Source organism: Tenacibaculum sp. IMCC1, assembly GCF_054906355.1.
Map to the genome: position 1 here is coordinate 3,113,186 of NZ_CM142818.1, position 230,686 is coordinate 3,343,871.

General features: G+C 31.6%; 199 protein-coding genes and 8 tRNA genes (2 of these 207 cut by a window edge). 96 read left to right on the forward strand and 111 right to left on the reverse strand.

Translation table 11 applies throughout. From position 1 onward, the window contains the following. The 3 genes from ACXIHB_RS14550 to ACXIHB_RS14560 form a co-directional block, all read right to left on the reverse strand. Positions 1-1,709, reverse strand: partial view of a heavy metal translocating P-type ATPase gene (locus ACXIHB_RS14550; protein ID WP_462098523.1) — the 5' portion only. 709 nt of this gene lie to the left of the window's left edge; the window shows 1,709 of its 2,418 coding nt (coding positions 1-1,709); it begins with the start codon at positions 1,707-1,709; its stop codon lies off the left edge, out of view. 86 nt (positions 1,710-1,795) lie between these two features. Next, positions 1,796-2,356, reverse strand: a complete 561-nt coding sequence (locus tag ACXIHB_RS14555) for a helix-turn-helix domain-containing protein (protein WP_437822883.1) — start codon at positions 2,354-2,356, stop codon at positions 1,796-1,798. A gap of 160 nt (positions 2,357-2,516) precedes the next feature. Further along, positions 2,517-5,075 carry an ATP-dependent Clp protease ATP-binding subunit gene (locus ACXIHB_RS14560; RefSeq protein ID WP_047789771.1) on the reverse strand — a complete coding sequence of 853 codons (2,559 nt, stop codon included), beginning with the start codon at positions 5,073-5,075 and terminating at the stop codon, positions 2,517-2,519. 308 nt (positions 5,076-5,383) lie between these two features. Between ACXIHB_RS14560 and gyrA the strand changes: the two genes are divergently transcribed. Both gyrA and ACXIHB_RS14570 read left to right on the forward strand, forming a co-directional pair. After that, positions 5,384-7,885 (forward strand): DNA gyrase subunit A, encoded by a 2,502-nt coding sequence (gene gyrA / locus ACXIHB_RS14565; protein WP_047789770.1) that lies wholly within the window; start codon positions 5,384-5,386, stop codon positions 7,883-7,885. Positions 7,886-7,901: 16 nt separating this feature from the next. After that, the gene (locus ACXIHB_RS14570; protein WP_047789769.1) at positions 7,902-9,140 is read left to right on the forward strand and encodes a tetratricopeptide repeat protein; all 1,239 of its coding nucleotides are present in this window, start codon (positions 7,902-7,904) and stop codon (positions 9,138-9,140) included. Between the two features lie 88 nt (positions 9,141-9,228). Here ACXIHB_RS14570 and ACXIHB_RS14575 read toward each other — a convergent pair whose 3' ends face one another. After that, complete coding sequence (locus ACXIHB_RS14575) at positions 9,229-10,002, reverse strand: C40 family peptidase (protein WP_073181379.1); 774 nt, start codon at positions 10,000-10,002, stop codon at positions 9,229-9,231. A gap of 25 nt (positions 10,003-10,027) precedes the next feature. Continuing rightward, complete coding sequence (locus tag ACXIHB_RS14580; RefSeq protein WP_462098524.1) at positions 10,028-11,203, reverse strand: acetyl-CoA C-acyltransferase; 1,176 nt, start codon at positions 11,201-11,203, stop codon at positions 10,028-10,030. A 207-nt stretch (positions 11,204-11,410) separates the two neighbouring features. On the opposite strand from ACXIHB_RS14580, the gene ACXIHB_RS14585 reads away from it, so the two are divergent. From ACXIHB_RS14585 to ACXIHB_RS14625, 9 genes are all read left to right on the forward strand, one after another. After that, positions 11,411-13,453: an HD family phosphohydrolase gene (locus tag ACXIHB_RS14585; RefSeq protein ID WP_462098525.1), complete on the forward strand. Its 2,043-nt coding sequence runs from the start codon at positions 11,411-11,413 to the stop codon at positions 13,451-13,453. Between the two features lie 91 nt (positions 13,454-13,544). After that, positions 13,545-13,626: transfer RNA gene (locus ACXIHB_RS14590), tRNA-Ser, on the forward strand. Positions 13,627-13,650: 24 nt separating this feature from the next. After that, a tRNA-Pro gene (locus ACXIHB_RS14595) sits at positions 13,651-13,725 on the forward strand. A gap of 8 nt (positions 13,726-13,733) precedes the next feature. Continuing rightward, a tRNA-Arg gene (locus ACXIHB_RS14600) sits at positions 13,734-13,807 on the forward strand. A 341-nt stretch (positions 13,808-14,148) separates the two neighbouring features. After that, the gene (locus ACXIHB_RS14605) at positions 14,149-17,160 is read left to right on the forward strand and encodes a beta strand repeat-containing protein (RefSeq protein ID WP_462098526.1); all 3,012 of its coding nucleotides are present in this window, start codon (positions 14,149-14,151) and stop codon (positions 17,158-17,160) included. 26 nt (positions 17,161-17,186) lie between these two features. Then, positions 17,187-17,642 carry a hypothetical protein gene (locus ACXIHB_RS14610; protein WP_462098527.1) on the forward strand — a complete coding sequence of 152 codons (456 nt, stop codon included), beginning with the start codon at positions 17,187-17,189 and terminating at the stop codon, positions 17,640-17,642. A gap of 236 nt (positions 17,643-17,878) precedes the next feature. Next, positions 17,879-19,555, forward strand: a complete 1,677-nt coding sequence (locus tag ACXIHB_RS14615) for a beta strand repeat-containing protein (protein WP_462098528.1) — start codon at positions 17,879-17,881, stop codon at positions 19,553-19,555. A 13-nt stretch (positions 19,556-19,568) separates the two neighbouring features. Beyond that, positions 19,569-20,798: a T9SS type B sorting domain-containing protein gene (locus ACXIHB_RS14620; protein WP_462098529.1), complete on the forward strand. Its 1,230-nt coding sequence runs from the start codon at positions 19,569-19,571 to the stop codon at positions 20,796-20,798. A gap of 4 nt (positions 20,799-20,802) precedes the next feature. Further along, on the forward strand, positions 20,803-21,726 hold the full coding sequence (locus tag ACXIHB_RS14625; protein ID WP_462098530.1) for a PorP/SprF family type IX secretion system membrane protein: 924 nt from the start codon (positions 20,803-20,805) through the stop codon (positions 21,724-21,726). A gap of 81 nt (positions 21,727-21,807) precedes the next feature. On the opposite strand, the gene ACXIHB_RS14630 is transcribed toward ACXIHB_RS14625, so the two are convergent. Further along, entirely contained in the window at positions 21,808-21,975 is a 168-nt protein-coding gene (locus tag ACXIHB_RS14630) for a hypothetical protein (RefSeq protein ID WP_159432127.1), read from the reverse strand. 304 nt (positions 21,976-22,279) lie between these two features. Between ACXIHB_RS14630 and ACXIHB_RS14635 the strand changes: the two genes are divergently transcribed. The 5 genes from ACXIHB_RS14635 to ACXIHB_RS14655 all read left to right on the forward strand — a co-directional run bounded on the left by ACXIHB_RS14635 (position 22,280) and on the right by ACXIHB_RS14655 (position 38,955). After that, complete coding sequence (locus ACXIHB_RS14635; RefSeq protein WP_047790760.1) at positions 22,280-22,639, forward strand: hypothetical protein; 360 nt, start codon at positions 22,280-22,282, stop codon at positions 22,637-22,639. A 13-nt stretch (positions 22,640-22,652) separates the two neighbouring features. Continuing rightward, the gene (locus ACXIHB_RS14640; RefSeq protein WP_156167152.1) at positions 22,653-23,033 is read left to right on the forward strand and encodes a hypothetical protein; all 381 of its coding nucleotides are present in this window, start codon (positions 22,653-22,655) and stop codon (positions 23,031-23,033) included. Positions 23,034-23,143: 110 nt separating this feature from the next. Next, complete coding sequence (locus ACXIHB_RS14645) at positions 23,144-26,827, forward strand: hypothetical protein (RefSeq protein WP_462098531.1); 3,684 nt, start codon at positions 23,144-23,146, stop codon at positions 26,825-26,827. A gap of 3 nt (positions 26,828-26,830) precedes the next feature. Continuing rightward, a complete protein-coding gene (locus ACXIHB_RS14650) occupies positions 26,831-28,189 on the forward strand; it encodes an endonuclease/exonuclease/phosphatase family protein (protein ID WP_159615954.1) in 1,359 nt (452 codons plus the stop codon). Between the two features lie 20 nt (positions 28,190-28,209). Next, positions 28,210-38,955, forward strand: a complete 10,746-nt coding sequence (locus tag ACXIHB_RS14655; RefSeq protein WP_462098532.1) for a LysM peptidoglycan-binding domain-containing protein — start codon at positions 28,210-28,212, stop codon at positions 38,953-38,955. 47 nt (positions 38,956-39,002) lie between these two features. On the opposite strand, the gene ACXIHB_RS14660 is transcribed toward ACXIHB_RS14655, so the two are convergent. Continuing rightward, a complete protein-coding gene (locus ACXIHB_RS14660; protein WP_462098533.1) occupies positions 39,003-39,179 on the reverse strand; it encodes a hypothetical protein in 177 nt (58 codons plus the stop codon). Between the two features lie 271 nt (positions 39,180-39,450). Here ACXIHB_RS14660 and ACXIHB_RS14665 point away from each other — a divergent pair, with 271 nt between their 5' ends. The 5 genes from ACXIHB_RS14665 (at position 39,451) to ACXIHB_RS14685 (ending at position 51,387) form a co-directional block, all read left to right on the forward strand. Continuing rightward, positions 39,451-43,161, forward strand: a complete 3,711-nt coding sequence (locus tag ACXIHB_RS14665) for a two-component regulator propeller domain-containing protein (protein WP_462098534.1) — start codon at positions 39,451-39,453, stop codon at positions 43,159-43,161. Between the two features lie 176 nt (positions 43,162-43,337). Further along, on the forward strand, positions 43,338-46,406 hold the full coding sequence (locus ACXIHB_RS14670; protein ID WP_462098535.1) for a SusC/RagA family TonB-linked outer membrane protein: 3,069 nt from the start codon (positions 43,338-43,340) through the stop codon (positions 46,404-46,406). A gap of 17 nt (positions 46,407-46,423) precedes the next feature. Next, positions 46,424-48,007: a RagB/SusD family nutrient uptake outer membrane protein gene (locus ACXIHB_RS14675; protein ID WP_462098536.1), complete on the forward strand. Its 1,584-nt coding sequence runs from the start codon at positions 46,424-46,426 to the stop codon at positions 48,005-48,007. Between the two features lie 79 nt (positions 48,008-48,086). Beyond that, positions 48,087-49,889 (forward strand): alkaline phosphatase, encoded by a 1,803-nt coding sequence (locus ACXIHB_RS14680; RefSeq protein ID WP_462098537.1) that lies wholly within the window; start codon positions 48,087-48,089, stop codon positions 49,887-49,889. After that, the gene (locus ACXIHB_RS14685) at positions 49,882-51,387 is read left to right on the forward strand and encodes a calcineurin-like phosphoesterase C-terminal domain-containing protein (RefSeq protein WP_462098538.1); all 1,506 of its coding nucleotides are present in this window, start codon (positions 49,882-49,884) and stop codon (positions 51,385-51,387) included. Before ACXIHB_RS14680 ends, ACXIHB_RS14685 begins: the two co-directional genes overlap by 8 nt. 890 nt (positions 51,388-52,277) lie before the next feature. Here the strand turns inward: ACXIHB_RS14685 and ACXIHB_RS14690 are convergent. Next, the gene (locus ACXIHB_RS14690) at positions 52,278-52,553 is read right to left on the reverse strand and encodes a hypothetical protein (RefSeq protein ID WP_159495380.1); all 276 of its coding nucleotides are present in this window, start codon (positions 52,551-52,553) and stop codon (positions 52,278-52,280) included. 318 nt (positions 52,554-52,871) lie between these two features. Next, positions 52,872-53,228 (reverse strand): winged helix-turn-helix transcriptional regulator, encoded by a 357-nt coding sequence (locus tag ACXIHB_RS14695; RefSeq protein WP_125344477.1) that lies wholly within the window; start codon positions 53,226-53,228, stop codon positions 52,872-52,874. 111 nt (positions 53,229-53,339) lie between these two features. On the opposite strand from ACXIHB_RS14695, the gene ACXIHB_RS14700 reads away from it, so the two are divergent. The 3 genes from ACXIHB_RS14700 to ygiD all read left to right on the forward strand — a co-directional run bounded on the left by ACXIHB_RS14700 (position 53,340) and on the right by ygiD (position 55,407). After that, on the forward strand, positions 53,340-53,849 hold the full coding sequence (locus ACXIHB_RS14700; protein WP_159615940.1) for an NAD(P)H-dependent oxidoreductase: 510 nt from the start codon (positions 53,340-53,342) through the stop codon (positions 53,847-53,849). Positions 53,850-53,867: 18 nt separating this feature from the next. Then, a complete protein-coding gene (locus ACXIHB_RS14705) occupies positions 53,868-54,443 on the forward strand; it encodes a YceI family protein (RefSeq protein WP_159615938.1) in 576 nt (191 codons plus the stop codon). Positions 54,444-54,576: 133 nt separating this feature from the next. Beyond that, positions 54,577-55,407, forward strand: coding sequence for a 4,5-DOPA-extradiol-dioxygenase (gene ygiD / locus ACXIHB_RS14710; RefSeq protein WP_239180771.1), 831 nt, complete (start codon positions 54,577-54,579; stop codon positions 55,405-55,407). A 57-nt stretch (positions 55,408-55,464) separates the two neighbouring features. Here the strand turns inward: ygiD and ACXIHB_RS14715 are convergent, their stop codons facing one another. From ACXIHB_RS14715 to ACXIHB_RS14740, 6 genes are all read right to left on the reverse strand, one after another. Continuing rightward, positions 55,465-57,684, reverse strand: a complete 2,220-nt coding sequence (locus ACXIHB_RS14715) for a nitric-oxide reductase large subunit (protein ID WP_462098539.1) — start codon at positions 57,682-57,684, stop codon at positions 55,465-55,467. A 10-nt stretch (positions 57,685-57,694) separates the two neighbouring features. Beyond that, positions 57,695-58,414, reverse strand: coding sequence for an iron-sulfur cluster repair di-iron protein (ric, locus tag ACXIHB_RS14720; protein ID WP_462098540.1), 720 nt, complete (start codon positions 58,412-58,414; stop codon positions 57,695-57,697). Between the two features lie 66 nt (positions 58,415-58,480). Continuing rightward, positions 58,481-58,921 carry an RrF2 family transcriptional regulator gene (locus ACXIHB_RS14725; RefSeq protein WP_047789250.1) on the reverse strand — a complete coding sequence of 147 codons (441 nt, stop codon included), beginning with the start codon at positions 58,919-58,921 and terminating at the stop codon, positions 58,481-58,483. 114 nt (positions 58,922-59,035) lie between these two features. Further along, the gene (locus tag ACXIHB_RS14730; protein ID WP_047789249.1) at positions 59,036-59,461 is read right to left on the reverse strand and encodes a DUF2147 domain-containing protein; all 426 of its coding nucleotides are present in this window, start codon (positions 59,459-59,461) and stop codon (positions 59,036-59,038) included. A gap of 50 nt (positions 59,462-59,511) precedes the next feature. After that, complete coding sequence (locus ACXIHB_RS14735; protein ID WP_047789248.1) at positions 59,512-60,039, reverse strand: KdsC family phosphatase; 528 nt, start codon at positions 60,037-60,039, stop codon at positions 59,512-59,514. Then, entirely contained in the window at positions 60,023-60,781 is a 759-nt protein-coding gene (locus ACXIHB_RS14740; RefSeq protein WP_159492448.1) for a Rossmann-like and DUF2520 domain-containing protein, read from the reverse strand. The genes ACXIHB_RS14735 and ACXIHB_RS14740 overlap by 17 nt, the downstream gene beginning before the upstream one ends. Before the next feature lie 152 nt (positions 60,782-60,933). Between ACXIHB_RS14740 and ACXIHB_RS14745 the strand changes: the two genes are divergently transcribed. From ACXIHB_RS14745 to ACXIHB_RS14755, 3 genes are all read left to right on the forward strand, one after another. Next, positions 60,934-62,343, forward strand: a complete 1,410-nt coding sequence (locus ACXIHB_RS14745) for an MATE family efflux transporter (protein ID WP_462098541.1) — start codon at positions 60,934-60,936, stop codon at positions 62,341-62,343. A 63-nt stretch (positions 62,344-62,406) separates the two neighbouring features. Then, positions 62,407-63,123, forward strand: a complete 717-nt coding sequence (bshB1, locus tag ACXIHB_RS14750; protein WP_047789245.1) for a bacillithiol biosynthesis deacetylase BshB1 — start codon at positions 62,407-62,409, stop codon at positions 63,121-63,123. Positions 63,124-63,178: 55 nt separating this feature from the next. Beyond that, a tRNA-His gene (locus ACXIHB_RS14755) sits at positions 63,179-63,254 on the forward strand. A gap of 81 nt (positions 63,255-63,335) precedes the next feature. Here the strand turns inward: ACXIHB_RS14755 and ACXIHB_RS14760 are convergent. Then, positions 63,336-64,244 (reverse strand): lysophospholipid acyltransferase family protein, encoded by a 909-nt coding sequence (locus ACXIHB_RS14760; protein ID WP_462098542.1) that lies wholly within the window; start codon positions 64,242-64,244, stop codon positions 63,336-63,338. Between the two features lie 87 nt (positions 64,245-64,331). On the opposite strand from ACXIHB_RS14760, the gene ACXIHB_RS14765 reads away from it, so the two are divergent. After that, positions 64,332-64,973, forward strand: coding sequence for a rhomboid family intramembrane serine protease (locus ACXIHB_RS14765; protein WP_462098543.1), 642 nt, complete (start codon positions 64,332-64,334; stop codon positions 64,971-64,973). Positions 64,974-65,006: 33 nt separating this feature from the next. Here ACXIHB_RS14765 and ACXIHB_RS14770 read toward each other — a convergent pair. The 4 genes from ACXIHB_RS14770 to ACXIHB_RS14785 form a co-directional block, all read right to left on the reverse strand. Beyond that, positions 65,007-65,079, reverse strand: a tRNA-Gly gene (locus tag ACXIHB_RS14770). A gap of 42 nt (positions 65,080-65,121) precedes the next feature. Next, positions 65,122-65,194, reverse strand: a tRNA-Gly gene (locus tag ACXIHB_RS14775). 43 nt (positions 65,195-65,237) lie between these two features. Continuing rightward, positions 65,238-65,310: transfer RNA gene (locus ACXIHB_RS14780), tRNA-Gly, on the reverse strand. Positions 65,311-65,414: 104 nt separating this feature from the next. Further along, positions 65,415-65,726, reverse strand: a complete 312-nt coding sequence (locus ACXIHB_RS14785) for a hypothetical protein (protein WP_047789242.1) — start codon at positions 65,724-65,726, stop codon at positions 65,415-65,417. Between the two features lie 143 nt (positions 65,727-65,869). Here ACXIHB_RS14785 and ACXIHB_RS14790 point away from each other — a divergent pair, with 143 nt between their 5' ends. Together ACXIHB_RS14790 and ACXIHB_RS14795 are read left to right on the forward strand one after the other, a co-directional pair. After that, positions 65,870-66,244 (forward strand): arsenate reductase family protein, encoded by a 375-nt coding sequence (locus ACXIHB_RS14790; protein WP_462098544.1) that lies wholly within the window; start codon positions 65,870-65,872, stop codon positions 66,242-66,244. A 67-nt stretch (positions 66,245-66,311) separates the two neighbouring features. Further along, the gene (locus tag ACXIHB_RS14795; RefSeq protein WP_462098545.1) at positions 66,312-66,791 is read left to right on the forward strand and encodes a sll1863 family stress response protein; all 480 of its coding nucleotides are present in this window, start codon (positions 66,312-66,314) and stop codon (positions 66,789-66,791) included. An 82-nt stretch (positions 66,792-66,873) separates the two neighbouring features. On the opposite strand, the gene ACXIHB_RS14800 is transcribed toward ACXIHB_RS14795, so the two are convergent. After that, positions 66,874-67,296 (reverse strand): pyridoxamine 5'-phosphate oxidase family protein, encoded by a 423-nt coding sequence (locus ACXIHB_RS14800; protein ID WP_462098546.1) that lies wholly within the window; start codon positions 67,294-67,296, stop codon positions 66,874-66,876. A 269-nt stretch (positions 67,297-67,565) separates the two neighbouring features. Between ACXIHB_RS14800 and ACXIHB_RS14805 the strand changes: the two genes are divergently transcribed. The 6 genes from ACXIHB_RS14805 (at position 67,566) to ACXIHB_RS14830 (ending at position 72,575) form a co-directional block, all read left to right on the forward strand. After that, a complete protein-coding gene (locus tag ACXIHB_RS14805) occupies positions 67,566-68,108 on the forward strand; it encodes a helix-turn-helix domain-containing protein (protein WP_047789239.1) in 543 nt (180 codons plus the stop codon). A 17-nt stretch (positions 68,109-68,125) separates the two neighbouring features. Further along, positions 68,126-68,572, forward strand: coding sequence for a response regulator (locus ACXIHB_RS14810; protein WP_047789238.1), 447 nt, complete (start codon positions 68,126-68,128; stop codon positions 68,570-68,572). Positions 68,573-68,574: 2 nt separating this feature from the next. Continuing rightward, a complete protein-coding gene (locus ACXIHB_RS14815; RefSeq protein WP_167713530.1) occupies positions 68,575-70,725 on the forward strand; it encodes a sensor histidine kinase in 2,151 nt (716 codons plus the stop codon). A 111-nt stretch (positions 70,726-70,836) separates the two neighbouring features. Beyond that, complete coding sequence (locus ACXIHB_RS14820; RefSeq protein WP_047789237.1) at positions 70,837-71,208, forward strand: hypothetical protein; 372 nt, start codon at positions 70,837-70,839, stop codon at positions 71,206-71,208. A gap of 187 nt (positions 71,209-71,395) precedes the next feature. Further along, on the forward strand, positions 71,396-71,518 hold the full coding sequence (locus ACXIHB_RS14825; RefSeq protein ID WP_255724871.1) for a hypothetical protein: 123 nt from the start codon (positions 71,396-71,398) through the stop codon (positions 71,516-71,518). A 40-nt stretch (positions 71,519-71,558) separates the two neighbouring features. Continuing rightward, a complete protein-coding gene (locus ACXIHB_RS14830; protein ID WP_047789236.1) occupies positions 71,559-72,575 on the forward strand; it encodes a helix-turn-helix domain-containing protein in 1,017 nt (338 codons plus the stop codon). Positions 72,576-73,174: 599 nt separating this feature from the next. On the opposite strand, the gene ACXIHB_RS14835 is transcribed toward ACXIHB_RS14830, so the two are convergent. Beyond that, positions 73,175-73,621, reverse strand: a complete 447-nt coding sequence (locus ACXIHB_RS14835) for a GNAT family N-acetyltransferase (protein ID WP_047789235.1) — start codon at positions 73,619-73,621, stop codon at positions 73,175-73,177. A 29-nt stretch (positions 73,622-73,650) separates the two neighbouring features. Here ACXIHB_RS14835 and ACXIHB_RS14840 point away from each other — a divergent pair, with 29 nt between their 5' ends. After that, positions 73,651-74,082, forward strand: a complete 432-nt coding sequence (locus tag ACXIHB_RS14840) for a GNAT family N-acetyltransferase (protein WP_047789234.1) — start codon at positions 73,651-73,653, stop codon at positions 74,080-74,082. A 36-nt stretch (positions 74,083-74,118) separates the two neighbouring features. Here the strand turns inward: ACXIHB_RS14840 and ACXIHB_RS14845 are convergent. Then, positions 74,119-74,192: transfer RNA gene (locus ACXIHB_RS14845), tRNA-Met, on the reverse strand. Positions 74,193-74,296: 104 nt separating this feature from the next. Between ACXIHB_RS14845 and ACXIHB_RS14850 the strand changes: the two genes are divergently transcribed. Both ACXIHB_RS14850 and ACXIHB_RS14855 read left to right on the forward strand, forming a co-directional pair. Continuing rightward, positions 74,297-74,680 carry an START-like domain-containing protein gene (locus tag ACXIHB_RS14850; protein ID WP_047789233.1) on the forward strand — a complete coding sequence of 128 codons (384 nt, stop codon included), beginning with the start codon at positions 74,297-74,299 and terminating at the stop codon, positions 74,678-74,680. Positions 74,681-74,783: 103 nt separating this feature from the next. Then, positions 74,784-75,614 (forward strand): aminotransferase class IV, encoded by an 831-nt coding sequence (locus ACXIHB_RS14855; protein WP_047789232.1) that lies wholly within the window; start codon positions 74,784-74,786, stop codon positions 75,612-75,614. A gap of 2 nt (positions 75,615-75,616) precedes the next feature. On the opposite strand, the gene ACXIHB_RS14860 is transcribed toward ACXIHB_RS14855, so the two are convergent. The 10 genes from ACXIHB_RS14860 to ACXIHB_RS14905 all read right to left on the reverse strand — a co-directional run bounded on the left by ACXIHB_RS14860 (position 75,617) and on the right by ACXIHB_RS14905 (position 88,398). Further along, positions 75,617-76,174: a YqgE/AlgH family protein gene (locus ACXIHB_RS14860; protein WP_047789231.1), complete on the reverse strand. Its 558-nt coding sequence runs from the start codon at positions 76,172-76,174 to the stop codon at positions 75,617-75,619. 85 nt (positions 76,175-76,259) lie between these two features. Next, the gene (locus ACXIHB_RS14865) at positions 76,260-77,009 is read right to left on the reverse strand and encodes a LytR/AlgR family response regulator transcription factor (RefSeq protein ID WP_159492430.1); all 750 of its coding nucleotides are present in this window, start codon (positions 77,007-77,009) and stop codon (positions 76,260-76,262) included. Between the two features lie 3 nt (positions 77,010-77,012). Then, positions 77,013-79,043 (reverse strand): sensor histidine kinase, encoded by a 2,031-nt coding sequence (locus ACXIHB_RS14870; protein ID WP_462098547.1) that lies wholly within the window; start codon positions 79,041-79,043, stop codon positions 77,013-77,015. A gap of 146 nt (positions 79,044-79,189) precedes the next feature. After that, positions 79,190-80,284: a hypothetical protein gene (locus ACXIHB_RS14875; protein WP_462098548.1), complete on the reverse strand. Its 1,095-nt coding sequence runs from the start codon at positions 80,282-80,284 to the stop codon at positions 79,190-79,192. 32 nt (positions 80,285-80,316) lie between these two features. Next, positions 80,317-80,532, reverse strand: a complete 216-nt coding sequence (locus tag ACXIHB_RS14880; protein WP_047789227.1) for a hypothetical protein — start codon at positions 80,530-80,532, stop codon at positions 80,317-80,319. A 213-nt stretch (positions 80,533-80,745) separates the two neighbouring features. After that, positions 80,746-82,923, reverse strand: coding sequence for a PepSY domain-containing protein (locus ACXIHB_RS14885; protein WP_462098549.1), 2,178 nt, complete (start codon positions 82,921-82,923; stop codon positions 80,746-80,748). A gap of 27 nt (positions 82,924-82,950) precedes the next feature. Then, entirely contained in the window at positions 82,951-83,382 is a 432-nt protein-coding gene (locus ACXIHB_RS14890) for a DUF2271 domain-containing protein (RefSeq protein ID WP_394364652.1), read from the reverse strand. A gap of 109 nt (positions 83,383-83,491) precedes the next feature. Beyond that, complete coding sequence (locus ACXIHB_RS14895) at positions 83,492-84,985, reverse strand: ankyrin repeat domain-containing protein (RefSeq protein WP_159616152.1); 1,494 nt, start codon at positions 84,983-84,985, stop codon at positions 83,492-83,494. Positions 84,986-84,991: 6 nt separating this feature from the next. Further along, positions 84,992-87,415, reverse strand: a complete 2,424-nt coding sequence (locus tag ACXIHB_RS14900; protein ID WP_462098550.1) for a TonB-dependent siderophore receptor — start codon at positions 87,413-87,415, stop codon at positions 84,992-84,994. An 80-nt stretch (positions 87,416-87,495) separates the two neighbouring features. Then, positions 87,496-88,398 carry a DUF6607 family protein gene (locus tag ACXIHB_RS14905; RefSeq protein WP_073181191.1) on the reverse strand — a complete coding sequence of 301 codons (903 nt, stop codon included), beginning with the start codon at positions 88,396-88,398 and terminating at the stop codon, positions 87,496-87,498. Between the two features lie 94 nt (positions 88,399-88,492). On the opposite strand from ACXIHB_RS14905, the gene ACXIHB_RS14910 reads away from it, so the two are divergent. Further along, a complete protein-coding gene (locus ACXIHB_RS14910; RefSeq protein WP_462098551.1) occupies positions 88,493-90,634 on the forward strand; it encodes a TonB-dependent receptor plug domain-containing protein in 2,142 nt (713 codons plus the stop codon). Between the two features lie 11 nt (positions 90,635-90,645). Further along, positions 90,646-91,731, forward strand: a complete 1,086-nt coding sequence (locus ACXIHB_RS14915; RefSeq protein ID WP_462098552.1) for an HmuY family protein — start codon at positions 90,646-90,648, stop codon at positions 91,729-91,731. Between the two features lie 84 nt (positions 91,732-91,815). Here the strand turns inward: ACXIHB_RS14915 and uvrA are convergent, their stop codons facing one another. From uvrA to ACXIHB_RS14930, 3 genes are all read right to left on the reverse strand, one after another. Continuing rightward, the gene (gene uvrA, locus ACXIHB_RS14920; protein ID WP_462098553.1) at positions 91,816-94,608 is read right to left on the reverse strand and encodes an excinuclease ABC subunit UvrA; all 2,793 of its coding nucleotides are present in this window, start codon (positions 94,606-94,608) and stop codon (positions 91,816-91,818) included. Positions 94,609-94,802: 194 nt separating this feature from the next. Continuing rightward, on the reverse strand, positions 94,803-96,533 hold the full coding sequence (locus ACXIHB_RS14925; RefSeq protein WP_462098554.1) for an FAD-dependent oxidoreductase: 1,731 nt from the start codon (positions 96,531-96,533) through the stop codon (positions 94,803-94,805). Between the two features lie 237 nt (positions 96,534-96,770). Beyond that, positions 96,771-97,850 (reverse strand): linear amide C-N hydrolase, encoded by a 1,080-nt coding sequence (locus ACXIHB_RS14930; protein WP_462098555.1) that lies wholly within the window; start codon positions 97,848-97,850, stop codon positions 96,771-96,773. 524 nt (positions 97,851-98,374) lie between these two features. Between ACXIHB_RS14930 and ACXIHB_RS14935 the strand changes: the two genes are divergently transcribed. After that, complete coding sequence (locus ACXIHB_RS14935) at positions 98,375-98,956, forward strand: RNA polymerase sigma factor (protein ID WP_173360714.1); 582 nt, start codon at positions 98,375-98,377, stop codon at positions 98,954-98,956. A gap of 238 nt (positions 98,957-99,194) precedes the next feature. Here the strand turns inward: ACXIHB_RS14935 and ACXIHB_RS14940 are convergent, their stop codons facing one another. Further along, the gene (locus ACXIHB_RS14940) at positions 99,195-99,851 is read right to left on the reverse strand and encodes an endonuclease III domain-containing protein (RefSeq protein ID WP_047789217.1); all 657 of its coding nucleotides are present in this window, start codon (positions 99,849-99,851) and stop codon (positions 99,195-99,197) included. A 109-nt stretch (positions 99,852-99,960) separates the two neighbouring features. Between ACXIHB_RS14940 and bcp the strand changes: the two genes are divergently transcribed. Then, positions 99,961-100,413, forward strand: coding sequence for a thioredoxin-dependent thiol peroxidase (gene bcp, locus ACXIHB_RS14945; protein ID WP_047789216.1), 453 nt, complete (start codon positions 99,961-99,963; stop codon positions 100,411-100,413). A 37-nt stretch (positions 100,414-100,450) separates the two neighbouring features. Here bcp and ACXIHB_RS14950 read toward each other — a convergent pair whose 3' ends face one another. Genes ACXIHB_RS14950 through ACXIHB_RS14970 form a run of 5 tightly spaced genes read right to left on the reverse strand, consistent with a single transcriptional unit; the run spans position 100,451 to position 105,641 of the window. Continuing rightward, positions 100,451-101,422 (reverse strand): sterol desaturase family protein, encoded by a 972-nt coding sequence (locus tag ACXIHB_RS14950; RefSeq protein WP_462098556.1) that lies wholly within the window; start codon positions 101,420-101,422, stop codon positions 100,451-100,453. Between the two features lie 55 nt (positions 101,423-101,477). Next, the gene (locus ACXIHB_RS14955; RefSeq protein ID WP_159616168.1) at positions 101,478-102,116 is read right to left on the reverse strand and encodes an alpha/beta hydrolase; all 639 of its coding nucleotides are present in this window, start codon (positions 102,114-102,116) and stop codon (positions 101,478-101,480) included. Positions 102,117-102,119: 3 nt separating this feature from the next. Beyond that, positions 102,120-102,446, reverse strand: a complete 327-nt coding sequence (locus tag ACXIHB_RS14960) for a hypothetical protein (RefSeq protein WP_073181181.1) — start codon at positions 102,444-102,446, stop codon at positions 102,120-102,122. Between the two features lie 4 nt (positions 102,447-102,450). After that, positions 102,451-103,710 carry a dihydroorotase gene (locus ACXIHB_RS14965; RefSeq protein WP_462098557.1) on the reverse strand — a complete coding sequence of 420 codons (1,260 nt, stop codon included), beginning with the start codon at positions 103,708-103,710 and terminating at the stop codon, positions 102,451-102,453. After that, positions 103,707-105,641, reverse strand: a complete 1,935-nt coding sequence (locus ACXIHB_RS14970) for a BatA domain-containing protein (RefSeq protein ID WP_462098558.1) — start codon at positions 105,639-105,641, stop codon at positions 103,707-103,709. Before ACXIHB_RS14970 ends, ACXIHB_RS14965 begins: the two co-directional genes overlap by 4 nt. A gap of 121 nt (positions 105,642-105,762) precedes the next feature. Here ACXIHB_RS14970 and ACXIHB_RS14975 point away from each other — a divergent pair, with 121 nt between their 5' ends. Genes ACXIHB_RS14975 through rlmF form a run of 3 tightly spaced genes read left to right on the forward strand, consistent with a single transcriptional unit; the run spans position 105,763 to position 108,880 of the window. After that, positions 105,763-106,428: a class I SAM-dependent methyltransferase gene (locus ACXIHB_RS14975; RefSeq protein WP_462098559.1), complete on the forward strand. Its 666-nt coding sequence runs from the start codon at positions 105,763-105,765 to the stop codon at positions 106,426-106,428. Continuing rightward, on the forward strand, positions 106,428-108,023 hold the full coding sequence (gene bshC / locus ACXIHB_RS14980; RefSeq protein WP_462098560.1) for a bacillithiol biosynthesis cysteine-adding enzyme BshC: 1,596 nt from the start codon (positions 106,428-106,430) through the stop codon (positions 108,021-108,023). The genes ACXIHB_RS14975 and bshC overlap by 1 nt, the downstream gene beginning before the upstream one ends. After that, positions 108,023-108,880, forward strand: coding sequence for a 23S rRNA (adenine(1618)-N(6))-methyltransferase RlmF (rlmF, locus tag ACXIHB_RS14985; protein WP_462098561.1), 858 nt, complete (start codon positions 108,023-108,025; stop codon positions 108,878-108,880). The genes bshC and rlmF overlap by 1 nt, the downstream gene beginning before the upstream one ends. 166 nt (positions 108,881-109,046) lie before the next feature. Here rlmF and ACXIHB_RS14990 read toward each other — a convergent pair whose 3' ends face one another. After that, a complete protein-coding gene (locus tag ACXIHB_RS14990; protein WP_462098562.1) occupies positions 109,047-109,595 on the reverse strand; it encodes a nucleotidyltransferase family protein in 549 nt (182 codons plus the stop codon). 4 nt (positions 109,596-109,599) lie between these two features. Continuing rightward, the gene (locus ACXIHB_RS14995) at positions 109,600-110,043 is read right to left on the reverse strand and encodes a type I restriction enzyme HsdR N-terminal domain-containing protein (protein ID WP_047789206.1); all 444 of its coding nucleotides are present in this window, start codon (positions 110,041-110,043) and stop codon (positions 109,600-109,602) included. 365 nt (positions 110,044-110,408) lie between these two features. On the opposite strand from ACXIHB_RS14995, the gene holA reads away from it, so the two are divergent. The 6 genes from holA (at position 110,409) to ACXIHB_RS15025 (ending at position 116,068) form a co-directional block, all read left to right on the forward strand. Continuing rightward, the gene (gene holA / locus ACXIHB_RS15000) at positions 110,409-111,410 is read left to right on the forward strand and encodes a DNA polymerase III subunit delta (RefSeq protein WP_239180672.1); all 1,002 of its coding nucleotides are present in this window, start codon (positions 110,409-110,411) and stop codon (positions 111,408-111,410) included. Between the two features lie 371 nt (positions 111,411-111,781). Continuing rightward, entirely contained in the window at positions 111,782-113,362 is a 1,581-nt protein-coding gene (tssD, locus tag ACXIHB_RS15005; protein WP_462098563.1) for a type VI secretion system tube protein TssD, read from the forward strand. A 120-nt stretch (positions 113,363-113,482) separates the two neighbouring features. Beyond that, a complete protein-coding gene (locus ACXIHB_RS15010) occupies positions 113,483-114,115 on the forward strand; it encodes a hypothetical protein (RefSeq protein WP_159616990.1) in 633 nt (210 codons plus the stop codon). Between the two features lie 66 nt (positions 114,116-114,181). Then, on the forward strand, positions 114,182-114,685 hold the full coding sequence (locus ACXIHB_RS15015) for a hypothetical protein (RefSeq protein ID WP_047790647.1): 504 nt from the start codon (positions 114,182-114,184) through the stop codon (positions 114,683-114,685). After that, a complete protein-coding gene (locus ACXIHB_RS15020; RefSeq protein ID WP_462098564.1) occupies positions 114,682-115,305 on the forward strand; it encodes a hypothetical protein in 624 nt (207 codons plus the stop codon). The genes ACXIHB_RS15015 and ACXIHB_RS15020 overlap by 4 nt, the downstream gene beginning before the upstream one ends. A gap of 160 nt (positions 115,306-115,465) precedes the next feature. Next, positions 115,466-116,068, forward strand: coding sequence for a hypothetical protein (locus ACXIHB_RS15025; RefSeq protein WP_349264967.1), 603 nt, complete (start codon positions 115,466-115,468; stop codon positions 116,066-116,068). Positions 116,069-116,399: 331 nt separating this feature from the next. On the opposite strand, the gene ACXIHB_RS15030 is transcribed toward ACXIHB_RS15025, so the two are convergent. The 5 genes from ACXIHB_RS15030 to ACXIHB_RS15050 all read right to left on the reverse strand — a co-directional run bounded on the left by ACXIHB_RS15030 (position 116,400) and on the right by ACXIHB_RS15050 (position 120,146). Beyond that, positions 116,400-117,203 carry a toxin-antitoxin system YwqK family antitoxin gene (locus ACXIHB_RS15030; protein ID WP_349264968.1) on the reverse strand — a complete coding sequence of 268 codons (804 nt, stop codon included), beginning with the start codon at positions 117,201-117,203 and terminating at the stop codon, positions 116,400-116,402. Between the two features lie 244 nt (positions 117,204-117,447). Next, entirely contained in the window at positions 117,448-118,632 is a 1,185-nt protein-coding gene (locus ACXIHB_RS15035) for a hypothetical protein (protein WP_462098565.1), read from the reverse strand. 243 nt (positions 118,633-118,875) lie between these two features. Continuing rightward, on the reverse strand, positions 118,876-119,070 hold the full coding sequence (locus tag ACXIHB_RS15040) for a hypothetical protein (RefSeq protein WP_349264970.1): 195 nt from the start codon (positions 119,068-119,070) through the stop codon (positions 118,876-118,878). Continuing rightward, positions 119,071-119,586, reverse strand: a complete 516-nt coding sequence (locus ACXIHB_RS15045) for a hypothetical protein (RefSeq protein WP_349264971.1) — start codon at positions 119,584-119,586, stop codon at positions 119,071-119,073. A 179-nt stretch (positions 119,587-119,765) separates the two neighbouring features. After that, positions 119,766-120,146 carry a hypothetical protein gene (locus tag ACXIHB_RS15050; protein WP_462098566.1) on the reverse strand — a complete coding sequence of 127 codons (381 nt, stop codon included), beginning with the start codon at positions 120,144-120,146 and terminating at the stop codon, positions 119,766-119,768. Positions 120,147-120,488: 342 nt separating this feature from the next. Here ACXIHB_RS15050 and ACXIHB_RS15055 point away from each other — a divergent pair, with 342 nt between their 5' ends. Continuing rightward, on the forward strand, positions 120,489-122,120 hold the full coding sequence (locus ACXIHB_RS15055; protein ID WP_159492530.1) for an ABC-F family ATP-binding cassette domain-containing protein: 1,632 nt from the start codon (positions 120,489-120,491) through the stop codon (positions 122,118-122,120). Positions 122,121-122,434: 314 nt separating this feature from the next. Here ACXIHB_RS15055 and ACXIHB_RS15060 read toward each other — a convergent pair whose 3' ends face one another. Then, positions 122,435-123,304: a zinc-dependent peptidase gene (locus ACXIHB_RS15060; RefSeq protein WP_047789358.1), complete on the reverse strand. Its 870-nt coding sequence runs from the start codon at positions 123,302-123,304 to the stop codon at positions 122,435-122,437. A 438-nt stretch (positions 123,305-123,742) separates the two neighbouring features. Here ACXIHB_RS15060 and ACXIHB_RS15065 point away from each other — a divergent pair, with 438 nt between their 5' ends. Then, a complete protein-coding gene (locus tag ACXIHB_RS15065) occupies positions 123,743-124,030 on the forward strand; it encodes a hypothetical protein (RefSeq protein WP_047789357.1) in 288 nt (95 codons plus the stop codon). A 50-nt stretch (positions 124,031-124,080) separates the two neighbouring features. Here ACXIHB_RS15065 and gcvP read toward each other — a convergent pair whose 3' ends face one another. Next, entirely contained in the window at positions 124,081-126,936 is a 2,856-nt protein-coding gene (gene gcvP, locus ACXIHB_RS15070; RefSeq protein WP_394420735.1) for an aminomethyl-transferring glycine dehydrogenase, read from the reverse strand. Between the two features lie 131 nt (positions 126,937-127,067). On the opposite strand from gcvP, the gene ACXIHB_RS15075 reads away from it, so the two are divergent. Together ACXIHB_RS15075 and serA are read left to right on the forward strand one after the other, a co-directional pair. Further along, positions 127,068-127,877, forward strand: a complete 810-nt coding sequence (locus ACXIHB_RS15075) for a UbiA prenyltransferase family protein (protein WP_462098567.1) — start codon at positions 127,068-127,070, stop codon at positions 127,875-127,877. A gap of 169 nt (positions 127,878-128,046) precedes the next feature. Next, entirely contained in the window at positions 128,047-129,939 is a 1,893-nt protein-coding gene (gene serA, locus ACXIHB_RS15080) for a phosphoglycerate dehydrogenase (protein ID WP_462098568.1), read from the forward strand. Between the two features lie 69 nt (positions 129,940-130,008). Here the strand turns inward: serA and ACXIHB_RS15085 are convergent, their stop codons facing one another. Genes ACXIHB_RS15085 through ACXIHB_RS15095 form a run of 3 tightly spaced genes read right to left on the reverse strand, consistent with a single transcriptional unit; the run spans position 130,009 to position 131,868 of the window. Beyond that, positions 130,009-130,461, reverse strand: a complete 453-nt coding sequence (locus tag ACXIHB_RS15085) for a DoxX family protein (RefSeq protein ID WP_159615672.1) — start codon at positions 130,459-130,461, stop codon at positions 130,009-130,011. Positions 130,462-130,520: 59 nt separating this feature from the next. Next, complete coding sequence (locus tag ACXIHB_RS15090) at positions 130,521-131,087, reverse strand: Crp/Fnr family transcriptional regulator (protein ID WP_173360690.1); 567 nt, start codon at positions 131,085-131,087, stop codon at positions 130,521-130,523. A 4-nt stretch (positions 131,088-131,091) separates the two neighbouring features. After that, positions 131,092-131,868 (reverse strand): IclR family transcriptional regulator, encoded by a 777-nt coding sequence (locus tag ACXIHB_RS15095; RefSeq protein ID WP_462098569.1) that lies wholly within the window; start codon positions 131,866-131,868, stop codon positions 131,092-131,094. A 147-nt stretch (positions 131,869-132,015) separates the two neighbouring features. On the opposite strand from ACXIHB_RS15095, the gene kynU reads away from it, so the two are divergent. Genes kynU through ACXIHB_RS15110 form a run of 3 tightly spaced genes read left to right on the forward strand, consistent with a single transcriptional unit; the run spans position 132,016 to position 135,865 of the window. Beyond that, a complete protein-coding gene (gene kynU / locus ACXIHB_RS15100; RefSeq protein ID WP_462098570.1) occupies positions 132,016-133,275 on the forward strand; it encodes a kynureninase in 1,260 nt (419 codons plus the stop codon). Continuing rightward, positions 133,276-134,475 (forward strand): S41 family peptidase, encoded by a 1,200-nt coding sequence (locus tag ACXIHB_RS15105; RefSeq protein ID WP_462098571.1) that lies wholly within the window; start codon positions 133,276-133,278, stop codon positions 134,473-134,475. It abuts the gene before it with no gap. Beyond that, on the forward strand, positions 134,468-135,865 hold the full coding sequence (locus ACXIHB_RS15110; protein ID WP_281980320.1) for an FAD-dependent oxidoreductase: 1,398 nt from the start codon (positions 134,468-134,470) through the stop codon (positions 135,863-135,865). Before ACXIHB_RS15105 ends, ACXIHB_RS15110 begins: the two co-directional genes overlap by 8 nt. 4 nt (positions 135,866-135,869) lie before the next feature. Here the strand turns inward: ACXIHB_RS15110 and ACXIHB_RS15115 are convergent, their stop codons facing one another. Further along, complete coding sequence (locus ACXIHB_RS15115; RefSeq protein ID WP_281980319.1) at positions 135,870-136,628, reverse strand: helix-turn-helix domain-containing protein; 759 nt, start codon at positions 136,626-136,628, stop codon at positions 135,870-135,872. Between the two features lie 242 nt (positions 136,629-136,870). Here ACXIHB_RS15115 and ACXIHB_RS15120 point away from each other — a divergent pair, with 242 nt between their 5' ends. From ACXIHB_RS15120 to ACXIHB_RS15180, 13 genes are all read left to right on the forward strand, one after another. Continuing rightward, positions 136,871-137,266: a type III secretion system chaperone family protein gene (locus ACXIHB_RS15120; protein WP_047789346.1), complete on the forward strand. Its 396-nt coding sequence runs from the start codon at positions 136,871-136,873 to the stop codon at positions 137,264-137,266. A gap of 11 nt (positions 137,267-137,277) precedes the next feature. Beyond that, positions 137,278-137,991, forward strand: coding sequence for a PspA/IM30 family protein (locus tag ACXIHB_RS15125; RefSeq protein ID WP_073181346.1), 714 nt, complete (start codon positions 137,278-137,280; stop codon positions 137,989-137,991). Positions 137,992-137,993: 2 nt separating this feature from the next. After that, positions 137,994-138,704 carry a hypothetical protein gene (locus tag ACXIHB_RS15130; protein WP_047789344.1) on the forward strand — a complete coding sequence of 237 codons (711 nt, stop codon included), beginning with the start codon at positions 137,994-137,996 and terminating at the stop codon, positions 138,702-138,704. Positions 138,705-138,729: 25 nt separating this feature from the next. Beyond that, positions 138,730-140,799, forward strand: coding sequence for an SPFH domain-containing protein (locus tag ACXIHB_RS15135; protein WP_159615686.1), 2,070 nt, complete (start codon positions 138,730-138,732; stop codon positions 140,797-140,799). A gap of 87 nt (positions 140,800-140,886) precedes the next feature. Further along, positions 140,887-145,725, forward strand: coding sequence for a DNA repair ATPase (locus ACXIHB_RS15140; protein WP_462098572.1), 4,839 nt, complete (start codon positions 140,887-140,889; stop codon positions 145,723-145,725). A 1-nt stretch (position 145,726) separates the two neighbouring features. After that, positions 145,727-146,245 (forward strand): DUF1697 domain-containing protein, encoded by a 519-nt coding sequence (locus tag ACXIHB_RS15145; RefSeq protein ID WP_173360684.1) that lies wholly within the window; start codon positions 145,727-145,729, stop codon positions 146,243-146,245. A gap of 64 nt (positions 146,246-146,309) precedes the next feature. Beyond that, the gene (locus ACXIHB_RS15150) at positions 146,310-146,723 is read left to right on the forward strand and encodes a RidA family protein (RefSeq protein WP_047789340.1); all 414 of its coding nucleotides are present in this window, start codon (positions 146,310-146,312) and stop codon (positions 146,721-146,723) included. 52 nt (positions 146,724-146,775) lie between these two features. After that, positions 146,776-148,218 (forward strand): aldehyde dehydrogenase, encoded by a 1,443-nt coding sequence (locus ACXIHB_RS15155; protein ID WP_462098573.1) that lies wholly within the window; start codon positions 146,776-146,778, stop codon positions 148,216-148,218. Continuing rightward, a complete protein-coding gene (locus tag ACXIHB_RS15160; protein ID WP_159492512.1) occupies positions 148,211-148,429 on the forward strand; it encodes a DUF6500 family protein in 219 nt (72 codons plus the stop codon). Before ACXIHB_RS15155 ends, ACXIHB_RS15160 begins: the two co-directional genes overlap by 8 nt. A gap of 1 nt (position 148,430) precedes the next feature. Beyond that, complete coding sequence (locus ACXIHB_RS15165) at positions 148,431-149,207, forward strand: SDR family oxidoreductase (protein WP_462098574.1); 777 nt, start codon at positions 148,431-148,433, stop codon at positions 149,205-149,207. A gap of 83 nt (positions 149,208-149,290) precedes the next feature. Continuing rightward, entirely contained in the window at positions 149,291-149,818 is a 528-nt protein-coding gene (locus ACXIHB_RS15170) for a 3-hydroxyanthranilate 3,4-dioxygenase (protein ID WP_462098575.1), read from the forward strand. Positions 149,819-149,838: 20 nt separating this feature from the next. After that, a complete protein-coding gene (locus tag ACXIHB_RS15175) occupies positions 149,839-150,924 on the forward strand; it encodes an amidohydrolase family protein (RefSeq protein WP_047789335.1) in 1,086 nt (361 codons plus the stop codon). Next, on the forward strand, positions 150,925-152,028 hold the full coding sequence (locus tag ACXIHB_RS15180; RefSeq protein ID WP_047789334.1) for a hypothetical protein: 1,104 nt from the start codon (positions 150,925-150,927) through the stop codon (positions 152,026-152,028). Here ACXIHB_RS15180 and ACXIHB_RS15185 read toward each other — a convergent pair. From ACXIHB_RS15185 to ACXIHB_RS15200, 4 genes are all read right to left on the reverse strand, one after another. Further along, positions 152,023-153,420, reverse strand: a complete 1,398-nt coding sequence (locus ACXIHB_RS15185; protein WP_462098576.1) for a TolC family protein — start codon at positions 153,418-153,420, stop codon at positions 152,023-152,025. The genes ACXIHB_RS15180 and ACXIHB_RS15185 overlap by 6 nt on opposite strands. Positions 153,421-153,486: 66 nt before the next feature. Next, positions 153,487-154,848: an HlyD family secretion protein gene (locus tag ACXIHB_RS15190; RefSeq protein ID WP_047789332.1), complete on the reverse strand. Its 1,362-nt coding sequence runs from the start codon at positions 154,846-154,848 to the stop codon at positions 153,487-153,489. Between the two features lie 6 nt (positions 154,849-154,854). Then, complete coding sequence (locus ACXIHB_RS15195) at positions 154,855-156,525, reverse strand: peptidase domain-containing ABC transporter (RefSeq protein WP_073181333.1); 1,671 nt, start codon at positions 156,523-156,525, stop codon at positions 154,855-154,857. Then, on the reverse strand, positions 156,509-157,198 hold the full coding sequence (locus ACXIHB_RS15200) for a TetR/AcrR family transcriptional regulator (RefSeq protein WP_462098577.1): 690 nt from the start codon (positions 157,196-157,198) through the stop codon (positions 156,509-156,511). Before ACXIHB_RS15200 ends, ACXIHB_RS15195 begins: the two co-directional genes overlap by 17 nt. A 178-nt stretch (positions 157,199-157,376) precedes the next feature. Here ACXIHB_RS15200 and ACXIHB_RS15205 point away from each other — a divergent pair, with 178 nt between their 5' ends. Further along, entirely contained in the window at positions 157,377-158,924 is a 1,548-nt protein-coding gene (locus ACXIHB_RS15205) for a peptide MFS transporter (protein ID WP_462098578.1), read from the forward strand. Positions 158,925-158,981: 57 nt separating this feature from the next. On the opposite strand, the gene ACXIHB_RS15210 is transcribed toward ACXIHB_RS15205, so the two are convergent. Genes ACXIHB_RS15210 through rsfS form a run of 6 tightly spaced genes read right to left on the reverse strand, consistent with a single transcriptional unit; the run spans position 158,982 to position 163,623 of the window. Next, positions 158,982-159,614 (reverse strand): YceI family protein, encoded by a 633-nt coding sequence (locus ACXIHB_RS15210; protein WP_047789328.1) that lies wholly within the window; start codon positions 159,612-159,614, stop codon positions 158,982-158,984. A gap of 5 nt (positions 159,615-159,619) precedes the next feature. Then, complete coding sequence (locus ACXIHB_RS15215; protein ID WP_047789327.1) at positions 159,620-159,877, reverse strand: acyl-CoA-binding protein; 258 nt, start codon at positions 159,875-159,877, stop codon at positions 159,620-159,622. 26 nt (positions 159,878-159,903) lie between these two features. Beyond that, positions 159,904-160,698 (reverse strand): phosphatidate cytidylyltransferase, encoded by a 795-nt coding sequence (locus ACXIHB_RS15220; protein WP_047789326.1) that lies wholly within the window; start codon positions 160,696-160,698, stop codon positions 159,904-159,906. A gap of 3 nt (positions 160,699-160,701) precedes the next feature. Next, on the reverse strand, positions 160,702-161,292 hold the full coding sequence (locus ACXIHB_RS15225) for a hypothetical protein (RefSeq protein ID WP_047789325.1): 591 nt from the start codon (positions 161,290-161,292) through the stop codon (positions 160,702-160,704). Between the two features lie 11 nt (positions 161,293-161,303). Next, a complete protein-coding gene (gene ftsH, locus ACXIHB_RS15230; protein WP_047789324.1) occupies positions 161,304-163,229 on the reverse strand; it encodes an ATP-dependent zinc metalloprotease FtsH in 1,926 nt (641 codons plus the stop codon). 25 nt (positions 163,230-163,254) lie between these two features. Next, positions 163,255-163,623, reverse strand: a complete 369-nt coding sequence (gene rsfS / locus ACXIHB_RS15235) for a ribosome silencing factor (RefSeq protein ID WP_047789323.1) — start codon at positions 163,621-163,623, stop codon at positions 163,255-163,257. Positions 163,624-163,709: 86 nt separating this feature from the next. On the opposite strand from rsfS, the gene ACXIHB_RS15240 reads away from it, so the two are divergent. Continuing rightward, the gene (locus ACXIHB_RS15240; protein ID WP_239178937.1) at positions 163,710-164,447 is read left to right on the forward strand and encodes a biotin--[acetyl-CoA-carboxylase] ligase; all 738 of its coding nucleotides are present in this window, start codon (positions 163,710-163,712) and stop codon (positions 164,445-164,447) included. On the opposite strand, the gene ACXIHB_RS15245 is transcribed toward ACXIHB_RS15240, so the two are convergent. Continuing rightward, entirely contained in the window at positions 164,442-164,831 is a 390-nt protein-coding gene (locus ACXIHB_RS15245) for an orotate phosphoribosyltransferase (RefSeq protein ID WP_047789390.1), read from the reverse strand. The two genes, ACXIHB_RS15240 and ACXIHB_RS15245, sit on opposite strands and share 6 nt — an antisense overlap. Positions 164,832-164,841: 10 nt before the next feature. Further along, positions 164,842-165,492 carry an orotate phosphoribosyltransferase gene (gene pyrE / locus ACXIHB_RS15250; RefSeq protein WP_047789321.1) on the reverse strand — a complete coding sequence of 217 codons (651 nt, stop codon included), beginning with the start codon at positions 165,490-165,492 and terminating at the stop codon, positions 164,842-164,844. Between the two features lie 7 nt (positions 165,493-165,499). Here pyrE and ACXIHB_RS15255 point away from each other — a divergent pair, with 7 nt between their 5' ends. The 8 genes from ACXIHB_RS15255 (at position 165,500) to ACXIHB_RS15290 (ending at position 176,710) form a co-directional block, all read left to right on the forward strand. Further along, positions 165,500-166,105, forward strand: coding sequence for an NUDIX hydrolase (locus ACXIHB_RS15255; protein ID WP_159492505.1), 606 nt, complete (start codon positions 165,500-165,502; stop codon positions 166,103-166,105). 136 nt (positions 166,106-166,241) lie between these two features. Continuing rightward, the gene (dnaK, locus tag ACXIHB_RS15260) at positions 166,242-168,149 is read left to right on the forward strand and encodes a molecular chaperone DnaK (protein ID WP_047789320.1); all 1,908 of its coding nucleotides are present in this window, start codon (positions 166,242-166,244) and stop codon (positions 168,147-168,149) included. 266 nt (positions 168,150-168,415) lie between these two features. Then, positions 168,416-170,578: a choice-of-anchor D domain-containing protein gene (locus ACXIHB_RS15265; protein WP_462098579.1), complete on the forward strand. Its 2,163-nt coding sequence runs from the start codon at positions 168,416-168,418 to the stop codon at positions 170,576-170,578. An 89-nt stretch (positions 170,579-170,667) separates the two neighbouring features. After that, positions 170,668-171,993, forward strand: a complete 1,326-nt coding sequence (locus ACXIHB_RS15270) for a hypothetical protein (protein ID WP_047789318.1) — start codon at positions 170,668-170,670, stop codon at positions 171,991-171,993. An 89-nt stretch (positions 171,994-172,082) separates the two neighbouring features. Continuing rightward, positions 172,083-174,998 carry a sensor histidine kinase gene (locus tag ACXIHB_RS15275; protein WP_281980307.1) on the forward strand — a complete coding sequence of 972 codons (2,916 nt, stop codon included), beginning with the start codon at positions 172,083-172,085 and terminating at the stop codon, positions 174,996-174,998. 2 nt (positions 174,999-175,000) lie between these two features. Beyond that, positions 175,001-175,750, forward strand: a complete 750-nt coding sequence (locus ACXIHB_RS15280; RefSeq protein WP_047789316.1) for a LytR/AlgR family response regulator transcription factor — start codon at positions 175,001-175,003, stop codon at positions 175,748-175,750. 9 nt (positions 175,751-175,759) lie between these two features. Further along, positions 175,760-176,182: a secondary thiamine-phosphate synthase enzyme YjbQ gene (locus ACXIHB_RS15285; RefSeq protein WP_047789315.1), complete on the forward strand. Its 423-nt coding sequence runs from the start codon at positions 175,760-175,762 to the stop codon at positions 176,180-176,182. Beyond that, positions 176,183-176,710 (forward strand): hypothetical protein, encoded by a 528-nt coding sequence (locus tag ACXIHB_RS15290; RefSeq protein WP_462098580.1) that lies wholly within the window; start codon positions 176,183-176,185, stop codon positions 176,708-176,710. On the opposite strand, the gene ACXIHB_RS15295 is transcribed toward ACXIHB_RS15290, so the two are convergent. Next, positions 176,705-177,139: a DUF7738 domain-containing protein gene (locus ACXIHB_RS15295; protein ID WP_047789313.1), complete on the reverse strand. Its 435-nt coding sequence runs from the start codon at positions 177,137-177,139 to the stop codon at positions 176,705-176,707. The two genes, ACXIHB_RS15290 and ACXIHB_RS15295, sit on opposite strands and share 6 nt — an antisense overlap. Before the next feature lie 113 nt (positions 177,140-177,252). On the opposite strand from ACXIHB_RS15295, the gene ACXIHB_RS15300 reads away from it, so the two are divergent. The 3 genes from ACXIHB_RS15300 to ACXIHB_RS15310 all read left to right on the forward strand — a co-directional run bounded on the left by ACXIHB_RS15300 (position 177,253) and on the right by ACXIHB_RS15310 (position 180,184). Continuing rightward, positions 177,253-178,566 carry an NAD(P)/FAD-dependent oxidoreductase gene (locus ACXIHB_RS15300; RefSeq protein ID WP_462098581.1) on the forward strand — a complete coding sequence of 438 codons (1,314 nt, stop codon included), beginning with the start codon at positions 177,253-177,255 and terminating at the stop codon, positions 178,564-178,566. Continuing rightward, complete coding sequence (locus tag ACXIHB_RS15305; protein ID WP_047789311.1) at positions 178,553-178,861, forward strand: hypothetical protein; 309 nt, start codon at positions 178,553-178,555, stop codon at positions 178,859-178,861. The genes ACXIHB_RS15300 and ACXIHB_RS15305 overlap by 14 nt, the downstream gene beginning before the upstream one ends. A 399-nt stretch (positions 178,862-179,260) precedes the next feature. Next, entirely contained in the window at positions 179,261-180,184 is a 924-nt protein-coding gene (locus ACXIHB_RS15310) for an AraC family transcriptional regulator (protein WP_167713491.1), read from the forward strand. Between the two features lie 66 nt (positions 180,185-180,250). Here ACXIHB_RS15310 and ACXIHB_RS15315 read toward each other — a convergent pair whose 3' ends face one another. The 16 genes from ACXIHB_RS15315 to ACXIHB_RS15390 form a co-directional block, all read right to left on the reverse strand. Continuing rightward, the gene (locus tag ACXIHB_RS15315) at positions 180,251-180,526 is read right to left on the reverse strand and encodes a hypothetical protein (RefSeq protein WP_281980304.1); all 276 of its coding nucleotides are present in this window, start codon (positions 180,524-180,526) and stop codon (positions 180,251-180,253) included. Positions 180,527-180,680: 154 nt separating this feature from the next. Continuing rightward, the gene (locus ACXIHB_RS15320) at positions 180,681-181,328 is read right to left on the reverse strand and encodes a nitroreductase family protein (RefSeq protein ID WP_462098582.1); all 648 of its coding nucleotides are present in this window, start codon (positions 181,326-181,328) and stop codon (positions 180,681-180,683) included. A 5-nt stretch (positions 181,329-181,333) separates the two neighbouring features. Next, positions 181,334-182,425 carry an RnfABCDGE type electron transport complex subunit D gene (locus tag ACXIHB_RS15325; RefSeq protein ID WP_462098583.1) on the reverse strand — a complete coding sequence of 364 codons (1,092 nt, stop codon included), beginning with the start codon at positions 182,423-182,425 and terminating at the stop codon, positions 181,334-181,336. Beyond that, positions 182,422-183,678: an electron transport complex subunit RsxC gene (gene rsxC / locus ACXIHB_RS15330; protein ID WP_159492496.1), complete on the reverse strand. Its 1,257-nt coding sequence runs from the start codon at positions 183,676-183,678 to the stop codon at positions 182,422-182,424. The genes ACXIHB_RS15325 and rsxC overlap by 4 nt, the downstream gene beginning before the upstream one ends. Continuing rightward, entirely contained in the window at positions 183,675-184,610 is a 936-nt protein-coding gene (locus tag ACXIHB_RS15335) for an FAD:protein FMN transferase (RefSeq protein WP_159432104.1), read from the reverse strand. Before ACXIHB_RS15335 ends, rsxC begins: the two co-directional genes overlap by 4 nt. Next, positions 184,585-184,902 (reverse strand): hypothetical protein, encoded by a 318-nt coding sequence (locus ACXIHB_RS15340; protein ID WP_073181312.1) that lies wholly within the window; start codon positions 184,900-184,902, stop codon positions 184,585-184,587. The genes ACXIHB_RS15335 and ACXIHB_RS15340 overlap by 26 nt, the downstream gene beginning before the upstream one ends. 114 nt (positions 184,903-185,016) lie before the next feature. Next, complete coding sequence (locus ACXIHB_RS15345) at positions 185,017-186,087, reverse strand: ankyrin repeat domain-containing protein (protein ID WP_462098584.1); 1,071 nt, start codon at positions 186,085-186,087, stop codon at positions 185,017-185,019. 10 nt (positions 186,088-186,097) lie between these two features. Beyond that, positions 186,098-186,694: a short chain dehydrogenase gene (locus ACXIHB_RS15350; protein ID WP_462098585.1), complete on the reverse strand. Its 597-nt coding sequence runs from the start codon at positions 186,692-186,694 to the stop codon at positions 186,098-186,100. A 2-nt stretch (positions 186,695-186,696) separates the two neighbouring features. Then, on the reverse strand, positions 186,697-187,635 hold the full coding sequence (locus ACXIHB_RS15355) for an NAD(P)H-dependent oxidoreductase (RefSeq protein ID WP_159616086.1): 939 nt from the start codon (positions 187,633-187,635) through the stop codon (positions 186,697-186,699). After that, positions 187,632-188,111 (reverse strand): hypothetical protein, encoded by a 480-nt coding sequence (locus ACXIHB_RS15360; RefSeq protein ID WP_156167025.1) that lies wholly within the window; start codon positions 188,109-188,111, stop codon positions 187,632-187,634. The genes ACXIHB_RS15355 and ACXIHB_RS15360 overlap by 4 nt, the downstream gene beginning before the upstream one ends. Positions 188,112-188,180: 69 nt before the next feature. After that, positions 188,181-188,618, reverse strand: coding sequence for a MarR family transcriptional regulator (locus ACXIHB_RS15365; RefSeq protein WP_073181308.1), 438 nt, complete (start codon positions 188,616-188,618; stop codon positions 188,181-188,183). A gap of 109 nt (positions 188,619-188,727) precedes the next feature. After that, entirely contained in the window at positions 188,728-189,750 is a 1,023-nt protein-coding gene (locus ACXIHB_RS15370; RefSeq protein ID WP_462098586.1) for an alpha/beta hydrolase, read from the reverse strand. Between the two features lie 2 nt (positions 189,751-189,752). Further along, positions 189,753-190,685 carry a nuclear transport factor 2 family protein gene (locus tag ACXIHB_RS15375; protein WP_173360667.1) on the reverse strand — a complete coding sequence of 311 codons (933 nt, stop codon included), beginning with the start codon at positions 190,683-190,685 and terminating at the stop codon, positions 189,753-189,755. 77 nt (positions 190,686-190,762) lie between these two features. After that, on the reverse strand, positions 190,763-191,683 hold the full coding sequence (locus ACXIHB_RS15380; RefSeq protein ID WP_073181305.1) for a helix-turn-helix domain-containing protein: 921 nt from the start codon (positions 191,681-191,683) through the stop codon (positions 190,763-190,765). A 430-nt stretch (positions 191,684-192,113) separates the two neighbouring features. Further along, complete coding sequence (locus ACXIHB_RS15385) at positions 192,114-193,199, reverse strand: L-dopachrome tautomerase-related protein (RefSeq protein WP_462098587.1); 1,086 nt, start codon at positions 193,197-193,199, stop codon at positions 192,114-192,116. An 11-nt stretch (positions 193,200-193,210) separates the two neighbouring features. Next, positions 193,211-193,723, reverse strand: a complete 513-nt coding sequence (locus ACXIHB_RS15390) for a VOC family protein (RefSeq protein WP_047789299.1) — start codon at positions 193,721-193,723, stop codon at positions 193,211-193,213. A 163-nt stretch (positions 193,724-193,886) separates the two neighbouring features. On the opposite strand from ACXIHB_RS15390, the gene ACXIHB_RS15395 reads away from it, so the two are divergent. The 5 genes from ACXIHB_RS15395 (at position 193,887) to ACXIHB_RS15415 (ending at position 198,522) form a co-directional block, all read left to right on the forward strand. Then, the gene (locus ACXIHB_RS15395; protein ID WP_073181299.1) at positions 193,887-194,459 is read left to right on the forward strand and encodes a Crp/Fnr family transcriptional regulator; all 573 of its coding nucleotides are present in this window, start codon (positions 193,887-193,889) and stop codon (positions 194,457-194,459) included. Positions 194,460-194,581: 122 nt separating this feature from the next. Beyond that, complete coding sequence (locus ACXIHB_RS15400; protein ID WP_462098588.1) at positions 194,582-195,334, forward strand: type 1 glutamine amidotransferase domain-containing protein; 753 nt, start codon at positions 194,582-194,584, stop codon at positions 195,332-195,334. Positions 195,335-195,336: 2 nt separating this feature from the next. Beyond that, the gene (locus ACXIHB_RS15405) at positions 195,337-196,542 is read left to right on the forward strand and encodes an MFS transporter (RefSeq protein WP_083574745.1); all 1,206 of its coding nucleotides are present in this window, start codon (positions 195,337-195,339) and stop codon (positions 196,540-196,542) included. 4 nt (positions 196,543-196,546) lie between these two features. After that, positions 196,547-197,485 carry an aldo/keto reductase gene (locus tag ACXIHB_RS15410; protein WP_462098589.1) on the forward strand — a complete coding sequence of 313 codons (939 nt, stop codon included), beginning with the start codon at positions 196,547-196,549 and terminating at the stop codon, positions 197,483-197,485. A gap of 74 nt (positions 197,486-197,559) precedes the next feature. After that, positions 197,560-198,522, forward strand: coding sequence for a TIGR03571 family LLM class oxidoreductase (locus tag ACXIHB_RS15415; RefSeq protein ID WP_462098590.1), 963 nt, complete (start codon positions 197,560-197,562; stop codon positions 198,520-198,522). Here the strand turns inward: ACXIHB_RS15415 and ribB are convergent. The 6 genes from ribB to tpx form a co-directional block, all read right to left on the reverse strand. Next, positions 198,519-199,661 (reverse strand): 3,4-dihydroxy-2-butanone-4-phosphate synthase, encoded by a 1,143-nt coding sequence (gene ribB, locus ACXIHB_RS15420; protein WP_462098591.1) that lies wholly within the window; start codon positions 199,659-199,661, stop codon positions 198,519-198,521. The genes ACXIHB_RS15415 and ribB overlap by 4 nt on opposite strands. Beyond that, the gene (locus tag ACXIHB_RS15425) at positions 199,639-201,111 is read right to left on the reverse strand and encodes an LptF/LptG family permease (protein WP_073181290.1); all 1,473 of its coding nucleotides are present in this window, start codon (positions 201,109-201,111) and stop codon (positions 199,639-199,641) included. Before ACXIHB_RS15425 ends, ribB begins: the two co-directional genes overlap by 23 nt. A gap of 92 nt (positions 201,112-201,203) precedes the next feature. Beyond that, positions 201,204-201,857, reverse strand: coding sequence for an outer membrane lipoprotein periplasmic chaperone LolA1 (locus ACXIHB_RS15430; RefSeq protein ID WP_047789293.1), 654 nt, complete (start codon positions 201,855-201,857; stop codon positions 201,204-201,206). Between the two features lie 39 nt (positions 201,858-201,896). Further along, the gene (locus ACXIHB_RS15435; RefSeq protein WP_047789292.1) at positions 201,897-204,365 is read right to left on the reverse strand and encodes a DNA translocase FtsK; all 2,469 of its coding nucleotides are present in this window, start codon (positions 204,363-204,365) and stop codon (positions 201,897-201,899) included. Between the two features lie 27 nt (positions 204,366-204,392). Next, positions 204,393-204,773, reverse strand: a complete 381-nt coding sequence (locus ACXIHB_RS15440; protein WP_047789291.1) for a diacylglycerol kinase family protein — start codon at positions 204,771-204,773, stop codon at positions 204,393-204,395. Positions 204,774-204,779: 6 nt separating this feature from the next. Beyond that, complete coding sequence (gene tpx, locus ACXIHB_RS15445; protein ID WP_047789290.1) at positions 204,780-205,277, reverse strand: thiol peroxidase; 498 nt, start codon at positions 205,275-205,277, stop codon at positions 204,780-204,782. 114 nt (positions 205,278-205,391) lie between these two features. Here tpx and ACXIHB_RS15450 point away from each other — a divergent pair, with 114 nt between their 5' ends. Further along, positions 205,392-206,780: an MATE family efflux transporter gene (locus ACXIHB_RS15450; RefSeq protein ID WP_462098592.1), complete on the forward strand. Its 1,389-nt coding sequence runs from the start codon at positions 205,392-205,394 to the stop codon at positions 206,778-206,780. Further along, positions 206,767-206,991, forward strand: a complete 225-nt coding sequence (locus tag ACXIHB_RS15455) for a hypothetical protein (RefSeq protein WP_073181286.1) — start codon at positions 206,767-206,769, stop codon at positions 206,989-206,991. Before ACXIHB_RS15450 ends, ACXIHB_RS15455 begins: the two co-directional genes overlap by 14 nt. A gap of 3 nt (positions 206,992-206,994) precedes the next feature. Here ACXIHB_RS15455 and ACXIHB_RS15460 read toward each other — a convergent pair whose 3' ends face one another. The 6 genes from ACXIHB_RS15460 to ACXIHB_RS15485 all read right to left on the reverse strand — a co-directional run bounded on the left by ACXIHB_RS15460 (position 206,995) and on the right by ACXIHB_RS15485 (position 212,657). After that, positions 206,995-207,543, reverse strand: coding sequence for a M23 family metallopeptidase (locus ACXIHB_RS15460; protein WP_394420769.1), 549 nt, complete (start codon positions 207,541-207,543; stop codon positions 206,995-206,997). Next, complete coding sequence (locus ACXIHB_RS15465; protein ID WP_462098593.1) at positions 207,510-208,772, reverse strand: hypothetical protein; 1,263 nt, start codon at positions 208,770-208,772, stop codon at positions 207,510-207,512. The genes ACXIHB_RS15460 and ACXIHB_RS15465 overlap by 34 nt, the downstream gene beginning before the upstream one ends. A 35-nt stretch (positions 208,773-208,807) precedes the next feature. Next, positions 208,808-209,251, reverse strand: coding sequence for a DUF6892 domain-containing protein (locus tag ACXIHB_RS15470; protein ID WP_159492484.1), 444 nt, complete (start codon positions 209,249-209,251; stop codon positions 208,808-208,810). 198 nt (positions 209,252-209,449) lie between these two features. Then, positions 209,450-210,466 carry a TQO small subunit DoxD gene (locus ACXIHB_RS15475; RefSeq protein WP_462098594.1) on the reverse strand — a complete coding sequence of 339 codons (1,017 nt, stop codon included), beginning with the start codon at positions 210,464-210,466 and terminating at the stop codon, positions 209,450-209,452. 591 nt (positions 210,467-211,057) lie between these two features. Further along, the gene (locus ACXIHB_RS15480; RefSeq protein WP_462098595.1) at positions 211,058-211,612 is read right to left on the reverse strand and encodes a GNAT family N-acetyltransferase; all 555 of its coding nucleotides are present in this window, start codon (positions 211,610-211,612) and stop codon (positions 211,058-211,060) included. Between the two features lie 325 nt (positions 211,613-211,937). Beyond that, positions 211,938-212,657 carry a DUF4272 domain-containing protein gene (locus ACXIHB_RS15485; protein WP_462098596.1) on the reverse strand — a complete coding sequence of 240 codons (720 nt, stop codon included), beginning with the start codon at positions 212,655-212,657 and terminating at the stop codon, positions 211,938-211,940. A 330-nt stretch (positions 212,658-212,987) separates the two neighbouring features. Here ACXIHB_RS15485 and ctlX point away from each other — a divergent pair, with 330 nt between their 5' ends. Continuing rightward, entirely contained in the window at positions 212,988-213,923 is a 936-nt protein-coding gene (gene ctlX, locus ACXIHB_RS15490) for a citrulline utilization hydrolase CtlX (RefSeq protein ID WP_349265007.1), read from the forward strand. On the opposite strand, the gene ACXIHB_RS15495 is transcribed toward ctlX, so the two are convergent. From ACXIHB_RS15495 to ACXIHB_RS15560, 14 genes are all read right to left on the reverse strand, one after another. Beyond that, positions 213,920-214,372: a hypothetical protein gene (locus tag ACXIHB_RS15495; protein WP_047789280.1), complete on the reverse strand. Its 453-nt coding sequence runs from the start codon at positions 214,370-214,372 to the stop codon at positions 213,920-213,922. The two genes, ctlX and ACXIHB_RS15495, sit on opposite strands and share 4 nt — an antisense overlap. A gap of 63 nt (positions 214,373-214,435) precedes the next feature. Then, entirely contained in the window at positions 214,436-217,333 is a 2,898-nt protein-coding gene (locus tag ACXIHB_RS15500; RefSeq protein ID WP_462098597.1) for an FAD-binding and (Fe-S)-binding domain-containing protein, read from the reverse strand. Positions 217,334-217,369: 36 nt separating this feature from the next. After that, the gene (locus tag ACXIHB_RS15505; RefSeq protein ID WP_462098598.1) at positions 217,370-217,828 is read right to left on the reverse strand and encodes an Lrp/AsnC family transcriptional regulator; all 459 of its coding nucleotides are present in this window, start codon (positions 217,826-217,828) and stop codon (positions 217,370-217,372) included. Positions 217,829-217,952: 124 nt separating this feature from the next. Further along, positions 217,953-219,383, reverse strand: coding sequence for a 2-oxoadipate dioxygenase/decarboxylase HglS (gene hglS, locus ACXIHB_RS15510; RefSeq protein WP_462098599.1), 1,431 nt, complete (start codon positions 219,381-219,383; stop codon positions 217,953-217,955). 358 nt (positions 219,384-219,741) lie between these two features. Further along, the gene (locus tag ACXIHB_RS15515; protein ID WP_159616058.1) at positions 219,742-220,566 is read right to left on the reverse strand and encodes an alpha/beta hydrolase; all 825 of its coding nucleotides are present in this window, start codon (positions 220,564-220,566) and stop codon (positions 219,742-219,744) included. Between the two features lie 172 nt (positions 220,567-220,738). Further along, a complete protein-coding gene (locus tag ACXIHB_RS15520) occupies positions 220,739-221,707 on the reverse strand; it encodes a hypothetical protein (RefSeq protein WP_437824402.1) in 969 nt (322 codons plus the stop codon). A gap of 53 nt (positions 221,708-221,760) precedes the next feature. Beyond that, on the reverse strand, positions 221,761-222,162 hold the full coding sequence (locus ACXIHB_RS15525) for a hypothetical protein (protein ID WP_073183051.1): 402 nt from the start codon (positions 222,160-222,162) through the stop codon (positions 221,761-221,763). A 203-nt stretch (positions 222,163-222,365) separates the two neighbouring features. Continuing rightward, the gene (locus tag ACXIHB_RS15530) at positions 222,366-222,836 is read right to left on the reverse strand and encodes a hypothetical protein (RefSeq protein ID WP_462098600.1); all 471 of its coding nucleotides are present in this window, start codon (positions 222,834-222,836) and stop codon (positions 222,366-222,368) included. A gap of 100 nt (positions 222,837-222,936) precedes the next feature. Continuing rightward, on the reverse strand, positions 222,937-223,308 hold the full coding sequence (locus tag ACXIHB_RS15535) for a hypothetical protein (protein ID WP_047789415.1): 372 nt from the start codon (positions 223,306-223,308) through the stop codon (positions 222,937-222,939). Between the two features lie 44 nt (positions 223,309-223,352). Further along, complete coding sequence (locus ACXIHB_RS15540; RefSeq protein WP_462098601.1) at positions 223,353-224,813, reverse strand: potassium/proton antiporter; 1,461 nt, start codon at positions 224,811-224,813, stop codon at positions 223,353-223,355. A 168-nt stretch (positions 224,814-224,981) separates the two neighbouring features. Further along, positions 224,982-225,488 (reverse strand): nuclear transport factor 2 family protein, encoded by a 507-nt coding sequence (locus tag ACXIHB_RS15545; protein WP_462098602.1) that lies wholly within the window; start codon positions 225,486-225,488, stop codon positions 224,982-224,984. A 19-nt stretch (positions 225,489-225,507) separates the two neighbouring features. After that, positions 225,508-227,481, reverse strand: coding sequence for a PspC domain-containing protein (locus tag ACXIHB_RS15550; RefSeq protein ID WP_462098603.1), 1,974 nt, complete (start codon positions 227,479-227,481; stop codon positions 225,508-225,510). Next, the gene (locus tag ACXIHB_RS15555; RefSeq protein WP_047789417.1) at positions 227,474-227,818 is read right to left on the reverse strand and encodes a PadR family transcriptional regulator; all 345 of its coding nucleotides are present in this window, start codon (positions 227,816-227,818) and stop codon (positions 227,474-227,476) included. Before ACXIHB_RS15555 ends, ACXIHB_RS15550 begins: the two co-directional genes overlap by 8 nt. 17 nt (positions 227,819-227,835) lie before the next feature. Then, on the reverse strand, positions 227,836-228,264 hold the full coding sequence (locus tag ACXIHB_RS15560) for a DUF4870 domain-containing protein (protein ID WP_047789418.1): 429 nt from the start codon (positions 228,262-228,264) through the stop codon (positions 227,836-227,838). 154 nt (positions 228,265-228,418) lie between these two features. On the opposite strand from ACXIHB_RS15560, the gene ACXIHB_RS15565 reads away from it, so the two are divergent. Genes ACXIHB_RS15565 through ACXIHB_RS15575 form a run of 3 tightly spaced genes read left to right on the forward strand, consistent with a single transcriptional unit; the run spans position 228,419 to position 230,574 of the window. Next, positions 228,419-228,874, forward strand: a complete 456-nt coding sequence (locus ACXIHB_RS15565) for a DUF4442 domain-containing protein (RefSeq protein ID WP_047789455.1) — start codon at positions 228,419-228,421, stop codon at positions 228,872-228,874. 4 nt (positions 228,875-228,878) lie between these two features. After that, positions 228,879-229,739 carry a class D beta-lactamase gene (blaOXA, locus tag ACXIHB_RS15570; protein WP_462098604.1) on the forward strand — a complete coding sequence of 287 codons (861 nt, stop codon included), beginning with the start codon at positions 228,879-228,881 and terminating at the stop codon, positions 229,737-229,739. 34 nt (positions 229,740-229,773) lie between these two features. Then, a complete protein-coding gene (locus ACXIHB_RS15575) occupies positions 229,774-230,574 on the forward strand; it encodes a TIGR00266 family protein (protein ID WP_047789456.1) in 801 nt (266 codons plus the stop codon). Between the two features lie 64 nt (positions 230,575-230,638). On the opposite strand, the gene ACXIHB_RS15580 is transcribed toward ACXIHB_RS15575, so the two are convergent. Further along, positions 230,639-230,686: the final stretch of a TlpA family protein disulfide reductase gene (locus ACXIHB_RS15580; protein ID WP_437824412.1), read on the reverse strand. 1,347 nt of this gene lie beyond the right edge of the window; the window shows 48 of its 1,395 coding nt (coding positions 1,348-1,395); its start codon lies off the right edge, out of view; the stop codon is at positions 230,639-230,641.

Here is a 230,686-nt window from a genome sequence, read left to right on the forward strand (position 1 = left end):
CCATTATAATCAGCCTTAGCACCTTTACCTGTAATACTGTCGAAATTTGTTAGTGGGGTAGTGGCAGTATCTCCTAAAAACTTTACAATTGCTTCTGCTAATGGGTGTTCAGATTTTTTCTCAATACTTAAAAGAATGTTCTTAGCAGTGTCATTATTCTGTAACCAAGATATACCAGTAACCTCTGGTTTTCCTTCGGTAATAGTTCCTGTTTTGTCTAAAATAATAGCATTTACTTTTTTAGCAGATTCAAGGCTTTCAGCATCTTTAATTAAAATACCTTTTTCGGCACCTTTACCAACGCCCACCATAATAGCGGTAGGAGTGGCAAGACCTAAAGCACAAGGACATGCAATAACCAATACGGTGATAGCAGCTAATAATCCTTGAACCACTCCGTTATCTCCACCTAAAATAAACCATATAATAAATGTAATAACAGCAATACTCATAACTACAGGTACGAAAATACCTGCAATTTTATCAACCAATTTCTGTACAGGAGCTTTACTGCCTTGTGCATCTTGTACCATTTTAATAATTTGAGCCAACATGGTTTCTTTTCCAACCTTAACGGCTTTGAATTGAAAACTTCCTTTTTGATTGATGGTTCCTGCAAACACTTTTTCATTTTCTTCTTTTAGTACCGGAACAGGTTCACCACTTAACATGCTTTCATCTACATACGAGCTTCCTGTGGTAACCATACCGTCTACCGCAATTTTTTCTCCTGGTTTAACAAGAATAGTATCATTTACGTTCACTTCTTCAATAGGGGTTTGTTTTTCCATTCCGTCAGGTTGTATCACAACCACAGTTTTAGGTTGTAAGCCCATCAATTTTTTAATGGCAGATGAGGTGTTTCCTTTGGCTTTTTCTTCTAATAGTTTTCCTAACAGAATAAATGCGATGATAACTGAAGCTGCCTCAAAATATACATGTGCTTCTAATCCTCTAGATTCCCAAAACTTAGGAAACAACATGTTGAATACACTAAAAATATACGCTATACCTGTACTTAAAGCAACCAAAGTGTCCATGTTTGCAGAACGATGTTTGGCTTGCTTCCATGCATTGATAAAAAAGTCTTTACCAAACCATAATAATACGGGGGTAGAGAAGGCCCACATAATAGGGTTGGCGTAAGGCATGTTCATAAAAAACATACCAATAATAACCACGGGTAATGAGAGTATTACCGACCACATGGTTTTGGTTTTTAGTTGCTTGAACTTCTTTTCATGAATAGCTTCGAGGGTTTCTTGTTGTTTGGTTTCATCTTCAATTAACAAATCATAACCCGCACCTTGTACTGCTTTTTGCAGTTTTGTAGCATTGGTCATGTTTGGAAGATATTCTACCGTTAAATTTCCACTAGCAAAATTTACCGAAGCATTTACTACACCTGGTTCGTAGCTAACAATACTTTCGGCACTTCCTGCACAAGAGGCGCAAGTCATACCTAATACTGGAAATACTTTTTTAACAGTGGTTACACCGTAGCCCAAATCTTTTATAGCAGTAACGGCGTTCGCAAGAACTTCTTCGTTAGTAACCGTAATAGCAGCTCTTTGGTTGTTTAGTTCTACTTTATGGGTTTCAATTCCATCAACCTTTGCTAACCCTTTTTCAACGATTAAAGCACAGTGTTCACTTTCCACACCTTCTAGAGGTAGGTAAATGATATCTTTATTGTTATTTGTTGCCATTTTTTTACTGTATTAATTGTACAATACAAAGTTGGCATTAAGTTAGAGAAAATTTATTGTGGAATTTTGGAATTGATTTATAAGATTTACACCTCGTCTAATGGTTTTCTTCTGTCTTTACGGATTTTTTTAAAGTGACTCGGCGTTAATCCTGTAACTTTTTTAAACTGATTGCTTAAATATGCCACGCTTGAATAGTGTAAACGGAAAGCAATTTCACTTAAGGATAATTCATCGTAAACAAGTAGTTCTTTTACCTTTTCTATTTTTTGAGCAATAAAATACTTTTCTATAGTAGTACCTTCTACTTCAGAAAAAAGGTTGGATAAGTAATTATAATCATGATGAAGCTCGTTGCTTAACAAATCAGATAAGTTAACTTTTGTCTCACTGTCTTGATGATGTACTAAATTGATGATTAAGTTTTTAATCTTTTCAATAATGCGACTTTTTTTATCATCAATAATCTCGAAGCCTAAATCAAGTAAAACCTTGTCTAGATGTTCTTTTTCATCTGAAGTAAGTTCTTTTGCTAGTATAACCTCACCCAATTTAATGCTTTTTACACCCAGACCTAATTTGTCTAATTCATTTTGAATGACAAGGATACAGCGATTGCAAACCATGTTTTTAATAGTGAGCGTCATAGTATTTTTATTATAGTTTGTTAGGTTTACAAAGATAAGGATAAGTGCTTGCTATGAATCAAAAATTATTCCAATCTTATAACTATAAACACTACGATAGTATTGCTAAGGTAGGAGATAAAAAAATCCCGAGTATTTTTTACTCGGGATTTTTGTTTTATTAATCCTCGTCTATTTCAGTACGAGTTTCAGTAGGTTTTTCACCTTTTTCTATTTTAATAATGAGTTTTTGCTCAGGCTCATTTAAGTCCATAAAGATAGCGTCACCTTCATCTAGTTTAGAGTTAACAATTTCTTCAGCTAGTGCATCTTCAATATACTTCTGAATGGCTCTTTTTAATGGACGAGCTCCGTATTGTTTATCAAAACCTTTATCAGCAATATAATCTTTAGCCTTATCGCTTAACGTAAGCTTATAACCTAAATCATCAATACGTTTTAGTAATTTATCTAATTCAATATCAATAATTTTATGAATGTTTTCACGTTCAAGAGAGTTAAAAATTACAATATCATCAATACGATTTAAAAATTCTGGAGCAAAAGATTTCTTTAAAGCACCTTCAATAATACTTTTGGCATGGGCGTCTTCTTGTTCTTTTTTAGAAGAAGTTCCGAAACCAACACCACCACCAAAATCTTTTAGTTTACGAACTCCAATATTTGAAGTCATGATAATAATGGTGTTTCTAAAATCTATTTTTCGACCTAAACTATCAGTTATATGCCCGTCATCTAAGACTTGTAGCAGCATATTAAATACATCAGGGTGTGCTTTCTCAATCTCATCTAATAAGATTACAGAATAAGGTTTACGACGTACTTTTTCAGTTAATTGTCCACCTTCTTCGTAACCAACATATCCTGGGGGCGCACCTATTAAACGAGAAATAGCAAACTTCTCCATGTACTCACTCATATCAATTCTAATTAAAGAATCGTCAGAGTCAAATAACTCACGAGCTAATACTTTTGCTAACTGTGTTTTACCTACACCCGTTGAACCTAGAAAGATAAAAGAACCAATTGGTTTGTTAGGGTCTTTTAACCCAACACGGTTACGCTGTATAGCTTTTACTACTTTGGTAACAGCTTCATCTTGACCAATTACTTTACCTTTTATTAATTGAGGTAATTCTGCTAAACGACTACTTTCTGCTTCGGCAACACGATTTACAGGAATTCCTGTCATCATCGATACTACTTCAGCTACATTATCTTCAGTAACAGTTTCTCTATGTAGTTTAGAATCTTCTTCCCATTGCTGTTGTGCAGACTCTAAAGCTGTTTCTATATTTTTTTCGTCATCACGAAGCTTTGCAGCTTCTTCGTACTTTTGTCCGCTTACCGCTTTAGTTTTGCGTCCTCTAATTTCTTCTAGTTTCGCTTCTAATTCTAAAATTTGTTGCGGAACTACAATGTTTGTAATATGAATTCTCGATCCAGCTTCATCTAAAGCATCAATAGCTTTATCTGGTAAAAAGCGATCAGTCATATAACGGTTGGTTAATTTTACACAGGCTTCAATAGCTTCATCAGTAAAAGAAACATGATGATGCGATTCGTATTTACCTTTGATATTGTGTAGAATTTGTATGGTTTCTTCTACGGTAGTAGGATCTACAATTACTTTTTGAAAACGACGCTCTAAAGCACCGTCTTTTTCAATATTTGTTCTGTATTCATCTAAAGTAGTTGCACCAATACATTGAATTTCTCCTCTGGCTAAAGCAGGTTTTAACATATTAGAAGCATCTAACGAACCAGTAGCTCCACCAGCACCTACGATGGTGTGAATTTCATCAATAAAAAGAATAATATCATCGTTCTTTTCAAGCTCATTCATTAAAGCTTTCATGCGTTCTTCAAACTGACCTCTGTATTTTGTACCAGCAACTAAGCTAGCTAAGTCAAGAGAAACGATGCGTTTGTCGAATAGAATTCGTGATACTTTTCTATCTACAATACGTAAAGCTAATCCTTCTGCAATAGCAGATTTACCAACACCTGGCTCTCCAATAAGCATTGGGTTATTCTTTTTTCGTCTACTTAAAATCTGAGAAACACGCTCAATTTCTTTTAAACGACCTACAACAGGATCTAACTTTCCTGAAACAGCTAAGGCTGTTAAATCACGCCCAAAGTTATCTAAAACAGGAGTTTTAGATTTTTTAACTTGCTTTCCTTTTTGAGGTTGTTGCCCGTAAGGGTTTGATTTTTCGTCAGCAAATTCATCATCAGAAGGTGTTTCCCCTATAGGAGAAATAAACGAGTCATCATCTACGTGTAGTTCTTTGTACAAGTTTTTAGCCTGCTCATAGTCTACATCATACTTTTGAAGTAATTTAGTAGTAGGATCATTTTCGTTACGCAAAATACATAGTAACAAATGTGCAGTATCTATTGCATTGCTTTGGTATAGTTTAGCTTCTAAAAAGGTTGTTTTTATAGCTTTTTCTGCTTGTCTGGTAAGGTGTAAACTCTTTCTTTGAGGGCTTGAAAAAGATGGGGTTGTCGGATTTAGTTTTTCTAGTTTATTACGCACTAAATCTAAATCAACATCAAAAGTTGTTAATATTTCAATGGCTTTTCCATCACCTTTTCTAATCAAACCCAACAAAAGATGTTCTGTTCCAATAAAGTCATGACCTAGTCTTAAGGCTTCTTCTTTACTGAAAGTAATTACATCTCTAACCTGTGGTGAAAAATTATCGTCCATATATTTATTTTCTATCTCTGTAAAGTTAGTAAGTTTTTTTCTTAAAAATTACAAAAAAGATGCCAATAGTTTTTAACTGACATTCTGACGAGTAAATTAAGAAATTATTGTTTAATATAACATATAAAATTGTTAATAAATAAACGTAAAACAGTTAGTATATTTTTTGTGTAAAACTGAGGGTTGTAGTATCTTGCAATGTTTTAGAAAATGCGGAGAACTAGAAAGCATTTTAAAAAGTGGGTTTTATCAAGTGTAAAATTCACTTTTTTGACGAAAATAAATACTAATATTTTAAAAGAAAATATATGACAGATGGCGAAAAGTTGATTCCTATCAACATTGAAGAGCAAATGAAGTCAGCATACATCGATTATTCAATGTCGGTGATAGTATCGAGAGCATTACCAGATGTAAGAGATGGTTTAAAACCAGTGCATAGAAGAGTTTTGTTTGGTATGCATGAATTAGGAATTAAATCCACAGGAGCATATAAAAAATCTGCAAGAGTTGTAGGAGAGGTATTAGGTAAATATCACCCACACGGAGACACCTCGGTTTACGATTCTATGGTACGTATGGCTCAAGATTGGAGTGTACGTTATATGATGGTTGATGGGCAAGGAAACTTCGGTTCTGTTGATGGAGATAGCCCTGCAGCGATGCGTTATACAGAGGTGCGCATGCAGAAAATATCAGAAGAGATGTTATCTGATATAGAAAAAGATACTGTAGATCATAAATTAAACTTTGATGATACGTTACAAGAACCAACAGTACTTCCTACACGTATTCCTAACTTATTAGTAAATGGAGCTTCTGGTATTGCAGTAGGAATGGCAACAAACATGGCACCGCATAACTTAACAGAAGTTATTAACGGTACTGTAGCATATATTGATAATCGCGACATTGAAATTGATGAGTTAATGCAACACATCAAAGCGCCAGATTTTCCAACAGGAGGGATTATTTATGGTTATGATGGAGTAAGAGACGCTTTCCATACAGGTCGTGGACGTATTGTAATGCGTGCTAAAGCAACTATTGAAGAAGTTAAGGGACGTGAATGTATAGTTGTTACTGAAATTCCTTACCAAGTTAACAAAGCAGAAATGATTAAGAAAACTGCTGACTTGGTTAATGAAAAGAAACTGGAAGGTATTGCAAGCATTCGTGATGAATCTGACCGTAAAGGAATGCGTATTGTTTATATATTAAAACGAGATGCAATTCCTAATATCGTTTTAAATAAACTATTTAAATACACACAATTACAAACATCATTTAGTGTAAATAATATAGCTTTAGTTAAAGGGCGTCCTGAACAGTTAAACTTAAAAGAGTTAATCCATTATTTTGTAGAGCATAGACATGAAGTAATTGTTCGTAGAACTGAGTTTGAATTAAAGAAAGCAGAAGCACGTGCACATATTTTAGAAGGATTAATTATTGCTTCTGATAATATTGATGAGGTAATTTCTATTATTAGAGGTTCTTCTAACGCAGATGAAGCACGTGAAAAATTGATAGAGCGTTTTGAATTAACAGAAATTCAAGCACGTGCTATTGTTGAAATGCGTTTACGTCAGTTAACAGGACTAGAACAAGATAAGTTACGAGCAGAGTATGATGAAATTATTAAGACTATTGCCGATTTAAAAGATATTCTTGCAAATGAGCCGAGACGTTATCAAATAATCAAAGACGAACTATTATATATCAAAGAGAAATATGGTGATGATCGTCGTTCTGTAATTGAGTATGCAGGAGGAGATATGCGAATCGAAGATATGATTCCTAACTCTAAAGTTGTTGTTACTATTTCTCATGCAGGTTACGTAAAGCGTACAAATTTAGATGAATACAAGGTTCAGAATAGAGGAGGGCGTGGACAAAAAGGTGCAACTACTCGTAATGAAGATTTTTTAGAACATTTATTCGTAGGTACTAACCATCAATATATGTTATTCTTTACTCAAAAAGGAAAAGTATTCTGGATGCGTGTATATGAAGTTCCAGAAGGAGGAAAGAATACAAAAGGTAGAGCAATTCAAAACTTAATAAATATCGAGCAAGACGATAAGGTAAAAGCGTTCTTAGTAACAGGTGATTTAAAAGATGAGGATTATATCAATAATCATTATGTTATTATGGCAACAAAACGAGGTCAGGTTAAGAAGACGCCTTTAGAACAATATTCTCGTCCAAGAGCTAATGGTATTAACGCAATAACTATTAAAGAAGGTGATGAGTTACTAGAGGCGAAGTTAACTACTGGAGATAGCCAAGTAATGCTAGCACTTAAATCGGGGAAAGCAATTCGTTTTGAAGAAGCTAAAACACGTCCAATGGGAAGAACAGCTTCGGGAGTTCGTGGTATTACATTATCGCATGAAAATGATGAGGTAATTGGTATGGTTGCTGTTAATGATATGGAAAGTAATATCTTAGTTGTTTCAGAAAAAGGATATGGAAAGCGTTCTAAATTAGAAGATTACCGTATAACGAATCGTGGAGGTAAAGGAGTTAAAACGTTGAATATATCAGAAAAAACTGGTAATTTAGTCGCTATCAAGAATGTAGATGATTCAAACGACTTAATGATTATCAACAAATCAGGACTAACAATTAGAATGGCAGTAGAAGATTTACGTGTTATGGGTAGAGCAACTCAAGGAGTTAAACTGATTAACATTAAAGATAATGATGATATTGCTGCTGTAGCAAAAGTAATGCATGAAAAAGATGAAGAAGAAGATGGCATGGAAATTGAAAATGAAACAAATGATAGTCAAGAACAACAATAAATAAATCATAACAAAAATGAAAAAACAAATCTTAGCCCTTTCTTTAGGATTAATGTCGTTAGGGGCATTTGCTCAAAAATCAGAACTTAAAGCTGCTGAGAAAGCTATAAAAAAACAAGATTTTACAACAGCATTAAATACTTTAAATGCTATTGAAGGATCTTTAATGATGAACGGAGAAGATAAATATAAATCTAAATTTTATTTCTTAAAAGGTAAAGCATTAGCTGCAAAAAAAGATTACAAGAATGCTGGTGAAGCTTTCAATGCTTTAATAGCAATGAAAGAAAACAAGTATACAGATGAAGCTAAGCCTATCTTAAATCAGATGATTCAAGAAGTTTCTAAAAAAGCGGTTGATTTATATAATAATAAAAAGGATTATAAAAATGCAGCTGAAGACTTCTATTTGACATATGTGTTAAGTCCTACAGATACATCTTTTGCTTATAATGCTGCAGTTGCTGCTACTCAAGCTAAAGATTATGATAAAGCGATTGAGTACTATAGAGAATTACAAAAAATAGGTTACACAGGTATTGAAAAGCAATATGTAGCTACAGATAAAACTACAGGGAAAGTTGAAAGTTTTGGAAATGACAAGGCAAGAAGAGACTTAATGGTAAAAACAGGAAACTATGTAAAACCAGACGTAAAATCCTCAGAGTCAAAATCAGCAACAATTGTTAAAAATGTAGCTTTAATTTTAAAAGAGCAAGGAAAAACAGATGAGGCTATTGCAGCTTTTAAAGATGCTCGTGCTTCTAATCCAAAAGATTTAAATTTAATTTTAAACGAAGCTCAACTATATGTTGACATGGGTAAAATGGATAAGTTTGGAGAATTGATGAATGAAGCTGTAGCTTTAGACCCTGAAAACCCAACATTATATTATAATTTAGGTGTTGTAAATTTCAATGAAGGTAGAATGGATGATGCGAAGAAGTATTACACGAAGGCAGTTGAGTTAAAACCTGATTATGCAGATGCTTATATGAATTTAGCAGTAGTAGTTTTAGATAAAGAAAAAGCTATTGTAGAAGAAATGAATAAAAACTTATCAAATTTTAAAAAATATGATGAGTTAGCAGCTAAACAAAAAGAAGTTTATAAGGAAGCAATCCCATTTTTAGAAAAAGCAGATAGTTTAAATAGAAATGTAGATACTGTAAAAACTTTAATGAATTTATATGAGGTGTTAGAAATGAGTAATAAAGCGGCTGAATATAGAGACTTATATAAATCAATGCAATAGTAGTAGAAAAATTAGTTATAAAAAAAACCGAAATTTTAGAATTTCGGTTTTTTTTATAACTAATTTATAAGGTAATCTGTAAAACTATTTATTCAACTAAACGCTTAATTACTCTAAGTTTGTGTGTGTGTTGATGTGTATCAATATTATAAATACCGCTATGATCCAACTTGTCAATACGAACTTTTCCATGAGCGTGTATAATGTTGTAATCATTCATAATAATCCCAACATGGGTAATAATACCTTCTTCATTATCAAAAAAAGCTAAATCACCAGGCTCACTTTCCTCAATAAAACTCAAAACTTCACCTTGAGTTGCTTGTTCCTTTGCATCACGTAGAAGGTTGTATCCACATAATTTATATACTGTTTGAGTAAACCCAGAACAATCAATGCCAAAAGGCGATTTACCTCCCCATAAATAAGGAACATTTAAGAATAAGAAAGCGGTTTCTACAATTGCAGATTTTGCTAGTTTACTATTGCATACTTTGCCCTCATATAAAAATGAGGAATTATTAATGTTAATTTTATTGTCTTTAAATAAAGGAAGTCGAGCTCCCATAGGAATAGTAGTTAAATTACTATTATTATCAGTAATAAAATCAATTAATTCACCGGCATAGTGTTTTTTTTCTTTTAATAAAAGACTGTGTACCTCTACTGAAATTTCTTCATATTGTTTATTGTCAACATATCCTTGATAACCATCAAAAGCTAACCGTATTTTACTCCATTTTTTAGTTTTTTCTAAAACTTCAAAGTGCTCACCAAAAACAACTTGATTTACCATTTCTGAAGCATCAGAAGGCTCTGATCGAAGAGGTACAATACTTAAATTACAAATTCCGAAAGACATCTACTGGTTGGGGCTTTTAAAAAAATTATACTCTTTCAATAACCATTGCACTAGCACCACCACCACCGTTACAAATACCGGCAGCACCAATTTTAGCGTTATTTTGTTTTAAAATTGAAGTTAAAGCAATAATAATTCTAGCTCCAGAAACTCCTAATGGATGTCCTAATGAAACGGCACCACCATTAACATTTACTTTATCAGCAGATAACCCTAAGATTTTCATATTTGCTAATCCAACTACAGAGAATGCTTCGTTTAATTCAAAATAATCAACATCATCAATAGATACTCCAGCTTTAGCTAAAGCTTTAGGTAATGCTTTTGCAGGAGCTGTTGTAAACCATTTTGGTTCATGAGCAGCATCAGCATATCCTTTAATTTTTGCTAATGGAGTTAAGCCTAATTCAGCAGCTTTATCAGCAGACATTAATACTAAAGCAGCTCCACCATCATTAATAGTTGATGCATTAGCAGCAGTTACTGTACCCTCTTTCGTAAATGCAGGACGTAAAGCAGGTATTTTTTCCATTTTTACATTCTTGTATTCTTCATCTTCAGAAAAGATAATAGGCTCACCACGACGTTGAGGTATTTCAACAGGAACAACCTCATCTGCAAATTTTCCTTCGCTCCACGCTTTAGCAGAACGGTTATATGATTCAATTGCAAAAGCATCTTGATCCTCTCTTGAAAATTTATATTCAACAGCACATTCATCAGCACAAACTCCCATAGCTACTTGTTCGTAAGCATCCACTAATCCATCTTTCTGCATTCCATCTTCCATTTTAATAGGTCCAAATTTTGAACCTGTTCTGGCGTGTTGGTAATGAGGAATCATACTCATGTTTTCCATACCTCCAGCTACAACTATTTCGGCATCACCTAAAGCGATAGTTTGTGCAGCTAACATTATAGACTTCATTCCTGACGAACAAACTTTATTTACAGTAGTACAAGGCACAGTATCTGGTATTCCTGCAAAGATTGCCGCTTGACGAGCTGGAGCTTGTCCTAAACCTGCCGAAACAACATTACCCATAAAAACTTCTTCAACCATTTCTGGTTTTAGGTTAATTTTATCTAAAGCTCCTTTAATGGCTATAGCACCTAATTTAGGTGCAGGGGTAGTTGATAATGTTCCTAAAAAACTACCAATTGGAGTTCTTGCAACCGATACTATTACTACTTCTTTCATGTGCTATTATTTGTTAATTTTTTATTTATCCCAATAACCAAAAGTGACTAAAATAATAAAGCTGTTAAGTGCTTAATAATTATTTTCTGCTATTAATTTCATGTATTGGGTGAATTGTATTAAGATTTGTTTTGCGAAAATAACCATTTTATGCCAAGTACTCAAATAATAGAGAAAGGTTATATTTACATTTTATAAAGATCAAAAATGAACGACTTAATTAACAAACTGTACAAAAATAATACTGTAATTTACAAAGCATTATTGTTTTTGATCACGGTAATTGCTATAGTATATTTATTTCCTAAAGGGGGACAGTTTAAGTACGATTTTAGACAAGGAAAACCTTGGCAATATGACAATTTATATGCTCCTTTTGATTTTGCTATTCAAAAAACTACAGAAGAAATAGAAGAGGAAAAAAACGAACTTAAAAATAGTTCAAAAAAATATTTTGTAGTTGATACATCGATTAAAGAAGAGGTAACTCATTCATTTACGAACCAAGTTAAGAGTATTGACTCATTATCAACAAACGTAATTAGAGACTTAATTAGACAAGGAGAGAAGCTTATAAATAAAATTTACGTATATGGTTTTTTAGATGACGCAAGCATTGATAAAGCAGATAGAGAAGACGTGATTGTTTTACGTAAAGGAAACTCCATTGATGATGTTCTGTTTTCAAGGTTAGTACAATCAAAAGATATTTTAAGCTTTTTAAGAACAAATACAGAGGGACTTCAGTACTATAAACAACGCCTGTTAATAAACTATTTGTCAAATAATTTGCGCCCTAACGTAACCTATGATTATAAATACAGTGAAAAGGAGTTAAATGAACGTTTTCAAGGTATTTCTTATGCTAAAGGAAAGGTTTCAAAAGGAGAATTAATTATTTTAAAAGGAGACATTGTTGAAGGAAGGAAATATAATGTCTTAAAGTCGTATGAAGTAGCGTCAAGCTCTAGAATTTGGACAAAATCTAATTATTATTGGATTGTATTCGGATACACAATTTTAGTAGCCTTGGCATTGTTAATGTTATTATTATTTTTAGAAAGATATAGGTTTGAGACTTTTAATGATAACAATAAAGTAACCTTTATTTTCTTCAATATCTTTTTAATGATTTTTGTACAAACTATGGTGGTAAAATACAATTCTGGTTATTTGTACGTAGTTCCGTTAAGTATTTTACCAATTGTACTAAAAGCTTTTTTTGATGCCAGATTAGGTTTATTTACTCATGTACTTACCGTATTGTTGTTAGGATTTATTGTACCCAATAGTTTTGAGTTTATTTACTTACACATTATTGCAGGGATTGTAACTATATTAACGGTTTCTGAACTGTATAAAAGAGCAAGTTTATTTATGTCTATTGGACAAATTACACTAATTTACATGGTTACTTATTTTGCCTTTTCTATTCTAAAAGAAGGGAATGCAGATAAGATAAATTGGATGTACTTTGGGTTATTTGCAGCAAATGGATTGTTGTCGTTCTTAGCAGTGTTTTTTATCTATTTTTATGAAAAGCTTTTCGGATTGGTTTCTGATGTAACATTATTAGAGCTTTCTAATACAAATTCAAAACTATTAAGAGATTTAAATGAAAAAGCTCCAGGAACGTTCCAACATTCAATGCAGGTAGCTAATTTAGCTGAAGCAGCAGCGAATGAAATAGGAGCGAACTCTATGTTAGTAAGAACAGGAGCTTTGTATCATGATATTGGTAAAATGGTAAAACCAATGTATTTTACCGAAAATCAATCCACGGGAGTTAATCCACATAATGATTTATTACCAGTAGATAGTGCACGTATTATTTTAGATCATGTAATTAATGGAATAGAAATAGCAAAAAAATATAAACTACCGGATAGAATTATAGACTTTATTCGTACACACCATGGAACAAGCGTTACCTATTACTTTTATAAACAAGAACAAGAAAATAATCCAGATGTTGATATTCAGAAGTTTCAATACCAAGGTCCAATTCCGTTTTCAAAAGAAACAGCTATTTTAATGATGTGTGATGCAGCAGAAGCTGCTTCTAAAAGTTTAAAAAATCCGACAGCACAATCGATAGATGTATTAATTGATAGAATTATAGACAAGCAAAAAAACGATAATCAGTTCATAAATTCAGATATTACTTTTAGAGAGATAGAAAAAATTAAAAAAATTATAAAGAATAAGTTAATGAATATCTATCACTTACGTGTTGAGTATCCAGAATAGGTAATTTTTTTAGTGAAAAAATTTGTAGAAACGTATATATAGTTATACATTTGCACTCGCAATTTTTAATTCACGTTTCGACAAGAATTAAGGAGAGGTGGCAGAGTGGTAATGCAGCAGCCTGCTAAGCTGTCATCCTTCGGGATGCCCGGGTTCGAATCCCGGTCTCTCCGCAAAAAGTTGTAGATGACACTAATCGGGGTGTAGCGTAGCCCGGTCATCGCGCCTGCTTTGGGAGCAGGAGGTCGCAGGTTCGAATCCTGCCACCCCGACAAACAATGGTCGCGTAGCTCAGCTGGATAGAGCATCTGCCTTCTAAGCAGACGGTCACAGGTTCGAATCCTGTCGCGATCACAATAAGCCTTACTAGTTTTAGTAAGGCTTTTTTGTTGTTTAATACTTCTATTTTTATAATTATCAAACTACTTAAAAGTTCAATTATTTCTTAAGGGAAATTTACCTGATAATTAAAAAGAGTAAAAGTAATATTTACCTAAATTATTTTTTTTTATTAAATTGTAAGAGGTTAGAGTATTGTAAATCAGTTTACTTTAAGTGTTTTTTTACAGGTGTCACCTTTTAACTATTAATACAGTGCTAGTAAAAGCATTTAATCATACTTAAGAAAAAATAAAGTCAATTTAATAAAATATTATACATGATAATCAAGAAGTCCCACCCAAACAAAGTAAATAATGAAAAAATTAGCTACCCTCGTACTTTTAGTTTTAAGCACAGCTACTATTGCTCAAGTAGGCATTGGAACCTTAACACCTAGTCTATCTGCTCAGTTAGATATTAAATCAGATTCCAGAGGCTTATTAATACCTAGATTAAATATTAATGATTTAAGTACATCATTACCAGTAAATAATAATACAATTAAAGAAAGTTTATTAGTTTATAACACTAATAAAAATTCTGGAAAAGGATTTTATTATTGGAATGGAGTGCTATGGGAACAATTAGTAGATATAACCACGGTCTCAAACCTGATTACTACACAAGTAGATAATCAACAAATAGAAAAATTCTTCTTAAATAGCTCTAATATTCTTACTCTTGAGTTGGAAAATGCAAGTTCTAAATCAGTCGATTTATCATCTCTTTTGCAAGAGAATGAGTTATTAACTGGTATAGGATCACCTATTAATAACTCTGTAGATCCTGTTACAGGAGTTTTATATGTAGATACTAATTCCGGAGATGTTTATAGCTCTGATGGTAGTTTATGGAGTTCAGTTGCATCGTCAGGACCAGACGGAAAATCTGCGTATCAAGTTTGGTTAGATGCAGGAAACAGTGGAACCGAAGCCGACTTTATCACTTCATTAAAAGGAGATACCGGAGCTGCGGGAACGAATGGAACGAACGGAGTAGACGGAAAATCAGCCTATCAAGTTTGGTTAGATGCAGGAAACAGTGGTACCGAAGCCGATTTTATCACTTCATTAAAAGGAGACACTGGAGCTGCAGGAACCAATGGAGTAGACGGGAAATCTGCGTATCAAGTTTGGTTGGATGCTGGAAACAGTGGAACCGAAGCCGACTTTATCCTTTCTTTAAAAGGAGATACTGGAGCTGCAGGAACGAATGGAGTAGACGGGAAATCCGCGTATCAAGTTTGGTTAGATGCTGGAAACAGTGGAACCGAAGCCGACTTTATCCTTTCTTTAAAAGGAGATACCGGAGCTGCGGGAACGAATGGAGTAGACGGAAAATCAGCCTATCAAGTTTGGTTAGACGCTGGAAACAGTGGAACTGAAGCTGACTTTATCCTTTCTTTAAAAGGAGATACAGGAGCCGCAGGAACGAATGGAACGAATGGAACGAATGGAGTAGACGGAAAATCAGCGTATCAAGTTTGGTTAGACGCTGGAAACAGTGGAACTGAAGCCGACTTTATCACTTCATTAAAAGGAGACACTGGAGCTGCGGGAACGAATGGAACCAACGGAGTAGACGGAAAATCTGCGTATCAAGTTTGGTTGGATGCTGGAAACAGTGGTACCGAAGCCGACTTTATTACTTCATTAAAAGGAGACACTGGGGTTGCAGGAACGAATGGAACCAATGGATCAGACGGAAAATCAGCCTATCAAGTTTGGTTGGATGCAGGAAACAGTGGAACCGAAGCCGACTTTATCACTTCATTAAAAGGAGACACTGGAGCTGCGGGAACGAATGGAGTAGACGGAAAATCTGCGTATCAAGTTTGGTTAGACGCTGGAAACAGTGGAACTGAAGCCGACTTTATCACTTCATTAAAAGGAGACACTGGAGCTGCGGGAACGAATGGAGTAGACGGAAAATCTGCGTATCAAGTTTGGTTAGACGCTGGAAACAGCGGAACTGAAGCCGACTTTATCACTTCATTAAAAGGAGATACAGGAGCTGCGGGAACGAATGGAGTAGACGGAAAATCTGCGTATCAAGTTTGGTTAGATGCTGGAAACAGTGGAACTGAAGCTGACTTTATCCTTTCTTTAAAAGGAGATACAGGAGCCGCAGGAACGAATGGAACGAATGGAGTAGACGGAAAATCTGCGTATCAAGTTTGGTTAGACGCTGGAAACAGTGGAACTGAAGCCGACTTTATCACTTCATTAAAAGGAGACACTGGAGCTGCGGGAACGAATGGAACCAACGGAGTAGACGGAAAATCTGCGTATCAAGTTTGGTTGGATGCTGGAAACAGTGGTACCGAAGCCGACTTTATTACTTCATTAAAAGGAGACACTGGGGTTGCAGGAACGAATGGAACCAATGGATCAGACGGAAAATCAGCCTATCAAGTTTGGTTGGATGCTGGAAACAGTGGTACCGAAGCCGACTTTATCACTTCATTAAAAGGAGATACCGGAGCTGCTGGAACGAATGGAACCAATGGGACAGACGGAAAATCTGCGTATCAAGTTTGGTTGGATGCTGGAAACAGTGGAACCGAAGCCGACTTTATCACTTCATTAAAAGGAGACACTGGAGCTGCGGGAACGAATGGAGTAGACGGAAAATCTGCGTATCAAGTTTGGTTAGATGCAGGAAACAGTGGAACCGAAGCCGACTTTATCACTTCATTAAAAGGAGATACCGGAGCTGCGGGAACGAATGGAACGAACGGAGTAGACGGAAAATCAGCCTATCAAGTTTGGTTAGATGCAGGAAACAGTGGTACCGAAGCCGATTTTATCACTTCATTAAAAGGAGACACTGGAGCTGCAGGAACCAATGGAGTAGACGGGAAATCTGCGTATCAAGTTTGGTTGGATGCTGGAAACAGTGGAACCGAAGCCGACTTTATCCTTTCTTTAAAAGGAGATACTGGAGCTGCAGGAACGAATGGAGTAGACGGGAAATCCGCGTATCAAGTTTGGTTAGATGCTGGAAACAGTGGAACCGAAGCCGACTTTATCCTTTCTTTAAAAGGAGATACCGGAGCTGCGGGAACGAATGGAGTAGACGGAAAATCAGCCTATCAAGTTTGGTTAGACGCTGGAAACAGTGGAACTGAAGCTGACTTTATCCTTTCTTTAAAAGGAGATACAGGAGCCGCAGGAACGAATGGAACGAATGGAACGAATGGAGTAGACGGAAAATCAGCGTATCAAGTTTGGTTAGACGCTGGAAACAGTGGAACTGAAGCCGACTTTATCACTTCATTAAAAGGAGACACTGGAGCTGCGGAACGAATGGAACCAACGGAGTAGACGGAAAATCTGCGTATCAAGTTTGGTTGGATGCTGGAAACAGTGGTACCGAAGCCGACTTTATTACTTCATTAAAAGGAGACACTGGGGTTGCAGGAACGAATGGAACCAATGGATCAGACGGAAAATCAGCCTATCAAGTTTGGTTGGATGCAGGAAACAGTGGAACCGAAGCCGACTTTATCACTTCATTAAAAGGAGACACTGGAGCTGCGGGAACGAATGGAGTAGACGGAAAATCTGCGTATCAAGTTTGGTTAGACGCTGGAAACAGTGGAACTGAAGCCGACTTTATCACTTCATTAAAAGGAGACACTGGAGCTGCGGGAACGAATGGAGTAGACGGAAAATCTGCGTATCAAGTTTGGTTAGACGCTGGAAACAGCGGAACTGAAGCCGACTTTATCACTTCATTAAAAGGAGATACAGGAGCTGCGGGAACGAATGGAGTAGACGGAAAATCTGCGTATCAAGTTGGTTAGATGCTGGAAACAGTGGAACTGAAGCTGACTTTATCCTTTCTTTAAAAGGAGATACAGGAGCCGCAGGAACGAATGGAACGAATGGAGTAGACGGAAAATCTGCGTATCAAGTTTGGTTAGACGCTGGAAACAGTGGAACTGAAGCCGACTTTATCACTTCATTAAAAGGAGACACTGGAGCTGCGGGAACGAATGGAACCAACGGAGTAGACGGAAAATCTGCGTATCAAGTTTGGTTGGATGCTGGAAACAGTGGTACCGAAGCCGACTTTATTACTTCATTAAAAGGAGACACTGGGGTTGCAGGAACGAATGGAACCAATGGATCAGACGGAAAATCAGCCTATCAAGTTTGGTTGGATGCTGGAAACAGTGGTACCGAAGCCGACTTTATCACTTCATTAAAAGGAGATACCGGAGCTGCTGGAACGAATGGAACCAATGGGACAGACGGAAAATCTGCGTATCAAGTTTGGTTGGATGCTGGAAACAGTGGAACCGAAGCCGACTTTATCACTTCATTAAAAGGAGACACTGGAGCTGCGGGAACGAATGGAGTAGACGGAAAATCCGCCTATCAAGTTTGGTTGGATGCTGGAAACAGTGGAACCGAAGCCGACTTTATCACTTCATTAAAAGGAGATACAGGAGCTGCGGGAACGAATGGAACGAACGGAGTAGACGGAAAATCAGCCTATCAAGTTTGGTTAGATGCTGGAAACAGTGGAACTGAAACCGACTTTATCACTTCATTAAAAGGAGATACCGGAGCTGCGGGAACGAATGGAACCAATGGGGCAGACGGAAAATCAGCGTATCAAGTTTGGTTAGATGCAGGAAACAGTGGAACCGAAGCCGACTTTATCACTTCATTAAAAGGAGACACTGGAGCTGCGGGAACGAATGGAACCAATGGGGCAAACGGAAAATCAGCGTATCAAGTTTGGTTGGACGCTGGAAACAGTGGAACCGAAGCCGACTTTATCACATCATTAAAAGGAGACACTGGAGCTGCGGGAACGAATGGAACCAATGGGGCAAACGGAAAATCAGCGTATCAAGTTTGGTTGGACGCTGGAAACAGTGGAACCGAAGCCGACTTTATCACATCATTAAAAGGAGACACTGGAGCTGCAGGAACGAATGGAGTAGACGGAAAATCTGCGTATCAAGTTTGGTTAGACGCTGGAAACAGTGGAACTGAAGCTGACTTTATCACTTCATTAAAAGGAGATACAGGAGCTGCAGGACAGGATACTACTTTATCAGGGGTGGGAAACCCTAATGGAACAGTTACAGGTGTTGCTGGTCAAGTTTATACGGATACAGCTTCAGGAATATTATATAAAACTAGTGATGGAATAACATGGAGTGTTGTAAATTCAGACACGCAAGATTTAAGTTTAAGTGGGAATACCATTAGTTTAGTAAACGGAGGAACTGTAGATATAGGAGCTTCTTCTTTAGCAGGAAATGTAGCAGGAAATAATACTTTAGCAACAACAAATCAAACAAATATTGCAAACATTAATTCTTACTTAGCAAGATTAAATAGTATAAGAGTTGTTAAGAACCCTACCAGCACCACAACTATTACTAATTCAGATGGTACAGTAATTATTGAACAAACAGGATTACTAAATCTCGGGTTAGGTGAAGATATAACAATACCAACTCCCAATAGTAGTAACCTAGGAAATAAATTGGTGATTGTAAACAGAGCAGGTAATGGCTTATTAATAGGACTTTCAGTAGCTTTAAATTTAAATATAATAGGAGGTGGCTCTATAAAAGGGTCTGGATTAAGCTCATTAGGTATATCCTTGTTAGGAATTAACTCTTCTATAACAATACAATGTGGTTTTGATGGAACCAATTACTATTGGTATAAAATTGATAGTACTTCTTTATAATAAGTTGATAATTATGAAAGAAAAAATAATATCATCAATAATTATGTGCTTTGTTATGGCTGTTAAAGCTCAAGTAACAAGTATTGGATCTCTTTATGTTTCTGAAAATACATTGGTAAGTATTCATGAAGATGTACTTATAAATGATTATGGAGCAATTACAAACGATGGCGATTTGTACTTGTTTAAAAACTTTACAAATAATGGAAAGTTTAAGTTTTCTAATAACAAAATAACTGGGTTTACAAGTTTTGTAGGTAATGAAAATCAAGCTATTTCAGGTAGAGGAACCTCTAGTTTTATGTTTGTAGAATTCAATAATGAATTAGAGGGATTAGTTTTTAATTTAGGTAAAGAAATAGAAATAGTAGGAACTACATTTTTTGAAAACGGTATTTTGAAAGTTGAAGAAAATGGGATAGTTACTTATTTAAATGGAGCAACGAACATGGGGGTAAGTAATAAAAGCTATGTGAATAATAAAGCACAAAAAATAGGAAACGAAAGCTTTACTTTTCCTGTAGGAGACTATCAGTCAAAAACTTTTATACCAAGAACGGTAACTATTTCTGCTCCTTCAGATCCAACTACAAAATTTTATGTCTGTTTTAATTGGGAAAAGGCAAACATTAATTTCGATAAAAAAGAAGAAGATATTGGTTTAATAGACATGAATGAGTTTTGGGAAATTCAAAACAAATCTAATAATGAGTTGATAAACTTAACTTTAACATGGAGTAATGTAACTACATCAGAAGATATTTATTCAGATCCAAGTAAAATAATGATAGTACGATGGAACGGAGAGAAATGGATAAGAGAAAGAAAAAATATTAGCATAAATGTTTCAGATAAAAGTATAACTGCCAGGGTTTCTGGTTACGGCATTTTTACATTGGCTTGTGAAGAAAAAAGAGGAACAATTGATCCTGTTATAGATTTTTCTACTTCTAACTCTTTTTCTCCCAATGACGATGGTGTTAATGATGAATTTGTAATCCCCGATTTAGCAGAGAAATACCCTAAATTTAAGATGAAAATATACAATAGGTATGGAAATGTAGTATATAATTATAGTAACAATAATGAGTTGAATCCAGTTTGGTGGAATGGAAAGTCACAAGGTAAATTAACATTAACTGGAGATACAGAAGTCATGCCAGCTGCAACTTATTGGTATGTAATAGATTTTAATGACGGAAAAACAAAGCCTTACCAAGGTTGGCTGTATTTAAATAAATAGCTATATGAAAAAGAAAGCATATGTAATACTACTCATTTTATTAATAAACATAAGTAGTAAAGGTTTAGCTCAGCAAGATCCTCAATACACTCAATATATTTATAATATGGCAGTTATTAATCCTGCCTATGCAGGTAGTAAAGAAGGAATAAGTTTAGGGCTATTGGCACGGTCACAATGGGTAGGTGTTAGTGGAGCTCCAAAGACATTTAGTGGATTTGTACATAGTTCTGTAAGTAGAAAAGTAGGGTTGGGGTTATCTTTACTTCATGATAAAATAGGTCCCGTAAGTGAAACACATGCTTATGCCGATTTTTCTTTTACTATTAAAGTATCAGAGAAAGCCAAGTTAGCTTTTGGGTTAAAAGGAGGAGCAACTTTTCAACAAATAGGACTGTTAACATTAAATCAAGTAGAATCGAATGATCCTAAGTTTAATCAGAACAGTAACAAAACACATCCTAATTTTGGAGTGGGAGCATTCTATTACCAAGAAAAATTTTATGTAGGAATTTCTATACCTAATTTACTAGAAACATTACATTTTGAAAGATCGAACGGGAAAATAACTAAAGCATCCGAAAAGATGCACAGTTTTTTAACAGCAGGATATGTGGTGGATTTAAAGAATAACTTTCAGTTAAAACCATCAACATTAGTTAAGTACGCAGATTCGACCCCTTTGTCATTGGACTTATCATTAAATCTATTGTGGAATAATAAAGTGGAATTCGGAGTATCTCATAGGTTAGATGATTCATGGAGTGGAATAGTTAATTTTAAAATAAAGAAAAATCTACAAATAGGTTATGCATATGATCATACTATATCTAACTTAGGAGAATTTAGTTCAGGGTCGCACGAGTTTTTACTATTATTCGATTTTAAATTAAGAGAAGATACTTATAAAAAACCAAGATTTTTTTAAGTTTAAGAAGACTTTTTATCTTAAGCTTAATTTTAGAAAGCTATAAAAACTGTTTTTGAACAGTTTTTATAGCTTTTAGTTTTAAGCCCATAAACCACAGCACTCATCATTAATAGGCATCAGACAAGTAGTAGCTTCTTTAGGGGCGGGAATGCATAAATCTTTTACAGGATCATCACCGCCTCCATTGATAAATTGTTGTTCATTTTTGTTTAAGATAGAACCTAAGTTCAAAATGTTTTTAATCATATTTCCAGTTTTTAGAATCTAAAAATAAAAAGTTAATAGAAGGAAACTATGTAAAAAACCATAAAATAAGTAAGGTATTCTCATACTTTATATAATAAAATGAGTTTTTAAATTATTATAAGATTTTTTATTTTAATTCCATTTATTTCAGTGTGTTATGTTTTTTTGTATGGATAGGTAAAAAACACTTGTATCAAAATTATAGTCATTAATACTTAGTATTATTACGTTTATAGTTTTTTTCAAAGAAAAAGGGAAATAAGAGTTTAACTTCGTTACCACTAACTAATTAAACTTTTAAATTATGGCAACTACTGCAACACAAAACCCAGTAATTAACCAACAAGGTTCAGCAGCTATAGATTCAGGTCAGTTTGCAACCTGGAATACAGCGAATGGTTCACAATCTACTCTTACTATTACAAATTCTAGTAGAGCTAATACACTAACTTTTACAATAGCAGGTGCGCCTGCAGGTGTTAATTGTTATGACAATGGAGCTGCTAAACCTGCTAATGGATTATTTAATATTCCGCCAAATTCACCATCTTATAGTGTGGTGTGTAATGGAGATTTTGCAGGTTCGCAAGTAACCGTTTCTAATATTACTAATGCTCAGAATGATGCAACTGCAGAAATTCAGGCACAAACTACACAAGGTTAATAAAAAAAAAGGATTGTATATAGTATGTACAATCCTTGCTTTTTTTGTATTAGCGAGTAATGCAGCATTTTCTCAAAGTATTACAAAATCCAAACTGGATACAATTGTGCTTTTAAAGAATGAATATGCTGTATTAGATACCAATAACGGGTCTCAATGTATTTGTTACATTAATAATATTAGTAAAGCTCAGCAAGCTACTGTTGTTAACACAGGAGATACTAATAATGTAAAATTTAATGACAGTACCTCGTTTAATGGTATTCATATTTTAAAGATTAGACAGCAGCTTATAGCTGTCGCTGATTTTAAAGGGAGTCAACTGATTGTATCCAATTTATCACCTTACGATGTAATAGTAATTGTATCTATTTTATGTCCTAAGAATGATTAGTTTATAGTGTATCACGATGCTTTTTTAAGGGGTGTTTTCAATTCCTCAGTTTTGATACTCATACTTTATTGCACTACCAAGTTATTTTACACACATATTATTCTAATGCTATGGGTTCAACTCTACAAGATACTGAGGGTACTTTATTTAGTAATGTGGATTCTGGAGATCCGTTATTGTATGTTAACGTAACACCAGAACTTAATGAATGGTCTGCCATAGTACTACCAGAAGATTCTACCTATAAAGAATCTACACTTACTTTATCAAAAGCAAAAAAACTTTCTGTTTATTTTCTTTTTGCTGAAAATGCTCCTGATGATGAAAATATTACTAAATATATAAACGAAGTAAGAGCTTATTTACAAAAGTATAGAGAAAACTTTTCAAATAATATTACCACTGCTTGGTTGTTAGATGTAAATTCAAAACCAACCAATGAAAATGTTATTGCAATTAATTTTTATGTGAACTCTCAGAATGTAATTAAGGTTAGCCAAACTTTTAATTACACTATGGGAAATGGTTTTGCAACATTATCAATTAGAAATAATACAGAAGTATCTTTCATTCCAGAAGGTGCAGCTACACAAATACAATTAAGTTACGATTTAAACAGTCCCAATATATCTTTTAACAGTAAAGAATTTGGAAGTGATACGTTGCTTAATAAAGACATATCTATAGCATTTACTCAATATAATTGTGGTGCATTTAGTTTTCCAATAGGATTTAATTTAGAAAGTGATTTTAAGGCCTTTTATTCAGAAACTTGTTATTACCATACAGAACCAACAGACAAGAGTATTGAAAAATATAGTTATCCTATTTTTAAACCTCAATCTGATGCAGAGTATGCGATGACTCAAGCGGCTATTGATCCTTTAGATATAGGAAATAAAAAAGGGTTAAATACCTATTTTGCGTTTACAGGAAGCATTTTTAATAGTACTTCAGGAAAATCGACACCTTGCTATTTACCTAGCTTTTTTTCAATAAATACGGGGCACTCTATTACTTTATGGCCAAAAGTCAATTTAATTGAAAACACGAATCCGTCTAACAATTTAACTCCATTACCTAATAGTTCCTTATTACTTATTTCTCCTAGAGATATTAATGAAACAGAACGGTTTTACTTACAACCTGAAGGTGATTTTTTTCTAGACCCAGAATCAGATCAAGTAGATGAAAATGGACAATTTGACTTTCTACCAGGGTTGTCAGGAACAGAAACGATCTCTTTTACACCTTATTCCATTAAAGATGGAACTCCTGTTGGAGATGTATTACGTTTTAAAAGTAAACAACCAGCTTACGCTCCAAATTTTCCTGCACAAGAACTTTCACTGGTAAACCCAGGAACCAATAGTCCAACTTTAGAAAATAAATATTTAACAGGATGGTGTAATATTATATCTGATGTAGCTGAGAATATACAATATGTTTCTCAGCCTGAAGGCGCTTCTTTATTTGCTAAAGATCATGGAGTAAGCCAAGTTATTACGGGTAAATCTAATTTACTAGGCTTTTATGAACCTAGTGTAGATATGCCTCAACAAAATTTTTATGTTCCTATTGTTCCATACTTGGCAGTAGAAGCAGATTCTCAAAAACCAGGAAACGATAATTTAACTAGTTTTGAATCTGAAGTACTTAGTAAAGAAAGAAAAACACTTATTGCAGCACAATTAACTACGCAAAGAGCATCAAAAAGTGTAAGCAAAAGAAAAAGACTTTTGAGTAACGTAGATGGTAGTTATACAAGTTCTACAACTCCGCAAGGATTAATAGCAAATGTAAATAATAATGGAGCTTGGAGTTTACTCAACTTAGGGCAAAATGATATTCATCAGGGGGCTACACCTGAATATTTGTATCCTGAAAACCAGACACCAACTGACCCAGCCCAGTACCAGATGAGCTTTGTAAATCTATCCACTACATTACAGAGTGCTTTTTTAACCAATCAGCAGTTTTTAGTAGCGACTCAAAACAATCATTTGGGAGCATTATTTTCTAAAAGTGGAGAACAAGGGGGGCAGACTACATCAGAGGCTATATTTAATAACAAAATGTCAATTGAAGATTGGCCGTTTGATATTAATGTAGGAACAACAAATACTTATGCTGATTATAATAATGTAGTTATTTTTAAATTTTGCAAAGGAACTTTATTAGATAGAGTTAAAGATCCAAAAACTTGGACTCAACCCAATACTTTCAATACAGAAGGAGTTGAAGATCCAGCCAATGCTTATCAACAGTTAATAGCTATTTCATCATGGATACAGAGTTATATAGAAGATGCTGAAAAAGCTTATCAATATGGTTTAGAACACCCAGAAAGTAATCAGGCAATTCTGTATGAAAAGTTCCATAATATTATAAACAATAAAGATTGGAACGGAATATTGGTACTCAAAGCGGATATTGATTTACAAGAGTTTCCTCAACAATTAAAAGGATTGATCTCTGGTATTGATTTGACTAGATTTAATGCACATCATTTTGGAATAGAAGTCAATAAAGTAAATGCTGACGGTGAAATTCAAATGCAAAAAAAGAGTTCTCTATTCGGACTCATTAATTATCTAGACACAGCTTATCAGCAACAATTATTACAAGGGTTAAATACTAATAAGCCTGTACCTCCTTTAGCGGGAGCTACTTATGATTTTAAGGTACTTCAATTACAGGTACTTTTTGAAAATACAGCAATCAAGTTCTTCCAAAGCAAGGTGCAATTAACGATGAACAATTTATTTTCTGATACCGTTATAGGAACGAATAATAAATACGGTTCTAAAACTCTAAATACACTAGTGCTTGATGGAACTTATCAAGATCATGATGGTACACCAGTGTATGTGTTTGAAAATATGGATGATAACTTATTTTATTTTGATAGCAACCTTCTTAAAAATGTAGAAATTACCAAAATTCAGTTTAATACATTAACAACCGATCCAAAAGCAACTTATATAGAATCTAGTTTTGCTATGTGGGGGTATTTAAACTATGCAGTAATGCAAACAACCATACCTGCAACAAATGAAACTAAAGAAAAAACAATTATCATGGATGCTTTTTCTTTTGGTAATGGTGATGGTAAAGATACAGACATCATAGATGGTTTAAGTTATAGCAACTTATATATTGATATGGCTTTTGATATCAGTACACCAACAGTAGTAGATTATGCTTTTGATGCTTCAAAAATAGTATTTAACTCAGATCTTAGTACAACTAGACAGCTAAGTTTATACCCTAACTTTGCACTACAAATCAATAACCTTGTTAGTGGAGATAAGGATACCAAACCTTCTAGTTTAGGATATCTTAATTTAAGTTTGCCAGGAATCAATACTACTGGGCTTTCAGAAAATTGGTATGGACTAGAAATGACCTTAAATATGGGAACTCCCGGTGAATTAGCGGCGTCATTAGATTTTAATGCTAGTTTACTGATTGCATGGAGCCCAGGGAATAAAGCGACCGATACTTCCTATAACGCATTTGTAGGAATAAAACTCCCAGGAACCAGCAGTAATGCTAAACTTCTTAGTCTACAAGGAGTTTTAAAATTATCTATTGATACTTTAAAATTAGAATATGTAGAAGCTCAACAATCATATTTAATGACATTGAGTAAAATAGCATTGAAGTTTTTAGGAATTCTCAAACTACCACCAGGAGGAAGTACCAATTTTTTACTTTTTGGTAACCCAAACCCAGGAGCTACTGCCAAAAGTTTAGGATGGTATGCAGCATATAACAAAACAAAACCTTAAGCTATGGCAAGAGTACTCTATTGGAATATACAGCAGTTTGGTATTAATAAAATAAATAACCCAAGTAGAAAAAGGCAACGTGGAAGCTCTTTGTCAGGTCAAGCAGCATCTGTAAATAGAAGACAATATATTATGGATACTATTGTTGCCCATCCTCCAGATATTCTGGTAATAGTAGAGACTTCTACTGGAGGAGGAGCTGAAGGAACTCTTGTGACAGCAGGAGGTAGCCAAGGAGCTTTGGATTTATTAAATAGAATTAGAGCTGCACTTGGGGTAAACTGGATGCTAGTACCTCCTCTGATTCTTGGTGTAGGAGGTGTTTCAGAAGGAATATCTGTCTACTATAACAGTGCTAATCTTAATTTTAGTGGTCCGTGGGGTTGGCAAGGTGGAGGAAATTCGTCAGATTCTATAGCTAATATTGGAGCGCCAAATCTAGCGACCTACGCAGCTCCTTGGAACAATTGTTTACCTGCAGTAGCTGTTCCTGGAGGTAATATCAATGCAGGAATAAATTCTAATAGGTTAGCAGGTCAATGGCTTTTTACAGATAATGCAATGCCTCCGAATAGATTACAATTTCCTGGAGTTGGAAATCGACCACCATATTTAACAACATTTTGGGAGGCAGCTAATAATAGAACTATAAAATTATTGTCATATCATGCACCTCCTAATAATGTAGCAGCAGCAAATGGTACAAATCAGCTTTCCAACGTAAGAGAAATAACAAATGATCTAAATGCAGACGAAGTAGGAATTATTGTAGGAGATTTTAATGTTAATATTTTCAATGCTTACTTTGAGCCTATAGCCTATAATAACCTCATTAATTTTTTACCTGCAGGTGCAGGATATACTAGAGCCATAAATCCAACAGCTAATAACGGATGGCCAGATAAAGGGTATGTTTTTACACATATAAAAACTAGTAATAAAGCAAAACCTTGGTTTACGAATGGATATCCTGGATATGAATACGTTGGAAGTAATCCTAATTTTCAAGGCTATGATAGTATTGACAATATTTTAACTCGATATGGAGCTGCAGCAGGGGGACCCGCAGCAAACATAACCATAATTAATAGGGTTACTGGAAGCCCTTATAATAGGGTGATGCCAACTCCTGGAGGAGCTCCTGCAGGTCATTATGTATATGCTACAAATATGAGTCAAATACCAATTGGAGCACCAAATGCTGGATTACCTGTAGCGTTACCTCTTCCTCCTAATGGTCCGGGAGGAAATGGAGGGATAGCACCTGGAACTATTGGAGGCCTTAGCCAGTTTAAAGGATGGTCAAATTATGGTCATATAAGAAGTACCAGCGATCATCTTCCTTTAATTATAGATATATAACAATATATACACCTCGTATTATGAGTCTTTATAATTTAACAACCACTTTTAGAGATCAGGCAGCTGCTAATAATGGAAATATCACTATTAATGCTGCTACTTTTTCTGCTTCTCAATTAACACCTCCAGAAAACTTAGATGAGTTATTGTCTAAAGGATATCAGTTAGCTGAAGGAACTTTTTTATTGATAGATACGTCAGAAACATCTATTCCAGATCCAGCAGGGAATACATTGACCATAAGTAATGCTAAAGCAAACATTTTAAATGTAGAAAAAACTAATACAGATGTTATTTTAAAGGTTGTTGTTGATGAGAAAGGAGAAGCTCAGTTTACTATACAAATCGCATTAAGTGATTGGACTTTTAAGACTAGTTGGGAATATATGACAGGAGGTGTTTTTGATGGGTTACCTTATACTTCACCATCTTTTATGTTTAGTACAGAACAAAAGGATAATTTTAAATGGCAAAATTCAGACATCCCTTTAGTTGAAGGGCAGAATTTCTCTGCTATGATAACTCTTACAGATTGGTTAGCTGATGTTGTTGATTTTTTAACATCATGGTCGGTAAGTACAAAACTTCCTTTAACAGGGATGTTAGATCCATCAAAAGTAGATAATAAGGAGTATTTATATCCAGATATGAATCTTATTGTACCTATAAATGCTACTCCTGTATCTCTTTTGTTTTTAGAAGTAAGTAACCCTGCTGTAGGTTTCAAGATAGAATCTGTAGAGGATGTTTTAGAAGAAGATTCAGAATCAACAACAGAAATAAGTCAAACACCTTCTTTATTTTTTCAATTACAGTTGCATCTTGGGACAGATATTCAAATGGATTTCACTACTTCAGTTGCTCCAAAATCATCAGCTTTTGATATTGCAATATCGTCAGATCCTCAAAAACCACTTACGCCATTAAATATGTTCTCATTAATGGCTGGTAATAATTGGTTTAGTAATATTCCTCCAACATTGCAACAGTATTTAAATAGTATTGCATTCAAAGGGTTTACAACTTCCTTAAACTTTACTAATGGGGTACAAATAAATAGTGTTTCAGCACAAGTGGGGTCAGTTGGTACATGGAACCTCTTTGATAATTTTTCGGTTGAAGAGTTTGATGTAAATTGGTGGATATTAGGACCAGGAACAATCAATGCTCAGAGTATTTTTTTCACATCAAGAGTAAATTTTTTTCCAACCATATTCAAAGGAGGTTTTGATGTAGAAATTACTTCTGATCTTACTTTATCAGCAGCTTTTGATGGAACCGTTTCAATTAATGATTTATTAGCAGCCATAACAGGCGGTTTTATAAAAATACCAGAAAGTTTGGTAAGTGTAGTATTTACAGGGTTTGGTATTGATATGGATATCAATAGTAAATACTATGCATTTTTTGCATCAGGAGATATTGAAATGAACCTTATTACCAATATATCATTAACTGATGCAGCATTACAACTTACCTCTACTTCTCCAGTAACAGGAACAGGTTCAAATGTATATACAGCTGCTATTAGTGGTCTTTTCTCTATAGGAGATTTAAGATTACAATCAGCAGTAAATTATAATTCTTCAACAGAAGATGGAGGGTGGGATTTAAGTATAAACATGCCTGCAGGTGACAAGTTAAACTTAGGACAATTGATGGACGGTTTGTTTAAAAAAGTGGGCTTTGAGTTGCCTACTAGTTTTTTACCAGCAGATTTGTCAATTACTAGTTTTGATTTAACCGCAGATATTCCAAATGGAGCAGAAAAAGGCTCTTATGAAGTTAAAACGAGTGTGGAGTGGAAGTTTACTTTCCCTATTATTAATCAGAAAATTGATATTGCAGCGGCGTTAGCCTTAAAATATGATGAAACCAAAGCAGCAGGAAAGCAATATTCTGGCGGTGTAATGGGAAGTGTTTTACTTGAATACTTTAATGCTGAAGTTAAAATTGGTTATAATTTTGATGGTGATGACCAATTATTAATGATTGAATGGGAAGGATTTATAGCGAAATATAATGTTGCAGGAGAAAGTAGAACGATCATTTTTGAGATTAAAAATTGGAGTGTAGGATCGTTACTTACCTCATTTATGAAAATGCTATTCGATCCTAACTTTGAATTAGATGCTCCTTGGGATATTCTCAATAAAATAAGTTTAAATGGATTTAAGGTTACTTATAATTTAGATACTAAGGAGGTAGTAGTAGATTATAAATTACCAAAAAGTCTTGATTTAATATTCATAACAATCAATGGTATTAAGCTAACAAAAAATGCACAAGGTGTTCAAATAGCATTTGATGGTAGTTCAGTAGTACCAGCTGTTAACGACAGTAATGTCTTTAATAAAGAAAAAGGACAAGATGTAAAAAATATGCCAGAGGTTCCTGGACAAGGAACGCAATATTTTGAGCTACGTTTATTAGCTATGGGGCAACATGTTGAGCTAAATAATGCAGCTCAATACCAATCAATAAAAGAAGTTACAGATGCTATGGAAAAAGCATTTGAAACTCCAGAAAAAGGCAAAGTACCTATTGGTCCTGGTTCAGGAAACTCGTTACTTTCATTTAATGAAAACTCCAATTGGTTAATAGGTACCGATTTTGGAATCCTTAATGTTGGTACCAAAGAAAAACCAGTTTGGACATTAGAAATGCAAGCCGTATTCAATGACCCTAACTTATACGGTTTACGAATTGCCATGGCAGGTGATAAAGCTAAAATTTTTGCAGGCTTAGATTTTGAGATTATGTATAAAAAAATATCAGATGGAGTAGGAGTATACCAAATAGCACTTACACTACCAGACGCCTTGAGATATTTGCAGTTCGGAGCAGTTAATATTACACTTCCTTCTATTGCTTTAGCCATTTATACTAATGGTGATTTTATGGTAGATATAGGATTTCCATATAAACTTGACTTTTCAAGATCTTTTACCTTACAGGCTATTGTACCACCAGGAATTCCAGCAATGGGATCAGGAGGTTTTTACTTCGGAAAACTGAGCAGTGCTACTACCAAAAAAGTACCACAAACTAATTATGGTAATTTTAATCCAGTAATTGTTTTTGGAATAGGTTTACAGGTAGGTGTTGGTTATAGTATTAATTACGGAGTATTAAAAGCTGGATTTAGCATTACAATTTTTGGTATTTTAGAAGGGGTAATTGCTACATATCATCCATATCAAGGAACTCTTCAAGAGAATAATAAGACAGAAGTCGAAACTTCTTATTACTATTGGTTACAAGGAACTCTTGGGTTAATTGGTAAATTATATGGTTCTTTAGATTTTGGAATTATTTCGGCATCTGTAAATATAACAGTAAAAGTATATGCACAAGCAACTTTAGAAGCTTATAACAAAATGCCTCTGGCTATTGTAGCTTCAGTAGATGTACAAGTTTCAGCAAAAATAAATTTAGGATTATTCTCTATTAAAATTAACTTTAGCTTCAAGGCAGAAATACGAACAGATCTTACCATTGGTACAGATCAAACAAGTATGGCTCCATGGAACAGACAACTTTCAGATTCTGTTGATGACAGAGCTTTGGTATATGCAGCAAAATCAAGCCAATTATCGGAGTTACCGATCAAAGACATGCATTACAGCTCTAAATTAATGGTAAGTACAGAAGAGAAGTCACCTACACTAAATATCTATTTTATTCCACATTTAACTGTTGCTGGATCAGAAAATGGGGATTTAAAGAGTCAAACAGCTCAGTATGTCACTTCACTTTGGATTGATGCTCCTGATGCAGAAAACCCAGATAGTACAGTTACTTCATCGTTTGAATATTTAAGTCAAGACTTTTTTAGATGGTTAATACAAAACTATGCAGATGAAACAGCTACAGAAAGTACGAGAGCTACGGCAGACGAATTAGCAGTTTCTGCGGCCGATTTACAGTTATTACTAGCTCTGTTGTCAAATGAAGATACGCCATTACCAATTCCTACAAATAAACTATTATCATTCCTTGAAGATACATTTGAAGCAGTGAACATTCAAAACGTTACAGAAAGTTCAAAACCTGAAACAGCAGCCGTATTCCCAATGTTTTTCGATTTAGAATTATCTGTTCCAGATGCAGGAGTTGATGTTGATTTTAGCACATATAATATGGCAACAGATGCGTATTTATCTGAAGTTAAAAAGTGGTTTAATGAATTAGCTGTAAAAGTATCTGAAGAAAACACGAACGCAGCCCTGAAAAAAAGCACCTCAGTAGAACATTCTTTATCAACATTTGTATTTGAAGACTACTTTGTACTTATAGGAAAACAACTTATAGGGTACGCAGAAGATGCATTAAAAAATTACACATATCCATTATCTAAAGGTAACAGTCTAAATGCCATGGCAAACTGGGCTAATAGTATAAGCACTTCTGATGGAACAACCAATGCTGTTGAGGTAAGTAACCTTTCTAAGGCCAATCAATCTCATCCTTTACATGGTGGAATTGATATTCAAATTACTGGAGTAATGTACACTATTCTTGATGGTGACAATTTTGTTTCTATCGGAGCTAAATACGCCCTAGAAACAGCATTACTGATTACACAAAATGCAGCTATCCCAGGATTATTACAGGTTCAAGAAATTATGTATGATGCCAAGACTTATACGGTAAAAGCAACTGATACTATTAACGAGGTAGCTACAGGATTGCAAACTACCGTAGCAGATTTAGCGAATGATTCAAGCTTTCAGAAAAATACACTTTTAACTACGGAAGCAAACTTGATTATTGCTGCTGCAAATTATACAGCAAAAAGTGAAGATACCTTTACTAATATAGCTAGTACTATATTTAATAATATTTCAGTTTCAGACTTATTACTACAAAACCAATCTGTTCCAGGACTATTTATATCAGGTAATTCATTTGTTTATGATAATATTACTTATGAAATTGTACCTGGAGATACTTTAACAGGTATAGCAAAAAAACTAAGTACTCCTGATAATACAGTAACAGTAAATAATCTTGCTGATGATGCAGAAGTTCAATCATTGCAAGTACAACCATTAGGGGTATTATTAATTCAACCTTTCGTTCATACAACTGCTACTTTTAGTAATCCAGATGATGCAGAAACCTTAGGTAAAATAGCTCAAAAGTATAACACAACCTCTGAGGTTTTAGGAACAAGTTATCATAACCAACAAATCAATAATTTATTTTATGATTCTGATAATTACAGTACAGCAAACATACCAGAATTAAGATGCTTAGATGTACAAAGTATATTAGATTATTTCAAAGCAAAACAATCATATACACAATTATCAGGTATGGTGTCGAGATATCAACTTCATGGAATGAGGTTGCCAACTACCTTACCAGGTTTAACACTCAATGCAAACTCTCCATGTACAGGTGATGATTGTGCATTATATAGATTAACAGGACAACAATTTGAAATACCAAGTGACGTTAAAGAAGGGTTTACGATTAATTTAATCAACACTACATTAAATTGGTTGCAATTTAACGGAGAAGTTCCTTCAGGAGATTCTAAAAAAGCGACACTACCAATACAGTTAACCCCAGAAGACATATCACAAATAGCTACTGTGGTTACTTATGCTCAACAAACAGGTATTGAGCCAGATATTTTAAAACTGGCAGCTATGAAGCCTTATAGTTTAATTCCTGTTCAATATACATTTCAAACAGTTACGCAATGGAGTACCTCAGGAGAGGTAACCCTTCCTTATGGTAGTTTGGGAGGACAAACTGAAATATCTCCACTAATTTGGAATTTCCCATCAGGTCTTATACAACAGATAGCGATACCTAAAAGAGCTGGCTCAGCTATGGATATTCAAATAGGAACATATAATGCCACAACTGGAGCAATGGATTATAAAAACTCTGAGTATTATGGATGGTCTACACTTTTAGAAATAGACATTAAAAAGCAGGCTGACGATACTGCCCCGGGTACAAGTGCATTTACTTATGAGTTAATAGGAGCGAATGAATCAGGAACACAGGTTTTAGAAAGATTATTAAGAGTTTTAGACCCTAATTCTTCTTCTAATAATCAAGGAGTAATTGAAGATATACAATGGTTGTATGAAGGAAGTGATGGATTACTTTCTGTTGGAAATCTAAATATGAAAACATTTATAGTTCAATCTAACTTATCAACAGAAACAAATCCAGTACAATTAAAATCATTACAAAAAAGTCTTGAAATAGAAGAAGCTGAAAAACCTAATGGAGTTTTAAATTCATTATACGATTTTGTAAAACTGTTATGGGAGTGTAGTATTACGAGGTCTGGAGGATACTATTTATTATACAACGAAATTGAAGGGAATACTGGTTTCCCTGATACTATTTTTGATAGTTCAGGAAATGGAACAATATCATTATTGGTTACTTATAGCAATTCATATAATAATATTCTTAAAGATTTTATGAACTGCGCTATAACGGGAGACAAAATTGATACGTCATCTTCTATCGTTTATGCAGAATCTAAAGCCCAAAAAGATTTAAGCTATACAACGACTTCAGCAAATGAAACGCTACAAAGCATTTCATCTCAATACAATATATTAATTAGTGAGCTCGCTAACTTCAATGAAACGGATGTAAAACTTAATACCTCAGCAAAACCAATTGTATTGGATGGATTGCAATATGAGGTTGGTCTTTCAACTGATACACCGTCTAATAATTTAACTGCTATTGCAGAATATTTTAATGTAAAACCAGATGATGTTAAGAGCCTTAACCCAAGTATTGACAATTGGGATAGTTTACCTGTGTGGCAATTGGTAGAAATACCTACAGTTACTTATCAAATAACAACAGGAGAAGGTACACCAGGTAATACGATGCAGAGCATTGCTAATTATTATTTTATAGATGTTGATACATTATCTTTTATAATTAAAGATGCAGCTGTTTTTAATGTCAATACAACATTTGCTATAGTTGATCAGGTAGTTCATAAAGTATCATCAATACAACAAGGTACAGCAGGTTTTGAGTTAAGTAGAACAAATCCGGGAACTCCTCCAGATAATCCAAGTGATGCTGGATATGCAGAAACCTATTTGAATAACTTATACAATTTATTAAGCTACCAAGTAGTTGCTAACAGATATTTTAACAAAAGTATTGTAGGCTTACCTTCAGGTCCATCGAATGATAAAGACCAAAATGAAGAGAATACTAATTCGCCTTGGACTTATAATCAAGTAATACCTATTGCACAGTATGCGGTTGATAACCCTAATAATTCTTACCTGGTAGGATTCCCTCAAAAAGAAGACAATCCATATAGAGGTATAGGTAACACATTACAAATACATTTTGATTGGGTTGATTATTACGGTAATGAAACGGTAACACCGTTTAGTAATCCAGAGTTGAATACAAAATCACCTCTTAATAATCCACCAGTGCAAGTAGGATACCTTGATGAATTAAAAGGGTTCTCGCAATGGCCAAGTTTGTTTATCACTTATGATGTAACCTTAGAAAATGATACAGACCGAGAATTGTTATTAAATTTCTCTTTTGATGTTACACGATACCTAAATACAGATGGTAAACCTTGCGTATCTGACCCTAATAATCCAGATGCACCAGAGTATCAAAAAAATGCATTACACGATTTAGCTGTATATACCAACATATACTATCAAATTAATCAATTTAATCCTTATGTAGAAGATCAAAATACGGTTACACTTTCATTAAGCACTTCATTGCTACCAGGAATTGAAACTGATGTAGACTTAGCACCAATCAATAATTTTGTAAAAGAAATTTACGCTTATTTATATGCTATTGCTTACTGTCAATCGGTTCCTACAGCTCCAACAATGAGTTCAATAAAACAACCAGTTGCAATAGAAAACTTGGAAACAGCTTCTATTTTTGAGTTAACAGTAGCATTACGTATGGAAAGAGATCTTTCTTTTGTTAACAACGATTTTAAAGATAGTTCATCGGTTACTTCAACCAATACAGTTGTTCAGCCAAATACTTATGTTCCTAATCTTGAACAAGAAAATAGTACAGGTGAGAAAGTTCAAAATCATTCATTAACAAAATTTGCGGTCAATTTTGAAAAAACATTCTATCAAGAAAATGAATACGTACTTAAAATAGCTACAGGTATAGATAAAGAGTTGGTTGGAAGTCAGAAAAATGAAGCTATTTACATTGTAAGAATGGGACTAAAACCAGGCAATGGTATTTATTGGAATGTTGAGCCAGCAGGTTCTTATGAACTTACAAACGATTCAATTTCTAAACTATCAAATCTAGGAGTTCCTAGTTCTGTAGTAGATAAGATTACTCCGTTAGTAGGAACTATATATATGAGTAAAGCTAGTTTTGATGAAGCGTTACAAGGAGTTCTTACCCAAGAAGAGTTTACCACATATAAGATACAGATCTATACTTATAGTTTATTAAATGCATCTTTTTATGCGCCTTTACCAATTTCCACTAGCTTAGTATCTAAAAAGGATGTTCCGATATGTTCTTATGTAACAGGTAAAGGGCTAGATTGTGAAAAAGGTACAGTAAAGAACTTTACGGATGTAGATATGGATATTTGGGGAAAACAATGTTTAGATGCAATTGACCTTTTCTTAAGTTCAGAATATGCAGTGCCAGCATTTTTGGTAGATGAATTAAAATCTGAAGAAGAAAAAGAGTTTTTAAAATCTTTAAATAGTGATGCTACATCTTACCTTGAAGCCATAACCAAAGCTAAATCATTACTGGCAGAAACTATTTCAACTAAGGTAGAGCCAATTCTTACAGCACCAGAAGTAAATGAAACAAGAAAATTAAATGCTCAAGAAAAGTTTAAACAACAACTACTTATTCAGTTAGGAAATACTTATTCTGTTAATGCAGTGGTACAAATGGAAGTTACTGCCGAATCAGGAATAGCAAGAGAAGGTCAAAATCAGATAGCTCCTCGTTTATATGGTACTCCAAGTATTGTTAGTAGTACAGAAGGAGATAGTAAACTGTATTCAATTTCTAATGCCAAAATACAGTTAGATTACGAAGATGGAGAAAAAACATCTGATATATCTTTTATCTTTTCTACTAAAAACACAAAAGAGTTTACGACAGTGCCTCTAGGAATGGATTATCAAATTACTCATGTTGAATTTGATATTACAGATGTGCCAGATGTAAAAGGATATCAAGCATCAAAATGGTTAACATTTATAGTGCCTGTTAATTTAGCTGAAACAGTAGAACCTGATTTTGATAAATCTCCATTACAGCAGTCTTTAGGTACTGTAGATATTCCTATAGTTCTTCGTAATTATCCAAAACCACCAACGTTAACAACTCAAGAAGGTAAAGCAGTGTCAGTAGTAGGTGATACAACGAAAGAAGTTCTAGAGAAAGCTTCAGAATGGAATTTCACGTACACTTATTCTGAAGATCAAGCAGCACAAGACCAAATTTATTCTGATGTTAGGTTTAATACTTTTGATAGTAAGGATAATAACCTACAAGCTAAACGTGGTAGTACACGTAGTCTATTCAACGATATGGCCCAAATGGTAAACGTATGGTCATCAGTATTAAATGATATGACTAAATATTTAACCCTAATATCTCCTACATCTGATGAGACTGATCCAAATCTTGACAAAGCATTTTATGCAATGCAAGCTATGGTGCAGTTAACTAATAATTTATCATTAGCTTGGGATGAACATAATAAAAAAGCAATGCTTTATAAAGCTTCTCAAGTGGGGGATACAGAAACTACAAGTGCTTATAATTTTATCATACAACAAAAAGAAGATCCACATTTTACTACTACTTGTGATTGCCAAGGAGGTGAAGAGTGTAAGCGTTTGGTAGTAAGTATAGTGCTTCCTCAAGATATGTCTGAAATAGACAAGCAGTTGTTTATGAATGAATTTAAGCTGGCGGAGATTCCTAGTGCTCCATTAATTAACATAAATAATTATACAAGAGTACAAGCAACGGATGAATCTGGAGCACCAATTGAAAATTCGTATTGGTACGTAAAAGACCCTAAAGCCAAGGTAAAGGAGTATTTAGGATATCCTTGTTCTTTTGAAATACCAAATAGAACAGTTGAGGTAAACGGACTAAATGTATTACAGTTCCAAAATACATGGGCAGGAATTGCAGTAATTAGAAATGAAGGATTGGTGGAAGACAACCCTACAAATCCTAAGTTTATTTACAGAACTCCTTTAATTAGATTTTCTAATAAACTAATACCGTTGTTAAGTAATAATACTAAAATTAATATAGCTAAAATCTTAGATGAGAATGGAAGCAGTATGTCTTTGTCAGAACATTTGGCAACATTCTTTAAAACATTCTTTACGTACGATCAATTACATCAACAAACAATTAAGGTAACAAGTTATTGGAATTACTATTTACAAGAAACAGCTAAAAGTGATTTACCACCGGTTCAATTACCAGTGTTATTATACACACCTTTTTCTTTTAAAATTCCAGAAGACTATACAATACCGACTGAGGGATGTTCAGAAGAAATTACTTCTGATACACCTTTTGTATGTCAGTTAGCAAAAGCACTAGAAAAATGGTATGAAGATAAAAAACCAACAACAACAGAAGCCTATTTTTCATTTGATTTGTCTGTGTTCTCTGAAGTAACCGAAACACAGTTACCACTAATACAATTATCAAATTTAGTACTACCTTATAAGTACATAAAAAACTTATAAGAATAGATGTAGATAAAAGAAAAGCGGACTTTCGTCCGCTTTTAAATTTAACAAAGCTCTTGTTTGCAATCATGAAAACAAGAACTAAACTCTTCTTTAGTCTGAAAGTTTTGAGATTTACAATAATCAAAGCACACTCTACATGTTGGTAATGCACCACCTAGAACAAGTTTTTGTTCTTTTTTTGTTAATGTCAATCCTAAGGTTGAAATGTGTTGTAACATAATTAGTTGTTTTAAATTTCTTAAAAATAGGATATTAGTACTCTTTAAACTTTTTAAAAACCGTAAAATAAGTAAGGCTTTCCCTTTTTTATATTTATATAAAAAAGGGCTAAAATTTAGTATTAATATAATTTATAATTAGCTAACAATCCTTAGTTATATGGTAGGTTGGAATATTAACATTTAGGTAATCAAAACTTAATTTTACTATGGTCAATCTGTGTTTTCTCTAAAGTAGTTTTGTCGGTTATAAAAGATGAAATTGTTTGGTATGAGGTTGTTTTTTTTCTTTTTTTTAATTGTTACTACAAGTCTTAGTCAATCGTTAAAATTTAAAACATTAACTACAAAAGATGGACTCTCCAATAACTCAGTAAATGATATTATAAGTGATGTTAAAGGACGACTATGGATTGCCACTTGGGATGGACTTAATCGTTATGATGGTAAAGATTTTAAAGTTTTCAAACATATAAATAATGACTCAACTTCTCTTGCAGGAAATGTAATTTATAGTCTACAAAGAGATGGGACTAAAACAATTTGGTGTTTAACAGATAATAATACCGTAAGTAGGTTTGTAAATCAATCAATCTTTCAAAATTTTTATTTTTCTGAAACTCCTGTTAACCTAAAGCTGTCAAAGAAAAATAACCTTGTAGTAGAAACTAAAAGCGGACAATATTTAGAGTTTGATGGAATGAGTTTCCTGAAGGTAAACGAAACACAAGTAAAAACAAACAAACAACTAATTAATGATCAATTATTACTTAACAAGTTTCCTGAAGTAATTATTAATGAATCTTATCAAGACAGAAAAGGAAATATATGGTATGCAACAAGAAAAAGTGGGCTTTATGTAATAAGAAATAATCAGGTAGATATTCACGAAACAAAAATAGAGCACTATACCTACGATTTATATAACCCTTACAGTTTTACAGGAAATGAAATTGAAAAAATTTATGAAGACAGCTTTGGTAACATCTGGTTAGGTCATAAAGATGGAGGATTAAGTATGGCTTACGTTGGGTCTGAACATATAAACACTATTGCTCCCCATCCTGTAGAATATAGGCATTTGCCTAATGAAACTGTAAGAGCTATAACAATGGACAACGATAATAATCTTTGGTTAGGTTATTATACCAAAGGATTATATAACTATAGTAAATCAGACAAATGTTTTATTAAAAAACGATTAGAGAAAGCAAAAGAAAATAAAGATTGGGAAAGAATACGTAGTTTATATACAGCTACAGACGGTTCTATTTGGGTTGGTACCTATGCAGGACTAATTCACATAAATAAAACAAAAGTGTCTTATTACGAAGCAAAAGAGAATCCTTTACTACCAGCAAATAGGATTTATGCAATGACAGAAACTAACAATGGTAGAATTTGGTTTGCTTGTTGGGGAGGAATTGCAGTGTTCAACACAAAAGAAAATAAGTTTGAAAATGTTGAAGGAAGCGAGTTTTTAAAAGCATATCATATTCGAGACGTTTTTGTTAATGGTGAAGAACTGGCTTTAGCAACAGAAAATAATGGAATGATCCTATTTAATAGGAATAATGGAGAAAAACATCACCTTACTACAGAAAATGGTTTAACAGGTAATAGTGTATATAGTATTGATAAAGATGAAGAAACAGGGTTGTATTGGATAGCAACTTTGGGGGGAGTAACAGTTTTTGATCGTAAAAAAGGAGTAGTAAAAACTATTTCAGAGAAAGAAAACTTACCAAGCCATATGGTTTACAGTGTAATTCTTAAAGGAAAACACATATGGGTGAGTACAACTAAAGGTCTTGCTTCAATAAATAGAAAAAACTATAAAGTAAATGTCTTACATCCAGAAGAAGGATGGCAAGCTCCAGAGTTTTCAGAAGGAGCTTATTATAAAGATAACAAGGGGGTGTTGTATTTTGGTGGTATTAATGGAGTTAATTACTTCGCTCCTGAATTAATAGAGTTTAATAAGAATCTCCCTCAATTAGTTGTAGAAATAGATGGGGTAGAAAATAATAATAGTGTAGTAGAAAAAACATTTTCAGAAAATAATATCAGCCTAGGTATAACTCCTGTATCCTACCGAAAAAATCATGAAAATTTAATTTTATATAAGTTGAAAGGCTTTGATAAAGATTGGAGAGTGTATAGAACAACCCCTATTTTATATAAGAAAATACCACCTGGAGAATATGTTTTAGAAGTGAAAAATAGTTTAAGTGCTTCTAAAACAAATATATTTTCTATAAAAATAGTAATAGCCCCACCCTTTTATAAAACCTCTTGGTTTGCATGGAGTTTAGCATCAGGAGGGGTAATTATACTCATTTTAGGTTTAGGGTATAAAGTTCGTAAAGATAAAATTTACCAAGAAAAACTTAAACAAAAAATTAATGAACGAACAGCTATAATTAATAAGCAGAAGAAAGACTTAATAAAAGCTAATGTAAAGCTCGAAGATCAAAACCGAAAAATTATCAAACAAAAAGAAGAAGTACTGGCTTTACATCACAAATTAAAAAACGAAGATTTTGAAATAGATAAATTTAAAACGTTTGTATTGGCAGAGTTTAAAAAGCCATTAATGCAAATGCTACAATATAGTCAGCAAAATAACATTCCAAATGAAATACAAACAAAATTAGTTAGTCAAGCGAAAACCATGATAGATGTATTAACGGAGTGGGATTTTTTAGAACAAGTAAACCGAATAAACACTACAGAAAAATCGGTAATAAAAATCAATACATTCTTACATCATTTAACCCAAAATTTAGAACGAAAATTACTACAATCAGGAATAAATCTTAGCTATCAAACCCAAGTAGAAGACAAGTGGATAACTATTGATTTACTTCGTTTTAAACTTTTTTATAAATATATTTTCAATGACTTTATAAAGTATAGTAATCAAGGTAGTAACATACAAATAACCTATACAGAAAAAGAAAACAAACTAATACTAAAAGTAAATTCTGATAGTGGTATTTTAGTTAATAATATAAAAAGTTTACAACGCTATAGTCCTTATTTTAAAGCAGCGAAAGATTTACTATTAGAATTAAATGGAAAGTTGGATATAAATAATTCTGAAGAAGGAATTATTTCAATAAAAGTAGAAGTACCCTTTCACAAAGTAGCCTCAGAAAAAGCCTCAATGATACAGTGGAATCATATAGGGATGATAAATGAGCTCCCACAAGGCAAGCACAAAGTGTTGGTATTGACTAGTGAAATGAACTATGGGATATTACAATCATTATTGGGAGAAGAAACTTATCATTTAATATTTGAAAACAATGTAGATAAATTATTTTCAGCACTTTCAAGTCTCAATGTAGATACTATAGTATTTTATGATGTAAAACTTACAAATAAAGTAGTGCAGTTCTTAGAAAACCGTAAAGAAAATATAAAACTATCTAACTGTCCTATATTATATCTATCAGAAGAAATTGGATACTTTCAAATGGAAGAAATTACTAAATTAGGAATAGATGTTACCATTCAACTTCCAGTAAGTAAAACTTTTTTACAAGCAAAGCTAACCAACTTACTAAGTAGTAGAAAAAAACTGTTTGAAACAAAAAATCACATCGGTTGGATTGAGAATCATAAAGACGAGCAATTACTATCACCAAACGAAAAGCTAGTAAAAAAGGCACTTACTTATATGCATGAATGCTTGCACGATCATACTTTTAATATTGAAAGTCTTCAAGAAAAATTAGAAATATCTAAAGTAAAATGCTACCGTGTTTTTAAAGAAATACTCAAACAATCTCCTTCAGAAGTGTTAATTAACCTAAGACTTCAAAAAGCACAACACCTATTAGGTCAAAATGTATTAAACATTTCAGAAATTAGTTTTGAGTGCGGTTTTGCCAATCCAAAATACTTTAGCAGGCAATTTAAAAAGCATTTTAATATGAGTCCTAAAGCTTACAAAGAACAAAAAGTAGTAGCATAAAAGTTAGCTTCAGATTAGGCTAATGTTAGCAGAAGGTTACTGAAACAAAAGTGTAAGAATTAAGGTGTTTTTATGAGGCTTTTTGAAATATAAGTACTCCTTTTTGAAACCATTTGACCCTCTTTAAAAAGCATCTTGAAATAGATTCGTCTCAGAATCAAAACCTAAATTATCAAATGAAAAAACACTATTTATTTATATTGTTATTATGTTTCGGGGTAGTCTCCGGAACGGTAGCACAAACTATTTTAAAAGGTACCGTTGTGTCTAAAACAGACGGAGAACCCATTCCCGGAGCAACTGTTCTTATTAAAGAGCAAAGTAAGAATGGAGCAGCTACCGATTTTGATGGTAAGTTTACGCTAAGTGTAAATAAAGATCAAGGAACCTTAGTAGTTTCTTTTATAGGGTTTCAAACACTAGAACTTCCTTTTTCGGGAAGCCAAGAGTTTTCAATAGCACTTAATGAAGAGTCGAGCGTTTTAGATGAGGTAGTACTAATTGGTTATGGTAGTGCAAAAAAAGGAGATCTTACTTCAGCAATTTCAACAGTAGAAAACATAGAATCTATGTCTAGTAGGCCAGTATCTATGTTAAATGATTTTTTACAAGGAAGTGTATCTGGTGTAACTGTTTTACAACAAGGAGGAGATCCATCTGAAGACGGTAAAGTAGTAATTAGAGGGTACGGTTCTTTTGCGAATGAAGAACCTCTTACAGTTGTAGATGGTGTACCGTATTACGGGCCAGCAATTAATCCTAATGACATCGCATCGGTATCTATTTTAAAAGATGCAGCAGCTGCTGCAATATACGGAGCACAAGCAGCTTCTGGTGTTATTGTAATTGAAACTAAAAAAGGGAAAAAAGGAAAACCAAGAATTAGTTTTGACTTTTATAGCGGTGTGCAATCAGCAGCTAAATTACCTACGCCTTTAAATGCAAAGCAACAAGCAGATGTATACAATATGGCGGCAGATAATGCAGGTGCTCCAAGACAGTCTGCTCACGATGCAGAACAAAATCCATGGGGTCAAGTAACACGTACTAACTGGATGGATGCTATTTTTAGATCAGGAGCTATGTACAATACCAATATGGATATAAGTGGTGCTACTGATAAGATGAATTATATGACCTCTTTTGGTTATCATAAAAAAGAAGGATTATTACTAAATACCTATTCAGAACGTTTTTCTTTTAGAGTAAAAACAGACATACACCTTACAGATAATATTACTATAGGTGAAAATGTGTATTATTCAAGAAGTGAAGCAGTAGGTACAAACTCAACAAGTTCTTACTCAGGTAGTATTGTAAATGCATTATACATGCCGTCATCAGCACCAATACGTGATGCAAACGGAAATTTTAGTGGAGTAGTACCAGAAAATTTATCAAATTATGCAGGAGCTTACGGAGACGTATATAATCCTGTAGCCTTGTTGTTACGTCCAGATATTAGTAATCCTGTTAATTACTTAAACGCTAACGTATACCTTAACTACGACATTACGGACGGATTAAAGTTTAAAACGAGTTATAGCTATAGTACTACGGATACGAAATATAAAAAGTTTTCTCCAAAAATTCCTGAGTTAGGAAGAACGAATTTAAACAATTATTTATATCAGAGTTACTCAGATACTAAGCGTTGGGTATGGGATAATCAATTAAGCTATAAAAAGAGTTTTGGAAATCATAATTTAGATCTTACCGCTGTTTACTCGTCACAGTTTACCGATTACGAATACTATTTCCAGCAAGGAGAAGGATTTAGTAGTGAAGAACCTTTCAATCAATTCATGTCTAATGCATCAGTAATTAGAACTCCAGAGACAGATGTGTACGAGGATGCTTTAACTTCTGCAATAGGAAGGGTGCTATATAACTATAAAGGTAAGTATTTCTTATCAGGAAGTATTCGTAGAGATGAAACCTCACGTTTAGCTAAAGAAAATCAGGCAGATTATTTTCCATCAGCTTCAGCAGCATGGAAAATATCAGGAGAAGATTTCTTTAATATTGAAGCTATTAATAATTTAAAAGTAAGAGCATCTTGGGGACAAATAGGAAATATAAACTCTGTAGGGTATTACTCTTTTGATGTTCCTTTAAACACCACAAATGTTATTTTAGGAGCAGATGGTTCTTTAGACGATAAAGGTACGTATGTAGGAAGACAATCAAACCCTAACCTTAAATGGGAAATTTCAGAATCTTTAGACTTTGGAATTGATATGAATTTATTCAACAGCCGACTTTCTATTGTTGCTGATTATTTTGAGAAAACCACGAAAGGAATGATTATTCCTGGACTAGAAGATATTCACCAAGGAACGTCGGCTGCTGATGTAAATGGAGGAGAAGTTAAAAACACAGGATATGAATTTGCAGTTTCGTATAAAGATTATGTAGGAGACTTAAATTATAGTATTAGTGCAAACGCTAGTTTTCTTGATAATGAATTAAAGAACCTTAATGGGTATAACAGTAGTGGAATTGATTATATAGCACACTCAGATAATGTTAGAAGCACATTATATCCGTACAGGTCTGTAGTAGGAAAAGAATTATACGCTACATATTTAGTGCCTTACTTAGGAATTTTCCAATCACAAGAAGAAATCAATGCACATAGTAAAGATGGACAATTAATACAGCCCAACGCAGTACCGGGAGATTTTAAGTTTCAAGATACAAACAACGATGGTAAAATAGATAATAACGACCGTGTTTTTATGGATAGTTATTTACCAGAAGTAACCTATAACTTAGGATTAAATTTAGATTATAAAGGATTTGATTTAAATATGAACTTCCAAGGAGTAGGAGGTGTTAAAGTATTTAATGCATATAAGTTTACAGCTTTCAATGCTTCTCAACAAGGATATAATTTAGATAATGGTGTATTAAACGCTTGGACTCCTGAAAATACAAACACAAATATTCCAAGATTATCAACACAAGATAATAACCAAACGTACGGAACCACTTCAAGCTGGTACTTAGAAGACGCTTCCTACTTACGACTTAAAAACGTAACACTTGGTTATACAGTACCAACAAGTAAAATGAGTTCTGTATTAAGTCAATCATCATTAAGAATCTATGTTTCAGGAGAAAACCTGTTTACAATCACAAACTATAGTGGAATGGATCCTGAAGTAGGAGGTAAAGGATTAGATGTAGGTAGATATCCTTCAGCAAGAACTATCTCTGCAGGAATATCATTGTCATTATAAAAAATAAAAACAAGAAGATGAAAAATACATATATAAAACTAATTGCATACATCGTAAGTATTCAAGTAGGATTTGTTTCCTGTTCAGATGACTTTACAAATCTAGATCCATTAGGAAGTACTTCATATGAAAACTTTTGGAAAACAGAACAAGATGCTTTGGAAGCAGTAAACAGTTTATATTATTATATGAAAGATGATGATATGTTTGGAAGAGGATTCTTTTGGTATATCAATGCATCAGATGATATGGTAACAGGGCGACTAAATGCTACAGCAGATAATGTGAAAAATTTTAATATAACTGGAGATGAAGGATATACCTCTTGGATGTATCCTCAAAGTTATAAGATAATAAGGAGAGCGAACGATGTTATTTTAAACGTTCCACTAATGAATATTAGTCAGTCAACTAAAAATCGTTTATTAGGTGAAGCTTACTTTATGAGAGGATTTCATTATTTCTGGTTAGCGCATACTTACGGAGATAACGGTTCAAACGGAGGAATTCCTATCGTTACCGAAGAGAATATGAACGATGAAGCAGGAAGCTATGAAAGACCACAAAGCGTCATAGAAAATTATGAATTTGTTGTTGAAGACTTAAAAAGAGCGGCAAACTTATTACCTCTTTTTACTGAAATGGGAGAAGGTGATTACGGACGCGCACATAAAGATGCAGCCTTAGCATATATTGCAAAAACCTATTTGTATTGGGCACAATACGACAGTTCTAAATATGCTAATGTGGTAACTTATTGTGATGCAGTAACAAATTCAGGGTCAGGTAGAGCACTTATTGATACAGATAACCCTAAAAAAGATTTCAGATTGTTACACAGTCATCTTAATAACTGGACGAGTGAATATATTTGGTCTGCTAATTCAGGTGTTGAAGGCGGAAGTATTTTACCAGGTGTAATGTTAGAAAATAAAGGCTGGGGGCAATATAACGGTTGGGGATATTATACACCAACAGAAAGCTTGTATAACGAATTTGAACCTAACGATGCAAGAAGAGAAGTAACCATCTTAAAATTTGGAGACGAGTTTGAATTTTTTGGAGAAACAAAAAGATACCAATCAGAAAACTCACTATCAGGGTTTCAGTTCAACAAATACATGTATGAGTATACATTTGAAAATCCAGTAGGAACGTATATAAATTCCAACGGTAACTCACCAACAACACTATATAATACTCCAATACTGCGTTATGCAGAAATATTGTTAATGAAGTCGGAAGCATTAATACAACAAGGAGGAAACGGAGATGCTGATTTAAACAGCGTAAGAGAAAGAGCAGGATTAGCTCCAGTTACCAATGCTACATTAGAAGATATAAAGCACGAAAGACGAGTTGAGTTTGCTGGTGAGTTTGCTAACAGACACTACGATTTAGTACGTTGGGGAGATGCTGCTGAAGTATATAGTAAACCTTTATATGGTAGAATTCACACAGATAGATCAAACCCAGATTCAGACTACACTGTTGAACAAGTGTGGCAAGCAAGAAATTTTGACCCTAGTTATATGCATGTATGGCCAATTCCTAATGAAGCAATTATCTCTTCAGGAATCAAGCAAAACATAGGATGGTAATTTTAGTCATTTTTTTAGTTTAATTTAAGTTTAACAAAAAGATGTCGTTGAGGCGACATCTTTTTTATAAATGCATAAAATGAAATTTATTCAAAAGATATTTTTATACCTAATACTAGGAGTAGGAGCTATACAAGCACAAACCTCAAACCCTACTTATAAAGTACATTCTCACAACGATTATAAACAATCTGTTCCTTTTTGGAAAGCCTATGCAGCGGGAGTTCATTCTTTAGAAATAGATGTAATATTCAAAGATAATACCCTATTTGTAGCACACGAAACAGCTGAGATTATCAGCAAACACACTATAGAGTCGCTTTATTTAGATCCTTTAAGAACTGCTTTAAAGAATGATCTTCAACTTACACACAAAATACAGTTGTTAATAGATTTAAAATCAGAACCTTACATTACGTTAAATCATTTAGTAAAAATATTAAAGAAGTATCCTGATTTAACTAAAAATGAAAATATACAGTTTGTTATTTCAGGTGGAAAACCACAGGTCAAAGATTATGTAGACTATCCGGATTATATACAATTCGACCATCAAAAATTAACTAAGATTTTAAACCAAGAAGCTTGGAATAAGGTTGGGTTAATTAGTGTTGATTATAAAAACTATTCTGTATGGAACGGAAAAGGAAGAATGGTTGCAGATGATCTTAAAAGAGTAAAAAAAGTAATTGAAACAGCACACAATTTAAACAAGCCTTTTCGTTTTTGGGGAGCTCCAGATTCAGAGTCAGCTTGGAAAGTTTTTACAGATTTAAAAGTTGATTTCATAAATACCGATCAACCTTTTGAAGCTACTAAATACCTTAAAAGTTTATCAAAAAGAGTGAGCTTCAATAAAGAAAAATCAGAAGTTTACAAACCTACATTCGCCTACGATCAAAAAAACAAAAAAGTAGAAAATATCATCTTATTAATTGGTGATGGAAATGGAGTATCTCAAATTTCAGCAGCAGCTTTAGCAAATGGTGGAGATTTAACATTAACTCAATTAAGAAGTGTTGGGTTTTTAAAAACACAATCTTCAGACGATTTTACAACAGATTCTGCTGCAGGAGGTACAGCTATAGCAACAGGAACCAAAACATACAATAGAGCAATTGGTGTAGGACCAGATGGTAAACCAGTAAAAAACATCAGTGAGTTATTAGTAGAATACAATTATAATATTGGTTTAATTACTACTGATGAAATTACAGGAGCAACACCTTCGGCTTTTTACGCACATCAAAAAGATAGATCACATATGCAACAAATAGCTACAGATCTTGAAAAAAGTGAGATTTCATTGTTTATAGGTGGTGGAGCAAAACACTTCTTAAATAAACAAACGATGCCCTTCAGTATTAAAAATACTATTGAAGAAATTACTACTGATGAAGAAAGAATAGGTGTTTTTACTGCAGAAGGAGGAATGCCAGGAATCAAACAAGGAAGAGGTAATTTTTTAGCAAAAGCAACCCAACGTAGTTTGTCTTTTTTAAACTCGAAAAAAGAACCGTTTTTATTAATGATAGAAGGAGCTCAAATAGATAGTTATGGACATTTTAACGATACCCATGGAATTATAGCAGAAGGAATTGATTTTGACAAGGCGGTAACTGAAGCGATAAAATTTGCAGATGCTAATAAAAATACCTTAGTAATTGTTACAGCAGATCATGAAACTTCAGGGTTTTCTATTCCACAAGGAAATGTAGAAAACCATATGATTGAAGGAGACTTTACAACTCACGATCATACAGGAGCAATGGTGCCTTTGTTTGCATACGGTCCACAATCAGATAAATTACAAGGAGTTTATGAAAATAGCGATCTTTTAGGGAAGATTCTAAAAATCTTAAAGGTAAAAACTAATGAGTAGATCAAGATTTCTTTTCGGTTTATTAGTACTTATAGTACAAGTAGCTTTAGGACAATTGCCTAAAATTTCAGGAAGAGTTTATCATGATAAGAATCAAAATGGAATTTATGACAAAGGAGATAAAGTCCTTAAAGGTATACTTGTAAGCAATGGAAAAGATGTTGTAGCAACAAATACTAAAGGGATTTATAAAATAAAGACTTTAGAGAATAATCCACTATTTATTATCAAACCAAAGGGGTACGTTTCACCACGTACCCCACAAAATAACTTGAAGTTTTACTATCTATTTCAAGAGTTAACCAATAAAAAATCATTTGATTTTCCGTTATATATTAATAAGGAAAAAGACAAGGTGAAAATAACGTTGTTAGGAGATCCTCAATCAGATGTAATTGATGATATTCATCATGTTAATAAGTTAGTAACAGAAGAATTAGTAAAAAACAAACCAGACATTATTATTCCTTTAGGCGATCTTTCTTTTGATAATCTTAACATATTTAAACCTCTATCAGAATCATTAGGGTTGGTTGGAGTACCTGTGTTTTATGTAATAGGGAATCACGATTTAAACTTTGGAGAACAAGAACTTTCTAACAGAGACAAAACTTTCGAAGCTTCGTTTGGACCTTCGTACTATGCTTTTGAATACGGAAACAACCTGTTTTTGGTGCTCAACAACAATTTCCCAATAAATAATCGTGAGTATATAGGTAAGTTTGATGAAGATCAATTAACATTTGTGTCTCACATTACTAAGAAGTTTGCAACCAAGTATAACTCGATAAAAGTTTTTACGCATATCCCTTTGGAGTATACAAGTAATAAGGAAGAATTCATATCATTAATGAATCCTTTTGACAAAGTATTGATTGCTGCGGGGCATACACATACACAATACCATAGCTACTTTCAAAGAAATCAGAAACAAGCAGTACATCAGCTAGTAGGAGGAGCGGTTTGTGGTGCTTGGTGGCAAGGAGCGCACGATATTCATGGAGTTCCATTTGCGATGATGTATGATGGTACCCCAAAAGGATATTGGTTCTTAGAAACAGAAGATAAAGATTATCATCTTAGTTATAAGGTTTCAGGAGCACCTATAGAAAAGCAAATGCATATTTGGGTTCCAGAGAACAAAGAATGGGATACAGAAATGAACATTTTAAATGAACCTTATGTATATGCGAATGTGTTTGCAGGAGGAGAATCTACAAAAGTTGAGGTTTCTTTTGATGGTACAACATGGCAATCTATGGAGTATTATCAAGGAGTAGCACCAGAGTTAAAAAGATTTTATTTACTTCAAGAATTAGGAAGGTATAAAGGACAAAAACTATCTAAAATGCCCAAACCAACTACAAAAAGTAAACACCTATGGAGGCTTAAAATATCTGAAAACCTTTCAAAAGGAATGCATTTAATAAGAGTTAGAGTGAAAGACGACTTATTAAAATTACAAGCAGAAGACGTAAGAGTTTTTTACAAGCAATAACAAAAGGAGGGGAGTTTCTTGATAACGGTCATTTCGAAGGAGGTTACGACTGAGAAATCTTTTTCTTGGTTTCAGTCAACTCGAAGATAGCTTACGACTGAGAAATCTTAAGGTTGTGAGTTGCTTGTATTTTTTTCTTATTGTTATTCTTTTTCCATTGATGAAAAAGAACCAAAAAATCTAGTCTTTCGAAACCTTCACACGAAAATTATCATCCTCAAAACTAAATAAAAAGAACTCGCTATCGCTCAAACAGCTTTTTATTTATAACGTTTCTTGCGGTGTAATTTTTGGCTTGTTTTCTGAGGACGGTTTTGTTATCGTCATTGCAAGGAGGAAGGACGAAGCAATCTTTTTCTCGATTACTGTCACCTCGAACATTATCGAGTTCAAAATATATTTAAACGAAGATAGTTTACGAAGTAAGTTGAGAGGTCTTAAAGTTATGAGTAACTCCCATTCAAGAGATTACGTCACTTTCCACTTCGATCATAGTTTATCTTGAGCGATAGTCGAAGGACTCAGTGTCCGTTCGTAATGACGTTTTATTATTGTCATTGTAAAGTAAAGAAGGCTTATGAGTAAAAACCAACCTATTTTTATTTTGCTAGAATTCAAGGTTATGGAGTATAAGAGAATCCAAAGAGTTTACGGTCTGGATTCGAATACGGAATACAACGTAGAATTCAAAAAAGGAAAAATAAATCTTGATTTTTTGTTTCGTTTTGTATCAAGACAAAATGAAAGTGTATGTTTGTGAGTGACTCCCATTCAGTAGATTACGTCACTTTCCACTTCGACTTCGCTCAGTATCCGTTCGAAATGACCGTTTTTGATTTACTGGATTAGGTTGTTATCCAATTTGACTTTAGTGTGTGTAAGTAACTTTATTAAGAATACTCGTAAGTACGTCTTTTTTCTAACCAAGAACTCACACTACCAAGTTCACGAGCTTGATAAAAATTATTCTCTCGTAGAATACAGTCGTTAGAAGCGTTAGTGTCTATTTTAATAAATCGGTATAAAACCAATTTTATAATAGACTCTCTTACTGACTCGTAGGTAGCTCCGTTATTTTTGTTAGTGTTAATTACTTCTTGAATAAAATTATCTATTCTATTAAATTTAGTATCAGTTAATAAGGCTTTAAAAACTACTTCTTCCATAATTCATGATTTTATATATGCAAAATTACTTGTTGGAATAATGATTTAAAAGGTGATATATGCAGAAAAAAATGTGGATTTCCGAAGTGTTTTTTATTGTAATAATAAAGAGTAGGGAGGAAGTAACCTGTTTTTAAACTATCGTTATTGCGAGGAGGTATGACGAAGCAATTTGTTTGTTGATTATTATCACCTCGAACAGATGTGAGAGGTCTCAAAGTTATGAGTTGCTCTTATTCATGAGATTACGTCACTTTGCAGCATTTCGTTCGTAATGACGTTATGTAATGTTGGGTGGAATAATAAAGAAGTGTCAACTTACTTTAAAGTTAATTCTCTATGCTCAATTCCCCATTTAACCATCACATCTAAAGCAGTATGTAATCGCATTCCAGATTCTGTTAATTCATATTCAACCGTAACAGGAGTGGTATCGTAAATAGTACGCTTAATAATTCCGTTAGCTTCCAAATCTTTCAATTCTTTAGATAACATCCTTGGAGAAATTTTTCCAATATTTCGTTGCAATTCTTTAAAGCGCATTTTACCATATAACAAGCTACCAATGATAGATAGTTTCCACTTTCCGCTTATTACATTTAAAGTGTCTCTTAATGCTAATACATATTGAACAGAGCATCTTTTTAGCTCTTCCATTTGAACAACTGCTTCCATGTTTTTTTGGGTTGGTATACTTTTGTATACTGGTATACTAAAGTATAGTAGTTACTTTTGTATAGCAAATATACATACTTTTGTGATATAAAAATAAGTAAACATAAAAGAATGAAACACTTAGTAATTGTAACACACCCAAATATTGAGGAGTCAAGAGTTAACAAAACTTGGATAGATGAGCTACAACAGCATGAGGATAAAGTATCCATTCATCAATTATATAAAGAGTATCCAGATTTAAATATTGATGTAGCAAAAGAGCAAGAGTTATTATTGAATTATGATAGTATTATTATTCAATTTCCGTTGCATTGGTTCAACACGCCATTTTTATTTAAAAAGTGGATGGATGAGGTATTAACGTATGGTTGGGCTTTTGGACCTGAAGGAGATAAGTTAAAAGGAAAAAAAATCCGTTTATCAGTATCTACAGGAGGTACTGAAGAAACCTATAACAGTTTTGTGTCTTTAGAAGAGTTATTAAAATCAGTGACTGTTTCGTTTCAGTATTGCGGATTAGAAATGTTGCCATTACACGTGTTTTACGGAGCTAATGACAATCCGAAGTTTGAAGATATAAAAGTAAATTCTAAACAATACGCAGATTTAATCTTATAATTATAAAAACCATAAACAATGAAAAATTTAAAAAATCCTTTAGTGTTCGTATTCATTGCATTTGCAACACTATCGTTTACTACCATTATAAAAGAAGTAAAAAAAGTAAATACCAAAGAAAGTAAAGTGGTATGGAAAGGTTATAAAGTAACAGGTTCTCACGAAGGAACGGTTAGTTTACAATCAGGAGTATTAAACTTTGAAAAAGAGAAGTTAGTAGGAGGGGAGTTTACAATAGATATGACTTCTATAGCTGTGACAGATTTATCTGGAGAGTACCAAAAAAAGTTAGAAGGGCATTTAAAATCAGACGATTTTTTTGGTGTGAATAATCATCCAACAGCAAAATTAGTTTTTACTAAGGTGAAAGCTAAAGGAAAGAATTCGTACGAAGTAACAGCTGACCTAACAATTAAGAATAAAACAAATCCTGTTACTTTTCAAATTTCTGTATATGGAGAAAAAGCAACAGCATCGTTAAAAGTAGATAGAGCAAAGTATGATGTAAAATACGGTTCTACAAGCTTTTTTGATGGTTTAAAAGATAAAGCAATTTACGACGAGTTTGATTTGGTAGTTGATTTGGTTTTTTAAAACCCAACTAAGATTGTATGTATACCTCAAACCAATGTTTGGGGTATGTTTTTTAAATAGAGTTAAACAAGAATCCCTTATGAAACGAACGACGTTTTTACAGTTATTAGGGTTAGCATCAGTAAATTTGAGTATGGGAACATTAAGAGGTTTAAAAAAGTTATCAGATAGTTTACCTGTTTCTCAAACAATGCCAGTATTGTTTTTAGGACATGGTAGCCCTATGAACGCGATTGAAGAAAACGAGTTTACAAGAGGTTTTCAACATGTTTCAAAAACACTTCCAAAGCCAAAGGCAATCATTTGTGTTTCGGCACATTGGTTTACCAAAGGAACAAAAGTAACAGCAATGGAAAAGCCTAAAACAATTCATGATTTTAGTGGTTTTCCTCAAGAGTTATTTGAACAGCAATATCCAGCAATCGGAAGTCCTGAACTAGCAAAAGAAACCAAACAATTGTTACATCCTAATTTTGTAGAATTAGATGAGCATTGGGGGTTAGACCATGGTGCTTGGACCGTATTAAAACATTTATTTCCGAAGGCTGATATACCCGTAATTCAATTGAGTATTGATTATACCAAAAATGCTAACTATCATTTTGAATTAGCCAAACAGCTAACATCGTTAAGACAGAAAGGTGTATTGATTATTGGTAGTGGAAACATTGTTCATAATTTACGAATGGTTGACTGGAAAAATTTTGATAAGGATAATTACGGATATGATTGGGCTATTGAAGCAAGAGAAACGGTTAACACATATTTATTAGAAGGAAATTATCAACCTTTGATTGATTATACAAAACAGTCAAAAGCTTTTCAGCTTGCAATACCAACACCAGATCATTATTTACCGTTAATTTATAGTTTAGGATTGCAACAAAAAAATGAAGAAATTCAGCTTTTTAATGATAAACTATTAGCGGGTTCTTTAAGTATGACCTCGCTAAAAATAGGATAATAAAAAAAGTCTGTATAGATGTGGTCTAAACAGACTTTTTATAAAAATAAGGAGGGGTTACGATTTTTGTTTTATTGCATTAATCGTTGTTCTTACCACAAACCAGCAGAAACATACAATACCTAAAGAGAATACAATATCTCCTATCATTCGCATCCATTTTAAAGTTTGTACTGTTGGATTGTATAATAATTCAGGATCTCTGGCAAAAGAATACCCTTTGGTAATAGAAGTGTAAGCTTGAATTATACCAACAGGTAGTAAGCTTAACACAACCATTAAAACTAACCCACCATTTAAAAACCAAAATGCATTTTTTACGAGCTTTTCGTTCCAAGCAATGTTTGAATACAAGCGTAGGCAGATTAAAATAAAGCCCATACCTAACATTCCATATACTCCAAATAGTGCGGTATGTGCGTGTACAGCAGTTGTGTTTAATCCTTGAATGTAATATAGAGCAATAGGAGGGTTGATTAAGAACCCGAAAACACCAGCACCTACCATGTTCCAAAAGGCAACAGCAATAAAGAAAAAGATAGGCCATTTGTAACGTTGAATCCAAGCATTCTTTTTCAATAAATTCCAGTTTTCTCTAATTTCAAAGCCCATTAAGGTTAATGGAACCACTTCTAAAGCACTAAACGTAGCTCCTAAGGCAATGGCTTGTACTGGAGTTCCTGAATAATATAAGTGATGTAAGGTACCAATGATACCACCTGCTAAGAAAATGGTAGCTGAGGCTATCGCTGTTTTTCCTGCTGTTTTGGTAGAAATAATTTTCATACGAGAGAAAATATAGGCAATAATCACCGTAGCAAATACCTCAAAGAATCCTTCTACCCATAGATGTACGAGCCACCATCTCCAATAATTAATTACAGGGAGAGAACTGTTTTCTCCATACATTAATCCTGAGAAAAAGAACATACCAATAGCAACTACAGCTATTAATAGGATAGAAAGTAAATGTTTTGAGTCGTCTTTTTTACGGATACCATACAGTACGTGTCTACCAACCATAACTACCCATAATATTAAACCAATACCTAAGAATATTTGCCAGAATCTACCTAAATCCATGTATTCATATCCTTGGTGACCAAAGAAGAAGTTAGTAGTTAAATCCAAAAATTGGTGCACACCTAACCATTCTCCCAACATAGAACCCAAAACAATAATTAATAAGGCTATAAACAAGAAATTGATTCCGAAAACTTGGTACTTCATTTCTTTACCACTAATAATTGGAGCTAAGAATAATCCTGTTGCTAACCATGTAGCGGCAATCCAAAATACAGCAAGTTGTGTATGCCAGGTTCTAGAGATTGAATACGGAAGATATTCTGATAAATTAAAACCAAAGAAAGCTTGACCCTCTACCGTATAGTGCACAGTAACAATACCCAATACAACTTGTAATACAATAAGAAGTGAGATGACTAAAAAGTATTTTAATACTGCTTTTTGAGAGCTGACTAACTTTAAGTCTAATAAAGGATCGTTGTTTGGGTTTGTTACTGCTTCTCCTTTTTCATGATTTCGAATGTAGTAATAGGTCAACACTCCAATAAATAGTAACAATAAAATTATTGAGAACCCTGACCAGAGTTGTGAATCGGGAGTAATTGTATTGTTAATTAACGGTTCATGAGGCCAGTTAGAAGTATAGGTATAGTCTTGATTGGGTCTTTCTGTACTGGCAGCCCAAGAAGTCCAGAATAAAAAGGCATTAAGCTTAGCTAGTTTATCAGTATCTGTTAATGCTCCTTCTGGAATGGCATATTGTTCATGACCTTCTGAAAAAATGCTTGCATAATACGCAGCGTTTGCTTCAATGGCTTCTTTTCGCTCTTTAGAAATTGTTATTGATTGGTCTTTTTCATTAAAAGTGTTGGTTCTAATATCTTTTACCAAACGAGCTTTTAAGGCAGCTTTGTTTTCTTCATCTAAAGCATCATAGCTGGTGTTAAAGTCTTTTTTAGCCCAGTAGTTTAACAAGTAAACTGCTTCTTTATGAATCCAATCAGCTGTCCAGTCTGGAGCTACATAACTTCCATGCCCCCAAATAGAACCGACTTCCATTCCTCCGATAGATTCCCAAACATTTTGTCCATCTTGTATGTCTTTTTTAGTGTATATAGTTTCATTACTTCCGTTAACTTTTACTGTTTCAGGTATAGGGGGTTGGGTTTGATAAATTTCTGTACCTACCCATATTAATGCAATAAATGATAATACCACTACTGCAATAAATCCAGTCCAAATTTTTCTCATTATTAGTTATTTAATTTAATTGATTTTCTAATTTGATTGCTTTTTTAAATAGAATATTGTTTTCTAAATGAATGTGTTTGTGTAAGTCTTCTTCAAATTCTTGTAGCATTGCTAAAGCAACTTTATAAGTGTTACAAGCGTCTTCAGGTGGAGTGTAATTATTGGTAAGTTTTGCAATTATTCTAAATCTATTGCCTTCATTATCATGCTCTGTGTGCATCATGTTTATAGGATTTTCTACCGTACCAAATGGAGGAGGAGAAAGGGGAGTGTTTGAGTTACTTGCTTCAACTAACTTTTTAATAAAAGGAAATAAAATAAGTTCCTCTTTTTTCATATGTGTAGTAAGTTCCCCAGCACTTTCTTTAAAGAGTTGTAAAACCTCGTGTAGCTCAGGATGGTTGTTACCATGTACTTTAGCTAGTTTGGTTAAATATTCTAAAATTTCAGGAATTTGTTTTTCCACATAGGTATGGTGATTTTGGTAGATATAATCACACAAAAAATCTAAGGACCAGCTTTGATAATCGTTAGTAGATTTAGAACCTTTATCAATGCGAGTTAGTTTATTGATTAATATATCAGGAGCAATGTTCTTTTTTTTAGCAACCTCTTGAATAGTTCTGTTACCGTTGCAGCAAAAATCAATTCCGTATAGTTTAAAAATTGTAGCTGTTTTATAGTTATTTGCAACTATGTCTGCTACTATTGAGTTGTTATTTATCTTCATTTTGTTTTTATTTAATGTTTATAAATTATAAAAAGACCTTTTTATCTTTTATTATTCTAAATTTTTTTATTCTCGTTTTAGCCAAAAAGTATTTTTCTTGTCGTTGGTGTATAATACATCATGTAGGGTGTTTCCTTCTAACATTTTTCTTAAGTTATCTCTAATCTCTACAAATTTAAAGTGAAGAGGGCAAGGAGAGCTATCGTCGCATTGTTTTAAACCCAATCCGCAACCCGTATAAATACTATCACCATCTAATACACGAACCACATCGCTTAAGCGAATTTTTTTAAGGTCAGCTTTATTAATTACAAATCCGCCATAAGGACCTTTAATAGAATCAATGATATTATTTTTTGTTAAAATTTGTAATATTTTCCCTGTGAAAGCTTCAGGAGAATCAATAGCGGCAGCAATAGTTTTTACACCAACTTTATTATCTAAGCTAGATTGTTCTGCAACAAAAATAGTTGCTCTTAAACCGTATTCACAAGATTTTGAAAACATATAAAATAATATGTTACAAAGATATTAGTTTTCTTTATAAAAGACACTAAAGTCTTTTATTTTTTTATAAAAAAAGCATCATAAAAAAATGATGCTTTTGAATGTTTTTAAGACTTAGTTTTTTCGGTACCAGTAAGCGGTTCTACCAAAGGCAGCAAAACCTATGTAGCCTCTAATCTTTAACTTGTTGTCGTTTTCAAGTTTAATATAACATTTATATTCTTTTCCGTTTTTAGGATCTAAAATTTTTCCACCACTCCATTCATCACCATCTTTTTTTAGACCTGTTAAAATATTCATTCCTAAAATAGGATTGTTTTTACGCTTTCCACTACACTTATCACAAACAGCTTCTTGACGATTTTTGTCTGTGATCTCAATAATTTTAGCGTAAGCTTTTCCATCTTTTTTATATACTTCTATTACAGAATCAACTTTATTGGTTTCTTCGTCACGATTTTCCCATTTTCCGAAAATAGTTTGTGCGCTCATGGATAAGCTAACGGTTGTAAATAATAAAGCAAAAAATATTTTTTTCATAATTTAAAAGTTTTAATAGTATTTTAATTCTCAAAAAGTATTCCAATTAATTAATCGTATTGTGCATCAAAGTTACTATCCCATTTTCCTTGTACACGTAATACTTGTTCTATAATATCTCTAGCACAACCATTACCTCCAGTTTTATCAGAAATGTATCTTGAAATTTGTTGTATTTCACGAGCAGCATCGTTAGGGCAAGAGGGCATACCAACGAGTTTCATTACAGGGTAATCAGGGATGTCATCTCCCATGTACACTATGTTTTCTGGGTTTAGTTTGTATTTTTTAACCAATTCATTAAACTGTTGAATCTTATCATGAGCTCCTAAATAAATATCGGTAATACCTAAGCCTTCTAAACGTGTACGCACTCCTTCGTTTTTTCCACCAGAGATAATACAAACCTTATAACCAGCTTTTACAGCTGCTTTTAAGGCGTATCCATCTTTAATATTCATTTGACGTACAAGCTGTCCGTCAGGAAAAACGGTTACGATTCCGTTAGTTAATACTCCGTCTACATCAAAAATAAAGGTATCTATTTGAGGTAAGTATTCTTTATAACTCTTTTCCATTTTGTTGGATTGATTTTGTAATAAGTTTATAAATTTCTTGTTGTTCAGCATTTAATATTGCTAAATGGTTTTGAATAGTTTTTTGGTCATTTCTTTTGGCAGGACCTGTTTGTGCTGCCTTAGGACTCAATTCGGTTATTTTTTGAGCTGTTTCTTGAATTAATGGAAGTAATACTTCAAAAGGAACTTGATATTCGTTGCAAATATCAGCACCAATTTTATACATGTGATTAGTGAAATTGTTTACAAAAACGGCAGCAACATGTAATCGTTTACGTTGCTCTGAGTTGATTCGATATACCTTTTTTCCAATAGATTTAGCAAGGGTCTCTAATAACTGCAAATCTTCTTCGTTTTCAGCTTCTAAACAAAAAGGAATTTCATCAAAGTTTACATCTTTGTCTTTAGAAAAACTTTGTAATAGATAAAAAATACCCTTGCGTCCACTGTTTTGTAACGATTGCATAGCTACACTACCAGAAGTGTGTACAACTAAGCCGTTTTTTTGTTCAATTTTACGAGAAACATCACCAATAGCATCATCAGAAACCGCAATGATATACACATCGGCTTCTGTTAAAAGTTCTATACTATTTGTAATAGGAGTAACTTCTTTTAAATGCTCTATTTGCTCTATATTTCGAGCATACATTTGTACTAACGATACTTCGTTTGTTTTACTAAAAGCATTGGCTAAATGTGTAGCTACATTACCGCCTCCTATAATGGCAACCTTAATCATAGCACGAAGATATTGAAATTAATTAAAATTATTTTCGCATATTTGTACCATTATGATTGTATAAGTCACCTCAAATAGTTGTGTTGCTTGAGCAACAAATAGTTATGTCTTATTTCTTTTAAGACAATTTTATGTATTTATAAAACTTTATAATGACTGAAAACAATCAAACATCAAAACAAACTATATTCTCACTTTTTAAAGATGCTGTTTTAGGAAGACAGCAAGATTTTACGACAGGAAGTATTGGTAAAGCAATTTTTGTATTAGCAATTCCGATGATTTTGGAAATGCTGATGGAATCTATTTTTGCCTTGGTAGATATTATTTATGTATCTAGAGTAAGCGTAAATGCTGTAGCTACTGTAGGGTTAACAGAGTCTGTACTTACGTTAGTGTATGCTGTAGCCATAGGGTTAAGTATGGCAGCAACAGCTTTAGTCGCTAGAAGAACAGGGGAGAAGGATTTAGAAGGAGTAAATCAAACAGCAGTGCAAGTTATATTTTTAGGAGTTTTTATTTCTATCCTTATTAGTATTGTTGGAATTGTATATCCGAAGGAAATATTAGCACTTATGGGAGGCGAGCCTGATTTAATTGCTGAAGGTTACGGATATACTCGTGTATTATTGGGTGGAAACATAACAGTAATGTTATTGTTTTTAATCAATGCTGTTTTTAGAGGAGTGGGAAATGCATCCATTGCAATGTGGACGCTGATTTTATCAAACGGATTAAATATTATACTTGATCCTATTTTTATTTTTGGGTTAGGTCCAATACCTGCATATGGAGTAGAGGGAGCGGCTATTGCAACAACGATTGGAAGAGGGACGGCAGTTATAGCGCAATTAGGAGTATTGTTTTTTGGAGCAGGTAAAATAAAAATAGCGTTTAAAGATTTAGTGGTTAGAGTTTCTGTAATGATAAACTTAATAAAAGTGTCATTAGGAGGAATAGGGCAGTTTATTATCGGAACTTCAAGTTGGGTGTTTTTAATGCGAATTATGTCAGAATTTGGTAGTGAAGTGCTAGCAGGGTATACAATTGCCATTCGAATAATGATGTTTACCTTGATGCCTGCTTGGGGAATGAGTAATGCAGCAGCAACATTGGTAGGTCAAAATTTAGGAGCAGAACAACCAGAGAGAGCAGAGAAGTCTGTTTGGATAACGAGTAAATATTGTGCAATTTTTATGGGAGCAGTCTCATTGATTTATATATTCTTTGCTCCAACTTTTTTAGGATGGTTTTCTGAAAAGACTGAAGTTGTTGAAAATGGAGCTTTGTGTTTGCAAATTATGGCAGCTGGATACATAGCATATGCTTATGGAATGGTTGTAATTCAATCTTTTAATGGTTCAGGAGATACCAAAACACCAACCTATATCAACTTTGTGTGCTTCTGGTTATTTCAATTACCGTTTGCATACATAATGGCTATTACGTTAGATTTTGGTCCTATAGGAGTCTTTTTAGCAATAACTTTAGCAGAAATTTTAATAGCTGTTGTTGGTATTTGGATGTTTAAAAAAGGAAAATGGAAAACAGTTAAAGTGTAAACTTCATTTAGTAAATTAGCTATAATTATTTTAAAGGAAGTACTATATAAAACAATACAATAAATGAAACTAGATATATTAGCTTTTGGAGCGCACCCAGACGATGTTGAATTAGGATGTGCAGCGACCTTATCTAAAGAAATTTCAGAAGGAAAAAAAGTTGGGATAGTTGATTTAACTCGTGGAGAGTTAGGAACAAGAGGTTCTGCCGAATTGCGTGATAAAGAAGCATCAATAGCCGCTGATATTTTAGGAGTATCAATACGAGAAAACCTAGGTTTTGCAGATGGTTTTTTTAAAAATGATAAAGAACATCAACTAGAGGTTATAAAAATGATACGTAAGTATCAACCAGAAATAGTGTTGTGTAATGCTATTGATGATCGCCATATTGATCATTCTAAAGGAAGTCAGTTAGTGTCTGATGCTTGTTTTTTAAGTGGTTTGCTTAAAATAGTAACTGAGTTAGATGGAGCTCAACAAGAAAAATGGAGACCGAAACAAGTTTATCACTATATACAATGGAAAAATATTGAACCTGACTTTGTGGTAGATGTTACTGGTTTTATGGACAAAAAAATAAGTTCAGTTATGGCGTATTCATCACAGTTTTTTGATCCGAAAAGTAATGAGCCAGAAACGCCTATAACTAGTAAAAACTTTACCGATAGTATAGAGTATAGGGCAAGAGATTTGGGTAGATTAATAGGAGTTGATTTTGCAGAAGGCTTTACATCAGAACGTTACGTGGCAGTAGAAAATTTAAGTAAATTAATTTAAAAAAAAGTTTTGCCACAATGTAAAAAGAATGTATATTTGCACCCGCAAGTTACATGGTGATTGTAGCTCAGCTGGTTAGAGCGCCGGATTGTGGTTCCGGAGGTCGCCGGTTCGAACCCGGTCTTTCACCCAAAACCTTCTCAATTTGAGGAGGTTTTTTTGTGTTTTAAATTTACTTTTAAAATTAGTGTTGAATAAAAAAGCCTCTCAGTTTATTGAGAAGCTTTTCTGTTTTCTAGCCATTGCGCGTATTTGTCTTTATGTTTAAAGCGTTTGTGTGTCCATAAATAAAACTCTGGTTGTGCTTTGATATTTTTTTCGGTAATTTCTAAATACTTGTCTGTTATTTGATAGTTTTCGAAATCTTTTGGATTTTCTGTTATCAGTTCAAATTCAACTTCAAAATAACCTCTCTTAACTTTTTTTGCAACATAGTTGACTACAGCAAAGTTATATTTTTTTGAAAGTATTTCAGCTCCAGTATGTACTGGAACCTTAATACCTAAGAATTTAGCCCAATAATGAGTTTTGTGTATTTGAGGAGATTGATCGCTTAATAATATGTATATTCCTTGTGTTTTATTTTTGTAATTTTTGTGAATTCCTTTGACGGTTTCAGAAGTTTTTAAACCAATAATTCCGAATTTAGTTCTTGAAGTTTTTACAGCTTTTTCAAAGTATTTGTTGGCAAGCCTTGTATAGGCACCAAAAACTTCTCCGTTCAAAACTAAAGGAAGTCCAAAAGACCATTCCCAGTTAGCTTGATGTGCTCCTACTAAAGCAATGCTTTTACCTTCTTTAGTTAGTTTGTTTACTAGTTCAGGGTTTTTGTATTTGTAGCGTTTATGTATTTCTTTTTTACTAATGGTAAAAGACTTAATGCTTTCAAAAATTAAATCGACAAAGTGTTTGTAAAACTTTCTTGCAATGTTTTTTATTTCCTTGTCGCTTTTATCTGGAAAAGCTTTTTTTAGATTTTCTACAACCACTTTTTTACGGTATCCTATAAGGTTGAATATAATAAGACGGAAAAAGTCAGAAATTATATATAATAATCTCATGGGTAAAATTGATAGCATCCATATTAGTGGATAAACAATAATAAATAAGAATAGTTTCATTAAATGATATTTTTGACAAATATCGTATTAATTACTGAATGATTTGTTTTGTTAACTTTTGTTTATGTTTGTGGATAAACATAAATTATGAGTCAAATTATTATTATACTAATTGTAGCTAATGTGTTGGTATCTTTAAAAGGATTTAGTGATGCAGCTTTTTTTGATCGTTATAAATTTCAAGTTCAAAGAATATTAGGGGGAGAAAAAATACGAATGTTAACTTCAGGTTTTTTGCATGTAGATTGGTTGCATTTAGGATTTAATATGTATGCTTTGTATTTATTTGGAAAAGTAGTTGACTCAAGTTTTGGTACATTCAATTTTATTTTAATCTATTTTGTAAGTTTAATATCGGGAAGTATGTATTCGTTGTATCAACATAAAAAAATGCCTTATTATAGTGCAGTTGGTGCATCAGGAGCTGTGTCTGGAGTAATATTTTCTTCTATAATGTTATATCCAAGTATGGAGTTGGTTATGTTGCCAATACCAATACCAATTCCAGGATATATTTTTGGTGTAGGATATTTATTGTATTCTATTTACGGAATGAAAAACCAAGTAGGTAATATCGGTCATTCCGCTCATTTAGGAGGTGCTATTGGTGGATATTTGATAACATTAGTGTTGCGACCAGGTGTGATAACAAATCATACAATAATGGTTGGTATTATGGGAGTAATTATTCTAGGATTGTTTTTATTTGGAGATAAGCTAAATAAATAAAAAAAACCGAAACATTAGTTTCGGTTTTTTTTGAGCGGGAGACCAGGTTCGAACTGGCGACATTCAGCTTGGAAGGCTGACGCTCTACCAACTGAGCTACTCCCGCGGTAAAGACTTTTGTAATTTCTTACAATTATGTAAAAATTTGAGCGGGAGACCAGGTTCGAACTGGCGACATTCAGCTTGGAAGGCTGACGCTCTACCAACTGAGCTACTCCCGCGGTAAAGACTTTTTGTAATTTCTTACAATTATGTAAAAATTTGAGCGGGAGACCAGGTTCGAACTGGCGACATTCAGCTTGGAAGGCTGACGCTCTACCAACTGAGCTACTCCCGCAGTAAAGCGGTTGCAAATATAATACTGCTTTTGTTATTTACAAAGACTTTTTTGTAAAAAAAAATGAAAAAAAAGCACACTTTTTATAAGTGTCAGATAATGAGTTAAGTATTTTTTTTAGAAGAACACTTATTTAAAAAAGAAGTTAATTCAATATTAGCACTTGGGCCATAAGCAGCTAAAATAGTGCCTTTTGTTCCGTCGTGCATTGTTAATATATAAAGAATACTTAAATCAGCAGGGTTAGAATAACCTTCATACCTATACTCTTCATCAATAGTAACGTCTTTAACGGTATATTCTTTTTTAGTATCTACGTCAATTAATTTATTATTAATAAGATGATAACTAGCAGTATATCCTTTGTTTTTATAATATTCAATTTTATTTATTTCATGTTTAGAATTGTTATTCATAGTGTATGAGTATTAAAGTTACATTCAAAAGTATAGAATCAAAAAGAACAAGATTAACTTATATGAGTTAAATATTAATCTATTTAAGTTAATTTATAAAACCATATGAAACTAATTTTGTAATAAATTAATAAACTAAATTAATGACTGTGTTAGCAAAACATAAAAGGCAATTATTATTTATTTACTCCTGTGAATCCAGTTTTAGTAAAGAAATGTTAGCTTATGCTTCTGCCGTAGATAAAAAGCTACAGATTATAAATATTTGTAAAGAAAAAATTTCAGATACAATATGGTTAGAAATAGCTGCTATGTTAAATGTAACATTAGGAGAGTTGTTTTCACCTAAGCACTCAAATGCTGAGAATGTAGGAGGTGTAACGAGCTTTGATGAGACAGACTGGTTGAAATTAATAAATAGCAAACCTAGTTTGTTACAGGTTCCTATTGTTGTTAATGCAGATAAAGCTTTGAGAATTAAAGAAAAAACTGATATGATGAATGTGTTAGATAATTAGAAAATAATTTTAGGGAGTAAGCCGAAAACCCTTTAAGAGAGTAGGTATAAATTTAAACTGAATAATTATGAAAATATCAAAATTAATTTTAGCAACATTATTAACAGCAGTTGTAATGGTTTCTTGTGAAAACAAAAAAGAAAAAAAAGAACAGGTAAAAGAAAAAATGGATGAAGTGGAAGCGAGCGTAGAAGAAGGAATAGATGAAATTGAAGAGAGTTTTTCTGACCTAGGTGATTATACTTTTGAAAAGAAAAATGAGGTAACAAAATCAATTAACAAAGGAATAGATAAATTAGATGCTGAGATTGATAAATTAGAGAAAAATGTAAGTGATAGTTATAATGATGCAAGTGAAAGTGTAAAGAAAGAGCGTCAAGAATTGTTAGCTTCTTTAAAAAATAAAAGAACAAAACTTAAAGAAAGCATGGAAAAATTAAAGAATAGTTCTGAAGATACTTGGGATGATGTGAAAAAAGGGTTTGAGAAAGCTTATGATGATGTAGAGAATGCTTTTGATAAATTAGCTGATGAATTAAATAGTTAATATACATTTTACAAATGATCCATCTTAAAAAAGCAGTTCACAACGAACTGCTTTTTTTATTTGTGATAATTATAAAAACTTTTTAAATGGTTACAGATTTTTTCAAATTTACATCCCAGTAGTATGCACTGTTTATAATAACTTTAAGGATAGTAATGGTGTGAAGGTTATTATTTTTTAAGTCTTGTTGTGAGAGTAACTTATCTATAATTCCTTTTGATTCGTAATGAATGCCCTTACCTCTGATTGATAAATATTGTTTGTCTGTGTTATTAGTAAAAGTTAAGAGTAAGTCATTATCTTTTTCAATGTTTTTATAGTGTTCAGATTCTTTATCTGATAAAAACCACAAAGCTCCATCATTGTCAATTGTTTTAACAGTCATAGGGCAAACCGAAGGGTTTGGTTTACTTAACGAACTAATTAACATGCATGTTGGGGTGTTTATTAGGATAGACTGAATTCTTTCAATAGCATTTTTATCTACTAAATCATTTTTTTTCATCTGTCTAATCTTTATAAAATTATTACGTACAAAGTTGAGGAAAGTATAGTTTTTTTTTAACTCAAAAAGAAAAAAAAAGAGCTTATATAATATTATGTTAAGTGTTTTTTAGTAGATACTTTATTAATTTAAATTGTTTTTTAAGTTCATTTTAACTTTACATTAAAAAATAAAAGTAAAATAATCATTTAAGAGGCTTTGTAAAAGTTTAAAAAAAACTACTTTTGATTGTTTGGAGGGAAGAGTAGTATTTAATAATGTAAATTGACATGAAAATTTATTTAAAATTTGATGCTAACACAGCTTTAAAATCTTTTTTAACGTATCATTTAAAAGAGTTAAGCTTGCCCTTTTATGTAACAAGCTCTCAAGAAGTAGTTTTTGAAAAGGAACTTTCTTTAAATGAAAAAGAAAAAATAAAAGAATTATTAGCTCCTTTTAAAATAGATATTACTAACGATGAAAAGTTAGATGTTGTTCAGCGAATAAAAATAATTATTGATGAGATGTTGAAAGATGAAGCAGCAGCAAGGATGAATGCTTCTGATTATTTGTCTGATAAGTTAAATTATTCGTATGCTTATTTATCTAACTTGTTTTCTGAATCAAACCACACCTCAATAGAAAACTACATAATTTTAAGAAAAGTAGATGTAGTTAAAGAATTATTGTTAAATAGTAATTTAACATTAACTGAAATAGCCTATAGATTAAACTATAGTAGTGTCGCTCATTTGTCAGGGCAGTTTAAAAAAGTAACTGGACTTACCACTTCTACTTTTAAACGTATAGTGGAAAAACGTAACCAATAATCAGGTATTAGTTAATTATGGCTAAAGATAAATTAAAAATTATTTTAACAGACGATGATATAGATGATCGTATGTTTTTTGAAGATGCTATTGAGGAGATAAATATTGCCTCAGAGCTAAAAACATTTAACCATGGACAAGATTTAATGAGTTATTTGTGTAATGATTGTAAAGAGCTTCCAAATTTAATTTTTTTAGACTTGAATATGCCTATTAAAAATGGTATGGAATGCTTAATAGATATTCGTAAAACTCCAAAATTACAAAGTATAATAGTAGCTATATACTCAACATCTTCTTCAGAAGAAGATATTGAAGAGGCGTTTGTTAATGGAGCTAATATATACATAAACAAACCTACATCTTTTAAAGAATTAAAGAAAGTTATAAAAAAAGTGCTGCAAATTAATTGGCAGTACCAAACTTCAAATTTAAATAAAGATAACTTTTTATTAAGAATTTAGCTATGTTTGAAAATAGTTTTACTCAATCAAATAAAGCTTATGTTGTTACTTCATCTATAGCTATAGGTATGTTACTTGTAGTCTTTATAGTGTCTTATGTTTTTTTTCAAGACTTTCAAAATGCTACAGACTCTTCAAAAATTAATTATGATGAATATATAAAGCTAGAGGAGCTTTCAAAAAAATATAAATTAATGCAAACCGAGCATTTAGAAGCGGCTATTTTAAGAAGAAAATTAGACCCAGATAAATGGTATACTATAAATAACGATATATATATAAGTATTCAAGGTTTGTTATTTGATTTTAGAAATAAGCCTAAACAGTTAGAGCGTATTAATAAAATAGCGGAAGAACAAAATAAACTATTTGGTAATTTAGTAGAGTTAGATACTACCTTTAGTTCTTTAAGAAATAGTATAAAAAAGAAGAAAATTTTAGGAATAAACTCTTCTTTACATAAAATAGACTCTATAAAAAAACATATTTTAGAACAACAGAAAGAAGATATTTCTAAACTAGTAACTTATCGTGAAGAGAAGAATGAATCAGTTATTAGGATGATGGTTATATCGTCTGCTTTTGCATTACTTTTATTATTATTTTCTTTATATAGATTGTTTGTGAGTCGTAAGTTGTACTTTAAAACAAACTCACTTTTAAAAAGTATTTTAAATGCTTCTACTGATATAGTTAGAGTTTATACTCCTGTTTATGATAATAATAAAGAGGTAATAGACTTTAAAATTGAATATGCAAGTAGTGCGAAAGAAATATATGGCTATAATAGTAAAGAACTGTTGGGTAGGCTGGTTACTGAAGTTTATCCTGAGTTAAAAGTATCAGGAGAATTACAAAAATTAATAGATTCCTTTTCCTTACAGAAATCAATAGAAGAAGTTTCTGAAATTGATGTAGATGAAGAAAAAACAACATATTTAAGACGTTTTTTCCCTTCTCAAGATGATATAAAAGTGATTATATCAGATATATCAAAATCAAGAAAATATGAGAAAGACTTATCTAAATTAAATCATGAATTAAAATTAAGTAATGATTTATTAAAAGAAGCAGAGAAAATAGCTGAGATGGGGAGTTATATATGGTTTATGAAAGTAGACCATACTATTTTGTCAGATAATGTTTATAGGATTTTAGGATATAAACCACAAGAGTTCGCTTCTTCTTCTGTAAAGTTTAGGGAGTTTGTACATCCAGATGATTTAGAGCTTTATGATAAGAATATAAACGAAGCTTATCAAAAAGAGCAGGCGGTTGAATTTATTTTTAGAGTAATAACGAAAGAAAATGTAATAAAACATTTGTATACAAACGGAGCATTTAATGAACATGACAACAAAATAACGATGATTGGGATAATTCAAGATGTAACTAAACAGGTAGAAACAGAATTGCAGTTGCAACAAAAAAATGCTGAATTAGTACATCAAAACGTAGAGTTAGAATCTTTTAATCGTATTGCAAGTCATGATTTACAAGAACCATTAAGAAAAGTACAAATGTACCTGTCAAGGCTCACAAATGATGATGAGTTATCAGAAAAAAACAAACAGTATATTGAAAGGGCTAATAGCGCTAGTTTAAGAATGCGTACATTAATAAATAATTTATTATCTTTTTCTAGAATAAATAGAAAAGAAGACGATTTGTCATTAGTAAATTTAAATAATGTACTACAAGATGTAATAGATGACTTGTCATTAACTATAGAAGAAGCTAATGCTGTTTTAGAGTATACAGAATTGCCTGCTGTAAAAGGGATAGAATTTCAGTTAAATCAGTTATTTAACAATTTAATATCTAATGCAATTAAGTATCGTAATAAAGAAAAGGATCTAAAAGTAACCATAACTTCTAAAAAAATTGAAGCTATTGATATTGATGAGCCTTTCGTAAAAAATCATCAAGCATATTATTTAATTAAAGTAATAGATAATGGTATAGGTTTTGACAATAATATGAGAGATAAAATCTTTGAAATGTTCCAACGTTTACATCTAAAGCATGAATATTCTGGAACAGGTATAGGATTAGCTATTTGTAAAAAAATTGTATTAAAACATCAAGGATACATTCAAGCTACAGGAATAAAGGGTAGTGGTGCTGTGTTTACAATATATTTACCAGCATAGTTTAAGTTTTTAATGAATTCTAAAGATTATATAACACAAAGTAAAAATTATATAACACACGGTTTTTAGATACACTGCATCTTTGTAGTATAATTTAAAAACAAGAAAAACATGAAGAATTTAATCAAATTATTAAGCATTTTAGGAGTAGTTTTATTAACAGTTACAGCATGTAGTGAAAGTGATGATCCAAAAGATAATGATTTATTTGTAGGTACATATGAAGGAAGTGTTTCTTATGATAATGGAGAAAACTCAATTTCGGCAGAAAATGGAAGTGTTACAGTAGCTAAAACAGGAGATACATACAATTTTATTTTTTCTGACGACATACCATCAATTAGTGGTTTAGAAATAGAAAAAGGTGAAAATAAGTTTGAGTTAGATTGGGATGAGGCTAGTCTTATTGTAATAGATGAAAGTTCTTTAAATATAAAGATGGCCAAAGATGGGAAGTCGTGGAGTGCAAACTGTAAACGATAATAAATTATAAATAATGATAAAAAAAGATCTCTACATAGAGATCTTTTTTTGTTAAAAACAATCTAAACATCAATGATTACACGTGTTTTAATTGTTTCTAAAAATTATATAAAACAAAGCAAAAATTATGTAATGAAGAATGCGTGTATTGGTTGCATTTTTGTAATGTAATTAATAACGAAATATAATGAAGACTAGAGTATATGATAAGCAAGGGTTAAATGCTAAAGTAGGTAAGATAGTAGCTAAAACAGAATATTTACAAAACTTAGCTTCACAAGCAAAAACACCAAAAAAGAAAAAATGTTAGAATAAAGAAAAACTAATTTATTAACCTAAAAAGAGTAGACATGAAAACACTTCACATAAATAGCAGTTCAATAGTAAAAACGTTTGGTCAGTTAAAAGAGCAATTATCAGCTTCATATAAAAAATGTTTCAAAGAGCATTGCTTAACCTTTGATAATGAAATTGGTTATGGTGAAGTGAGAGGTGTTTTACTAAAAAATAACATTTCATATTTAGAGTTTAATGTTACTTTTAATGAAGATATAGCCCTAAATATAAATACAAATATTAGTAAAGCAGTAAATATAGCTTATTGTAGTAAAGGTAAAATAGCGCATCAGTTTACTAAGAAAAACAAAAAAACAACATTAGAGCCGTTTCAGATAGGTTTTATGTCAAACATAACATCGTCTAAAAATACCATTTACTTTAAAAAAGAAACAAATGTAATTGTTACTCTTATAACAGCTTACGAATTAACAGCTTCAGTTAAAAAAAATACAGTTCATCAAGAGTTGTTTGAAACTTTTGTGAAAAATAAAAAAGAAAATAATGTTTTTATTAGCTCTCATAATTTAAAAATAGCAGAAAAAATAGAGCAAGTAACGAAGATAAAAGAAGATGGGGTAATGCGTAGTTTACTAATTGAAGGTATAGTACATATGGTTTTAGCTCTAGAAATACAACAGTACAAAAGAGATTTGAAGAATTCTAAACAACCTACAGGGAGTTTAACGTTAAGAGAAATGCAAGAGATAAAAGAAATTTCTACGTACATAAAAAATTATCCAGAAAGAGCAACTACTATAGAAGATTTATGTAAAAAAACAGGAGTAACTTCCTCAAAGCTTCAAGAAGGATTTAAATTAATGCATAATACAACTGTGAATGATTTTATAAGGACAGAAAGAGTAAAAAAATCAGAAGAATTAATAAAAAATAGTGATTTAAACATATCACAAATAGTTTATTCTGTAGGATTTTCTAGTAGAAGTTACTTTTGTAAGATATTTAAACAAAAATACAATTGCACTCCTACAGAATACAAATCTAGAATTAAGTTAGCTGCAACAGCATAATATATTTCATTTTTTTTTGACAAAAAGAGGCTACATGTAGCCTCTTTTTGTTTTTATAATCAAACTTTTAAGTGAACTATCTTTTAAAATAAAAGATAGTTCATGTTGGGGTTAATAAGTAATAAATAGAATATCGATTATACTGTGTTTAAAATTTATAGATTATTAAGAATAAAGAAACTTGACCCAAATAATAAAGATTAAAATAATAGTGCCCCATGAAAGGATATAGAAAAAGAATTGGAAAAAATTAAATAATTTGTCTTTATCAGCTAGAGTTGTTTTATATTTTTTATGGAAGTTTCTTGATCTATTTATAAGAAAACTTGAACCTTTTCTGATAAAAAAGAAAGAGAATATTAAGAATAATGTATCTATGAAAACTTTATACATGTGAGCAAAATTATTAAAAATAGAGAAAAATAAAATTGTAGTATAAATTATAAAAAAGAACCCACTCAAAATATTGAGTGGGAAAATTGCTATGAAAAAGAACTTAAGACGTCTCTTAAGTATTACAAAGATATTTAGAATTTAATGAATAATAGAGTAAAAAGAATAATACTTTTAAAAAATAAGAAATTGTAATTTTTGTGGCTTTAATAAAAGTTTTTATCATCTCGTAAAACTTTTAAAAAATGGAAACCATAAATTTCAAAACCTTCGTTGTAATAAAATTTATGAGACTTCCTATTAGCAGTGTACGTGTTTAATTCAACTGCCTCGCACCCTTTAGATTTAGTGTAATTGTATATCCACTTGAAAAGCTGTTTTCCAACACTTTTACCTCTATAAGTTTCATGTATAACTACATGATCTGGCTCTACACTTTTACCAATATAGTGCCTAGTACTATACCAAAGCCCGCAAATACCTATAAGCTTGTTGTTGTCATAAACACCTATACATTCGTAGTTAGGGTATGCTACCATTTCTATCACTCTGTTTTTTAAAATATCATGTGGTGTTGTGGTGTTAACTTTATGTAAAAGAGGAAGGATAATAAGAATATCTTCTTTACTAATGAGGTTAAATTTTATATTCATTCTGTATTTTTGGATTAAAGAAATTTTAGATGATAAAAATAAAAAATATATCAGCTCAAGAAACTTATAATATTAGATTAACGGTTTTGCGTAATAATATAGATTTACCTTATAAGTTTAAAGAAGATGAGTATGGAAGTACATTTCATTTAGGAGCTTTTTACAAAACTAAGTTGGTAGGTGTAGCTTCTTTTATTCAAAATAAAACAGAAGCTATTAAAGGATTGCAATATCAATTAAGAGGAATGGCTACTTTGCCAGAAGTTAGAGGTATGGGGGCAGGAAAGTTACTACTAGAAGAGGCAAAAAGCATTTTAAAAACTAAAAGCATAGACGTTCTGTGGTGTAATGCAAGAGAAGAAGCAGTAGGGTTTTATGAAAATTTAGATTTCGTAATTATAGGTGAGAAGTTTAAGGTGCAAAAGGTAGGTGTTCATTTTAAAATGTACAGTAAAGTATAAATATAAAAAAACCCAAATCAAAAGATTTGGGTTTTGTAGCGAGGAGCAGATTTGAACTGCCGACCTCAGGGTTATGAATCCTGCGCTCTAACCAACTGAGCTACCTCGCCTGATTGCGGGTGCAAATATAATTACTTTTTGGTTTTAAGCAACAAACATTTAAATTTTTTTTTAAAAAATAATTATCTATATTGGCACTCAAACAAAAAAATAAATGAGCAAAGTTAAATTTGAATTAGAGTTTCCTATTCATGCATCTCCAAGTATGTTATATCAATACTTCGCAACACCAGCAGGATTAGAAGAGTGGTTTGCAGATAGAGTTAATTCACGAGGAAAACTGATTACCTTTATTTGGGATGATTCTGAAGAAGAAGCAAAAATAATAACAAAAAAAGCAGATGAACGTATTAAGTTTAAATGGACTGAAAGTGAGGGTGATGATAGTTATTTTGAATTCAGAATTCAAGTAGACCCATTAACAAAAGATGTTGCTGTAATTGTTACAGATTTTGCAGATGATGAAGATGATGTAGAGGAAGCAAAAATGCTTTGGCAAAACCAAATAGAAGAGTTAAAACATACAATAGGAGCTTAATATATTATAATTAATAAGTATTTAAAAAAACTCGGCAATTTTGTCGAGTTTTTTATGGCTAATATTTACCTAAATTGTAAGTTTGCAATTAAAATTTTAGGAAATGGTAAACTTTAATGGAACTTTGGTTTCTGATAACGAAGTGCAAATTTCAACAAAGAATAGGGCTTTTAAGTATGGCGATGCTATTTTTGAAACAATTAAAGTATTAAATGGTAAAGTTGTTTTTGTAGAAGATCACTACTTTAGATTAATGGCATCAATGAGAATGCTTCGTATGAAGATACCTATGAGGTTTACCCTTGAGTTTTTACAAGAAGAAATCCTTAAAGTAACAAAACAATTACCTGAATTTTCTACTTATAGGGTACGATTAACTGTTTTTAGAAAAGATGGTGGCTTGTATGCACCCGTTACAAATGAAATAGATTACATTATTGAAGGAGCTCCAATAGAAAATGTAGAGAAAGAGACTTATAGAATGGATGTTTTTAAAGATTTTTATAACTATTCAGGATTGCTTTCAACAATAAAAACAACAAATAGAATGTTAAATACATTAGCAGCCGTTTTTGCAGAAGAAAACGATTTAGATAACTGTATTTTACTAAATGAGCGTAAGGGAGTCGTTGAAACTATTAATGGAAACATCTTTGTAGTAAAAGGAAACACAATAAAAACTCCTGCCTTAACTGAAGGCTGTATCAAAGGAATTATTAGAAAAAAAGTAATTGAAATTATTGAGAAACACGGAGAATACACAATAGATGAAACAACTATTTCTCCTTTTGAGATTCAAAAAGCAGACGAGGTTTTTATAACCAATGCTATTGTAGGAATTCAGCCAGTTACCAATTATCGTAAAAAAGAGTTTTCAACAGTGATAACTAATAAAATTAAAAGTAGCTTAAAACTAGCGATAGTAACTAGCTAAGGTTAGTTCATTTGAATGTCGCTAGGAGCGTTAGCCCAAATTTTATATTTGCCTCCTTTTTGTAGTAACTTGTTTTTCCAAAAGTCTCTATCGTTCGCAGTTAAAATATTTTCATAGTCATTCTCTGCTATAAACCAAGAGTTCATTAATAGTTCCTCTTCCAATTGGTTTGCTCCCCAACCAGAATAACCTAAAAAGAAACGAATATCAGTAGATTTTAATTGTTTATTATTTAATAACTCTTTTAACAGGTCAAAATTTCCTCCCCAATAAATACCGTTTGCGACCTCAATACTGTTAGGTAGTAAATGTGGAGCTTTGTGGATAAAATATAAATTATCCTGTTCTACAGGTCCACCTTGGTACACTGTAAAGTCACAGTCTATTTCAGAAACTAAATCGCTAAGTACATAGTCTAAAGGTCTGTTTAAAATAAAACCCACAGAGCTTTTTTCATTATGTTCAGTAAGTAATACAATAGTTCTTTTAAAAGAGCTATCATTTAAAATTGCTGGTTCAGCAATTAATAACCTACCTTTTTTCGGCTTAAATGCAACCATATTTTTATAGTTTATAAACACTAAGGTAAATAAAATTTTAATAAAACTTTAACAAAAGTGTTAAAAAACCATAAAAAAATAAGGGCTACATTCTTTCTAAAACATTAATGACTTCATTTTTTTTACGAACTGAAACAGGAACAGTTGTTTTGTTTTTTAAAACTAAATATCCTCCATCAGATTTTATGAATTCCTTAATGAATTGAATATTAATTAGATGACTTTGGTGAACTCGTAAAAAATCGTATTCCTTCAACATGTCAGCAAAGTGCTTTAAGGTTTTTCCAACTAATATTTTTTGTCCATCATTCATAAAAAACTCTGTGTAATTATTATCGGACTGACAACGAACAATATCGTCTAAATTTACCACCATAATTTTGTCAGAAGTGTTTAATGAGATCTTTTTAGGACGTTGATTTGGTTTTGAAATGGATTGCTGTAGTACTGTTAGCTGTTCTTTATCGGGTTTAATTTGATTTTTTGCTTTATTAATTGCGCTTGCTAAATCTTCGTTTGAATATGGTTTTAATACATAATCAATAGCAGCAAATTTAAAAGCTTTAATGGCATACTCGTCGCTTGCAGTAACAAAAATAATTTTTGAGGATAGGTTTGGATGAATTTCTAAAACATCAAAACCAGTACCGTCTCCCAGCATAATATCTAAAAATAAAATATCTGGTTGTTGCTTTCGTAAAACTTTTGAAGCTTCAACCACACTTTTAGCAGTACCAATAATTTCAATTTCTGGATGAAATTGAATGAGATCGTTTTGTAACATTTCTAAAGCTGTTGACATATCGTCTACTAAAATTGCAGAAAGTTTTTTCATGTTTTAAAAATCAGTTTTTAAAGGAATTTCAAATAGTACCTTAGTTCCTGTTACTTTTCCTTCATCATATAATTCAATAATGGAAAAAGCTCCCTTTTTTGACAGGTTTCGAATTCGTTCTTGCGTAACTTTTAAAGCTACGGATTTATGTGAGCTAACTTTTTTAAGTTCTTTTGATTGATGAACACCAATACCGTTATCTATTATTTCACAATGTAAAAGATCATTTTTTATAGAAAAACTGATCCTAATTTTTCCATTTTCAACAGAAGAGATTCCGTGTTTTATACTGTTTTCAACAAAAGGTTGTATTAGCATTGGTGGAATTAGAATTTCTTCAGGATCAATAGAAAGATTTGTAGTTATTGAATATTCAAAGGTATTTGAGTTTATTTGTTGTTCTAGTTCAACATAATTTTTTAGTGTGGTAATTTCTTCAGCTAAGCTAATTTCTTCTTGTCTAGAATTGTGTAAAACACCACGTAAAAGAGTAGCAAATTTACTAATGGTTGTATTTAATTCAACTGATTTCCCCGAGTTACCCAATGCTTTAATTCCATTTAAGACATTAAAAATAAAATGCGGATTCATTTGAAGTTGCAAGGCTTTTTGCTCTAGAGATATCAAATGATTTTCCAGTTCTAACTTTGCAACTTTAGCTTTGTTTTTAGCTTGGATTCTTCTGATATATGACCAAACAATGAGTGTTAAAATTATGCTGGCTACTCCAATGGTAGACCAAATAAACCAACTTTTTTTATAGATAGGAGTATCAATATAAAAATTAAACTCAATAGGAGTGCTTTCTATTTTTCCAATTCTTGATTGAGCTGAAAAAGTATAGTTTCCTGGAGAAAGATAAGCTAAATCAATAGCGCTTTTAGTACTCCAGGGACTGGTTTGATTGTTGAGCGTATAGCGATACTCCAACTTATTTGAGTTGCTAATATCTATTGTTTTGTAATAAAAAGAGATATGGTTTTTATCTGCAGGGAGTTTTAGAGTTTTGCTGTAGTTGTTTATGTTAATGCTATCTAAAGGAGTAAAAACTACCTCAATATTTTCAAAAGAAATGGTAGGCTTTTTTTGTATTGGTTTGTCACTTTTAATAAAATAAACTCCCTTATCTTTTGTAGAAACCCAAGTGTTATTTTCGTTGTCTTGAAAGGTACTGGTAATTTTATTGGTAGTTAAGCTGTTATATTTATTAATATTTTTAACGAAATTAAAATTAGCATCTAGTACTTCAATACCATTATCCTCAGAGATAATCCAAAATTGATTATTAATTTTTTTAATTTCAATAACATTTTGTGCAGTGATGCTTTGTGTTTCTACTTCGTTATTTTTAATGAATTTAAGCCCTTTGTTATAAGTGGTAGCAATTATCGTTTTTTCGTTAATTAAAAGAGAAGTGTAATTATTTACATCAATTCTTTTTAAAACTTTAGGATTGATAAGCTTATCAAGCTTCCACAAAGATTTATTAGTAGCTATCCAGTAAAACTTTCCATCAAATAACATATCGTTTATCTGATTTAAATCAATTTGAAAGTTGGTACGAAGAGGAGAGAGATAGTTTTCACGAACTCTAACAACTCCTTTATCAGTGCCTAAAAAAGTATGGTTTTTAACGGTTAAAATACAGTTAACATTGTTGCCTTCAAAATTAGTAAACCCATGATGGTTTTTTATACTTAAACCTTTATCAGTACCTATAAATATAATATTTCCTTTTGAAGAAATGATATTAACGTTGTTAGAAATTAATCCATTTTTTGTTGTAAAAGTAGTAAACTCATTTCCGTTAAATCTAATTAAGCCGTTATTGGAAGCTAACCAAACATAACCAGTTTTATCTTGAGAACAGTTGTTTATGTGTAGACTTGGTAACCCATTACTTAGGGTGTAAGTTTTTAAGGGTTGGTTTTGAGCAGAAACATTTATCAGACCACAGATAAAACAGCAAAGTAGTAAAAAAACAAAATTTTGTACTGAGTGTTTTTGAGTACTCAATACAAAATTGTTTCTCATAGCTGTTTTTGTAATATGATATTGGGTTTTCATCATAACAAAAGTACTTAAATAAAACGTCATTACGAAGGGAAGGAGGTTGAAGTAATTACTTTTATTATGAGGTTTTCCTAGGTTCGTAATGACGTTTGTTCAACAATTATTAGTTATTTCATAGCGTATAAACGCTTATTATTAGTATCTGGTTTTACATGTTCTAACTCTCCATAAGGTTTCGTTAAAGGTTTTAAAACACATAGAGCAGAAGATTTACCTTTTATAATTAACTGACTGTTTTTTACAGTATAGGTCCATCTAAATTTCTCTACAGGAATATTTGTTTTTTTAACTTCTTTCATTAAAGCTTCTTCGCTTGCAATAAAATCCATAATTTCTTCTTGCATTACAAAGTGAGGAATTTCGTTATCAGAGTTATGGTAATCTAACTCTAGATTTACAGGAATGGTATACTGAATAGTATAAGGCTCTCCCACATAACGCTCTCTTTCATTATTTAAAGCGTCGTACCAAGCAATTTCTTTTTCTTCTGGATATTTTTTAGCGATTTCTTTTGATAAATCTACTTTACCAGGAGAGTTTGCTGTTGGATAAAATACATAGTACGGTTGTGCTAAATAATGGTTAGAAAACTCTCCTCCAAAAACATTGTAGTATGGTGATGCAACTACTTGAGGAATTTTGTTTTCAGTTATAAAAGCACTTTTTAAAGTGTTTATTAAATCAGTGTTTTCTGCCAATTGATTGGTATGAAAAATAATTCTAGTGTCATCAGTAATAGCTTCACTTTTTACAGAAGGTAATGCACCTTTAGTAATTGTTTTTTGTAACGTTTCAGCAGTTACTTTATCTCCATTAACTACAGTTTCTAAGTTCATTGCTCTAAAAGGGTTGTTGTTATTTACGATATGAACTTCTCCGTAAGGATTTTCAGTAGTATTGTTGTTCATCCAAGAAATAATTTCTTCTACTGAATATTTGCCATTAATTATTTCGTAGTTTTTTTCTTTGAAATATACTCTGGCACTATCGTAAAAATGGCTGTTTCCTTTATCATTCCCTGTAATAAATACTATGGGTTTTCTGTATTCCACAGCTAGTTTTTCAATAGTTTCCTCTGTGGTAGCAATGTTTCCCTGTTCTTGATTTTTGTTGTCACTTTTTGGGTTATCACAACTAGAAAATACTCCGATTAGTAGTAGTAATCCCATTACTGTACCTACTTTTAAAATGTTTTGTTTCATAGTTTTTTGTTTTAAGGTTAATATAGTTACTGTTATTGTTGTAAAATGATGGTTACATCCTTTCCTAAATTTATACTAGTTGATAGTTTGTTTAAGATGTTAGGAAGGTTTCGGTCGTTAATCCACTGACCGTTTTCTTGTTTTTCAACAGAAGCGATTAATCCGCTTGTGTTTATTTGTAATTTTAAACTTGTGTATTTTTCTAAATACATTTTTAATACTGATGAATAATTGTTGTTTGACCACATAATTGTTGTTTTTATATGATCAAAATTACCACAGAAGTACAGGTAGATTTGGAGTAAATTAGAATTCGTAGTAGATAAATTAGAATTCGTTGATTTTTATAGGAAAGGCAATTAAATGTAGAAAACATATACCCAATTATCCAGTAGTAACCTGATAATTGGGTAATCTAAATATCTTGATTGTATTCTAACAGAAAAGCTGTTTTTTATCTATTAATAACAATCTGTTTTAATTTGATTCTTCTTTTTAAAGTAGTCTAAAGATGTGTTTAGTTTAGTTGAAGTTATTTGTTCTAATACCTTCTCTACGCCTTTTAGCATTTTGATAGAACCACAAATCATGATAGTTCCTCCGTTTTTTAAAACAGTAGTAATTGTAGTTTCTTTTTTTAGTAATAAATCTTGCACATATTCTTTTTCTTTTTCCTGAGAATAAGCAATATGAATGTTATTTTTCTCTATGTTTTTTAACAAAGGAGCGTACATTCTTAGCGACTCTTTAGTTCTAACACCCCAGAATAGATGCGCTTTTGTGCCGTTTTTATGTTGCAGCATTCCTAAAAAAGGAGCGATACCTGTTCCGTTAGCAATTAAGACTACTTCTTTCTTCCTTTTAGGAAAATAGAAGTCTTTATTTTGTTGAATGCTTGCTTGAATTATTTCGTTTTCCTCTAGTTGATAAAGTAAGTTAGAGCACACTCCAAGGTCATGTTTTTTAATACTTAATACAATATCATTATTTATTTTTCCAACTGAGTACAAGCGTTCAATGTTATCTTTTTTTGGAGTGATAGCTAGTAAATCACCCGAGTTAAAACGAAGTTTTTTTGTTGGCTGTAAACGGATTAAAAAAGAATCGTCGTTGTTTAAATCAGTTTTAGAAACTGTGGTGAAAGTTTGTTGTTTTTTATGCTTTTTTACCTCTTGTGTTAGTTCAAACTGTATGTTAGTTTTTTTACTCCATAAATGTCCCCAAGTTTTAAAATCTTGAAAAGACTGGTTGTTAATTTTATAAACAGGTAAAAGTGTTTTAAAGGTTGAAAGTTGTTGTAGTGTATTGTCTATATCAATAGCAAATTGGCAAAAATGAGGATATGCTCTTGAACCAAAACCAATGACAGAATAGTTTATTGGGTTTTGTGTAACTATTTGCTGAACTAGTTGTAAAAATTTAGAAGCGTTAGAAGGAGCTTCACCTTCTCCGTAAGTTGAAGTTAATATAATTAGGTGTTTCGCTTTTTTATACGAAGCATAATTGTTTAAAATATCGATGAAAACGGTTTTACCGTTTTTAATTAAAGCATTGTATAAAGATGAGGCAAAAGAGTAAGTATTGTTTGTTTCTGAGCCTACTAATATGATAATTTCAGCATTGTCTTTCTTAGTTTTATTTTTAGGTAACGATCTTTTTTGTGTTCTGCTGAAAGTCATTGCAAAGCCTGAATAGATAAAAAACAGGATAGATATTGAAGAAAGTAACAATATAATTGACCATACAATAGTTCCGTTTCCTGTATGTAATAACAAACTCCAATTTAAAAGTATGCTGGTTAACGAAAGATTTTCTTTACTAATGATGGTTCCTGTATATTGATGAATGATTAGTTCACTATCGGTTAGTTTCACAAAAAAGTAATCCTCCTCATCTTCAGAAAAAGGGAACTCAACACTTTTTACTTCATTCAAAGTAGTGTTTTTAAATACTGGAAATTCAAGAAGTGTTATTTTTTCTTTTGAAGAAGCTAAAGAAAAATCATAAGAGTGATTAATTTTTTTCACAGGTAAAACAGAAAACCTATCTAACGATAAATATACACCTGTTAATGTGATGATAATGATAGGGATAAGCGTGTAACGACCAATAATAATGTGGTAATACTGTTCAAAATTCTCCTTTACAATTTTAGAAAAAAGCTTTTTAAAGCCTCCTTGTCGTTTAGTAATTAGAATGAGTCCTGTAATAGCAATTAAGCAAAGTAAAAAAGAAATAAAGCCAACAATAAATCTTCCTGTAGACTTCAAAAATAAAGATCTGTGTAAGCTCGTGGCAAACTGAAAAATTGGTTTCTTTTTTTCGATATTACCTAATTTTTCACCTGTAGTTGGGTTTACATAAAATGTGTCACTTTTTCCTTCTTTGGTAACTACCGAAGCTGATACAAAATCATTCTCATCAATAGTGATAGAAATTATTTCGTCATATTGTTTTTGCAGTACAGAAATTGTTTGAGCAAGTGTAATTTCTTTTGTGTTAGAAATACTATAGTCTGAAAGCTGTTTTGAAATAGGTTCAAAAGCTAAAATAATACCTGTTAATGAAGCAACAAGTAAAAAAAGAAAAGAAGATATAGCCAATGTTAAGTGGCTATATCTCCATATAGAAGTGGTCATTTTTGTTAGCTATTTCTATTGATAAAATTACTGAGGCATTAAACGGATGTAACGAATAAATCCATTTCCTTCAAATTTACCTTTAAGGTTGTTGGTAGTTAATTCAAATTCTACATCGTCTTTGTAGTATTCTTGATCTTCTACAGCTGATTCAAATCTAATTTTATACCCTTTGTCAATTTTATCATTGTCAATTTTTAATACGGTAATCGCTCTGTTACCTCCACTAATTGTTGCGCCAGTTATAGCGTCAATGTCAGTACGAACCTTACCTTGGAATTTCCACCATTCGGTAATGTCAGAGTACCATTCTTCATCATCACCTTGAACGTATAATGTTTGTTCGTATTCTCCATTAGGGTTTAATAATGAAATAGCAATATATGCACCTTCACCAGTATAATTTTTCATCTGAATCATACATTTATATGTGGCACTATCATTTATGTTAAAAGCCATTATTGTAAATACAGTAATAAAAAGAGCTATGATTTTTTTCATTTTTTATTGATTTATTTTAATACCAAATCGTGTGTAATTGTATTTACACACGATTTGGTACATAAGTTTATTTTAAAAAGTTAATATCTATATTTTTCCTGTTTAAAATTTCATTTTCCTTAGCTAAATCGTGTACCGTTTCATCAAAATCAGTAGTAATTGATTTTTTAGCTCCAATGCTTAATAAATATTTAATTACATCAGTATTATTAGCTTGCATAACAGCTAAATGTAGTGGGGTTAAACCTTCATTGTTTTTTGCATTCACATCAATTTTTAAAGTGTTGATTTTTTTAAGTAAATCGATGTTGTTTTTTTCTACAGCAATATGAAACAATGTATTTTTATTGGCTTGAAGTTGTGTTAAGTTTAATCCGTTATTGGCTAAAAGACTCATTTTTTCATTAAAATCGTTCACTTTTTTAGGATGATAACTTTTAACTAAATAATAAGCTAAAGAGTTTCCTTTATCATCTTTTACTTGAATATCAGCCTCGTTTTTTACTAAATAATCTACCACAGCTTCTGAGTTGTATTCAACAGCATACGTAAGTGCTGAATGTCCTTTTTTATTAGTGTGATTAATATTCTTTGTTTTTTCTGATAATAACTGAACAATTTCTAAAGAGTTTCTACTAGCTGCGATAATTAAAGGAGTGTTACCGTTATCGTCAATTTGATTAGCATTTACACCTTTATCAAGGAAGTAGTTAAAGGTATTTAAATCTTTGTTACCACGAGCTAAATTATGAAGCGGTGTTTTTCCATCATTATTAGTTATGTTTGGTTTGATACCTAAACTTTCTAAATATTTAAAAAACTCCAAAGAATTATAACCGCTACGAGAACCTTGAGTAGCTAATAACATAGCATTACCTCCTTTTTTATTTAGGTTTTTATAAGGTAATCCTTTTTTTATTAAAAGAGTTAAAATTTCTTTATTACCTTTTTTAGCAGCGTAGTTAAAAGCACCATTACCATCTTTGTCAACATTATGTACGCTCAACCCTTTTGAAGTAAGGTAGTCCACAAACGATAAATCTTTTAAGCTTGGTAGTACTAATAATAAAGCATTAGCCCCGTGCTCGTCAACATCTGTTTTTATATCAATTCCGTTTTGAATACAAAGTTCATAAATTTCTTTATTTGTTTGCCCTGCATTCGCTGCAAAAGTTAACGGAGATAATTGATGAGAGTCTTTTAAATCCATACGAGCATTATTGGCTATCAAATGCTTCATAATTTCAACATTGTTTTTATAGGCAGCCCAAAAAACATAAGTTCTTTTATCGTGTGTTATCTTGTTAACATCATTTCCTTTTTTAGTAAGTAAATGTTTGATTACTTTATTTGGAGCACTGGCTAAGATAGCGTAGGTAACAGCATCAAACCCATTTGGGTTTAATGCTGTTGCGCTATTTCCTTCTTTTATTTTTTCTTCAACGAGTTGAATATTAGGTTTTTCTTGCCAAAAAGATCTTTCAAAAAATATATTTTTTGTTTGCGCTTGAATTGTACTCATAAAAAGTACAAAGGCAAATATTATATGTTGTTTTTTCATAATAAATTAAAATTTATAACGTAACGTTGAACCAAAACTAGCAGGCTCTATTCTGTTAATATAACTTGTACGGTAGGCGTTGTAGCCTATTTCGTCAAAGATATTATTTCCAAATACATCAATACTTAATTTCTCATTAAATTTATAAGAAGCCTGTACATTAACTGTAGTGTACGATTTTAAATCGAATGGTTTTGTATCAGGAGTAACCCCTGTGTGCGTATAGTTTCTAGACCACACATTGTGCGGACGTTCTCCTAAGTAATAAGCCCCGGCACCGATAGATAAACCATTTAAAGATTTTTTAAATGCATAACGTGCCCAAAAATTTGCCGTATGTTTTGGAGTGTTAATAGGTCTTGAGTTATAGTAATATGATGCATGATCCTTGTATTTAGCATCTAAATAAGAATATCCTCCTATAACTTCTAAATTAGGAAGGATACGACCTATTAATTCTACTTCTACACCATTTCTCACATCATCACCTCCTTGTGTATAATAACCTAAACTATTACCAGCATTGTCATAAACAGGTAAGTTTAAATTTTTACTTGAGGTATAAAATGTAGTAACATTAAAACGTAAAGCATTATTAAACCAAGTAGATTTTATCCCTGTTTCTATTTGATCCCAACGTTCTGTACCTAATTCGTTACCGTCAACATCCGTATAAAAAGAAGTTCTAGGATCTGAGCTGCTAGCATATGAACCAAAAATGATAATATTTTCATTAGGCTTTAAATTAAACCCTAATAACGGATTAAAGGCATCATCACTTTTAGATTCATCTAAAGGTCTACCTATAAAGCTACCTCTAGTTCTTTTCATAGAAGTATAACGTAACCCTAAGAAAACATCAGCCCAATTAGTAAGGCTTATTTTATCTTGTATCGTAATTCCATATGACTCTGTTCTAGATCCTGAATCTCTTGCAGGGTTTCGTGTAATGTTAACTCCGTTAGGAAGTGTATTATCTATAGGCTGTAACACATCTATAATATCTGCGTATTTATTGTCAGAAGCATATTGTGTAGCATAGGCTATATTATCAAATTCAGAAGTTCTAAAGTCTGCACCAATTTGGAAAGTATGTTTTAAGAAACCTGTTTCTACATCTTTTCCTACCAAATCTAATTGTAATACACTATTATTATCTTTTCTTCCAGAAGCATAATACTCTCTATAACGTTGGTTGTCTGGTAAAACAGGTAAACCATTTCTAGGGTCTCCTTGAAAAGCGTAAGAAGTTTCAGTATCTATATCTAAATCAGAAACAAAATATCCTGCTTTTATGCTTATATTGTCAGTTAGTTTTCTATCTGCTCTAATGGCATAGGTTAGGTTTTTGGTAGTAACATTATCAGAATCATATCCCATAAAGTTATTGTTAGGTAATTTATAAATGTTGTTTACATCATAAGTTCCTAAGTTAAGAGTTCCTTGATCAGGAGTTCTACTATCATGCATGTAATCCATTTCTAATGTAATGGTAGTTTTCTCATCTGGTCTCCAAGCGTATGATGGGTTCACATAAAAACGTTCAGAACCAACATGGTCTCTAAAACTGTCTGCTTTGTCATAAGAACCAGCAATTCTAAAGGCATGTTTTTTATTGGCATCAATAGGTCCATAAACGTCAAAAGTAGGACGTAATTTCCCGAAACTACCTGCTCTAAAAGTAACTTCTCCACCTGTGTAAAATTTAGGAGTTTTAGTCACTACATTAATAACACCACCAGCAGAACCTAAATCACCACCTAAACCTTGGCTAATAGCAGATATTCCTTTCAATACTTGAATGTTGTCAACACCAGCCATATCGGTAATAATTCCAGTTCCTCTAAAATCTGAGTTTATACGAACTCCATTTTTTAATAAAGGAATTCCTCTAAAACCTCTTAAAGACATACTTTCTTTGGTGTTTCCGTAGGTGGCAAAGGTATATACACCGGCTACGTTTTTGGTAACATCGCTTAGAGTTAAAGCGTTTTGTTGATCGATAAGTTTATGTGATAAGACTGAAATACTTTGTAATTGCTCATTAGGAGCTAAAGGTAGTCTAGTAAGTGTTTCTAGTTTTTCAGCTCTTTTATCTCTTGCTCCAAAAAGTTCAACTTCATCAAGTTGAGTGTCTGATTTTAAAATAAAAACTAAATTTTTAATGTCTCCTTTTACCACTATTTTTTGTGATGATTGATTGAATCCTACAGCGCTTACAATAAGCTTATGATTAGAGTTTGGAACATTTGTTATAGTAAAACGACCATTTTCATTGGTTTCGGCTCCTAATTTAGTTCCTTTAATAAATACATTCGCATAAGGAATAGTTTCATTGTTTTCTGATTTTACAACTCCTTGTAGGGTTGCTTGACTATACATTGTTTGAATACAACTACATAAAAGTAGTACGGTTGCAATAATTCTCATTTTTTTTCCTCTTTGAGAGATTTGTTTTAAAATATTTAATTTTTCGTTTAGGTATAACTATAAAATGCTTTGAAACGCTTTTATTTTTTTACAAAAGATTCTATTGTTTCATTTATTTGTTGTTCTTCAGATACTTTTTCGGAGAATAAATGCTTGTATAAAGGTTTGTTGTTTACTTTAGTTTCTAAAGAGAGGTTAGTGTTTCTTCCATAAACTTCATCCCATTTAGATCTAACTTTTTGCCATTTCACACTGTTTTTTTTCCACCAGTCTTGAGCAGCTTTACATTTATTATCATCTACTTTTACGTAGGTGTTGTACCCTTTTTCATGAGCTATAACAATATCTTTTTTACCTTCTTCTCTTATGATTTTTTTGTTATCTTGATCGTGTAACCAACCATAGTTTGTGATTTCATGACGGTTACCTCTTTCAGTTACATTATAATCGCTTCTTTTGGTATATTCTCTTCTTGGTAAGGGTGCATCTGTAGTATTTTCCCAGTAACTTTTTCCGTCTACATGTACCCAAGTACCAGAGCCTTCGTATCGTGGACTATCGTCTACTTGATATACTTTTTGTGTCCACTGTTTTTTTACTTCTGATTTTGGTTTGTTTTTATAAAGCCAATTGTTATTTCCATTGAACATGTAAAAATCAGTGTTTTCGTACAACCAATCTTGTCTCCAATGTTTTACAATATGAGGATTTGCAGGATTCCCTACCTGTAGTAAGTGTTGAATTGAAATTTTATCATTTTCGTCAACAATTAAACCTGCCCACTCTAAAGCTTTATCTGTTTTTGTTTTGGAAGGTTTGTATAGAGAGTCTTTACTAAAGTTAAATGTTTCAGCAAAGTTGAAAGTAACTTCATAACAACCACACATTTTTTTTATAGCTGCTCTATCTTTTTTCTTCTTGTTTTGAGCGTTAATTGTAAGTGCAGATAGTATTAATAAACCACCTAAAAATATTTTTTTCATCGTGAGTTTTGTTTGAATTTATTTTTTGACAAAAATATAACTTTTATTTAGATTGGTTAAAAATAAAGAATATATTTGCAAAAAATTATTAAGAATGTTTCTAAATAACAAAGTGGTTTTTTTATTGATGCTTTTAGCATGTCAAGTCTTTTCTCAAGAAAAAGAAGAGGTAAGACGTGATAGTACTCATTATAATAAATTGGAAGAGGTTGTTGTAACAGGGCAGTATAATCCTAAATCGATTAAGAAATCGGTATACAATGTAACTATCATAGATAAAAAACAAATAGAAAGTCAAGCAGCTAATAATTTAGCGGATGTATTAAACTTTAAACTAAACTTAACAGTTATACCAAATTCTCAGTCAGGTAAATCAACTATTTCAATGTTTGGTTTAGATTCTCAATACTTTAATATTTTGATAGATAACGTTCCGTTAGTTAGTGATAACGGAATTGGAAATAACATTGATTTAACTCAAATAAATTTAGATGATGTTGAGCGTATAGAATTGGTTGAAGGAGCCATGGGAGTTGAGTACGGAGCTAATTCGGTATCGGGAGTAATTAATATTATAACAAAAAAATCATCTCAAAATAAATGGAACATTCAAGCAGCAATACAAGAAGAAACTGTAAGTAATGAGTATGCTTTATTTAATGAGGGTAAACATATACAGAGTATTAATGTGGCTCATAATTTTTCTGAAAACTGGTTTGGTAGAGTGAGTTTTAATAGAACAGATTTTACAGGTTTTTTAGATGATAGAAAAGGAAGAGATTATTATAAGAATGATTTACTAAGGGGGTATAGTTGGTTGCCGAAAGAGCAGATAAATGCCACTGGTTTTTTGAATTATAAAAAAGATCAACTTAATTTGAGTTATAAATTCAATTATTACAATGATAATGTAAACTTTTACAATCCAAAAGTTGATGACAATATTGATGTAGACTCACAAACTAGTAATCCGTTTGCGTTAGATCGTGTTTTCAAAACAGAGAGATTTGTAAATAATATTAATTTGAATGGGATTTTAGCATCGGGGAGCCCTTATTCCTTCTCAGCTTCTTATCAAACACAAAAACGACGTTTAAATAAGTTTACTTATTTTATTTTATCTGGAAATAAAACAAATGAGGAAGATAAAGTATATCAATCAAGCAATGTTTTCTTTTCAAAAGGTACTATTTCAAACTTTATAAAAAGTAATCGTCATAATTTTCAGTTAGGTTATGAAGCTCGTTATATAGAAGGATTCGATACGCAGGCCTCTGGTGAGGTTACTCAACAAGATAAAACACGTACTCAGGGTAACTATGCTTTATTTGGTTCTTCTGAAGTAAAATTTTCAGATGCCTTAATGGTTCGTCCTGGCTTAAGGTATGAATACAATTCTTTATTTCATTCTAAATTACAAAGCTCTTTAAGTGCTCGTTATTTATTTAAAAATGGATTTGAACTTAGAGGTAATATAGGTACTTCGTATAGAACTCCAAGTTTTCAAGAACTATATTATTATTTTGTTGACTCTAATCATGACATAAGAGGAAATGAAAATTTAAATCCAGAAAGTGGATATTCTGCTTCAATTAATTTAAAGAAAAGAAGTTGGTTTGACGATTCTAATATAGCATTGTTAAATAGTTTAAAAATAGACTATTTAAATCTAGAAGATAAAATAGATTTAGCAATTGTTAATTCGTCACCTCTACAATATCAATACATAAACGTTGATGCTTATAAATTATGGGGGATTTCTTCAAGAAATACAATAAAAGCTAATAACTGGTCTTTTAATTTAGGAGCTAATTTACAAGGAATAGCTCAGGTAGCTAACAATGAAATAAATGCACAAAATGACTTTTTGTATTCCTTTCAATTAACTACGAGTGCTAGCTATAAAATAAAAAAATGGGAAACAATAATAACTTTATTATTAAAGCATAACGGAGAACAACAAAATTATATAGCTTCAGGTACAGATGAAAATAAAAACTCAACTTTCACAAAAACAACTACGCAAGCTTATAATTGGTTGGATGCTTCTGTGCAAAAATCATTTTTAAACAAAAAACTACAAGCTACAATAGGAGCCAGAAATTTATTTGATGTTACCAGTGTTAATGTAAGTAACGCAGCTACAACAGGCGCACATTCAACAAACAATAATTCTCTATTGTTAGGCTATGGTCGTTCATACTATTTAAAACTATTATATAATATTAAATTTTAAAATTAATAACAATGAAAAACAAATTTTTCACACTCATATTATTAACAACTATGTACTCTTTCATTAGTTGTGGAAGTGATAATGATTTACCATCTGAACCAATAAAAGTGGTAATAGAAGGAGCAGAAGTAAGTCCAGGAGTAGGTGGACCTAATCAACCAAATCAAGTATATATTGACTTAAGTACGAATACAACAACAGAGATAAAGAGAGACTCTTGGGATTTAGGATTTTATTCTGGAAGTGAGTTTAGAGTTGTTATTAATGGTTCAATATCTATGGCGGCTGCTAAATTATCTACAACAGATATAGATGCTGTTAGCTCTTCAACCCAAGAAGTAAAAGATTTACAGCCTTTAGTAAGAACGAATACATATACTGATGAAAGTGCTCCTTTTGTTGATCATCCTAGTGGAGATATAACAAAAACGGCAATTGCTGAAATTGAAGTAACAGAGGCTAATAATAAAGTATATTTAGTAAACCTTGGTTATGAAGTAGCAACAGATAAACCAGCTACAGGTAGCTACTCTGCAAATGGAGATGAAAGAGGTTGGAAAAAAATTAGAGTTTTAAAAGAAGGAGATGCTTATGTTTTACAGTATGCAGATTTAGATGCTACTACGCATAAAGAAATTGTAATAACAAAAACAGAAGGGTATCACTTTACATTCTTTAGCTTTAATACAGAAGCTAAAGTAAATGTTGAGCCAATGAAAGAAAACTGGGACTTAAACTTTACAATCTTTACAGACTTATTACCTAGTTATGGTCCGTATGTATATGCAGATTTTGTGGTAAATAATATAAAGTCAAATGTAAAAGGATATATGATAGATACAGAAGAAGAAAGTTATACATATAATGATTTTACCTTAACAGATGTAAAAGTAGAAAATTTTGGTAATACTCAAACAGCTATCGGTAGTAGTTGGAGAGCAGGAGGAGGTCCTAGTTCTTTACCTTCTCGTAAAGACAATGTTTTTTATGTAATAGAAGATACTGATGGAAATTTATATAAGTTAAAGTTTTTAGCATTAACAAATGATGCAGGAGAAAGAGGTTATCCTGAGTTTGTATATAGCTTATTAAAGTAAAGATTTATTTATTAAATTTTGTTAATTTTTGTTGTGAAAGGCTATCTAACCGAAAGGTTGGGTGGCTTTTCTAGTTAAAAAGGTTTAGTTAATGAGTTTTTCAGCCAAATACTTAGAGGTGTATGATTCTTTATTTTTAGCTAATTCTTCAGGGGTGCCTGCAAAGATTAAGTTTCCACCTTTTTTTCCACCCTCTAAACCAAGATCAATAATATAATCAGCGCATTTAATCAATTCAATATTGTGTTCAATAACAATAATTGAGTGTCCTTTTTCAATTAACGCATTAAAAGAAGCTAATAATTTTTTAATATCATGAAAATGCAATCCAGTAGTAGGTTCATCAAAAATAAATAAAGCTTTGTCTTTGGTATTTCCTTTTACTAAAAAAGAAGCTAGCTTTATACGCTGTGCTTCACCACCAGAAAGGGTAGAAGATGATTGACCTAATTGTACATACCCTAATCCAACATCTTGTAAAGGTTTTAATTTTTTAGCTATTTTGGTTTGTTTATGTTCTGTAAAAAAAGCAACGGCATCATCAATAGTCATGTTTAAAATATCATCAATTGATTTTCCTTCAAAAGTTACTTCTAAAACTTCTTTTTTAAAGCGTTTACCACCACAAGTTTCACATTCTAAATGTACATCAGCCATAAACTGCATTTCAATAGTAACTTCTCCTTCACCTTTACAAACTTCACATCGACCACCATCTACATTAAAAGAAAAATGTTTAGGTTGGTAATTTCTTATTTTAGATAGTTTTTGAGACGAAAGTAGCTTGCGAATATCATCATACGCTTTTATATACGTTACAGGGTTAGAGCGTGAAGAACGGCCAATAGGATTTTGATCGATAAACTCTACATGTTTTAACAAATCAAAACTCCCAGTAACATCCGTGTGTTGTCCTAATTTTTCACCATATCCAACCAGTTTCTTCTGCATAGCAGGATATAGGATTTTTTTAACTAAGGTACTTTTACCACTACCAGAAACTCCAGTAATAACGGTTAAGTTGTTAAGCGGAAAAGAAACATTAATGTTTTTTAAGTTATTTTCACGAGCCCCAATAATATCAATAGAATTTTTTGATGTTCTTCTACTTGTAGGGACTTCAATTTTTAACTCTTCAGATAAATATTTAGCTGTAAGCGATTCAGATTGTAAAATATCTTTAAAAGTTCCCTCGGCAACAACATTTCCACCATAAGTTCCTGCTTCTGGGCCAATATCAATAATATAATCGGCCTCTTTCATAATGTCTTCATCATGCTCAACTACAATTACGGTGTTACCTAAATCACGTAGGTTTTTTAACACGCCAATTAGTCTTTCCGTGTCTTTTGGGTGTAATCCAATACTTGGTTCATCTAAAATATACATAGAGCCTACTAATGAACTCCCTAGCGAAGTAGCTAAATTAATTCGTTGACTTTCTCCACCAGATAACGTGTTAGATGTTCTGTTTAATGTTAGATAGCTTAAACCAACATCTGTTAAAAACTGGAGACGATTGTTAATTTCGGTAAGTAAACGTTTACCAATTTTTTCTTCGTATTTGTTTAATTCAATATTATTGAAGAACACCGCTAATTCATCTAAAGGTAAGGTTACTAATTCATCAATAGTTTTACCGTATACCTGAACATAGTTGGCTTCTTTACGCAAACGTTTTCCGTTACATTCTGTACATTTTGTTTTTCCGCGGTAACGAGAAAGCATTACACGGTTTTGAATTTTGTAACTTTTCTCTTCAAGTTTTTTGAATAGATGATTAATTCCTTTGAATTTTTTAGTTCCATTCCAAACCAAGTCTTTTTGTTCATCTGTAAGTTCGAACCATGGTTTATGTATAGAAATTCCGAATTCTTCAGCATTTAGAATTAAATCATTTTTATATTTTTTATAACTATCTGTTTTAAAAGGGAAAATAGCATTTTCGTAGATAGAAAGTCCAGTATTGGGAATTACTAAATCTTCATCAATACCAATTACATTTCCATATCCTTCACAAGTAGGGCAAGCTCCGTAAGGATTGTTAAAACTGAATAAATGCGTGTTTGGTTCTAAGAATGAAATTCCGTCTAATTCAAATTTATTACTGAATTCAACAGTACTATTATCTGATAGGTTTTCGATATAACAAATACCTTTTCCTTCAAAAAAAGCCGTTTGTACAGCATCTCCTAAACGGTTATAAAAATCTTCTTCGTGTTTTACAACAATTCTATCAACAACTAATTGTAATTCATTTCCTTTAAAATCTTTTACAGGAAACTCATCAATTCTGTATACGGTATCTTGATATTTTAAACGAGCATACCCTTGCTGTGTTAATACTTGTAAAACGGTTTTTATATCTCTGTCTTTATTAATACGTATGGGAGCAAGTAGTAATAATTTAGTACGCTCTTCGAAAGTTTTTACATGATTGATAACATCAGAAACCGTATGTTTTTTTACTTCATTACCCGAAATAGGAGAGAAGGTTTTACCAATACGAGCGAATAATAATTTAATATAATCGTATATCTCTGTTGATGTACCAACTGTTGAACGTGGATTAGTAGCGTTAACTTTTTGCTCAATAGCAATGGCAGGAGCAATTCCTTTAATGTAATCAACTTTTGGTTTGTGTAGTTTTCCTAAAAACTGACGTGCATACGAACTTAAACTTTCTACATAACGACGTTGTCCTTCAGCATACAAAGTATCAAAAGCTAGAGAAGATTTACCTGAACCAGAAAGTCCAGTAATAACTACTAATTTATTACGAGGGATAACTACATCAATGTTTTTTAAATTGTGCAGTTTAGCTCCTTTTATTATAATATTTTCTTTAGGATTTACTGTTGAAATATCAGTCTTCATATACTCAAAAAATAAGCTATAAAAGTACGGTTTTCTATTAACTCTACATTATAACCTTAATGTAAATATCAAGGACTTTTCTTTTTACAAAACTTAGATTAAATATATAATGTTTAGAAAATAAGGTGTCTATTTGTTGTTTTTTCGAAAATAGTCAAAAAAATCCCCTTCATTAAGAAGGGGAAAAAGTAGATTTATATTATTGTTTTTCTTGTTCTGAAATGATTATAAGGATCTTTCGAGTATTGTTCTTTAATCCTAATAAGTTCATTGTAGTTTTGGGCAAAATATGTTTTAGTAGGGATAGAACTATCCTTAAAGCTTATAAATGCGCCAGAGGTATTTGGGATATCAAAATCTCTACATACTTCAATCCAGTCCAGCGCTCTATTGGTGTAATCATATAAAGTATTGTCTTGGAAGTTTTTTATTTTTTCTTCAATATACTTTTTAATTGCTGGATCCATATTTGCATCTAAGGCCTCCCACCAACATTGGTATTGTATGGTATATTGTTTGTCATTGTAGGGAAAAGCACTATTGGTCTCAGGATGTTTTTTGTAAAACTCGCCTGTAATAGCTCCTAAGGTAATATAAGATGTAATAGTATTTTTTCTGTTGTGCTCATTTAATAGAGGAGAGCACAGGCTTTCAATTAGTTTTTGATGCCCTTCTTCTCCTAAACCTTTTTTATCAACAAGTCTTGAAGTTATTTTATGTGGTGCAGGTAGATCTAAATCTGGTTGTAGCGGTGTCCCCATTAATAACTCAGGAGGGAGCATGGATAATTTAATTTCATTAAAAGACTCCCTGTCCCATGAACTCATTAGGTGTTCACCATAGTTGCTTTTATGTTCAAAATCTGCACCTGTGGCAGGTTCAATAGTTAACATGTTATCAGTAACGGCAAGTACACCTTTAAAGTTATCTTTTATAAACTCTCTTAAGCTTATTTCATCTCCTTCCCAATACCCATTAAACTGGCAATTAAGATAAATGGTTTTATAAGGAATAGGTGTGTTTTCATCCCACGACCTTGCACTCACTTTTAAGTTGGTCCCAATAAGTTGAGGTGAGTTGTTAGGTTGAATAATTTCCTCCCATTTTTGTAGCACTTCAAGAGTAGGAACATTTTCTTCAACTTTATCTGGATTTAAATGGGAATACGGATTCCAAACGACATTGAAGCGATGTAATATTTTAGGTAGTTCAAAAGTTTTAATTCTAAGCTCGGTTACAATTCCGTAACTCATGCCACCACCACCTCTTAATGCCCAAAGTAAATCAGGAATCTCACCATTTTTTTCATTGAGTTCTGCAAACTCTCCGTTTCCTAACAAAACTGTAGCGCCGACTAAACGTTCACAGCACATGCCATATTTACGAGTCCATGGTCCCCAGCCACCACCCATAGTGAAGCCAGCAATACCCACAGTAGCACAAGTACCGTGGGGAATCATAACGTCTTGGTCAGCGAGTCTTGAAGTTAGATCTTTAAAACGAATACCTGGACGAATATGTGCGATTTTTTCTCCGTCAATATTTTTAATATAAACTTTTTCATTATCATGTTCGGGATAGTTCATTTTAGAAACATCTATTAACACAATATTAGTTCCAGTACATTCGCCTTCGTGATCATGACCTCCAGCTCTGACTTTGAAAGGGAGCTTGTTGTTCTTTGCAGCTTTGAATGTATTTTGTACGTCTTCAGGGCTTTCGCAATAAACAATTACAAAGGGGTTGAATTGCAATCTTCTATTGAAAATATGACTATTTTTATAATGTTCGTAAACATTATCTAGACTCCCCCAATTTGTAGATATTGTTACATTTGAAGGTAACGACTTTTGGATTTCTTTTAAAAAGTTGTCAATGTTTTCTCTAAGTAGCGTATTAATTTCTTCTTGAATGTCAGTTTTCATAGATATTGTAGTTTAAGGATTAAAACTCAAAAATAATTAGCACCTATGTGTATTTAAGAAAGAGTTCTTTAAATGATTAAATATTTAATTTAAGTAATTGAAAAAGGGTATAAGCAGAAAGTGAGTTTGTTTGAATAAGGAAGAGCTTCTACCAAAAATAAATTCAATTAAATGTTTTTACTGTTACAAAAACAGTTGTAAAAATTACAACTGTTTAATATAAAGTTTTAAAAGAGTTTATTTATCCGCTAGTACAGCTGTCATAGCAAATGGATCAACAGTTTTTGTGAAATTTTCGTTTTGATATCCGTATAGTTCATGGTTTATAAATTCATGTTCATCGTTTTCAGAAACCACAATAAGTTTAGAAACAGCACTAGGGAAATCATTCATCTTATTCAAATCCATATAAATTTCTCCCATGGTTCTAGCATTACAAAAATAGTAGGTAAGGTTGTTGTGAGAAGCAACGCTTGTCCATAAAGTTTGTGCGATGTTTGGATATTTTTCTAAAGTTGATTTGAAATTAACAGGTACAGAAGCATTCATAACAACTGATTTTGATTGAGTTAAAGAATCAGAATTACTAGTAGTGTCATATAAATGATTTAGATAATAAGAAGCTCTGGCAAATCTATCAGAAGGAAAGGGACCGCCTGGTAAAGTATTACTAGGAAAGTTATTTTTATCATTCCACTGCCAACGCCAAAATTGATTTAGTTCAATTTGTTTGGCATAAGAAGGTTCGTTAGTCATTACTCTAAATTCAGGATCTTCATAAATGATGTAATTTCCATTATGAACTTCAATAATGGCAGATTTACCATGAAGGTCAGAAACAGCAAGATGCAAAGAAGCTTTTTTATTAGAACCAGGAACTTTTCCTCCAATTAACTGAATTTGAGTTTCGGCTTCTTTACTAAATTTTGCAACCACTTCAGAAACTGAGGAACAAGTATCCAATACAAATTGTACCCACCTTAAAACATCTAAATTTTTACAAGAGCTACCATCTTCTCTATTGTAAGAAGCACCACTGTCGTATAATAGATTAGCGACGAGCCCTTGAGAGTTGATACCATCAGATGCGCCAAAAGGAGCTTTGGTACCCACCATAGTTACAATACTGCTATATTGTGCTTCCCATATTAACGAATGTTCATTTTCAATTTCTGTTCCGCATTTAAGCATTGGGTTTTGAGGAGTAACTCTAAAAGCAAAAATAGTGGTAGGCATTTGGGTAGCCCAATCCATATTTCTTGCTGTAGTTAGATAATTGTTTTCTGCACTAAAATTGTTAAATATTCTTGTACACATAGTTTTAAATTTTTCGGGGGTTAATATTGATTTTATAATTACAAAACTATAGGGAGAAAAGCTATGTATTTAAATGAAGGGCTTGACCATACTAATATTTGGTTATAAACGTAAGGTATTTGAGTATATATAATTTGTTTTTTAAATGGGGACTCTATAGATTTTAAGACGGTATAAAGTGACTTTTAATTCTATTCTTTTTAAAGGATATAACAGATGAGGATGGAAAATATAATGAATGTTTCCTTTTGGGTTAACAGTTGAGATATCAGTCTTTATATACTTAATATAATCGAAAAAGATAAGTAATAAGAAATACCTATTTCAAGTGGTTTTATTGAAAAAACGATAGTGTTTTTCTCTTTTTTTATAGTTTTTTTTGTATTTATTAATAAAAAATTTAATATTTGTAACTCATTATTAATCAATAAATAATAGCTTATAGTAAAATAATTACTTTTATAACTTAATATCCCCTAACAAAAAGAGTACTAGTTAGTTGCTCTTTAAAAAAAGTAATTATTATGCAGCACATTGTAGATGATAGTGTATTAGTAAAGAACTATATAAATGGTAATGAATATGCCATAGAATTATTGATTAAACGCCACCAACAACGACTTTATAGCTTTATTTATAGTAAAGTACAAAATAGAGATACTACAGAAGATATTTTTCAAGACACCTTTATAAAGGTTATAAGAACGCTAAAAAAAGGAAATTATAACGAAGAAGGTAAATTTTTACCATGGGTAATGCGTATTGCTCATAATTTAATTATTGATTTTTTTAGAAAAAACAATCGCATGCCTACGTTTAATAATACAGAAGAGTTTGATATTTTTTCGGTATTAAGTGATGGAACTTTGAATGCAGAAGGAAAAATAATAAAAGAACAAATATTAAATGATGTTAAAGAATTAGTTGAAGAGTTGCCCGAAGAACAAAAAGAGGTTTTAAAAATGCGTATTTATAACGATATGAGTTTCAATGAAATATCAGAGAATACTGGCGTTAGTATAAATACAGCACTTGGTAGGATGCGTTATGCTTTAATTAATTTGAGAAAAATAATTGAAAAAAATAAAATTATCTTAGTTAGTTAAACAATATTTAAAAAAAAGCATCGTTAAATCATTGATAATAAGTATTAATAAGGGAATATATGATGCAAGTTTACTCTAAGAAGTCTCCTGACTTTAAAATGGAACCTAAACAAGAAACAGTTCAATATTTGATTAATTTTTCCAAATCGTTAACAGTAGTTAAAACAAAATCAAACTATCTCATTGAATTGAATTTGAATTAAGAGTGGGAAAAGCTTCAACAAGGTTGGGGCTTTTTTTATGCTTTCTTTTTATTATAATCGTCTATTACCGATTTTCTTCCAACTGTCTTAGTGATAATATCATTTTCTAGCTTCCAACCTCGAGCAGGAGAATATTCACGTCCATAATAAATAATTTGTAAGTGTAATTTATTCCATAATTCTTTAGGGAATAAACGTTTTGCATCTTTTTCAGTTTGTGCAACACTTTTTCCGTTAGATAAATTCCAGCGATACATTAATCTATGAATATGGGTGTCTACAGGAAAAGCAGGAATATCAAAAGCTTGCGACATTACCACACTAGCAGTTTTATGCCCTACAGCTGGTAATTCCTCCAAGGCATCCATATCAACAGGAACTTCACCATTATGTTTTTCAATTAAAATTTTCGATAAACCGTGAATTCCTTTTGATTTCATAGGAGACAAGCCAACTGGTTTGATAATCTCTCTAATTTCATCAACAGTAAGCTTTACCATGTCGTACGGATTATCAGCTCTTTCAAACAATAAAGGAGTAATGGTGTTTACACGTGCATCGGTGCTTTGAGCAGACATCAATACAGCAATCAACAAGGTGTATGGGTCTTTATGGTCTAAAGGGATGGGAGTTTCAGGATATAATTCTTCTAAAGTATCTATAACAAACTGGACTTTTTCTGCTTTCGTCATTGCTTTATAAAATTTGAAAAAATCAAAGGTACAAAGAAGCTTCGTATGTTTTATGGATAATCAAAATCAACTTTGTAACTTTGACATAATAACTTTGAAAGAATATAATATGACAACACTAAAAATAGGAGATAAGGCACCAAATTTTGAATCAGTAGACGAAAAAGGAAATACTGTAAAGCTTTCTGATTATACAGGGAAAAAACTAGTATTGTTCTTTTATCCGAAAGCAAGCACACCTGGTTGTACAGCAGAAGCTTGTGACTTACGTGATAATTACAAAACGTTTTTAGCAAAAGGCTATGATGTTTTAGGGGTGAGTGCAGACTCAGCAAGACGTCAGCAAAACTTTATCAATAAAAATGAATTACCTTTTCCTTTATTAGCAGACGAAAGTAAAGATGTAATCAACGCTTTTGGTGTTTGGGGACCTAAAAAGTTTATGGGAAGAGAATATGATGGAATTCACCGTACTACTTTTGTAATTGATGAGAAAGGAGTAATTGAAGATGTAATTACGAAAGTAAAAACAAAGGAACACGCAAATCAGATATTAAAATAATAGTATATCTATTTAATAAAAGAAAAAAGTCGAGTATTTACTCGACTTTTATTTTTTGTGGACTTACCCTAAATTCTTCTGTAGGTTTTATTACTTCTGTAGCGGAGGCAAGTTCTTTTTGTAATTCTCTACTTGTTTTAGTGCTACCATCATGACTCCATCCTGGAGGCATAAACACGTATTTTAGTCGTGTTGTAAAAGGTAAATTCTTTTTTCGTTTAAAGAAGTCGTTAAAAATTTCTTTCCATTCATGGAAGATAATGTTAATAGGTCCCTTGTCTTCTAATGGTTTGGTCAAACCATAACGTAATTTTTCATATTCAGTTTCATCCTCTTCAGCTTGAAAAGTTCCAAAAATACGATCCCAAATAATCAATACCATTCCCATATTTTTATCTAAATACTTAGTATTAGAGGCATGATGGACTCTATGGTGAGATGGAGTAACAAAAATGTATCCCCACCAACCTAATTTACTTTTAATAAAATTAGTATGACATAATGTTCCGTAGTTTTGATTCATGGCATATGCAAACATAATATGCAAGGGCATAACACCTAGAAAAGCTAACGGTAAAAAGAACATATACCTAAACAAAGGCTGTAAAACTGGAGATCTAAAACCAGTTGAAATGTTGTAAAATTCAGAGTTGTGATGTGTTACGTGTACAGCCCAGAAAAATCGTGAATGATGATCTACATAATGGTGTATGTAGTACAAAAAGTCTTGACCAATAAAAGCTAATAACCAATATGCCCATGACATGTTACCTTCCCAGTCGATAATTCTGTATTGGTAACAAAACCCCATAATGGCAAAAGAAATAACCTTCATTAGTAAATCTAAGCTAAAGTTAACTAAAGCAAAGTAAACATTAGTAGCTGTGTCTTTAAAATCGTAGTTTTTAGCTTTAGCTCTATAACTAAAGTACATTTCAATTAAAATTACTGAAATGAAGAAAGGAGCACTCCAGTAGTATAATATATCTTGATTGAATATGTTGCTCATGCTATTTTTTTAGATTGCAAAAATATTTAATTTTAATCAATTTAACTGTTAAAATTTATAGTCTTTCCACGATCCAGTTTTTAAAACTATAGAAGTTTTGAGGAGCTACTCCGTGACCTACGGGGTATTCTGAATATTCATTTTTTAACTTTAAGTCTTTCAGTATAATAGGAGCTTTACGTGCCCAATCTATAGGAAGAACTTGATCTACAGTTCCGTGAGAAATATAATAATCTGTTGTAATAGAGTTGTCTATTTCAGTAGGTAATAACTCTTCGTTAATATAGCCGCTTAAAGCAACTATATGTTGTACTTTGTTAGGGTATTTAAAACTTAGCGCATAACTCAAAATAGCTCCTTGGCTAAATCCTAATAAAAATGTTTTATCAGGGTTGGTATTGTATTTCTGTTTGATTTCGTCTATAAAAGAAGCAATCTTATCAACTGATTCAGCTGCTTGTTTTAAATCAGAAAATTTACCGTTAACTGAATCAAAATTTATAGCGTACCATGCATAACCACCATAGCCCATATCGTGAGGAGCTCTAGCACTTACAATTAATAAATCGTCTGGTAATTCTTCTGCAAATGAAAATAAATCTTGTTCGTTGCTACCATATCCGTGTAATAAAATTAATAAGGGAGGGTTAGCGTTAGAGGTTTTAGGCTCTCTTACAATATGTTGTAAACTCATGTATTAAATTCCTTTAAATAGGTTTTGAAATTGTTCTCCAACAACTGGTACAAGCTTTTTTTCTCCTTTTAAAACTGCTAAAAGGCTAATTAACCAAAGTACAAATAATAGTACTCCTACAGCCCAACCTATTGTATTTCCTAAATATTTATAAACAATCCACATATTCACCATATACAATATATTTAGCCCTAGCATTTGCCTAATGTAAAAACTAGCAAAAGCATTTTTTTTGTTCATGTTTAAAACGAAAGCTATGATAAGTCCTATAATTGTGAAGTGGCTAATAATTGCTTCAGTTTTTCCTTCGTTTACTGTTAGATTTTCCATGATTCTATGAGTTTAAAATTAGTTGACTATTATTGTAAATACCATAAACTTTTCCTTCTAGTTTTTTTCCTAGAAAGATACTGTTTTTTGAGGTAGAAACAATGTTTTGCTCTGAGAAAGTATATGCTCCATCAGGGTTAAAAACAGACAAAGTAGCTTTTTCATCTTCTTTTATGGAAGCTAATTCAACATTAAAACGTTTTCTAGGATTGTTAGATAAACAGTTGATGATAGTTTCTAAATCTAATACAGTATTTAGCGCTCCAAAAGCACTTTCTAAACCAATAGTACCGTCTTTTGCAGTAGAAAACTCTACTTTTTTATGTTCAATGTCTATAGGATTATGGTCTGATGTAATTATATCAATAATTCCTTCTTTTAAACCTTGTATTAGAGCTTTTTTATCTTCTTCTGTACGTAGGGGAGGATTTACTTTTTTATTAGCTTCAAAGCCATGTAGTTCATCATCTGTCAAAACTAAATTATGTACAGCAACACTACACGTTACATCTAAGCCTTTTTCTTTTGCTTCTTTTATAAGTTGAACAGACTTAGCAGTTGAGATAGTAGGAATGTGTAATTTACCTCCTGTATATTCTAACAAAAATAAATCGCGAGAAATTTGAATTTCTTCTGCAAGTGCAGGAATTCCTTTCAATCCTAAAAGCGTACTATTTTTACCTTCGTTAGCAACACCTTCACCAGCAATTAAATTGTTTTTAGGAAAGCTTAGTACCAATCCGTCAAAATTTTGAGCATATAACAATGCTATTTTTAATAGATTATCGTTACTAACAGGTTTGTTATAATCGCCAAAAGCAATAGCTCCCGATTGTTGCATGTCGTACATTTCAGACATTTCAACTCCTTTACTTTGCTGAGTTAAGGCTCCAATAGGATGAATGCTAGTTGCAGCTCCGTTTACTTTATTAATTAAAAACTCTATGGCTGATTTATTATCAACTATAGGGTGTGTATTTGGATTAATAGCTACATGTGTAAAACCACTTTTAGCCGCTACTTGAACACCATGTTGCAAGGTTTCTCGCTCTTCATAACCCGGTTCTCCAAAAGAAACGCTCGTATCAAACCAACCCGGAGATACATGAAGATTTTCAAGCTCTACAACTTGATAAGTTTCTTCATCAGCAATGTTGTTGTCTATTTTGGTAATAATACCGTTGGTAATTAAAATATCTTTAGTTTGTTGGTGGTAAGGACTAGAAGCATCTATTATTGTTGCCGATTTAAGCAGCGTTGTCATGGTTTAAAGAATTTTAAAATCAAAATTTCTAAAAGCAAAGATACAATAGCTAAGCCCAAAAACCATTTCCAAAGCCATTGAATTTTGTTTTCATCATTAATATTTTCCAAGGTGTTTTTAACTGAAGTAGATATAGTCATATCATTAGCTTCAGAAAATATTAAAAAATCTAAGGCACTTTCACTTTTGTTATAATTAAAAGCAACATTTCTAAGCACATTATTTCCTTGTTGTATTTGATAAAAGCCAGGAACTAAAGGTTGATCTTTAGTTGTAATACGTGTTTTATTTTGAAAAGTTTGTTGCAAAGGAATAAAAGAACTTTTGCTACTAACAATACTTAAAACTTCATCTTTACCTAGTTGTTTATCAATATCAATAGTATTTTGTTTGTCTATGGTATAATACAATTCAGAAAGTTGTAAACTTTGTTTTCCGATGTTATAAAAAACAGGTACAATTAAAGGTGAGTTCGTAAAGTTACTATTGTCTTTATTTAGAGAACCTGCCACCCAATATATAGAAGCATTTGGTAAATTAATCTGTTTAATAAACCCTTGTTTGTTTTCAAAAGAAATAATGTTACTAGCATTCTTAAATTCTGAATTAAAAGAAGTTTTTACAAACGGATATTGGAAGTTAGCAACTTTCTTTTCGAAAACATTTTTCAAAAGAGGATGATTATAATTAATCGAAGTAACCTTTAAACTATCATTCTTTTTAGAAAGTAATCTTCCTGTATTTAGCTTCCCGAAAAAGTTGTTATAAGAAGAAAATACCGATTCTTTACTTGGAATTATGACAAGGTTTCCGCCTTTTTTAGTGTAGTTTTCTAAACTATTCAGAAGTGTTTCTGGAATACTTTCCAACTCATTTAATACAATAAGATGTTGCTTATCTATCAAATTATAGTTGGCATTTTGTAGCGTAGAAGAAGTAAAGTTAAATTCTTCTTTGGTATAAATCCGTTGTAAGAAGTTATTTGATTCTCCAATTGCTAATACATTAATTTTTTCGTTAGCATTAATGGTAAAATAAAACGAATTATCAAACCCATAAGTGTCGTTAAAATTAATAGCAACTCTACCTAAAAACATTGGAGTTTTTACAACAGAAAAAGTAACTTCCGTAGTCTTGTTTTCCTCAATACTAAAGGTTTGTTTATTCAATAACTTGTCATTATTGTAAATGGCAATAGGAATGTCATTTTTAGCATTTCCTTGATTTCTAACAACAGTATGTACGTTGAAATTAGAACCTCCATTATCATCTACAAAAACACTATCAATAGAAATGTTGCTTTTTTGTTCAGGTACTAACTTTACAAAAGAAGTATTTTTAGGAGCATTGTCAATTTCCTCTTTTTTAATGTTTTGAAAATCAGAAATCACAATGTTTTTGGAAGAAGAAGTTATAGACTTATGCTCACTAGTCATTTTTAAAAAAACATCAGCAAGGTCTCTAGTTTTAGCAGTATTAGTTGTTTTTAACAGCTCTTCTTTTAGTTCAGAAGCTGTTTTATTAGTATAAAAATGATCGTTTGTAAGTAAAGAATACTTAGTTTTTTCTGTTGAGTTTTCAATAATTTCTTGGGCAGCAATTTGTAGCAAATTACCTTTTTCTCCAATAGCACTAGTACTTAAAGAATTATCAAGATATATAAAGAAATGTTGCTCTTCATTTACTTTATGGTTACTAAAATATGGCTGAGCAAAAGCAAAAATAAGGGAAGTGAGTAGCAGTAAACGAGTAGCTAAAATCAGCCATTTTTTTATACGAGAACTTTTACGTGTTTGTAACACTAACTTTTGTAAAAAAGCTACATTGGTAAACGGAACTTTTACAAATCGCTGTAGTTGGAACAAGTGCACCAAAATAGGAATGAGTAAAAAAGCTAAGAAATATAAAATCTCAGGATGTTTAAACTGCATAATTGTAATTTACTAACTGTAAAAATACCTAAATAGATGGTTTAAAAAAGAATGTAGTTAAAAATCTGTTAGAAGTGTGGTAAGTTTTCGACAAAGGATTAAATTTTCCTATTTTTGAACTATGACTACAAAAGAGAGTGAGTGTAACATTCCGGGAGAAATTAACTATAAAGAACACTGGAATGCAGCCTATGTAAAAAATCCAACTGAAAAACTAGGGTGGTTCGAAGAAAGTTCGAAAGAAACTATTGAATTATTAAAGGAATCTAACGTACCACAAGACGCTAAAATCTTAAACGTTGGTGTTGGTTCGTCTATGTTAATTGATGAATTAGTGGCCGATGGATATTCAGGCTTAATAGCAAATGATTTATCTGAAAAAGCACTAACCGATGTAAAAAATCGATTAGGAGAAAGTGCATCAAAAGTTAACTTTATAGCCGATAATTTAGTGGCTCCAACCCAACTACAAGATCTTGAAGAAGTTGATGTTTGGAACGATAGAGCAGTACTACATTTTTTTTTAAAAGAAGAAGAACAAAACGCCTATTTTAACCTGTTAAAGAAGCTTGTAAAAGTTGACGGATTCGTAATTATTGCTGTTTTTGCTTTAGACGGAGCAGAAAAATGTTGTGGACTGCAATTACAACGTTACAATACGGAAATGCTACAAGAAAAATTAGGAAACAATTTTGTTTTAGTCAATAGTTTTAATCACACATTTGTAAATCCGTACGGAGGAGAACGTCCGTATGTTTACACATTATTTCAAAGAGCCAATAAGTAATGAACATAACCAATATCCCTTATAAAAACACAGGATTCTTTTCTAAAACAATGGAGGACTATTTAAAGGCTGATGAAAAGATTCAACCTTTTTATAACCGTTATCCGAGTTTACGAAACTTTGAAAAGCAACTAGAAGAAAAAAAAGAAAACCCAATTTCAAATACTCAAAGGAAAAGGTTAGTTGAAGTATTAAGAAAACAATACAAAGACATTGATTTGTCGTTCGATACGCAAAAAAATATAGAAAGTTTACTAAAAGAGAATACGTTTACCATAACAACAGGGCATCAGTTGAATTTGTTTACGGGACCGTTATATTTTCTGTATAAAATTATATCAACCATAAACATGTGCGAGCATTTGTCAATGCAGTTTCCTAATGAGAATTTTGTGCCTGTATATTGGATGGCAACAGAAGATCACGATTTTGAAGAAATTAACTTCTTTAACTTTAAAGGGAAAAAAGTACAGTGGAACTCTGACCAAAAAGGACCTGTAGGACGTTTTACAACCGAGGGGTTACAAGATGTATTTGAAGTATTTGCTGAACATTTAGGAGGTTCAAAAAATGCTATTCAAATAAAAGAACTTTTTGAAAAAGGATATTTACAGCACAAAACATTAGCAGGTGCAACCAGATATGTAGCCGATAAACTTTTTGGAAAATATGGTTTGGTAATTTTAGATGCTGACGAAAGAGAATTAAAAAGAGCGTTAATACCTTATGTAGAGTACGATTTGTTACACGAAACTTCTTATAATGAAGTATCGAAAACAATTACAGAACTAGAACAATCATATAAAATACAAGTAAATCCACGTGAGATAAACTTATTTTATATTACTGATAGGATTCGTGAACGTATTGTTCTTGAAAACGGAATTTACAAAGTAAATAATACAGATATTTCTTGGACAAAGGATGAAATCTTAGATCATTTACATAGTCAGCCAGAATGTTTTTCGCCAAACGTAATTATGCGTCCACTATACCAAGAGGTAATTTTACCGAACCTATGCTACATAGGTGGAGGAGGAGAGTTAGCGTATTGGTTAGAGCTAAAGGCATATTTTGATAAAGTAAATGTTCCGTTTCCTATTTTGTTATTAAGAAACTCAGCTCAAATACTTTCAGAAAAGCAGTTAGGAAAGTTAGAAAAACTAAACGTTTCAGAAGAAGAACTATTTTTAAAACAAGACGACTTACTAGCAAGAAAAGTGTTGGCTAACGGCGATACTAAGGTAGATTTTACCAAGCAAAAACAGTTTTTACAACAACAATTTGATGATTTACGTAAGCTAGCTAAAAAGACCGATGTTTCTTTTGTAGGAGCTGTTAATGCACAAGAAAGAAAGCAGGTGAAAGGATTAGAAAACCTTGAAAAAAGATGGTTGCGAGCAGAAAAACGACGTCAAAAAGAAATGGTTGAAAGAATTGTAGCTTTGCAAAACGAATTATTACCTAATCAAAGTTTAGAAGAGCGACAACGTAATTTTTCAGAGTTCTATTTAGAGTATGGAGCAGATTTTATTACAATTCTAAAAGAAAACTTACATCCGTTACAACTAGAGTTTACCCTTATTACACTTTAATGAGCACAAAAAAAGGATTACATCCTAAAAATATACACAACCAAGGATACGATTTCAAATTACTAGTAGAAAAGTATCCGAAACTTTCTGAATTTATCATTGAAAAGTTTGAGAAAGAAACCATCGATTTTTCTGATCCAATAGCCGTAAAAGAGTTTAATAAAGCATTATTAGCAGCTCACTATAATATTAAACATTGGAATTTTTCTGATGAGAATTTATGTCCACCAATACCTGGAAGAGTAGATTATATTCATCATTTAGCTGATTTAGTTGCAGGTGAAGAAAACGTAACGGTGTTAGATATTGGTACAGGGGCAAGTTGTATTTATCCTTTGTTGGGAATTGTAGTATACGATTGGAATTTTGTAGCTACTGATATCGATTTAGATTCACTAGATTATGCTCAGGATATTATAGATGATAATGATTTTACGGATAAGGTTGAGTTAAGACAACAGTTTAAAGAAGAACATATCTTAGAAGGAATTATAGAAGAGGGTGATGCATTTACGGTAACGATGTGTAATCCGCCATTTTATAAATCGGCAGAAGAGGCGAGAGGAGCCAACCGAAGAAAATCGAGAAACTTAGGGAATAATACAGTACGTAATTTTGCAGGGAACTCTAATGAGTTATGGTATATAGGCGGAGAAAAAGCTTTTTTGCATACCTATTTATATGAGAGTTCTAAATATCCGAAAGTAAGTAAATGGTTTACGAGTTTAGTTTCAAAAAAAGAAAACGTAGAAAGTTTACAAAACTCAGGAAAAAAGTTAGGAGTTAAAGAATTCAAAGTAATTCCTATGCACCAAGGAAACAAGGTAACACGTATTGTGTGTTGGAGGTTTATATAGTGAGTAATTGTTTATTATTAGTTTAAAGTGATTTCATTAAAAATTAGGAGGTATTTTACCATCTTGATAATCTTTTCATAATTGTTTAATAAAATAGGAAACCGTTATTAGAAGTGATGAAAAAAGGAGGAATTAACGAAGTTGAGTCTCACGAGGAGAGTTCCTCTTACTTTTCAATAATCAACTTCTCCCAAGTATCTTTCCACCCTTTATTTGTAATCCTATTACGATACGTTGTCAAATCGAAATTAGGAGTAGGTCGTACAATAAGATTGAACACATCATCTAAACCATACGGAGCAATATATTCGATTTGACTATCATAGTTTAACTGAATAGCAACAGCAGTAGCTGTTTCAGGCCAGTAAGAAATGGCTTCGTAACAATTTTTATAAGGTGAATGACCGTTTCGAACATGCATTCTAGCTTGATTTTTTACCGACCAGTTAACAGAAGAGTTAATAGCTTTGAGCTGTTCTTCAAGAGCTAATTCACGAGTCTTAGTAATGTCGCTTTTATCAAAGTAAATAACATCAACATCGTTTAAAGAAGTTCTTTTATTATTGTGTTTATAGTCCCAAATTTTGTTTCTAACAAAACCGGCACCAATCCAACAATCAGGAAGATGTAGGTTACGAACGATTTCAAGAATACGTAGCATCCAAGCGTCATTTTCAATAATGCTTATGAATTGAGGGGTAAAATCTGTTTTCATAGATTTATTTGTATTCAGGAATATCCCTTAAAAACACATAAGTTTCGTTCTCTTTATCAAGCATACAAAAAAAATGTTGCAGTCCGTTGGTTACGATGAGGTAATCAGCATCGAGTTTTAAGTTATAACGTGCAATTTGATCAAATGTATCTTGGGTAATTTTTATATGTGGTGCTTTACATTCCACAATAATATTCGGATGACCGTCTGAAGCAAAAACCACAATATCGGTACGTTTTTTAAGGTTGTTGATAACCAATTGTTTTTCAATAGCAATCAATGAAACAGGGTAGTTCCTCTCTTGAATTAACCATTGTACAAAATGCTGACGTACCCATTCCTCAGGAGTTAATACCATGTATTTTTTTCTCAAATTATCAAAAATAAGCGTCTTATTTTCGTTACTTTTGAGCTTGAATGTATAGCTAGGAAGGTTGAGCTTTTGCATAACCCAAAAGTAAGAAAATTATAAGTTATTTCTTCGTTGTTTACTGTGACGAAACATTATTGTCATCTCGAACTGAAGCAACGCGGAATGTGAGAGATCTTAAACACGTGAGTTACTCCGTTGAATCAGATTTCTCAGTCGTAACCTCTTTCGGAATGACATTATAGTAATCGTCATTGCGAGTGAAAGCGAAGTAATCTGTTAGTCGAAAAAAAGATAGCCACGTCGTTATCACTCCTCGCTATGACGTTTCAGTTACCGTCATTGCGAACGATAGTGAAGCAATCTTTTTCTCGAAGAAAAGAAGCCACTCCTCGCTATAACATTTTAAATAACAACACCAAAAGAAGGCAGAAGAAAGACACATGAACGAAATTAAATCTATCATATCCGATATAAAAGGAGGTAACATCAAACCCATTTATTTTTTAATGGGCGAAGAACCGTATTACATCGATAAAATTTCAGATTACATTGAAGATAATGTGTTAGATGAATCTGAAAAAGGATTCAATCAAGTAGTTATGTACGGTCGTGATGTGTCGATAGAGGAAATTGTGTCGTCGGCAAAGCGTTTTCCGATGATGGCAGAAAGGCAGGTGATTATTGTTAAAGAAGCGCAAGATTTAAGCCGTACGATTGATAAAATAGAATCGTATGCTACCAATCCGCAACCGAGTACCGTATTGGTGTTTAACTACAAATACAAAAAGCTCGATAAACGTAAAAAGGCGTACAAAGCCATAGCTAAAAGTGGACTCATTTACGAGAGTAAAAAACTATACGAAAATCAAGTAGCCGATTGGATTCGTCAGGTGTTGGGAGGAAAAAAGTTTAACATCGAACCGAAAGCTTCGCAAATGTTGGTGGAGTTTTTAGGAACTGACCTAAGCAAGATTAGCAACGAATTAGATAAACTAACCTCTGTGTTGCCTGCGGAAACCATTATTACCGATAAGCATATTGAAGAAAACATCGGGATTTCTAAAGACTTTAACAATTTTGAGTTGCGTAAAGCAGTAGGACAGCGAGATGTGGTGAAAGCAAACAGAATTATCAATTATTTTGCGCAGAACCCAAAAAACAATCCGTTGGTAATGACTATTTCCTTACTAAATAGCTTCTTTACACAGTTATTAATGTACCACGGATTAAAAGACAAATCGAAGGCTTCGGTTGCTAAAAACTTGGGAGTAAACCCATATTTTGTGGATGACTATGTAAACGCTGCCCGTAACTACCCGATGCGAAAAGTATCACAAATTATTGCCTTATTACGTGATGCCGATGTAAAAAGTAAAGGAGTAGGAGCCAACCAAACTCATGCTGATATTTTAAAAGAATTACTGTTTAAGATTTTGCATTAACACTACTGTGGGCATCTCTTATTTCTTTAAGAAGAAAAAAACTACAAGTAAAAATATCGTAAAACTATTTTTTACAAACAAAATTCTAATGAAGAGACAATTTTAACTTACACACACTCTCACTTTTCATAAGCAAACGTATCAAATGGATAACTGCTCGAATAAAAGAGCAAAAAAATACTTACTACTTAGTGGCTTTTTAAGTACATAAAATTGTATGTACTGGTACAAGCTGCGTACAAATAAAATTGGTTCTTCTTAAAAGACAGTGTTTTACAGTAAAAAGCTTAAAAATCAACATATTGATTGTATGATTTTGAAGATATTTTATATCTTTAACTCAAAAAATTGTACCACCCTAAAAAAATTCTATGAACATAAAAGCAAAGCTTTTTGTATGTGGTGAGGAACGAGAATTGCTTACTACTAACTTAAATTATAACAGACTTACTGATTGGAACGGTAAGCCTACTTCTGCCTTAATGGGAGGAACTATCTCAGTAACTTTCGAATCACAAATGTATGACGACTCTTTTGCAGAGTGGATTAAAGCCAATAGAACAGCAAACTCAAAAGTTGAATATCCTGCTAATTTATATCTGTTAAGAGATGGTAAAATAGTCTTTTACAAAGATGAGTTTGATGGAGTAGAGCTATTCCAATACAACTTTCAAGATGGTGTACTTGTAAATTATTACGAAGCTTTTGATAACCAAAAAGGGATGTATGTTACGTTAACCATATCGCCTGCGATGCAAGACTATCGTTTTTTTAATAATAGTACAGATTGGAGAAGAAAAAGTCCTACTCGTTATATAAAACACTGGCAAGAAAGTTTTATACCACCTATAAAAGAAACTCCTTATAAAGCGAAAGAAAATAAAGAGTCTCAAAAAGAAAAAAAGCCTTTTAAAATAATATTAAGAGCTAAAAATACCGATATTAAAAATGGAGTTTTTGGTTTTGATAGTATTCCTAAAGAAAGTATAGTTATATCTGATTATGAAAAATTAAAGAAAGAATACAAACCTCTTTCAGAAAAAATACTGGAGGATGAATATATACCAAATTGGATAAGCATAAGGAAAAACCAAACTGTAGAATTAATGCTAGATTGGGAAAAGAAAGGTAGAGCTAAAGAATATGATGATATAGCTTTTGAAGAACACCCAGATTTTAGTTTTGAACCAAAAAATTTAAAAGGAGTTAAAGAGGTAAAAATTACATGTAAAAACAATAATGCCATTCCAGCACAAATCCTTGTAAAAGCAGATAATAAATTAACGGTTGGCGCTCTTAATATATACTACCCTAAACCTAAAACGATAGACCTAGAATGGTGCTTTGTGGAAATCCAAGGAAATGGAAAAGATTATGCACTCTTAAAAAAGGAAGTTAATAAACAAAAACTGGAAAATTATCTTAGAAAAGGTTTAAACCCTGCCTTAATAGATGCTCCTATAACAAATAACAGTGCTACACTAATTGATATTAGTCAACATTCAACAAAGTTTAAAAATTATGGTTTTTTAAAGAAACACCCTAATGTAAATATAGGAAACTATATTGAAAGAAGTAGAAAAGAAGTTATTCTATCAGCCATAAGTAGTAAGCATGTAGAAGATGTAAATAAATTGACGGTGTATTTTATCAATCAAAAATGTATTAATGAAAAAGATATTCAACCAAATGGAAAATATAAAACAATGGGAGGAGTGTCACCTACAGGAACAGGTGTTGCTTTCTTAGTATTAGATCCTAACGGTAATATTGAGACAGAAAACATTATACATGAGCTTATGCATGCAATGGGATTAAGACATACTTTTAAGGGAGCTGAACATGAGTTTAAGAGTAGTAAAACAGATAATTATATGGATTATCAAAACAATAAAAAACATACTTACAAATGGCAGTGGGAAAAATTACAAGAATATTCTAAACTAAAATAAAAGTACAATATGCATATATCATTTCTAAAGACTCTTTTTAAATTCTATAATTCTAAGTCTAAAATCTTTTTGTTTAAAATAATGTTCTTGATTTTAATTATGTCTTCTTGTAAAAGTAGAATGATAAAAGCACAGGAGTTTTACACTACATGGGAAAATAATTCTATACCTATTTCAGAAGAAAAATTAAATAGTCTCAACAAGATAGACCAAACAATATACGTCCTTTACGAAAGATTCCTTGATTCTGTAGGTAGTGGAAAAAACAGACTGTTGTCCAGTGTGAAATATTTAGTTATAGACCAATCTGTAAATGTTGCTATTTGTGATTCAATAATTAAAACAAAAGATAATTATGGAAGAGTTTTTTTTAAGCCTATAAACAAGAAAAAATCAAATAAACACATTCTTTATCCACGCTCTAGAAATACTGAGCGTACATTGCTTTATTATAATGAAGAGTATAAAAAAATAATAAGTAAGAGAAAGCGATTTGCAACTGCGTCTGTTTATGGGTTAAAAAAGGATAAAGATGTTCTAGCTGTTTTTAGGGGGGTAGCTTATTACCCAGGTGGAAAAATCAAATATAAAAACTTACTATTTGAGCTTAAAAGTATAATTATAAGTAAAGACTTGAAAAATGCTATTTTACAAATAGAGACTGATTTTGGGAGTGAACAAATTTACTTTAAGTATGATAGCAAAAAGGATTTTTGGGTAGCTCAAGTGTTTGATGAATGGAGTGAAAATTAAATTTCTAAATCAATATAAAAACTTTAAAAACACAAATTACATGGGAACATTTTGCAAAAAATTATTATGGATATATTAAAGTTAAATAAAGTATTTCACGTTTTATGCCTCGTTTTTTTACTCGTTTTTTTTACAACATGTGAATCAACAAATAAAGAAAAAGACAATTACATTAAAATAGAGAAAGAATGTAGTCAAAAACAAAAAATAACAGAGCTTTCATTAATTTTTTTAGGATATTCTTATAATGAAATTTCTGATATTGTTTTAGAAATACGAGGAGTAAACCCACTTATTTCAAAACTATATGTACCGGAAAAAATTACAGATAGTATAAGACTAAGAAGGGATGTGACTATATACCAAGAGATTGGATTGAAAGATACTGTTGTTTTGGTTTTTCCAAACAAAGAGCGTTATATATTAAGTGATTTTAAATACAAAGTAAGACCTCATTTTACCACATTGTCAAAAAAATGGGGATGTGATTTTTATGAAATGAAAATAAATAATGTAATTAAAGAAGGAGGAAGTGCTACTTTTATTAAAGAAGGATTCGAAATAGAGTGAAACTAAAACAATTATTGAATCAATTTTTTTCTCTAAATAAAATAAAGTATTTAAATATTATACTCACACTTCTATTAGTTTCATGTACAACAACTAAAGAAATTACTGTTACAAGTAAGGTGTCTAATAAATATAAAGTTATTGCTTGGTATGATAAAGAGCAGAAAGATATTTGGGCTATTAGCTTTCCCTTTGTTTTAACTATAAATAATAAATCAGCTAATCAAAAGGAAGAGCTTACTTTTCATCAATACATCTATAAAAAAACTAGTGAAGGTGCTTTCGCATTTTTGTATAAGGAGAATGATAATAACGATTTAATAAAACTGAGTAGCACGCTCAAAAAAGAGATACTTCCAAAACAAAAAAAAGAGTATGTCGTTTACTCAAAACATCTTATTAATAACTTGACGGATTCTAATAAAATTCTTTCAGCCTTTCAAAACAAACATTTAAATAAAGACTCAATACATTTGAGTAGTTTTAAAAACTTCAAAAATAAACTGCCTGAATTGACACAAAAATTATTATCAAATGATAGTATTTTTTTAAAGTTTACAAATTTTGATAAAACAACTTCTCCTCCTAAAAGAATTAAATTACCTATTAAGGTTAACTAATCAATGAAGTTAATTATCTACCTGTTAATTCATAGTACTCTTAAAAAGTTTATTAACAGAATAAGTAATCGTTTTTCTATGTATGAGTTTTAAAATCAATAATAACTTAATTTACATGAAAAGGTTGTAAAAATTAAAACATCAAAGAACCCCATTAATAATGCAGTTTAGCTTAGTAACATTTATAAGAAAAATAGTTGAAGGTATTTACCTTACATCTTCACATAAGAGTCCCGATAACTATAATAATGCAACCAGATATAACAACAGATCAAGCAAGTCGCTCTTTAAAGATTACTTACACATAAAAGTATCTACAGAAGATGTTAGAGTTGAAGGATTCTATTACGACGAAACTATATCTATTGATATATACGGAAAAGAATGTAGAGAAAATCCAGACGATTACTTTGATGAAAAGAGTAGTTTTTTAGACGGATTATTTATAAGGTCGCCTGAATATTATAAAAACAAACACGACAGGTTTGAAACTCGTAAAAGGTTTAGGTCGCAAATAACAATTTCTTTAAAAGACAGAAATATAAAACTGCAAACATCAGTTTTTATGAATGAAGTTGAAGTTAGAATGAAGCTTTACGAACAAAACGTTATTAATATATATTATAAAAAATGGGAAATGGAAGATATGTATTTGAGTAAAGATGGAAGGAACATTCTTAAAAAAGAATTTGAAGAATACTTTGTAGATTTAAAGTTTTTAAACCAAAGAAAAGTTGATTTTAGAAGATTAAAAGTTTTATAACATCAAAAAAATAGGAGTAATCTCATATTTTGTAGACGACTACGTAATTAGTTTAATAATACATATTTCTTCTACAAATTTAATCTGTTTGTACTACATTAACAGCAACTAAATCATTATTAAAATTTCCTCATAAAACAAAGGTTTTACAGAGTATTGCCTAAAATTAAAATATTGGATTTTACCTTCTCCAACCGAACTGCCCTTTTTTAATACACCGTTAAGTTCAACGTTCCATTCACCTTTTTCAAAGTAATAATCTCTAACTTTAATTTTATCGTTTGATTATAATTAAAGACTAAAGGGAGATGTTTTTTGTCAAAAAAATACGTTAATACTTCGTTAGTATTCTATTACCTTCTTTATCATAAAGTGTTTTTTTTATGATGCTCCCTTCTTGGTTGTATTCAATTTTTGACTTCAATTTTTCATTCTTATAATAAGTTCGCCAAACCCCAACTTTTGTAAAATAATCAGTACCTAAATAGCTGCCAGTTTCCATAATATTTCCATTGGGGTAAAAACTAGTATGTGTACCTATCTTATTTCCTTTTTCATTAAATTCCTTTTCTTGATATATAGTTCCGTTATCATAGTATATAATTAATTTACCAACAAAATCACCTACATCATTATACTTAGCATCAAGTCGTAACTGACTATTTTTATAATATTCAGTATTCTTTTGAATTATGCCCTTTTCAGTATATTCTTCTTTTGATTTAATTTGACCATTGCTCCAATAATTTATCCAATTTCCAACGGGCTTATTTTCTTTGTATAACCCTGTGGATTGTAACTGTCCGTTTTTATAGTAACTCTCGTAGTTACCATCCATTTCGTAAAACCCTTTACCAGAGTAGCTACATGCAGTTTGAATTTGTCCGTTTTTATAATAAAGAACAAAAGAACCTTTGGGGGTTCCATTTTCATCAAAATTAATTGTAGAATTTATAGAGCCGTCTTTTCTGTAATATGTCCAGTTACCATACGCTATTCCTTCACTATTTTTAAAACCTTCAGATTTTTTACTTCCATTATCATAATAATCAATGTAGTTTTGAGCACTTATAGAGTTCATCGATACTAAAAGAAGTACGAAAGAAAAGGGTATATATTCTTTTTTGAAGTTCATTATTTAATTGATTATAAATTTTTATTTGTTTTTATGTTGTTGGATTTAGCAAGTGCACATAAAATTAAAAAACTGAAAGGATTTTAAGAAATAAGTGAAAACTTTATTAGCTAAAGTAAGAATAAAAAACTTGCTTTAATAATTGTAAAAAGTGGTTTACCTTATGATGAAAATTACAAAAGTACGTTGGTTTAAAAAAGTATAAAATTTACTTGTTTTTACTTCAGTTCTTTGTTAGCATTAGTTATTGAATCGACACAATCATATTAAGCATTTGGTTGACACCTTCTTCACTTATGTAATTTCTAAAATCATCACATTTAGGAGGAATATATTTCGCTTTATCACTAATCCAATTGTTCATATACTCTTTGTTTTCATCCCTTTCAACATCAAACCAATCAATGCACTTATCACAGATGACCCAAGGTGAAGGTGAAGAAGTAACGCTCTTAAAAGCCTCAATCCTTTTTTCTAAACCTACATTATCAACACCATAATTCTTGTCAATAAAAATATTTCTCCAATATTTAGATGACTGTATAATTTCAAAGGTTCTTAATAAGTAACCACTAGGTGCATATAAAGATTCAAAACAACAATCGCAAACATACCTAAATCGTTCATCGACTTCGTAAGAAACAATATTACTTTGCATATCTTTAGAAATGCTGCTACCAGCATCAGATTTCCAGAATTGGTCTGTGTCTTTATTTATTTCTTGAATTATTTTTTCTTGTTCTTTTTTTGATATTCGACTTAGGGCTAATTGAAACACTGCTTTTGCACGTTCCATAAAGAAAAGTGCAACTTTTCCATTATCAACAAACTGCACAAAAGGAAACCGGCTTTTCTTAAACAAAACTTTAGTTCCTCTAAAATTATCATCTGTATTATTAACCTGAGCCAATACTATAAACCTTGAAAATTTAGCAAATACTATCGTGTCATTATCTATTTCTGCTATATTAGTATCTGCGGCTCTAGTAAAATATCTATGAATAAATTCATGAGGTTGATTTTTGTTATTCCACATATCTCCAAGAAATAAAAGATGTATGTCATCAAAAGTTATCTCAGAATCACCATTTAAATAAGAATGCCAATCATTAAAAACTTCCTCTAAATATGGTTCATTATTTATTTTATTTAATAGCAGTCGTCTCCACAAAACGGAAACGATGAAATTCCCTAAATTCTCATTGTAATCAAGAAAATCTTTCTTTCCGTTCACGTGGGGATGAAAAATATTGTCTGCGAACCATTTTTCATATTTGCTAAATTTTTGCTCGCATTCAAAACATAATAGATGTTGTTTAAAACCATCCTGCATACGAACATTAGGGTTTAATGCACTTCTGAAGTAGTTTCCACCAGACTTTTTCATCCATTTAAAAACAAATTTTGGAATTAAATGACTCTCCGCCAAATCCTTATTTTGTTTACATAAATGACAAGTTCCTTGTTTCATAATTATACTACTTATTCCTTACGCTCACGCTACTGGTAATTAATGCTAACGTGTTTGTATAAGATTAGTTGCGGTTTTGTGTGCGAGGAATTTCCACAGGAAATTCAGACGTAACAAAATTGCAACGACCTTAGGTTAAGTACTAATGTAGTAATTAATTTTATACGGTGTTGGCAATAGTTTTTACTCAGTTTATTTATTCTAAATTGGTTCTAATTTTTCGTCAATTCTATCGTATTTAAATAATTTACCTGTCTGAGTATCTATAATAATATGTGAGCCTTTTTCTTTTTGATATCTTCCACTTTGAGAAAAATTATAAACACAATATCCAACCCAAATCATAAATAAAAAATAAAAAACTTGACGGATTCTATCTATTTTAGTTTCATTCATTTATTCAATAACTTTAATTAATTCCGCTTCTAGTATATAAGGTCCAAAACTATTTGGTTCAATTTCAACATATAAATATTCGTCGTCACTTTTAGACTCAAGATGAAAATCCATTTTTTTTAAGTCTGTAACTTTTATAACAAAAGTTTTCTCATTAAAAATATCATCTGCTTTTATTTGTTTTCTTAGATAATTCAATTGTTTAATAGAAACTCTAATGTTTATATAAAAATTAATTAAACTCTCAAAAGAACGGATTTTTACAAAATTTTGATCGCCCTTATTTGTTATATCAATAACGTCAAAGTTTGATATAACAATATTTCCTTTCTTTGTTAGTTCAAATAAATCTATAGAGAATATTTTATTATCGATTGTGTCTAATGAAGCTACAATATTTAATTCTTCAGCATACTGTTCAATATTATTTTTTTGTTTAGTAACGATTTTTTCTTTCTTATAATTATTGTTACATGAATAAAAAAATAATAAAAGTCCTATTAAGATTAATTTCATTTCCATTTTTAATTATTGCCAACTTGTTTATATAGATGTAAAATACATCGTTATACACCTGTTTAGGTAGGTCTATAATTGTATTTATGTTTGTTTATACTTTTACGAATCTAAAAAAATATCTATACATATTCTTACGGAATCCCATAAGTTCAATTATTTAGGTAATAAAAGTTGTTTTAGCTATCATAAAAGCTTGCAAGGGTCGCTAATATCACGGCATGCTCCGAAGACACCACGGCATGGGTCGCTAATATCACGGCGTGCTCCGAAGACACCACGGCATGGGTCGTTGATATCACGGCATGCTCCGAAGACACCACGGCACGGGTCGCTGATATCACGGCGTGCTCCGAAGACACCACGGCATGGGTCGCTAATATCACGGCATGCTCCGAAGACACCACGGCACGGGTCGCTAATACCACGGCATGGGTCGCTAATATCACGGCATGCTCCGAAGACACCACGGCATGAGTCGCTAATAATAAGGCAATAGATAAATTAATAACACACGTAAAAAAGCTGACAGCGGTGCTAGCCGTAGCCTCAAATCCCAACAGATTTCATAAAAGCTCTCGGAGAAAACATTAAAAGAGCTTAAGAAAAAGCTACCAACCAATACTTAAAAGTAGAATTTTGTTAGTTGTAGTATGAGTTAGCAGCCGTATATGGTATTGGTTTTTACCTTTAAAGAACACTAGAAAGCGTTATCCCGACTGAAAAGAGAGAATTCATTAAAGTAAGTAACACCTATTGTTGAGAGGTCTCATCATTCATACCTCATGCTATCGACATGACACCTTATTGATTTTTAGTTAATTTATAAAACTCAGGTTATACCAAAATTTTATCAAAGGTATAGACCATTTTTGCTAATTTCGCCGCTTAAAATATTTTGTATGATTACGGTAGATCAATTAACGGTTGAGTTTAGTGGTAACACCTTGTTTAGTGATGTTTCGTTTGTAATAAACGAAAACGATAAAATTGCTTTAATGGGTAAAAATGGCGCAGGAAAATCCACCATGATGAAAATTATAGCAGGAGTTTCTAAACCTACTAAAGGGGGCGTTCGCAGTCCGAAAGATACCGTAATCGCTTACTTACCGCAGCACTTGTTAATGGAAGACAACTGCACGGTAAAAGAAGAAGCATCCAAAGCATTTGCATCTATTTTTGCCATGAAAGCCGAAATGGACGACCTCAACAAACAATTAGAAACTCGTACCGATTACGAATCGGATGATTATATGAAAATCATTGAGCGTGTATCGGATTTAGGGGAGAAGTACTACGCGTTAGAAGAAATAAACTACGAAGCAGAGGTAGAAAAAGCTTTAAAAGGGTTAGGATTTAAACAAGAAGATTTTGAAAGAGCAACCTCAGAGTTTAGTGGAGGTTGGCGTATGCGTATAGAGCTGGCGAAAATCTTACTGCAAAAACCCGATTTAATTTTGTTAGATGAGCCTACCAACCACGTAGATATTGAATCAGTAATTTGGTTGGAAAACTTTTTATTAAACAAAGCCAAGGCAGTAGTAGTAATTTCGCACGATAAAGCGTTTATCGATAACATTACCAACCGAACCATTGAGGTAACGATGGGAACTATTCACGATTATAAAGCGAACTACTCACACTATTTAGAGTTGCGTAAAGAGCGTCGTGCACATCAGTTAAAAGCCTACCAAGAACAACAAAAGTTTATTGCCGATACCAAAGCGTTTATCGAGCGTTTTAAAGGAACCTATTCAAAAACGAATCAAGTAGCTTCGCGTGAACGAATGTTAGAAAAATTAGTTCCTGTAGAAATAGATGAGGTAGATACTTCAGCCTTAAAATTACGTTTTCCACCATCACCACGTTCAGGAGATTATCCTGTAAAAGTGGAAGGATTGACGAAGCAATACGGAGACTTAACCGTATTTAAAGACGCAAGCTTTTCCATAGCTCGTGGAGAAAAAGTATCGTTTGTAGGAAGAAACGGAGAAGGAAAATCGACCATGATTAAAGCAATTATGGGAGAAATTGATTTTGAAGGAGAGTGTGGTTTAGGACACAACGCTAAAGTGGGATACTTTGCACAGAATCAAGCATCATTGTTAGATCCTGAATTAACAATTTTCCAAACCGTAGATGAGGTTGCTGAAGGTGATGTTCGAACGCAAATCAAAAATATATTAGGACGTTTTATGTTCTCGGGAGATGATTTAGAAAAGAAAGTAAAAGTACTTTCTGGAGGAGAGAAAACTCGTTTAGCAATGGTGAAATTGTTGTTAGAACCTGTAAACGTATTGATATTAGATGAGCCTACGAACCACTTAGATTTAAAATCGAAAGAGGTAATCAAAGAAGCCTTATTGCACTTCGACGGAACCTTAATTTTAGTATCGCACGACCGTGATTTCTTACAAGGATTATCTCAAAAAGTATTTGAATTTAAAGACCAACGCGTTATAGAACACTTTGAAACGATTGATGCTTTCTTAGAACGTAACAACATCAAAGCGTTAAAGGAGATTGACCTGTAAAAAACGTCATTGCGAGTGGAACGAAGCAATCTGTATATCGTGTACCGAGTAAAAGATAGCCAAGTCGTTCATTTCGACTTCGCTCAATGAGCCTCCTTACTATGACGTCTCGATTACTGTCATTTCGAGTGATAACGAGAAATCTTATTCATGTGAGTAACTCCCATTGTTGAGATTTCTCGTCGCTCATAAAATCGCTCTGTCGAAATGACGTCTGAGTTATCGTCATTGCGAGTGGAACGAAGCAATCTGTTAGTCGAAGGAGAGATTACTTCAGTCGTAACCTCCTTCGTAATGACGAGAAGAGGAGACAATTAGTTCACTCCACAACACTTTTTATACTTCACTCCACTATCACAAGGACAAGGATCGTTTCTGGAAATATCAAGACGTTTTAAATGCAGGTTCATGTCGTCCATATCTTGTTTAAAGATTTGCTCTAGCAACGCATAAAGCTCAGGATGTTTTCTAGCTAATAACTTCGGACGCTCAAAAAAGTATTCACTAGCTACCGAGAAAAATTCCGCTTTGTTAGTTCCGCCATACGGATTGATATCGGAAGCGTCGTTATATATTTCTTCAATCTTTTTGTTGATTAAATCTACCCACGGAATGCTGTATTGTTTTTCTAATAATACATGCGGAACTCCGTCAATATTTCCATCTAGTTTGTCAATTAAATGCACAAACTCATGGATAGCAGTATTCTTTTTATCGGTTTCATTTTCAAAACCTAGATGTAAAGCAGGTTTCGATAAAACCATTTTTCCTTCTAAATACCCGTTACCTACCATTCCTAAAATTCTTCGGTTGTCTCCTTCGGTTTCAAAATGCTCGTTAAACATAGCAGGATATAAAATGATTTCTTTGATGTTAGGATAGCGCCATTCAGGAAAATTAAAAATAGGAATTACAGCACTAGAAGCTATCAGAAGTTTGTCCGTAATCGTAACTGTAACATCAACACCAATAACTTCATGATTTAACAGGAATTCAAAAACTTTGAATTCAAACAATTCTTTTTCATCAGGAGTGAGTGCGTTGTAAAAAGCGACTTTTTTAGTTAAAATAACTTTCCATTTGTTTGGAAAAGGAGTTGTAGGTTGTTTCCACTTTGGTGTTGAGGTGCTTTTTTTGAATACAAGAAAAATACCTACGAGTATAATTATAGATAAATAAGTCATTTAAAATAGCGTTGAGACTACTAGTAATTTTTTTTCAAATATATAAAAATAGGGTAGAGTACAAGCGTCATTGCGAATGGAATGAAGCAATCTGTATATGGTGTACCGAGTAAAAGATAGCCACGTCGTTCATTTCGACTTCGCTCAATGAGCCTCCTCGCTATGACGTTTTATTTATAATTATTGTGAGGGAAACGAAACAATCTTCTTTAGTAATAATATTTAAGTTTCTGTTTTTGAGTGTTTTGTAGTTTAATATTGGTTTTATTGAGTGTTTGTTAAAAATCAACTCCTTATTTTGTGTAAATGTTAAATTTTATATTGTTTTGTTGTATTGTTTGTAAATAAAGTTCGAAATGTATACATTGGCAATGAGATTTTAGTTCTATAACTTAAATCTTAATTTTATAAAGTAGTAACCTTAAATTCCCCAATAATATGACTACAAAAACAGGTTTTATAACTGTAGCAAAAGAACAGATCAAGTTCTTAAAATTCCCAAAAGAAGAGGTGTTAAACAAAAAGAAAGCAATAGTAAATCGTATTTTAGATTTACAGCGGGCTTTGTCTTTAGGAAATTTAGAAAGAGAAAAGGTAAAAATATTTTTTATGGATGTGGATGGTTTAAAGAGAGTAGAAACAACCGTTTGGGGTATTACTGATGCCTCGGTAATTTTAAAAGAATCTACTATTATTCCATTAGAAAGAATTGTAAGAGTTGCATAAATAAAAAAGACCTCGAAATTTCGAGGTCTTTTTTATAGGTGTTATATTTATTAAGCTTCTGCTTCCATATAATCTTCAATAGGATTACAAGAACAAATTAAATTACGGTCACCAAAAGCATCGTCTACACGGCGTACTGAAGGCCAAAACTTATTGTCTGCAATATACTCTAAAGGAAATGCTGCTTGTTTACGAGAGTATGGTAAATCCCACTCATCAGCAGTTAACATTTCTTGCGTATGTGGTGCATTTTTAAGCGGGTTGTTAGGATTTTCTTTACTCGCTTCGGCAATCTCTTTTCTAATAGAGATTAACGCATCACAAAAACGGTCTAATTCAGCGACACCTTCCGATTCGGTTGGCTCTACCATAATTGTACCCGCTACAGGGAAAGATACCGTAGGCGCGTGGAATCCGTAGTCCATTAAACGTTTCGCAATATCAGTAACTTCAATTCCATTTTGTTTAAACTCACGACAGTCTAAAATCATTTCGTGAGCAGCACGGTTCATTTCACCAGTATATAAAGTGCTATAATGTCCGCTTAAACGCTCTTTAATATAGTTTGCGTTTAAAATAGCGTTCTTAGTAGAGTTTGTTAACCCGTCAGCACCTAACATGGTAATGTATCCGTAAGAGATTAAACATACCAATGCAGAACCCCAAGGAGCTGCTGAAATAGCCGTAATGGCATTGTTACCACCAGTTGCTATTACAGGGTTGGTAGGCAAAAATGGAACTAATTGAGGAGCCACACAAATTGGTCCAACACCTGGTCCACCACCACCGTGAGGAATCGCAAATGTTTTATGTAGGTTTAAGTGACAAACATCGGCACCAATAGTTGCAGGATTTGTTAATCCTACCTGTGCGTTCATGTTTGCACCGTCCATATATACTTGTCCACCATTATCGTGAATAATTTGCGTAATTTCTTTAATCGCCTTTTCAAATACTCCGTGAGTAGATGGGTAGGTTACCATTAAAGCAGCTAAATTATCAGCGTGTTTTTCAGCTTTAGCACGTAAATCTTCTACATCGATGTTTCCTCTTTCGTCAGTTTTGGTAACCACCACTTTCATACCCGCCATAACAGCAGATGCAGGGTTCGTTCCGTGAGCAGATGCAGGAATTAAACAGATGTTTCTGTGGGTGTCTCCGTTTGCTTCGTGATAGGCTCTAATAGTCATTAATCCAGCAAATTCACCTTGCGCACCAGAGTTAGGTTGTAAAGAAGTACCTGCAAAACCAGTAATCACATTTAATTGGTTTTCAAGGTTGCTTAACATGATTTGGTATCCTTCTGCTTGGTTTAATGGAGCAAATGGGTGAATATTTCCCCATTGAGGATTACTCAATGGTAACATTTCAGAAGCAGCATTTAACTTCATGGTACAAGACCCTAAAGAAATCATTGAGTGATTTAATGCTAAATCTTTACGTTCTAATTTTTTGATATAACGCATCATATCAGTTTCTGATTGATACGTGTTAAATATTTCGTTATCTAAGAAAGAAGTAGCTCTTTTTACGTCTGCAGGAATTACATCTGTTGAAGTAAATTCAGTAACTAAAATATCTTTGATATTGAATGCTTGTTCAAAACAATCAACAATTTCATTGATTTCCTTTAAACCTACTGTTTCGTTTACAGAGATTGAAATATGCTCTGCATCGATGTAGTTAAAGTTGATTCCGTTTGCTTCTGCTACTGGACGTAACTTGTCAGCTTCAACTTCCACTAAAATAGTATCGAAATAAGCACTATTCTTTTGTTTGAAACCTAAATCGTTTAACGCTTTTGCTAGAGTTGTAGTGCTCGTGTGTACACGATCTGCAATGTATTGTAAACCATTTTTACCGTGGTATACAGCATACATACCTGCCATAACCGCTAATAATACTTGTGCAGTACAAATGTTTGAAGTTGCTTTTTCACGTTTAATGTGTTGCTCACGCGTTTGTAATGCCATACGTAACGCACGACCACCATCAACATCTTTGGTAACTCCAATAATACGACCAGGTATACTACGCTTGTAAGCTTCTTTAGTAGCAAAATATCCAGCGTGAGGTCCTCCATATCCTAAAGGAATACCAAAACGTTGTGTAGTACCTACGACAACGTCAGCACCAAATTCAGCAGGAGCTTTTAACTTTACTAATGATAAAATATCAGCAGCAACCGCTACTTTGATATTATTTGCGTTACAGTTAGCAACGAAATCGGTATAATCATATACTTGTCCGTGCTTACCAGGATATTGTACGATAGCGCCAAAGAACTCTTCTGAAAAATCAAATTCTTCGTGGTTACCAACAACTAATTCAATTCCGATAGGAATAGCACGTGTTTGTAATACTGATAAGGTTTGTGGTAAAATTTCTTCTGAAACAAAGAACTTGTTTACGTTTGCTTTCTTTTGTGCTCTTTCACGAACATCAAATAATAAAGCCATAGCTTCTGCAGCTGCAGTACTTTCATCTAATAATGAAGCGTTAGCTAATTCCATTCCTGTTAAATCACAAATCATAGTTTGGTAATTTAACAAGGCTTCTAAACGTCCTTGTGCTATTTCAGCTTGGTAAGGGGTATACGCAGTATACCATCCTGGGTTTTCTAAAATATTACGTTGGATAACACTAGGTAAAATAGCTTCGTGGTATCCTAAACCTATATAACTTTTAAAAACTTTGTTTTTAGCACCTAATTCGTTAATGTGATTTAGGTATTCATATTCGCTCATGGCAGGAGCTAAATCAAGCTCTTTTTGTAAACGAATATCGTCGGGAATAGTTTCATAAATCAATTGGTCTAAATTCTCAATGCCAATTGTTTGAAGCATTTGATCCTGATCTTTAACACGAGGACCTATATGCCTAAGTTGAAATGAATTTGTGTTCATTATTGTGTTGTTGTTTTTCGTGCCTCAAAAATAGTGAAATTGGTTGATTTGATACTACATATTTTTTTGTTAAAAACAATATTTTATTAACCAAAACAGCTGGTTATAAACAGAAAAGTTATTTTTGTTAGATGAACCTTTTTAAAAAAGTATTCGATTTTTATATAAATTCTAGTATTCATGTAGCCTTAGCGGTGATTTCTTTGTTTAGAATCACGGAATTATACTTTGGTTTTTCGTATGATGAATCACTCGGTTTTTTTGTGTTTTTTGCCACAATTACTGGGTATAATTTTGTTAAATATGCAGGAGTAGCGAAACTCCATCATCGAAGTTTGACTAAAAACTTGCAAATCATTCAAATATTTTCGCTGATTTGTTTCTTGCTGATGTGTTATTATGCATGGTTACTACCTTTAAGAACTTTATTGTTTTTCGTGCCTTTAGGGGTTTTAACTTTTTTATATGCAGTACCTTTTTTAAGTGGATTTCAAAAAAACTTACGAAGTGTTGGCTATTTAAAAATAATAGTAGTGGCCTTGGTATGGGCAGTAACTACGGTGTTATTGCCAATATATGCTAGTGAAATTTCTTTCACAACTGAGGTTTACTTGTGTGTAATACAGCGTTTTTTGTTGGTAATAATATTAATCCTTCCTTTTGATATTAGAGATGTGCAATACGATGCTATTTCTTTACAAACAATTCCTAAAAAAATAGGTTTAGAAAACACTAAAAAGTTTGGGGTTGTTTTGCTTGGGGTGTGTTTGGTGTTGGAGTTTATGATTAGTCCGAATACTCAATACCGTACAGCTTTTTTATTGGTGTTTTCCGTATTGTTAATTTTATTGATGAGAGCAAGAGTAAATCAGTCTAAATACTACAGTTCTTTTTGGGTTGAGGCAATTCCCATTTTTTGGTTGTTATTTTTGTTAGTTTAAGATTGAAGCTTTTAGCAGGTATTGAAACTTGAAAAGTAATAGCTTGTAAGCAGCGTGTTTTTTATAGTTAAAAACTGAAACTTAAGGGTTTTGTAATATGTGTTTTTAAGAAAACCTTTGTACATTCGTTGACTTAACAACACAACAATAAAAACACAAATTAAGTAACATGAATTTAGTAAAACGAAATTTCGTTTTCGATTTCGATAGCACACTTACTAGTGTGGAAGCATTAGATGTTTTAGCCGAAATCACCTTAAATGGGAGTCCGAAAAAAGATGAGATTATTCAAGAGGTAATCCATATCACTAATCAAGGAGTTGATGGAGATATTTCTTTTACTGAGTCCTTAGAAAAACGTATTCAGTTATTAAGTGCAAAAAAGTCTGATTTACCTTTATTAATAGAGGAGCTAAAGCAAAAAGTATCTCCTTCTATAGAGAGAAATAAAGAGTTTTTTGAAAGTTTTTCTGATGATATTTATGTGATTTCAGCAGGGTTTAAAGAATTTATAGATCCTATCGTAGCTGAATATAACATTCCGTCTGAAAGAGTATTTGCAAATACTTTTGAGTTTAATAAAGATGGAGTTATTGTTGGATTTGATACCCAAAACCCATTATCTAAGCACAACGGTAAGATAGATTGTTTAAAATCCTTAAATTTAGAAGGTGAAGTACAAGTAATTGGAGATGGTTATAGTGATGCTGTAACCAAGGAAGCAGGTGTTGCTGATACTTTTTTTGCTTATACAGAAAATGTATCGAGAGATAAGACAATCGCAAATGCCGACCATATTACTCCAAATTTAGATGAATTTTTATACGTTAATAAATTGCCTAGAAACCTATCATACCCAAAGAACAGAATTAAAATATTATTATTAGAAAACGTGCACCCTGATGCTTTTACAAAGTTGACAGGTGATGGATTTTCTGTAGAAACTGTTTCAAGAAGTTTATCGGAAGATGAATTGATTGAAAAATTAAAAGATGTTCATGTGTTAGGAATCCGTTCTAAAACACAAGTAACTCGTAAAGTAATTGAAGCTGCTGAAAAATTAATGGTGGTTTCTGCTTTTTGTATTGGAACGAAGCAAATCGATTTAGAAGCATGTAAAGAAAATGGAGTAGTAGTTTTTAATGCACCATATAGTAACACTCGTTCGGTAGTAGAATTAGCAATTGGAGAAATCATTATGTTGATGCGTAGTGTGTTTCAAAGAAGTACAGAAATTCACAACGGCCAATGGAATAAAACAGCACAAGGATCAAGAGAGGTGCGTGGTAAAAAGTTAGGAATTGTTGGATACGGAAACATAGGAAAACAATTATCTGTATTGGCAGAAGCTTTGGGAATGGACGTTTACTATTATGATGTTGAAGATAAATTAGCTTTAGGGAACGCAACAAAATTAGATACATTAAAAGAGTTGTTGAATATTTCTGATGTGGTAACCTTGCATGTAGATGATAATTCAGCAAACAAAAACTATATAGGAAAGGAAGAGTTAGCTGAAATGAAAGATGGAGCGCATTTGGTAAACCTTTCTCGCGGATTTGTAGTAGATATTGAAGCATTGGTGGATGCGTTGAAATCAGGTAAACTTGCAGGTGCTGCTGTAGATGTATATCCTGAAGAGCCAAGAAAAAATGGTGAGTTTTATACTGAGTTAAAAGGCTTAGATAATGTGATTTTAACTCCGCATGTGGGAGGTAGTACAGAAGAAGCTCAAAGAGATATTGCTGATTTTGTTCCGAACAAAATTATGGCGTATATCAATTCAGGGAATACGGTTGATGCGGTTAATTTCCCAAATATTCGTTTACCTAAGCATAAAAATGCACATCGTTTTTTACATATTCATAAAAATGTACCTGGAATAATGGCAAAGATTAATAAGGTATTAGCAAAATATGAATTGAATATTACAGGACAATATCTTTCTACAGATGAAAAAGTAGGGTATGTAATTACTGATGTTGATAAAGAATATAATCAAGAAGTAATAACAAAGCTTAAAAAAGTTGAAGGAACAATTAAATTTAGAGTACTGTATTAAAAACGTATTCTATGTAATTTTTACTATTCGAGGTTTGCAGTAAAATGTAGACCTTGTTTTTGTTTATAGTTATTTCTTTAAGGTGGAAAAGTAAACCCAAGCAATAAAAAAGAGTTGTAATGGAATTCTAAACCACAAATAAGAAAGTCCTTTTCCGTTATAAGTTCCCGTTTGATAATTCAAGTTTTCTAAACTAGCTTTTATGTTTGCAGGGAGCATAAGTAGTAAGAAAAAGATAAGAATCCAAGCAGTTGTTTTCTGGTAAACTGGTAATAATAAGCCTATAGCTAATATAATTTCTAAAATTCCTGTTGCTAATACTAAAGTTGGCTTTAAAGGAATAAAATTTGGAATCATTTTACTCATGCCATCAGTAAATAGAAAATGCCCTAATGCAGTAAACAATAGCATAGTGCACATGGCTATTCTGGCAGAAAGCAGGTAGTTAATGTTTTTTGAAATAAGTCTTTGTATTCCTATAGAAACTATAAAAGTTAGAAGTAAAATAAATAATGGTTTCATTGCCTAAAAAGTTTTATCCAAAATTGAAGAAACTTTAAGAAGGAGTCAATGAACTTGGGTTAATAAATTCGTTTTCTAATTCTACTCAGTGCTTGTGGAGTTATTCCAATATAAGATGCTATGTATTTTAATGGAATGTGCTGGATTAATTCAGGTCTTTCTTGAAAAAGGTTGAGGTATCTTTCTTCAGGTGTATTGTTTAAAAGAGAAAGTTCTCGTTTCGATTTTAGTAAAAATAAATTCTCCGCGTTTTTCCTTCCTACTTCATTGCCAATGGAGGTGTTTTGATAAATGTCTTCTAAATCATTAAAAGATAATCTCCATAAAATAGTAGGGGTTAACGTTTCAATACTATATTCAGAAGGAGTTTGTGCTAAAAAAGAGTCATAAGCACTGATAAAGCTGTTTTTAAAAACAAAACCAAATGTTACATCATTTTCAATTTTAGGAATGAATAACCTTAAAATTCCTGTTTCAACAAAAGAAAGATAGTTTTCAGTGGTTCCTTTGGTTAATACAATTTCTTTCTTCTGAAGTGTCACTTTTTGGAGTTTAGAGCAAAAATAGTTAGAATCCTTTTCAGAGATGTCAGCAAAAGATTGTAAGAGTGTTTTTATTTGTTTCATAATTTTATAAACTATCAAAGTCACTTAAATTCTGTTCTATGATATTGGCTCCTTTCTGTAAAATTTGAATATAACTTGTTACGTTCTCCATTTTAAACCTACTTAAAGGTCCAGAAGCACTGATTCCAGCAATCACTTTTCCTTTTTTATTATAAATTGGAATAGCAATACATACCAAGCCTAATTCTGATTCTTCTATGTCTAATGCAAATTTTTGTTGTTGAATTAGTAGTAATTCTTCTTTGAATTTTGAAGTAGAAGTGATGGTGTTTTTGGTAAAAGGTCTTAGAGTAACCAAATCTAGAAAGTATTCTTGTGATTCTGGTGAAGCAAAAGCTAGTAATAATTTTCCAATAGCACTTCCATTAATGGGAGCATAAGAACCTATAGAAGTACTTATTTTTAGTCCTTGTAAACTATCAGCTTTATTAATGTGTAGCACTTGCTGCTCTTTTAAAATACCCAATAAAACCGTTTCTTGAATATCTAAAGCTACCTTTTGTATAGGTTTATTAGTTAAATTTCTTAGTGATTTGTATATAGAAACACGATTGCCCAACTCAAATAACTTGCTCCCTAGCTGGTATTTTTCATTCTCGTTTTGCAGTACAACATTCAACGAAACTAAAGTACTTAGTAATCGGTATACCGTACTCTTGTTATAGCCAGTTTTAGCAGCTAGTTCTCTAACACCCCATTCTTTTTTATTACTGGTAAAAGCATCTAAAACCGTAAATGCTTTGATGATGGATTGATTTAAATTTTTGGAATCTAGCTTCATTTTTTTGGAAAATTATTGACTAATATAATAAAGTTACGTAGATTTATGAAACAACGTTTTATTATATGAAACACTTTAGTTTTTATTTAGAATCAAAAATGAAGTATCTTTAGTGTTTTGAAATGGTTTTTAGAAATAAAGATAAGTATGTACAAACCAACACTTAGTTACGCACAACAGTTAGATAAAGAAGATAAATTAGCACACTTAAGAGCACAGTTTCATATTCCTAAAGATGCAAAAGGAAATGATTGGTTGTATTTTACAGGAAACTCTCTTGGGTTGCAACCAAAACAAACACAACAATACATTCAACAAGAATTAGACGATTGGGCAAAATATGGAGTAGAAGGTCATTTTGAAGCTCGAAATCCATGGATGCCATATCATGAGTTTTTAACCAATTCAATGGCAAAAATAGTGGGAGCTAAACCAATTGAAGTAGTGGTGATGAACACGCTTACGACCAACTTACATTTGTTAATGGTGTCGTTTTATCAACCGACCAAAACAAAGTATAAAATCGTTATAGAAAGTGATGCTTTTCCTTCGGATAGATATGCAGTACAATCGCAATTAAAATTCCATGGATTTGATACAGAAGAAGGATTGATAGAATGGAAACCTCGTGAAGGAGAAGAATTATTACGTATTGAAGATTTAGAGAAAATAGTAGATGAGCAAGGTGATGAAATAGCCTTGTTGTTGATTGGAGGAGTGAACTATTATACAGGACAGTATTTAGATATCAAACGTATTGCAGAAATAGGACATGTAAAAAACTGTAAGGTAGGGATTGACTTAGCACATGGTGCGGGAAATATTTCTCCAGAATTACATGATAGCGGAGTTGATTTTGCAGCTTGGTGTACCTATAAGTATTTAAATTCGGGTCCTGGAAGTTTAGCAGGATTGTTTGTACATGAAAAACATGCACATAATAAAGAGTTACCTCGTTTTGCAGGTTGGTGGAACCATAACAAAGAAACTCGTTTTAACATGCGTCAACCCTTTGATGTAATGCCAGGAGCAGAAGGTTGGCAGTTATCAAATCCTCCTATTTTATCGATGGCAGCAATTAGAGCTTCGTTAGATATGTTTGAAGAAGTAGGAATGGAAGCGTTAAGAGCTAAATCGGAAAAATTAACGGGCTATTTTGAATATCTAATTAATCAGATTGATACCGATAGAATTAAAATAATTACGCCATCTAATCCGAAAGAAAGAGGCTGTCAATTATCTATCCAAGTAAAGAATGCAGACAAAAGTTTACACAAAAAACTAACCGAAAATAATATTATAACCGACTGGAGAGAACCTGATGTAATTCGTTGTGCACCGGTGCCAATGTATAACAGTTTTGAAGATGTATACAGAATGGTTGAAATTTTAAAAACATTGCTATAAATGAAAAAAGTAGTTGTTGTTTTTTTAGCTCTATGTAGTTTTAGTAGTATAGCTCAAACTAAGTATCAAAAAGATTTTGATTATTTGTGGAGTATGTTTGATGGATTCTACGCTTACTTTGATCAAAAACAAACAAATTGGGATGAGGTAAAAAAGATTTATCAAAAAGAGGTAGAAAATGTTTCGGATGATTCTCAGTTTATTAGGTTAATAGAGAATATAACGTACGAACTATACGACCCTCATACGGGGATTAATCGAAATTTAAAATCTTCATTCCGACTAATTCCAACATCAACTGATGCATGGGTAAAAATAAAGGATGGAAAATATTACATAGCTGACATTAGATCGGGTTTTGAAATTGAAGAAACAGGATTAAAGGTTGGAGATGAATTACTTCGTATTAACAATCGTAAAATTGAAGATTTAGTAGAAGAAGTACTGCCAAAATCTTTTAAAAACCCAAAAGGCGATGTAAAAGAGTTTTTTGCCAATTTATGGTTTGCTGGAAAGCATAATGAAGAAAGAGTGATTCTAGTACTAGAAAATGGAAAAGAAAAACAATATAAATTAAACAAACCTACAGCCTTAAAAAAAGAAAACGGAACTTTAAGTTCAAGAATTATAAAAGGAAATATAGGGTATATAAAGCTAAATAATTCTTTAGGAAACAATGAAGTAATTAAAGCTTTTCCTAAAAAGGTAGATGAGTTTAGAGATACCAAAGCGATAATTGTAGATTTAAGAGATACACCAAGTGGAGGTAATGCCGAAGTAGCTAAAAGTATTATGGGAAAGTTTATATCGGAAACAATTCCATATCAAAAACATGAAAAAGTAAGTTTAGAAAGAGAGTTTGGTATAAAAAGAAGTTGGATTGAGTTATTAACACCTTTAAAAAATCCATATAAAAAACCAGTTATTGTATTAGCAGGAAGGTGGACAGGAAGTGTAGGAGAAGCAATAGCACAAGGTTTTGATAACATAAAATCGGCAACAGTAGTAGGAACTGAGATGGCAAAATTGTTAGGAGCTATTGAATGTGATAGGTTACCAAATACTAAGATCAATTTATGTTTTCCTGTTGAAAAACTGTTTCACGCAAACGGTACACCAAGAGAAAAATTTATTCCTGAAATTCACACTAAAACAAGTGAAGAAACATATAAAAAAGCGATTCAAATAATAAATGAGTAAAAAAGACAACATAGTAATCATAGGTGCTGGTTTATGCGGAAGTTTATTAGCACTTCGTTTAGCACAAAGAGGATATAAAGTAGCAATGTATGAAAGTCGTCCAGATTTACGAGTTACCGATATTTCAGCAGGACGTTCTATCAACTTAGCATTATCGGATCGTGGTTTTAAAGCACTTCGTTTATGTGGTGTAGAAGAAAAAGCGCGTGAAATTTGTATTCCGATGTACGGACGTTTAATGCATGATAGAGAGGGAAATACGTTTGCTTCTAATTATTCAGGTAGAGAAGGAGAATATATCAATTCTATTTCGAGAGGAGACTTAAACGGAATCTTATTAAACGAAGCGGAAGCACACGAAAATGTAAGCATTCATTTTAATACAGAATGTACTTCGGTTGATATTGAAAATACGGTAGCGCATTTTAAAAACTACAATACGAAGGAAGAGTTTTCAGTAGATGGAGATGTGATTTTTGGAACAGATGGTGCAGGATCTGCATTGAGGAAAAGCTACTATTTAGAAAGAAAATTCTTGTTTAGCTATTCGCAGAATTTCTTAACACACGGATACAAGGAATTAGAAATTCCTGCAGACAAGTCAGGAAAACACCAAATAAGTAAAGATCATTTACATATTTGGCCTCGTGGAGAGTATATGTTAATTGCGTTGCCAAATTTAGATGGAAGTTTTACGGTAACCTTGTTTTTAAGTTACGACGAAGGAGAATACAATTTCAACAACTTAACTTCCGAAGAAAAGATAACTGAGTTTTTTGAAAAAGAATTTTCAGATGCTTTAGCGTTGATACCAAGTATTAAAGATGAGTTTTTAAACAATCCAACAGGAGCTTTAGGAACGGTAAAATGCTCGCCTTGGCATTATCAAAACAAAACTTTGTTAATGGGAGATGCAGCACATGCTATTGTTCCGTTTTATGGACAAGGAATGAATGCTTCGTTTGAAGATGTAACCGTATTTGATACGATTCTGGATACGCACGAAGGAGATTGGCAAGCTACTTTTAAAGCGTATGAAAAGGCGCGTAAAGAAGATACCGATGCAATTGCTGATTTAGCTATCGATAATTTTTACGAAATGCGTGATCATGTAGCAAATTCATTATTTAAGCAAAAGAGGAAGTTAGAAATGGACTTAGAGAAGACGTTTCCAACAGAATATTTTTCAAAGTATTCTATGGTAACTTTTAATGAAGAGATTCCGTATGCAGAAGCGATGAAAAAAGGACGTGCGCAAGATAAAGCTCTGTTAAATATGGTGGCTCATCATGATTTAGATGCAATCACCGATTTGAATGAGGTATTAAAAAAGGTGCAAGAAGAAACCAACGAAATTTTAGAAGAAGATAAAATTGCTGGATTTAGATAGTTGTTTATTGTAGTTCTCTTTTTAGTTTCAAAAGTTCTTGTTCTAAAAAAGAAAGTTTATTTTCTATAGAAGTATTAAGGTCAGGAATTCTATTGAAAAATACATATTGTATTTTCCATAATTCTTTAATATCCGTAATAGAAAATGTTTTATCGGAGATGTTTTTATGGTTTGCACGTAGAGTTACAGAATCGTTTTCAATGTATAGTTTGCGTAGAATCAATTCATTTTTAACAAGAGTTAGTGTGAGTTCTCCATTTTTTAAGTTCTTAATAGTATTGTTTGGTGTAAACTGGCCTATTACTATGTCGTTAGGGTATAATCCATTATTGTGATTAGCCATTTCTAAATTAGAAACAGTATAAGCTCTGAGTTTTTTTTGAGAGTTAATAGGGAGTTGAATTTTGGATAAATCATCAATAAAAGAAGTTTTGTTGTGGTGTTTTATGTATTCTGTAATTGTCTTTTCGGTTATGCAAGGTATAATGGTGAAGGTTTCTTTTGATAGTTTTTCAGTTTCTAGGGTTAAATCCTCTTTAAACTGAAGTAAATTATTAACTGTGAGCTCTGAAGTTAATAAATTGTCTATAGGAATGCTAAAATAATTAGCAATCTTTATAATGGTATCAATTTTTGGTTCGCTTCTACCTTCTTCATAAGCGCCCAGTGTAGCTCTCTTAAGGTTGAAGAGTTCTGCAAAAGCTTGCTGGCTTAAACGTTTAACACTTCTGATTTTTTTTATGTTTTTACCAAAGAACGACATGTTTTTGCTAATTTTATTTGCTAAATGTTTTTATTTTTGTATATTTGAGCAAACAATATTAGCTAATTATTTTTGTTTTTGCTAATTTTCTTAGTTTAAAAATTAGTAGGGGGATGTTTAAAATTAATTTTTTTGAATCTATATTGCTAATAATATTATGTTAAGTGTCTTTGATTTTAGAAACTTTTTGTAATATTATCGCTTAAAAAGAATGCTATATTAACTAATCAAACTGCTTAAAAATGAATACACATTTTAGTAAGGTAAAGGAGTTTTTACTTGGGTTAAATTTCAATATAATAAAAGAAAATCAAGAAGAAGGTATTTTTGTTGTTGAGAAAGAAAACGAAGGAATTAAAAACTTAATTATAGGAGTTGCAAATCCAATTATAATTTTTGAACAATATATCTTTAAAATTAAAGAGCCTAATCAAGAAGTTTTTAGGAGTTTACTGCAAAAGAATAGAGATATAATCCACGGAGCTTTTGTCTTAGATGAAAGTGGAGAGCGTGTTATTTTTAGAGATACACTTCAATTAGAGAATTTAGACGCTAATGAGTTTGAAGCGAGTTTAAACTCACTTAGCTTACTCTTGAGTGAATACTCAGATCACATTATTAATTTTTCAAAATATTAAAAAAAATAGATATGAATTTTTTTAAAAGACTTTTTAAAATAGGGCAATCAGAAGCAAATTCTGCGATAGATAAAATGGAGGATCCTATTAAAATGACAGAACAAGGAATTAGAGACTTAAAACTGAATTTAGAGAAGAGTTTAGAATCCTTAGCGCAAGTAAAGGCGTTGGCTATTAGAGCTAAAAATGATGTAGAAGAATTAACATATAAGAGTCAGGATTATGAGCAAAAAGCTGTGTTGATTTTAAAGAAAGGACAAAATGGTGATATAGAAGTATCTGAAGCAGATCGATTAGCAAAAGAAGCTCTAATGAAAAAAGAAGAGACAAACCATAAAATAGGAATGGTAAAAAAAGAAGAAGCTCAGTTTAATGACTCAGTAAGTAAATTAGAGCACAATATTCAAGAGATTAAACAGAATATTAGTAAGTGGGAAAATGAATTAAAAACATTAAAAGCAAGAGTTAAAGTTTCTAAGGCAACTAAGAACTTGAATAAACAAATGGCTGATATTGATAGTGCTAGTACTGTTGCTATGTTAGAGCGTATGAAGGAGAAAGTGAAACAAGAAGAAGCTTTGGCTGAAGCTTATGGAGAAATAGCGAAATCATCTAAATCAATAGATCAGGAACTGTCAGAGGCAGCAGATGTAACTGAAACTTCGGCAGAAGAAAGTCTGTCAAAATTAAAAGAAAAATTAGGGTTAAATAGTAAAGAAGAATAAAATTGAACACTTTTACTGATATTATATTTTCATCTGTTAACTTACCACTTACAATACTGGTAATTATACTTTTGTTGTATTGGATAGTGACAATGATTTCAGGAGTTGATTTCGATTTAGATATAGACGTAGATATCGATGCAGATTTTGATATTGATACAGATTCAGGAATAGAAGGAGGGAATGCAGATTTTCATGATGTTTCAAATGCAGAAGTAAATAAAGAAGATGTACTAGGCAAGAGAAGAAAACCATTAAAATGGTGGCAAATTTTTCTGATTTACTTCAATTTTGTAGGGTTACCTTTTATGTTTACGTTTACCTGTTGGATTTTTATTTGGTGGATTTGTACGGCATTTTCTACTGTTTTAACAGGAAGTATAAACAATAGCTTTGGTTTTGCATTAATGTTAATAGGTTTTTTACCCTCGTTGTTTATCAATAAAATTTTTACAACACCTTTTAAAAGTTTTTTTAAGAACTTAAATCAACACGGAGATTTACCGATAGATATAGTAGGTAGAGTAGGAGTTTCTTTATCGAACATCAAAGAAAAAAAATTAGGTTCAGCTGAAGTAAAAGCTGAAGGGACTCATTTATCAATAAATATTAAATCGTTAGATGGGAGTCCTATACAATTTAGAGAGCAAATCTTGATTATAAAACAAAGCCAAGATAAGTCTTTTTATTACGCACAATCATATATAAATTAAAAACAAATTATTTAAAAAAAGAACTATGACAAACAGTTTATTACAGGTTATTGGAGTAGGTGTAGGTTTAATTCTATTCCTTATTATTTTATACTTTGCTATAATAGCAATGTTTTACAAAAAAGTACCGCAAGGGCAAGCATTGATACGTACAGGTTTCGGAGGAACTAAAGTAGCAACAGATAAAGGAATGTATGTAATACCTGTATTTCACAGAGTAGAAATTATGGATATTTCTGTAAAGAAAATTCAAATAGAACGTTTAGGTAATGATGGATTGCTTTGTAAGGATAACATGCGAGCAGATATTAAAGTTGCCTTTTTTGTAAGAGTAAACAATGAAGTAGAATTTATTAAAAAAGTAGCACAAACTATAGGTTGCGATAGAGCATCAGACATTTCAACTCTAGAAGATTTATTTGAAGCTAAGTTTTCTGAAGCTTTAAAAACGGTAGGGAAAAAATTTGACTTCACAGAGTTGTATGAAGCTCGTAGAGAGTTTAGAGATGAAATTGTTGATATAATAGGAACTGACTTAAATGGATACACGCTGGAAGACTGTGCAATTGATTACTTAGAGCAAACATCAGTATCTTATTTAAAAGCAGATAATATTTTAGATGCAGAAGGAATTAAAAAAATTACTGAATTAACAGCTGCACAAAATATTAAAGCAAACTTGATAAAAAGAGATGAAGAGAAAACTATTCGAAAGCAAGATGTAGAAGCTCGTGAAGCTATCTTAGAATTAGATAAACAATTAGCAGAAAAAGAAGAACAACAAAAAAGAGAAATAGCCAACGTTAAAGCAAGAGAAGAAGCTGAAATCTTAAAAGTTAATCAAGAAGAGCTATTAAAATCAGAATCAGCAAGAATAGCAACAGAGGAAAAAGTACAAGTAGCAGAAGAAAATAAACAACGACAAGTTATTGTAGCGGCTAAGAATAAATTACGTACAGATGTTGTTGAAACTGAAAGAGTAGAAAAAGATAGAATGTTAGAAGCTACTGAGCGTGAAAGAATTGTTACATTAGCTCAAATAGAAAAAGAAAAGGTAGTTGAAGTAGAAAAGAAAAACATACAAGATGTTATTCGTGATCGTGTTACTTTAGAAAAAGGAGTTGTTGAAGAACAAGAGAATATGAAAGATATTCAGGCGTTTAAAACAGCAGAAAGAGAAAAGCAAGTTACCATTACGTTAGCTGAAGCAAAAGCTCAAGAAGATTTAATTAAAACAATTAAAGAAGCTGAGGCTCAAAAAGAAGCTGCAAAACAAAAAGCAGAAGAAATAAACATTGAAGCGCAGGCACATAAAGAAGCAAGTGAAAAAGAAGCTGATGCTCGTAAGACATTAGCAGATGCAAAAGCAAAAGAAGAAGCTACTTTAGGAATGTCAGAAGCTCAAGTAATGCATGCCAAAGCAGATGCTAGTGAACGATTTGGTACAATGGAGGCACTTATTATTGAGAAGAAAGCAAAAGCAGAGGCTGTAGGTATTGAAGCAAAAGCTGAAGCACTAAGAAAAGAAGGAATGGCTGAAGCGGAAATTATAAGAGAAAAAGCCTTAGCAGATGCAGCTGGAATTGAAGAAAAAGCAGCAGCAATGAAAAAATTAGATGGTGTAGGTAAAGAACACGAAGAGTTTAAACTGCGTCTAGAAAAAGATTTAAAAGTAGATTTAGCGCACATCAACATACAAAAAGATATTGCAGATGCACAAGCTGATGTTATTGCACAAGCATTAAAATCTGCTAAAATTGATATAGTAGGAGGAGAGACTATGTTCTTTGAGCAAATAATGGGACAAATTACTAAGGCTAAAGGACTAGATAAGATGATTGAAAATAGTAGTAATTTACAAGAGGTAAAGGATGCTATTTTAAGTAGTGATGATGTGAAAGGAAACTTAATGGAACGCGTTAGAGATTTTGCTGTAAAATACGGAATTTCTTCTGATGATATTAAAAACCTAACAATTGCTAACTTATTAATGACTCTTAAAGAAAGAGCAACATCTGATGACGATCAAACGCTTTTAGGAAACCTTTTTAGCTTAGCAAAAGGTTTAGATATATCTAATAAAAAAATGAGTTAGAATAACACTTGCCCGAGTATTGAAAAATCAATACTCGGGATTTCTTTTAATAAGTGTTTTAAAATTAATTTTAACTCGTAATTTTATATGGATAATCAACAACTTGATGGCGGAACTTATGAGATTATTCAGAGCCGTCTTCAAAAACAAAAAAAAGAGCTACTAAATAGGTTACAAAGATTAAATGATGCTAGAAAGCATGTGTTTGGTACAATTGAAACAAAGCTTATAGCAAATGATAGAATTAACACAGAAAACAACTGTATAGCTAGAGATATTGTATCTCTAGGAAACACTTCAATCTTTGGATATAATGTTCATTTTGGACTAAGAACAGATATTAAGTTATCGGATGTTTTCAGCGCTTATGAGTTTAAAGACAATCGTTTTCAGCCAAAATCATTAGATTTTCTTCATAATGAAACTTTCATAACTGACTTTACTAACCTATACAAGTATTATCGAAATACTATTTTTGCAAAATTTGCAATTATAGATAATTACCTTCACATGGTTTTCCAGTTAAGTGAGAGTAAAACCGATGTGAAAACTTTTAAGTGGTTAATAAAGGAAAATGAATTAGTATATGTTGATAATAGAAGTGAGCATGAATACAGGTTTCCAAAGCAACATGAATTTAATTGGCAAGAAGTAACCCGAGATATGCACCGTTATGGTACTTACTCTCATATTTCTATTTTAGATAAAGTTTTTGTCGAAACTATCGGAGGTGATTTAACTATTAAGATAGAAGATAACACTGATGAAGGAAAAGGAATTCTTGAAGAGCCAGTAGAACATGTTGATCAAACATTAGATGATGGTCAGTTTCGTTATGCCGATTTAGGAAACCTTATTTTATTAGAGATAAAACCATTTCAGGAAGAAGCTCGTTATTTTATTTATAATCATAAGTTACAAGAAGTTCAAAAAGTAAATAGTGTTAAAGACTGTGCTGTATTATTACCAGACGATCAAGGTCTTATTTTTCCTGATGGATATTATTTACAAACAGGGCAGTATAAACTTTTTGAAAATAACGCTAAAGACGTTAAGTTCCAAGAGAAAATAGTTTCTCCCAACGGAGAAGACTTTTTATATGTGTTTTATGCTACAATAAGAGGGCTATATATATTAATGTCTTATAACATTATTGAGCAAGAGGTAAAAACACCTATTGTTTGCAATGGTTTTACAATTTTAGAGAATGGAGAATTGTGTTACTTCAAAACTGAAAATGAGCAAACAAAACATCATGTTGTTCAAATTTGGCAAACACCTTATGTAAAAACAGACAGTATTCCATCATTACATGAAGATACCTTACTTTATAAGATTGGTAATAAAGATATTGTAAAAGCAATGGCAGAGTGCCATGAATTAATAACACTTTTAAATAAAGAAGATAGTTATGCTGGTTTATATAGTGATATAGCTAAGAAATCTAATGATATTAATAGTAGTTATTACTGGATAAATGAGCCCGAAACAGAACAGTTAAGTGTACCTGTTGCAGAAATTAACGATGCAGCAAATGCTGCTATTGATGAATTTGAAAAGGTAACTCAATTAAAGCAACAAGCAGCTAAAGAAGGCAAGATTATTCAAGAAAAATCTAATGAACTTTTAAGTAAGATCAAAAGTACTTCTTTTAAGACCATAGAAGATTTTGTTGACTTATTAAATCAACTACGAGTATTAAGAGGGCAGGTCATAAGCTTGAAAGATGTTCGTTATATAGCAATTGATATATTAGAAGAAATTGAAAACTCAATTGAAGAACAAAACACAATAATATCAAAAAGATGTGTAGAATTTTTGTTGAATGATCAAGCTCTAAAACCCTACCATAAACGCGTTCAAGAAAGGCAAGATGATTTAACATCTATAAAAAAGGTAGTAGAAGCTAAAAAACTTGAAAAAGAAGTAGATCAAATAACAACAGATTTAGAACTTTTAATTGAAATTGTAACAAATTTAGAAATAGAAGATACTTCTCAATCGACTAGGATTATTGATAATATCTCTTTAATCTTTGCTACATTAAATCAATTAAAAGCAGGAATTAAAAATACAATTAAAACTTTAGGAAGTAAAGAAGCTAAGGCAGATTTTTCTGCTCAATTAAAACTTATAGATCAAAGTATTATTAATTACATTGATATGGCTACTACGCCAGAAAAATGTGATGAGTTCCTCACAAAAATAGCAATTCAGTTAGAGGAAATTGAAGGTAAGTTTGCCGATTTTGAAGAATTTATTTCCTTAATTATAGAGAAGAGAGAAGAAGTTCATAATGCTTTTGATGCCCGAAAGAGTACAATACTCGAAAAAAGAAATAAGAAAATAGAAGCATTAAGCGCTGCTTCTGAAAGAATTTTAAAAAGTATAGCAAAAAAGGCACAAAGTTACCCCTCAGTTGAAGATATTAACGGATATTTTGCTGCTGATTTAATGATTAACAAAGTTAGAGATATTGTTAATCAATTAAAAGATTTAGAGTCAGTTGGTAAAGCTGAAGCTATAGAAACACAACTTAAAGTAGCTAAAGAAGATGCATTAAGAAAATTAAAAGATAAACAAGAGTTATATGAAGATGGTGAGAATATAATTCGCTTAGGAAAACACAAGTTTGGAGTTAATAAACAACCGTTGGATTTATCAATAGTTTACAAAGATCAAACGTTACATTATCATTTAACAGGAACCAATTTCTATCAAGAAGTTGAAAATGAAATTTTACTTAAATCTGAAAAATATTGGAATCAAGAACTAGTTTCTGAGAACGATTTAGTGTATAGATCTTCTTATCTGGCGTATAAATTATTTACTTCGTATTCAATAGATGAATTATTAAAGCTAAACGAACAAGGTTTATTAGCGTTAGTTCAAAATGAAAGTGGAAGCTTGTTTGCAGAAGGATATGTAAAAGGTGTACACGATGTTGATGCTTTTAAAATATTGTATACACTAGTCCATAAACATCACGAATTAGGTTTATTAACATACGCTTCAAACACTAGAGCATACGCTCAATATTTTTGGAATTCTTTGCCTAAAGAGCATCAAGATTATTATAATTTTTCAATAAAAGCATCAGGAGATGTCCTACGATTCTTTCCTGAAAGTAAAGAATACGATTTTTTAATAAATAAATTACAAAAAGAAATAACTACTCTTTCAGAAGAAACTTTATTGTTTTCTAAAGAGGTAGGAAAAACAATAGCTAGTTACCTATTTAACCAATTAAAAAGCACTAATTCATTTATAATAAGTGCTATTGCGTTGGGAATAAAAGAAGACTTTATAAAGTATCTAACAAAACAAGATGCATTACATGTGTTTAAAAGTAATCTTGAAAAGACTACAGATTATAGCGCAAAAATCCAGCTGACTAAACAATGGGTAAGCTCATTTATAACATCTATTGATGGAAATGAAAATTACACAGATGAAGTAATTTCGTTATTATTATTTCACCATGAGCCTAATGCTGTTTTACATGCAAACCCTGAAGAAACCATTAAAGAGTTAAGAGGAGAACACGATACTATTATTGAAGGAAGTTTTGAATTTAATTATCATAGTTTTATTGAAAGATTAGAGGTTTTTTCAAAAGAAGACGTACCTAATTTTTTAGCATACAAAGAGGCGAAACACCTATTGGTAGAAAATTTAAAAGAGACATTAAAGTTAAATGAATTTAAGCCAAGAGTGTTATCTTCCTTTGTTCGAAATAAGCTAATAGATGAAGTTTACTTTCCCTTGATAGGAGATAACTTATCTAAGCAGTTAGGAACGGTTGGAGATAATAAACGTACAGACAGAATGGGGATGTTACTTTTAATATCACCCCCAGGTTATGGAAAAACTACTTTGATGGAGTACCTAGCCAATAGGTTAGGATTAATCTTTATGAAAATTAATGGACCTGCCATTGGTCATGAGGTAACCTCAGTCGACCCGGAAGCAGCAACAAATTCAGCTTCTAGAGAAGAACTCAAAAAGTTAAATTTAGCTTTTGAAATGGGAGATAACGTAATGTTGTATTTAGATGATATTCAGCATTGTAATTCTGAGTTTTTACAAAAATTCATTTCTCTTTCAGATGGAACAAGAAAAATAGAAGGAGTATATAACGGAAAGCCAAAAACATATGATTTAAGAGGAAAGAAGTTTTGTGTAATTATGGCTGGAAATCCATATACTGAAAGTGGAGATAAGTTTCAAATACCTGATATGTTGGCTAACCGAGCTGATATATATAACTTAGGAGATATTATAGGAGATACAGATCATTTATTTAAACTTAGTTTAATAGAAAACTCATTAACATCAAATCCTATACTACACCAGTTAAGTAGTAAATATTTTGAAGATGTTTATGCTTTGATAAATAGAGTTGAAAATAATACTGAAGAAGGGGAGTTGAAAGGAAATCATACAAAGCAAGAGATTCAAGATTATATTTCGGTATTAGAAAAAGTAATAACTATAAGGAATACCATCTTAAAAGTAAATAAAGCATATATTGAGTCGGCTGCAAAGGAAGATGAATACAGAACAGAACCCTCTTTTAAGTTACAAGGTTCATATCGAGACATGAATAAGTTAGTAGCTAAAGTAGTACCAATAATGAATGATAATGAGTTAAAAAGACTGGTATTGTCTCATTATGAAAGTGAATCTCAAACATTAACATCTTCTGCTGAAGCAAATTTATTGAAGTATAAAGAATTAATAGGAGATATATCAGAAAACGAAGCAAACCGATGGAATGATATAAAAGAAATTTTTGTTAAGAATAATAAGCTAAAAGGTTTGGGGAATAAAAATGAAATGGCTCAAATATTAAACCAAATGATGTCATTTTCAGATAATTTAGAAGGTATTAAAGAGGTTTTAAGAAAAGGATTGCAAGGATAAAATGAACACAATAATTATTTTGTTAAGAGGGATTAATGTTTCAGGGAAAAATAAAATTCCGATGCAAGAATTAAAAACACTGTTAGAAGAACTGGGATATAATACTATAAAGACCTATATCCAAAGTGGCAATATTGTGTTAAAAACTAGAGAAGACTCAAAAGAGGTAGAAAAGAATATTCATACAAAAATTAAAGAAAAATATGATTATGATGTTCTTGTTCTAGCAAAAGAAGTAAAAGAAATAAAAGAGATTCTTCAAAACAACCCTTATAGTAATTTAAACGAAAAACAAATATATTTTACTTTCTTATTCGATGAAACTACAATAAAAGAGGTAGAAGTAGATGCGAAAGAAGATGAATACACAATCTTAAAAGATGTGGTTTACATAAATGCAGCAGGAGGGTATGGGAAAACAAAATTGACGAATAATTTTTTTGAAAGAAAGTTAAAAGTTTCAGCAACTACTCGTAACTTTAAAACCACGAATAAATTAATAGAGTTAGCCAGTTCGTAAATGTCATTTCTATCAAAGGGAGAAATCTCATGAAAAATGCATTTGAAATTAAAAAATATAAAACATGGATAGTAAAGTAATCAAAGGAAAAGCAATACCAAGAGGAAAGTTTCCGCATGTAAAACAAGTAGGGGATTTCATTTATGTATCTGGAACCAGTTCACGTAGACCTGATAATTCTTTTGAAGGTGTTGCCGTAGATAAATTTGGAACGACCAACTTAGATATTAAAAAGCAAACCCGAGCGGTAATAGAAAACATTCGTGATATTTTACAAGAAGTAGGAGCAGACTTATCAGATATTGTAGATGTAACTTCATTTTTGGTGAATATGAATGATTTTGGAGGCTATAATGAAGTATATGCTGAATATTTTGATTATAACGGACCAACTAGAACAACGGTAGCTGTACATCAATTACCACATCCTCATTTATTGATTGAAATTAAAGTGGTGGCGTATAAGAAACAAGAATAAAGAACCGAGAACCAAGACGAAAGAAGTCTTTTTTCTTTAATCTGTGAATGAAATGAACATTAAAAACTACATAAATGGAGAACTGGTAGCGCCAGTAGCTAATAATTATATCGATAATTATAATCCATCAATTGGAGAGGTTTACGGGCAAATTCCTAATTCAACGAAGGAAGATGTAGCATTAGCATATAAAGCAGCTAAGGAAGCTTTTCCGTCTTGGTCGAATACGACGTTGAATGAACGTAGAAGAATTCTTTCTAAAATAGCGAGTTTGATTCAAGAAAAACTTCCTGAACTAGCAAAAGCTGAGGCTAAGGATAATGGAAAGCCTTTAAGTTTAGCTACAGCGATTGATATTCCGAGAGCTTCATCTAATTTTCAATATTTTGCAGATGCAATTACACAATTTTCATCCGAAGCTCACGAAAGTGTAGGTTTAGGAGCGATGAACTTTACGTTACGTCAACCGATTGGTGTAGTTGCATGTATTTCTCCATGGAATTTGCCACTTTACCTATTTACGTGGAAAATAGCTCCAGCAATAGCTGCAGGAAATTGTGTTGTAGCAAAACCGAGTGAAGTTACACCTATGACAGCCTATTTGTTAGGGGAGATTTGTAATGAAGCAGGTTTACCTAAAGGAGTATTAAACATAGTTCACGGATTAGGAACCACCACAGGACAAGCCATTATTGAACATCCAGATATCAGGGCGATTTCATTTACAGGAGGAACCGCCACAGGAGCACATATCGCTCGTACAGCAGCACCAATGTTTAAGAAATTATCGTTAGAGTTAGGAGGTAAAAATCCAAACATCATTTTCGCAGATTGCGATTATGAGAATATGTTAGTGACTACAGTTCGCTCTTCATTTGCAAATCAAGGTCAGGTTTGTTTGTGCGGAAGTAGAATTTTTGTAGAGGAAAGTATTTACGAGCAATTCAAAAAAGATTTTGTTCAAAAAGTATCGCAATTAAAAATAGGAAATCCTTTTGATGAAGATACAAATATTGGAGCCTTGGTATCGAAACCACATCTAGAAAAGGTAAAATCATACATAGATATTGCGGAACAAGAAGGAGGGAAGATTTTATACGGAGGTGACAGAGTCACTGTTAAGAATTGTGAGAACGGTTACTATTTACAACCGACGATTATTGAAGTTTCAAGTAACAAGTGTAGGTTAAATCAAGAAGAGATTTTTGGGCCTGTAGTTACTTTAATGTCTTTTAAAACAGAAGAAGAAGCTTTACAGTTAGCTAATGACGTGGTATATGGACTATCATCAACATTGTGGACAAACAACTTGACAAGAACCATGCGTATGTCTAAAGAATTACATACAGGAATTGTTTGGGTGAATACTTGGTTATTACGTGATTTAAGAACACCTTTTGGAGGTCAAAAAGCGAGTGGAGTAGGGCGTGAAGGAGGTTTTGAAGCATTACGCTTTTTTACAGAACCCAAAAATGTATGTATAAAATATGAATAAAGAAATAAAGGAAAAAATAATTGCTGTTTGTGAAGAGAAGATTGTTAAAAAAGGAGAAAATGTAGGGCTTTCGTTTTATGCATTTTTCAAAAATAAAAATGACAATCCGAAAGTACTGATGGAAGTGGCTACTTGGTGGATTCAAACACATCAATTAGATCATTTTGAGAAAGCGGTTAAGATTAAACAAATGATTCAGAATAACGAATAAAATGAATTTAGAGATACAACATAAAAATGCCTTGGTATGTGGTAGCACACAAGGAATAGGAAAAGCAGCAGCAATACAATTGGCTCAAGAAGGAGTAAATGTTACTTTGGTAGCTCGTAGTGAAGAAAAGCTGAAAGCTGTGTTGACAGAATTACCAAACAATAAACAAAATCATGGGTATTTAGTTGCTGATTTCACCAATCCAGTAGATTTAAAAGAGAAATTAGAAGCGATTAACTTACAGTTTCATATTTTGGTGAATAATACAGGAGGACCTGCAGGAGGTCCAGTATTTAATGCCAAGTTAGAAGAGTTTGAACGTGCTTTTACCATGCATTTAAAATGCAATCATGTGTTGGTGCAAGCGGTAGTTCCTTTTATGAAAGAGGAAGGTTATGGTAGAGTAATTAATGTGATCTCTACATCAGTAAAACAACCGTTAGATGGTTTAGGAGTTTCAAATACCATACGTGGCGCAGTTGCCAATTGGAGTAAAACATTAGCGAATGAGTTAGGACAATTCGGAATTACAGTGAATAATGTGTTACCAGGAGCTACAGCCACAGAGCGTTTGACAGAAATTATCAATAATAAAGCAGCAAAAACAGGTAAAACTATCGATGAAGTTGCAGAAATGATGAAAAATGCATCGCCAGCAAAACGTTTTGCAAAACCTGAAGAAGTAGCTAATGCTATTGTGTTTTTAGCAAGTGAAAGAGCAAGTTTTATCAACGGAATTAATGTCCCTGTTGATGGAGGAAGAACAAAATCTTTATAAAAGAGATCAAAAATAAAGACTTTTAGAAACAAGACTATTTAAGTATCTTTAAAACAATCTAAAAGCCTAAAAACCTAAATAAAATGAGCAAGTTAGTAAAACCTTTGAATTTCAAAAAGTGGATTGATGAAAACCGTCATTTACTAAAGCCACCAGTAGGAAATAAACAGGTTTGGGATAATGGTGAGTATATCGTAATGGTTGTTGGAGGGCCTAACAATCGTAAGGATTATCACTACAATGAAACACCAGAGTTTTTCTATCAATTAGAAGGAGATATGGTGCTAAAAATCATTGACGACAAAGGGGAAATGATTGATGTTGAAATTAATGAAGGAGATATTTATTTGTTACCAGGGAAGGTGCCACACTCACCACAACGTAAAGCGAATACAGTAGGTTTAGTTATTGAATATCCACGTGATGAAGGAATGATGGATGCCTTGGAATGGTATTGTGAAAATTGTGGACATCAATTATACCGAGAAGAATTTGCTTTAGATAATATTGAAACTGATATGCCAATAATTTTTGATAAGTACTATTCTGACAAAGAGAAATGTACTTGTGATAAATGTGGTACTGTGATGGAAGCACCAAACAAAGCATAAATTTTGCAATAGAAACTAAAATGAAAAAACGCAAATTAAGAATAAACGGACATTCGCATTTATTGCCTTATCCAGAGCAAATTCCGCAGTTTATGAAAGACAAAGGGATTTTTTGGGTAGATAAGGATAGAAAATTCATGTTACAAAAAGACTGGAGTCGTCCCGTGACGGACTCTAGTTTCTTTTTAGATGAAAAACTAGCATGGATGGAACATTTTAAAATTGATCATGCAGTGGTTTTGAACCTATCTCAATTATATGGTAATGGACTTCGTTTAGAAGAAATGAAGCAAGCGTTACGTTTTCAAAACGATTTTAATGCACGTGTTCAACATGATAATCCGGGGAAGTTTACTTGTGGTTTTGTGGTGCATCCGGGGTTTGTTCGTGGAGCTTTATGGGAAATAGAGCGGTGTGTTGAGGTGTTAGGGATGCGTTTGTTGTGTTTGCCAACACACTATATGGACACTATTGGTACATGGCGTTGTATTTTTGACGAGGAAAATGAACCTATTTTTGAATTAGCAGATAAGTATAATTTAGCAGTTGAAATTCATCCGTATGACGGGGAGAAATTCATCAAACTACAAAATACAAGTTGGCGCTTTCACTTAATTTGGATGTTGGCACAATGCGCAGATGCCTATCACTTTTTAACGTTAAATGGATATTATGAAAAATATCCTAATATGCGAGTTTGTTTTGCGCATGGAGGTCAGTTAGCACAAATGAATTTAGGGCGTCGTATTCAAGGATTTGATGGAAGACCTGATTTGTTTGAAGGAAAACAACACCCTCGTAAAGCTGTAGGACATAAAAACATCTTCTTTGATACATTGGTTCATGATACTGGTTCTTTGGATTTGTTGATTAAAAATCAAGGATCTAAACAAGTATTAATAGGGCTAGATGATCCGTATCCACTAGGAGAGATGGAGAGTGAAATTCAATCATCATATCCAGGGAAAATTTTAGATTTAGCTATTGATAGAAAGATTATTAATGAGCAAGAGAAAGACGAAATGTGGGAGGATAATGTATTACAGTGGTTGTTTGGAGATGATAAAAAAGCGAAAAAAGATTTAGTATCTAAAATTTTACAATAAATGGCTGAAGTAACACAGTTTCATAACCTATTACATACGTGTATTTCTTTTATTGGAGCTGTGTTATTATTAGCAATCTACTATAATATTACAAAGCGATTTAAAGAAGTTTTAGAAGAAGGAAATTCAATTAAAAGAGTTGATAAAGGCTTGTTGTATTTTAGCTTTGGAATGTTGGTTTGGGTGGTTTCTGGTATTTGGGCACTTTCTGCAAGTTATTTTACTTTTGAAAAAACAACAATTCATCAAGTAGGAATAAACATTCTGTCTACAATAAATAACTTATTTTGGTTAATGGCATTGTATTATGTGCACGATGCCCCCCAATTTATTTATAGAAATGAAAAGAATGTAAAAATTATAGCGATTATAATTGTTATTGTGGCTTCCATAACTTTATCATTTTCTTTTTTATATGGTAATGATTTTTATTACGGAATAAAAATAGCAGCACTTCCAGATGTTTTACTAACAACTTTTTTATGTTTTTTAATGGGAGTTTCTTTTTACAAGACTTTTATGCATCGAGACTTAAAGTTGGTAGCTTTTATATCAGTTATAGTAATCTTTTTGTTGTTCGTTTCCCAATTGTCGGACATTTTTATTGGTTTTGATAATGAATTTGCAAATCAATTAATTAGGGTTGTAGCAAAAACATCGTTAGTATCGGTTTTTTTAGTATTGGCAACAAGTTGGGTAATACAACTGGCTCATACACCAAAACCTAATGAAATGAAAATTCAGTTTTTAGACTGGTCACTGATAAAGCTTACCATTCCATCTAAAGGAATAGTCAATGCTAAAGTAGATTTTGGCTCAAAAACAACACAGTATAAAAACCTACTAACATTTGCTTATAGAAGAAAGTTTTTAGAGGCGGAAAAACAATCAATTATAGTTAATTCAGGAGGTGATATAAAAAGTCAAACCTACGTTACACGAATTATAGATAATATAAATTCAATTTTAAACCTAGAAGAAGAAAAATTAGATCGCAAAGATCTAATTACATTTGTAGGTGAAAGTAAATACCGCCTACGAATTCTTCCTGAGCATATAATTATTGATGAAGCATTGTTAGAAGAGTACAAACAACAATTATAAATTATTTAGTTCTCCTAATAGCTTTATGAGTTTTCCTTTAGTTTTAGCGTATTCGTACTGGTTTTTAATTTCTTTCAATTTACTTTCTATTAATTTTACTTCTCTATAGTTAATTAAAAAAATAGAGCTTTCTCCTAAAGAAAATTTACGTTCTTCACTCTTTACAATTGTATGATAGTCTTTCACAAGGTTTTTTAAAATATCATTTTGCTTTTTGTATGATGTAATTTCTTGCTTGGTAGCCGTTATTTTGTTTTGTAAAGAAACTTTAGTTGATGCAATTTCAAAGTCGATATCTTGTAGTTTTAGCTTAGCAAGTTTTAAATCTCCTCTAGATTTACGTAAGAATAGAGGAATGCTAACTTGAAGAGAATTTTTATAATTAGCGGTGCTAAAAGCATCAAAATTATCCACTTTTGAAGCAAGGAAGTTATACTGAAAATCTACTTTAGGTAATAGGTTGTTTACTTTTAGTTGCTTATTTATTTCTAGGTTTCTTTTCTTTAACTCTAGTAACTTTAATTTAGGATGGTTTTCAAACTCATTATCAAATAAGGTGGTTACAGAAGTATTTAGAATAATATCAATATTAGAAAAAGTGCTACTATCAGGAATTATTTCCTCTTTTATTTCCATAGGAATATTATTGCCTATCCATAAATAATTAGAAAGCTCTAACTTAGATTTAATGTATTTAATATTTGCTTTTTCTAGGTCTAACTTTCTGTTTTTTAAATTGATGTTAGCTTCTAAAGTATCAATAGCTGGTTTATCACCTGCTGTAAAACTTTTTTTTATGTTCTTTAGTCTGATATCAGCATTGGCATAATAATCTTTATAAATATTATAACTTTGGTAGTACTGTAACCAGTTTAAATAGGTGTTGATGGCTTCAAATAAAATATCGTTAACGAGTAACTGTTGTTCTAGTTTACCTTGCTGTGTGTAGAGTTTAGCTTGTTTTAAAGTAGCCATTCTTTTATTAATGAATAAGTTTTTTGCTAAAGAAACCGATAGACCAACATTATATAGTCCTTTTTCTGGAGTATTGTGTTCAGGGTTTAAATATTGACCAGAATTATTCTCATAACTACCTTTTAGCTCTATTCCATACCAAGTCGGAATTTTAAAGGTTGAGTTTAACTTTTTGTAATAGTCTTTACCTTTAAACTCTTTTCTATCGTAATCTACTTCTATTTTAGGGTCAAAACCACCTCTAGCTTTTAATAATTTAGCCTCATTGGTACTTGTAATAAGTTCCGCTTGTTTAATAACGGGATGGTGTTTCTTTACATAACCTAAATACTCTTCTAAACTAAGTTGAGTACTTAAATTATCTTGTGCTGTAGCTATAAAGCTTAGTAACAAAAAAAGGATGTATAGCCTTTTCATTTAGTTGTCTTTTTAATTATTAGTTAGAGTGATGTTTTAACTTGCTTTAATCTACTAAGAAGTTTATTATTCCTCTTTTTTAGCTTTTTTATCACCTCCTTTGTTATCTGGTTGATAAAAGTTGGGAGGAAAGCTATTAATTTGTCTCCATAACTCAAACCAAATAGGTACATTTTCTAATAAAGCAATAGTTTTTGCACCTGAACCTACTCTAATGGCTTTCGGCCAAGGTTCTTCTTTTTCATTAGGAACAATTAGAACACGGTATTTTCCATTGCTACTAATAAAGTTTTCAATAGCTACAATTTTAGCACCATAAGTTCCGTATGATACATTAGGCCAGCCACTAAAAACCATTGCGGGCCAACCATCAAACTCAACACGTACCTCTTCACCAATATGAATTAGAGGTAAATCTATAGGTTGTATATACATTTCAACAGCTAAATCGTAATTTGCAGGCATAATGTTTACTAATTTTTCACCTTCTTTAAAAGTTTCACCAATACCAGATTTTATAGCTTTATTAATGTAACCGTCTTGTGGAGCAGTAATAAATAATAAAGAGCTTCGCTTGTTGTAATTAGCTAAGCTAGTTTCAAGTTTTGAAACTTGAACATCAGCTTCATAAGCACCAGATTGTGCACTATACAAGCTGCTTTCTGTTTTAGATAATTTATCAGCATAAGAAGCTTGTGTACTACTAATAGCTAATTGTGCATTAATAATATTGTTTTTAGAAGTAAAGAATTTGTTTTCTTGAGAAATTAATTTAGCGGATAACTCTTGAAGTTTTGCTCTTTTTTCTTCAACATCCTTTACAGCTTTTAAACCTTCTTTTTCTAAGGTAACAGTTCTATCAAATTGAGTTTGAGCTATTTTTTGCTTAATTTTAATAGCTTCAAAATCAATACTATCACTTTTAGCTTTTAAGTAGGCTTGTTTTAATTTGTTTTTTGCTTGCTCTAGTTTTAATTTACGTTCTCTTTTAATAGCTATAATCTGATTTTGCAAGGCACTAATCTTATTGTTATATGCTTTAGCAGAAAGTGTTTTAGAGTTTAACTGTTTACCAGTTCTTTCGGCAAGCTTAGTATCAAAATAACCACTTTTTATCTCAGAAATTCTTAAAATAGTATCTCCTTTTTTAACAAAATCACCTTCTTGTACAAACCATTCTTCTATACGCCCAGGTATTTGAGATTGTAATGTTTGTGGTCTTTGGTTAGGTTTTAACGTAGTAACAAGCCCTTCGCTAGATACATTTTGTGTCCAGGGTAGAAATAAAATAATTATTAAAATTACAGAAAAAACTAATAAAAAGCTTTTAAATAACTTATGATACTCTTTGTTAAAAATTTCTTTTCCAGATTTGAATTTCGTAATATCTATTTGGTCCGAAACTGTATTTTTTGATATGTTTAACATGATTACTTACGATTTAAAGTTAGTAATACTGCCTTTTTCAAGGGTAATTTGTTTATTACATTTTTCTTTCCAATGTTCATTACGGCTAACGATAATTAAGCTCCATGGTTGAGAAACATTAGTAATAAAATCGATAATTTTCTTAGCTTCATTTTTTTCAAATTGGTCTAGAGGGTCTTCTAAAATAAGTAGTTTAGGTCTTTTAATAATAGCCCTTGAAAGGATGATTTTTTTTGCTACAGTATAGGCAATAAGTTTTCCTTCAGGTTTTAAATAAGTATCTAAACCTTTAGGTTGCTGCTTTAAAAATTCTGTTAATCCCACAACTTTAAAGATGCTATATATTTCTTCATCAGTTATTGAAGAGTCACCAAAAGTTATATTTTCTCTAATAGTTCCTTTAAAAGGAGTTTCTTCAGAAAGAGACAAGCCTAAGTTAGATCTGTAATTATTAATAAAAATGCCCTTTAAAGATAAATCATTTACAAATATATTACCAGAAGTAGGCTCTATTAAACCAGAGATAAGTTGAATTAAACTAGATTTTCCTGAGTTGCTACTTCCTTGAATTAAAATTCTATCTTGTGGATTAATTTCAAATGAAATTTTATTTATGACAGGTTTTTGTCTATTATTTACAATGTAGGAAACATCTTGAAGTTCAATTTTAAAAGGCTTATCTTTATTAATGTTACTGCCTTTTTGTGGCTCTATAGGTTTGTCAATAACTTCCCCAAGCTTTTCTATAGATGTAAGTACATCATAAAAAGATTCGAGTCCAAGTATTAGTTTCTCTACAGAGTTCATAATTAAAATTATAATAATTTCTGCAGCAACAAATTGACCAATATTCATTTGTTGAGTAAGAACCAAAAAACCACCTATAAGAAGTAACCCAGCAGTAATAATAACTTTAAAACTAATCATTTGAATATATTGCATAACAAGCACTTTAAAATGACTTTCTCTAGATTTTAAATAATTATCTACTAAAATATCGCTTTTTTCAAGGGCTAACCTTGTCTTTCCTGATAATTTGAAACTTATTATAGTTCTAGCTATTTCTTGTAACCAATGAGCAACTTTATACTTGTTTTTAGATTCTTTTAAACTAGTATCTAAACCTTTTTGTGCTGTGTATTTAAATACAACATAAATTAGTAACATAACTAAAAATCCAAAAACAATAAAAAATGGATGATAAAAAGATAATAGTAATAAAGCAAAAACAATTTGTAATATGGCTGATGGAGCATCAATCAATATTTTAGAAATACCTTTTTGAATGGTTAGCGTATCAAAAAAACGATTGGCAAGTTCAGGTGGATAGTAGTTTCTTAATTCTATCATTTTAATTTTAGGAAAACGATAACTAAGTTCTATGGATGCTCTTGTAAAAATTCTTTGTTGTATGGTTTCAATAATTCTAAATTGCATTAGTTTTAATATTCCACTAAAAACAACGCCAGAAGTAACTAAGATGACTAAAACAATCCAGGAAGCTGATACTTGTGCTGCTTGTAACAAGTTTATAATGGCTTGTACTCCCAAGGGTAATGATAGTGCAACAATTCCTTCAAAAATGGCATAATATGCTATTTGTAAGGTGTCTTTTTTTTCTAGATTTATTAATCCTAGAAATCGCTGCCATGGAGTTAGTTTATTTTTCTCTTTCATTAGAAGAAAGTACGTTTAAAGTTAGTTCAATAAAAAAGGAAGTGGTAGTTGTACTTTTATCACAATTAGTTAGTGATTTAAAATGAGATTTTACAAATTGCTGATGTAATATACCTTCAATTATAGTACTTGCAAGTGTTAATGGATGTTTATAATTATTGTTATAATTACTAATTATTTCAGCAAAACGTTTTACTACTTCTTTGTACAATTTAAAAAAACCTTCTTTATTTTCTGTATCTACTTCTTTAGTAGAGTATGATTTTGAGTTCTCGTTAATTACAATTAAGTTAAGTAATGCCTCATTAATATGTGAAAAATTATTGTCTTTCTCAGCTTTTCTAGCTAGAACTTCTATGGCTTTAATTAATTTCTCTTTTGGGTTACTAATACTGTAAGTTTCGATTACCAATAAATATTGAATCCACCCCCAATACCAAGAAGTTAAGTAAACTAAAAGTTTATGTTTACTTTCAAAGTAACGATAAATAGAACTTTCGTTAGAGCCTATTAGCTTTCCTAGTTTTTTAAAATTAAAATTCTCAAAACCAATTTCTTCAATAAGTATAATACTGTTCTCTATTATTCTTTTACCCAAATCAGAGGTTTCAGGGTCTTTGATGTATATTCCTGAAGGGATCTCTATTTTTAAATTTGATAGTAAATTTTTCATAAATAAAAATTAATAGCGCAAATATAATAGTAAAACTATTAAATAAGCGTTTGTAGATATTAATAAGATGTTAATTTTTTGGTTACAAAAACTTACAAAAGCTTATTTTTTACTACAATTAACTACATACCTTTAGGTTTTAGATGTCGAAAAATATATTCGTATAAACTTAAAATTTATGGAATATATGAATTCAAGAACTGATGTTTTAGGGCATCCAAGGGGACTTTTATACTTATTTTTTGCTGAATTATGGGAACGCTTTTCTTTTTATGGAATGCGAGCCTTATTGGTACTGTATATGACAAAACATTTGCTTTTTTCTGATGAAATGTCTTTTGGTGTGTATGCAGCATATATGTCGTTAGTGTATGTGACTCCTATGATAGGAGGAATGCTTGCTGACAAAATATTAGGTTTTAGAAAGGCAATTGTTTTAGGAGGTGTGTTAATGGCGTTAGGACATTTCTTTTTAACATTTGAGCATCCAATATTTTTTTATGGTTCGTTATCTTTAATTATTGTTGGAAATGGTTTTTTTAAACCCAATATATCTTCGTTTGTTGGTAAATTATATGAAGAAGGAGATAATAGGAGAGATGCAGGGTTTACTATTTTTTATATGGGTATTAATATTGGTGGAGCTGTAGCTCCATTATTGTGCGCATGGTTAGCTGAATTATATGGTTGGCACTATGGATTTGTTTTGGCAGGAATAGGAATGTTGTTAGGCTTGTTAGTTTTTAAAGGAGGACTTAAGAAAAATGTTTTTGAAGATAAAGGCTTAGTACCAAATCAAGAATTATTTGAAGAGAAACAATTTGGAGTAAAAAAAGGAAATTTAGTAACAATTGGAGCACTTTTGTCTGTTCCAGTATTTGCATTGATAGTTTATTATCATGAGTTTGAGCATTACTTAGTTTGGATTGTTTCGTTATTTCTGATATTGTTTTTAATTAAGATTTTACGAACTGTAACTTCAAAAGAACGTAAAAAACTTTCTGTAGCTATATTTTTTACCGTTTTGTATACATTGTTTGCAGCAATTTTTGAACAAGCAGGTAGTTCACTGACTTTATTTGCAGATAGAAATGTCAACTTAGTAGGAATAAATGCAGCTCAAACAAATAGTATTAATTCTACTTTTATAATTCTAATGGCAGTCCCATTTTCAATGCTTTGGGGGTATTTGCATAAAATACATAAGAATCCAAACTCTGTTATAAAATTTGGATTAGGATTATTGTTTTTAGGGGTAGGTTTTATAACTTTTAGCTTGTCAGGTTATCAAGTTGATGAATTAGCTAAAACTCCAATGATGTATTTGATTTTAGGGTACTTTATACTAACAACAGGAGAACTGTTTTTATCTCCTATTGGATTATCTAAAATGACAGAGTTATCTCCAGTAAAGTACATTGCTTTTATAATGGGCGTATGGTTTTCAGCAAACTTTTATGGTCATTTTTTTGCAGGTAAAATAGCCAATTTAACAACAGTTGTTAACGGTAGTTTAGGAGTATTTTCTAAGGGCTTTTTTGGAAAAGTAACTGAATTATTAACCGGTTTATCATCCACAACCGTTATGAGGCAACCTGAGGTTTTTCACCAATTGTACTCATATGTTTCTGTGTATGCCAACCTAGGAGTAATATCAGTAATAATAGGTTTATTAGTCATTGCTTTTTATAAGCCTGTAAAAAAATGGATGTTTGAAGTACATTAAAACTAAAAAAGCCTCAGAAATTACTCTGAGGCTTTCAAATATATGTTTAATCGGTTTTTATTTAAAAACAGATGTAATGTTTAAAGCAACTTCATCCCAAGTTTTAGAAACACCATCAGCACCTTTATGTAAGTCTTTACATGCAGTATTTAAAGACTCTAATGCTTTATTAGCTTGCCAGTCTGTAATTTTCATAGTTGCATTTAAACTAAACTTTTTTCCGTTTAATGTGTAGTTAAAAGGAAGTTTTTTACTAACACCATTCATGGTAATATTAGCATAACCAATAGAGTCATTTTCTAGAACTAATTTTCCAGAAAGTAATTCAGTTTTATCCATTACTCCAAAGAAAAACTTTTTAATTTTAAAGTCTCTACTAGTGTCTTTTGTGAAAATACTACTTACAGGAATAGAAAATTCAGCATTATTTATAGCGTCTTTAGCTGTGTTAGCTTCACCACCAGCGGTAATGTTTACTTTTTTAAATTCTCCATTCACTGGTATTTTCTCAGTAGTTTTGTAAGCTGTCCAGTTTATAACATTGTCAGCATCTTGTAATACGAATGCAGCCTTGTTTTCTACTTTAATTTCCTTATTTGTAGTTTTTGTTTCTTTTTTTGCTTCAGATTTACAAGATGTCATTTGAAAAGCTGTAAAACAAATAACTAAAGAATAAACGATTTTTTTCATGAGGTTTATTTTATAATTGAGTTTACTAGTTTAATGTATTCTTTTTTTGCTTCTGACTCACTCATACCTCTAAGCTGCATCCAAGCATTAAATTTAAAGGCATTTCGTAAGTCACTATTATCATTAAATGTAAACCTGTCTCCTTTTACAGCTTGTTTATAGTAAGCATATAAACGTAGCATAACATCAGGAGGAAGCTTTTCCTCTAGTTTAGATGCTTTTTGATAAGCTTCTTTAAACTTTAAATCTAAATCATCTTTCATAATTGAGGTTTGTGCCTATAGATAGTTTACATTATGTAATGAATGTACAAATATACGAAGGGAGCAAGGAAAAACAAGCTGTCTAGCCTATCTAATAAGCCTCCATGACCTGGCATAATTGTACCACTATCTTTCACGTTAGCTTGTCTTTTAAACTTAGATTCTACTAAATCCCCTAAAGAACCAAAAATAGCAACTATGATAGCAATGACTATCCAGTTTAAGATAGAAAAAATTCCAGAGTATTGACCAATAGCAAAACCTGCAATTATTGAAAATAATAAACCGCCTATAAACCCTTCAATTGTTTTTTTAGGAGATACTTTTTCAAATAATTTTCGTTTTCCAAAATTTTTACCCACTAAAAAGGCAAAACTATCATTAGTCCAAATAATAAATATTATATAAATAACTATGTTTGGATGATAAGAACCATTAATGAAAGGAAGGTTCATTAAGAAGTAAAATGGTAATACTAAATATATAACTTGTAAAAAAAGTTTTTTAGCTAAAGTATCTGTTTTAATTAGTTTGGAGCTAATAAGTAAATAAATCAAAGCAGTAGATCCAACTATAGTAATGCCAAATAAAAAATCAGTGTACTTAAAAGTTGTATTCTTAAAAGTTAAATAAACAACACTAGCTAAAAGTATATATGGAATTATATTTTTTGTTTGTATAATTTTAGAAAGTTCCCAAATACAAACAGTAGCAAACAAAGCAAGTAATCCTATGTATGTTTCTGCAGAAAAAAGAATAGCAGAAATAAATAGAATAGCATAAACAAGTGCGGAAAGACTTCTTACAAAAAGGTTAGACATATTTTAAAGGTCTTCAAAGAGCAGCAAATATAAATCTTTTGTGTTATTATTACCATAACTCAAAAAATTATCATCCTCAACTTCAAATTTATAATTCTTAACAGAACTGATATTTGTTGGAATATTACCGCTAAAATGTGTTTTAATACCTGTTAATCCTTCTCCAGTGTTTTTTACAAGCTGGCTCGTAGTTGCATAAACTATAAAATGTTTAGAAAGAGAAGCTATTTTATGACTGCCTAATTGATTGGATGAAAATAAAATTTCTCCTTTATCGGCAATTAAATGTTCACAAGAAGTAAAAAAAGGTACAGATTCTGAGGAATGGTTTTGTACAGAAATATCAATTTTTTCAGTAATCTTTAATAAATCAAAATCGGTACAAGTAATTTTGCGCCAATTGTTTTCTTGTAAGATGTTCTTTAAATTATTACTTACTTCGTTTATTGATGTACAGTATAAAAATTTTCCTCCTTTATTAATAAAATGATGAACAAAAGAATCATCTAAAGACAAATAAACTTCTTGTTCGTTGGCTTTTTTTTCTTTAGATGATTCTTGATATATTTTAAATATTTTTTTGAAAAAATTCATTAAAATAAAAACTATTCTTCTGTTGTAATTTGAGGTTTTTCTTCTTTTCCAAAAGGTCTGTCTCCAAATATTTTTACTAAATCGTCTTTAAATATAACTTCTTTTTCAAGTAATAAATCAGCTAATTCAGTTAATTTATCTCTGTTTTGATCTAGTATGTCAACAGCTCTTTTGTATTGATTCTCTATTATTTCAGAGATTTCTTCATCAATTTTTTGTGCAGTTGCTTCACTGTATGGTTTTACAAATGAATCATTACCTGAAGAATCATAGTAAGTAACGTTTCCTACTTTATCATTTAAGCCATAAACAGTAACCATAGCTCGAGCTTGTTTAGTAACCTTTTCTAAATCACTTAACGCTCCAGTTGAGATTTTATTAAAAATTAGTTTTTCAGCTGCTCTACCTCCCATAGTAGCACACATCTCATCAAGCATTTGTTCTGTTTGAACAATTTTTCTCTCTTCAGGAAGGTACCAAGCAGCTCCTAACGATTGACCACGAGGAACAATAGTTACTTTTACTAAAGGGGCAGCATGTTCTAACATCCAACTAACAGTTGCGTGACCAGCTTCATGAAAAGCAATTACTTTCTTTTCTTTAGGAGTAATAACCTTATTTTTCTTTTCTAATCCACCTACGATTCTATCAACAGCATCTAAAAAGTCTTGATGTTCAATAGCTTCTTTACCTTTTCTAGCAGCAATTAAAGCGGCTTCATTACACAAGTTAGCGATATCTGCACCTGAGAATCCAGGTGTTTGTTGTGCTAAAAATTCTAAATCGGCATTAGCAGCTAATTTCAAAGGTTTAATGTGAACCTCAAAAATTTCTCTACGTTCGTGTAAGTCTGGTAAGTCAACATAAATTTGACGATCAAAACGACCAGCACGCATCAAAGCTTTGTCTAATACATCAGCGCGGTTGGTAGCAGCTAATACAATTACATTAGTATCAGTACCAAAACCATCCATTTCAGTTAATAATTGGTTTAAGGTATTCTCACGTTCGTCATTACCACCAGTCATACTGTTCTTTCCTCTAGCACGTCCAATAGCATCAATTTCATCAATAAAAATGATAGAAGGAGATTTTTGTTGTGCTTGTTTAAATAAGTCACGTACACGTGAGGCACCAACACCAACAAACATTTCAACAAAATCTGAACCAGATAGAGAGAAAAAGGGTACACCAGCTTCACCTGCTACTGCTTTTGCTAATAAGGTTTTACCAGTTCCTGGAGGACCTACTAATAAAGCTCCTTTAGGAATTTTACCTCCTAATTTGGTGTATTTTTCAGGGCTCTTTAAGAAGTCTACAATTTCTTGAACTTCTTCTTTAGCACCTTCTAAGCCAGCCACATTTTTAAAGGTAGTTTTAACTTTAGTGTTTTCATCAAAAAGTTTAGCTTTAGATTTACCAATGTTAAAAATTTGTCCTCCAGCACCACCGCCTCCAGCAGCTCCAGACATTCTTCTCATAAAGAAAAGCCAAATAACAATCAATAAAATAAAAGGAAGGAAGCTAATAATGGTATCCATCATGCTAGTCCTTTCAACATTAACTTTATCGAAGTCAAGATTTTTATCCTCTTTTTCTTTGTTAATTTCATTTTCAAAATTTTGTAAATCACCAAAGTTGTAAGTGTAAAGAGGAGATCCTTTTCTGTAAAATGGAGAATCTGCTAGTTTTTTATGCTCTTCTTTTTTCTCAGCTTCAGGCTTTAAAAATATTTGAGCAACATTATTGTTTTCTACAACGATTTCTTTAATATCGTTTGCTTGAAGAATTTTAGTAAACTCGTTTTTTGTAATATTACGAGAACCTAAATTACCAGAATTAAAAAAGCTTAATCCTAGTAGGATAACTATTATTGGTATGTATAGCCAAAATGAATTAAAACTAAATTTTGGCGCATTTTTTTTATTATCACTCATAAAAAGGTGTATAAAATGTTAGCAATTATGCTGGGTTGATTTCTGTAATTTTTGCATCTCCCCAAAGGCTTTCAATATCGTAAAATTCACGAACTTGTTTTTGAAAGATGTGTACAACAACATTTACGTAATCCATAAGAACCCATTCAGAGTTTCCTTGCCCTTCAATGTGCCAAGGTTTATCTTTTAGTTCTTTACTTACTATTTTTTGTACAGAGCCGGAAATGGCATTAACTTGTGTGTTCGAATTAGCAGAACAAACTACAAAATAATCACAAACAGTGTTTTCTATCTCTCTTAGATCTAGTAATTGGATATCTTCTCCTTTTACATCATCAATCCCTTTAATAATCACAGCTAAAAGATCGTCTGTGTTTGTTTGTTTTATTGTCATTAAAAAAAATTAAGTTTTAGCAAAGTTATTATTTTTTTGCGAGTAATTTATGTAATATTGATACTTGTTTTACACGCTAAATTCATATGAAAATAATCAAACTTAATGCCATCGACTCTACCAACAGTTTTTTAAAGAATATGGTGTCAAAAGTGGTAGTTGATGATTTTACGGTGGTAGTTGCAAAAACACAAACTAAAGGTAGAGGTCAAATCAATTCTGAATGGGTTGTTGAAGAGGGGAAAAACCTTACTTTTAGTGTGTTTTCAAGGTTTGTAGGGTTAAATATTCGAGAGCACAAGTACTTAAATTTTAGTGTTTCATTAAGTGTTTTTCAAGCTTTAAAAGCATTAGGAATACCAAACTTGTCGGTAAAATGGCCAAACGACATTCTGTCAGGAAATAAAAAAATAGTGGGTATATTAATTGAAAATACTCTTAAAGGGAATGATTTAGTGTCTTCTGTAATTGGTATAGGGGTCAATGTAAATCAAGCATCATTTCCCGAAAATTTACCAAATGCGTCTTCTATAAAAATGATTCTAGGAAAAGAGTTTGATTTAGAAATGTTGCTAGAAAGCATTTTAATGAAGCTAAAAGATTATTTTAATCTCTTAGAAAAAAAAGAATATGACTTACTAGAAAAGGCTTACTTAAAAGTATTGTATAAAAAAAATGTTCCAACAATGTTTAAAAATAGTCAGAACACTTTATTTATGGGGAAAATTATTGGAGTTTCAAAAAGTGGAAACCTCCAAATAGAATTAGAAAACGAAACGATTCAAGAATTTGGTTTGAAAGAAGTTTCGTTTGCTACTTTATAACTTTTCTAAATTTTCAGTTAATGTACCTATAAACTTTGTTAAAGGAGCTTTAACCATCATAGCCATCATAGCATTAAATTCGCCATTAAACTTTAAAGTAACTTTACTTTCACTATCGTTAATTTCATTAATATCAGCAGCTAATGTAAAAGGTAGTTTACTGCTTGCAGCGCCTAAAGTAACATTAGAATATTCTGTTTTTTCTTTCATGATTAAGCGAATTTCTGGCATACCTTTTAAACCAAAAATAAAGCTGTCACCATCAACCTCAAATTTTTGAGTGTTTTCAGGCATTAGTTGTTCAAAGTTTTCTAATTTAGTTAGAAATTCAAATAAATCTTTAGATGATTTTTTTACAGTAACTGTATTTCCTTCTATATTCATTGTTGTGCTGTTATTTATTGTTTTGATTCCATTCACTAGGAGCAATTCTCCAATCTTCTAATGTTCGAAGTTCTTCACTAGTAATATATTTACTATCTAAGGCTTGTTCTAGTAAATGTTCATAATTACTCAAAGTAGTAAGTTCTACTTTATCATTTTTAAAATTCTCAGTGGCAATATTAAATCCGTAAGAAAAAATAGCTATCATTCCTTTTACATTGGTATGTGCTTCTTTAAGTGCTTTTACAGCATTTAAACTACTTTTTCCTGTACTAATTAAATCCTCAATCACTACAACGTTTTGACCACTTTCTATATGTCCTTCAATTTGATTTTGTCTACCATGTTTTTTGGGTTCTGGTCTAACGTACACAAAAGGTACTCCAAGTTCTTGAGCAACTAATATACCAATAGCAATAGCACCAGTAGCAACACCTGCAATAACATCAGGTTTACCGTGTTTTTCTTCTACCAGTTTAGCAATTTCTTGTTTTAAAAAGTTTCTAACAGGAGGGTATGATAGCGTGATTCTATTATCACAGTAAATGGGTGATTTCCAGCCAGAAGCCCATGTGAAAGGTTCTTGGGGACTTAATTTTATAGCCTTAATTTGCAAAAGAAGCTCGGCAGTTTTTTTTGCTGTATCTTTGTTAAAATCCATAGCGCAAATGTATAAAGTTTTTGTTAATGATAAACCAATAATCTTTACAACTTCATTTAAAAATGAAGAAGATTTTCCAGTTTATATTTACAAAAATACAATTATTCAAGAACTTATTTATAAGTTAAAAGTAGGTAAGTTAAACGGTTTTTATATCTATTCTAATAATTTAATTGAAGATTGGAAAGATTTTAAGGTTAAATTTAAAGTAATAATTGCTGCTGGAGGTTTGGTTTTAAACGGAAGTAAAAAAGTATTGTTTATTTACAGAGGAAATAAATGGGATTTACCCAAAGGACGTGTTGAGGAAGGAGAGAACTTAATGGAAGCAGCAATAAGAGAAGTGGAAGAAGAATGTGGTATTGAAAAACTAATTATTAATAAAGAACTCCTTATTACATACCATTTGTTTATACAACAAAATGAATATCGATTAAAAGAAACACACTGGTATTTAATGTTTTCTAATTATGAAGGAAGTTTAACCCCTCAATTAGAAGAAGGTATTACAAAAGCAGAGTTTAAAAATAAAAAAGAAACAATTGAAGCATTACAGAATACATTTGCTAATATAGTAATGGTCTATGAATCTTATCTAGATAACATCGATTAATGACACTCTGTCATAAAAAATGATTGGTTTTGTGTCTTTTTCTGTCAAAATACAAATAAAAAACCAATGGCATACACTTTGACTAATACTACTCGTAAAATTGAATTTAAAACTTAAAAAAAGATAAATAAAGATTATGAGTAAAATTATAGGTATAGATTTAGGTACTACGAACTCATGTGTGTCTGTGATGGAAGGTAATGAGCCTGTAGTAATTCCAAATGCAGAAGGAAAAAGAACAACCCCTTCTATAGTTGCATTTGTAGAAGGAGGTGAACGTAAAGTAGGAGATCCTGCAAAGCGTCAAGCAGTAACAAACCCAACTAAAACAGTTTATTCTATTAAACGTTTTATGGGGAATAAATATTCTGAGTCTCAAAGAGAAGCAGAAAGAGTTCCTTATGAGGTAGCAAAAGGTGATAACGATACACCAAGAGTTAAAATTGATGATCGTATGTATACACCTCAGGAAATTTCTGCAATGATATTACAGAAAATGAAGAAAACTGCTGAAGACTACTTAGGTCAAGGAGTTTCTGAAGCTGTAATTACTGTGCCAGCATATTTTAACGATGCTCAACGTCAGGCAACTAAAGAAGCAGGAGAGATTGCAGGACTAAAGGTTCGTCGTATTATTAACGAGCCTACAGCTGCAGCTTTAGCTTATGGATTAGATAAAGCAAATGATGATAAGAAAATTGTAGTATTTGACTTTGGTGGAGGTACACATGATGTTTCTATCTTAGAATTAGGAGATGGAGTATTTGAAGTATTAGCTACTGATGGAGATACGCACCTAGGAGGTGATGATGTAGATGAAAAAATCATTAACTGGTTAGCAGATGAGTTTAATGCTGAAGAAAATATGGATTTACGTAAAGATCCTATGGCATTACAACGTTTAAAAGAAGCTGCTGAAAAAGCGAAGATAGAATTATCAAGCACAACTTCTACAGAAATTAACTTACCATATATCACTGCTACAGCTAGTGGACCAAAGCACTTGGTAAGAACGTTAAGTAGAGCTAAGTTTGAGCAATTAATTGACGATTTAGTAAAAAGAACTATCGAGCCTTGTCAAACAGCGTTAAAAAATGCTGATTTATCAACTTCTGATATCGATGAGATTATCTTAGTAGGAGGTTCAACTCGTATTCCTGCAATTCAAGAAGCAGTTGAGAAGTTCTTCGGAAAAGCGCCAAGTAAAGGAGTAAATCCAGACGAAGTTGTATCGTTAGGAGCAGCAATTCAAGGAGGAGTGTTAACTGGTGATGTAAAAGACGTATTATTATTAGATGTAACACCATTATCATTAGGAATTGAAACAATGGGTAATGTATTTACAAAGTTAATCGATGCAAATACAACCATTCCAACTAAAAAGTCGCAAGTATTCTCTACAGCAGTAGATAACCAACCATCGGTAGATATTCACGTATTACAAGGTGAAAGAGCGATGGCAGCAGATAACAAAACAATTGGTCGTTTCCAATTAACAGATATTCCACCAGCACCAAGAGGAGTTCCTCAAATTGAAGTAACTTTTGATATTGATGCAAACGGAATCATCAACGTATCTGCAGCGGATAAAGCAACAGGTAAATCTCAAAACATCCGTATCGAAGCTTCTTCTGGATTAACAGATGAAGAAATTCAAAAGATGAAAGCAGATGCAGAAGCAAATGCAGATGCAGATGCAAAGGCTAAAGAAACTGCAGATAAAATTAACGGAGCAGATTCTATGATTTTCCAAACTGAAAAGCAATTAAAAGAGTTTGGTGATAAATTATCAGCAGATAAGAAAGAACCAATCGAGGCTGCTTTAGAAGAGTTAAAGAAAGCACACGAATCTAAAGACCTTGCTGCTATCGATGCTGCAATGGAAAAGATTAACGAAGCTTGGAAAGTTGCTTCTGAAGAGATGTATAAAGCACAACAAGATGCACAAGCAAATGGAGCTGGTGCGCAAGGAAGTGCAGATGCAGGAGCTTCAGCTGAAGGAGGAGATAATGTAGAAGATGTAGATTTTGAAGAAGTAAAATAAATTTGATTGTATTATCCTAAAAAGCATTACAAGTTTTATTAGGACTGTAGATGTAAAAAAGCTCGTCATTTGACGGGCTTTTTTGTTTTTAAATAGGTATTAGGTGTTTTAGAAAAAAAAAAAAGTGTTTTAGAAAAAGATAAAATCACTTCAGCAGTTTTTTCACTGTAAGAGGTGTCCTGTGTGTAATTTTACTTCCAATATAAGGGAGAAGTGCTTTATAACTATAAGGAAGCACAAAAAATAAATCAGAAAAATAAACACACATGAGAAAAAAAATTAACATGTATGCAAGTGCTATTCTTTTTGTACTTGTAAGTATCACAAGTTGTGATAAGGATGAAGAAATTATTCCAGCAGAGTTTTCTATTACTGATATAGAAAAGGATTTTGGAGCAGTAGAAGTAGAACAAACTATTAACTATTCGTTTAAAGTAACAAATGAGGGAGGTTCAGATTTAGAAATAGATGAATTTGTATTAAAAGGAACAAATGCTGCTGATTTTTCAACTAGTGCAGTACCAAAAGTAATTAAAAAGGAAGAATCGTATACTTTTGAAATTACCTTTGCTCCTTTAACAGAAGGAGAAAAAAAGGCTATCTTAGAAATTACGACTAATATTGGGAAAAAAGAAGTAAAAGTAACAGGAATTGCAAAACCAAAACCATTACCAGGTGTTGATTTAAGTGAAACGGCTTTGGTTTTTGGAAACGTAGAGATTAATCAAACAAAAGACGCTACGTTTACTATAACTAATAGTGGAGATGCAGACTTAGAAATTACAGGCTTTGAAATAAAAGGGACCAATGCTGCTAACTTTTCAACTTCAGCAACAACAGAAACTTTAGCTGCAGGAGAAACTAAAACCATTACGGTAGTATTTGAGCCAACCAATGTAGGAGAAAAAACAGCAAGTTTAGAGGTGACAACTAATGCAGGTGTTAAAGCCATTGCCTTAAGCGGTAAAGCTACAGCAACACCTATGTCAGTTATAGAGTTTAGTGAATCACCTATAAGTTTTGGGAATGTTGAAGTAGGTGAAGACTTATCTAAAAATATTATAGTTTCTAATACAGGAAATACAGATTTAGAGATTACTAATGTGAATATTATAGGAGGTAGTTCATCATCATCTTTTACAGTAATAGGAGGAACAAGTTCATTAATAAGAACTATTGCTCCAGGTGATACATATACTTTTGAAGTTAAGTTCACGCCAAGTTCACAAGGATTTGCTTCAGCATCTATTAGATTTTTTAATAACTCTAGTGAAAATGAAGTGTTTTTACCAATGAATGGAACAGGAACAGCGCCAGCACAACCTGCAATTGCTTTTAGTGAAACAGGATTGAACTTTGGTGATGTTACTGTAGGGAACTCTGGAAATGATTTAACTTTTGCTATTCAGAATAATGGTCAAGGAAATTTAGAGGTAAGTAATATTAGAATGAGCGGAGCCAATGCTAATAACTTTACTTTGGTAAATGTATCTGCACCACAAACGATTGCTCCTAATAGCTTTTATGAGGTAACAGCACGTTTTACACCACAATCTGAAGGACAAAAGCAAGCAATGATAGTTGTAGAAAGTAATGATCCTACAAAACCGAGTTATGCTATTATTATTAGTGGAAAGGGGTTGCAAGCTGCTACAGGTAATATTGTAAACATACCAGATGCCAACTTTAAGTCAGCATTGGTAGGGAATTCATCGATAAATACAAATGGAGATGGTGAAATTCAGGTTTCAGAAGCACAAGCTTACACAGGTGTCATTCGTGTAGATGGTCTTAGTATTTCAGATGTTACTGGTTTAGAGGTTTTTGAAAATATTTCACAATTTCATGCAATGAACAACTCTTTAACAAGTATAGATTTAAGCCAAAACACAGCAATAACACATTTGTCGTTAAAAAACAATAACTTAACTTCATTAGATCTTTCAGCTAATACAGCTTTACAAACAATATTAATTCAGCAAAATAGTATTAGTACAATAGATTTAACAAATCATTCTAGCTTAGTGAATTTTCAATGTGGAGGTAACAATATTTCTACGTTAGTGTTACCTACTATTGCAAACGGTTTAAGAACTTTATATTTAGAACAGAATCAAATTAGTACGTTAGATGTTTCTATGTATCCAGATTTAAGAACACTTGTTGCTTATAATAACAACTTATCAAGCATGGATATTTCTAATAATTCAAGAGTAATTTCATTGCATTTAAGAAATAATAATTTAACAAGTTTAAACGTAGCTAATGGTAACAATATAAACTTTATTTATATGGTTGCAGATAATAACTCTAATTTAACTTGTATTCAACATGATGCTGGTTTTGATCCTTTGAATCCACCAAATACACAAGCAAACCAATGGGTTAAGCCATCTGGAGCTTCTTGGAATACAGTCGCATGTCAATAAAAAACATTCCCTTTAAATAGTAATTCAAGAAAGAAAGTTACCTGTGTAAAAAGCAGGTAGCTTCTAATAGCATAAAAACAATAATAGAAATGAAAAAATATACAATATTAGTTTGTTTATTCTTAGCTAGTTTTTTGTTTCATCAAACAGCCAATGCTCAGTTTGGTAATATGTTAAAAAAAGCTAAGCAAAAAGTAACAAAAAAAATAGAAGAGAAAGCTTCTTCATCAATAGAAAAATCAACTACAAGTTCAGATACTAATTCAACGTCTAATACAAATGAGTATTCAGATGAAGAGTTTAAGAAAGAGTTAGCTAAAAAGTATCCCAACGATAAAGAAAAGCAAGATTTTTATTTTAAAAAGTATAAAGAATATCAACAAAAACAAGTAGCGGAAAAAGAAGCTTTATTAGCTAAAGAAAATAGTAAAGGAACAGTTGTGAGCGAAATTCCTTCACCTATAGAAAGTAGTGAAAATGATAAATTTAAAGACAATCAAATTTATGTATTAAACAGAACGAAATTTAAAAAAATGCCTGCTTATGATGGTGGTTTTTCTGATAAGATGGAACTGTCTGGTTACTACCATTTATCACAATACTTTGTTAGAAATCCTTCAAGTCATTTTGATAGCAATCCAGGTGATATTTACGAAGGCTTTTCTATTGAATATGATCCAACATCATATCAATTAAATGCATATTTTTCACCAAACCAAAAACGTTATGGTGTGGTTCCTGAAAAATATAGAAAATCTGCCGATAAAGGTAATATTCAGTTCCAATTTGGAATGGGAGGCGGACCAGAATGGACTAATGCTAATGTTCTTTTATTGGAACCAGGAGTATTATTAATTGGAGCAGAGGTATATCATAAAAACGATAACGTTGGTCATAAGTGGATGAATAATGCTCAACCAAAGCAGTTTGTAATAGCTGCAAAAAATCCAGAAAAAATTAAGAAGTATTATAAAAATCCTGAATTAACATCTCAAACAACTTTTGCTAAGTTTGATAACTTACGTAAAGATTGGTTAGGAGCAAAGTTAAATAGTGTAACAATGCCAGCAAAAGGGAGTTTTGATAAAAACTCAGCAATTAAAAATGCAGCTGTAAGTGGATTGAATAAATATTATGGTAAAATGAGTATGAAAAATATATATCAATACATGACATCTGATAAATGGTCAACTGTAAAACATAAGGTAACAGGGGTACCTTTATATCAATGGGCTGTAGGAGCTGTTGTACAGAAAAATTCAGATGGGCAATGTATGTTGCAACAGTTTATAGTAAGAAAAGATTATATAGGAGGAGGAAAATATGGGAGTCCTTTTTTTAATGGAATTAACAGAGGAAGTATTAGAGCTCCTTATGGAGGGTATGTAAAATGTGATGCTAAACCTAAAAACTAAAATATAGACTTTAAGTTAAGAATAGTTCTAAAAGGTGGTGTTTTGCGTATTATTGCATAACCACCTTTTTTTGTAATAAAATTAAATTTGTGAAAAAAACTTTTTATATACTAATCTTTATTTCTTTTCTCTTTGAAAATGTATTTTCACAGGAGCCTTTTTATACACAATTTACATCTGATGATGGATTAGTATCTTTAGCAAATTATAATATTATACAAGATAAAAATAACCTAGTTTGGGTTGGAGGGGAGCAAGGTTTGTTTTATTACAACGGTAAAAGATTTAGGCAAGTTAAAAATACTATTTCTACCACAAAAAGTATTTTTAACTTACAAATAGATAAGGAAGGACAAATTTGGTGTTCGACCATTTCAGGACATATTTATAAAGTAGTAAATAAAGAACTACAATTATTTAAAGATTTTTCAAATGAATTGAAAGGAGCATTTGCAAGCTTAATTGTTTTTAATGATGATGTGTTCTTTATATCACAAAGAAAAAGTTACCAAATAGATAAAAAAACTGCGTCGATAAAAAAAGACCTAAATGCCAATATTTCTAAAATAGCAAAAACAAAAAATGGTTTTTTTTACTACAATTTAAAAGAAACTAATACTATAACTCAAGTTTATGAAGAAAGTGGGCAAGCAGTTTTTAAAAAAATAAATTTTGATATAGAAAAAAACTTTTTAAATGAAGGAAAGCTTCAAATGTTTGAATGGTTTGATGATGTTGTTGTTAAAGTAGAAAAGGAGAACTCAAAGATATTTTCAGTTAATATACATACGAGAAAAATAACTACCACAAAACTTCCTGAAGCTCTTAAAAAAGCACAAGTTTATAATACCAAAAAGTTTAAAGAAAACTGGTTGTTAACATCAAAAGGTATTTATATAACTTTAAACAAAAACAAAGTAAATAATACTAAACAAATTTTTAAAGATTATCATATAACTGATGTTCTAAAAGATAATGAGAATAATTATTGGCTTGCAACACTGCAAAATGGAATTTTCGTTGTGCCAAGTTTAGAAATAACGAAGAAAAGTTTTGTGGAAATAAAAGAAGATATTATCTCAATAGAAACCATTGGTAATAATAGATTATTATTAGGAACTCAAAATGGTAACTTAATAGATTACAATACAGAAGATAATTATTATAAAATTATCAGTTTATCTAATCAACGACCTGTTAATAGAATAAAATATAATAAAAACCTACAAAAAGCATATATAAGCACAAACGGAACCAGTAGCTATACATATGATATAAAAAAGTTGAAAATTACTAATGTAGGAAATCAGTTTACCACAGCTAAAGGTTTTACGAAAATAAATAAAGATTCATTGGTGTATCTATCATATAGACGTGCTATTATTTATACTCAACTTTCTAGAAATAAAGACTATATAGTTTTAGAAAACAAAAGACCTATTAGTACTCATTACGATTCAAAAAACAAACTTATTTACGTTACTTATATTGATGGAACAGTAGCCTATAACAATAAATTACAAACTATTCCAGTACATCATCAAAATAAACCTATTATTTTTTCTGAATACACTCAAACTACTAACGGTAAAATATGGGCAACTACAAGAGATAAAATTTTAGCTTTAGAGGGAGGAAAAGTAACTGATAGCATAACCTGTTTAAACGGATTGTTAAAATCTCAAATAAAAGGAATTTTAGGGAAGGACAATTTTCTATGGATTGTTACTGAAAAAGGAATACAGCGATACGATACAGATAAAAAAGTAATAAATACAATAAACTTAACTGATAAAAGTGCTATAAAATTTAAAACTCCAGTAATACAAAATAATTATTTATGGATACCTGGTAACAATTTTTTATGTAGAATAAACACATCTGTTCCAGAGTTAATAGAACCAAAATTAGCTCCGTTAGCCTACATAAGTAATGTTAAAATTGGAGGAATAGAACAAGAAATAAAAACAAAATACAAACTGCCTTACAAAACTAACGACATTACATTTAACTTTAATGCTAATGGATTTAAATCTAGTAGTAAAAATGTTTTTCAATATAAACTTTTAGGTTTTAATACAGAATGGCAAACATCTGAGTTAAACGATGATGTAGTAAGATATATTGGAATTCCATCAGGAAGATATAAGTTTTTACTTAGAACTAAAAGTTTAGATGGAAGTATAGGAAAAGAAAGTAAAGGAGTTAAAATAATTGTACAAAAGCCTTTTTGGGAAAGTTGGTGGTTTATTGTGACAATATTTATAATATCTGTTTTAGGAATAATAATATATTACCGAATTAAATTAAAATGGAAAGAAGAGGAAGGAGAACGAGAACTAGAAAGGGTAATTTTAGATAGTAGAATAAGTAAGTTAAGGCTAGAAAACTTACGCTCACAAATGAACCCTCATTTTATTTTTAATTCCTTAGGAGCTATTCAAGATTATGTAATGAAGAATGAGAAATATTTAGCAAGTGATTACTTAGTTAAATTTTCTCGTTTAATAAGAATGTATTTAAATCATAGTAGAGTAAATGTAATACTACTCAAAGAAGAACTTAGTTCACTCGAGATTTATATATCATTAGAGCAATTACGATTTGAAAATAAATTTAAGGTTCACTTCTTAGTAGATAAAAACATAAATAAAGATCAAATTGAAGTTCCGCCGTTGTTTATACAACCTTTTGTAGAAAATGCTATAAAACACGGACTTGTTCATAAGAAAGACCAAGGGAATTTATGGATAACAATAGAAGAAAATATTAACAAGGTTTTAATTATAACGATAAAAGATGATGGTGTTGGACGAAAAAAATCTTCAGAAATTAATAAGAAAAGAAAAGGGCATAAGTCTTTTGCTGTAAACGCTACCCAAGAGCGAGTTTCGTTGTATAAGAAAGAAAAGTTATTTGATATTTCAGTAGATTTTACGGATAAAGTAGATGAAAACAATAATGCTACAGGAACGATAGTAACACTAAAAATAAAAAGAATTTAATAATGAAAGCTTTAATAATTGATGATGAGGCAAAAGCACGTAGTGTAATGAAAACGATGCTTACAGAGTTTTTTCCTGAAATAAAAAATGTTATTACAGCAGATAACTTAGTAGATGGAGTAAAGTCAATTAAAGAAAACAATCCAGACATTGTTTTTTTAGATATTGAAATGCCTGAGTACTCAGGTTTAGAAATATTAGATTTTATTTCAGAGCCTATAGAGTTTCAATTAATTTTTACAACAGCATATCAACAATACGCATTAGAAGCACTAAAATTATCTGCAATAGATTATTTGGTTAAACCAATTGACAGAGAAGAGTTACGAGTAGCTATAAATAAAGCAAAAGTTAATATTAACCAAAAAAAGGTAACAGCACAATTTTCAGAGTTAAAAAAAGCCATTCAATCATTATCATCACATAAAATAGCTTTAGAAGTACCAGGAGAAATTATTTTTGTTTCGCATGAAGATATTTTATACTTAGAAGCAGATGGAATGTATACAAAAGTACATTTAGCAAATAGAGAAAGAGAATTAATTTGTAAACCACTAGCATACTTTGAAAATCAACTTCAGGGAAACAACTTATTTTTTAGATGTCATAGATCTTACTTAATAAACCTTCATTATTTAGAAAAATTTGTTAAAAAAGACGGAGATTTTTTATTAATGCAAAATCAAACAACAATTCCTATTTCAAAAACAAAAAAGCAAGAATTTCTAAAAATTATAAAAGAAGTATTTTAGATTTGTAAAATGCAATTTTACCAAAAAGAAATTCAATTACCAGCATTTAATAGAGGCTATCACTTAATTACAGATGTTTTGTTAGAAGCACTTCCAGAGCTTGAAAATATTCAAATAGGACAGTTACAGGTATTTATAAAGCATACTTCTGCTAGTTTAACTATTAATGAAAATGCAGATCCTACCGTTCGAATAGATTTCGAATCGCATATCAATAAAATGGTTCCTGAAAATATGCCATACTATAAACACGATTATGAAGGTGCCGATGATATGCCAGCACATATTAAAAGTTCTATGTTAGGATGTCAGGTACAAATTCCAATTACCAATGGAAATCTCAACTTAGGAACTTGGCAAGGAATATACTTAGGTGAGCACAGAAATTATGGAGGTAAAAGAAAAATAGTACTAACCGCTTTTGGAAATTAAATGAAGTATCATAAATTCAATTTTTACAGAAGTACGTACTGTGAGTTTGAAATGCAAAATGTCAATTTCTTTGATGATATGAAGGCACATTTTCAAAGTAAATCAGGTAGTTATTACTATTACACAGCGGAGGGTGTTTTTCGTTATTCAAATCACTGGGGTAGAGTTGCCAATTGTCGTTGGAAGATTCAGGGAATAGAAAACTATAAAAATCAAAATTATTATGTAGGGTACGCAAATTGGTCTGATTTTTATCCATTAAATAGTACAGATAAAGTATTCTATTTAGAAGTAGATTATACAGTGCATAAAGTGAATATTAAAAGAGTTCAAAATAATTCAGAAGAGGCTCATTTTTTAATGACTTCAGGGTTTGCACATCAGCGTTTAAAACAAATTCAAACTCTGTTTAAAGAATACAAGTGGGCACGTTATTATGAAGAGGATATTGAAACTTTAAGAAGAAAAATAATTGACAAACTCATCACAACAAACAAAATCTTACAGCAAGTTAAATTAGAGTTATAAATCTTTATAATCTCTATTAACGCCAAGACTAAATCCAAAACGGGTGTCACTCTCTCTACCAAGTCTGTGAATAGCTACTTTACCTAATGGAATTTTACCAAACTCATTATTAGTAATTTCTTCATTATTTAAAAAAAGCTTTCCTTTAAACTGCTTTTGGGTGTTATACTCACTTCTATCTTTTTTATTTTGATAAACATTTATGGATAAAATATTATCTCTATCAGTATAACCGCAAAAAATACCATGTGTATCCCAAATAATATAATTATTACTTTTTTTTAATTCTCTACTAGGTTTGCCTAAAACATCAATTAAAGTATTATAATTAGTAGGAAATGTAAGAGGTTTATTATTAACATGTATAATGTTAGTATCACATATAATAGTTAAACTCGTTACTTTTTTCTTTTTAAAAAAATTAAACATGACAGTTATTGATTTGATTAACGGGGGCGAGCGTAAAACTAAAAAATAAATTTTAACTAACTCCTTTCTCTTTTAGTTAAATTTGCTAATTAGATTTAAAATCCTAATAAACAATGAACATACCTCAAACAAGTTTTCCTCGAATAATAATTATAGGAGGTGGGTTTGCAGGATTGGCAGTAACAAGAGCTCTAGAAAACCAAGATTTACAAGTAGTATTAATAGATAAACACAATTACCATACTTTTCAACCTTTACTATATCAAGTAGCCACAGGAGGATTGGAGCCTGACAGTATAGCGTTCCCTTTGAGAAAAAGATTTAATGATGTAGAAAACTTTTTCTTCAGATTAGCAAAAGTAACCCAAATACATGCCGAGAAAAACTATATAGAAACTACGATAGGAAATTTAGAGTATGATGAGTTGATTATAGCCACAGGTTCAACAACAAACTTTTTTGGAAATACTAATATTCAAAAGTATGCTATGGAAATGAAATCGGTTCCACAAGCATTAAATATTCGTAGTTTGGTTTTAGAGAATTTTGAAGAAGCATTATTGGTAACCGATTTAGAAAAGCGAAGAGCATTAATGAATTTTGTTATTGTAGGAGGTGGACCAACAGGAGTAGAGTTGGCAGGAGCTTTGGCAGAAATGAAAAAAGGAATTTTACCTAAAGACTACCCAGACTTAGATATTCGGCAGATGAAAATTAATCTCATTCAAAGCTCAGGAGAGCTATTAAAAGGAATGAGTAATGGAGCTTCTAAAAAAGCGGAAGATTTTTTAATAAAACTAGGAGTAGATGTGTGGAAAAATCTTCGTGTACTTGATTATGATGGAGAAACTGTTACTACAAACGGAGAAGATCATTTTAAAGCACAAACGGTTATTTGGGCAGCAGGAGTAAAAGGAGCTGCTGTTAATGGTTTAAATGAAGAATGTGTAGTTGAAAGAGCTAATCGATTTAAAGTAGATGAATACAACAAAGTAATAGGCTACGATAATATTTATGCTATTGGAGATGTAGCATGTATGGAAACTAAAACTTATAAAAGAGGGCATCCAATGATGGCGCAACCAGCGATTCAACAAGGACGATTATTGGGTAAAAATATCTTAGCCAAAATAAAAAGCAAAAAACAAAAACCATTTGTGTACAACAGCAAAGGATCTATGGCAACCATTGGAAGAAATAAAGCGGTAGTAGATTTATCTCATTGGAAATTTCAAGGAGTTTTTGCATGGTTTATATGGATGTTTGTACATCTATTTTCACTCATCGGATTTAGAAATAAAGCGGTAGTGTTTATGAATTGGGTATATAACTACATACGTTTTGATAGAGAAACAAGGTTAATTATTCGCCCTTATAAAAAGAAAAATAAGTATAGCTTTAAAGAACAAGAAAATGGCAATCACTAGAAATATTAAGTGCCCTAACTGTGGAGTTTTCAATAAAAATAGAGATTACTGTAAAAACTGTAATACATTAATTTCTTTTGAAAAAAAACAAGAAGAAAAAGTTACAGCTTATAAGCAAGAAGAACTCAAAAAAGCGAAGCATGAAATAGAAAATCCTAATTTAGCAGAACGGTTAAAAAAACATTCGTTTTGGCTGTACCGTATTGTTGGTTGGGTTTTATATTCAGCATATTTATTGGTGAGTGCTATTGGAGCTTTAATAGCATGGTTTATAGCAATGGTAGCAGCAGGGTAGGGTAGCGTGAAACAAAAGATACTTACATATTATTTTGCTATTTCAATACTAATAGGGAGTCTAATTTATATAGCACAAAAGTTAATTATAAAACTACCTACATTAGTTAATAATTATGTAAACGACTTTTTAATAATTCCTATAATATTAACTATATGCCTTTATATTTTAAGATGGAGTAAGAATAATAAACATTATCAAATACCATTAGGGGTAATGGTTTATATATGTGCATTATATTCATTTTTTTTTGAGTTTATAATACCGAAATATATGGAAAGATATACAGCGGACATATTTGATGTTATTTTATATTTTATTGGAGGTTTTGTATTTTTAATTTTGCAAGAAAAGGAAATTAATTCTTGATAAGTAGGTGTTTCTAAATAAGAAGTAGTTATGAGCTCAACTAAAAAAATACCCAATAAAACAGTAATCCGTATAAGTAATGCTATTGATTTTATTGAAAGAAATTTGGATAAAAAACTTGTTTTAGAAGAAATAGCAGAAAAGGCATACTTCTCTCCATATCATTTTCATAGGCTTTTTAAAGCCGTAACCAAAGAAACGGTTAATGATTTTATAACGAGAAAGAGAGTAGAAAAGTCAGCTTCTTTTTTACTAAATAAAAAAAATAAAACAGTTACAGAAGTATCCGAAATAGTAGGTTTTGTAACCTTGTCATCATTTTCAAGAGCTTTTAAAAAGTTTTACGGAATGAGTCCTGCTGAATTTAAAAAAGAAAGTCCATCTAAATATAGCAAGATTTGTAAAACAGAAAGCAAGAATGGAAAAATAGAAACACAGTTTGAGCAATACATTTGTAATATAAATACAAACTTAAAATGGATGCAAATGAAAGCTAAAACCGAAGTAAAAAAAATGCCAACCTTAAAAGTAGCCTATTTAACACATCAAGGAAAAATGGATGCAGTAGAAAATGCTTACCATAAGCTAATGGAGTGGGCTTATCCTAAAGGGTTAATGCAGCAGGAAAATTTAAGAATGTTAACGGTATATCACGACAGTCCTAAAATTACTGATGAAGACAAAATAAGAATGAGTGTTTGTTTAACTTTAAATTCAGAGGTAAAAACTGAAGGAGAAGTAAGTGTAAAAGAAATACCTGAATTAAAATGTATTGTATCTCGTTTAGAAATTACTCCGTCAGAATTTCAACAAGCATGGGAAAGTAGCTTTGTGTGGATGAGTGAACATGGTTTCAAAAAAGCTGACCAAGATCCATATGAAATTTTTTATAACAACCCTAATGAACACCCCGAAGGAAAATGTATTGTAGATATTTGTATACCTGTTGACTAAAATATTGTAAAACATAAAAGGCATGACATTCTTTAGAATGTTATGCCTTTTTATTATACTTTATTGTTAAGATAACTCCTTTACAGTATCAGGTTTAGAAGTCAATATGCTTCTTACAACAAAATAACTAGTTAAGCCACAAACTAGCCCTACCATTGCAGCAGGAAAAATAGTATCATCACCTATTCCAATTGTAGAGGCAAATATTACAATTCCCAAAATTTCTGCTCCAAACCAAGAGCCAATCATTATACCTCTCCATTTATTAGGGCTTTCTCCTTTTTCTCCTGCTAATTCAGCTATTTTCTTACCTAAAAAAACTAATGCTAATATTTCTATCATATTTTAATTTTTGATTAAATTTTTCTTTTCATTTTTATTCATAAAATACTTATGAGTTTAATAAAATTGCTAACAAATCTTACTGACAACTAAAAAATATAATGAAGAAATATATAGCAATTTAGAGAACACCAAATATAAAAAATATTTTAATCTATTCTATAATTTTAATTCGATCTGGGTAACGTTTTGGTGCTACAGGTTGTTCGTCAGGGTGCCCCAAAGCAACATTAATAGCGACTTCAAAACCTTCAGGAATGTTTAGTAGTTCTAAAATGTCTTTATTTTCTTCTAGATTTAAAATTGGTACTAAAGTCCCTAATGGGCACGTGCCTAAATCTATAGCATGCGCACTTAATAAAATGTTTTGCAAAATAATACCACTATCTAAATAGCTAATATTACTACTTTTATTTCTAGCTATAACAATAAGCGTTGGGGCGCTATGAAAAATGCTAAAACCAGGTTCTCTATAACGTGCGGCACTACCTTGAAATTCTTTGCCTTGTGCGTAATTTAAAAAACGATTATTAATTTCGGTTAATAATTCTTGATTCTGAATAACGCGTACTTCCCAAGGTTGTTTATTCAATGCACTTGGCGCAAATAAAGCGCTTTTCATAACTGTATCTAATTGGGCTTTACTAACCTGTTGATCTGTATATTTTCTAATAGATCGGCGTGTTAAAATATTGTCTATAATGGCTTCGCGTTGTGATCCAGAATAGGTTGTTTTTTCTACGGGCTTTTCTTCACAAGAAAATAAAGCTATACTAAGAGCTAAAAACAAAAACTTCTTCATAATTACTACTGTATTGGATTGAATATTTTTTTACTAAATGAAAAATTAAATTTTAAAATAATATATATAATGTATAGATATACAACGTAAGCGGTTAAATGGTAATAGTTAAGGGTAATAACAGATAAAGTAACGCCTATAATAGCTAGCGTAAGAAAAAACAGCTGTTCTATTTGTGTTTTTCTATTTATGCTTTTACCCCAAACTTTAGGTTTAAATGCTTGTGAAATTAAGTATGAAAACCCATTAAGGATTAAAATTGAAAAAGACATATACTCGTAACTAACGTTGCCTAAAAGCAATAAAAAAGCTACAAGTCCAATCATAGCGCCGTAATACAGTTTACCATTGGTATTGGTAGGGCTAGAAGGCATATCGGTAGCCATAAAAATAGTACCTAATAATATGCCTGCTAAAGAAAAGTGATAATTTTCACCACCATCTATTAACCAAAACCCAAGAAAAAATACAGCTAATAACGCTAGCGGAATATGCCAAGATATTCTATTTTTAAATAATAAATATAGTCCACCTAAGCTAATAGCCAATATTGAATATTCTCCCATAGCTCCACTAGTATTATAAACTAGTTGGTTTAAATATTGAGACAAAAATGGATGTTCTAAACCCGAGAATAAGTTAATACTTGGTGTGTTAACAAAGCTTTTGGTTGCCCAAATACTTGCCGAGGTCATAATTACAGGATAGAAAGTAGTCATAAATTCTCGTCCTACTAATGCAGGATTAAATCTATTTTTTCCTAATCCGCCCCAAACTACTTTACCAAAAATAATCGCAGCAGCAGCACCAAAAGCAACGATATACCAAGGTGTTATTGGCGAAATTGTAAAACACATTAACAAAGCAGTTACAATAGCAGAGCCATCTAAAATACTTTTATAATTTTTTGTGTATAAGAACGCGCAAACAAGTTCTGTTAATAAAGCAGTTCCTGTGGCCACTAACAGTAAGCTTAAAGCAAGCATACCAAACGCAATGATACTAATAATGGATAAAGGTAATAATGCAATAATAACATCTAACATCACAGCAGAAGTACTACCAAATTTTGGTTTTATATATGGGTTTAAACTCATGCTTGTTGTATTAAGGTTTTACCAGAAAAAATACTTTGCATTAAAGGCACATCACTAGGACATATATACGCACAAGCACCACATTCTATACAGTCCATTAAGTTAAAATCGTTTAACTTTTGAGTATCTTTATTTGCAGCATGACGCGCAAACTCCATTGGCATTAAACGCTGCGGACAAACATCGGTACAATATCCGCATTGGATACAGTTATAACGTTTGTTCTTAGGGTTTGGCATAGTCAATAAGCCTCCACTACCTTTGTTTATAGGTGTTTCTGGATGGTGTACAGCCTTTCCCATCATGGGACCTCCCAAAATAACCGTTTGCATATCGTTATCCCATGGTTGACCTAATGTTTCTAAAATATGATTTAAAGGTGTACCAATAGCTACTCTATAATTACCATGGTTTACAGCCTTCTCACCAGAAATTGTAACAATACGTTCGGTATAAGGTTGTTGTTTATAAAATGCTTGATACAATGCCCATAAAGTACCAACATTATTAACCATAATACCATGATTTGCAGGAATACTACCTTTTGGTATTTCTTTTTTAGTTAATGATTTTATAAGCTGTAATTCACCACCTTGAGGATAAGTGTTAGGTAATAATTTTACTTGAATTGTAATGCCTAATCTAGAGGCTACATTTTGCAAATGAGATTTTAATTCTTTGTGTTGTTTTTCAATACCAAAAATAATGTGTTTAGCTTTAATTACTTTTTGTACAACTTTAATGGCTTTAATTAATGCTTCTGCGTCTTGTTGCATAACCGCATAATCTGCACTCAAATAAGGTTCGCACTCGGCACCATTAATTAAAAAATACGATATAGATTGCGTATTGGTTTGATATTTTGTTGCAGAAGGAAAACGCGCGCCACCACTACCTTCAATACCATATTCTTTTATAAACGTAAGAATTTGTTCCTTTGTTAAAGCTTCAATATTAATTGGTTTTTTAGAAACTTTTTCTTCCCTAAAATTATTTTCAATTTTAATATAAGATGAACCATCATTGCTTATTATGTCTATCACAGTGCCTGATACTGGTGCATGTATTGATGACGCAAAAATACCTTCGGAACTAGCGATTTTTTGATGTTTCAAAATATTGTCACCTATACCTACCAACGGCTTCAAACTACCTCGGTAAGCTTGTAAAGGCATATATAAGTATTTTGGAGTAGCAAGTGTTTTTATTGTTTTTGATTTTGTTTTCGATTTTAATGATGGAATATGCATCATAAGCTTAAAAAGGGTTTAAAATATTGCGAATGTAGTTGCATTTGGTGGTCTATAATATAGACTTCAAAATCAAATACTTTTTGAAGTTGAGACACTATAGTTTTAAATTGAGATATGTCTGCCCCAAATAAGGCTGTAGAAATCATATCGCCTAAACATGCCGATTTTGAACATAAACCAACTTGTAAGTTTTGCGAGGGAAATCCGGTTTGTGCATTTATAATATGACTATATTTTTTACCATTAATTTCTAAAAACTGAGTTTGAGTAGATGATAATGAAAAGCAAGTATTTTGTATCGACAAGCGTTTAAAGTTATTATCTAAATTAGGATGTGGTATTTTAATATACCATTGTGGGTGTGTGTTATCTGATAAGCCATAAATAGTACTACCACCAGCATTTATAATAGCATCTGTAACACCTTTGTTTTTTAAAAAGGCTACAAGTTGATCTACAGCATAGGCTTTTATAAACGATCCCGTAATTAACTCTTGTTGTGGTGCTATTTTTACATGATTACCATGTATTTGAATGTTTTTATAATTTACTTGTTTTAAACATCTTACTATGGCTGTTTCTGTAGGGGGTTGAGTAGGTTTTTCCTTATAAAATCCCCATAAACGTATTAAGGGCATAGCAGAAATATCATAACTTCCATTTGTTATTTCTGCTATTTTTATGGTTTGCTTTAGTAAATTAATTGTAACATTATCAACCGTAACCCAATAACCTGCATTGGTATTAATTTGATTAAAATAAGAACCTTTTTGATACGAATTGTAGGTGCTATCTACTGTTTCTAATAAAGAGAAACAATCCTCTAACAAAGTTTCTGGATAATTTGCAGGAATTTTAATTTTAATATGACAATGAAATAGAAACCGGGTTTGTGTAATATAGGCTTTACTGGCTACTTGAGGCATTTTCATCTCCATCCAATTCTATAGTTGTTCGTCCTTTTTTTCGTAAAGCTTTGAAGTTTACATTTCCTAAATTTATTGTTTGAAAATAAAAATTAGAATTTTTCCATGTTTTTGTAATGGTGTCGTAGGTGATTTTTTGAGTTTCAAAACGTTTTTCAACATTGTCATTAACAGTAGCAAGTGCTTTTTCTCGTTTATATTTTTCTCGAGATTCTTGCCACTTATCCCATAAATTACGATTACCAAAAAGTAATAAACTAATGCCAAGAAGGTAAAGTATTATATGCTTAAAATTCATAGATTATATGTAAACTCCAAAGGTAACATCAATCGTGTTACAAATAAATAATATAGTAGTTAATGGTTCGTTAAAGAGTAAATAAACTTAATGACTTTTGTCTTAAGTTTATTTCTATTTTGCTTCAATAGCCTTAATTATTTCAGTATAGTTATAACGTTTTGCTAAATCTAAAGGCGTATCGCCTTCATAGGTTTTTAGATCTAACCGCGCTCCTGCATCTATTAGCACTTGTGCCGCTTTTGGATTGTTGTGCCAAATAGCATCATGCAAAGGTGTGTAGCCATTATTCAATCCTTGATCGTCTATATATTTTTGGGCGTCTTTGTGCGCTACCAATAACTCTAAAACTTCTGGATTGCCTTTATAACCACCTTTATGAAACGCAATTGCATTCATTGGGTAACCACGCTGACCAATGTTTGCACCAGCATTCAGTAATACATTAACAAGTTTAGGATAATTATTCCTAGAAGCTACTAATAGCGGAGAATGTTTATCGTTACCTGTTCCTGTTATATACGATTCAGTATTTACAGGCTCTCCTGCTGCTATTAAAGCAGTTACTTTTTCAAGCTTTTGGTCTTCGGTTAGCTGTTTGTTTATTACTACCTGATATATTTTTTGCTCAGCTATTTTTTCTTTCAAATCCACCTCATAATCATCAATTATCTTGCGAAGAGAATCATACCTCTTCTGGTCATTATCGTTTGGAGAGGAATCCCAGCCACCAATCATATCTCTTGCCATAATGCCACCGTTAGGGCTTTTTACATAAATATTAATATCTTTTGCTTTTAAAAGAGCTTTTATATTTTCACCTTTACTGTACCAAGCAGCAACCATTAAAGGTGAGTGCCCAGCACGTGGTGTAATTTGGTTTACAAAAGCACCGTTTTTAATTAAAATATCGATCATTTTTGGATTATCGGTCTGCGAAGCAATATGTAATGGAGCATTACCCATACGACTATCTAATTGATTAATATCGGCACCATTGGCAATTAGTTCGTGTACTTTAACTTCATCATTATCTATAATAGCTTGATGGAGCTGTGGTAAACCTGTAGCTGTTTGTTCCATGGTTTTAATTTCTTTTTTTTCTAAAGATTTTATTTGATTTTGGGTGCAATTTAACAGCATTAAGGCTGTAAAAATTATCATTAAAAACTGTTTTTTTTTCATACTAATATGTTTATTGGTTTATGTGATAGATCATACCTGTTTTATCATCTTCTATGGCTTGTTTATACAATTTGGCAAACTCAATTGCTGGTACACCATAGGTAGAATCCATTCCCATTTGTTCCATAGTTTCTTTTGTAAAAGATGGACTTACCGCATTAATTTTAAATTCTTTGCTTTCTACGGTAGCTGCTTTTACAAACGCTTCTACACCTGCATTAATAACGCTTAAAGATAAACCACCAACCATTGGTTGTTGTGCTAAGATACCAGAAGATAATACGAAAGTCGCACCTGGATTGGCATACTTTCTACCCAGCATAACTAAGTTTATTTGCCCCATTAACTTACTTTGCAAACCGTCGTGAAAATCTTGAATACTATGTTCTTCTATGTTTCCCCATTTACCATAACCGCTTGTTGCTATTAGTGCATCAAAACCACCAATGCTTTTAAGCGTAGTATCTACTGCTTCTGCATTTGCCATGTCTAATTTATAATTGCCACTTGTACGATTAATAGTAATAATTTCATAATCTTTACATAAAATATCTTGTACTTTTGAACCAATGATGCCTGTTGCACCGACTATAATTACTTTTTTCATTTTTATAATTCGTTTACTATATATTCTTTAATTTGTATTTGACCATTAGTTGTTAGGACTAGTTTCCAATGTTCTTTAACATTGAGCTGTAATAATTCACCAGATACTTTTTCTGCTTTTAGCTTAATAGTTAAATACACATCAAAAGCATTGTTTTCTTCTTGAATGATTATGGACTCAATACGATGTTCATTATTGGGTTTTAAGGTATTTTTAATGTTGGTGTACCAAGTTTCAAACCCTTTAATACCAGTAAATTCTCCCTCAACAAATTGAAATTGCGTATCGTTATTTATATAAGGCGTAAATGAAGATGCATCTGACAAAACATCAAATTTGGCAAACCAATCTTTTACAAAGCGCTCAATACGTACTTCTGCACTAGTATTGGTTATTCCCTCTAAAACAGCAGCTAATTTTTTAATATGATTATCGGCACGTTGCAAAACAACCTCTTTGGTATTATACACACCCGGAACATAAGTTAAACCATGTGTATAAACCGGTTTTAGATAATTCATTTGACTTAAATATGCCGTTTGTTGTAAGGGTTTGATTAGTTCTTCTATGGCAAAATGATTGTAACCTATTGGCGTGTATGCCTCTTCTGGTCCGCCAACGGTAATGCTTAACAAAAAGTTTTTACCTCTTAATTTATCACCCTTAGAACCATATGCAAAGTTGAAACTAAACACTTCATCAAACCATTGTTTTAAAATGGCTGGCATATTGTACCAAAAAAATGGAAATTGAAAAATAATCGTATCTGCAGCAAGTAGTTTGGCTTGTTCGGCTTCTACATCTATTTTAAAATCGGGATATTGGTTGAAGATATCACTGATCTCAAAATGATTAAATTGTGCAGCAATTTCTGTTGATATATGTTTATTGGCTACCGAATCTTTAAGATTTGGATGCGCTAAAATCATTAATGTTTTCATTTTTGTTTAAAATTTGTGGCGTCAGTTACCAAATAGCGTTCTATAATAGGTAATGGTTCATTGGTATCTTCTCGCATTATCCATTGTTGATCTACACGGAGATCAGAGTAAGTGTTGTCTTTAAAAAGAGCCCGCCAGTGTACAATAAATTGAGCCATATACTTACCGTTACTAAGGTAACTTACATCTATTTTTTCGATGTCATGATCATCAGAAATGAGTAAATCATGTATCCATCTATGCCATTCCAAAAATTCAGATTTTGAATGTATATTTTTGTAAGCTGGAAAGTCTACGAAAATATCATCTGCAATTAATTTATTGAAAGCTTCTGCAGATACATGTTCGTTATTACAAGTAGCCCGTTCATACATAGAAAATATTTTGTAAACAAAGCTTTTAATATCATTTTTAGTAAATTTTCTATTTCGAAAAGTATGCATTAGTTGTTCATACTCTATAGTTTTTGTATTCATTAGTATTTAAATTAGTTGTACATACAATTTAATTTAGAGTCTTTCATTTATCAAAGTATTGATAGACTTTTATTCTACTTCGTTAAGTTTTGTATTAGCTAAATGCATGTCAGCAGTTAGTTTTACAGCAAATTCTTCTCCTAATAAATTACAGTAAGCTTTATATAAGTTACCCAGTGCTTCGTCTAATGAAGGTTTTAGGTTCTTACCTTTTTCAGTAGGAATAATAAGTGTGTTTCTACCTTCGTGAGTTCGTTCTACTAATTGCATCAGAACTAATTTATCTATAAAACGAGTCATTGTAGATGCTTTTACATTTATACGCTTACTTAATTCGTTTTGACTTAAATTAGGTTCATCAATTATTAATAACATTAAATGAGCATAAGATGGTGCTAGACTAGTAACTCTGAAGGCATCTTCTGCTAGTTTACCTATATACCTTGATAGAGTGTTTGTAGTAAAATACAAACAGCATTCCTGAAAAGACTTTAAAGGTGTACTCATTTTTTTATTAAAATTATGAGACAAAGTTATATGTAATTAGTTGTACATACAATTTTTTAACTTAAAATTATAATAGTGATTTAAATCACTATTATAACCTATTTCTTTTTTACATTTTATTAACAAACCAGTTACTTGCTTTTTTTACAGCTTCAATAACTTCGGCATCTTGGTCGTAGTATGCGAATTGATGAAATGGTGATTCTAACTCTGTATCCATCCAATACAATTCTTTGTCGGTTGCTGCAATGTTATTAAAATATTTTTTGGTATATGCTGGTAGCACAGCACCGTCTGAATGTATCATTAATACAGGTTTATTTAATTTTTTTGCAGTTGGCATTGGATCTACTGTTAACCAATCTTCCCAACTTGCTACAGCAAATTTATCGTTACTCCATTGTTTTACAGCACCACGATCTTTATTTAAATAATAATCGTATGGTCCGTACATTGCGGCAGTTGAGTCTGTTTTTGAAATGGTTGGAATATAAGCTACTTCCCCTGTTTCTCCATACATTTTTTTTGCCTGTTGTGCTGCCTTAATTTTTGCCTGCACACCTTCTTTACCTCCATAAAATAATTTTACAGCTTCTGCATCGTGTAACCAAGATGCTGTAGTGACTACAGATTTAATGCGGTTGTCTTCTGAAGAAGCTATTAAGGTATACATTGCACCTGCGCAAACACCAAATGCACCAATTTTTGAATTATCTACTTCTTTTAAACTTTCTAAAAAAGAGACTGCATTTTTTATATCTTCTTTCTTAAGATTTGGGCTTTCGTAAAAACGTGGTTCACCTTCACTTTCACCATAATTTCTAAAATCAAAAGCTAATGTAATTAATCCTTTTTCCGCTAGTTTTTCAGCATATAAACCAGCCATTTGTTCTTTAACGGTTGTCCAACTTCCTGAAACGACTACTGCAGGATACGTGTTTCCTTCTCTATAATTTGCTGGGTAATATAAATGCCCTACTAAGTTTAATCCATCGCTTTTAAATGTTACTTTTTTCATCTTTTTATGTGTTATTTCTTTTGTCTTTGTTAGTTTTTGTGGGCTGTTTTTTGTGATGGCTTTATAGCCAGTAATTACTATAAATGCTGTAAGTGCTATTGTTAATATTTTCATGTTTATTTGATTTTATCGATTAAGCCAAAACCTCTTGCGGCTACTATTGGGTTGAAAATTTCGACATATTCGGTAATTTTACCTTCAGTATTGAATTTAAAAGTTGAATAATAGTTGTTACTGTATATGCCTGCATTATGTTTTAGTTTTATGTGTCCTGTGTATTTTGCATATACCATTGCAGTATTTTCCATTGCAAAAATGTCTTCAATGTTAAATGTCATTCCATCAAAATTTGGAAAAACAGGTTCCCAATAGGCTTTTATTCCTGCTTGTCCTTGCGCTCCTTTAGGAAAAAGGTCTGAATGGTATGGATTAATTTGCTTACCATCTTCTGCAAAAAGATTGGCTACAGTTCCTGCATTTTCATCTTCAAGTGCTTTAAAGAATGCTTTAACCGTACGGATGTTTTTTTCTGAAGTTGATAATTCTTTTACATGTCCTGTAACATTATTGATAGCTTTTTGCGGTAAGGAAAGGTTACCATCTTGATATTTAAAATTAAATATCATTTTAGTGATTTTCCATTGTTTATTTATTAGTTTTAAGTCTAAATTATAAGTGCCAACTACCGTCCAAACATGTCCTTTGTCGTCTTCTAAATAATGGGTTGCCGTGCCATAAGCAAACACTTTGGCAGTTTCCCCATTTATGGTTTCCGTAAGGTTGCTTATTTGATGATGAGTGTAGGTAAAACCTGGTAAAATGGTTTTCCAAGTGCTGGTAATTTCTGATGGTTTTAAGGTCGTTGCTGGACTTCCCATAGAGGAATAATCTAATACAACTTCGGTGTTAAAACAGTCTTCTACTTGAGACCAATCCCTTTCATCAGATGCTTTAAATAACTTTAAAACGATGTCTTTTGGTGATGTCATTGTTTTGCCTTGTATTGTAATTGCTGTTAAAAGCGTAGCAATTGTTAATAAATATTTCATAGTGCTTGTATTACAGTACAAAGATGCTACAGAACAGCGAAGAAAAATTTACAGAATCAAAGCAAGAGGTATAAAAATCAAAGATTAGCTATTTTACGATAACTAGCAGGTGTTTTTTGCGTGTGTTTTTTAAAGAAGCTGCTAAAACTGTTTGGCGAATCGAAATGCAAACCATAAGCAATTTCTTTAATACTGGCTTCTGAATGTATTAAACGTGATTTAGCCAAATGCAAGACGTGTTTTTGTATAGTTTGTTTTGCAGTTTGACCAGTAATTAGCTTTACTACAGCATTTAGATGATTAGGATGAATATTTAATAATTCGGCATAAAATCGTGTGGTGTGCGGATTGGTTTTATTAGAAATAATTGAGTTAGGGTAAAAGCTTATTTCAATTTGTGATTGAAAACGAGATAGAATTTTTAAATCGGTTTTACGTATTTCAGCAGCAGCATTTGTATTGCTAATGTTTTTATGAAAGTACCGTTTTACCACATTTAGTAATAGCAATAAATATGATTCGATAAGTTGAAACTTGTCAACGTTATCGCTGTGGTATTCATTGTAAATAGCATTATATACAGACAGTATTTTAGTCACATCATCTTTACTAACCTCAAAAGGCGTGCTTTTTTCAATTTTTAAAAACGAGAAGTGACTTAAAATATCTTGAAGAAAATTAGATTTAGCGATAAAATCTTTAGAAAACATCAAATAATAACCATTCCAATCTGGAATAATATCCCAGGAAATAAGTTGAAAAGGCGAGTTAAAAAAAATAACAGAACCGTCTGGAAAATCTTTAAAATGACCTGTAATAGCAATGCCACTACCTTCAACCTTTATAGCAATAGCATAAAACTCATGCCTAAAAGCGGGCATTTGACTAACTATTGTAGGCATATTGTCTTTAAAGCTTCTGATGTCAAAATCGGGATGCTTTGGTGGTGAAATATTAATTGCCTTACAATAAGCGGCTATATTTTTAAAGTGTTGCATACTATTTAAAGACGAAACTAAACAATAGACTTTACAAAAGTATATAATTAAGACGTTGATTATTTTTATATTTTACAGTCATTTTATCTTGAAGTTTATCAACTAAATAACTATTATTTTCCATTTTTTTCAATGTATTAATAAATATTAGAAGCGTTTGCTATCTAAAAGTCATTTATTTCAACTTTATTTTTTACTTATAAATATAATTTACAATACTTTTATTTATTAAAAAAGTGTTTAGTGTATAGATGTCTCAAATGGACTTTGTAGTAATGTCTCAGTATAAAAAATCGGCTTAAAATTTCAAAAAACTTAAGCCGATTTTTTGTTTTAACGATTACAATGTTTGTCTATTTTCATAGGTGAATTATTTTTCATATTCACTTAGTAGACGATAATGCTTTAATAAAGATCTATTGATATTACATTATTTTGGCAATGCAATTTTATTAATGGTAAAATTTAGGTTACTGATATCGCCTGAGGCTTCATTAATTCTAGAATTGGTATAATACAAATCTCCATCGTATATACTAAAAGTATCTGCCCATTTTACTTTTTCACCTTCTATTAAAGTTTTAATAGTACCATTTGGAGTAATATAATTAATTTTGTTGTGCTCTAAATCGCCATAATAAAGATTACCTTTTTGGTCAAAAATCATTCCATCTGGCGCAGACGTTTTAGCTTCAAATTTTACAGAAGCTTCTATTTTAGATTTGTCTTTTAAATTGAAACTATTTACTGGAATAGAGTACAAGCTATAACCTGAAAGTGCATGGTAAAATAAACGTTGATTTTTTTGGTCAAACGCAATTCCATCGGAATGCACAACGTTTTTCCAAACTGTGTTGTCAAACGTAAGTTCAGATACTTCAGCCATGGTACTTTTATGATTATCTAAAATACGGGTACTTTTTCCTGTGTTTAAATTTAAAGCGACTAATCCTGCGTGGTTAGAATCTGTAAGATATAGTTTGTTATTGGTCTTATCTACACGTAAATCGTTAATGTAAGAATCGGTATGATAGCTGTCCTTTTCTAATTTATACGTTTGCTCTAAAATATTAGTATTCAAGTTGAAAATAAACACTCTAGGAGCATCTACAACACCATTAAACTTTGGGTTTCTCGTGTCTAAAATGTATAGTTTATCTTCAAAAGCAACAACAGATTGTACAGCAAGAAATAGATCTTCTTTTGGGTGTTCCTCTAGTTGCCAAAGATTCCAAACCTCGTTTGGGTAAGGTTTATACGAACCATTTTTAAACACTTCGACTACTGAATACTTTACTGAATCTCGCCATCTAGGAAAATTAGCAAATACACGACCGTCTTGAGTTACAGTAACTCCTGTAACTTGCTGCCCTTTAAAGCTAGCAATCTCTGTAATGTTTGATTTGTTTTCTGAAATAGATTGCTTGTTTTCAGGTTTTTTAGTTTCTCTTTTAGTTTCGTTTTTACAAGTAATAAGAGAGAAAATAGATAGCGATAGTATGAGTATTTTTTTCATTTTAAAATATTTTACTTTTCTTCATTAGCATAAGCACCAGAAGAATATGTTAACTCGTAGCTGTGTGTGTAAATTTCGAAAACAATTCCAAAAGGGTCTTCTACATAACACATTTTATAGGGTTTGTCGTTCGGATAATATTCTCTAATAGGCATACGTTGTTTTCCTCCAGCTGCAACTATTTTTTCAATTAAGCCTTCAATATTAGGATCTTGGATGCAAAAATGAAACAACCCTGTATTGAATGGGTTAAATTTTGGAGCTTCTTTTTTGCCGTGAGGAAAACTAAAAAGCTCAACACCTATTCCGTCAGAGGTTGCTAAATGGGCAATTTCAAAGGTTTCCCAATCGTCACCAAATACATCAATACACATTTGCCCTATGGCTGTATCAGTTTCTTTTTTTACTAGAGATGGAGGCATAATAGTATACCAGCCCATTACTTCTGAATAAAACTTAGCAGCTTTATTAATATCAGGTACTGTAATTCCAATATGAGAAAATCGTTTAGGATATGTTTTCATTGTTTTATAATTTATAAAGTTAATTGCAAAGGACAAAATTATTTTCTTTTTAGTATAAATTATATTAAAGTTCTGTGAAAAGTTATTAAACACTTTGTTTATATAATTAATGTGTTGTTTTTTGTATATAAACTCTATTGAAATTATTATTTAAATTTGTCGAATGCAAGATAAATATGAATTACTGAGGAGGCATTTTGAAGAAATTGTTAAGGTTACAGATGAGGAATGGAATATTATAAAACCTCATTTTCAATTTAAAAAACTTAAAAAGCACCAGTTTTTAATACAAACAGGACAACCAGTAGATTGTGAGTTTTGGATTATTAAAGGGCTCATAAAATCATATATTATAGATGAAAAAGGGCACGAGCATATTCTTCAATTTGCTATGGAAGAGTATTGGGTTAGTGATTATTATGCATTTCAGCATAAAGAGTTAGCGACAACTATAGTAGATTGTATTGAAGATTCAGAATTTTTCTGTTTATCATTTGAATCAAGAGAAATTATCTGCGAAAAAATTCCTGCAATAGCAAACTTTTTTAGGGTTAAATCTAATTACGGTTTTATTAACCTACAGCAACGAATTTTATCTTTATTAACTCAAACAGCTGAAGAACGTTATGATGCTCTATTATTTAAATTACCTAAGCTAGTACAACGCGTACCCAAAAAATTAATAGCAGCTTACTTAGGAGTTTCTAGAGAAACTTTAAGTCGTTTTAAAGGTTAAAAAATGATATACATCACATTTTTATATTGCGATACATCACTTTAAAATTGTGACATACATCCTCGTATATTCTAAGGTTTTCATTGAATTTTGTCTAAGAAATTTAAACAAAAAACAAAACAATGAAAACAAGATTTTATACATTCATACTTGCTTTATTTTTTAGCACTGCATTAATAGCACAAAAAAAACAAAACAAACCAAGCGTGTTAATGGTACTATCTAGTCACCAAGAATTAGGTAAAACCGGAAAAGAAACTGGCTACTATTTAAGTGAAGTTACGCATGCTTATGAGGTTTTTGAAGCTAATAATTATGAGATAACACTAGTTAGTCCAAAAGGAGGAAACCCGCCAGTAGATGGTTTTGATCTTAAGGATGAAGTGAATAATAAATATTGGAATGATGCAACATTTCAGAACAAACTTCAAAACACATTAAAAGCTTCAAAAGTAAAAGCTAAAGATTACGACGCTATTTATTATGCTGGTGGACATGGAACAATGTGGGATTTCCCAAACAATAAAAAACTAGCGAAGATTGCTGCAAAAATTTACGAAAATGATGGTATTGTAGCAGCTGTTTGTCATGGTCCTTCGGCTTTAGTAAATATTAAATTATCTAATGGTAATTATTTAGTCGATGGTAAAACGGTAAGTGTATTTACAAATGAAGAAGAAGCCAATGTAAAATTGGAAAACGTTGTGCCATTTTTATTAGAAAACAAACTTATTGAACGTGGTGCAACTGTTGATAAAGCGACTGTATGGCAAGAAAAAGTAAGCGTAGATGAGCGTTTAGTAACAGGTCAAAATCCTGCTTCTGCAAAATTAGTAGCAGAAAAAATTGTAGAACTTTTAAAGGCTAAACACTAAAAATGGAAACGCAAATAGGAACTTTAAAAGCAAAATCAAAACGTAAAAGCCTACCAGCTGCATTATGGGCATTAACCATAAGTGCATTTGGTATCGGTACTACAGAATTTGTTATTGTTGGCTTACTGCCAACAGTAGCAAACGATTTAAACACCTCAATATCCTCTGCAGGTTTATTAGTAAGTCTGTACGCCGTTGGCGTTGCAATTGGTGCGCCAGTATTAACCGCATTAACAAGTCAAATTGCAAGAAAACGACTGTTAATAGCCATAATGCTATTATTTATAATTGGTAACGGATTGGCAGCTATTGCACCTAGTTTTATCTTACTAATTTTAGCTAGAATCTTAACAGGTTTTGCACATGGTGTGTTTTTTTCAATAGGCTCAACAATTGCAGCTAGTTTAGTGCCGGAAGATAAACGTGCTTCTGCCATTTCTATAATGTTTGCAGGTTTAACTGTAGCAATCGTTACTGGTGTACCATTAGGAACCTATATAGGACAAAACTTTGGATGGCGTGCCACCTTTATAGGTGTTGCTATCTTAGGAATTATTGGTGCGGTAGCAAGTTACTTTTTGGTACCAGCGTCGATTAAAACATCAAAACCACTTCGTATTGTAGATCAGTTAAAAGTACTTAAAAACCGTTCTATTTTGCTGGTACTTTCTATCACAGCTTTAGGTTATGGTGGTACTTTTGTAACCTTTACCTATTTAGCTCCTTTATTAGAAGAAGTTACTGGTTTTTCAGCAAATATGACGAGTATTTTATTACTAGTTTACGGTATTGCAATTGCATTAGGTAATGTAATAGGCGGTAAAGTATCTAATAAAAAACCAGGGAAAGCCTTAATGGTTATGTTTGCCTTACAAGCTATAGTATTGTTAATACTTTATTTTACAGTATCTAGCCAAATATGGTCAGTGGTTACACTATTTTTTATGGGCATATTAGCCTTTTCTAACGTGCCAGCATTACAATTGTATGTGGTAAAAATGTCTGAAAAGTACTTGCCAGGTACCGAAGATGTTTCATCAGCTTTAAATATAGCAGCCTTTAATGTAGGTATTGCAATTGGCGCCTATGTTGGCGGACTTATTATTGAATCTTCACTTGGTGTTGGCGCAACACCTTGGGTAGGTAGTATATTAGTAATAGTTGGCTTTTTAATCACTTTGATTTTATACAAAAAAGAAAAACTTTAAAACAATGAAAACTTTACAATTTAGAAATAACGACGAAATGCCAATTTTAGGTCTTGGTACCTTTAGATCAGAACCTAACGAAGTGTACACGTCGGTATACGAAGCTATTAAAATAGGTTACCGACATATTGATTGTGCATCAGTATATGGTAACGAAAAAGAAGTAGGAAACGCTATCGCAGATGCCATTAAAGAAGGTATTGTTACACGTGAAGACCTATGGATTACTTCAAAATTATGGAGCGATTCTCATGGAAGAGAAAACGTTATTCCTGCGTTACAAAACACCTTAAACGATTTACAGTTAGAGTATTTAGATTTATACCTAATCCATTGGCCAATTGCCTTTAAAAAAGGTGTCGAGTTTCCTAAAACAGCAGAAGAATTTATTCCGCTTGAAGACCAACCACTTACAGACACTTGGAAAGGTATGGAAGATGCTTTAGAACAAGGCTTAGCTAAGCATATTGGGATGAGTAATTTCAACCAAAATGATTTAATAGATATTATTGATCATGCTAAACATTTACCAGAAATGCTTCAGGTAGAAGTGCATCCGTTTTTACAACAAAACGAACTGTTAGAATTCGCTAAAGCACATCGCATTCACATGACAGCTTATGCACCAATAGGTTCTGGTGCAAATGATGATGATGATTTAAATTTGTTGAAAAACAAGACTATTAACGACATCGCAACCGCTAATAGCATGACTGCCGCACAAGTACTTCTAGCTTGGGATATACAACGTGGTGTTTCGGTAATACCAAAATCGGTTAACCCAAAACGTCTTCAAGAAAACTTTGATACCATTGCTTTTGAATTGAATGATGACGATATGAAACGTATTGAAGCTTTAGATAAACATCATCGTTTTATAGATGGTACATTTTGGGAAGTTGAAAACGGTCCGTATACCGCAGAGGGTATCTGGAATGACTAAGAACAAAACTACATCAGACATGTTTACTTATTTAAGTTTTAAACTGTTTGATGTAGTTCAATTTTTTTAATTTTATGAAAAATTTTGATAAACTATACAAACCAGGTAAAATGACGCTTGGTATTGAATTTCCTTTAGATAACGATTGGTCTTTAGAAGGCGATAAAAAACGAAAGGAAGATGGCAGACCATTTGGTGTGCCAGATATCAGTAAGCATTTACAGTACGTTAAACAAATTGATAAGGCTGGTTTTGCTGCAGTTTGGATTAGAGAAGTACCTGTTTACGATCCTAATTTTGGTGATGGCGCACAGTTATTTGACACCTTAAGTTATTTAGGGTATTTATCTGCCGCAACTAAAAATGTGTTGTTAGGTACAGCCGCAATAGTTTCTCCATTACATCAACCTATAAAACTAGCAAAAGCAACCGCTACGATAGAACATCTAAGTGATAGCCGACTTATTTTAGGCTTGGGTTTGGGTGATAGACCTGTTGAGTTTCCAATGTATGGTATCGATTATAAAGAGCGACCAAAATTGTTTAAAGATTATCTAAATATTATGCAAGAAGCTTGGAAAACCAACAGTGATTTATCGGCCATATATCCGTTTTTAAATAAAGGTGTTGCGGTATACCCGAAGCCAAAACATCAAATTCCGCTAGTCGTTGCTGGACATTCCGGACAAAGTCTTGAGTGGATTGCCAAAAATGCTAATGGTTGGTTTAATTATCCAAGAACACCTGAAGAAACCTATTTAAACCGTAAACGATGGTGCGAAGCATTATACGATACAGATCAAGCCTGCAAACCTTATATTTCGGCATTTCATTTAAATCTGTTACAAGATGATAATACTATGTTTAAACCACATCGTTTTGGTGGTTCAGTTGGTATTAATCATTTAACTGAATTACTAAAAGCTTACGAAGACGCCGGTGTAAACCACATGGCCTTACATTTACGAAAGTCAGACACATCTTTAGGTGAGGCGATTTCAAAAATTGAAACAGTAGTTCTTCCTAATTTTTATTAATAATTTACATAATCAACAATTTCTAGCCCGTAACCAATCATACCTACACGTTTAGTTTGTTTAGTATTAGAAACCAAACGTAGTTTATGAATGTGTAAATCGTGTAAAATTTGTGCACCAATACCAAAGTCTTTGTTGTCCATGACTACATTAGGAGCTTTCATTTCACCTTTTGCTTGGTTCTCTTTTAAAATGCGAAGTCTATTTAAAAGGTTTAATGCTTGCATTTGTTGGTTAATAAATAATATAGCGCCTCTACCTTCATCATTAATAACTTTGAACATTTGATCTAATTTTTTGTCAGCATTATTGGTTAAGGTTCCTAAGATATCATTGTTAACTAAAGTAGAATTAACACGAGTTAAAATAGGCTCATTTTTACTCCAAGTACCTTTGGTTAGGGCAATGTGTACTTGGTTATTAGTAGTTTGTTTATATGCACGAAGGCGGAAATCACCAAAACGAGTTTGAATGTTAAAATCTTCTTTCTTTTCAATTAACGAGTCGTGCTCCATTCTATAAGCAACTAAATCTTCAATAGAAACAATTTTTAAATCAAATTTCTTAGCAACTTTCATTAGTTGAGGCAAGCGTGCCATGGTACCGTCTTCATTCATAATTTCAACGATAACGCCAGCAGGCTCTAAACCAGCTAAACGAGCAAAATCTATAGCAGCTTCTGTATGACCGGTTCTACGTAATACACCTCCGTTTTTAGCTTTTAAAGGAAAAATATGCCCTGGTCTAGCTAAATCAAAAGGTTTTGTATCAGAATTAATTAAAGCTTGTACAGTTTTAGCTCTATCAGAAGCAGAAATACCTGTAGTAACACCATTTCCACGTAAGTCAACCGATACAGTAAAAGCAGTTTCCATAGGGTCGGTATTGTTACTAACCATCATTCCTAACTCTAATTCTTTACAACGAGTTTCAGTAAGAGGGGTACAAATTAACCCACGACCATGAGTTGCCATAAAGTTGATCATTTCTGGGGTGATTTTTTCTGCAGCTGCTAAAAAGTCACCTTCATTTTCACGATCTTCATCATCAACTACGATAATAACTTTACCGTTTTTTATATCTTCAATAGCTTCTTCAATTGTGTTTAATTGAATATTAGTTGGTGTTTGTGTTGTCATTATGTTGCGGTTTTCTCTTTTTAGAGAATAAGTTTTTTACAAAGTTTCGTATTGGAGCAAAAAAGCTATTAATATCAAAAAGACCTTTATCTTTGGTAGCTCTAACTGTTAAAATAATAGCCAAAGGTAGCATTAAAAATACACTTAGCCAAGAGCCAGTAATAGCTGTAAGTGAGCTTTCTTCTGCTAGGTTTCTTCCGAAGGTATTGGAGAAAAAATATAGTACATAAATGGCAATTGCCAAAATCATAGGTAAGCCCATTCCTCCTTTTCTAATAATAGAACCTAAGGGAGCACCAATAAAGAAAAGTAATAAACAAGAAAGAGAAAAGGCCATACGATTAAAAAACTCTATATCATATAAATTTAAATATTTTCGTTTGTTTTTTAAGATGTCTTTGTTGGATTTATTATTGTTGATTGTACGTTCTAATTTAGAGGTAGCTACCGAAAGAATATTTTGCTTTTCTTTTAATTCAAAGTTTTCAAGAATGTCTAGAGAAAGGTTTTTGTTTATTAATGAGTCAGGGTGTTGGTATAAATCTTCTACATCAATACTTAAAAACAAGTTTTTAGCTCTACTACTAACAAAAGCATCATAATTTTGTTTCATTGTTGGCAAAGTGTCCTTTAACTGAGCCAAACTTAACATATTGTAATTTGTTTTATACTTTTCATCTTCCAAACCATCATCATTAAATGAAGAGATATCAATGTTAATAGTATATTCTTTAAAAGTTGCGTAGGAAGCTGGCATTTTTTCTCGCTCTTTATAAGAAGCTCCGTTTTTCAAATGATGTTCAAAATAATGTCCATTTTTTAAAACCAATGTCATATAACGACTACCTTCTTCTGAAAGAATTTCACCACGTTCTGCAGTAATTATTTTATTGTTTCCTTTTTTAGAAGATAAGTCGTAAATCATCACTTCTTTTAAAAGGTTATCATCTTTACCGTACTTTTCTTTAAATTTTATTTGAAAATTAGGGATTTCAGTGTTAAAACTTCCTGCAACTAACGCTATTGCAGGTTGTTTCTTTTTAATGTTTACCTTCATGTTTAATTGCTTAAGCATTGCGTATGGGTATACATAGTTAAGAAACAAAAAGTTAATACTACTTAAAAAAATAGCTAAGAAAACAATAGGGCGTACCATACGCTGTAAAGACACACCTGCAGATTTTGCTGCAGCAAATTCATAATTTTCAGATAAACTACCCAGTGTCATAATAGAAGATAATAAAACACCAATAGGTAAAGCTTGAGGGGTGACAATAAGAGTTGTGTACCACAAGAATTTTAAAATAATTCCTGCGCTAATACCTTTACCAGCAAAATTATCAAAAGCTAACCATAATACTTGCATTACTAATACAAACAAAATGATAAAGAAGGTTGCTAAAAAAGGAACTAAGAAGCTTTTTAATATATATCTGTCTAATGTTTTCACAGATGCAAAGGTAGTAGGTTAGTGGCATATAAACACAAAAGTTTTGTTAATGATTTTTGAGCAAATCAGTAACAAAACTTTTATGTAATTTTTTAGTCGATATAATATCCTTGCTTAGCATACTTAGTTCTATCAAAAGAAAAAAGTTGAGCAGATATAGGTTGGTTGCTTTTAAATTTAGTAATTGTAAAAGTAGTTTCAGCTCCGTTAGAGCCTATTTGGGTAAGTTTATAAATATGTTTTGTTTTAGCATCGATACCTAATTGAACTTTTACAATATCAGAGTTACTATCAATAGGAGTAAGGTCTATGTACTGAACTTTACGTCCATTACTGTTTTTTAATGCCCCCATTTGGTAATTATAACCTTCTTTGTAAAAAGTTAATAATTTAGAAGGGTAAATAAAGCCATCTTCTTCATCTAAATTACCATTGTTAATACTAACCTCCTTTTCATCTTGGTTAATAACAACTAATTTTTTTCCATCAAAAATAAAGGTGTTTCCAAGATAGTCTAGGTTATATTTTTCACCAGAGAGTGTAATTTCTCCTCTTATTGGAGGGTCATTTGTGATACCCGCTTCTTTGTTAATTAAAGAAGAATTAAAACCTATAACCATGTTTCTGTAGGTACCCATTTTATTTGAAACTTCATCTAACAGTTTTTTTGCTTCAGAAGAATCTGTTTGTCCCATAGCACTAATGCTAATACATAATCCAATAAATAATAATCCTATTTTTTTCATCGTCTTTCTTATTTCCACTTTCGGAATAGTTTATAATTATTAATTCTTTTCACTTTCTAATAATTGTTCTAAAGCAATTAAGTCTGGTACAAGTACTTGTCGTGCTTTGCTACCTTCGAAAGGACCTACAATACCAGCGGCTTCTAATTGATCTATTAACCTACCTGCTCGGTTGTAACCTAACTTCAATTTACGTTGCAATAACGATGCCGAACCTTGTTGTGCAGTAACAATAACTTCAGCTGCTTCTTTGAACAGTTTATCTCTGTCTGCAATATCAACATCAAGATTTGTGCCACCTTCTTCGCCAACATATTCTGGAAGTAAATAAGCTTCTGGGTACGCACGTTGGGAACCAATAAAATCGGTGATTTTTTCTACTTCAGGTGTATCTACGAAAGCACACTGAATTCGAGTAATATCATTTCCTCCAGAATACAATAAGTCACCTCTACCAATTAATTGGTCTGCTCCTGGGGCATCTAAAATAGTTCTCGAATCAATTTTTGAAGTTACTCTAAAAGCAATTCTAGAAGGGAAGTTTGCTTTTATAATACCTGTAATTACATTAACCGATGGACGCTGAGTTGCCACAATTAAATGAATACCGATGGCACGTGCTAATTGAGCTAAACGAGCAATAGGGGTTTCTACTTCTTTTCCAGCGGTCATAATCAAATCAGCAAATTCGTCAATTACTAATACAATATAAGGTAAAAAGCGATGTCCGTTTTCAGGATTTAGTTTACGAGCCTTAAACTTAGCGTTGTATTCTTTAATGTTACGAACCATGGCATTTTTAAGCAAGTCGTAACGATTATCCATTTCAATACATAAAGAGTTTAAAGTGTTAACTACTTTGGTAGTATCTGTAATAATAGCATCAGAATCATCTGGTAATTTCGCTAAGTAATGACGCTCTATTTTATTGAATAGTGTTAATTCTACTTTTTTAGGATCAACTAATACAAACTTTACTTCAGCTGGATGTTTTTTGTATAGAAGTGATGTTAAAATAGCATTCAATCCTACTGATTTACCTTGTCCTGTAGCACCTGCCATAAGTAAGTGAGGCATTTTAGCTAAATCGATAACAAAGGTTTCGTTTGAAATAGTTTTACCTAAAGCAATAGGAAGTTGCATAGGTGATTCTTGAAACTTTTTTGAAGCAATTACCGAATGCATAGACACGATAGTTGCTTTTTTATTAGGTACTTCAATACCAATGGTTCCTTTACCTGGAATAGGAGCAATAATACGTATTCCTAAAGCTGAAAGTGATAAAGCAATATCGTCTTCTAGGTTTTTAATTTTTGAAATACGAACTCCAGCTTCAGGTACAATTTCATATAAGGTAATTGTTGGGCCAACAGTTGCTTTTATTTGTGCAATACCAATTTTGTAGTTTTTTAAAGTTTCTACGATTTGATTTTTCTTAGCTTCAAGTTCGGTAGGGTCAACAGAAATGCTTTCGTTGTATTCTTTTAGTAAGTTAAAAGAAGGGAATTTAAAATTTCCTAGCTCTAAGGTAGGGTCAAACTCGCCAAAATCTTTTAGTAATTGATCTGATAAGTTTTCAGAGACACTTTTTTCTTCTGCAATTTTTTCAATAGCAACTTCTACTTCTTTTTTACTGTCTTCTAATATATCTATCGTAGGCTCGTTAGTTTGAGTAATATCTAAAGAAATTTCTTCTTTCTTTTCGTTATTTGAAGTTTCATCAACACCAGAATAGTTAGAAATGGTTGGTTGTAAATTTTCTAGAGATAGTTCAAAGTCTGATTTATCTTTCTTTGCTTCTTCAGTTTTAGCTTCTTCAGAATTGATGTTAACATCAGTATCATTTACAATTGTAGAGTCATCTCTGTTAACTTTAGGAGTATCTTTTATAGCGTTAGCTTTTTTCTCTTTATTAACTTTTACCTTTTCACTAATTGTTTCAGGAGTAATACTAAAGCGTATAATTAAATAAGCAACTAAAAAGAAAATAAGCAAAATAGCTAGCCCTGTTTTACCTATGAAAGTTTGTAAATATTCATTTAATTCAAAACCAATAACTCCTGATAAAAGGGCATGTTTTTTTTCAAAAAAACCCAGAGTTATTGCAAACCATAACATAATAAGAATAGCCCAGTTCCAAGAGGTTATAATTCTTTTTAGATTGGTTTGAAGTAAAATTCTAGATCCTGTTAAAAACAATGTTATAGGTATAATAAAAGCTCCTAAACCAAAACCGTCGTATACAAGAAAGTTACTGAGTTTAGCACCTATTTTTCCTAATAAATTTTTAGTAGGAATTGTTCTGTCTGCAAATTGACTAAGTGTGCTTTGATCTTCTTGCCAAGAGAAGAAAAAAGAAATAAAAGCAACGGTTAAAAATATAGAAAACAGTAATAGAAAAAAACCTAGAATAGTTTGGTTTTGTCTATTTGAAAAAAAGGTTTTAGCCTTTTTAATGATAGAAGTTTTTGGCTGTTTTTTTTGAACAGTTGTCTTTTTTTTTGCCATGTATTTTTGTTAGGAATAAATTGAACGCTACAATATAGCTATTATTTTAGGAAGGTAAATTACTCCAGCAATAATTAACGATACAAGAGCTGCAAATGCAGGAGCACCAGCAGCAATATCTTTAATGAAACCTATTTTTTTATGGTAATTTGGATGTATAAAATCAGCTACTTTTTCTATGGCAGTATTTAGAGCTTCAGCAACTAAAACAACTCCTATAGCTAACACTTGAACTATCCATTCGGTTGCAGATATGTTAAAGTAAAAACCTAGGAAAACAGCAATTAAAGCAAATGTAAGTTGAGCCTTTATGCTATCTTCTGTAGTTATTAATAACCACATTCCCTTTACTGCAAATTTAATACTACGTATGCGTCCCTTTAAAAAGCCGTCATTCGGGTTCTTCATATATTCTTAAAGAGCTTTTAACGCAGCTTCATAATTAGGTTCGTCTACAGTTTCGTTTACTTGTTCTGTATAGGTTACAGTACCATTTTCATCAATAATAACAATAGAACGAGAATGTAAGCCTGCTAAAGGTCCTGTAACAATTTCCAATCCATAGTCTTTGCCAAATCTACCAGCAGCAAAATCAGATAACATTACTACATTTTCAATACCTTCAGCACCACAAAAACGATCTTGAGCAAAAGGTAAGTCTCTAGAAATACATAAAACTTTAGTGTTTTCTAAATTGGCTGCTTTTTTGTTGAATTCTCTAACAGAGGTAGCACAAGTACCTGTATCAACACTTGGGAAAATATTTAAAATTAATCTAGTACCATTAAAGTTATCTAATTTTTTAATAGATAAATCAGTTGCAACTAACGAAAAATCAATTGCTTTAGTTCCTATTTTAGGTAGGTTACCTATTGTTTCAATAGGGCTCCCTTTTAGTGTTATTGATGCCATTTTATTCCAGTTTTAATAAAAATCAAAGGTAGTTAAATAAATTAAAAAATAAATAAGATAAAGTTGGAGCACCTTTAAAAAACTTATCTTCGCAGCTTGAAAAATGGATAGAAATTGAATTTACAACAATATACATCTGAGTTTAAATATAATTTAAAACTTGCAGCTCCTGTAATGTTAGGTATGTTGGGACATACTTTTGTGAGTTTTATAGATAATATAATGGTAGGGCAATTAGGAACTGCTGAGTTGGCAGCAGTTTCATTAGGAAATAGCTTTATGTTTATAGCTATGTCTTTAGGTATTGGTTTTTCTACCGCAATAACTCCTTTAATTGCTGAAGCAGATTCTTCAAATAATTTTACGCAAGCAAAATCTACTTTTAAGCATGGACTTTTTTTATGCACTATGATGGGGCTTGTACTGTTTTTAGCTGTTTTCTTTTCGAAGCCGTTAATGTATTTAATGAAACAACCTATAGAAGTAGTTGAGTTAGCGATTCCATATTTAGATTTGGTAGCCTTTTCATTAATTCCGATGATTATTTTTCAGGCATTTAAACAGTTTAGCGATGGAATGTCGATGACACGTTACCCTATGTATGCAACATTAATAGCTAATGTGTTAAACGTGCTACTTAATTACTTACTTATTTATGGAAAGTTTGGTTTTCCAGAGTTAGGAATAGTAGGAGCTGCTTATGGAACATTACTTTCAAGGTTTGTAATGGTAGTATATCTATGGTGGTTGTTAAGTAAAAAGGAACGTTCAAAACGCTTGGTAACCAATATTAAGTTTTTTGTTTTAGATACTTTGATGATTCGAAAAATATTAAATTTAGGTACACCAAGTGCTATGCAAATGTTTTTTGAAGTAGCTATTTTTACGGCAGCAATTTGGTTAAGTGGATTGTTAGGTAAAAACCCTCAAGCAGCAAATCAAATAGCATTGAATTTATCTTCCATGACATTTATGGTAGCAACCGGATTAAGTGTTGCTTCTATGATTAGAGTGGGGAATCAAAAAGGATTAAAAAATTATAAAGAATTACGAAGAATAGCGTTTTCAATCTTTTTTTTAGGAACAATATTAGCGGTTGTATTTGCTACTTTCTTCTTTGTTTTTCATAAATCATTACCAAATTTATATGTTGATTTAAGCGATGCTGAAAATTATGCAGATAATATGGAGGTAATGAGTATAGCAGCAAACTTATTAATTGCTGCCGCAATTTTTCAGATTAGTGATAGTATACAAGTTGTAATGTTAGGTGCTTTACGTGGTTTACAAGATGTTAAAATACCTACATTAATAACTTTTATATCGTATTGGATAGTTGGTTTTCCGATTAGCTTTTTCTTTGGAGCAAAAGATATGTATGGTAGCTTTGGTATTTGGTTAGGATTACTAGCAGGATTAACTACAGCGTCAATCTTATTATTTATACGATTTAACAAATTAACTATCAAACTTATTAAAACAAAACACCATGAACTTACCTAAATTTTTATTAGCAGATAATAGTAAACACCCAGAAGATATTTTCGTTTTGCATACTGAATATCCTCGTTTTTTAATTAATTTAAAAGACGATGAAGTTGAATGGTTTGAAGATTTATCAAATGAAAATGAACAAGATTTAGCTAATGAGTTAGAAAGCTTAATTGAAGCTGCAGGATTGTTTTATGATGCAGAAATGGAAGGGTTAGATTAAAAATTAGCCTTCTAAAAATTCAATAGGGTTTAGATAAAACATTTTTTTCCATCCTTGTCTTTCTGAATCAACCTTCCATACATAAGGTATTATAGTAAGTATAGAGTAGTGTAAATGTGGAGCTTTTCCAGCGGCATTCCCACTAGTTCCGACAGTACCAATTACTGAGTTATTATTTACAAAAGTTAAAGAAGATGTTTTTACGTTTTCTAAATGTGCATAATAATGTAGCCTCCATTTTGGACCTAAAACTAGTACTGTATTTCCGCCCATACTTGTTTTTCCAGAAAATAAAACTATTCCAAGAGTAGAAGAAGTGATTTTAGTATTTTTCTTAGCAAAAATATCAACCCCTTTGTGAGTAATTGATTTTCCCCATGGGTAATACCAAAATGATTTTGGGTTGTAATCTGATTTGGTAGCTCCCTTAACAGGCATTTTTAAGTTTTGAGGAATTAAAAAACCTGTTAATAGAAGCACTAAAATAATAAGAACTCTTCTTTTTATTTTAATAGCTTTTACCACCAAAGTTCTGTTTTTTCTTCTTTCCAAAGAATTAATCTGAAATCTTCATAATGATTTCCATTACCAATGGTATGTGTATCTCTGTGTCCCTTACCTAACTTTAATTTATGAAGAATTCCAGCATAGGTGCTTATCCATAAAGTTTGATTGTTGTCAGAAATTGTAATACCGCTTATGGTAGAGCCAAGATAATGTCGCCAAATACAGTTCCCGTTTTTATCAAAAGCTTTAATGTAACCGTAAGCATCACCTAAAATGTAATAGTCTTTAGTAGTTGTACCAACATACACTCTCATTTCATCATCAATAACCTTAAAATTATCTGCTTCATCTACATAAGATTCAACTTCTAATCCGTTTAAGTTCTTAGCATCAACCCCTATGGTAATTCCGTTATAAAAATGACAAGAGTTTGTAATAAGTTGTTTGTCGTCTTTAGAAAATAGGCAAAAATGAGGATAAGAAGATTGCGGACCAATTTCTCCAATTTGATTTCCTTCATTATCTAATACTCGATGATCAAAAGATTGATCACCAACTACAATATATTTATTGTCATTAGATAAAGCAGCGTTTTCCATGTCTATGTATGGTTCCCATTCTTCATCTTCTAAATCGGGCAAAGGATGTATCATGTGTGTCTTGTTTTTAGATATTAAAAATATTCCTTCTGAAGTAGTAATAAGTACTTTTTTCCCATCGTTGAAGGGTGTTATATTTGAAATACCTAATTCATTTATATCGCCTAACTCAAAAGTTTCAATAATTTCTCCATCCCATTCTTTACGTGTAATTAATGTTTTTGGAGTTTTAATTGCAAAAATGTTGTTTTGATGAGATTTTCCTATGGCATCAATGGTATTATCTAATTTAATAAGTGTTCTGTTGTTTAGAAGATAGGCTTGTCTTTTTTGATAGGCGCTACCTGTTACAAAAACGATTTTTTCATTTTCAATAAAGCATAGCTGTTCAATACTTTGTCCTTTTTCTTTAAAATATTTTATTAATGGAGTATGAGCAGGTGGGTATTGTTTTCTGAACTCTTCAATATGTCCAGTTTTATTGGCTTCTCTTAACTTTTGTACCACGACATCAGCTAAATGGTTACGGTTGTCTTCTGGTTCTTTACCTTTCCAATTTTCCCAACCATGTTCTTCACCAAAAGCAACCATTTTATTTATCTCAGAGGCATAAGTTTCGCCTATGTTATACCATTCTTGTTGTATTTCTTTGTCGTTTGCTTTACTAGTCTCCATTATATACTTTTACTTTTTAAATATGTTTTACTTTTTTAAAGCCAATCAGCTTCAATTCCTTTTTCTTGAAATTCTTCTAAAAGTGAATCATTTTCGCTGTAAAGAAGAGAAATATTTTTTAAGTTAGGAAGTAGTTCAGCATCAACAGCAGAGTTTACACTAAATACATCATCTTCACCATCCCAAAAGGGAATAATTTGACCATAGATTTCGTCACCACCATCCATGTCTAGTTCTTCAATGTTTTCAACCATTTCTGAAGTAATTTTTAAGTTTTTAAAATGTTCTAATACTTCAGGAATAATTTCATAACCTTCTTCTTCAATAACATCATAAGCTTCTGAGCTAGATAAGTTTCGCTGTTTTTCTATAAACTCATAAACGTCTAATTTAGGCTCTAATACTTCTTGAACATACATTAATTCATTAATCACTGCTAGTTTAAAGTTTAATTCTTTAAAATTTAATTGATTACTCATAGTCTACTTTGTGTTTTAATTAGCAAGAGGTTAAGTGTAGAAAACACTTAATAGCTTTTTTGGGTGAAATTATTTATAAAAACAAAGGCAATCGACACGAAATTTGTTAAAAAAAATATAAGATTAGCTTGTGAATGATGATTAAAGTTTATGAAAGAAACGCAATAGCGTATTTCTATCACTATTGCGTTTTTAGGTCTATTTAGTTATTTGATGTGTCCAAAAAGCACCACTAATATCAGTTATTTTTAATGTATATGTTCCTTTAGAAAGATTAGAAAAAACTTGATTTTTGAAAATCATTTTAGCTTTAGCACCCAAAGGCACAACCAAGCTGTGTTTACCTGGTTTTATTTTAGCAACATAATAATTTAAGATGTTTTCATTAGTTAAAGAAGCTAAGTCTTTTTGAGAATACTGAATAGCAGTATTATTTTGTTGGTTTGATAATTCAACAGAGATAACCCAAGAACCGTAAACATCAACACCCTCTGTTCTAAAAAGGTCAAAAGAAAGTATATCGTTGCTAATTTTACCTTCTGTTATTTCTAATTTAGGTTTTACTGATTTGTTATGAAGTGTTCCCCAAACTCCGCCATGAAATACTTGGTTTGTGAATAAAGTCATTCCTAAAATAGCCAAGGACCCTATTAAAACAAATTTTGGAAAAATATGGTTCTTAATTGGTATAACTCCTGACCCTAACCATGCAAACCATTTCTTTTTAGTAAAGGAAAAATTGTTTTTTATGAAGTAGTTGTCTATTGAATATTTACCGCTGCCTGTTAAAAAAAGTACATAACCTGTTGCAATTCCAAGTACACCAATTTGCCATTCGTCAAGACATGTTGTACCTATCCAACCAGAGCCAAGGAGAATTCCCATTGCTAACCCAAATACACCTATACTCATTATTCTGGTAAATAAACCAAATATGATGAATAAACCTACAATTCCTTCAATAATGGTAAATATTACCATGTTTAACCATAGGATGTCAGGATTTTCTACTAAATATTGAATAAGAGGTTTAATGCCTAAAGCGTTAGGGAGAAAATGATTGAATTTTTCTCCAATGTACCCAGCTACTTCAGGATCAAGTTTATTAGCTAAAATTGTTCTTCTCCAAAAGGCAGAAAAATATGTCCAGCCAATAACTAAACGTATAGCAAGAACTAAAAGTCCAGAATCATTTTTTATATTGTTGTTAATCATTTTTTTATTTAAGTTAAGTGAGGCTAGCTATTTAAACTTAAGGCATAGCCACGAGTTACATAAACATTGTTATGTAGGTTGTTATTGTTTTACTTGATGTTGTTAAATTCTACTTTTTATTAAAGTAAACTATTAAGTGGAAAGTGGTATTAAAGATAAACCTTAAAGTTTTTAAATAAAATATAAAGAGGAACTGAAGTTGTTACATTTCTCTTTTTTTGATAATCAATCCTTGTTTTGTAATGAAAAATTTCACCAAAGCTAAAAGAAAGGTTAAAAGCTCTATTTATAAAAAAAGGATAAACCTTAATAGAAGAAGGTATTGTTTGTAGTAGAGAAATGTCTGTAACCTCACGACTATAGCAACTAAGATTGCTCGTGGTGGTCTGACTTTTACTCGAAACCTCTGTAAGAGGAACACTAAGTTCTGCTTGTATAAAGTTTCTAACCTTACAGGGAGAAAATAGCAATAAAAATACTAGCCCTACTATTGGAAATAGGGATGATGTATTGGGTATTTTACTGTGTTTTCTCACATTGTAAACTTATAAAATAAAAGGAGTGTTGTTTGTTATAGTTTTCTTAATAAAGTTACTGTATTTGTAAATGCTCCATTTCTTTATTGGCTAAAGTCTTTCTACCAACAACTTTAAAACCTAGCTTTAAATATAATTTTTTAGCATTAGGGTTGTCTTTATCAACCAAAAGACCTAATGTTTCACTCTTTTTATGAACATATTCATCAATTAAAAAGGTTAGTATTTTAGAACCAACACCTTTACCTTGGTAGCTAGGGTTTACACCAATACAATCAATATAATACTCACCAGGCTGGGTTTCGTATTCGTATGTTAGTTCTTTATTAAACATGGTTTTTATTAATGCAGCTACTGGTTTTCTAAGTTTTTTTAAATCTGCACCATCATATATGTTAGCTGCAGCAATAGTTTTATTGTCACTTTCTATAACCCAACAGTTTTCATAAGAGTATTGGTTGTTTTTTTGAATAATTAATGCCTCTAAAAAGGCAAGTGCTTTTTTTGTAGAACTTTCTCCTATAAATTTATAAACAATGTCTTCCATTGCTAATAACATATAAGAAGCAATTTCTTTAGTGTCTTTAGTAGTGGCTTTTCTTATAATCATAGTGAGTTCTTTAATTAATTTTATTTCTAACTATTTTAACATTCATACCGAAAGACTTTTTATATGTTATAATTTTTACTTTGTTTCTAGATATAGAATTCCCTTTTTTAAAACTACTATAACTAGTAATATTTTTATTAAGTATTGTAACGTTTCAAAAAGTATAAGCTTCACTTCCCCAGAAAGAAGTAGAGTCATTGTCTGTTTTTTACATGAATACAAACTAAGTAGTAAAATTACTAGTATAAAGATTCTTATTTTCTTAAAAATTCAATTTTTACAAATTTATGTAGTCTATGATTAACTTTTCCTTTATTTCTCAAGTTTATGTGCTGAGGTCGGTATCTTCCCATTCAGTACCGTTAGAAAGCATCCATGTTAACGAATGTCTACGTTCATGTATAACTCCTCCATTTCCAATAGGCTCGAAGCCATCAGGGGTAGTGTTTCCTCCTAGTTGAGCACTTCTTACAGCATTATGCAAACAGTAAAATAAATCTTCTTTTTCTGCTAATTTTTCTTTTTCTAGAGTGTGTTGCTGAGGAAGCCAATCATTAATTAAAGTATCAAGTGGACAAGTATAATTTATTAAGATTTCCTGCATTTGCTCACCAGTCATCATTTGACCAGAAATTTCAGGCTCGTCATAACCAAAGTACCAAGCAAGTGGCCATGCGTTTTCAAACTTCCAACCAATAGAATTTCTTAACTCAATATCATTTCTAGAAGCATCAAGTATTTCTTTTTCCTCTAGGGTCATGTAACCAAAAAGTTTATTTTGATTAATGAAGTTAATTATTTTTTCGTCGGGTAAATTTTCTGAAGGCACCATAAGCCATAAAACAAGAGCTTTTATAGCGTGGAGTCTTCCTGCAATTTCATCAGCAGGTCTTAACTTTGTTTCTCTAATTGTAGGGAGAGAACTTGCAGGATGAAATCCGGCGTCTAGACAAGTAGTAATTGATTGAGATCTAACTATTGAAGAATCTTTTTGAGTTGTTTGAGTATTATTCGTTGAAGTTTTTTTTCTGTTAAACCATCCCATAGTTTGTTTTTTATGTTTGTAAGTTTATAGCTTATTTTTGGTGAAAATATTTATAATAGTAATAGGTGTTGTTATAGAATTTGTTAAAATATAGTAAAGATTGATAAGAAATTTATGTTACTACTTTTTTCATAGGTTTAAACTGTTTGGTAACATTATTATTATCTTAATAAATAAAGTTTAAGTAATTTTTATTTAATGTGTTATAAATAAGTGTTCAACGTTTTTAGTAGTAGACCTAGAATAGGTAAGATAAATTAACATAGCGTAACTAAAACTTAGTTGTTTTTGTGCTGTAATAAAAACTTAAAAATCTATTACCTTCGCAGTATGCAACAAACAACAAATACAATTTTAATGGTCCGTCCTGCAAACTTTAGGATGAATGAGCAAACAGCCGTAAATAATTATTACCAGCAAGAGTTGTCAGGAATGTTACCTGCATCAATCAATGTTAAGGCACAAGAAGAGTTTGATGCTTTTGTAGAAAAATTGCGAGCTGTAGGAGTTAGTGTAGTAGTTACTGAAGATACCAAAGAGCCTAATACACCAGATGCATTATTTCCAAATAACTGGATTTCTTTTCATGAAAACGGAGACGTAGCTATCTACCCGATGTTTGCAGAGAATAGACGTTTAGAACGTAGAGAAGACGTGTTGGAAAAACTAGAAGAGAAAGGTTTTGTAATTGAAAATGTTGTAGACTATTCAGAAGCAGAAGAGGAAGGGATTTTTTTAGAAGGAACAGGAAGTATGATTTTAGATAGATACAATAGAAAAGCCTATTGTGCCTTATCACCACGTGCAGATGAAGAATTGTTTATTGAGTTTTGTGAAGATTTTGAATACACACCTGTAATTTTTACAGCAAATCAAACAGTTAAAGGAAGGAGAGAAGCTATTTATCATACAAACGTAATGATGTGTGTTGCGGAAAGTTTTTCAGTGGTATGTTTAGATTCGATAGATGATAAAAAAGAAAAGAAAAACGTATTAAAACACTTAAAGTCGGATGGAAAAGAAGTTATTGCCATCTCAGAGCAACAAGTAACACAATTTGCAGGAAATATGTTACAAGTTAAAGGAGTAAATGACGAGCGTTACTTAGTAATGAGTTCTTCCGCCTTTAAATCATTAAACCCAAATCAAATTAAAGCTATAGAAAAACACTGTAAAATACTGCACAGCTCTCTAGAAACTATAGAAACCTGTGGTGGAGGAAGTGCTCGTTGTATGATGGCTGAGGTTTTTTTGCCAAAAGCCTAAGCAACCATTGTATTTGAAATTTTATAGTTTTTATAATACTGCATTAAAATAAAAGAACAGATAACTGAAGAAGCAATTCCTTCAATAGCTAATGCAAATACAACTAGTGGTAAACTTAAATTTTGCCCCCAGAAAGAAGATTGTTCAAGTATTGTCATAAAACTAGCATCAATAAAATCTACATATATAATTAGCCCAAAAACAGTTAAGGCTACAGCAATTATTGAGGTTCCAATTCCTAATAAAAAATTACTGAAATATAACGACTCATGGTTTTTAACAATGTTGGTTTTTATAGCCCTGTTAATACCATAAAGAACGAAAGCAAAGTTTAAAAAACGTAGTTCGGATATATCTTCTAATCCAAAAATTTTCATAACTAAAAAAAAGCAAACAATACCCGTAAAAATTAGCATTGCATTGTTAAAGATGATTTTATTGCTCGACATAATAATGCATTTTAAGAGTTAAACGTCTTAAAAATACAAAATAAAGTAATGAAAATCAATTATTTATAACAAAGCTTCTTTTAAAATAGTTACAGGATGTTTTGCTAAACGCTTTGTTCCGTCATAAATTTGATGACGACAACTAGTACCAGCAGCGACTATTTCTGTATCAACCGAACAGTTTCTAACCTTAGGAAACAACGTATCTTCCCCCACTTGCATACTTACTTTATAGTGTTCTTTTTCATACCCAAAAGATCCTGCCATACCACAACAACCAGTATTCATAATGGTCACCTTGTAGTTTTTAGGAATGTTTAAAATAGAAAAAGAAGCGTGTGTACTAGACAAAGCTTTTTGGTGACAATGTCCATGTATTTTAAGCTCTTTAGTTTCATTGCTAAATTTAGTGGTGTCTATAGAGCCTTTAGTATGTTCTTTAGCTAAAAATTCTTCAATAGTGTAACAGTTTTCAGAAAGCTTTTTGGCTGTTGTTTTATCATCTGCTAAACGTAAGTACTCATCTCTAAAGGTTAAAATAGCCGAAGGTTCTAATCCAATTAATGGAGTTTCTTCAGAAATTAGTTCTTTAAAAGTGTTTACATTTTTATTAGCAATTTCTTTAGCTTCTTTTAAAAAACCTTTTGAGATATAGCTACGCCCACTTTCTTCGTGGTTCACGGTTTTTACTTCATATCCTAGTTTTTCCAATACAACAACTGCGTCTTTTCCAATTTCTGCATCATAATAGTTGGTAAACTCATCATTAAATAAATACACTGTTTTTTTAGAAGCTATTGGTTTATGGTTTTCTAACCAAGTACTTAAAGGTTGTTTTGCTAACTTAGGAACAGAACGTTCTGTGGCAACTCCCATAACCTTTTTAGCTAGAGTAGTATTGGTAAAGAAATTTGTTAGTACAGGGAACTTACTTCCTAATTTATTGTATTTAGCATTGTTAGCAAATAATTTACTGCGGAAAGAATATCCGTTTGTTTCTTGATATTGGTACAAGAATTCTGCCTTCATCGAAGCAATATCTACATTACTCGGACATTCACTAGCACAAGCCTTACAACTCAAACATAGGTCTAGGATATCTTTTAATTCTTTAGAATCGAACTTGTTTTTAGCGGTATTATTCGTTAAAACTTCACGAAGTGTATTGGCTCTAGCACGGGTAGTTTCTTTTTCGTTTCGAGTTGCTCGATAACTAGGGCATAAAGTCCCGCCAGCTTCGGGAGATTTACGGCAATCACCTGAACCGTTACATTTTTCAGCTAGTTTTAAAATACCTTCGCTATCTGAAAAATCTTGAATGGTTTCAATATTAGGTTCATTTCTATCAACCTCATAACGCAAACTTTGATCCATCGGAAAAGCATCAGTAATTTTTCCTTTGTTGAACACATTGTTCGGATCAAATGCTTTTTTTATTCTTCGTAATAATTGGTAGTTGTTGTCACCTATCATCAACGGAATAAATTCCGCACGCACAATACCATCACCGTGCTCACCACTAAACGATCCTTGATATTTTTTAACTAACTCAGCAGTTTCAGTAGTTATTTTTCTAAATAATACTACGTCTTCCTTTTTCTTTAAATTCAAAATAGGACGTAAGTGTAGCTCACCAGCTCCTGCATGTGCATAATACACTGCTCTTTGCTGATATTTATCCATAATTTTGGTGAATTCCTCAATATAGGTAGGTAAATCTTCCAAGGCTACGGCAGTATCTTCAATACAAGCTACCGCTTTATCGTCTCCAACAATGTTTCCTAATAATCCTAAACCTGCTTTTCGTAGCTGATGTACTTTAGCAATGTCTTCGCCATATACTTTAGGATAGTGGTACCCAAAATTGTTTGCTTTTAAATCTTTAATAAGTTTATCGGCTAATATTTCAGCCTCTTCTATAGTGTCTGCAGAAACTTCTAACATTAACACAGCTTCCGGATCTCCTTGTAAAAAGAAACGGTTTTTGGCTTGCTCACGGTTATTTTTAGTACAATCTAAAATCACTTTATCCATTAATTCACAAGCATAGAGTGTATGCTTCATGGTAGTAACAGTAGCTTTTAAGCTTTCGTTTACACTAGTAAAATGCGGGCATACCATAATACTTTGCGTAGGAGGTAGGTCGTCTAGTTGAATCGTAATAGCCGTTGAAAAGACTAAGGTTCCTTCACTTCCTGATAAAAATTTAGCAGGGTTGATAGTTGGTTCTGTCCCACCAAATAAATCGGAAGTTAAAAATTCATCAACAGCATATCCTGTATTTCTTCGGTGAATGCTTTTTTTTGGGAATTCTTTTTTTATTTCTTGCTGAACAGCTTCTTGAGAAAGTTCTGTATAAATAGCACGATAGATATTTCCTTCTAACGAATTTTCTATTTTCTTTTGATTGAATTCAGCTGAAGTAATTTCAGAAAAAGTAACTTCACTACCGTCACTTAACAAGCCTTGAATAGCAATTACTTTATCACGAGTTACTCCATAACGAATAGAAGTACTTCCTGAAGAGTTATTACCTACCATTCCGCCAATCATACAACGGTTAGAGGTTGAGGTATTCGGACCAAAAAACAATCCGAAAGGTTTTAGAAAGCGGTTTAAATCGTCACGAATAATTCCTGGCTCTACCGTAATGGTTTTGTTAATCTCATCAAAAGCCAGTATGTTGGTAAAGTGTTTAGAAACGTCAACTACAATTCCATCTCCCACACACTGTCCTGCTAATGAAGTTCCTGCTGTACGCGGAATTAAGGTGATGTTATTTTTAGTAGCAAAATCAATTAATAGTTGAATATCCTGTATGTTTTTAGGGTAGGCAACTGCTAGTGGGATTTTACGATATACTGAAGCATCGGTTGCATAAATGTTTTTATGTAGGTCGTCAAAAAATAGTTCGCCAGTTAGTGATTTTTTGAACGTTTCTAGTTGTGTTGTTTGTACCATTATCTTAATTACCTAAAATGTGGGTAGTGTTGTTAATTATTCTATTGGAATGTGACGCTTAAAACAAGTATCGAAACATATAAAAGTATCGGTTCCTGCCACTCCTTTGATTAAATGTACGTTATCGTATAGTATTTTTTGTAAATGTTCGTTGTCTCTAGCAAATATTAAAATAAAAATAGCGTAGTAACCAGAAACAAAATTACATTCGGTTATTTCGGGTATTTTTTCCAACTCGTGCATTACTTCTTTAGCAAAGCGAGCTTCACGCAATCGAATACCTGTGTATGATTTGGTTTTATAGCCTAAGCTTTTTTCTTCTAAAACAAGCTCCGCATTTTTAATCACACCTTCAGCGGTTAGTTTTTTAATGCGTTGATGAATTAAGGAATTGGAAACTTTTAATTCTTCCGCAATTTGCGAATAGGCTTTACGAGCATCTAAACGTAATTTTGAAAGTATTTGTTTGTCTATATAATCAAATTGATTTTCCAAAAGAATAATTTTGTTAGAATAAACTTAATATAAGCTACAAGATAAACAATCGTTTTTAACGAAAAAAAAGTGTAGCTGATAATGCAAATATACGGCTACACTTTTTCAATATTCTATTTTATGCTTAAGCATTTATTACTGCTAAGCAGTTTTGTATGCTTTCATCTTGCATGTCTTCATACCATTTTGTTAACTTATAAACAGGTTCACCTAAATCTTTTTCAAATAAAGATTGATTTGAAGTACCTTCATATTCTCGTTTAGCATCATCTGTTCCTAAGTTTGAAGCAAAAATTCCTGCAGCACTTACAGGTAAGAAATCTTCGTAAACCATAGGTTCTATGCTTAAATAGCCATCCTCTAATAATTGGTTTACATCTGCTTTTGTATACACTTTTTCTTTAGATAAAGTTTTTGCTTTATCGGTAGCGAAATAATGGAAATATGCCAACTCTTTTGAGTGTAGCTCTTCATAGTTATCAGGAAAAACTTTAAAATTTTCTGCTAATAATTTATTGTATTCTGAGGCGTTTTCGGCAGTTGGTGATCCACCAATAGCTTTACGTGTTTTACCTAACAGTTCATGATACAAATCAAGTCCTTTTTGAGTTAATGCTGCACCACGTTGTTCTATCTCACCAAAACGAGCTTTGTGTTCACCTATTTCTTCTTTTTCAGCATTGTTTTTAAAAGTTACTTTTTCGGTCAATGCTTTAAAACTTGTTTGGCGTAATAGAATAGGGCATTTTCTTGCAGGAGGTCCTTCTATATTATCTTTTGGTGGAATATTACGAGTTTCCATACTTATTTGCACCTTGTCTATATCTAAAGTTCTAGGGGTTAGGTGGTTGATGTGAGGGCCTTTGAAAGCAACTACATCAGCAATTAACCTGTGTTGATTTAGTAAAGCTTCGTACATTTTATAATCTACGGTAGCAGTATCGTGCCAACGAAAAGTTTCTAATGCTTCTTGAACAAAGGTTTCGGCATCTTCTTTATTTAATCCTCCTTCTTTTTCAGATTTATCAATGAGTTGTAAAACTTTTTCTGTAAAAATTTGACGTTTTTCTAAAATAGTTTCAACATTGTTACGAAGCTGAGTATCATCAATTAAATCTAAACGTAATAAAGAGGTAAAAACTCTGAATGGAGCTTGGTTAAGGGCGGTGCTTTCAATAGCTCTAAAAGCTGTAGAATGAACAGGAACACCAGCTGGGGCTAAATCGTAGTAGCCAACAGGATACATTCCCATTACTTTAAACAGACGTCTCATAGTAAATAACTCATAGGGCTTACCTAAACGAATTGCTCCGTGGCGTTCCATATTTAATCGAGTTAATTCGCCAGTATGTGCTAACTGCTGTTCAATTTCTTTAGACTCAGAAAGAACATTATCATTGATATCATGAACCAAATCAAGTAACTCACCATAAAGTGGTACCTCATTTTTGTACATATCAGACATAATTTTAGAGAAGCGGTTACGAATGTACTCTGGAGAGACAAATTCTTCAGTTGTATTAGTAAAACTTTCTAGTTTATTTTTTGATGACATAGTTTATTGAGATTTGCTACAAATTAAATAAATTTAATTTTTTTTAGTGTGTTTAAAAATGAATTTTGTTTTATTGGTGTTTATTTTGAGTTGATTTGATTTTATGTGTGTTTTTTTAAACCAAAAAGACAATTTTTCACAGAAAAAGTGTTTTTTAAAAGTCAATTTGACTTTTTTAGTACACAAGCTTTGATGAAATTTTAATATTATTAGAGAGTAAGTTAGTATACATATTCTAAACAACAAACTTAAAAGCTTTACTATCTTAAGAATAATAGAGAATAATTGTTTTCATAGATGGAGTTCCTGTTGAATTTTAAGAAGAATTTACAAAAGGTAGTTTGTTATTTAAAATGGTTTATATATCTGATTTAAATATTTTTTCAAAAGCATTGTATACAGCTTCATGTAAAGCATCTCCATGAGTTTTATCTTCTAAAAAATCAAAGTGAAGTTTTGAATTTTCAGTTGCTTTATCAAGTAGCTTGTTGTATAGTTCTTTGGCAGTTCTTTCCATAATTGGGCCTTCTTTACCAACTGCAATGTAAATGTTCTTCTTAGTGGTATACTTTACTGGTGTGAAGGTCAAAAGTTTTTCAGCATCCCACCAAAGACTAGGGCTTACAATTATGTAGTTGTTAAAAAGGTTGGGAGTTTTAAATAAAACTTCTGTAGCTAAAAGCCCTCCAAGTGATTGTCCGATTAGTGTTTTGTTATTAGTGACTCTGTAGTTGGCATTAATAAAGGGTAACAGTTCTTTTTGTAGAAACTGAATAAACTGCTTAGATTTCCCAGAAGTAGGAAACTCTTTTTGATCGATTTCAAGAGTAGAAGGGTAAGTGAAATCTCTTTTTCTATCTACATTTCCAATACCAACAACAATAGCTTCAGGGAGCATATTTATCCATGGGAAAGAACCAAATTGAACAATTCCAGCAATGTGAATAAAATCCTCATTTTTTGAGCCATCAAGTAAATAAATGACCGGATATTTTTTTGAGTTATTGGTGTTGTAGCTAGCAGGAAAATAAATATTTAATGTTCTGTCCTCTTTTAAAATAGCCGATTTTATTTGAACAGTTTTTCCAATAGAAAAATCACTTTCATTAATTTTTTTAGGGATTTTTTGAGCAAAACTAGCGATAGTTATAAGTATAGTGGTAAGTACCGAAATTTTATGCATTATTTCATGACTTTTTGATATTTAAGTAAATATAGAATACTTTTTTCAGATTTTATTATAAAAAAAGTCTCTAGTTTTACTTAAATTAGGAAAATGAATTATTGCATTTAAGCTTGCATGCATAGAGATGTTTTATTTTAAATAATTTAAAAATTTCAGAAGAACTGTTTAATTAATTGTGTTTTTTAATACCAAGCACTAGTGGTTTCGAGTCTTTGTCTAACAAAAATAAAGAAAGGTTTATAAATGAAAATGCTATATTAATAAGCGAGAAAAAAGTTTGATATGTATTTATGTAATTTAAATTATCAACTTTATATGTTATTATAATCAAAGAGGCTAAACTTATAATATAAACTATAAAACATAAAAAATAGTTCAAGAAAGAAAAAGTAGTGTTTTTTAATCTCATGTAAACCAGTTTTAAATACCACATAATAATTAAAAGACCAGTAAAACCAAGAATAATTGATTGCCAAAACATGTTTCGATTAAGGAGATTAAGAGTATTGTTATTACTAGCGATACCAAAAAGAGTAATAAAAAGTATAGACAAGACAAAAATGATAATAAGTAAAAAACCTAATTGATTAATAAATTGAAAGATGGTTAATCTTCCTTTATTGTAAACATCTTTTACATAGTGTTTTGTCCCTTTTAGAATCGAAAGAATGAATATGGAACTTACTCCTAAAAGTATATAAATCCCCATATTAAATAGATGATAATTTTTTACTTCATTATTTATTTCTACTCCTAATAAATTAGAAAGCGTTCCTGTGCTAGTAGTTGTTTTTAAGAAAGTAACATCAAAAAAAAGAAAGATGAATATTCCGGTTAGTACACCTACCCATACTTTAGAATTAAGGTCTTTAACTCTTTTAATTGCTAGAATAATAGAACTGTAAAAAAGTATAAAGTTAATAGGCAAATAAGGGATAGTAAATGGCTGTATAATTTGATATGTAGCTAATTTTTGAACTCCTTTATGGCTTATAAATGCTGTGATACTGATATTTGTGATAAAATTAATAACTAGAGAGAAGGCTAAAATGAATAAAATTATTATTCCAAATAAAAATTCTTTTTTATTAATCGTTTCTCTTGGGTCAAAGAGTAGTTTTATTATTTTGTAGTTCATAGCTTTTTATAGGTTTATTAATTAAACAAGTTGTGGTTTGTTAAAGTAAAAAATTAAATGTTTTGTGTATTAACTAGGTTGTTTTCATGCTTTTCATTTAATTCTAAGTAATTATCTTTTCCAAAAGAAATATAGTATAAAGGATATAGAATAATAATTCCTGCAAGAATTAAAAAAATGAGACTTTTTGAAAACATAAATAAAGCAACAAGTAACATCATAATTGTTCTTATAATTCCCTCGTATTTAAAACTGTTAAGAGTTAAGGTGATGGTTTTATCATCGGTAACATTTATATTTATTTTTTGACTACCACACCAAGACGCTTTGGCATAGATTTCATACCTGCCGTTTTCTACTACATATTCTTTGTTTTCTTTTTTTATTAAACCTAGTTCTTTTTCATTAGCATAAATTTTAGCACCAACAGTGCTTTCAATTTTAATTTTTCCCATATTCACTTATTTAATGTTGTTTGTATAATAGAAAGAACGAAGAAACTTTTTTGGTAATCACTTTATTCTTTTTGTATTTACATAGCAGTTAATTTATAACTATAATTTTTGTCGAAAATATTCATAAAAAAAATGTTAGGCAAGTATAAAAAGAGTTTAATAAAAATCTAAGCCTTAAGTAATTCTAAGGCTTAGATTATATATTAAAGCTTATTGTTTTTTAAACTACTATTAATTAGAAGAGCCCATTTATTTGCCACTAGTAATTCGTTGCTAATTAACAGGTCTTTTTTTTCATCATAAATAATAATTGAAGTAGTTTCATTATCTTTTATAAAATTCAACTTTATTAATTCAATTGTTCTATCGTTTATGCTTCGTGTTTTTTTAATAACAATACATTCTTCAATTGTTTGTAGATTAATGACTTCTTTTTGTATGTTTTCTTCAGATTGTTTAAAATAGAAAAGATAGTTTTTAGATTTGTCAATTCCTAAAACAAAATCATTACAAAATTCATATTCTTCTATATTACAGTTATATTCTAGAGAAATATTATTTAGTATTTGAAGTTTTTTCTTCTTTTTTGTTAATTGTTTTTTACGTACAAGTATAAAAGGAACTATACATATAACTAATAGTACAGCACCAATGATTATGGTTCCTAAATCCATTTATTTTTAATTAAATTGGGTTTTACTCTTAATTAATTATTAGTTAAGAGTATATTTTTTATGATAAAATTGATTAGTTGAATATTAAAGTTCAAAAAAATCACCAATGGTAATGAAAAGGAAATATTAAATCAGATTTTCTATAGTTTACTATAGTATTTCTTGATAAAGAAATGTATTGAATATATTTTCTGTTGAAAAATAATTCAACAGATTTAAAATTGATGCCTGCTTCTGAGAATGTGTTTTTTACATTAGTAGAAGGAAGGTTGTTAAAGTGATTGGTAAGATTTTCTGATTCTGTAGTGTGCTGTAACCCCTTAGAAGAAAGCTTTTGTTTATATTCTTTAAGAGCAGAATTAGGTTTGCGTAACTTATTAGAAAAAGATTGCTCTTCTTGAGTATACCCAATAGCGGTAAAATATACCGTTGTAATAAAAAGTAGACTTAGAAATTTCAAAACCTTATTCATACTGCAAAGTTACTTTATTAAATAATACTAAAACTCATAAAAAGTTAATTTTTAAGACTTTCATTAACTTCTTTAAAAACACTTTTTTTATCAGCAAGAACAATTAAAATATCAGCATTATTTATTGTAGTTGAACCATTAGGAGTAATATAGTTACCATCTCTTTTTATCATGGCTATAATAGCGTTTTTAGGAAAGTTTAATTCAACAATTTTTTTATTTGCCGATTTGCATGATTCTGTAATTATAATTTCTTGCATTAAAGCTTTTGGATTTTCTTCTAACAACATATCTGTGGCACTTAATTTTTTTGTTTCTTCAGGTAAAGCAACGTTTAACCATTTTGCAACAATACTAAGTGTTGTACCTTGTATTATAATAGAAGTAACTGATATAAAAAATACGATATTAAAAATAATATTAGCTTTATCTATACCAGCTAAAAGAGGGTAGGTAGCAAATACTATAGGAACGGCCCCACGTAGGCCAACCCATGAAATATAAAAACGCCTCCTTAATTTCATTTTAAAAAAAAGTAAACTAATAAAAACTCCTACAGGTCGAGCAATAAAAATTAAGAAGAGTGAAATAATAAGTCCAATACCAATATAAGGAACAATTTGTGAAGGAAAAACAAGTAGTCCTAAGGTTAAGAACAGTACTATTTGCATTAACCAAGCTAATCCATCAAACATTTTTAAAATAGTTTTTTTATGAATTAAGTTTTGGTTTCCTAAATAAACAGCACAAATATAAATAGCTAAAAAGCCATTACCACCTATAAAATCAGTGAAAGAAAAAGTAATAAACATAAGTGCAATAACCAAAACAGGATACAACCCTTCAAAATCAAGTTTTATTGAGTTTATTATTTTTTTGCTAAGTATACCAAACAAAAAACCAGCAATAGCACCAAATATCATTTGTTGTAAAAATAAAGGTATTATAGAGGTTAAGCTTTGATCTTGATGAATAACTAGTGTTAAAAAAGCTATAGTTAATACGTAAGCCATGGGGTCGTTACTACCACTTTCTAGCTCTAAAGTAGGACGCAAGTTTTCTCTTAATGCTAAGTTTTTAGAGCGTAAAATAGAGAATACAGCTGCAGCATCGGTAGAAGAAACAATAGCACCTAATAATAAGCTTTCATATATCGTAAAGTTGGTAACATTCCAAACAAATAGTCCTAAGGAAACAGCGGTAAGCAATACTCCTAAAGTAGAAAGTGCTAACCCTTCTTTAAGTATAGGTTTAACAGCTTTCCAATTTGTATCTAAACCACCAGAAAATAGAATAAAATTTAAAGAAACAATTCCTATGAATTGTGCGGCTTTTGAGTCGTCAAAAATAATTCCTCCAATACCATCAGAGCCTGCAAGCATTCCGATACTTAAAAAAAGGAGTAGAGTAGGAACTCCAAATTTATAAGATGTTTTTCCTACAATAATACTTATTAAAAGTAATAAAGACCCTATTAATAAAATGTTCTCAATGGTTAAATTCATACAAGGAATGTTTTAAACAAAGATATAGGTTTTAGTATTTTAATAAGTGAGATTCATGCAAAGAAAAAGCCAAAGCTGTACAGCTTTGGCTTAACTAATAAAACCAAGTATTAGTGTCATCGGAGTTAGCTAACCAATGAACTAATGTTGTTAGTGTCAACTATATTTTTAATGCAGGCTAATAATTTTTGTCATTAACCACTTTTCATGTTCTTTTTTCCAGATAGCAATAAACTTGCTAGGAATAGATTTAGCGTTAGGTTCTCTATTATTAAAAAACTTATGATAACCTATTTGAACGGCTCCATACTTATTAATAGGGTATACTTCAATGCTATCCTTTATCAAGGTACGAGTAACCTTACCGCAAATATTTTTTTTAGTGGCAGCTATGATTTCATTTTTAGAGGTAGATAAACCACCCTTGTCATGAAAGAATTCAATATCATCACTTAAAATACCTGCTTGTGTTTTCATGTCACAAGTATTATAAGCGTTAAAGAATATACTATCCATTTTTACAATTTGATTGTGTAGATAAATATCAACAGGTTTGTAGTTAGGAATTTCTTGTACTTGTCCATTCATTACCCATGAAAGTAAGAGTGTGTATAGAAGTGTAACTATTTTCATAAAAAAGTTACCCTTAAAGAAGAAGTCAAATAAATCATTCATAGTTTTTCAGTTTATGCATTTACCAAGTTTTAAAGCTTAAAGCTCCTTCTTCATTATACAGTCTACGGAATCCTTTTGATATAGTATCTAATGTACTGTTTGAAACTTTAATACTACCTACATACCCATCGTTACAATCAATTTCTAAAACTAGATTGTCAATTGTTTTATCATTATTAAATTTAGCGCTAACAATATCAATATCTATGTTTTTACGATCTTTAAACCAGTTGATTAATTTGTTAAGTTCACTTTCAGTAGTTTTCTTTGAGATAATAAATTCAGCTTTTGTATTATTAATTGTGCTGTCAAATAAGAAGCTTACCTCATCATCATTATCAGAATCCCAATCGTCAGAATCTTCATTATTAATATCTTCTTCATCACAATCTAAACAGTTAAAGCCTTTAGAAGTCATTTTAAAATGATGGTTGGCCATATCACGGTCGTATACATTTTGGACGTTTTTTACATCATCTAAAAAGTTACGAGACGAACCTTCAAAGTATATAGTTGTTCCTTCAGGAATGTATAAAACAGCATCAATTTCTTCATCTTTCCACATGTTCTTGTATTCGCTAATAAAAAAGGCATCAAAAACAATAGTATTGTTTGCTGTTTTAAAGTTGTACTGAATAGCTTCTGCATTACTGTTGGCATCATTTCGCTTTCTTCCTTCAGAAGTTTTCTTTATTTCTATATAAGCATTACCAGTTTCACTCTTACGGACATCGATATTTATATCGTTAGAGTATTTCATTTCTTTATCATTTACATGAACAGATACTGAATTATCTCTATTACGCAAACTATGTTGATAGTAAATATTATCATCGTTTACTACTCGTATTTTTAAAGGCTCTTCTTGATTGTAGGTAATACTATGTTTTGAAACATGTGCACCATCGTAAGCATGTGTGGTAAAATATTCAATACCAGAGAATCCGATTGCTAATAAAGATACTAACCAAAGCCCGAATAATGTTAAAACTGTTGCAATACCAAGTCTTTTAACATTAGGAGATAAAATTCGTAATCCTAAAATAAATAGGACAACAAAAGGAATTCCTATTAAGAAAAATACAAATGTCATTAACAACCATTTAGGCATAGCCGAATCATAAAAGAAAGGAGGGTAGTGAATCATGTCTCCATCAAAATTTAAGATTTCTAAGCTTCCTACAGAAAATAAGGTTAGTAGCAATGAAATGATTGTAATACCAGCGATAAATATTAATAAAACGCCCATGAATTTACCAAACACTTTGAATACGGCTAGTAAAATTTTACCCATAGTGTCTATGAAATCCTGAAAACCAGATTTAGTTTGGTTACGTAGTTTTTGATAATCAGCATTTGAAATTTTATCCGATAAATCATGGGCGCCTTCCTTTACCTTTGAAGAAAGGTTTTCAAACTCATTACGAATTTTTTTTTCAATATTGTCAATATTTACAGCTTCACCCTCCATCTGTAACTTTTCTGAAGTAGTTTTCGCTTCTGGAAGGATAACCCATAAAATGATATATCCTATAATTCCAAAACCAAATCCTGCTAATGTTAAAATAAGGAAAGCTAAACGAATCCAAACCACATCGATATTAAAATAATGCCCAAGTCCAGAACATACTCCTCCTAGAAACTTGTCATCACCATCTCTAAACATTTTTTTGTTAGAAGTATTTCTCTTATAGTTGAAAGAAGTATTTTCGCTATACCCTTCTTCAGCTTCCGCATAGTCTTCAGGTTGCCCCATGATAGCAATAATTTCTTCAATATCACTTTCATTTACTACTTGACGAGCATCGGTAATTCTTTCAGATAGTAACTCACTAATACGAGCTTCTATATCTGCAATAATTTCATTTTTTCCTTGCGGATCATCGCTTAACGAACGAGCGATGGCATCTAAGTATCGTTTTAATTTCTGATAGGCAGTTTCATCTATGTGGAAGAAAAATCCGCCCAGGTTTATATTTATTGTCTTATTCATCTTTAGTTGATTTTGTACTTGTTACTTGGTTTACTGCGTTTACTAAATTATGCCATGTTTTGTCTAATTCTTTCAAGAACATTCCGCCATTTTCTGTGAGTACGTAATATTTTCTTGGAGGTCCAGAGGTTGATTCTTCCCATCTGTAACTTAATAATCCTGCATTTTTTAAGCGGGTAAGTAACGGATATATGGTTCCTTCAACCACAATCATTTCAGCACTTTTAAGATTTGAGAGTATTTCAGAGGTGTATGCATCTCCTTTTTGTAAAATAGATAAGATACAGTACTCTAAAACTCCCTTACGCATTTGTGCTTTTGTGTTTTCTATCTTCATGTAATGCGGTTTATGGGTTATTTTATAAATTTTATTGTAAGTGGATATTTATACATTTCACCTTTATTAGCTTTCATGGCTGCTATAATTATCAGCGCTACTTTAATAAGAGCGACAATACTTACAACAGAAGCGAATCCAAAAATACCAAACAATCCTCCGTGTCCATGGTATCCACCAAAGTCGATATCTATACCATCAAATCCGTTGAAAATTCTTCCGAAGAAAAAAGGAATAAAAGAAAGGCCTAGTATAAAAATGTATAAACTATAACTGATGTTAAAATTAACGGCCTCTTTACCATGTTCATCTAAAAAAGGACTTCTCTCTTTTAAGGTTTGCCATAATATAAGCGGGGTGATAATACTTCCTAAAGGAAATAAATACCCTGCAAAAGCAGAAATATGTATTAAAAAAGCATTGGTATTTTGGTTGTTGTGTTGCATAGTGAAATGATTTATATAATACTTTACAATGCAAATATATATCTTTTAAAAGGTATTATGCAATACATAGTACTAAAAATTAACAAAATTTAACATTTAAATGAAGCGATATAATTAAATAAAAAGCTGTACATTGCCTGTAAATACTGAAAAAATGAAGTTTACACCAAGAAAAGTTAATGCCTTTTTATTATTTAAGTTACCCTCAGCTTTTTTTACTGGAGTGCGATTAAAGTCGCTTACTAACGACAGAGCAGAGGTTAAAGTTACCCACAAATGGGTAAATCAAAATCCATTTAAATCAATGTTTTGGGCAGTACAAGGAATGGCATCAGAATTATCTACAGGTATTTTGGTAATGAAAGAAATAGATGCTTCGAATAAAAAAATTTCTATGCTGGTTACTAATATGAATGGAACTTTTACTAAAAAGGCTACAGGGAAAATTCGTTTTGAATGTAACGATGGTAAATTAATAAGAGAGACGATACAAAAAGCAATTGATACAGGAGAAGGTCAAACAGTAACTGTTATTTCTGAAGGTTTTAATGAGGAGGGAGTTTCAGTTTCAAAATTTGAATACGAATGGAGTTTAAAGGTTAAAAATTAGTTTTGTGGTAAGGTTTAATTATATTTTTATAATTATAGTACTGCTATTTTCTTGTAAGAGTGAAGAAAAGAGTAAAAAAGAGAAAGTTGAAACAAAATTTTTAGTTAATAATCAGTTTCAAGAAATACTTGATAAGGCAAAATTAGAAGGAGCTATACTAGTTTATGATTTGTATAAAGATGTGCATTATTCTAATAATTTTGATTGGTGTAAAGTTGGAAATTTACCAGCGTCAACATTTAAAATTCCGAATTCTATCATTGCTTTAGAAGCTGGAGTTGTAAAAAATGATAGCGCAATCTTTAAATGGAATGGAGAGTCTAGGTATCTAAAGATTTGGGAGCAAGATTTAACGTTTAAAGAAGCTTTTCACTACTCTTGCGTTCCATGTTACCAAGAGGTAGCTAGAAAAATTGGAGTTGAAAGAATGAAATCTAGTTTAGCAAAGTTGAATTTTGGTTCAATGGATGTAAATGAAATGACTTTAGATAATTTCTGGTTACAAGGTAAATCTAAGATTAATCAATTTCAGCAAATAGACTTTTTAAAACGATTACATAATTCAGAGTTACTTATTAGTGAGCGTACCGATAGTATCATGAAAAGTATGATGATAATGCATAAAAGCAATCAGTATGTATTGAGAGGTAAAACAGGTTGGTCAGTAAGAGGTGAAGAAAATAATGGTTGGTTTGTAGGCTATGTTTTAGTTAAAAAAAATGCTTATTTCTTTGCTACAAATGTAGTTCCAAAAAAGAATTTTGATATGAAGTTTTTTAGTAGAGAAAGAAAAGAAGTGACTTTTAAGGCTTTAAAAGTGTTAAAAGTATTAAGCGAAAATGAATCTTTTGTAACAAAACAGTAAAAAACTCTTCTTATAAATATAAAAACAAAAAATTATGAATGCACACGAAATAGATTATCGCATTTTTGGAGAAGAAATGCAGTATGTAGAAATAGAATTAGACCCGCAAGAAGGAGTAGTTGCCGAAAGTGGTAGTTTTATGATGATGGATGCCGATGTGAAAATGAATACAATTTTTGGAGACGGTTCAAATCAAGAAAAAGGATTGTTGGGAAAAATTTTTTCTGCTGGAAAACGAATCTTAACAGGTGAAAGCCTGTTTATGACGGTTTTTACCAATGATGGTCAAGGAAAAAAACAAGTTTCTTTTGCTTCTCCTTATCCAGGAAAAATAATTCCAATTGATTTAACAGAATTTGGAGGGAAGTTTATTTGTCAAAAAGATGCTTTTTTATGTGCAGCTAAAGGGGTATCTATCGGAATTGAGTTTTCAAAACGCTTAGGAAGAGGGTTGTTTGGAGGAGAAGGATTTATTATGCAAAAAATGGAAGGCGATGGTATAGGTTTTGTGCATGCAGGTGGTACAATGGCAAAAAAGGTATTGCAACCTGGTGAAGTTTTAAAAGTAGATACAGGCTGTATTGTTGGTTTTACTCAAGACGTTGATTATGATGTTGAATTTGTAGGAGGTATAAAGAATACCATTTTTGGTGGAGAAGGATTGTTTTTTGCAAAGTTGAGAGGCCCTGGAACTGTATATATCCAATCATTACCATTTAGTAGGTTAGCAGGTAGAGTGTTGGCTATGGCTCCACAAACTGGAAAAGGTGATAGAGGAGAAGGAAGTGTTTTAGGAGGTTTAGGAGATATTTTAGATGGAGATAATAGGTTTTAGAAATATAAGTAAATAAAAAAGACCGCTAATTTTTATTAGCGGTCTTTTTTATTTTATTGGTAAATTAGATACCTAATTCTTCAAACATATTGATTAAACGTTCTCCTTCTGA

Excerpts from the sequence above, each read along its gene's own strand:
- holA (WP_239180672.1), top strand. The coding sequence starts at position 110,409 with ATGAACGAAATTAAATCTATCATATCCGATATAAAAGGAGGTAACATC.
- ACXIHB_RS14960 (WP_073181181.1), bottom strand. The coding sequence starts at position 102,446 with ATGGAAAATCTAACAGTAAACGAAGGAAAAACTGAAGCAATTATTAGC.
- ACXIHB_RS15480 (WP_462098595.1), bottom strand. The coding sequence starts at position 211,612 with ATGATTATAAGAAAAGCCACTACTAAAGACACTAAAGAAATTGCTTCT.
- ACXIHB_RS15220 (WP_047789326.1), bottom strand. The coding sequence starts at position 160,698 with ATGTCTAACCTTTTTGTAAGAAGTCTTTCCGCACTTGTTTATGCTATT.
- ACXIHB_RS15575 (WP_047789456.1), top strand. The coding sequence starts at position 229,774 with ATGAATGCACACGAAATAGATTATCGCATTTTTGGAGAAGAAATGCAG.
- ACXIHB_RS15430 (WP_047789293.1), bottom strand. The coding sequence starts at position 201,857 with ATGAAAAAAATAGGATTATTATTTATTGGATTATGTATTAGCATTAGT.
- ACXIHB_RS15105 (WP_462098571.1), top strand. The coding sequence starts at position 133,276 with ATGAAAAAAGTAGTTGTTGTTTTTTTAGCTCTATGTAGTTTTAGTAGT.
- ACXIHB_RS15390 (WP_047789299.1), bottom strand. The coding sequence starts at position 193,723 with ATGAAAACATATCCTAAACGATTTTCTCATATTGGAATTACAGTACCT.
- ACXIHB_RS14850 (WP_047789233.1), top strand. The coding sequence starts at position 74,297 with ATGAGCAAAGTTAAATTTGAATTAGAGTTTCCTATTCATGCATCTCCA.
- ACXIHB_RS15045 (WP_349264971.1), bottom strand. The coding sequence starts at position 119,586 with ATGAAATTAATCTTAATAGGACTTTTATTATTTTTTTATTCATGTAAC.
- ACXIHB_RS15350 (WP_462098585.1), bottom strand. The coding sequence starts at position 186,694 with ATGAAAAAAGTAATTATAGTCGGTGCAACAGGCATCATTGGTTCAAAA.
- ACXIHB_RS14830 (WP_047789236.1), top strand. The coding sequence starts at position 71,559 with ATGAAAACACTTCACATAAATAGCAGTTCAATAGTAAAAACGTTTGGT.
- ACXIHB_RS14795 (WP_462098545.1), top strand. The coding sequence starts at position 66,312 with ATGAAAATATCAAAATTAATTTTAGCAACATTATTAACAGCAGTTGTA.
- ACXIHB_RS15140 (WP_462098572.1), top strand. The coding sequence starts at position 140,887 with ATGGATAATCAACAACTTGATGGCGGAACTTATGAGATTATTCAGAGC.
- ACXIHB_RS14940 (WP_047789217.1), bottom strand. The coding sequence starts at position 99,851 with ATGACGAAAGCAGAAAAAGTCCAGTTTGTTATAGATACTTTAGAAGAA.
- ACXIHB_RS14635 (WP_047790760.1), top strand. The coding sequence starts at position 22,280 with ATGGCAACTACTGCAACACAAAACCCAGTAATTAACCAACAAGGTTCA.
- ACXIHB_RS15205 (WP_462098578.1), top strand. The coding sequence starts at position 157,377 with ATGGAATATATGAATTCAAGAACTGATGTTTTAGGGCATCCAAGGGGA.
- ACXIHB_RS15010 (WP_159616990.1), top strand. The coding sequence starts at position 113,483 with ATGATAAAAGCACAGGAGTTTTACACTACATGGGAAAATAATTCTATA.
- ACXIHB_RS15125 (WP_073181346.1), top strand. The coding sequence starts at position 137,278 with ATGAATTTTTTTAAAAGACTTTTTAAAATAGGGCAATCAGAAGCAAAT.
- ACXIHB_RS15150 (WP_047789340.1), top strand. The coding sequence starts at position 146,310 with ATGGATAGTAAAGTAATCAAAGGAAAAGCAATACCAAGAGGAAAGTTT.
- rsxC (WP_159492496.1), bottom strand. The coding sequence starts at position 183,678 with ATGATGCATATTCCATCATTAAAATCGAAAACAAAATCAAAAACAATA.
- ACXIHB_RS14800 (WP_462098546.1), bottom strand. The coding sequence starts at position 67,296 with ATGAAAAAAAATGATTTAGTAGATAAAAATGCTATTGAAAGAATTCAG.
- ACXIHB_RS15240 (WP_239178937.1), top strand. The coding sequence starts at position 163,710 with ATGAAAATAATCAAACTTAATGCCATCGACTCTACCAACAGTTTTTTA.
- hglS (WP_462098599.1), bottom strand. The coding sequence starts at position 219,383 with ATGTCATCAAAAAATAAACTAGAAAGTTTTACTAATACAACTGAAGAA.
- ACXIHB_RS14880 (WP_047789227.1), bottom strand. The coding sequence starts at position 80,532 with ATGTGGTCAAACAACAATTATTCATCAGTATTAAAAATGTATTTAGAA.
- ACXIHB_RS15115 (WP_281980319.1), bottom strand. The coding sequence starts at position 136,628 with ATGTCGTTCTTTGGTAAAAACATAAAAAAAATCAGAAGTGTTAAACGT.
- ACXIHB_RS14885 (WP_462098549.1), bottom strand. The coding sequence starts at position 82,923 with ATGACCACTTCTATATGGAGATATAGCCACTTAACATTGGCTATATCT.
- ACXIHB_RS15175 (WP_047789335.1), top strand. The coding sequence starts at position 149,839 with ATGAAAAAACGCAAATTAAGAATAAACGGACATTCGCATTTATTGCCT.
- ACXIHB_RS14630 (WP_159432127.1), bottom strand. The coding sequence starts at position 21,975 with ATGATTAAAAACATTTTGAACTTAGGTTCTATCTTAAACAAAAATGAA.
- ACXIHB_RS15550 (WP_462098603.1), bottom strand. The coding sequence starts at position 227,481 with ATGAATAAGACAATAAATATAAACCTGGGCGGATTTTTCTTCCACATA.
- ACXIHB_RS14905 (WP_073181191.1), bottom strand. The coding sequence starts at position 88,398 with ATGAAAAAAATATTTTTAGGTGGTTTATTAATACTATCTGCACTTACA.
- ACXIHB_RS14815 (WP_167713530.1), top strand. The coding sequence starts at position 68,575 with ATGTTTGAAAATAGTTTTACTCAATCAAATAAAGCTTATGTTGTTACT.
- ACXIHB_RS14975 (WP_462098559.1), top strand. The coding sequence starts at position 105,763 with ATGACTACAAAAGAGAGTGAGTGTAACATTCCGGGAGAAATTAACTAT.
- ACXIHB_RS15290 (WP_462098580.1), top strand. The coding sequence starts at position 176,183 with ATGAAGTATCATAAATTCAATTTTTACAGAAGTACGTACTGTGAGTTT.
- ACXIHB_RS15370 (WP_462098586.1), bottom strand. The coding sequence starts at position 189,750 with ATGAAAATATTAACAATAGCACTTACAGCATTTATAGTAATTACTGGC.
- bshB1 (WP_047789245.1), top strand. The coding sequence starts at position 62,407 with ATGAAACTAGATATATTAGCTTTTGGAGCGCACCCAGACGATGTTGAA.
- ACXIHB_RS15530 (WP_462098600.1), bottom strand. The coding sequence starts at position 222,836 with ATGGATTTAGGAACCATAATCATTGGTGCTGTACTATTAGTTATATGT.
- ACXIHB_RS14685 (WP_462098538.1), top strand. The coding sequence starts at position 49,882 with ATGAGTAGATCAAGATTTCTTTTCGGTTTATTAGTACTTATAGTACAA.
- ACXIHB_RS15305 (WP_047789311.1), top strand. The coding sequence starts at position 178,553 with ATGGCAATCACTAGAAATATTAAGTGCCCTAACTGTGGAGTTTTCAAT.
- ACXIHB_RS15320 (WP_462098582.1), bottom strand. The coding sequence starts at position 181,328 with ATGAAGAAGTTTTTGTTTTTAGCTCTTAGTATAGCTTTATTTTCTTGT.
- ACXIHB_RS15195 (WP_073181333.1), bottom strand. The coding sequence starts at position 156,525 with ATGAAAGAGAAAAATAAACTAACTCCATGGCAGCGATTTCTAGGATTA.
- ACXIHB_RS15145 (WP_173360684.1), top strand. The coding sequence starts at position 145,727 with ATGAACACAATAATTATTTTGTTAAGAGGGATTAATGTTTCAGGGAAA.
- ACXIHB_RS15555 (WP_047789417.1), bottom strand. The coding sequence starts at position 227,818 with ATGAAGATAGAAAACACAAAAGCACAAATGCGTAAGGGAGTTTTAGAG.
- ACXIHB_RS15030 (WP_349264968.1), bottom strand. The coding sequence starts at position 117,203 with ATGAACTTCAAAAAAGAATATATACCCTTTTCTTTCGTACTTCTTTTA.
- ACXIHB_RS14705 (WP_159615938.1), top strand. The coding sequence starts at position 53,868 with ATGAAAAATTTAAAAAATCCTTTAGTGTTCGTATTCATTGCATTTGCA.
- ACXIHB_RS15065 (WP_047789357.1), top strand. The coding sequence starts at position 123,743 with ATGACTACAAAAACAGGTTTTATAACTGTAGCAAAAGAACAGATCAAG.
- ftsH (WP_047789324.1), bottom strand. The coding sequence starts at position 163,229 with ATGAGTGATAATAAAAAAAATGCGCCAAAATTTAGTTTTAATTCATTT.
- ACXIHB_RS14675 (WP_462098536.1), top strand. The coding sequence starts at position 46,424 with ATGAAAAATACATATATAAAACTAATTGCATACATCGTAAGTATTCAA.
- uvrA (WP_462098553.1), bottom strand. The coding sequence starts at position 94,608 with ATGAAGACTGATATTTCAACAGTAAATCCTAAAGAAAATATTATAATA.
- ACXIHB_RS15245 (WP_047789390.1), bottom strand. The coding sequence starts at position 164,831 with ATGAATATAGAAGGAAATACAGTTACTGTAAAAAAATCATCTAAAGAT.
- ACXIHB_RS14555 (WP_437822883.1), bottom strand. The coding sequence starts at position 2,356 with ATGACGCTCACTATTAAAAACATGGTTTGCAATCGCTGTATCCTTGTC.
- ACXIHB_RS15500 (WP_462098597.1), bottom strand. The coding sequence starts at position 217,333 with ATGGTACAAACAACACAACTAGAAACGTTCAAAAAATCACTAACTGGC.
- ACXIHB_RS14580 (WP_462098524.1), bottom strand. The coding sequence starts at position 11,203 with ATGAAAGAAGTAGTAATAGTATCGGTTGCAAGAACTCCAATTGGTAGT.
- tssD (WP_462098563.1), top strand. The coding sequence starts at position 111,782 with ATGAACATAAAAGCAAAGCTTTTTGTATGTGGTGAGGAACGAGAATTG.
- ACXIHB_RS15360 (WP_156167025.1), bottom strand. The coding sequence starts at position 188,111 with ATGAATACAAAAACTATAGAGTATGAACAACTAATGCATACTTTTCGA.
- ACXIHB_RS14970 (WP_462098558.1), bottom strand. The coding sequence starts at position 105,641 with ATGCAGTTTAAACATCCTGAGATTTTATATTTCTTAGCTTTTTTACTC.
- ACXIHB_RS14670 (WP_462098535.1), top strand. The coding sequence starts at position 43,338 with ATGAAAAAACACTATTTATTTATATTGTTATTATGTTTCGGGGTAGTC.
- ACXIHB_RS14835 (WP_047789235.1), bottom strand. The coding sequence starts at position 73,621 with ATGAATATAAAATTTAACCTCATTAGTAAAGAAGATATTCTTATTATC.
- ACXIHB_RS14605 (WP_462098526.1), top strand. The coding sequence starts at position 14,149 with ATGAAAAAATTAGCTACCCTCGTACTTTTAGTTTTAAGCACAGCTACT.
- ACXIHB_RS14860 (WP_047789231.1), bottom strand. The coding sequence starts at position 76,174 with ATGGTTGCATTTAAGCCGAAAAAAGGTAGGTTATTAATTGCTGAACCA.
- ACXIHB_RS15015 (WP_047790647.1), top strand. The coding sequence starts at position 114,182 with ATGGATATATTAAAGTTAAATAAAGTATTTCACGTTTTATGCCTCGTT.
- bshC (WP_462098560.1), top strand. The coding sequence starts at position 106,428 with ATGAACATAACCAATATCCCTTATAAAAACACAGGATTCTTTTCTAAA.
- ACXIHB_RS15435 (WP_047789292.1), bottom strand. The coding sequence starts at position 204,365 with ATGGCAAAAAAAAAGACAACTGTTCAAAAAAAACAGCCAAAAACTTCT.
- ACXIHB_RS15365 (WP_073181308.1), bottom strand. The coding sequence starts at position 188,618 with ATGAGTACACCTTTAAAGTCTTTTCAGGAATGCTGTTTGTATTTTACT.
- ACXIHB_RS14645 (WP_462098531.1), top strand. The coding sequence starts at position 23,144 with ATGGGTTCAACTCTACAAGATACTGAGGGTACTTTATTTAGTAATGTG.
- ACXIHB_RS14695 (WP_125344477.1), bottom strand. The coding sequence starts at position 53,228 with ATGGAAGCAGTTGTTCAAATGGAAGAGCTAAAAAGATGCTCTGTTCAA.
- ACXIHB_RS15410 (WP_462098589.1), top strand. The coding sequence starts at position 196,547 with ATGAAAACTTTACAATTTAGAAATAACGACGAAATGCCAATTTTAGGT.
- pyrE (WP_047789321.1), bottom strand. The coding sequence starts at position 165,492 with ATGGATTTTAACAAAGATACAGCAAAAAAAACTGCCGAGCTTCTTTTG.
- ACXIHB_RS15400 (WP_462098588.1), top strand. The coding sequence starts at position 194,582 with ATGAAAACAAGATTTTATACATTCATACTTGCTTTATTTTTTAGCACT.
- ACXIHB_RS14740 (WP_159492448.1), bottom strand. The coding sequence starts at position 60,781 with ATGATTAAGGTTGCCATTATAGGAGGCGGTAATGTAGCTACACATTTA.
- ACXIHB_RS15300 (WP_462098581.1), top strand. The coding sequence starts at position 177,253 with ATGAACATACCTCAAACAAGTTTTCCTCGAATAATAATTATAGGAGGT.
- ACXIHB_RS15515 (WP_159616058.1), bottom strand. The coding sequence starts at position 220,566 with ATGCATAAAATTTCGGTACTTACCACTATACTTATAACTATCGCTAGT.
- ACXIHB_RS15415 (WP_462098590.1), top strand. The coding sequence starts at position 197,560 with ATGAAAAATTTTGATAAACTATACAAACCAGGTAAAATGACGCTTGGT.
- ACXIHB_RS15310 (WP_167713491.1), top strand. The coding sequence starts at position 179,261 with ATGAGCTCAACTAAAAAAATACCCAATAAAACAGTAATCCGTATAAGT.
- ACXIHB_RS15215 (WP_047789327.1), bottom strand. The coding sequence starts at position 159,877 with ATGAAAGATGATTTAGATTTAAAGTTTAAAGAAGCTTATCAAAAAGCA.
- ACXIHB_RS15170 (WP_462098575.1), top strand. The coding sequence starts at position 149,291 with ATGAGCAAGTTAGTAAAACCTTTGAATTTCAAAAAGTGGATTGATGAA.
- ACXIHB_RS14865 (WP_159492430.1), bottom strand. The coding sequence starts at position 77,009 with ATGAAAAAACTTTCTGCAATTTTAGTAGACGATATGTCAACAGCTTTA.
- ACXIHB_RS15155 (WP_462098573.1), top strand. The coding sequence starts at position 146,776 with ATGAACATTAAAAACTACATAAATGGAGAACTGGTAGCGCCAGTAGCT.
- ACXIHB_RS15085 (WP_159615672.1), bottom strand. The coding sequence starts at position 130,461 with ATGAAACCATTATTTATTTTACTTCTAACTTTTATAGTTTCTATAGGA.
- ACXIHB_RS14665 (WP_462098534.1), top strand. The coding sequence starts at position 39,451 with ATGAGGTTGTTTTTTTTCTTTTTTTTAATTGTTACTACAAGTCTTAGT.
- ACXIHB_RS15135 (WP_159615686.1), top strand. The coding sequence starts at position 138,730 with ATGACAAACAGTTTATTACAGGTTATTGGAGTAGGTGTAGGTTTAATT.
- serA (WP_462098568.1), top strand. The coding sequence starts at position 128,047 with ATGAATTTAGTAAAACGAAATTTCGTTTTCGATTTCGATAGCACACTT.
- ACXIHB_RS14585 (WP_462098525.1), top strand. The coding sequence starts at position 11,411 with ATGAACGACTTAATTAACAAACTGTACAAAAATAATACTGTAATTTAC.
- ACXIHB_RS14895 (WP_159616152.1), bottom strand. The coding sequence starts at position 84,985 with ATGAAAAAACAACATATAATATTTGCCTTTGTACTTTTTATGAGTACA.
- ACXIHB_RS15545 (WP_462098602.1), bottom strand. The coding sequence starts at position 225,488 with ATGAATGATTTATTTGACTTCTTCTTTAAGGGTAACTTTTTTATGAAA.
- ACXIHB_RS14900 (WP_462098550.1), bottom strand. The coding sequence starts at position 87,415 with ATGAGAATTATTGCAACCGTACTACTTTTATGTAGTTGTATTCAAACA.
- ACXIHB_RS15190 (WP_047789332.1), bottom strand. The coding sequence starts at position 154,848 with ATGTTAAACATATCAAAAAATACAGTTTCGGACCAAATAGATATTACG.
- ACXIHB_RS15280 (WP_047789316.1), top strand. The coding sequence starts at position 175,001 with ATGAAAGCTTTAATAATTGATGATGAGGCAAAAGCACGTAGTGTAATG.
- ACXIHB_RS15495 (WP_047789280.1), bottom strand. The coding sequence starts at position 214,372 with ATGTCGAGCAATAAAATCATCTTTAACAATGCAATGCTAATTTTTACG.
- rsfS (WP_047789323.1), bottom strand. The coding sequence starts at position 163,623 with ATGACAATAAAACAAACAAACACAGACGATCTTTTAGCTGTGATTATT.
- ACXIHB_RS15475 (WP_462098594.1), bottom strand. The coding sequence starts at position 210,466 with ATGATTAACAACAATATAAAAAATGATTCTGGACTTTTAGTTCTTGCT.
- ACXIHB_RS15025 (WP_349264967.1), top strand. The coding sequence starts at position 115,466 with ATGCAGTTTAGCTTAGTAACATTTATAAGAAAAATAGTTGAAGGTATT.
- ACXIHB_RS14855 (WP_047789232.1), top strand. The coding sequence starts at position 74,784 with ATGGTAAACTTTAATGGAACTTTGGTTTCTGATAACGAAGTGCAAATT.
- ACXIHB_RS15255 (WP_159492505.1), top strand. The coding sequence starts at position 165,500 with ATGTATAAAGTTTTTGTTAATGATAAACCAATAATCTTTACAACTTCA.
- ACXIHB_RS14760 (WP_462098542.1), bottom strand. The coding sequence starts at position 64,244 with ATGAAACTATTCTTATTTATTATTGTTTATCCACTAATATGGATGCTA.
- ACXIHB_RS14950 (WP_462098556.1), bottom strand. The coding sequence starts at position 101,422 with ATGAGCAACATATTCAATCAAGATATATTATACTACTGGAGTGCTCCT.
- ACXIHB_RS15540 (WP_462098601.1), bottom strand. The coding sequence starts at position 224,813 with ATGAATTTAACCATTGAGAACATTTTATTAATAGGGTCTTTATTACTT.
- ACXIHB_RS15075 (WP_462098567.1), top strand. The coding sequence starts at position 127,068 with ATGAACCTTTTTAAAAAAGTATTCGATTTTTATATAAATTCTAGTATT.
- ACXIHB_RS14990 (WP_462098562.1), bottom strand. The coding sequence starts at position 109,595 with ATGAAAACAGATTTTACCCCTCAATTCATAAGCATTATTGAAAATGAC.
- ACXIHB_RS14805 (WP_047789239.1), top strand. The coding sequence starts at position 67,566 with ATGAAAATTTATTTAAAATTTGATGCTAACACAGCTTTAAAATCTTTT.
- ACXIHB_RS14625 (WP_462098530.1), top strand. The coding sequence starts at position 20,803 with ATGAAAAAGAAAGCATATGTAATACTACTCATTTTATTAATAAACATA.
- ACXIHB_RS14810 (WP_047789238.1), top strand. The coding sequence starts at position 68,126 with ATGGCTAAAGATAAATTAAAAATTATTTTAACAGACGATGATATAGAT.
- bcp (WP_047789216.1), top strand. The coding sequence starts at position 99,961 with ATGACAACACTAAAAATAGGAGATAAGGCACCAAATTTTGAATCAGTA.
- ACXIHB_RS15440 (WP_047789291.1), bottom strand. The coding sequence starts at position 204,773 with ATGAAGAACCCGAATGACGGCTTTTTAAAGGGACGCATACGTAGTATT.
- ACXIHB_RS14875 (WP_462098548.1), bottom strand. The coding sequence starts at position 80,284 with ATGAAACAAAACATTTTAAAAGTAGGTACAGTAATGGGATTACTACTA.
- ACXIHB_RS15520 (WP_437824402.1), bottom strand. The coding sequence starts at position 221,707 with ATGAACTACAAAATAATAAAACTACTCTTTGACCCAAGAGAAACGATT.
- ACXIHB_RS15395 (WP_073181299.1), top strand. The coding sequence starts at position 193,887 with ATGCAAGATAAATATGAATTACTGAGGAGGCATTTTGAAGAAATTGTT.
- ACXIHB_RS15560 (WP_047789418.1), bottom strand. The coding sequence starts at position 228,264 with ATGCAACACAACAACCAAAATACCAATGCTTTTTTAATACATATTTCT.
- ACXIHB_RS15095 (WP_462098569.1), bottom strand. The coding sequence starts at position 131,868 with ATGAAGCTAGATTCCAAAAATTTAAATCAATCCATCATCAAAGCATTT.
- ACXIHB_RS14650 (WP_159615954.1), top strand. The coding sequence starts at position 26,831 with ATGGCAAGAGTACTCTATTGGAATATACAGCAGTTTGGTATTAATAAA.
- ACXIHB_RS15355 (WP_159616086.1), bottom strand. The coding sequence starts at position 187,635 with ATGAAAACATTAATGATTTTAGCGCATCCAAATCTTAAAGATTCGGTA.
- ACXIHB_RS14735 (WP_047789248.1), bottom strand. The coding sequence starts at position 60,039 with ATGGAAAAGAGTTATAAAGAATACTTACCTCAAATAGATACCTTTATT.
- ACXIHB_RS14715 (WP_462098539.1), bottom strand. The coding sequence starts at position 57,684 with ATGAGAAAAATTTGGACTGGATTTATTGCAGTAGTGGTATTATCATTT.
- ACXIHB_RS15565 (WP_047789455.1), top strand. The coding sequence starts at position 228,419 with ATGAAGTTTACACCAAGAAAAGTTAATGCCTTTTTATTATTTAAGTTA.
- ACXIHB_RS14575 (WP_073181379.1), bottom strand. The coding sequence starts at position 10,002 with ATGTCTTTCGGAATTTGTAATTTAAGTATTGTACCTCTTCGATCAGAG.
- kynU (WP_462098570.1), top strand. The coding sequence starts at position 132,016 with ATGTACAAACCAACACTTAGTTACGCACAACAGTTAGATAAAGAAGAT.
- ACXIHB_RS14700 (WP_159615940.1), top strand. The coding sequence starts at position 53,340 with ATGAAACACTTAGTAATTGTAACACACCCAAATATTGAGGAGTCAAGA.
- ACXIHB_RS14910 (WP_462098551.1), top strand. The coding sequence starts at position 88,493 with ATGTTTCTAAATAACAAAGTGGTTTTTTTATTGATGCTTTTAGCATGT.
- ACXIHB_RS14730 (WP_047789249.1), bottom strand. The coding sequence starts at position 59,461 with ATGAAAAAAATATTTTTTGCTTTATTATTTACAACCGTTAGCTTATCC.
- ACXIHB_RS14655 (WP_462098532.1), top strand. The coding sequence starts at position 28,210 with ATGAGTCTTTATAATTTAACAACCACTTTTAGAGATCAGGCAGCTGCT.
- ACXIHB_RS14915 (WP_462098552.1), top strand. The coding sequence starts at position 90,646 with ATGAAAAACAAATTTTTCACACTCATATTATTAACAACTATGTACTCT.
- ACXIHB_RS15335 (WP_159432104.1), bottom strand. The coding sequence starts at position 184,610 with ATGAAAATGCCTCAAGTAGCCAGTAAAGCCTATATTACACAAACCCGG.
- rlmF (WP_462098561.1), top strand. The coding sequence starts at position 108,023 with ATGAGCACAAAAAAAGGATTACATCCTAAAAATATACACAACCAAGGA.
- ACXIHB_RS15120 (WP_047789346.1), top strand. The coding sequence starts at position 136,871 with ATGAATACACATTTTAGTAAGGTAAAGGAGTTTTTACTTGGGTTAAAT.
- ACXIHB_RS15315 (WP_281980304.1), bottom strand. The coding sequence starts at position 180,526 with ATGATAGAAATATTAGCATTAGTTTTTTTAGGTAAGAAAATAGCTGAA.
- ACXIHB_RS15345 (WP_462098584.1), bottom strand. The coding sequence starts at position 186,087 with ATGAAAAAAAAACAGTTTTTAATGATAATTTTTACAGCCTTAATGCTG.
- ACXIHB_RS14725 (WP_047789250.1), bottom strand. The coding sequence starts at position 58,921 with ATGTTTTCAAAATCTTGTGAATACGGTTTAAGAGCAACTATTTTTGTT.
- ACXIHB_RS15470 (WP_159492484.1), bottom strand. The coding sequence starts at position 209,251 with ATGAGTAATCAATTAAATTTTAAAGAATTAAACTTTAAACTAGCAGTG.
- ACXIHB_RS15225 (WP_047789325.1), bottom strand. The coding sequence starts at position 161,292 with ATGAATTTTTTCAAAAAAATATTTAAAATATATCAAGAATCATCTAAA.
- ACXIHB_RS15385 (WP_462098587.1), bottom strand. The coding sequence starts at position 193,199 with ATGAAAAAAATACTCATACTATCGCTATCTATTTTCTCTCTTATTACT.
- ACXIHB_RS14840 (WP_047789234.1), top strand. The coding sequence starts at position 73,651 with ATGATAAAAATAAAAAATATATCAGCTCAAGAAACTTATAATATTAGA.
- ACXIHB_RS15340 (WP_073181312.1), bottom strand. The coding sequence starts at position 184,902 with ATGAATTTTAAGCATATAATACTTTACCTTCTTGGCATTAGTTTATTA.
- ribB (WP_462098591.1), bottom strand. The coding sequence starts at position 199,661 with ATGACAACACAAACACCAACTAATATTCAATTAAACACAATTGAAGAA.
- ACXIHB_RS14930 (WP_462098555.1), bottom strand. The coding sequence starts at position 97,850 with ATGTGTACAAGAATATTTAACAATTTTAGTGCAGAAAACAATTATCTA.
- ACXIHB_RS14825 (WP_255724871.1), top strand. The coding sequence starts at position 71,396 with ATGAAGACTAGAGTATATGATAAGCAAGGGTTAAATGCTAAAGTAGGT.
- ACXIHB_RS15160 (WP_159492512.1), top strand. The coding sequence starts at position 148,211 with ATGAATAAAGAAATAAAGGAAAAAATAATTGCTGTTTGTGAAGAGAAG.
- ACXIHB_RS14925 (WP_462098554.1), bottom strand. The coding sequence starts at position 96,533 with ATGAAAACTGACATTCAAGAAGAAATTAATACGCTACTTAGAGAAAAC.
- ACXIHB_RS15405 (WP_083574745.1), top strand. The coding sequence starts at position 195,337 with ATGGAAACGCAAATAGGAACTTTAAAAGCAAAATCAAAACGTAAAAGC.
- ACXIHB_RS14790 (WP_462098544.1), top strand. The coding sequence starts at position 65,870 with ATGACTGTGTTAGCAAAACATAAAAGGCAATTATTATTTATTTACTCC.
- ACXIHB_RS14620 (WP_462098529.1), top strand. The coding sequence starts at position 19,569 with ATGAAAGAAAAAATAATATCATCAATAATTATGTGCTTTGTTATGGCT.
- dnaK (WP_047789320.1), top strand. The coding sequence starts at position 166,242 with ATGAGTAAAATTATAGGTATAGATTTAGGTACTACGAACTCATGTGTG.
- ACXIHB_RS15525 (WP_073183051.1), bottom strand. The coding sequence starts at position 222,162 with ATGGGAAAAATTAAAATTGAAAGCACTGTTGGTGCTAAAATTTATGCT.
- ACXIHB_RS15265 (WP_462098579.1), top strand. The coding sequence starts at position 168,416 with ATGAGAAAAAAAATTAACATGTATGCAAGTGCTATTCTTTTTGTACTT.
- ACXIHB_RS14785 (WP_047789242.1), bottom strand. The coding sequence starts at position 65,726 with ATGAATAACAATTCTAAACATGAAATAAATAAAATTGAATATTATAAA.
- ACXIHB_RS14745 (WP_462098541.1), top strand. The coding sequence starts at position 60,934 with ATGACTGAAAACAATCAAACATCAAAACAAACTATATTCTCACTTTTT.
- ACXIHB_RS15200 (WP_462098577.1), bottom strand. The coding sequence starts at position 157,198 with ATGAAAAATTTACTATCAAATTTAAAAATAGAGATCCCTTCAGGAATA.
- ygiD (WP_239180771.1), top strand. The coding sequence starts at position 54,577 with ATGGGAACATTAAGAGGTTTAAAAAAGTTATCAGATAGTTTACCTGTT.
- ACXIHB_RS14765 (WP_462098543.1), top strand. The coding sequence starts at position 64,332 with ATGAGTCAAATTATTATTATACTAATTGTAGCTAATGTGTTGGTATCT.
- tpx (WP_047789290.1), bottom strand. The coding sequence starts at position 205,277 with ATGGCATCAATAACACTAAAAGGGAGCCCTATTGAAACAATAGGTAAC.
- ACXIHB_RS14660 (WP_462098533.1), bottom strand. The coding sequence starts at position 39,179 with ATGTTACAACACATTTCAACCTTAGGATTGACATTAACAAAAAAAGAA.
- ACXIHB_RS15270 (WP_047789318.1), top strand. The coding sequence starts at position 170,668 with ATGAAAAAATATACAATATTAGTTTGTTTATTCTTAGCTAGTTTTTTG.
- ACXIHB_RS15285 (WP_047789315.1), top strand. The coding sequence starts at position 175,760 with ATGCAATTTTACCAAAAAGAAATTCAATTACCAGCATTTAATAGAGGC.
- ACXIHB_RS14570 (WP_047789769.1), top strand. The coding sequence starts at position 7,902 with ATGAAAAAACAAATCTTAGCCCTTTCTTTAGGATTAATGTCGTTAGGG.
- ACXIHB_RS15055 (WP_159492530.1), top strand. The coding sequence starts at position 120,489 with ATGATTACGGTAGATCAATTAACGGTTGAGTTTAGTGGTAACACCTTG.
- ACXIHB_RS14680 (WP_462098537.1), top strand. The coding sequence starts at position 48,087 with ATGAAATTTATTCAAAAGATATTTTTATACCTAATACTAGGAGTAGGA.
- ACXIHB_RS15060 (WP_047789358.1), bottom strand. The coding sequence starts at position 123,304 with ATGACTTATTTATCTATAATTATACTCGTAGGTATTTTTCTTGTATTC.
- ACXIHB_RS14820 (WP_047789237.1), top strand. The coding sequence starts at position 70,837 with ATGAAGAATTTAATCAAATTATTAAGCATTTTAGGAGTAGTTTTATTA.
- ACXIHB_RS15185 (WP_462098576.1), bottom strand. The coding sequence starts at position 153,420 with ATGAAAAGGCTATACATCCTTTTTTTGTTACTAAGCTTTATAGCTACA.
- ctlX (WP_349265007.1), top strand. The coding sequence starts at position 212,988 with ATGCAACAAACAACAAATACAATTTTAATGGTCCGTCCTGCAAACTTT.
- ACXIHB_RS14890 (WP_394364652.1), bottom strand. The coding sequence starts at position 83,382 with ATGGCTTTTAACATAAATGATAGTGCCACATATAAATGTATGATTCAG.
- ACXIHB_RS15165 (WP_462098574.1), top strand. The coding sequence starts at position 148,431 with ATGAATTTAGAGATACAACATAAAAATGCCTTGGTATGTGGTAGCACA.
- ACXIHB_RS15380 (WP_073181305.1), bottom strand. The coding sequence starts at position 191,683 with ATGCAACACTTTAAAAATATAGCCGCTTATTGTAAGGCAATTAATATT.
- gyrA (WP_047789770.1), top strand. The coding sequence starts at position 5,384 with ATGACAGATGGCGAAAAGTTGATTCCTATCAACATTGAAGAGCAAATG.
- ACXIHB_RS15455 (WP_073181286.1), top strand. The coding sequence starts at position 206,767 with ATGAACTTACCTAAATTTTTATTAGCAGATAATAGTAAACACCCAGAA.
- gcvP (WP_394420735.1), bottom strand. The coding sequence starts at position 126,936 with ATGAACACAAATTCATTTCAACTTAGGCATATAGGTCCTCGTGTTAAA.
- ACXIHB_RS15465 (WP_462098593.1), bottom strand. The coding sequence starts at position 208,772 with ATGGAGACTAGTAAAGCAAACGACAAAGAAATACAACAAGAATGGTAT.
- ACXIHB_RS15180 (WP_047789334.1), top strand. The coding sequence starts at position 150,925 with ATGGCTGAAGTAACACAGTTTCATAACCTATTACATACGTGTATTTCT.
- ACXIHB_RS14995 (WP_047789206.1), bottom strand. The coding sequence starts at position 110,043 with ATGCAAAAGCTCAACCTTCCTAGCTATACATTCAAGCTCAAAAGTAAC.
- ACXIHB_RS15210 (WP_047789328.1), bottom strand. The coding sequence starts at position 159,614 with ATGAAAAAAATCGTTTATTCTTTAGTTATTTGTTTTACAGCTTTTCAA.
- ACXIHB_RS15090 (WP_173360690.1), bottom strand. The coding sequence starts at position 131,087 with ATGAAACAAATAAAAACACTCTTACAATCTTTTGCTGACATCTCTGAA.
- ACXIHB_RS15375 (WP_173360667.1), bottom strand. The coding sequence starts at position 190,685 with ATGAAATATTTATTAACAATTGCTACGCTTTTAACAGCAATTACAATA.
- ACXIHB_RS14935 (WP_173360714.1), top strand. The coding sequence starts at position 98,375 with ATGCAGCACATTGTAGATGATAGTGTATTAGTAAAGAACTATATAAAT.
- ACXIHB_RS14955 (WP_159616168.1), bottom strand. The coding sequence starts at position 102,116 with ATGAGTTTACAACATATTGTAAGAGAGCCTAAAACCTCTAACGCTAAC.
- ACXIHB_RS15325 (WP_462098583.1), bottom strand. The coding sequence starts at position 182,425 with ATGAGTTTAAACCCATATATAAAACCAAAATTTGGTAGTACTTCTGCT.
- ric (WP_462098540.1), bottom strand. The coding sequence starts at position 58,414 with ATGAAGATAAATAACAACTCAATAGTAGCAGACATAGTTGCAAATAAC.
- ACXIHB_RS15535 (WP_047789415.1), bottom strand. The coding sequence starts at position 223,308 with ATGAATAAGGTTTTGAAATTTCTAAGTCTACTTTTTATTACAACGGTA.
- ACXIHB_RS14690 (WP_159495380.1), bottom strand. The coding sequence starts at position 52,553 with ATGGAAGAAGTAGTTTTTAAAGCCTTATTAACTGATACTAAATTTAAT.
- ACXIHB_RS14870 (WP_462098547.1), bottom strand. The coding sequence starts at position 79,043 with ATGAGAAACAATTTTGTATTGAGTACTCAAAAACACTCAGTACAAAAT.
- ACXIHB_RS15485 (WP_462098596.1), bottom strand. The coding sequence starts at position 212,657 with ATGGGATGGTTTAACAGAAAAAAAACTTCAACGAATAATACTCAAACA.
- ACXIHB_RS14560 (WP_047789771.1), bottom strand. The coding sequence starts at position 5,075 with ATGGACGATAATTTTTCACCACAGGTTAGAGATGTAATTACTTTCAGT.
- ACXIHB_RS14965 (WP_462098557.1), bottom strand. The coding sequence starts at position 103,710 with ATGACAACGCTGCTTAAATCGGCAACAATAATAGATGCTTCTAGTCCT.
- ACXIHB_RS15110 (WP_281980320.1), top strand. The coding sequence starts at position 134,468 with ATGAGTAAAAAAGACAACATAGTAATCATAGGTGCTGGTTTATGCGGA.
- ACXIHB_RS15040 (WP_349264970.1), bottom strand. The coding sequence starts at position 119,070 with ATGAATGAAACTAAAATAGATAGAATCCGTCAAGTTTTTTATTTTTTA.
- ACXIHB_RS15295 (WP_047789313.1), bottom strand. The coding sequence starts at position 177,139 with ATGTTTAATTTTTTTAAAAAGAAAAAAGTAACGAGTTTAACTATTATA.